We start from the raw sequence: 226,231 nt of genomic DNA, 5'->3' as shown, positions 1-226,231 counted from the left end.
ACGTCCTGGCCGGGCTCCACCTGCAGTGCCGAGCGGGTGCACACGCTGGGCAGGTTGGAGGCAGTGCATTGGGCCGGCGTGGTCAGCTGGGAGAGGTCGCAATCCTCCCAATGCTCCAGATGCAGGTACCAGTAATTCCGGCCGTCATCGCCGCGCAGGCGCACGGTCATGGACGCGATGGACGAGATGTAGCCGTCGGCCACCGCCACCGCCATCTGGCGGTCCTCCAGATCGAAATTGCGGGTGCAGACCTCTGGCCGGATGTCCTGGCCGACATGGTGGCCGGTGCTGTTGTTCGGGCAGAACAGGCTGCGCGTCGAGGAGCTGCGGATTTCGCAAAAATTGTCTTCGAATGGATAGTCGAAATTGCGCGCGTCGCACTCGCCTGATCCGCCAGCGCCGCCGACCCCGGACCCTGTTCCGCCGGGACGGTAAACCTGAGTGTTGGCATAGCCGATCCCGTCCAGCGGCCAGGTCAGGTTTGGCGCGAACACGAAATTGCGCGACAGATCGCCGGAGCCCGCCCAGCCGGCGCCGGAGCGGCCGGCCACGTCCACATTATTGCGATAGTCGAAGGTCGGCAGGTCGCCCGGCGGGTTCCATACGAACAGCGTCCCGTCCGGGTCGATTGGTCCGGGGCCGGGCTTCTCGGGCGCTGGCTCTTCGGGCGCTGGTTCTTCAGGCGCAGGCTCTTCCGTAGCGGGTTCTTCCGGCGCCGGTTCTTCAGGTCCCGGGGGCGGAGGCGGCGCGGGCGGGAGCGTGTCCAGCGGATAGAAGACTAGCGCCGCGCCTCCGGCCACGGCTGCAATCGCCGCCAGCACATAGTCACGCATGGTCTTACCCCTCCCCAGTCAAGTCAGATCCGGAACGCTCATTCCTCCGGATTGCCGCCGGCGATCACGAGGCGTCTGACGATGTCGCGAATGGCGTCTTCAGACTGGCAGCGCGGATCGCGCGCGGTCGCACATTCGATGGTCACGGTGTAGGCCGCGCCATAGCGCGAGAAATTGGCGGTATAGCCTCCGCTTTCATCCGCCTGCACCTGCACGCCGTCCGGGCCGCGGCCAACATTCATGCTGCGGCGCATGGCCGGCGCGTTCAAGCGGTGATGGATGATGCGCGTGCCGGAGATGGCCACGCTCATGCCGTTCTGATCGTAGGAGGCGTCGTAGAAATTCGCCCGGGTGCGCAGCATCAGCCCGCCATCGCCGCCCGCCCGCGTCGCGATCGGGCCGTTCACCTGCGGCAGCAGCACCGGCATATGCACCGGCTCCAGCCGGTCGATCAGGTGCGGAGCGATATAGGGCGTGTAGCTTTCCGTGGTCACCACCCGTGTGGGTGTGGACTGGGTGCGCTGGCGGAAATCCGACAGCTGGCGCTCATGGTCGGCCCGGGCGGCATTCCAGTCGATCTCGGCCAGCCGCGGATCACGTTCGCGCGGCGGCGGATCGTCTTGGCTGACCTGACCGTCCTGCCCGCGCCGGATCACCTCAAGCTGGCGGAAGCGTTCAATGTCGAAGCGCTCCTGTAATTGTCTTTGGAAGTCGCGCTCGGCCGACGGCGAGGTCGGCTCGTCACGCACCGGCTGCTGCTGGGCGGTGACGGACGGAGTGAGGATCATGCACGCCAGAAGCGCTGCGCCTAAGGCACCTAACCCCTTACGTGTCCGGTTATTACTCGGCAGCGCCACGAATTTCCCCTCCCGGTATTGATTAATACATAACATGAAGGCGCGCCCCGAGCCTAGGCCGGAATTGAACGCAGCCAGTCTTGTGCCTTCGCGTGGCGCCATCGGGGCGGGTTTGTGGCGGGTTCAACGCGCGGCACCCCGGCGCGCCGCGCCGGGGTTCAAACGGTCCGGTTCGAGGCTCTGACGCTCAGTGCGCGCGGCGCAGGCGCTGCCCGGCGATTTCGTCCATCTCGGCCTGTTCAGCCATGCGCACTGCATCCTGAAGACTGCTCAGCCGGCGTTCCTCAAGCAGCTCGTACTTCTTGAGGTCGCCGAACGCTTGCTCCAGCCGGTCGCGCAGCCCGTCCGCCTCCATGTCCACATTGGTCAGCGAGGCGCGCAGCTTGTCCTTGCGCTGGATCACCGAGCGGGCATAGCTGCCATAGGCGAGATAGCCTTCGCGCGATTCAACCGCCACGCTCTGCTCCTCGGGCACGCTTTCTTCCAGCCGGTCGATCTGTTCGTGGATCGAGGCGCGGATGCGCTCGATCTCGGCCATCTGCTTTTGTAATTCTTCCACCTTGAACCGGGCCAGCCGGATCAGAGGCGCATGGGAACGCACCGCCATTGTCTATCCCTCCTGTTCCACCACAATGCCCGCCAGCTGCGCGAAGCTGTCCTCGATCGAGGCCGCCTCGTCTTTTGTTTGCGCCAGCAAGGCTTCAAGCGGTTCGTTGACCGCAATCGCCCGGTCCACCTCCGGGTTCGTCCCGCGGGCATAGGCGCCCAGCCGGATCAGTTCCTCCATGTCGGCATAGGCCGCCAGGAGCCGTCGCGCCTCGATCGCCAGGGGCGCCTCATGGGGCGCGTACACCTCTGGCGCGGTGCGCGAGATTGATTTGAGAACGTCGATAGCCGGGAAGCGGCCGCGCTCGGCGATCGCCCGGCTCATCACCACATGGCCGTCCAGGATGCCGCGCACGGCGTCCGCGATGGGCTCGTTATGGTCGTCGCCATCCACCAGCACGGTGAACAGGCCGGTGATCGTGCCCGAGTCTTCTGCGCCCGGTCCGGCGCGCTCCAGAAGGCCTGGCAGCTCAGCGAACACCGATGGCGTATAGCCGCGCGTGGTGGGCGGCTCGCCCGCCGCCAGCCCGATCTCGCGCTGGGCGAGCGCAAAGCGCGTCACCGAATCCATCAGGCACAGCACGTTCAGGCCCTGATCGCGGAAAAATTCGGCCGTCGCCATCGTGACATAGGCCGCGCGGCGGCGCGCCAGGGCCGGGGCGTCAGAGGTTTCGGTGACCACCACGGCGCGCGCGCGCCCATCCGGTCCCAACACGTCCTCGACAAACTCGCGCGCCTCGCGGCCCCGTTCGCCGATCAGGCCGATGACGATCACGTCGGCGCCGGAGCCGCGCGCCAGCATGCTCATCAATACCGATTTGCCCACGCCCGATCCGGCGAACACGCCCAGACGCTGGCCCAGACGCATGGGCGTAAAGATGTTCAGCGCCCGCACGCCCAGTTCCAGCCGCTCGCCCAGCCGGGCGCGGCCATGGGCGCAGGGCGGGCGGCCTTTCAACGGGTAATCGGCCGGGCCGTCGGGCAGGGGACCCAGCCCGTCGCGCGGACGGGCGAAGCTGTCGAGCACGCGGCCGAGCCAGGCGCGGCTGGGGCGAATCGCGCCGCCGTCGGGATCAATCAGCGCCCGCGCGCCGGGCCGCACGCCAGCCAGATCACCATACGCCATCATGAGGGCGGTTTCGCCGCGAAAGCCGACCACTTCGCACGCCGTCGGCTCGCCGCCGGGCGCAGCGTCAAGCGTGGCGTGCGCGCCCAGGCGCAGCGCGGCGCCCGGACCTTCGGCTTCGATCAGCAGTCCGTTGACCGCGGTGACGCGGCCTTTGAACGTGCGGGTCTCGAGCCCCTGGACTCTCTCGATCAGACTTTGCACAGGGCGTTCCGCCTGTTTTGCGGGCGCGTTTTGCGCCGTCTCGACAACCGTCTTAACCTCAACGCGGTTTCAGCCACGTAAACGTCCTGTGCAAACAGGTGATTTATACTGGCGGAGCGCTAAATAGCGGCTGGCTGGTTCCATTTGCGCCGAAAATCACTATTTTCCGCCTCACGCCGCCGCAGGCCGCCCTCATCCAACGGGTGGGCCCGGCGCCGGGTCCATACAGATTGACCGCGCCCTCCCTGGGCGTTCGACCCGAGACACGCAATTGTTGGCGCATTCGCCGCCGCCGAGCCATCGACGACGAGGAGGAGCCATGCCGTTTGATAATCGGCCCGAGCCCGTAGCGGGATCCCGCCCCAAGCTGAAAGCGGTGTCGCGCCGCCACAAGGACAATGTCTACGCCCGGATCGATGAGACCCGGTTCAACCGCTATATCGTCCACGACATCGCGCGCTATCGCGACTATGTCGCGAGCGGCGGGGCGGCGGTTTACTCCGAGGCCGAGCTTGATGTGCTGGAAGCCTCCGGCGTGTCCGACAGGCTGCCGCCGCGCGCCACGGGCTATTATCTTGATCTCGCTGTCCGCTCGCGCGCGGTGCGCAATCTGATCAAGGCGCGCCCTAAAGAGATGGACGATCTGTCCGGCGAGGCCGATCCGTCCAACCAGCTCAAATACAGCCCCGTGCCGGGCCTGCTGCACAAATATGAGCTGGTGCTGCTCTATGTGGTGCGGGCGTGTTCCAGCTGGTGCCGCTATTGCTACCGGTCTGACTTCCTCACCGGCAAGACCTCCAAGGACACCGGCTCGATCCACGAGATCCGCGCCTATATCGAAGACCATAACGAGGCCGTTGAGCGCGGCGAGATCACGGACAAGCCGAAAATCCGGGAAGCCCTTTTGTCAGGCGGCGACCCGATGGTTTTGTCCAACCGCAATCTGTTCGATTACCTCAACGGGCTGGCCGAGGCCGGGCTGGAGGTGATCCGCATCGGGACCAAGGAGATGGCCTTCTACCCCGAGCGCTTCGACGACAATTTCCTGGCCATGCTGGACCTGTTCCACGAGCTGCACCCCCAGGTGCTGCTGGCCTTCATGGTCCACTTCACCCACCCGGACGAATTCCTCCTGCTGGGTGAAGAAGGCGAATATGTCCGCGACGAGAGCGGACGCCTGTTGCGCAACCCGCTGGTGGAGCGCGCCGCGCAAAGCCTGCGCTCGCGGCACTGGATCACGCTGGAGAACCAGACCCCGATCATCGATGACGTCAATGACGATTCCAATGTCCTTCGCCTCCTGCAGCAGGAGCTGAAACGCATGGGCGTCAACAATCATTATTTTTTCCAGTGCCGCGAGATCGAGGGCCACCGCGCCTTCGCCGTCCCGGTGGAGAAAGCCTGGAAGCTGCATGCGGACAGCCAGGCCGGTCTGTCCGGCATCGAGCGCTCGCGATTCGCCCTGTCTACCGAGGCGGGCAAGATGGAGATGATCGCCGTCACCGACGGCGACGAGCGCCTGCGCACTATTGGCGGACCGCTGGGCGATGCGTTGGCCGAGGGCGTGGCCGTGTTCCGCCTGCACCGCACGCCCCACGCCGACGCCCAGAGCGATCTGGTGATCGCGCGGCGCAACCCCGAAGCGCTGTGGATCACAGGCTATGAGGACCGGATTCTCTATGACGGACGGGTGCGATCTCCTGAGGATAAGTGGGGGCCGCTCCTGCGCGCCCTGGCGCCGGCGCTGGTGGCAGCTGCAGAATAGTGCAGCCGTTAACCCTTTGAGACTCCATGCCCGTCACGGATATGGCCTCTCGCGGACTCGATTCGGCCTAACGAGTCAAACGCGCGTTAACTTCCTTTAAGGACTTCTCGCCTCACAGTGCGAACAAGGTTAACGCTTTGGACGTCAGGTGCGGGGTTGATTCGTACCGGCTGCCTTGGGAGGGGGAACCGATGCGGGTTCTGCTGATTGAAGACGATCGCGCCACGGCGCAGGGGATCGAACTGATGCTGAAGTCGGAAGGCTTCAACGTCTATGTCACCGATCTTGGCGAAGAAGGCGTCGATCTCGGCAAATTGTTCGATTACGACATCATCCTTCTGGATCTGAACCTGCCGGACATGCCGGGGTTTGACGTGCTCAAGACCCTGCGCCGCGCCAAGGTGGACACGCCCATCCTGATCCTGTCGGGCAATGCCGACATCGAGAACAAGGTGCGCGGCCTGGGCTCGGGCGCCGACGACTACATGACCAAGCCCTTCCATAAAGAAGAGATGATCGCGCGCATCCACGCCGTGGTGCGCCGCTCCAAGGGTCACTCCCAGTCGATCATCCGCACCGGCGATATCGCAGTGAATCTGGACGCCAAGACGGTGGAGGTCGCCAATCAGCGCGTCCACCTGACCGGCAAGGAATACCAGATGCTCGAGCTGCTCTCCCTGCGCAAAGGCACGACGCTCACCAAGGAGATGTTCCTCAATCATCTCTATGGCGGCATGGACGAGCCGGAGCTGAAAATCATTGACGTGTTCATCTGCAAGCTGCGCAAGAAGCTGTCTGCAGCCACGGGCGGCGACAACCATATCGAAACCGTCTGGGGCCGCGGCTATGTGCTGCGCGATCCCGTCGCCGAACAGCGCGCCGCCAGCGCGTAAGGCCGGCCCACATCGCTGGAATTGCAAAAGCCCCGGCAGCGACGCCGGGGCTTTTTCGTGACGATCTCGCCCCGATGCGGCGCGCGTGCTATGATCCGGCGCTATGAAACATCTTCACGCCGTTCTCCTCGCATGTCTGCTGGCGGGGGCCGCCGCGCCGCTGGCCCACGCCCAGATCGTCATGGGCGCCAGCCAGGCCGACGCCTGTTACCGGGCTGTGGAGGCGGGGGATCGCGGGCGAACGTCCACGCTCGCCCAATGTGAAAGCGCGTTGGACGATGCGCGCCTGACCCAGCGCGACCGCGCGGCCACCCACAATAATCTCGGCATATTGTTTCACCGCGCGGGCCGCCCGGACGAGGCGCTGGCCCAGTTCGACCGGGCGCTGGCGATCAATTCAGATCACGCCGCCTTTTGGCACAATCGCGGCGTGGCGCTCATGGGCGCGCAGGAATTTCCAGACGCGGTCACGCACTTCACCCGCGCCCTCGAACTCGATTTCGGATCGCCTGCCCACGCCCTGTACAACCGCGCCCTGTCGCGCGAGCAGACCGGCGATCTGGCGGGCGCCTATCACGATCTGCGCGCCGCCCTCGACGCCGATCCCGGCTTTGCGCTGGCCCGCGACGAGCTGAACCGGTTCGTGGTGGAGCCGTCGGGGTAGGGGGGGCGGCGCCATCCCCCTCCATCAGCTTCGCTGATACCGCCGCCGCCTTCTGCCTACTCCGCCGGGACCAGCCGGATGACTTCGCCGTCGATATCGTCGACCAGCAGATAGATCGCCCCGTCCGGGCCGGTGCGCACGTCGCGGTAGCGCTGTTCACGGTCGGTGAGCAGGTCTTCGACCCCGATCACGCGGTCGCCGCTGATTTCCATGCGCTGGAGGACTGTGCCGGCCAGCGCGGCGTGGAACAGATCGCCCTGCCAGTGTTCGAAGGCGTCCCCGGTGTAGAAGGCCATGCCGGCCGGGGCGATGGACGGGCGCCAGTACCAGATCGGCGGCTCGAATTCGGGGCGGTCGCGCTCTTCGGTGATCACCGAGCCATTGTAGTTGATGCCATAGGTTACGGTCGGCCAGCCGAAATTCACGCCGGGCTGGAGGATGTTGATTTCGTCGCCGCCACGCGGCCCGTGCTCGGTTGTCCAGACCGATCCGGTGGCCGGATTGCGGTCAATGCCCTGGACATTGCGGTGGCCGAAGCTGAACGCGCCCTGCGCGGCGTTTTCGATCTGCGGATTGTCGGCGGGGATCGAGCCGTCGAGATGGAGGCGCACCACCGTGCCCAGATGATTGGACGGGTCCTGGGCTTCTTGCGGGGTGCGGCCGCCATCGCCCAGCGTCAGGAAAAGCGTATCGTCCTCATTGAACAGGATGCGCCCGCCGAAGTGAAAGCCGGCGGCCTTGTCGATATTGGCGCGGAACAGGACTTCCACATCCTCCAGCGCGCTCATGTCGGCGTTCAGCACGCCGCGCGCCAGCGCCGTGCCGTTGGCCCCTTCCGTGCCTTGCGCATAGCTGAAATAGACATGGCGGGTGGTGTCAAAGTCCGGCGCGATGCGCACATCCATCAGACCGCCCTGCCGGATGACGATCAGGTCCTCGGGCAGACCCGTGACCGGCTCGGCGCGCAGGCTGCCGTCCGCTTCGATCACGCGCAGCCGCCCCTCGCGCTCGGTGACCAGCATGGCCCCGCCGGGCAGGAATTCGATGGACCAGGGAAATTCCAGGCCTTGAGCCACCGTCTCAACGGTGAAGCTCGCCTGCTCGCTCTCGTACACCTCGTCGGCGAGGGCCGGGGCGGCGATCATGAGGGCGATGGCGCTGGCGGTGGCGAGGTGACGCATGGGGTCTCTCCCTTCGACTGCAAACGGTTACGCCCTCTAGATAGGGGCTCGTTCGCGAAAGGGAACTGACGTTTGCGTTAGCAGCGGCTGGCCTCAGCCCGCCGCCGCCAGGCGCCGCGGGGCATAGGCGAACGCGCCGGCCATGCGCCGAACCCGGCCGGAGAGGTCCGGTTCAATGGCGGCGGTGTGCGCCCAGCGCCGGCGCAGACGCACCGGCGCGCTGGCCAGCGGCTCTGGCAGGATGGAAGTGGCGGCTTCGGCCATGGCCCACAGGCCGGCGCCGGCGGCGGCGACGCCGGGACGCAAGGCGCGCCCGGCGCTGAGCGGGGTTTCATAGTCGGTGTAATAGGTCTTGTAGGCCTGTTCGCCGCGCCCCAGATCAACGCGGTCAATCCCCATCGCTCCCGCCTGATCCAGTATGCCGTGCAGCAGGAGGAGGCCCGGGGACACGCTGGCGAAGCGCGGATCATAGGCCGGGATCCAGGAGTGATAGACGCCGCCCGCGGCCATGCCCATCTCCACCGCCGCCAGCTCTTCGCCCAGATAGAGCGAGGCCACCAGGCCGCGGAACGGCCCGAAGGCGCGCGCCGCCGTGCCCGCCAGCACCGCATCGATCCAGCTCACATCGAACAGGTCGAGCAGTCCCGAGGCGCGGTATTGCGCGCTTTTCCAGGCTTTCAGCGTCGCGAAGCGCTCGCCCAGCGGATCGCCGAACACCACGCGCATCTCGCCAAACTCGCGCTCGGCCTTGCGGCGGCGCTGGTCCATTTTCTTGAAATGCGAACGGTGCAAATCCCGGCGCCCCGCGAACCAGGCCTGCGCGCCGCCCGACAGATCAATCACGGCCGACCCGCCGCGCGCGCTGACCTTGCCCGGCGCGGCCCCGAACCAGTTTTCATAGACCAGGCTGCGCGCCCCCAGCGTGCGCAGCAGCGCATCCTCGCTCACCTGAAGGCCGGGGCGCCCAGCGAAACCCTGATAGTCCGAGAGCGGCGCCCCTACGGGTCGCACCACGCCATCGGCCCCCACATGGCAGGCGAAAAACCCCACCGGCGCGCCGTTCTCTTCGGCGATCACCACGCGCACATCGCGGCGCTCGGTTTGGATCATGTCAGCGAACTCGGGCATGAGGTAAGGGCTGATCAGCTTGCCCTGGGCCAGGGCCAGAGCCCGCCAGGCGTCGCGATCGCGGGCGCTCAACTCGCTAAGCGGTGTCTCAAACAGACGCATGACAGGCCTCCTAAGGTCGTCCCGGGCCGTGTCCTGCAAGGCGCGCGCCGCTTGAACGCGCGCCGGGATCATCTTACTTATAAGGGATGACCGTACACCCGATCCTCACTGTTCCCGATCCGCGCCTCAAACTGGTGTCAAAGCCGGTGGCGGGCGTCGATGATGAATTGCGCACGCTGATGGATGACATGGTGGAGACCATGTACGCCGCCGACGGCATTGGCCTGGCGGCGATCCAGATCGGCGTGGCCAAGCGCGTGATCGTCATGGACCTGTCTGATGCCCGCAATGAGCCGCGTTATTTCGTCAATCCAGTCATCACGCCACTGACAGAGGAACTGAAACCCTATTCGGAGGGTTGTCTCTCTGTGCCGGAGATTTATGACGAGGTTGAACGTCCCGTGCGAGTGCAAATCAACTATCTCGATTATGACGGGGCGCCGCGCGAGGAGATCGCTGAAGATCTGTTCGCCGTGTGCATTCAGCACGAAATGGATCATCTCGAAGGCGTGGTCTTTATCGACTACCTGTCCCGGCTCAAGCGCGAGCGCGCTGTCCGCCGCGTTCAGAAGATGATGAAATCCAAAGGGGAGGCCGCCTGATATGAAACAATTGCTTCTGATGACCGGCGTTTGTGCGCTGGCGCTGGCTGCGTGCGACAATGCGCCGGAACGCGAAGAGATCGAAGACTCCGTTGCTGACGCCGCTGAAGAGGTCCAGGAGGCCGGTGAAGACGCGCTGGACGCGCTCGACGGGGCCATGGACGACGCCGGCGACGAGATCGAGGCGATGACGGAGCCGGACGACTCGGCGCCGGCCGGGCTGATTGAAGGCCTTGGCGCGCTGTGCGGCCAGTCCTTCGCCGGGACAATTACCAGCGACGCGGATCCGCGCGATGACGGCTTCGCCGGACGCGAGCTGGTCATGCATGTGCGCGAGTGCATGGATGATGAAGTCCGCGTGCCCTTTCATGTGGGCGACAATCATTCGCGTACCTGGTTGATCACCCGGCTGGAAGACGGCCGGCTTCGTCTGAAGCACGATCACCGCATGGAAGACGGCTCTGAAGATGTGCTGACCCAGTATGGCGGCGAAACCGAGAGCCCGCCGCAGGGCGCGCGCGCGGACTTCGTGGCCGATACGTTCAGCCAGGAGCTGTTCGTGCGCGAGGACATCCCGGAATCGGCCACCAATGTGTGGATCATGGAGCTGACCGATACGGCGTTCTATTACCGCCTGACCCGTGAGAACCGGTTCTTCGAGGTCACGTTCGATCTGACCGAGACGGTCGACACCCCGCCCACCCCGTGGGGTTGGGAAGACTAGGTCTTGTCATCGCGAGACGGATGAACCCCCGGCGCCGCGCGCCGGGGGTTTTTCGTTCAGCGCGGGCGTCCGCCGCGATACGGCTCCACCGAGCGCACGGTCATGGAATAGGCGATGGCGGCGAGCTCGGTATCCACGCGTTCGAGCTGCATGCGCCCTTCCACCCAGACCGGATCCCACAGAGCGTTGAACGCAATGGGTTCGATGGAGCGCAGATAAACGATCTGGTTGGGCGGCGGCGCGGGCGAGTGGATGCAGGCGCCGTGATAGGGCAGGAACAGAAACTCGCGGGCGGATCCGCGCTCGACATAGTCCAGCGGCAGCAAGTAGCCGGGCATGCGCACCACCAGCCCGTCGAGATCCTCCACCACATTGAACGAGCCGACCTGGCCCTCCACCAGCCCCTCTGCGAGAAAGCGGCTCATGAGCGACGGGTCGCGCCGGCCCTCGTTGAGCGCCTCCCAGGCATCCAGCTCGTCATCCGGGATCAGATCGGGCCAGCTGATCAGTTCGGCCGGCGCGTCAGGATCCACCGGAACCAGATTCGCGAGTGCGCCGTCCGCCTGCGGCGCATCATCGCCGCCGCACCCGGCCAGGGGCAGGGCGAACAGGACGAGGGCGGCGAGCAGGGCTCGTATCATGGCGGAAAGCTCCACGGCGGCGGGACGGTCGGGGGCGGATTTCCAGATCATAAACACGCCATGCACCCGGTTTTAAGACCTCTAGGGCAGGCTTGTCGTGTCAGAACCGCACACAGAGGCGGTCGCAGGAAGGGTGTTGGGATGGGTATGCAGGCAGACCGCGCCGTCGAGCGCGAGGATGACATCTCCTTGAGAATGCGCGACGCGCGGCTTCGGCTGATCGCGCGCAGCGGGCTGGCCTCCGGGCCCTTGAACGTCCTCAATTCCGGCTTGCTGGCGGTGTTCCTCGCTGGCGGGGTGAACCCCTGGATACTGGGCGCGTGGCTGGCTGCGGTGGTTGTGGTGTCGGCGGCGCGCATGGTGGTGCTGCTGCCCGCGCGCAAGCCGGGCCGGGCGCTGAGCCGGCGCATGATGGCCATGTTCATCGTCCTCTCGTGCGCCATGGGCGCCCTGTGGGGCGCCGCGCCGTGGATGGTGGGCGAGGGGGCCTCGCCTTACGCGCTGACGGCGGCGCTGGTCTTCATTGCTGGCATGACGGCGGGCTCGGCCCTGACTTCAGCCGCGGCGCCGTCCGCCGTGCTGGCCTATAACGCCCCGGCCATTCTCATCAGTGCCGCCAACCTGCTGTTTATGGGCGGCTTCTTCGGCTTCCTGTTCGCCGGCGTCCTGACCTTGTTCCTGGTGGTGACGTTCAAGCTGGCGCGCACCTTCTCGGCGACGCTGACCGACGCCGTGCGCAGCAATTTCGATCTTGAAGAGGCCCGCCGCCAGACCGAGGCGCAGGCGGCAGCCATGACGCGTCTGGCCGAACACAATGACCTGGCCGCGCGCCGTGCTGAAGACCAGGCGCGGGCCAACGCCGCCGTGCTGGCCAATATGAGCCATGAGCTGCGCACGCCGCTCAACGGGGTATTGGGCATGGCGCATTTGCTGGAAGAAGCCGGGCTTGAAGGCGAGCCGGCGCGCATGGCCGCGCGGGTTCGCGAATCCGGCCAGTCGCTGGCGCGCATGCTGGGCGATGTGGTGGACGTGGCGCGCATCGAGGCGGGCCATGTGGAGCTGAATATGGAGGACATGACGGCCCAGTCGCTGGGCGAACGCATCCGCCGCGCCGCCGAACCGGAAGCCGCGCAGAAGGGCCTCATGCTGACGGTGGGCTTTGAGGGCGAGACCGACCGGGCGCTGCGCGCCGATTCAGGGCGCTTGTTCCAGATCGCCCAGATTTTCGTGTCCCATGCCCTGCGCACCACCAGCGAGGGCGGCCTGGATGTGACGGTGCGCACCCAGCTGGATGCGGCGGGGGCCGCGCGCCTGCGCGTCACTGTGCGCGATACCGGCGAGGGCGTGCCGGACTCGGCGCGCACGCGCCTGTTTGATTCTCTGGCCCAGGACAGTGTTGATCCGTACATCCGCGCCAATGGCGCCGGGCTGGGTCTGCACCTGGCCAAACGCCTGGCCGGGCTGATGCAGGGCCGGGTCGGCTATGAACCGGGACCGGCGCAGGAAGGCTCGGTGTTCTGGTTCGAGGTTACCTTGCCCGTGTCGTGCAAGGCTGACCGCTACGCCGATGGCGAGACCTTCAGCCTGACCAATCGCCGCCTGCGCATGCTGGTCGCCGAGCGCGATCCGGCCCGCCGCTCGGTGCTGCTGGGCTATCTCAAATCCTTCAACTGCGTGGTGACCTGTGTCGGCTCCAGCACCGAACTGGTGTCGGTGCTGGGCGCGGCGGCCTATGACTCGGTCGTCGTGGGCCTCAGCCTGGATGACTGTGAACCCGAAGACGCGTGCGATGATGTGCGCTCTCTGGCCTCCACCGCCGCGATGACGCCGGTGGTGCGCCTGGTGCGCGATCTGGAGACGCCGGTGCAGACCGGGGCGGCGGAAACGCTGGTGCGCGCGCCGGTGTCGGCGGAGAATCTCAAAGCGGCTCTGGTCGAGGCGCTGGCCAGTGATCTGGCGGCCTCGGCCACGCTGCGCCGGATCGCCTGATCGGTCAGCCGGGCCGCGAGCCGACCTCGCCGCGCACCCAGGCCAGAAAGCCGGGCGCGCTGCCGGCCTCGTCCACGGTCAGGGCGATCACGCAGGGCTCGTCATACGGGTGCAGGCGGGCCAGCCGTTCGGCGAGCCTGGCCGCCTTGCCGGGCGAGGTCTTGAACAGGGCGATGATCTCGCGCTCGCGCCGCATCTCGCCCTCCCACCGGAACAGCGAGCGGCTTTCGCCCAGTATGTTGGCGCAGGCGCAAAGCCCTTCGGCGAGCACCGCCTCGGCGGCGCTTTCGGCGCTCTGCGCGTCCGGCCAGGTGGTGTAGAGCAGGCCCATTGCGCTGCCGGTCATGACGCTTCTCCTTGCAGAATGTGCCGTCACGACAGATATACACGCCCCTCATGGAGGATGCGATGGATCACGGCGCGCGCGCACTGGTGCTCTTGTCGGGCGGACAAGATTCGGCCGCCTGCCTGGCGTGGGCGCTGGCGCGCTATGGTCATGTGGAGACCATCGGCTTCACCTATGGCCAGCGCCACAGCGTCGAGATGGAGGCGCGCCAGCGTGTGCGCGAACAGATCGCGCAACATTTCCCCGACTGGGGCGCGCGGCTGGGCGAGGACGTGGTGGTCGATCTGGCCGGCTATGGCGCCTTGGCCGAGAGCGCGCTGACGCGCGATGTGGCCTTCGAAATGGGCGCGCGGGGCCTGCCCAACACCTTCGTTCCGGGGCGCAATCTGGTCTTCCTGACCGTGGCGGGCGCCCATGCCTGGCGCCGGGGCCTGTCGCATATCATCACCGGCGTGTGCCAGACCGATTATTCCGGCTATCCCGACTGCCGCGAGGACACGATTGAGGCCCAGGCGCGCGCCCTGTCGCTGGGTCTCGATGCGCCGGTGACCATCGAGACGCCGCTGATGCATCTGACCAAGGGCGAAACCTGGGCGCTGGCCCAGGAACTCGGCGGCGACGCGCTGGTGGACCTGATCGTGGAGCACAGCCACACCTGTTATCGCGGCGTGCGCGATGTGCGCCATGAGTGGGGCTATGGCTGCGGCGCCTGCCCGGCGTGCGATCTGCGCGCCAAGGGCTGGCGCGACTGGCGCGGCGCATGACCTACGCGGTCAAGGAAATCTTCCTCACCGTCCAGGGCGAGGGCGGCCAGGCCGGGCGCCCGGCCGTGTTCTTGCGCTTTGCCGGATGTAACCTCTGGAGCGGGCTGGAGCGCGACCGCGCCAGCGCCGTGTGCCGCTTCTGCGACACCGATTTTGTCGGCACCGACGGCGTCAACGGCGCCAAATTCGCCACGGCGCAGGCGCTGGCCGCCAAAATCGCCTCGCTGTGGCCGGGCGGCGGCATTCCCTATGTCGTGTGCACCGGCGGCGAACCGCTCCTTCAGCTGGACCGCGCTCTCATCGATGCGTTGCACGATGCCGGGTTCGAGATTGCGGTGGAGACCAATGGCACCATCGAAGCGCCCGATGGCATTGACTGGATCTGCGTCAGCCCGAAATCCACGGCGCCGCTGAAACAGAATTCAGGCCACGAGCTCAAACTCGTCTACCCGCAGGCCGACGCCATGCCGGAGCTCTACGTCCATCTCGATTTTCAAGAATTCCGCCTGCAGCCCATGGACGGGCCTGACCAGATGGCCAATGCTCAGGCGGCATATGAATACTGCCTCAAGCATCCCCAATGGCGGCTGAGCTTGCAGACGCACAAGTGGATTGGGGCGCCGTAGGGCTGGACTGCTCCGGCTTTCAAAGAGTCGTCTGACAGTCAGATACTGCCTTCCCGGACGGCGCAGCCGATCCGGGATCCATCCCCGACCATTCCAGCCGCCGCGACAGCAGCATACGCACGGTGGATGGGTCCCGGCGCTCCCTGCGGTCGGCCGGGAAAACAGGAATTTTGACCCCAATTTTTCCCTCCCCTTAATGGGGAGGGTGGGCCGGCGGGCGAGCGCCGGGTCGGGTGGGGTGATGGCGCCGCACGGTGCAGGATTCGGAGTGGCCGCCTGGCGTCGGCGCCCCCACCCGGCTTCTCTGACGCTCGGCCACCCTCCCCACAAGGGGGAGGGCAGCCAAGTTTAAATCAGTCTCACCCCTCCGCTTCGATAAAGCCGCGGCTGCGCAGCAGGGGGTCCACGGACGGTTCGCGGCCGCGGAAGTTGATGAAGTTGTCCATCGCCGGGATCGTGTTGCCCGAGGAGAACACGTCATTGAGACGTGCGGCGGTTTCCGGATCGAAGACGTCGCCGGCTTCCACGAAGGCGTCGAAGCCGTCATTGTCCAGCACGCCGGCCCAAAGATAGCTGTAATAGCCCGACGCATAGCCTTCACCGGAGAAGACGTGGAGGAAGTGCGTGGAGCGGTGGCGCATGGGGATGGCCTGCGGGCTGCCATAGCGCGTCAGCACCTCGGCTTCGAACGCCTCGACATCGATGGATGTGGGGTCGGTGTGGCGGTGATAGGCCATGTCCACCAGGCCGGAGTTCAGGAACTCCACCGTGCTGAAGCCTTCATTGAAGGTCTGGGCTTCCAGCACCCGGTCCAGCAGCTCGCGCGGCATGGGTTCGCCGGTTTCATAGTGCAGGGCGAAGCGCTCCAGCACTTCCGGCTCGGCGAACCAGTGCTCGAGCACCTGGGCGTGGAATTCCACGAAATCGCGGTCCACCGACGTGCCCGCCAGTGACGGGTACTGCGTATTGGACAGCAGGCCGTGCAGGCCGTGGCCCAGCTCGTGGAACAGGGTGGTGGCGTCGGTGAACGAGATCAGCGCCGGCTCGCCATCGGCGGGACGGTTATAATTGCAGTTGTTGATGATGATCGGGATGTCGCCGGTGATGCCGTTCTGCGGGCGGAACGAGCTCATCCACGCGCCCGAGCGCTTGCCGGGACGGGCGAAATAATCGCCGTAGAAAAGCCCGACCACTTCGCCGCCATCCGCGCGCGTCACTTCCCAGACGCGGACATCCTCGTGATAGGTCTCGATATCGGTGCGCTCGGTGAAGCGCACGCCGAACAGGCGCTCGGCCACGTAGAACTGGGCCGCGATCATATTCTCCAGATCGAGATAGGCGTTCACTTCGCTCTCATCGAGGTCATAGCGCTCGGCGCGGACCTGTTCGGTGTAGTAGCGCCAGTCCCAGCCCATGACGTCGTCTTCAATGCCGTCGCGGGCCATCAGGGTTTCGATATCGGCCTGCTCTTCCAGAGCGCGCGTACGCGCCGGCTCCCAGACCTGCTCCATCAGCCCCTGGGCGGCGTCCGGCGTGCCCGCCATGGTGCCCGCGGTGCGGTAATGAGCGAAGGTTTCAAAGCCCAGCAGATTGGCCAGCTCCAGCCGCAGCTCGAGGATGCGGCGGATATTGTCCTTGTTGTCGAACTCGTTGTTGTTGTTGCCGCGGTTATAGAAGGCGGTCCAGGCCGCCTCGCGATGGGCGCGGTTGGGCGATTGCTGCAGGAAGGGCTCGACCAGCGAGCGCTGCAGCGTGATCACGGGCGTATCCAGATCGCGCGCTTCCCCGGCGGCGCGGGCGGACGAAGCGATGCTGGAGGGCAGCTCGGCGAGGTCAGCCTCGGTCTGCGGCAGGGTCCACAGCTCGCTGTCGCGGCGCTCGTTCTGGGCGAACAGCGTGTAAAGGCCGGCCAGCTCGGCGCGGATCTCGGCGAAGCGCTCGCGGTCCTCGCCTTCCAGCTGGGCGCCGGCGCGCACGTAATTCTCGTGATAGACCTCAATGAGGCGGGCTTGCTCGGGCGTCAGGCCCATCTCGCCGCCGCGCTGGTGCAGATAGTCGATGCGCCCAAACAGATCGGCGTTCAGCGTGATGGCAGAGTTGTGGCGCGCCAGGCGCGGGCTCATCTCCGCCTGAATGGCGTCCAGCGCGTCATTGCTGGCCGAGCTGGTCAGATTGCTGAACACGCGCGCCACGCGGCCAAGATCGGCGCCGGCGTTTTCCAGGGCGAGCATGGTGTTGTCAAAGGTCGGCGTGTCGGGATTGGACGCAATGGCGTCGATCTCGGCGCGATGGGTCTCCATCGCCGCCTCGAAGGCCGGGATGAAATGGTCAGGCTGGAACCGGCTGAACGGCGGCGCGCCGTGGGGCGTGTCCCATTGCGCCAGGAGCGGGTTGCTCTGGGCGGCTTCGGCGCGGTCTTCAGCGGCGTCCGCCTCGGCGTCGGCCGCGGCGTCGGCTTCGGTCTGGGACGCATCCGGCGCAGGCGGGGTGTCATCGGCGGGATTGCAGGCGGCCAGCAGCAGGACGGCGGCTGCGGCGCCCAGATACAGATAGGTCTTCATGGAATGGGCCTCAGGGGTTGATCGCCGCGCGCGTGCGGCCATGTTGGATTGCCCCCTTTTCTAGTCATGCAAGGGCAAAAGCACAATGGCGCGGGGCTGTGCCGGTCAGGGTCGGCTGCGGGCCGCAGATGCGCGCACGCGCCGCGTCACCTATCTCAGTGCACAGATATCCTTTGAACAGGAGCATGATCATGGCCGAAGCAATGAGCACTGCGCCCGAGGGCGAAACCCGCGAACAGGCCTATCAGCGCCTCGCCCGCGAGATCGCCTCTGTCGTGGCGGGCGAGACCAGCGCCACCGCCCGCTACGCCACGGCGGCCTGCCTTCTGGCGCATGCCTTTGCGCCGCGGTTTTTCTGGACTGGATTCTATGTGGTGGACCCGCAAAAGCCGCGCGAGCTGGTGGTCGGCCCCTATCAGGGCACGCTGGGCTGTCTGCGCATCCCCTTCGGCAAGGGCGTGTGCGGGGCGGTGGCGGCGTCGGGCGAAACGCTGATTGTCCCCGATGTGGAAGCCTTCCCCGGCCATATCGCCTGCGACAGCCGCTCCCGCTCGGAAATCGTGGTGCCGGTGTTTGCGCCCGACGGTTCGCTGGCGGCGGTGCTGGATGTGGATTCCACGGAGCCCGACGCGTTTGACGAAGTGGACCGCGCCGGGCTGGAGGCGATTTGCAGGGCGTTGTTGAGCTGACGCCCACTTGTCCTCCCCCGCTTGCGGGGGATGAGGCGTCAAAGATCGATACGGGGTATCGATCGACACGCCGAATGGCAGCGAAGCGGACGGAGGGGGGATGACGCTTCTGCGTGGTCTCAGGATAATCGTTCCGCCGCTTCCCCCCCTCGGCCCTACGGGCCACTCCCCCCGCAAGCGGGGGGAGAAAAGGAACCCGGCGGCAGTCCTTACTACTCCGCCGCCAGCGCCATCCCCCGCCCCGACCGAACCAGCCGTCCGGGGCGGGCGTCCGTCACCTCATCATCACGCACCACCACTTCGCCGGAGACAATCGTCGCGCGATAGCCTTCGGCCTTTTGCAGCAGGCGCTGGCCGCCGGCGGGCAGGTCCTGGACCAGATACGGCGCGTGGACGCGCAGACGCTCGGGGTCGATGATGTTGAGGTCAGCCTTGAGGCCCGGCCTGATCCGGCCCCGGTCACCGAGGCCCAGATAATCGGCCGTGTCGGCGGTGAGCATCTGCACCGCGCGCGCCATGTCGATGCGGGGGCCGCGGTTGCGGTCGCGGGTCCAGTAGCTCAGAAGGTAAGTGGGGAAGCTCGCATCGCACACCGTGCCCACATGGGCGCCGCCATCGGACAGGCCGGGAATGGCCAGGCGATGGGTCAGCATGGCGTGGACATTGGCGTAATCGCCCTCGGTGTAGTTGTAGATCGGCATGTAGATGAGCTCGCGGCCCTCGCGCGCGATGACCGTGTCGTAGAGCTCCTCCCACACGCTGACCCCGCGCGCCGTGGCGCGGGCGCCGATGGAGCGGTCGAGCGGCTGCTCGTAATCTGGATCATCAGACAGGGTGAACAGCTTGCCGGCCACGAACTCCATATTCTCGATCAACAGGTCGGCGATGGGCGGGACCGACGAGCCGGGGCCTGCGAGCTTGTCTGAGGACTGGCTCAGGAGCTCGGCCTTGAAGGCGGGCTTCGCCATCTCGCGCACGCGGTCTTCGAACGGCAGATGGGCGATGGCCTTGTAGGCGGGATAGCCCATGAAGGGGTGGAAGGTGCATTGCAGCCCCAGAAACACGCCGATGGCGCGCGGCGCGACCTGGGCGCGCACGGGGTAGCCTTCAGCGTCCAGCGCTTCGAGGCCTTTGAGGATCTGGCGCCACTGGTCGGGGGCGAAATCGCGCTGCATCACCGAAATGGAGAAGGGCCGTCCGCCGGCCGCCTTCACATAGGCCTCGATCACCGACCACTCGGCGGGGAAGCTCTCTGAATCGCGCTGCAGATCGAAATCCGACACCGCCTGGATGACGCCGTGATCGCGCCCCTTGAAGGCGCTGGCGATGCCCGCGAGCTCCTTCGCTGTGGCTTCCGAGGCCGGGGTCCACTCGCCGTCGGCGGTGCGGTGCAGGTCTGACCGCCCGGTGGAGAAGCCGATGGCGCCCGCATCCAGCGCCTCGGCGACGAGGTCGCGCATGCGGGCGATCTCATCCTCGCTGGCCTGGGCGTCAAAGCTCGCGCGCTCGTTCATGACATAGACGCGAAGCGGGTCGTGGCCGACCATGGCGGCGATATCCATGGTGCGCGGCGTGGCGTCCAGCGCGTCCATATAGTCGGGGAAGCTCTCCCAGTTCCACGACAGCCCTTCGGCCAGCGCCGTACCGGGAATATCCTCAACCCCCTCCATCAGCCGGATCAGCCGGTCATGATCGCTGGGCCGCACCGGCGCGAACCCGACCCCGCAATTGCCCATCACCGCCGTGGTCACGCCATGGCGGATGGACGGCTCCAGCCGGTCATCCCAGGTCGCCTGGCCGTCATAATGGGTGTGCGCATCGATGAAGCCCGGCGTGACGATGCAGCCGGCTGCGTCAATCGTCTCGCGCGCCGCGCCCGGCGCGTCGCCCACCGCCACAATGCGGCCGTTCGCAATGGCGATGTCGCCGGTGAAGGGGGCAGACCCCGAGCCGTCATGGATCAGGCCGCCGGTGATTTTCAGGTGATAGGTCATGGGGTGCTCCTTACTTCTGCCGGTTCCGCCTTGGCGCAGGGCCAGCGCGCGTCGTAGAGGCGGAAAGCGCCGGCCAGGCCGAGGCCTGCAAACAAATGCCAGATCGACCACAGGCCGACCACCGCCGCCGCGCCGCCGAGCCCATCGAACTGGGACAATAAAATCACCAGGCCCAGCCCGGCATTCTGGATGCCCACCTCAAACGTCAGCGAGCGCCGGCGCGGCGCGTTGAAGCGCAGGAGCCGTCCCGCCGCCGCGCCGGTCAGGAAGGCCAGGCCGTTGTGGAGGATGACGATCCCCAGCACTGCGCCCGCCGTCGCCGTCAGCAGCGCCCAGTTGGCCGCCAGCCCGCCGAGCACCATGGACAGAATGCCGATGAGCGCGGCGATCATCAAAACCGGGCGGATGCGCGCCGCTGTGGCCGGAAAGCGGAAGGCGAAGGCCATGCCCAACGCCAGCGGGATCGCGAGAATGAGCGTGGTCTGGATCACGAACGCCGCCGGGCTCACTGTGATCTCGTTCACAATGGCGGCGGTGGGGGCGTAGAGGCTGGTCCAGAACAGGATGGAGACGGGGGTGAGCAGGGCGGCGGCGAGGCTGGACGTCCCGGTCAGCGCCACGGACAGCGCCGTGTCGCCACGCCCCAGCTGTGTGAAGAAGTTCGATACATTGCCGCCGGGACAGCACGCCACCACGATCATCCCCAGCGCGATCGAGGGCACAGGGTTGATCAGATAGATGAGGCCCAGCGTCATCGCCGGCAGGGCGATGATCTGCGCCGCCGCCGCGCCGGCGAATTTGCCCGGCTGACTTTTCAGGAACAGGAAGTCGCGCGGCTTCAGGCTCAGCGCGACGGAAAACATGATCACCGCCAGGATCAAAGGCAGGATCCAGTCCCCGCCCGGCGCCAGCTCGATGCGCGCAGCGTCCAGCGCAGCGGCGTCCATGATGATCTCCTCCCGGTCGTGTCCGGCCCGCGTCTGGCGGCGGGCGGTGAACGCGGTTCACCGCGCACCATGACCGCGCGCGCCGGTGCTTGTCGAGGGGGCTTGTCGCGGGCGCCATGGCCGCGCGCTTGCGCGCGCAGGCGGATAACTGCACCATGGCTGCAGAGCTAAATCCTTGAAGGGGCGTTATAATGTTACGATTTGCGGGATTGGCCGGGGCCTGTCTGATCGGGCTTGCGGCATGCGGAGAACCGGCGGCGGACAGGCCGGCGGATCAGCCGGAGGTGGCGGCGCCGGAAGCGGAAGCGCCGGAAGGGGCCGCCACCCAAGCCAATGGCGGCGAGTGGCCCTATCACGCTGAGACCAGCGCCGCGATGTCTGAAGCCGACTTTGCCTACCGGATCTCGACCCTGGCCGATGACCGGTTCGTGGGCCGCGCGCCCGGCCATGAGGTGGGCGAGACGGCGGCCGACTGGATCGCCGAGGAGATGCGCCGCGCCGGGCTGGAGCCCGCGGGCGAGGATGGCGGCTGGTTCCAGAATGTGCCGCTGATCGAGTCCACCCTGGACGAAGCGCGCTCTGATCTGGAGATCAGCGTGAATGGCGAGCCCATGGGCCTGCGCATGGGTCAGGACGTGGTGTTCTGGACCCAGCAGCCGGTGGATTCGGTCGCCATCGACCCGTCCGACATGGTGTTCGTGGGCTATGGCGTGGTGGCGCCGGAGTTCGGCTGGAATGACTATGCGGGCCTCGATGTCACCGGCAAGACGGTGGTGATCCTGGTCAATGATCCCGGCTATGCCCGGCCCGACAGCGGCTTGTTCAACGGCTCGGCCATGACCTATTACGGGCGCTGGACCTACAAGTATGAAGAGGCCGCCCGCCAGGGCGCCGCCGGGGCCATCATCGTCCACCAGACCGAACCGGCCAGCTATGGCTGGGCCACGGTGCGCAATTCCTGGAGCGGCCCGCAATTCATCCTCGCCTCTGCCGCCGACGAGCCGTTTGTGGACGTGGAGGGCTGGATCCAGCTGGAAATCGCCGAGCAATTGTTTGAAGCCGCCGGCCTGAACTTCGCCGAGATGGCCGAAGCCGCCGCCGAGCCGGGTTTCACGGCCGTGCCGCTGGACGGCGCGCAGATGACCGCCACGCTGCATAACGGCCTGCGTGAGCTGAGCTCGCGCAATGTCGCCGGCATGGTGCGCGGATCGGAGCGGCCGGACGAGCACGTGCTGTTCATGGCCCATTGGGACCATCTGGGCGAACGGCTGAACTTCGCCAGCGATGACAATATCTATAACGGCGCCGTCGACAACGCGACGGGCACGGCCTTTATCCTGGAGCTGGCCGAAGCCTTCGCGGCGGACGAGGCGCCCGCCCGCTCACTGATCTTCGTGGCGGTCACCGCCGAGGAGCAGGGACTGCTGGGCTCGGCGTATTATGCGCAGAATCCGCTGGTGCCGCTCAATCAGACCGTGGCCGGCTTCAACTTCGACGCCATACAGCCTGTAGGCGAGACCGAGAATGTCGTCGTGATCGGATATGGCGCCTCGCAGCTGGAAGACATGCTGCGCGAAGAGGCGGAGGGGCAGAACCGCTATCTCAGCCCCGATCCCACGCCGGAGGCGGGCTTCTTCTACCGCTCTGACCATATCTCGCTGGGCCGCCGGGGCGTGCCGATGCTCTATGCCAAGGGCGGCACGGTGCATGTCGAGCACGGCGAGGCCCATGGCGCCGCCATCGCGCAGGCTTACCGCACGGCGCACTATCACCAGCCGTCCGACGAGTATGACGACAGCTGGGATTTGTCCGGCTTCGTGCAGGACGGGGAGCTGTTCTACGGTCTGTCGCGCCGCCTGGCGGAATCCGACGAGTGGCCGAACTGGTATGAGGGCAATGAATTCCGCGGCCTTCGCGACGCCATGATGGAGTAGGCGCAAGCGTGCGCGCATGAAAAGGCCGGGCGGAGACGAGCCGCCCGGCCTTTTTGTGTCCGGCCGTTGCCTGCAGCGTTCAGCTCAGAACGGCTTCACCGCCGCGAAGAAGCAGGTCATGGCGATCAGCACCCAGTAGACATAGGCCACGCCCCGCCCGATCGCGATGGATCGGTTGAGCTTGGCCTCCACCTGGGCATTGGGACCGGCGGCCAGGATGCGGAAGGTGTCCTGCCATTCATGCATCACCCAGCGCAGGATCACCCCGATGATCAGCGCCAGGCCATAGGTCAGCACCTTGGCGGCATACCATCCCTGGCCCGTGCCGGCCTCGAACGGGCCCAGCCCCATGAAGGAGGTGATGGCGGTTATGATCAGGGTGGGGATCAGCACATAGCGCGTGCAGTCCTCGATGAAGTTCAGCGTCTTCCAGATCGGCTTGCCGCGCGTCAGGAAGGCCCCGTAGGTGACGGCCATCCACACCGCCCAGACAGCCCACATGGCCACCAGCCATCCGCCGCCCAGAGGCTGGACATTCCACAGATAGCCCATGTGCAGGCCCAGCGGCAGCAGCGTGATGATGCCGGTGCGCGCCAGGATGTCGATGCGGTAGGCGGTGTCCATGTGGCGCATGCGCTCGTCAAAGGACAGGCGCGGATTGACCACCTTGTAGGAGGTCTGGAACACGCCCCATTCTCCGCCCAGCCAGTACACCATGGCCAGAATGTGCAGCCAGCGCAGGATCTCCAGCTCGTACTGGGTCCAGAATTCCAACATCGACGCCTCCCCGTGTCTTCCAGGGCAGGGGCGCCGGCGCGGCGGCGCATCATCCTGCTCGATCTAAATGGTATATCATTTAAATCGCGCGCCGGTGCAAGCGCTTCCGGACTGTGCGGGTGGGGTTACCCGCCCCAGGCCGTGACGCGCGGGGGTTTGCGGGGGCGCTCGGTCGGGCCTTCGCTGGCGGTCCCGATATAGATGAAGCCCGCCACCCGCTCGCCGCTGGCCAGGCCCAGCGCCGCGCGGGCGATGCGGTCATAGGCGTACCATTCGGTCAGCCATTGGGCCGCGAACCCCATGGCGCTGGCGGCGATGAGCAAGGTCTGGCACACCGCGCCGGCGGACAGGATCTGTTCCCATTCGGGGATTTTGTGGTTCTCGGTGACGTCAGAGATCACCGCGATCACCAGCGGCGCGCGGGTGAAGCGGTTGCGCTCCAGCTCGAAGCGCTCCGGCGGCGCCCCAGGCTCCAGATCGCGCAGGCGCGCCTCCAGAATGTCGCCGAAGCGGGCGCGCGCCTCGCCTTCAAAGGTGACGAAGCGCCAGGGGAACAGCTTGCCGTGATCAGGAACGCGCGCGGCCAGGCGCAGCAGGGCGTCGCGCTGCTGTGCGTCCGGTCCCGGACCGGTCATCGCGCGCGCCACTGTGGAGCGGCGCAGCGCCAGCAGCGCCAGCGTCTCGGCGCTGGGCGAGCAGGCGGGCAGGGCGGCGTCGGCGTCAGGGGCGGCAGGGGGCATCAGGCGGGACATGGGCGGCGGCTTTCAGGCTGCGGTCGGGATCGGCCTAGTGTGGCGGGGGAGGGCAAACTTGCGCAATGCCTCAGTTCATGGTCATGCTTGGCGATTGATCTCATATATAGTTTGCGCTCTCAAAGGATGGACCATGCCGGCAGACTCCGTCACGCACGAAGACCTCAGCCCCGCCGAACGGCGCCGGCGGCGCGTGCGCGATGCGATCATTGGCGCGGCCGAAGAGATTTTCGCCGAGGAGGGCGAGGCCGGCCTGTCCATGCGACGCATCGCCGAGCGGATCGATTACTCGCCCGCCGCGCTCTACAAATACTTCGATTCCAAGGAAGCCCTGTTCAAGGAAATCCGCGAGGGCTTCTTCGAGCGCCTGCTGCAGCGGATGCAGGACGTGTGCGCCTCCATCGAATCCGGTCCCATGCTGTGTACGCGCTGCCTGCGCGCCTATGTGGAGACGGGTCTGGAGCAGCCGGACCATTACCGCCTGGCCTTCGCCGGCTTCACCGGTGCGGCGGACATGTCGGAGGACACCTACGCCTTCGCCGCCAACGAGCATCTGCGCCTGATGATCAAGGAAAGCATGGATGCGGGCTGGTTCCGGGCCGTCGATCTTGATCTGGCGGCCACAAGCGTCTGGTCTTCCGCCCATGGACTGACCATATTGGCGGTGACGATCCCGGATTTCCCGCGCGAAAAGCCGGGCCGGCGCCAGCTGGAGCTCGACGAACTGATCGAGTTTCACAGCGAAATGATGATGCGCGGCCTGGGTTCGCGCAAGCTGATCGAGCTCATGGAAGCCGGCCAGCGCTTCTAAATTCCAATCTGTCGAAAATATTTAACACTGTTCACTTTCCGAACGCCGTTCGCTGACGTATATTCCCATGCATCAACGCGGGAGATGGCGTCATGGCTGGTGGGGCGGCAGGGATTTTCAAGGCGGGCGCAAGCCGTCTGGGTCTGGGTGTTCTGGCCGCGGCGGCGTTTGTCGTTGTGGCCGTCATCGTGGTCAGCACGCTGCGCGCGGCGGACGCCGGCCCCGGCGCCGTCGCGGTGTCGGCGGCGCTGCCCGTCGAGACATTCTCCGCCCGCTATCAGTCTGAAGCCGCCATGGAGACGCGCTATCCCGGCCTGGTCTCAGCCTGGCGCACCAGCGCTCTGGGCTTTGAATCGGGCGGCCGGATCGAGACCGTAGCCGTGCGCGTCGGCGACCGGGTCGCGGCGGGCGATGTCCTGGCGACGCTCGACACACGCACGCTGGACGCCCAGATATCCGCCGCCCGCGCCGAAGCCGCCGCCGCCGAGACCCGGGCCGGTCTCGCCGGTGTGACGCTGGAGCGTCAGCAGGTGCTGGTCGATCGCGGCCATATCTCCGCCCAGCGCCTGGACGAACTGGCCGCCAACCAGCGCGCGGCTCTGTCCAGCGCTGCAGCGGCACGGGCCAATGCGCAGGCGCTGGCCGTGCGGCTGGAGCTCGCCTCGCTGACCGCGCCCTTTGATGGCGTCATCACCGCGCGCCATCTGGATGAAGGCGCCATCGCGCCACCGGGCGCGCCCGTAGTGACATTGGTAGAGGATGCGCGCCTCGAAATGCGCGTCTCCATCCCCGCCGACGAGGCCGCCCGGCTGGAGCCGGGTCAGACTTATCCGGTTGAGTTTGCCCAAGGGCTGGCCGAGGCGCGCCTGCGCGCCGTGACCGGTGTGATCGAGCGTGAACAGCGCGCGGTCACCGCCGTATTTGATCTGGACGCTGGCGACGGCGCGGTCAGCGGCTCGGTCGGGCGGCTTCTGGTGCGCACTGATCTGGCCGAACGCGGCTTCTGGGCGCCGGTGACGGCGCTGGCTGAAGGGCGGCGCGGGTTGTGGTCCATGTATGTGCTGACCCCCGAGAACGGCGCCTTCCGGCTCGAGCCGCGCCCGGTGGAAGTGCTGCACGCCGAGGGCGATACGGTGTTTGTGCGCGGCGCCGTCAATGATGGCGACGATGTTCTGGCCGCCGGCGTCAGCCGCGTGGCGCCAGGCCAGCGCGTGCGGCCTGAAGGCCAGCCGTCATGATCACCCTGTTTGTGCGCTATCCGCGCCTCATCGTCCTGTCGATCTTCCTGGTATGCGCGGCGGGACTGGCGGCGCTGGGCGTGCTGGGCCGTCAGGAGGACCCGTCGCTGACCGAGCGCTTCGGGTCGATCACCATCATCCTGCCCGGCGCCGACGCCACACGCATGGAAGCGCTGGTGACCCGGCCCATGGAAGCGGCGTTGCTGGAACTGGTGGAGCTGGACGAGGTGCGCTCCACCACCCGCGCCAACGTTTCCCAGATCGGCATTTCCATCCGCGAGGACCTTAATCCGATGCGGGTCGAACAGGCCTGGTCGCTGATCCGCGACCGCGTCTCGTCGGTGCGCCCGTCCTTGCCCGACGGCGTGCAAAGCATCGAGGTCGACCGCCAGTATACCGGCGCGGCCACGCTGGTCGTGGCGTTGCGCTGGCCGGACGGGTCGGAAGCCTCGCTGGGCGCGCTCAGCCGTCTGGCGCGCGATCTGGAAGATAATCTGCGCAATCTGCCCGGCACCAAGCAGACCGACGTGTTCGGCGCGCCCGAAGAAGAAGTACGCGTCATTCTCGATCCCGAATCCGCCGCCTCGCTGGGTCTCAGCGCGGCGGATGTGGCGGGATTGCTGGCGCGCTCAGACGCCAAGGTTCCCGCCGGGCGGCTGGCGGGCCAGTCACTGGACGTGACGGTGGAGGTGGCCGGCGCGTTCACCGATCTCGATCGCCTGCGCGCCGTGCCGGTGGCCGCCGGGCCGGGCGGCTTCCTGCAGCTGGCCGACATCGCGCGCATAGAACGGGGCCTGCGCGAGCCGCCCGCCACGCTGGCCCTGCGCAATAATGAGCGGGCGATCTTTGTGGCGGCCTATCTGGAGCCAAACCTGCAGGTCGACGCTTGGGACGGGCGCGCCCAGGCCGCGGTGCGCGCCTTCGCGGACGCCAATCCGGGCGTGGAGACCGAGATCATTTTCGCCCAGGCCGACTATGTGGTGGACCGCCTGTCGGGCCTGGCGATCAATCTGGGTTTTTCGGCGCTGATCGTTTTCGCGGTGCTGTTCTTCCTGATGGGCTGGCGCAGTGCGGTGATCGTCGGCTCGGCCCTGCCGCTCACCGTGCTTCTGGTGATGGTCCTCATCAATGTCTTCGGCTCGCCCCTGCACCAGATGTCGGTGACGGGCCTGGTCGTGGCGCTGGGCCTGCTGATCGATAACGCCATCGTGGTGGTGGATGACTACCGCCTGTTGCGCGCGCGCGGCATGGAGCGCACGGCGGCGGTGGACAAGGCGGCGCGCACCCTGTTCGGGCCGCTGCTGGCCTCCACCCTGACCACCATTTTCGCCTTCGCGCCCATCGCCCTGATGCCCGGCGCGGCGGGCGAGTTCATCTCCATGATCGGCGTGTCGGTGATCTTCGCCGTCGGCGCCAGCTTCGTGCTCGCCTTCACCGTCATTCTGGGCCTCGCGGCCGTGTTTGACGACACCGTCCCCGGTCAGGGTCATCGCGGACTGCTGCGCGACGGGCTGCGCTCTCAGCCGCTCGCCTTCGCCTACCGCAAGGTATTGGACGCGGTCACGGCCCAGCCGGTGCTGGGCATCGCTCTCAGCCTGATCCTGCCGGTGGCGGGCTTCGCAGCGGCCACGACCCTGCCCAGCCAGTTCTTTCCGCCCACCGAGCGCGACATGTTCCAGGTGCGCCTTGTGCTGCCGGCGTCTTTCTCCATCGAGCAGACCCGCGCGCGCATGGAGCAGGCCACCGACATGCTCTACACCTATGACGGGGTGGAGGATGTCGTGTGGCTGGCCGCAGCCGGATCGCCGCGCGTTTACTACAACATGATCAATGCCGTGCAGGGCCGGCCCAATTTCGCCTCCGGCTTTGTGCGCGCCCGCTCCGAGGCGGATTCCGAGCGTATCGTCACCGCCTTCCAGCGTGACGCCATCACCGCCTTCCCCGACGCCCAGGTGCTGGCCCTGCCGTTCGAGCAGGGCCCGCCCAACCAGGCGCCGGTAGAATTGTCCATCGCCGGGCCGGACTTCGCCGTACTCGACCGGATCGGCGCGGACATACGCCGCATCCTGGCCAGCGTGCCGGGCGTCACCTACACCCAGGCCAATCTGGAGCTGGGCCAGCCGGTAGCCCGTCTGAACGCTGACGAGGCCGAGGCGGGTCTGGCGGGCCTGCGCCTGACCGATCTGGCCGGACGCTTGCGCGCTGACATTGACGGCGTGCCCGGCGGGTCGGTTCTGGAGGGCGTGGAGGAATTGCCTGTGCGGGTGCTCGCCCCGGACGTGCGCCGCGACGCCATTGAGGGCCTGGGCGCCATACCCCTGCCGGTCCGGGGTCCGGACGGTCAGCTGGCGGGGCTGTCGACGCTGGGCCAGTTCACCCTGGCGCCGGTGACCGCGTCCATCCCGCGTCTCGATGGCGAACGCACCAATCCCATCTTCGCCTATCTGGAGCCTTACGTTCTGCCCGCCCCGGTGCTGGCCGAGTTCCAGCGCCGCTTCGCCGAAGAGGGCGTCGCGCTGCCGCCGGGCTATCGCATCATCATCGGCGGTGAGGCGGAAAGCCAGGGCGAGGCCATGGCCGACCTCATGTCCACTGCCATCCCGCTGCTGATCCTGATCGTCGCCTCGGTGGTGCTGGCGTTCAATTCCTTCCGCTATGCCGGGGTCATCTTCACCGCGGGATTCCTGTCGGTGGGGCTGGCCATGTTCGGGGTGTGGATGTTCGGCACGCCGCTGGGCTTCAACGCGATTGTCGGATCGCTGGGCCTGGTGGGCCTGTCGATCAACGGCTCCATTGTGGTCCTCTCCGCGCTCAAGGCCAATCCGCTGGCGCGCGCCGGCGACCGCGACGCCATCCGCGAAACCGTGGTGGACGCCACACGGCACATCATCGCCACCACGCTGACCACAATCGGCGGCTTCGCGCCGCTGCTGATCGAGGGCGATTCGTTCTGGCTGCCGTTTGCGGCGGCGGTGGCGGGCGGGGTGGCCGGGTCGGCCGTGCTGGCCCTGATCTTTGCGCCGGCGGCCTTCGTGCTGCTGGTGCGGTTTGACCGCAAGGCGCCCGCGGGCGAGCCTGCCCCCGCGATCGCCTGACGCCGGAGCGCCCCATGACTGAACGCCGCCGCGGCCTGTGGACCATCACGTCCGAGCGCCTTGCCTATGAGAACGCCTGGGTGCAGCTGCGCCATTATGAGGTGCGCCAGCCCGACGGCGCGCCCAGCGTCTATGGCGTGTTCGAGCCGCGCAATCTGGCCATCGGCGTGGTGCCGGTGTTCGCGGACGGCACAACCATGCTGGTCGGCCAGCACCGCTTCGCGCTGGACGCCTGGAGCTGGGAATTGCCCGAAGGCGGCGGCCCGCGCGATGTCGATCCTTTGGAAACCGCTAAACGCGAATTGAAGGAAGAAACCGGCCTGACCGCGCGGCGCTGGCGCCATCTCGCCGATTACGACGTCTCCAACTCGGTCACCACCGAGCGCGCCATCGGCTTCATCGCCTGGGACCTGGAGGCCGGCGAGCCGGACCGCGAAGGCGCGGAAGCCGACATGCAAATGAAACGCGTGGGCTTGCAGGAGGCCCTCGCCATGGCCATGTCGGGAGAGATTCGCGACGGCTTCACCCTGACGCTGCTCGCCGCCGCCGATTATGCCGCGCGCCATGGCCAGCTGGAGCCTGAGCTGGCGCGTGCTATCCTGACCGGGTCCCCAGCGCCAGGAAGGGCGTAAGCGTCATGGCCGCCGACACCATCCCCGCCTCCACCGGCAATCTGCGCCCGATCCAGTCGGGCATGGGCCAGGTCTGGTCGCGTCTTCGCTTTGACGCGGCGTCCGCCGCCGCCGAGGAGCCCATGCTGGCCAGCATGCTCAACGCCGCGGTGCTGCGCCATGACAGCTTCTCCGAAGCGCTCGCCCACCGGGTCGCCGAGAAGATGGCTGACGCCCAGCTCGACGCCCTGCAGATGCACCACATCGCCCGCGCCGCCTTCGCGGCCGCGCCGCATATCGCCGAAGAGGCGGCCCGCGACATGCTGGCGGTGGATGAGCGCGACCCGGCGGTGCGCTCCTTTCTGCAACCCTTCTTGTATTTCAAAGGCTTCCACGCCCTCCTCTGCTACCGCGTCGCCCACTGGCTGTGGCGCGAGGGACGCGAGACGCTGGCCTTCCACCTGCAAAGCCGGATGTCGGAACGTTTCGGCGTGGACATCCACCCGGCCGCGAATCTCGGCAGCGGCATCATGATCGACCACGCCACCTCGGTGGTGATCGGCGAGACGGCGGTGGTCGGCGATGATGTGTCCATCCTGCACGAGGTGACGCTGGGCGGCACGGGCGCGGAATCCGGCGACCGCCATCCCAAGATCGGGCGCGGCGTGCTGATCGGCGCGGGCGCCAAGGTGCTGGGCAATATCAAGGTGGGCGAAGCCGCGCGCATCGCCGCCGGCTCTGTAGTGCTGCAGGACGTGGCCGAGCGCTGCACCGTGGCGGGCGTGCCGGCCCGGCCCGTGGGCGGACCTTGCTCAGAGCCGTCGCGCACCATGGATCAGACCTTCACCGACACCGGCTGACCGCCCCGGTATTGCGCCGCGCGCCGATCCGGCTAGGGTGCGCGCAAATCACCCCCCAAACGCCCTGTCTGTACCGGAGAGAACCATCATGGCCGCGCCCGTTTTCACCCAGTCCGAAGCGATCAAGGTCCAGACCTTCCTGCGCCTGAAGCTGAACCCGGAACTCAAGGTGCAGATCCGCAACCGGCCTGACGAGTGTGCGGAGATTTATATCGGCAAGGAATGCCTGGGCGTCGTCTCCAAGAATGTCGAGGAGGGCGAGACGTCCTACTCCTTCGAGCTGACCATTCTGGATATCGATCTGGACGACATGTAACGCCACAGGCGCTGTGTCGGCGCCGCGTGCCGGCGCAAGTCTATCGGCCAGCCAGAACCACGTAGATATAGCTGATAAATATCAGCACGATGAGTATGCTGGAGAAGAATGGCCGCTGGGTCATTTGCTCGTTCGTGCGCGGACTGGACGGCTGTATCAGTTCGACCAGGCCGCTTTGCATGAGGGGGCTCGTTCGCGCCTCAATCCTGTCGAAAATCGTAAATGTCAGGAACACGACGGCGCTGCTCAAGGCGGGCGCCATCAGGTCGGCGACGATCGTGTTCGGGCGGAATATATTGATCAGGCTGACCACCATCGCCCCCACCGTGAGGATGATGAACTTCTCGCCGAACGAGAATACAGCCATTTTCTTCAGGCCAAGACCATATAAATCCAGAACCAGATTACTCGGCAAAGCCGCCCTGGCCTGATCCAGAATGTCATGAACTTCCTTATCGCTCTTGGCCTTCCACATTCTGATCACCCATAAAGCCGGGTTTTCGACCTTTTCTGAACACTTATTGAAATTATGGATCATGGAAATGACCATTTGCTCTTGGTCGTTCGTCCTCTGGAAAACGCGATCAAGCATAAAGGCGATCAGGATTGCGAATATTGCGCCGGGTACTGATACGGCGTCGTAAAAGTCGACCATCGCCAAGCCCGGAAAATAATACACAAAAGTAGCTGAAGCCATTAATGTAAGCAGGCTGGCCGTGTAGGCGTAACTCGGATCCGCGCGCCCATAAATCAGCAGATTGCTGGCGATAATCAGTATCGCGCCCAGAGCCACAGCTGGCCCAACGGTGTCGAGGCCTAATATTGACAGCAAGATCAATGACGCCACGGGCGTCAAATAGTAAAGAATATTGATTGAACTTGAGCGCGCGACGGTGTTCGCCACCAGATAGAAGCTGGCGCCGATCGTCACCACAAAAATGCCGGCGCCAACAGCGATCAGATATCCGGTAGGCGACGCGTCCATTCCGCCGCCCCAGACAAGCGCCGCGAGCAAGGGTCCAAAGCCGGAGATGAGCTTGGTCGCGAGCTGCACCATGAATGAGGCTGGCAGGGACGGGTGGCGCTGCTCGTAAAAGCGCGTGGTCCATATGCCGGCGCCGGAACTCACCGCCATGGTGACGCTGGATATCAAGGCGAGCGCGATCCCGAGCGCGACTCCATCCACAGCGAAATCAGGACCGATCTCGGCGTCGCTTCCGCTGAAGACCACAATAAACAGTCCCGCGAAGGCCACCGCAGAATAGATATAATCGGATCCAAGAAGGGGGCGATAATGGCGTCTCATAAAAAAGTAAAATAAAAACATCGCCAGAATGGGCCATGTTTCATAGAGCAGGGTCACAATCGCCGGAGGGGCAAAGTAAATGGCTGCGAACAGCGTAACGTGGCTCACAGCATTCGTCGCGCCGCCAAAAGTTATTGAGATCAGCGATTTCCGGCTCTTGAAGCCGCTGATCACGTCTCCAAGGTAATTCGTCCGATCAATTTTTCCCCAGACGATCAAGACGATCGCCGAAGCGAAAAACGCCGTAATATGCGCCAGCCCGACGAACAGAAGCGGGTTGATTTCACCGCGCGCAAATACAGCTGCGACGGGGTAGGACGCATAAGCCGCAATTGAAATGAGCATGAGAATTGCGGCGTGAGAATTGCGCATGCCTTCAAGGCCCCCCGCTTGAATCCAGATCGCTGGGAGTCAGACTATGAGGTGATGACAGGGATTTAAAGGCCGCGACCGCTTGATCGCCACGAACGACCAACGCCCCTGCGCCCCGCCGCGCCGCAACGGACGGTCATATGCGCTCAGTCCGGCGCGTCCGGCGGGCGCCGCGCGACAAGCGCCCGGTACAGCGCCAGGTTCCACTCAACGCCTGACAATCCCGTGTGCTCGAGCGGATCATCGGTCTCGGCGGGCAGGCCGAGCCGTGCGGCGACAGACGCATTGGCCAGATCGGCTATGCCCGCGCCATAGGCCATGGACGGCAGGTCCAGCAGGAAATAGGTGAACAGCGCGCGAAACCCGTCATGACCGGCGTCTTTCAGAAAGACGTCCAGAAAGGCGCGGTCGAAATAGGCATTGTAGGCGGTGAAGATGGCCGTGCGCCCGCCGGTCATTTCCTGGTGAAAGGCGAGAAAGGCGGAGGCCGCGTCGGCCTTATCCAAAGCTCCCAGCGCCTGCCAGCGCGCCTCGTCATAGCCATTGATCGAGCGGGCGATTTCGCCAGCGCGATCAGGATGGTCCGGGTGGATGCGCACGAAGAAGCGCCCGAGCTCGGTCCCGTCCAGATCGGTATAGATCGCGCCCAGATCGATCATCTCGTGATGGCCGGTCTCCAGCCCTGTGGTCTCCACATCGATGATGGCGAGCACAAAGGCGCCGGGCGCGTCTCCCGGCGTGCCGGAGGGAAATTGGGCGGCGGCGGGTGTGGCGGCGCTGGCGGCCAGGCTGGCGAGGGCGGCGAGGGTGCGGATCATGAAAAAGGCTCTCCCGGATACTGTCCGGGAGAGCCTTGCATGAAGTGGCGACCGTTTTGTATCAGCGCTGACAGGGCGCGTGGGCGCCGCGTTCAAACCACCCCCTTTCAGAGCACTTCAAGCATCGAGGCGACCAGCGGGTGGCGCACGATGTCTTCGGGCTTGAGTTGCACGACGGCGATATCATCCACCTCGGCGAGGCGTTCGGAGATCGGTTTCAGGCCTGAAAGCTCGGGCAGCAAGTCGGTCTGGGCGGGGTCGCCGGTCACCACCATGGTGGAGTTCCAGCCCAGGCGCGTGAGCAGCATTTTCAGCTGGGCGTAGGTGCAGTTCTGCGCCTCGTCGACCACCACGAAGGCGTTGTTGAGCGTGCGCCCGCGCATATAGCCGATGGGCGCGATCTCGATCAGGCCTTCAGCCATCAGCGATTTGAGGCGTTTGGGGCTGAGCCGGTCTGACAATGCGTCATAGAGCGGGCGCAGATAGGGCGCGAGTTTCTCTTCCATGGCGCCGGGCAGGAAGCCGATGGATTCGCCGGCCTCCACAGCCGGGCGCGACAGGACGATGCGTCCGATATCGCCGGCTTCCAGCGCTTCGACCGCCTTGGCGACGGCGAGATAGGTCTTGCCCGTGCCGGCCGGTCCCAGCGCCAGCACCAGGTTATGCGCGTCAATCGCGTCCATCAGGACCGCCTGGCCTTCCGAGCGGGGTTTGACCGACTTGATATAACGCTGGTCGCGCATGGGGTCGGTCTCGTCCGGGCTCCATCCCGATCCGGGAAAGAGCGCTCGGACTTTCTCCTCTTCATAGGCTTCGGCGTTAAATCCACCCTGACGGCGTTTGACGGCTCGCTTGCCCATTTCAGGCCCTCCAATTGGCAAGAAAAAACCCCTCGCGCGGGTGCGGAGGGGTGATGGATGCGGCGCATTCAAGGGTACGGACCGGGGCCGGCGCGACAAACGGCGGCGGGGCGACCCGATTTGGCGGTGCGGATGGCATAGGCCCTCCTTTCCAGCATCCCGGCGCAGGGTTCTCCTGCGCGCGAGGCGAATCGCGCCCTTGATCGCGAATCGCACTCACAGTCTCATCCTAGGACAGTGAATGAAGTATGAGTCACCGCTTCACTGACATGTCGCAAAACTGCGGCGCCGCAGACACAGCCCTGGACACACGCATTTTGAGGAGACCGGCCCATGACCCTTTACGCGCTCGGCGAAGACACGCCGCAGATCAGCCCGGACGGCGCCTGGGCGGCGCCTGATGCGGCGCTGATCGGCAAGGTGACCCTGATGCGCGGCGCTTCGGTCTGGTTCGGCGCGGTGCTGCGCGGCGACAATGAAATGATCACGCTGGGCGAAGACGCCAATGTCCAGGACGGGGCGGTGCTGCACACCGATATGGGCTTTCCCCTGGCGCTGGGGCGCGGGGTGACGGTGGGCCACAACGCCATGCTCCATGGCTGCACGGTGGGCGACTACACGCTGATCGGCATCGGCGCGACCGTGCTCAACGGCGCGAAAATCGGCCGGAATTGCATCATCGGCGCCCACGCCCTGATTACCGAGGGCAAGGAGATTCCCGACGGCTCGGTGGTGATGGGCGCGCCGGGCAAAGTGGTCAAACAGATCGAGGACGGCGTGGCCGAACTCCTGAAAGCCAGCGCTGACCATTATGTGGAGAACGCCGCGCGCTATGCCCGCGACCTCAAGCCTTTGGGCTGACGGAGCGCTACCCGGGGATCGGAACGGGCAGCGGCAAGGGGAAGGGACATGACGCACAGCGACGTGCTGATCATCGGCGTCGGCTTCTCCGGCCTTCACGCCGCGCTGCTCTTGTCGGACACATATGACGTACGGGTGCTCGAAGCGCGCGAACGCCCCGGCGGACGGGCCCTGTCTCACGCCTTCGCCAATGGCGACACGGTGGATCTGGGCGGCCAGTGGGCAGGGCCGGGCCAGGACCGGCTCTACGCCCTGATCGAGGCCATGGGCGCGCGCACTTATCCGCTCTGGGATCAAGGCGATCATCTGGTGGCGTTCAGCGGACGCCTGCGCCGCTATCGCGGGACCATCCCCTCCCTGCCCGTCCATGTCCTCCTCGACCTCAACCGCCTGCTCGCGCGGTTTGAGGCGATGGCGAAACAGCTCGATCCCGCCCGGCCCTGGGCGCACCCGAAAGCAGAGGAATGGGACCGGCGCACCGTGGCTGACTTCATGGCCCGCAGCGGCTTCACCGCGCGCGCCAGAGAGATGTTCGCCATCGCCATCGGCGCGGTGTTCTGCGCCGAACCGCATGAGCTGTCCCTGCTGCACGCCCTGTTCTACGCCCGCGCGGGGCGGTCATTTGAAGCCCTGATCTCGGTGACAGGCGGCGCCCAGCAGGACCGGGTGCATGGCGATATGGGCGGTCTCGCGCACGCAATGGCCGATAGTCTGGGCGGCGCCGTCACCTATGGCGCGCCGGTGCAGGCCCTGCGCTGGAGCGATGACGGCGTGACCGCATGGACGCCGGCGGGTGAGTTCTCCGCCCGCCGCGCCATTCTCGCACTCCCGCCCAATCAGGCGCTGGGCATCCGTTTCGATCCGCCGCTGCCCGCCGCGCGCGACGCGCTGTGGCGGCGCATGCCGGCGGGCGCGTGCATCAAATGCGTCGCCCAGTATGACCGCCCCTTCTGGCGCGAGGCGGGGCTGTCGGGTCAGTCCGTAGGCGGCCCGGCGCCGGTGCGCGTGACCTTCGACAATACGCAGGCCGGGCGCGAGGCGGGCCAGCTTCTGGGCTTTATCGAGGGCGACGAGGCGCGGATCTGGTCAGGCCGCGACCCGGCCGAGCGGCGCGCCGCCGTGCTGGACAGCTTCGCCGCCGTGTTCGGCGACGCCGCGCGCCACCCACTGGACTATGCCGATCAGGACTGGATGTCCGAGCCCTACACCCGCGGCTGCTACGCCGCCTTCATGGGGCCGGGCGTGTGGACGACGCTGGGCTCTCAATTGCGCGACCCCATCGGCCCCATCCACGTGGCGGGAACAGAGACCGCCCGCGAAGGCTATGGCTATTTCGAAGGCGCGCTGGAAGCCGCCGAGCGGGCCGCAGAAGAGGTGCGGGCGGCGCTCAGCCCCTAATCCCCCTCCAGCCACAGCACCACCACAGCGCCGTCATCGGTGCGCGGACCCAGCCTCACCCCGTCGCGGGTGGCGGCCAGGGCCTGGCCGTCGGCGCCCATATTCCACAGCGATCCGCGCGCGAAGGCAGTCATGCCGGCGTGCGCGCCCGCTTCGGAGAGGCGGCGGGGCAGGGAGTGGGCGATCCAGGCTTGTGCTTCGGTGAGTGCTCCGGCGTCTTCGTGCGGCGCATCATCGGGCCAGGGCGTGACATAGCCGCCCCACGGCGCGTCCCACACGCCGGCGGGCTGGAGATAGGCCGGCACGGCGATCAGGTCGGGGCGCCTAGCAAGGCCGTCATAGACGTCACCATGCCAGGAATCGGCGCAGATCAGCACGCCCAGCGCGCCCGCAGGCGTGTCGAACACTGGCTGGGGCGAGGCGGGCGCACCGGCGGTGAAACCGGCTTCGGACGGGATGGGATAGACCTTGCGCACCAGCGCCTCATGCACCGATCCGTCCGGGGCGAAGACGGCGGAGACATTGTACAGGGGGCCTGCGGCGTTCACCGTGATGACGCCGTCTTCGACGCTGGGATCGGGCAGGACGATGGAGCCCGCCACGAGGGTGACGCCATAGCGGCGGGCGAGGCTGGAGAAGACATCTTGATAATCGCGCGCCATGGCGGCGCCGCGCGCGCGGAACAGGGCGGCGGCCATGCGGTCACCTTCGCCGCTTCGGGCCAGCGCCGCCAGCGTGCGGACAGGACGGGTGAGGGCGAGGCCCGTCATGGCGCCCTCGACCGTATCGGCGCGGTAAACTCCGGCCTGGGCCTGCGCCGCCACCAGCCAGGTGCCGGCATGTTCGGGAAAAACCGCCACAGCCGGTCCGTCGAGCGCGCCTGCGCCCTCAGCCCTGTCGAGATAGCGCGCCAGTACGGCCTCCAGCGCCGCGGCGCTGCGATAATCGGCGGGCGTCAGCGCAGGTTCGATGGCGATCAGCGCACGGGTTGAGGCTGCGCCGAATTGCGCCAGGCTGATCGCCCCGGGCTCGGGCGGCGGGGCGTGAGGCGCCAGGCGCCAGATGCCCCACGTGCCCGCGAGCGCGACGACTGCCGCCAGGCCGATCCCTCCCAGCCGCATGACTACACCGCGTAGCGCAAAATCGCCGCCAGCTCGCCGCCGCCGGGAATGTCTTCGCGGCGCACGCCCAGCACGCGCCCGCCCATGGCCAGCGTCCGCGCGGCGATCTCGTCCACCACGCCGTAGCTGCCCGGCCCGGCTTCCTTGGCCAGCGTCAGCTTGCCGGTCTCCTCGTCAATGCGGCCGGGCACCACGGTGTCGATGTCCACCAGCAGCGCCTCGATCCGCCCGAACGTGGCGGCGTGGGCGGCGTCGGCCATGTCGGTGGTGGTGCGGTTCTGCCCGGTGCGTGTCTCGAACAGGTCGCGCAGCGCCGACAGCTCCAGCGCATAGGCGGCGTCCAGCACCGGGCGCGCGCGCTGCGACAGTTCGGCCTCGCTGAGGCGGTCCGGGCTTTCCTCGATCGTGTCGGCCACCAGATGGGGATAGGTGTTCACCGTGCGGAAGATCGAGGCGAGGCGGCCCGTGGCGGCCAGAATGAGCGGAATATCGCGCCCGCTCAGCACCGGGCGCAGCGCGGCATCGACCTGGCGGGCATATTGGCGGAAGCGCACATTCTGGCCTTCCGAGCCCTGAATGCGGCCCGACGCGCCGCGGTCATTGAGCGTGGATTTGCCCACCGAGCCGGCTGCGTCGCTGGGCAGTTCCAGGCCACGCACCTCGCGCGGTCCCAGATCAGCGAACACCTCGACCAGGCGCACGGCGTTTTCCGACAGCGCCAGCACGAAGGCGGCGTGGGGGAAGGTGACCGCGCGCAGGAGGGGTTTGAGGAAGAAGCGGTCAGCCACTTCGGTCTGCGGCGTCAGCTTGTTGGCCAGACGGAAGGTGCGGATGCGGTCCGGCGTGGCCAGCACGGCCAGCGAATTGGCCTGCAGGCGCCAGAAATCCTCGTCCTCATCGAGATCGTCGAACAACTCCATCAGATCGGCCAGGCGGCGCTTGTCGAACCCGGCCGCTTCCAGCTGGCCGTGCGCGTCTTTGGCGGCGTTGGACAGCGCAATGCGCGCCTCGTCGCTTTGCTGACTCAGGGGCGTGGTTTGCAGATAGATCGAGACACAGGCGTCGGCGCGCACACCCAGCAGGGTGTCAAGATCGCCGCGTGTGGGCAGGTCGATGTGCAGCATGGGCGTCGCGCCTCCGATGATGAAAGTTGAAGTTTCAACATGGGCGCGCCCACCCCCCGCCGCAACCCGCGCGGCGCGGCCGGCTGACAATTGAACCGGCCAACGCAAAGGGCCGGAGCGTCGCCGCTCCGGCCCTTCCTCAAGGCGTCGTCAGACGTGGATCAGAAATTGGCCTCCACGCCGACGAAGAAGAACCGCCCGCGCGGACCGGTAGGCCAGGCCCGTTCGGTCACATAGGGGAATTCGTCAAAGATGTTGTTGACGCCGCCGTAGAAGCGGACGGTTTCGTTCAGGCGGTAGGCGGCGTTGAAGTTGTGGATATACATTTCCGGCGCCCAGCCTGCGTCGCCGAACAGGGCGTCGACGGTCTCGATCTCGACACCGGTCAGCACCTGCTCCCCCACATACTGGGTGTTCCAGCCCAGCGACAGACCCCCGCGGGTCACGCCGAAATTGGCGTTGCCGGCCCAGATCGGGCTGCGGATCTCTTCCAGTTCCGTGTTCACGTCAGACGCGTCCAGCGGATTGGTGAAGTAGTCCAGCTGCTCCTGCTTGGTGCCGCTGACGCCCAGGCGGAAGTCCATGTCCCGCCAGCTGAAGGAATAGTTGGCGGCGAAATCGTAGCCTTGCGCCTCGATGGACGCGAAGTTGACGAAGGACTGGCGCAGGAAGCGGAAGCCGCCGAACTGCGGCGAGGTCGTGTCGGTCTCGCGGGTGAACAGGGTGCAGAAATTGCTGTTGGGGAAGTCGGAGCTGTCATAGCAGCCGTCGACGATCTGCTGGGCGGTCACGAAGCCGATGCCGTCCTGGATCTCCACATTCCAGTAGTCGAGCGTGAAGTTGAAGCCCGGCAGGATGCGCGGGGTGAACACCAGACCCAAAGTCTGGGTCTCGGCGGTTTCCTCGGACAGGTTGGCGTTGCCGCCCGCCACGCCCGGGAAGCGGGCCGACAGCGGATCGGTGTAGGTGTCCGGCAGCGCCGGCAGGCCGTTGCCGCCCGCCTGGCAGTTGGCGGCGCGCTGGGCCGGGTCGGACGCATTGCCGATTTCGGCCGCGTCACACGGGTCGATCGGGCGGAAGAAGGCGGGGTTATCCGGGCGGAACAGCTCGTCAATATTCGGCGCCCTGTTGGCCTGGGACAAGGTGCCGCGGAACGAGATGTCCTCGATCGGCGTCCACAGCAGGCCCAGATTCCAGGTCTCTGCCCCGCCCACGGTCGAGTAGTCGGCATAGCGGTACGCGCCGTCCAGGGTCAGTTCCCGGGCCAGCGGCAGATTGGCCAGGATCGGCACGGACAGTTCGATAAAGGCGTCGGTGACGTCATACTCGCCTGAGGAGTTGAAGAACTGGCTGTCTGCGGCGAAGCCCAGCGAGCCATTGGCCGACACGTCGGAGATCAGCGTGCCCTCGCCGAACGGCGAGCCGGCCGGCAGAATGCCCAGGTCGACATTGTTGCGGTCGAGGCGGCTGGTTTCCCTGCGGTATTCGATGCCGGTCGCAAAGCTCACCGGCCCGGCGGGCAGGCTGAACCAGTTGCTGAAGTCGCCGGTCAGGAAACCGCTCAGCACGGTCTGCTCCAGGCGCAGCTCGTCGACTGTTGTCGTGGTTATGAAGTCCACCGCGTCGGCGCTGATCCCGTTGGGCCCGCCCCAGATATTGGCCGGACGGCACTGCCCGTCGCCCGGCGTGAAGCTGTAGAAACCCGGGTCAAAGAACGGGATGCCGAAAATCGTCGTTGGCGGAATCGCGCTCGGATCAAGATCGGAGCGGCAAACCGGTGCGCCGCCCGGGCCGCTGACCACGTCAATGGCCGCAAAGAAGCGGTCCAGCAGAACGGCGTTACGGTCTTTGATGGTGTTGGTGAACTGGCCGTAATTGGCGGAGATTTCCCAGTTCCAGCCATTGGGCAACTCACCGTTCAACCCGCCGACCAGGCGATAGGTGTCGCGGGTGAACTGGGTCACGTTCGGACCCAGATCGGTCGGGTCGCGCGTGATGAACAGACCGCCGGTAGACAAGGCCAGTCCCTGCAGCTCGGCAGGAATGAACGGGTTGTCCGGGGCGCCGTACAGCAGGTCATAGAAGGTGTTGAGCGGCGTGCCGCGCTGGGTGACCGACTGGGACGCCTTGAACTCGAAGAAGGCGCGCATGCTGGGCGTCAGATCATAGTGCGCAGTCAGATTGGCCGTGATCCGCTCGGTCTGCGGGATCAGATAGGTCTGGTCGAAGACATCCTCGATGCCGTCGCCGCCGAACTGGTTGAAATTGCCGGCGATCAGGCCGTCGCGATAGGGCCGCACAGTGCCGTCGTCATTGACCACCCAGCAGCCGCCGGCGAGGCCGAACGAGCCGGTGCCAACGAGTGAGTTGTTCCAGCCGACGAAGGACTCAACACAGTCGTCCGTGCCGTTGCCATTGGTGTCGATCCCCGGGGCGAGGCCGAAATTGCCCGGCGAGATCACGCCGCGCCGCGATGAGATCGAGAAGTTCGGCTGGGGCAGGATGGCGCGCGAGGGCGAGGTGTTGCGCCGCTCGATCAACGCCAGTTCGGCCGCACTGAGATCATTGACCGTCAATGTGGTGCCGAATGTGGCGTTATAGGCGTTGATGAAGGCCTGCGCCGACGTGGGAATGCCCAGGCCATACGGATAACGGCCCGTCTGCTGGAAACTATAGAAATTGGCGAACAGCGGCGTCGAGGCGCCGATATCGCCTTGCTGGAAGCGCAGCGCCGGGTTCGGCAGCGAGCGCGACAGCCCGTTATTCGCCGACCAGGGGCGGTCGCCGAAGCGCAGCACCGAATCGAAAGTGTAATCGAGCGCCAGGGTGACATTGCCGCGGCCTTCGAGGAAATTGCGGCCCCACAGCGCCTGCAGCGAGGCGTTTTCCGCGTCGCCGCGGCTCGACATGCCGAAGCGGGCGTCATAGCGCGCACCCTCGAAATCGTCGCGCAGGATGAAGTTCACCACGCCGGTGACCGCGTCCGATCCGTAGATCGCGGAGGCGCCGCCCGTGAGCACTTCGACGCGCTCGACCAGGCCGCGCGGGATCGAGCCGATATCCACCGCCTGATCGCCTTCAAAGCCGGCCACGTGGCGCCGGCCATTGACCAGTGTCAGGGTGCGAACGCTGCCCAGGCCGCGCAGGTTCAGCGCGTTGGCGCCCGTCAGGCCCTGTTCGGCGGTGGTTGACGACAGCAGGGCCGGGATGCGGTTGACCACGTCGGCCAGGCTCACCTCGCCGGACAGCTGCAGCGCTTCGGCTGTCAGTGACTGGACGGGCACCGGAGAGACGAGGTTCGGGTCCCGCGCAATGCGCGAACCGGTGATGGTCACCACGTCTGCGGGGCGCGTCTCGGCCGCGGGCTCTTCAGCCTCCTGGGCCAGAGCCAGGCCCGGCGCAGCGGCCATGGCGAGTGCGAGGCCAGACCCGCTCGCAAGCAGCCTGGAAGCATGTTTGAAACGATTAAACATAACGCCGATCCCCTATGTTGTTGTCGTGTCGCCGCGACACGGGCCGAACCCCTGTTCGCTCTCTCGTAGCAGCTTGGCGCCGCGTTCGTGTTGCACCGCACCAATGGCTAGATTACAAAACTGTATGGGTTTGACGCCCCCTCCGTGCGAAAAATTGAGGGGTGTCAAAAAAATGCGATACGGGCGTAGCAAAATTGCTACACTTTCGCGTTCCGGATCGCCAGGCAGGTCAGGTGACTTGAACCAGATGACCGGACAAATTCGCCGCAATTTTAATGCGTTACCCACAGGATGGGCGCGCGTGGCGCGGCCAGGCCGCTGGCGTGCGGCCGGATGGGTTGCAGCGTGCCTTGTGCTCGCGTCCTGCGCGATGGAGGCCGAACCGGCAACCGATTTCTGGCAGGCGAGGCTTGAATCCCAGCTGGAAACCGACGGCTCGCGCGCGCCGGGCGCGGCGATCGCCATCGTGCGCGAAGGCGAGATTCTGTGGGCGTCGGCGGCGGGCGCGGCGGCGTTCGACGCAGCCGGTCAGGCCCCGGTCAGGGCGTTGGAGGCGCAAACGCCCGTGCGCGCCGCCTCGATCTCGAAACTGGCCGTCGCCCTGACCGCCGGCGCGCTGGAAGCTGCGGGCGATATCGATCTGGACGCCCCGATCCGGTCGGTTCTGAGCCGCGCGCCGCGCCACCCGCTGGCGCCTGACGCGCCGATCACCCTGCGCCAGCTATTGTCGCACACGTCCGGCGTCTGCGATCCCGCGCGCTACTGGGCCGATCTGGGCGAGGATTTCTACGCCCTCTTCAATGATGAGGCCGCCTGGTGCGACCATGCGCCGGGCGCGGCCTTCACCTATTCCAATCTCGGCTACGCCCTGGCCGCCAGCGTGCTGGAGGACGCCAGCGGGGAGCGCTTCGACCGGCTGGCCCGGCGCCATGCGCTTATCCCGGCGGGCATTCCCGGCGCCGGCTTCAACTGGTCGGGCGTGGAGCGCAGCGCGCGCGACAGGGGCGGCGCGCTGCACCGCTGGACCGACGGCGCCTGGCGGGTGCAGATCGACAGCGCCTCCATGCTGGCGGGCGACGGGCCGGTGGTGCTGGTTCAGCCCGGCCATGTGCTGGAGGACTATCAGCCCGGCGAGAACGGCTCGCTGATGTCGCCCCAGGGCGGCCTGCGCGCCAATGTGATCGAGCTGGCGCTGCTCGCGGAGGCTTTCTCACCCGGCGGGCCGGGTGAGGCGCTGGCCGATCCGGTCTGGCGCGGCGATGCCGGACCGGGCCTGCGCGCCTGGGCCAGCGGTCCCCAGCTGCTTGAGCCGGGACAGGTTCCCGGCCGCCCGGACCTGACCGCCATCGGCCATCCGGGGCAAGCGTGGGGTCTGTATGGCGGCGCCTGGTTCGTGCCGGAGCTCAACGCCTCCATCGCCTACTTCGTCACGGGTGAGGACCCGGACGAACCCAAACCCTATGATCCGGTCAGTGGGCTGACAGCGGGAGAGACAGCCCTGTTCACCCTCGCGCTGGACTGGCTGGCCGCCCATGATGACGCCCGCCTCTGACCCAACGTGCAGTCAATTCGCGTGACAGAGTGGGGCCCGGCGGATAAGACCGGCGGCCTTGTTGCCTGGAGACCCACGGACCCCTTATGGATCGCATCGACGCCCTGCGCCTGTTCTCCGCCGTGGCGGAGCTGGAAAGCTTCACCCGCGCCGCCGAACGGCTGGGCCTGACGCCGGGCGCGGCGTCCAAACAGATCTCCGCCCTGGAAGAGCGCATGCAGGCGCGCTTGCTCGAGCGGACCACCCGCTCGGTGCGCCTGACCGATGCGGGCCGAGCCCTGCTGGACCGGGTGCGGCCCTGGCTGAAGGAATACGAGGAGCTGGAATCAGGCCTGGCCCATGAGCATGCGGCGGCGGTCGGCGTGTTGCGCGTGTCCGCCCCGGTCGATTTCGGCGCTCAGAGGCTGGTCGAGCCCGTCACCGCCTTCATGGATCGCTGGCCGGCGGTGGAGGTGCGTCTCGACATGACCGACCGCATGGTCGATCTGGTGGACGAGGGCTATGATCTGGCCGTGCGCATCGGCCACCTGAACGATTCATCCCTGATCGCGCGCCGCCTCGCGCATGCGCTCATGGTGCTGGTGGCGAGCCCGGCCTATCTGGCCGGCGCCGGCGCGCCGTCCCACCCGTCCGATCTGGCGCGCCATGACTGCATCATCGACCGCAACCGGCCCGCGCCCATGCTCTGGCGCTTCCACCGCGACAATGAGCCGGCCGAGGTGAAGGTGGCGGGCCGCTTCTCCCTCAACGGCGCCAAGGCGGCGGTCAGCGCGGCCGCCGCCGGGGCGGGGCTCGCCTGCACGCCCGAATGGGCGGCGCGCGAGGCGATTGATGCGGGCACGGTGAATGCCGTGATGGGCGACTGGACGCCCGAGGGGCGCGATCTGTGGGCGGTGTACCCGTCCAACCGCTATCTCGCCCACCGCGTGCGCCTGTTCGTCGATCACCTGGCCGACTGGTTCAAGGGCGGTCTATGCCCGCGCGAAGCGGAATAAACCCTAGTCGAAATCCTGCGCCAGCCTGGCATGGAACTCACGCCGGAACGCATCGAAGCGGTGTTCCTCGATGGCGTCGCGCATGCGTGCGGTCAGCGACTGGAAATACGCGGTGTTGTGCCAGGACAGGAGCATGGACCCCAGATACTCGTTCGCTTTGACGAGGTGATGCAGATAGGCGCGCGAATAATCCTTGCTGGCCGGGCAGTCTGATGCCTCGTCCAGCGGGCGGGGGTCTTCGGCGAAGCGGGCGTTTTTCAGATTGACCGGGCCGTTATCGCTCCAGGCCTGACCGTGGCGGCCTGAACGCGTGGGCAGCACGCAGTCGAACATGTCGATCCCGCGCGCCACGGCTTCAACGAGGTCCACCGGCTTGCCTACGCCCATCAAATAGCGTGGCCGGTCCGAGGGCAGGAAGAGCGTGGTGGCGTCCAGCACGCGGCACATCATCTCGAAGCCTTCGCCGACGGCGAGCCCGCCCACGGCGTAGCCGTCAAAACCGATGCGCTTGAGCCCTTCGGCGCTGTCGCGGCGCAGATCGTCATAGGTCGAGCCCTGCACAATGCCGAAAATCGCCTGGGTCTTGCGCTCGCCAAAGGCGTCGCGCGATCGCTGGGCCCAGCGCAGCGACAGCTCCATGGACCGCGCTGCGGCATCGCGCTCGCAAGGGAATGGCGTGCATTCATCGAGCTGCATGGAAATGTCGGCCCCCAGCAGATCGGCCTGGATCTCGATGGAGCGTTCCGGCGTCAGGTGATGCGATGACCCGTCAATATGGCTTTTGAACGTGACCCCTTCCTCCACCAGCTTGCGCAGGCCCGACAGCGACCAGACCTGAAAACCGCCGGAATCGGTCAGGATCGGCCCGTCCCAGCGCATGAAGGCGTGCAAGCCCCCCAGGCGCTTCACCCGCTCCGCGCCGGGCCGCAGCATCAGGTGATAGGTATTGCCCAGAATGATGTCGGCGCCCGCGCCGCGCACCTGGTCTGGGTACAGCGCCTTCACCGTGGCGGCGGTGCCCACGGGCATGAAGGCGGGCGTGCGGATATCGCCGCGCGGAGTTTTCAACACCCCGGTGCGCGCGCCGCCATCGACGGCGTGGAGTTTGAAGGGGAAACTGGTCATGAGCATCCGATCATAAAGCGGCGGAGACATAGCCCAATGAGCTGGGAAGACGAAATCAGCGAGCTGCGCAAGCGTCAGGCGCTGGCGCGCGCCATGGGCGGCCCGGACAAGCTGGCGCGCCAGCGCGCGGCGGGCCGGCTGAATGTGCGCGAACGCCTCGATCTGTTGCTCGATGCGGGCAGCTTCCGCGAGATCGGCTCCATCACCGGGACGGCGCAGACGGGAGAGGATGGCGCCCTGGCCGGCTTCACCCCGGCCAATTGCATCTTCGGGCGCGGCCAGATCGGAGGGCGCACCGTGGCCGTGGTGGCCGACGACTTCACCGTGCGCGGCGGCGCGGCCGATGCGGCCATCATCGAAAAACAGATCCAGGCTGAAACCATGGCCGGCGAGCTGGGCCTGCCGCTGATCCGCCTGATCGAGGGCACGGGCGGGGGCGGGTCGGTGAAATCGATCCTCGACATGGGCGCGAGCTATGTGCCGTTCAATCCGGGCTGGGATCAGGTGACAGCCAATCTCGAACGCGTGCCGGTGGTGTCGCTGGCGCTCGGCCCCGTCGCAGGGCTCGGCGCCGCACGCGCCGTCTCAAGCCATTACTGCGTGATGGTGAAGGGCCAGTCCCAGATGTTCATCGCCGGCCCGCCCGTTGTGGCCGGAATCGGCGAAACGGTCACCAAGGAGGAGCTGGGCGGCGCCGATATCCAGCTTGCCGCCGGCGCCGCGGACGACGCCTATGCCAGCGAGGCCGACGCCATGGAAGCCGCGCGCTGGTTCCTGTCCTATCTGCCCGACCGCGCCGGAGAGGCCGCGCCGCGCGGCGCGGTCAATGACGACCCCGCCCGCGCCGATCCGGCCCTGCGCGCCATCATCCCGCGCGACAAGCGCTATGGCTATGACATGCGCGCCATCCTGAAATCCGTGTGCGACGGCTCAAGCGTGTTCGAAATGGGCCGCCATTTCGGGTCCAGCGTGATCACCGCGCTCGCCCGGCTCGATGGCTGGCCGGTGGCGGTGCTGGCCAGCAATCCCAATGTCTATGGCGGCGGCTGGACGGCAGAGGCCGCCCAGAAAGTCACGCGCTTTGTCGACCTGGCCGAAACCTTCCGCCTGCCCGTGGTGCACTTTGTGGACATACCCGGCTTCGTCATCGGCACGAGGGCCGAACGGGCAGGGACCATCCGCCACGGCGCGCGGGCGCTCAGCGCCATCTATCAGGCCAGCGTGCCCTGGTGCACCATCCTGATCCGCAAGGCGTTCGGCGTCGCGGGCGCCGCCATGATGGACCATACCCGCTTCCGCTACCGCTATGCCTGGCCGTCGGGCGATTGGGGCTCGCTGCCGCTGGAAGGCGGGGTGGAGGCCGCGTTCAAGGCGGCGCTGGAGCAATCGGATGACCCCGCCGCCATGAAGGCTGATCTGTCCCGCCGCATGCGCGAGCTCGCCTCGCCCTTCCGCACTGCCGAGCGCTTCTGGATTGAGGAGATTATCGACCCGGCCGAGACCCGCGCCGTCCTGACGGAGTTCGCCGGCATCGCCGCGCCGCTGCGCACGCGCGACGCGCCGCAAACGCGCTACAGGCCGTGACCTAGAACAGATCGCCCTGACCCGGCGCAGGCGGTTTGGGTTTCGGCTTCGCCTTGCGCGGGGCGGGGGTGGCTGGCGCCGGAGCGGGCGCCGCCGCCGCGCCGCCCCCGCCGATCACCGCGCCGCGTTTGGCGTCCTGGAACTCCAGCGTCACCGCGTCGCCATCGGTCAGCGCGGATGCCGCGCGCACCAGCTTTCCGTTCGCGTCGGTGACCAGCGCAAAGCCGCGCGCCAGTACGCCTTCATGCGACACTGAATTGAGCCGGGCGGCGAGCCCGTCCAGCGTGCGCTTGCGGTCGGTGAGGGCGCGCGCTTGCGCAGGCTTCAGCCGCATCGCGAGGCGGGTGAGGCGCTGATGCTTGTCCGAAATATCGCGCGTCAGCGCTGCGGGCCTGAGCCGTCCGGCGAGGCCATCGAGCCGTCCGCGCACCCGTTCAAGGCGCAGGCGCGCCGCGCTGTCGAGGCGGCCTGACGCATAATCCAGCCGCTGGCGCGCCTCGCCCAGCAGGGTATCGGGGCGCGGCAAAGCGCGCGCCGCCGAGCGCAAATCTGCGCCCTTGCGGTCCACGAGCCGGGTGAGGGCGCGGGTGAGGCGGGCGCCCAGGGCGCTGGTGCGCTCGGCCAGTTCGCGGCGCACCGGCACGGCGATCTCGGCCGCGCCCGTGGGTGTCGGCGCGCGCCGGTCCGAGGCGAAGTCGATGAGGGTCGTATCGGTCTCGTGACCCACCGCCGAGATCAGCGGAATGCGCGAGGTGGCGGCCGCGCGCACCACGATTTCCTCATTGAACGCCCAGAGATCTTCCACTGACCCGCCGCCGCGCGCCACGATCAGCACGTCCGGCACAGGCACGCGCCCGCCGGGCTCCAGCGCGTTGAAGCCTTCAATGGCCGCGGCGATCTGGCCAGCGGCCTGCTCGCCCTGCACCAGCACCGGCCAGAGCAGGACATGGACCGGGAAGCGGTCATCCAGCCGGTGCAGAATGTCCCGGATCACCGCGCCCGTCGGCGAGGTGACCACGCCGATCACTCGCGGCAGGAAGGGAATGGGGCGCTTGCGCTCGGGCGCGAACAGGCCCTCGGCTGCCAGCGCCGCCTTGCGCGCTTCCAGGAGCGCCATCAGTGCGCCCGCGCCCGCCGGCTCCATGCGCTCGATGATCAGCTGGTATTTCGACCGGCCCGGGAAGGTGGACAGCCGCCCCTCCACAATCACCTCCAGCCCCTCCTCGGGCCGGAAATTGAGGGTGGAGGCGATGCCCTTCCACATCACGGCATCAATGACCGCGCTCTCATCCTTCATGTCCAGATAGACATGGCCGGACTTGGCGATGATCACCCGCCCCAGCTCACCCCGCACCCGCACATGCCCATACGTCTCCTCCACCGTCCGCTTGAGCGACCGGGCGAGCTCGGAGACGGAGTATTCATGGACGTTGGAGGCAGGTTCGGTCATGGGGCGACTCACTGGCGCTGAGCGCCCAGCCTAGCGGCAGAGGGGGGAGGGGTGAAATGGGGTGGCCTGGGGAGGTCGTCCCACTGGAAGGCTCGGCTCGCCACTGTTATCTGTGTTTGAAAAGCACAAATGCTGCGAACGCGCGCCGGTCCCGAATGGGCGCATTTTCAAAGTCTGTAATGGTCTGGTGCGCCTGTGCCAGGTCGAGCAGCACTTCCGATTTGTATGTCCTGTAAGTGGGGTCGTAGTCGGCTGAGTGCCGCTTTTTCTGCATGGTGACGAAGAAATTTGCAAAGTCCTGGATATCTCTCGGGAAGGCCGAAATCGCGCTGTTCATACAATTTTTTTTGCAAACTCCGTGATCCAGTGCGCGATAGGTCTGTTTCCAGGCGTTCCCGTTCCACGCCGCTCTTGTGGCGCCGATGAGCAAGTCCGCGTTTTGGCGGGCCAGCGTGTGAAAGACGGCGTAATAAATTGTACTCACCGCCCTCAACAAATCTGACTGGCGCGGCTTCCTGTTTCCGGACTGCACAAGGCCCTCAGCGGTCGACAGGAGATCAAGCGGTTTCACGTATCAGTCTGCCTGCATCGCCCCGGGAGACGAATGAGAATACCGGGAAGGCTTTTTCCCCGATCTCCATCAAACGCGGCCGCACATGGCGAACTGTTCCGGAGAGTTGGTGCGGGTCGATGTCGCGGGCGCGGCCGTCAAAGATCACGGTGATGCGCAGAATCTCGTCGTCATCGTGATCGGTGTCGCGTTCAAATTTGAAATCAACAACATTCACACGCAGAAAGTCGCGGTTCAGCGCTTCGCTGACCACCTGCCGGATGCGCTCTATATTGCCATCTGCATTCATTTTGGATCACTTGCGTGCAAGCCTGTACACGCCGTCAAGTGTATGGATTTGGAGCGGTGATGACAAGCGGTTCTGATCGTCCAGTCTCGTTGCGGCGGGCGGCCTCAGGGCCTTTCGAGGATGAAACCACCCGCGCGCGCTGGTCGACACGGGCGGGTGCGCGCCCTATCACGTCGGCGTTGAAACGCCGTCGGAGTGCGCCTCATGAACATCCTCATCATCGGGTCGGGCGGGCGCGAGCATGCGCTGGCCTGGAAGATCAGCCAGAGCCCCCTCGTGGAGGTGATCTGGTGCGCGCCGGGCAGCCCGGCCATGGACCAGATCGGCCCGTGCTTCGATGTGGCCGCCGACGATGTGCAGGGGCTGCACGATCTGGCGCTGCAGCTGGAGCCGGACCTCATCGTGATCGGGCCCGAGGCGCCGTTGGCCGGCGGGCTCGCCGACGGTCTGCGCGCGCGCGGATTTGATGTGTTCGGTCCGGGCGCCGAGGGTGCGAAGCTGGAATCCTCCAAGGGTTTCGCCAAGGATTTCATGGCCCGTCTCGGCGTGCCGACCGCGATGTACCAAAAAGTGACCGATCTTGTCTCCGCACGCGGGTTTTTTGACTCCCTCAGCCCGCCTTATGTCATCAAGGCGGACGGTCTGGCGGCGGGCAAGGGCGTGGTCATTGCGCCGGATGTCGACACCGCTATCCACGAAGCGCAGGCGATGTTGTCCGGCAAATTCGGCGGCGCGGGCGCCGGGCTTGTCCTCGAGGAATTCATGCAGGGCGAGGAGGCGAGCGTGTTTGTCCTCACCGATGGCGTGAACCGTCTGACCCTGCCCGCCTGCCAGGATCACAAGCGGCTTCTGGACGGCGATGAGGGCCCGAACACGGGCGGCATGGGCGCGTACGCCCCCGCCCCGGTGATGACGCCGGAGCTCCTCAAAGAGGTGGACGAAACCATCGCCGCGCCAATCATTGATGCCATGGCGCAGGCCGGTTTCCCTTATCAGGGCGTCTTGTATATCGGCCTCATGATCACGCCGGAGGGGCCGAAAGTCGTTGAATTCAATGTGCGTTTTGGCGATCCCGAGTGTCAGGTGCTGATGATGAGCCTGGCCGATGACATCGTCCCGGCCCTGCTGGCCTGCGCCACGGGGGGCATGCCCGCACGCGATTTCGCCCGGCTCCTGCCGCAGCTCAACGCATCGCGCCCGGCGGCCTGCGTGGTGCTGGCGAGCCAGGGTTATCCGGGGTCTTACGAAAAAGGCTCGGTGATCAAGGGGCTTAAAGCCGCCGGCGCGGTGGAGGGCGTGACAGTGTTTCACGCCGGAACCGGGGTCAACGAAGAGGGCGACTGGATCGCGGCGGGCGGGCGCGTTCTGACGATCACCGCTGCGGGCGACACGCTGGAACAGGCCGTGTCACGCGCCTATCAGGCGGTCGATCTCATCGACTGGCCGCAGGGCGTTTGCCGCCGCGACATCGCCTGGCGGGCGTTGGGAAAGTCCATCTAAATCAAAGGGATCACGCCAGCTCGTAGGCCGACTTCATCCAGGCCTTGAGCTCGGCGTCGAGATCGGCGGCGGTTTCGACTTGGACCTTGTGGGTGCACATCGCGCCCGGCTTTTCGGCGATCAGACGGTCAGTCGGCGCCGCACCTTTCAGGTTCAGGCCCACATGGATGCGCGTTTTCGAGGCGGGCGTGACGACCGCGAAATTCTTCGACCGGCGGAAGGCGGTGCTGGTCTTCTTGATTGAAATCTCAACGTCATCGCCAAGCGATTTCGCGTACGCCTCCAGCGCGTCATAGGCGGGCCGCAACGCTTCCTTGCCGGCGTACTGGCCCGACAGCATGTCGTCCTGCGGGGCGTCCAGCGTGCCCTTGGCCGTGTGGCAGATCAGGTTCGCGTAGCCATGGCCGAGGCCATGGGTTCCCTTGAGCAGCGCCATCTGTTCGCCATGCTTCTCAAGCCCGCTGGCTCGCACCAAAGCGGCCCATTCATCGGCCGACTTGCCGGTGTTTTTCAGCAAGTTGGCCTTCATCGAGTCCAGCGGATCGGGCTTTGCGGTCATGGCGCCGGCGCTCCCCCGTCTACCGCTTGATCTCGTCCTGGCGCGAGACGACCTTGCTGCACAGGCCGTACTCCACTGCGCCCTTGGCGGTCAGCCAGAAATCGCGGTCAGTGTCTTCCTGGATGCGTGACAGGGGCTGGCCCGTGGCGTCGGCGAAGATCTGGTTGAGGCGGTCGCGCATCATGCGCATCTCGCGCACCTGGATCTCGATATCGCTGGCCGGTCCTCCGGCGCCGCCCGAGGGTTGGTGCAGGAGGAAGCGCGTGTTGGGCAGGCAGTAGCGGTCCTCTTTGTCGGCCGCCACGAAGATCAGCGCGCCCGCGCTCGCCACCCAGCCCGTACCCAGCACGATCACGCGCGGTTTCACGAACTTCATGGTGTCGTGGATCATGTCGCCCGATTCCACATGGCCGCCGGGCGAGGAGATCACCATCAGGATGGGATCATCGCTCTTGGCCGCCAGGGCGAACAGCTGGGCGCACACGGCGCGCGCCACCTTGTCGTTGATGCCGCCGGTGATCAGGATGGTGCGGCTTTCAAACAGCGCCTTGCCGACATAATCCCCGGTCTGGGGCGCGTTCTTGTCCTCGCGCTCGTCCTCATCTTCGTCATCATTGCGAATCAGGCGGTCATCGAACGCGTAGGCCATGGCCAATCCTCGTCATATCAGGAGTGCGCACCCGCTGCCGGGCGCCAAGAACATTGATGGAAAGCCTAGGCTGCACGTACCGGTCGGGCAAGGCGTCAGCCCAGCGCTTCCAGCTGGCCTTGCAGGTAATCCAGGAAGGCCTGGTCGCGGCCGCGCGCCACCAGCACCACGCCGCGGCGCAAGGTTCCGCCATCATCCTCGAACCAGGGATAGGAGCCGAAGGAGACTTCCGGATGCTCCCCGGCCAGCGCTCCCAGCGCCTGCGCGATATCCCCCTCGCGCACGTCTTCCAGGCGCACCGACACCGTATGAGTGACCGGCCCGCCCTCAATCCGGTGCGCCACATCCTCCAGCATGCCGCGGGTGATCTTCGGGACGCCCGCCATGACGAATACATTCTCGATCTGAAAGCCCGGCGCGCCGGTCACCGGATTGTTGATCAGGCTTGCGCCCACAGGGATTCGCGCCATGCGCAGGCGGGCGTCGGTGATCTGCGTCCCGGAGCGCGCATACCAGTGCTCTAGGATTTTGCGGGCATCCTCACGCACATCGATGGTGCGCCCGAAGGCGACGGCCATGGCGTCGGCGGTGATGTCATCATGGGTGGGTCCTATCCCCCCTGTGGTGAAAACATAATCATACGCCGCTGACAGGGCACGCACCGCCGCTATGATCGCATCCTGATCGTCCGCCACCACCCGCGCTTCCTTGACCGGCACGCCCAGCGGCTGCAAAAACTCGGCGATCTGCTTCAGGTTGGCGTCCTGGGTGCGTCCAGACAGAATCTCGTCCCCGATCAACAGGACCGCTGCGCTGACATCGGCCTTCATGACACCATCCTCACTTGCCGGAAACCCCGGTGACATTATGGTCCGGCTATCCCGCTGCGCCAGAGCCGCTCATGCAATTGCCGCCCCTGACTGAAGCCCGATTGCTCCGCCGTTATAAGCGCTTCCTGGCGGACGTGGAGATTTCCGGTCATGGCCTGACCGTCGTCCACTGCCCCAATCCCGGCGCCATGACGGGGCTTGCGGCGCGCGGGGCGCGCTGCTGGCTGTCGCACCATGACAGCCCGGCGCGCAAGCTCGCCTGGACGCTGGAAATCGTCGAGGCCGACGGCACGCTGGTGGGCATCAACACCAATACGCCCAACGCTCTGGCTGAAGAAGCGATCCGCTCCGGCGTGATTGAAGAGCTGGCGGGCTATGAGACGATCAAGCGCGAGGCGGCGGCGGGGGAGGCGTCGCGGCTGGACTTTCTGCTGACCGGCGAGGCCTGGCCGCGCACCTGGGTCGAGGTGAAGAACGTCCATCTGATGCGCCAGCCGGGACTGGCGGAGTTCCCTGACAGCGTCACCACGCGCGGCGCCAAACACCTGACCGAGCTGGCGTCCCTGGCGCGCAAGGGAGAGCGGGCGGTGCAGCTCTTCATCATCCAGCGCGAGGATTGTAATCGCCTGATGCCCGCCGCCGATATTGATCCGGCCTACGCCGCGGCGCTGAAAGCCGCGCACAGTGATGGCGTGGAAGTGCTGGCCTACGCCTGTGAGATCACGCTGGAAACGATCACCGTGACGCGCGCGATCGAGATGATGCTATGACCGGCTGGGACCTGCCTTCGCCTTTCATCCATCGCGTCACCGCGCAGGCCGATGACATCGACATTTTCGGCCACGCCAATAATGCGGCCTATCTGCGCTGGGCGGACGAGACCGCGTGGGCGCACTGGGAGGCGGACGGGCTGACGCGTCAGGACTGCCTCGATGCCGATCGCGGCATGGCGATTCTGCGCACCGAAGCTGATTATCTCGGCCATATCCGGGCAGGTGAGGCGCTCGATTGCGCGGTCTGGATCGCGCGGTCAGACGGGCGTTTGCGGGCCGAACGCTGGTATCAGTTTCGCCGCGCCGATGGCGGCGAGACCGTGTTCCGGGCGGTGACCAGGCTGGTGTGTTTCCAGCTATCCACCGGCCGACCGGCGCGCATGACAGGGCCGTTTGCCGCGCATTATGCGCCTCCCGCGCCTCCGCTCGCCGCCGCCGTCGAGGCGTTCATGACGCATTTGACACGTTGAGACTGGCGTACGCCTGCCTATAGTGCGCCGAAATTAGTGCATTCGGGAGGGGTGTTCCGTGCGTAACGTATTGATCTGCGCCGCCGTTTTGGCGGTCTCGGCTTGTTCGGTCAGCCAGGAGGCGGCCCGTCCTGCGCTCGAAGTTTCCCCCGGCGCCATTGAGGCGCACATCCGCTTTCTGGCCGATGACCAAATGGAAGGCCGCGAGGCCGGGACGCGCGGCTATGCGCTGGCGACCAATTATGTCGAGGCGCAATTCCGCCTGATCGGGCTGGAGCCGGGCGGGCTCGAGGGCTTTCGTGCCGCCGTGCCGCTGCAGACCCTGACGCCGCTGCCCGAGCACGCTGAAATGCGCGTTGATGGCGTCGCCATGGCGCCGGGTGACGATTTCATCGTCGGGGCCCATCCTGTTCATGACCGCAGCGCGGTGGAAGCCGGGGCGGTGTTCGCCGGCTACGGCCTTGTGGCGCCGGGCCTGGGCCTGAATGCCTATGACGGGCTGGATCTGGAGGGCCGTATCGCGGTGGTTCTGGCCGGAACGCCGACAGGCCTGCCGTCCGACGTGGCCGCCCACCTCAACAATCCGCGCACCAAGGCGGAATTCGCCGCGCAGGCAGGGGCGGTAGGGCTCATCGTGATTCCGGCTGAAGGCCTGACCCGCTGGTCTTTCCGCCGAATGGCGCCCATGGCGGGCCGGCCCTCCATGACCACCGCAGCAGCCGCAGCGCCGGAGCAGATTCGCGTTATTGCGTCCGTTTCCGACGAGACCGCGGCACAGTTGTTTGACCGCGCTCCGCAGGATTTCGAAACGATGGTGGCGGCAGCCCGTAACGGCGAGGCGCTGACCGGCTTTGATCTCAATGTCGCCGTGGCGATGTCCCAGGGTACGGCGCGTGAAACCATTCATGATGACAATGTGGTGGGCGTGCTGCCGGGCAGCGACCCAGCGTTGGCCAATGAGGCGGTAATCGTCACCGCGCACCTGGACCACACGGGTATTTGCCGCCCGATGGAGGAGGATTCCATCTGCAACGGCGCGCTGGACAATGCATCGGGCATTTCGGTGATGCTGGAGACGGCGCGCGCGCTGGCCGCCGGACCGCGCCCGGCGCGACCAGTTGTGTTCATCGCGCTGGCCGCTGAGGAAAAGGGTCTCTTGGGCGCCGCGCACATCGCGTCCAACCCGACCCCGGCCATGGGCCGAATGGCGGCAAACGTCAATCTGGACATGCCGGTCATTCTCTATGAATTCAACGACATGATCGCGTTTGGCGCCGAACACTCCACGCTCGGCCCGGTGGCGACGGCCGCAGCGGAGAGCCGCAATGTCCGCCTGTCGCCCGACCCGATTCCGGAGCAATCCCTGTTCGTACGATCGGACCATTATCACTTCGTGCGCGCCGGCGTGCCCTCGCTCTTCCTGATGACGGGCTTCTCCAGCCCTGACGAAGCCGATGATGAGGGACGCGGCTTCCTCGGATTCCTGGGCGGCAATTATCATCAGCCCGGCGACGATCTCAGCCAACCGTTGCGCTTCGACCAGGGCGCCAAATTCGCCAACATCAATCTGGCGATCATCCAGGCCATCGCCAACGCGCCGGAGGCCCCGCGCTGGAACGAGGACAGCTTCTTCGCAGGCGAGTAGCACGGCTGCAGGTTCCCTCAGCCCTCGCTTTTGAGTATATCAGCGCCACACAAAGTGGAGCTTGAACGCGTGAACGACGGCGGACTGGATATCGATCTGGACCTGGACCTGGACGCCGCACCGCGGCGCGACGGTCAGATCAAACGGCATGCGCCGGCTGATTTCGAAGGCATGCGCCAGGCTGGCCGGCTGGCCGCGTCGGCGCTGGACATGCTGGTGGACCATGTGCGCCCCGGCGTGACCACACAGGTGCTGGATGATCTGGTGCGCGAGTACTTCCTGCAGCACGGCGCCAGGCCGGCGACCCTGTTCTACAAGGGCTATACCAAGTCCAGCTGCACCTCGATCAATCATGTGGTCTGCCACGGCATTCCCAATGAGAAGCCGCTCAAAGACGGCGACATCGTCAATATCGATGTCACCTGCATCGTTGACGGCTGGCATGGCGACACCAGCCGGATGTTCCCGGTGGGCAATGTGCGCCGCAAGGCCGAGCGCCTGGTGGAAGTGACCTATGAGGCCATGATGCGCGGCATCGCCATGATCCGGCCCGGCGCCACCTTTGGCGATATCGGCTGGGCGATCCAGTCCTTCGCCGAAAGCCAGCGCTGTTCGGTCGTGCGCGATTTCTGCGGCCATGGCATCGGACGCCTGTTCCACGATGCGCCGAACGTGCTGCACTTCGGCGAAGCCGGTTACGGCCCGGTGCTGGAAGAGGGCATGTTCTTCACCGTGGAGCCCATGCTCAACGCCGGCAAGCCGGGCGTGAAGGTACTGTCGGACGGCTGGACGGCGGTCACGCGGGACAAATCCCTGTCGGCCCAGTTTGAGCACACGGTGGGCGTGACGGCGGACGGGGTGGAGATTTTCACCCGCTCGCCCGCCGGTCTCGACTGCCCGCCCTGGCGGTAGGCCGCGAGCCTCAATACCCCTGAGCCGCGCCGTCCGTGCGCATTTCGCTGGCGCCGTGCAGGACGCCGGTGCGCGGATCGCGCCAGATCGCCTGATAGCCGCCGAATGACCGGTCGCCGTCGCGTATGACATGGCCGCGCGCCGCCAACGCTGCGCGCACATCATCCGGCACGCCGCGCTCGACGAAGACCTCGCCCAGGCCGGCCTCGTCGCCGATCCGGCCAACCTCGGAGCTGGAGCCGTCATGGCGCCAGCGCGCCGTGTCGCCCGCCTCCTGCACGTTCAGGCCGAAATCGATCATGTTGACCAGGATCTGCACGTGGCCCTGGGGCTGCATGGAGCCGCCCATGACGCCAAAGCTCATCACGCCTTGGCCGTCGCGTGTCACCATGGCCGGGATGATGGTGTGGAAGGGCAGCTTGCCCGGCGCGTAGGCGTTGGGGTGATCGGGATCGAGGCTGAACAGCTCGCCCCGGTTCTGCAGCATGAATCCCAGCCCGTCGGGCACCAGGCCCGAGCCCATGCCGCGGAAATTCGACTGGATCAGCGACACCATCATGCCGCTGGAATCGGCCACGGTCAGATAAGTGGTGTCGGCGGTCTCCAGAATCGCCGGATCGCCATGCGCGACGGTGTCCATAGCCCGGTCCATGGAGATCAGGGCGCGGCGCGCATCGGCGTAGTCGTCGGTGAGCAGGGCGCGCGCATCGATGTCCATGAAGGCAGGATCGGCGTAGAAGCGCGCCCGGTCCTCGAACGCCAGGCGTTTGGCCTCGATCATCACATGCAGGGCGTCCGCGCTCATGAAGCCCATGGACGCCAGGTCGTAATCCTCCAGAATGTTCAGCATCTGCAGCGCGGCTATCCCCTGACCCTGGGGCGGCAATTCCCACACATCATAGCCGCGGTAATTCACGCTCAGCGGCTCGACCCATTCAGACCCGTGCGCCGCCAGATCGTCCGCGCTTAACCAGCCGCCAATCCGGCGCATATAGGCGTCGATCGTCTGCGCAATCTCGCCCTCGTAGTACGCGTCGCGCCCGCCCTCGGCGAGCATGCGGTAGGTGCGGGCAAGATCGCGATTGCGGAAGATTTCGCCCTCCACGGGAGCGGCGCCGCCTTCGGTGTAATAGGTGGCGCGCGCGTTCGCCAGCTCCTCGATCTGCCCATTGGCGTGGCGTTGTTCCAGGATGCGCATATTGCGCGCCCAGTAATGGGCGATGGTTTTGGAGACCGGGAAGCCGTCTTCGGCATACGAAATGGCCGGGGCCAGCACCTCGCTCATGGGCAGGCGCCCGAAACGCTCATGCAGGGTGAACCAGCCATCGACGGCGCCGGGGACAGACACCGCCATGGCGCCCAGCGGCGGAATGGCGCCCGTTTCGCCCGCGCGCTCCACCACCGTCTCGTAGCTGAGCGACATGGGCGAACGCCCGGCGGCGTTCAGCCCGTGCACCTCGCCGGTTTCGGGGTCCCAGACGATGGCGAACAAATCCCCGCCAATCCCGTTGCCTACCGGCTCCATGAGGCCCAGCGCCGCGTTCGCGGCGATGGCGGCGTCCACTGCGCTGCCGCCGGCCTTGAGAATATCCAGCGCCACTTGCGTCGCCAGCGGCTGGGCTGTGGCGGCCATGCCGTTTCGGGCGATCACCGGCGAGCGTCCGGCGAAGTGATCGCCCGTCACGCGCTCGCCGGGATAGAATGTCTGGGCGCTCGCCGTATCGCCAAAGATGGAAAAACTCATGGCGGCGGCCCCTGCGGCGATCATGCGGATCATGGCGATTACTCCTCCCCTGGCCGCGCCGGTGAAGGCTGGCGCGGATTTGTGAGGCAGTAGATAGCCCTACGCCAATCCGATCAAGACCACGCCCGGTCAGCGCCCGTCATCTTCGCCCTCAGGTTCTGGCTGCGGCTCCGGTGCTGGTTCGGGGCGGGGGCGGCGTCCCAGCACGCCTTCGAGCAGGCGCCGGGCGGGATCCTCCTGGGTTTCCTCCTCGCCATCCGCGTTCTGTCGCGGGCGCCCTGTGAGGGCGTCACGCAGTGCGTCCCGAGCGGCGTCGCGGGCCACATCTTCCAGACTGCGGCCATCGGTCAGCGCCTGCCCGGCCTGTCCGCCGATCAGCGATCCGGCGCGCAGGCGAACCAGATCGCGCGCCACCGCCTCAAAATCCACCGATACAGAGACATCATTGAACCCGCCCCTGATGCGCACCGGCACAGCGAGCCCCTGCAGGTCAGTGGCGCCGCCCTGGCCAGCCAGCGTCTGCACCGCGCGCGGGGTCAGGCGGTAGTCGATCAACTGTTCGGCCAGGTTGAGGGTCCCGGCGCCCTCGACCCGCAAAAGCGGGCTGAGCATGGCCAGATCGATATTCTGCGCCACGCCCTGGCGCACGTTGAAAGATCCGGACAGCGCCGAGAAATCGGTCTGTTCGCTGTCGGCGAAGCCCGACGGCAGCGAGCCGGTTTCGATCGCCTGCTGCACGGTGCGGATCACCTGGGCGAGATTGACGCCGACAATCGCGCCGTCAGCGAAGTTGAAGCTGCCGGTCCCGTCCAGCGAGCGCATCATGGCGGCGGGGCTGGCGCCGGTTCCGGAGAGATCGAGCTGCAGCCGGCCCAGGCCCTCCAGCCGCTCGAACCCGGCGGCGGCGGTCAGGAAGGGCAGCGCCTCCAGCGCTGAAATGTCTGCGGTGATGGAATAGCGCGGCGTGCTCTGGCGCGCGTTGAGGATCATCGTGACCACGCCCTGTCCGCCATAGAGACGGAACTCGGTCAGGCGCGCGGTCAGCAGCCCATTGTCCAGCGTCACCGCCAGATTGACATTCTCGGCCTCGATGTCGCGCGCCTTGAACCGCGCCGCGCGCACGCCGATGCGGGCATCCACCGTGCTCAGCGCGGTCAGGTCGATTCGGTCATCGCTCCACGGGCCGAGCCCGCCGCCGGACCTTGGCTGCGACGCGGCGGGGTCTTCAGCCGGGATGTAGGGCGTGATGTCCAGATCAGCGGTGCTCAGGCTGCCAGTTATGAGGGGCCGCGCGCGCTCATAGTCCAGCGTCAGATCGCCATTGGCGCGGATGGCGTCAAACACCACGGAGGCGCGTGTCAGGACAAGGCGTCCCGGCGTCCCCGCCACTTGGGCGTCGGCTGCAAACCGCCGGAAGACCGGGCCGTCCGGCAGGTCCGTGCCGAGGAAGCGCGCCAGCGCGGGCAATGGCAAATCCACCGAGGTGCGCCCGTCAAAGCTCAGCGTCTCGCCCTCAAGGAAGCGCCCGTCAAAGCTCAGATCGGCCAGCGCGCCGGTCATGTTCAGTTCAATGGCGGTGTCCGCGCCCTCGAAAAAGCCGCGCAGCGAGCCCAGTTGCGCGTCGAACTGCATGGGGCGTCCGTCCGCGCTGAAAGAGCCGCTCAGGCTGACAGGACCATCAACAGACGGCAGGCCGACCGTCAGATCGAGGTCTTCGATGCGCCGGGTCTGGCCCGGATCGCTGTAGAAGACCGAACCGTTTTCGATGCGCACATCGCCAAACGCCGCCTCGAAGGGCAGGGCGCCGGGCCGGCGCACGAAGCCTTCGCCGGCGGCGGGCGCCGGAGCCTCGTCAGCCGCCGGCGCGCCCAGCGTCCAGTTATTGCCGTCGGCGCGGGCCTCCAGCCGGATGACCGGATCGACCAGCACGAACTCCTCGATCTCGATGCGCCGGGACAGAAGCGGCATCAGGGCCAGGGAGGCGCGCAGCTCGCCCATCTGCGCCAACGGCTCATCGCCAAAGCCCGGCGCGTTCGCGATGGACGCGTCCTGAGCGCGGACCTGAATGCGCGGAAGTACCTGCAGCGACACATCGCCGGACAGGCGGACCTCACGATTGATCATCTCGCCGGCCTCGGCGCTGACGCGCTCGCGCAGCCAATCCGAGGAGAACAGGGCGGGCAGGGCAAGGACCGCGCCGGCGATCAGGGCGGCGAGGCTGATGAGGATGACGAGTAAAGTGCGCATGGTTCGCTGGCTCCTGCTTCAGGCTCGCAAATCACCGGCTCCGGCTTGCGCCAGACGCCGCGTGTGAGATGATGATGACCAATTTCGTGCGGCGTTTCCATGGCGAAGTCGTATGATGCCTTCACGCTGCAGCCGGTTCCGGTGGCTATGACAAAGGGGTTGCCCATGCTTACCGACAGAGAATTCAACGCACTACCCAAGGTTCGCATGGGGCGGCGCGACCTGCTCGCGGGGCTGGCGGCCGGCACGGTGTTTCCGTTCGCGGCTGCCGGGTGCACCGTGGACAATCCCGAGCTCGGCCGGCGCCAGCTCATGCTGGTGTCCGACGCCCAGATCGCCCAGCTGTCGGACCAGACTTGGGCTGCTGCGCGCCAGCGCGAGCGCGTGAGCACCAATCGCACCCTGCGCGCGCAGGCCGACCGGGTGGGCGGACGCATCGCCAGCGCGTCGGGCATGACCCAGCATGACTGGGAGTTTGTGGTGTTCGATTCCGATGACGTGAACGCCTGGGTGCTCCCCAACGGCAAGGTCGGCGTGTATCGGGGCCTTCTGGAGGTCACGCGCAATGACGACCAGCTGGCCACGGTGATGGGGCACGAGGCCGCCCACGTCTCCGGCCGCCACGCCCAGGAGCGCGCCTCCCAGCAAATGGCCGCCGGCCTGGCCACGGGTCTGGCCGCCGTGGCGCTGGACACGGCGGACGTCCAGAACGCCGGCGCCTGGGCGGGCGTGCTGGGCGCCGGGTTGACCTTCGGCGTTCTGCTGCCCTATTCGCGCCGCCACGAGCTGGAGGCCGACCGGATCGGCGTGGACTATATGGCGCGCGCCAATTACGGGCCCACCGAGTCGGTGAATTTCTGGGAAGGCATGATGGCGCAGCAGAGCCGCGGCGCGCCGCCGGCCCTGTTGTCCACCCACCCGTCCGACGAGGTGCGCATGAACGCGCTCAACGCCCATCTGCGCAGCCGCGGCTACGCCTGACGCGCCCCTGTAAACCAGCCGCGCGCAGGTCTTGCGCGCGGCGCGCCCCGAAGCTAGTTTCCGCGCCCTGCGCAAGGCGGGTTTGCCGCATGCGCGCGCCTGTCATGGCATGCCGCCTTAGCTCAGTTGGTTAGAGCGCTAGATTGTGGATCTAGAGGTCCCCTGTTCAATCCAGGGAGGCGGTACCATTCCTCTGAAGCGCACGCGCTCAGGTTTTCCACAATTCAGTCGCACCACGGCAGCGCTCGCGGCTTCGCGTGCGTTAACCTTTCGGTCACACTGCTCGCCCTTATCGGGTTCAGCCTTGAGTCGCACCGGTCAGGCGGGGAGGATGGGTATGGCGCGGTTGTGTGAGGACGGGGCGGCGCGGTTCGTCATTCTGGATGGCGACCAGCTGTATGAAACCGCCGATATTGACCGCCTATGCGCGCGGCACGCCATTTCTGACGCGCATCGCGGGGCCGTGTGGCGGCTCCTCGAAAGCGCGGGCCGCGCGCTGCTGGATCAGCGCCGTCTGCACACCACTCCGGTTCAGCTCGCCCGCATACGCCAGGATTTGCTGCTGGGCCTGCGCGTGACGCGCCAGCTGGCTGATCTGACGCCGCGGGCGGGCCAGTGCGCGGGCGACCAGCCCAGCGCCACACTCAGCCGCGCCCATCTGGCCGCGCTGCGCGAGGGCGAGCGGCGCGCGGGCGGCGGCGCCGGAGCGGGATCGCGGCTGGAAGAGGCCCATGACACGCTGGCCTGGCTGGCGGAGGTGTACGAATCCGCCATCGAATCCTGCGCCCGTGTCCAGCGCGAGGGGCAGGACCCGGACGGGGCCTGGCGCGCGACGCTGACCCGCTTCTTCACCCGCACGCTGGCGCGGTCATGGACCGATGATGGCGGGGCGGCCGGAGAGCGCTTCCTGGCCGATTGCATGGCGGTGCTCGAGGCGCGTGACGCGCCCGCACCCGTACTCACACTGCGGCTGGCAAGCGATACCTGAACCGGTCCGTCGATATCAGGTCTTGTCGCGGCCCAGCATGCGGCCCTTGATCACGGCGGACGTTCCGAACCGCGCCCGGGCGGCGTCCACGGCGCGCTCGGCGGCGGCGCGGCGCAGCGCACCGGGATCAGCCAGATCGCCCGCATCGCCGGCCGCCGGCTCAAGATCGCTGTAACCTGCTCCGATCAACCGGTAGCGCACGCGATCGGGTTCCGCGTCCAGCAGGGCGCAGGCATGGCGGAACAGAGTGTCGGCCAGCTGGGCCGGGTCGTGCAGGGTGCGCCGGCGGGTGATCGTCTTGAACCGGTCGGTCTTGAGCTTGAGCGTCACCACCCGGCCCGCCATGCCTTTGGCCTTCATCTGGTCAGCGACCTTGAGGCAGAGCGGCCAGAGCCGGTCCTTCAGGACCTCCTTGCTGGCGATATCGTCCTCGAAAGTGGTCTCGGCGGAGACCGATTTGCGGTCGCGGTCGGGATTGACAGTGCGGGCGTCCTGGCCGCGCGCCAGGCCCAGAAGCCGCCACCCGGTCTCGCCATGGCGCGCCACCAGCTCGCGTTCGGGCCGGGCCAGCACATCGGCCAGCGTCCTCAGCCCGTCGGCTTCCAGTTTTCGCGCCGTCGCCGGTCCGACACCGAACACGGCGGTCACCTTCATGGCTTTCAGGAAGTCAGGCGCCTCGGCCCGCCCGATCACGGCGAAGCCGTTGGGCTTGTCGAGTTCTGACGCCGTTTTGGCGAGGAATTTGTTGAAGCTCAGCCCTACCGAAACGGTCACGCCCACGCTTTCGCGGATGGCGCGCTGCAGGCGCAGCAGGGTCAGGGCGGGCGGCGAGCCGTGCAGGCGGGCCGTGCCGGACAGGTCAATGAACGCCTCGTCGATGGACAGCGGTTCGACCAGCGGGGTCACCGCCTCCATCATCTCGCGGATGCGCTTGCCCTCGGCGGCATAGACGCTCATGCGCGGTCGGACCACCACGGCGTCAGGGCAGGCCGCCAGCGCCTTGAACATGGGCATGGCCGAGCGAACGCCATATAGGCGCGCCACATAGCAGCACGTCGCCACCACGCCCCGGCGCCCGCCGCCGACGATGACCGGTTTGTGCTCCAGCGAGGGATCGTCGCGCTTCTCGATGGCGGCGTAGAAGGCGTCACAGTCGATATGGGCGATGGAGAGCGTATCCAGCTCAGCGTGGCGCAGGGCCTGACGCGCGCCGCAGGCCGGGCAGGCGGGATCGTCTGCAGCGACCGGCGTCAGGCATTTGCGGCACCAGCCCGGCGCGCTCATGCCGGCCACAGCCAGGCGGCGCCGCGCACGCCGGACGAATCGCCGTGATGATGGCGGCGAATTCGCGTCATCAGCTCGTCGGTGAACGCCCAGCGCGCTAGCGCCTGTTCCAGCCGCCGGGGCAGGCCGGGCAGGTTCGACAACCCGCCGCCCAGCACAATGACCTGTGGATCGACGATATTGACGACGCTGGCCAGCGCCCGGGCCAGCCGGGCTTCGTGACGGTCGAGACTGGCGCGCGCCTCTGCATCGCCTGCCTCGGCCGCCGCCGCGATCGCCTCGGCGGTCAGGGTTTTGCTGGTGACGCTGGCATGGTCCCTGGCCAGCGCCGGGCCGGAACACCAGGCCTCCACGCATCCGTGAAGCCCGCAATAGCAGGCAGGGCCGGGAACCTCCTCGAGCAAGGGCCAGGGCAGGGCGGTATGGCCCCATTCGCCGGCATTGCCGTCGGCGCCGGTGACCAGCTCGCCGCGCATCACCAGCCCGCCGCCCACGCCGGTGCCCAGAATCACGCCGAACACGCTGGCCGTGCCGGCGCCCGCCCCATCGCGCGCTTCGGACAAGGCGAAGCAGTTGGCGTCATTGGCGCAGCGCACCTCGCGGTGGAGGGCGGCGGACACGTCGCGGTCCAGGGCGCGTCCGTTCAGGGCCGTGGAGTTGGCGTTGCGCATCAGCCCGGTGCGCGGATTGTGGGAGCCGGGATGGCCCAGACCGGTGTTCAGCGGTCCAAGGCCGCGCCGCGCCTCGATGGCTCGAACCAGATCGGCGATGGCGGCGATTTTCGCGTCATAGGGGGCTGGCGTGGCGATTCGCTCACGCAGGCTGATCACGCCGTCGCCTTCGAGTATGGCGGCTTCGATCTTGGTGCCGCCCAGATCTATGCCCAGCCGAGGCATGGCGCTTTCCTGACGTGATTTTTCGTGTTCATATCCTGTTCCGCCGGTCCGGGAAATAGGCCAGACTCATTCTTGATTAAGGAAAGTGAGGTTTACTGCGTGGTGGATGGTCACTGCTCACGCCAATAGGCGGAGCGATTGGGGAAGCGCGGTTCATGCTGCAGGTCATGCCCAAAAAAGTTCTGATCGTTGAAGACAACGAGCTGAACATGAAGTTGTTTCGTGATCTGCTCGAGGCGCACGGGTTTGAAACCGTGCAGACGCGCGAGGGGCTCAAAGCGCTGGATATGGCGCGTGAGCACAAGCCGGACCTCATTCTCATGGATATCCAGCTGCCCGAGGTGTCGGGCCTGGACGTCACCAAATGGCTGAAGAATGACGAGACGCTGGCGAGCATTCCCGTGGTGGCCGTCACAGCCTTCGCTATGAAGGGCGACGAGGAGCGGATCCGCCAGGGAGGGTGCGAGGGCTATCTGTCCAAGCCGATCACCGTGGCGAGCTTCATCGAAACCGTACGCAAGTTCCTCGGTTGAGGCGGACACAGACATGAGCGCGCGCGTCCTGGTGGTCGATGACATCCAGACCAACCGGCGCCTCCTCGAGGCGCGGCTGAGTGCTGAGTATTTCGAGGTCTTGCAGGCCGCTGACGGCTTTGAATGCCTGACGCTGGCGCGAAGCCACGAGCCGGACATCATTCTGCTCGACGTGATGATGCCCGGCATTGACGGGTTTGAAACCTGCCGCCGCCTGAAAGCGGACCCGGTGACGCGCCATATTCCGGTTGTGATGATTACCGCGCTGGACCAGCGCGCCGACCGGATCGCCGGGCTGGAAGCGGGCGCCGATGATTTTCTGACCAAGCCGGTGGACGATGTGGCGCTGTTTGCGCGCGTACGCTCGCTCCTGCGGCTCAAAGTAGTGATGGACGAGCTGCGCCTGCGCCATCGCGAACGCGAAGCAGAAGCCGAACCTGACGCGCCGCTTCAGGGCGGCTCCGTGCTGGTGGTCGGCGCGGATCAGGCAGGGGCCGAGCGCCTGGCCGCCAAGCTGGTCGAGCCCTTCATCGTGCAAGCGGTTTCCGATCCGCGCGAAGCGGCGCATTTGGCCGACGGGCATGATCTGATGATCGTGGATGTGTCCTCGCCGCGGTTTGACGGCCTGCGCCTGTGCGCGCGGGTGCGCTCTGACGCTGCGACGCGCCAGCTGCCGATTCTGGCGGTGGTGGAGGCTGATGACCGGCGCACCATGGTGCGCGCGCTGGACCTGGGCGTAAACGATGTCATCGCCCGCCCGATTGACGCCGGCGAGCTGGCCGCGCGTGCACGCACCCAGATCCGGCGCAAGACCTATGCGGACGCTCTGCGCGACCGGCTTGAGGAAAGCCTCGAAATGGCGGTGAAAGACCCGCTGACCGGCCTGTTCAACCGGCGCTACGCCAGCTCGCGACTGGGGCAGGCGCTGGACGGGCTGGCGGCGGGCGGCGAGCCGGTTTCAGCCGCCCTGATCGACATCGACCACTTCAAGCGCATCAACGACACTTGGGGCCATGCCGCCGGCGACTCTGTGCTGGAAGGGTTCGCGGCGCGGATCATGCGCGAGATGCGCGCCATCGATATCGCGGCGCGCTTCGGCGGCGAGGAGTTCATTCTGATCTTTCCCGGCACGCAGGCCGATGCAGCCCTGGAAGCGGCCGAGCGCGTGCGCGCCGCCGTGGCGCGCGAGGCCTTCAACTGGCCTGAAGGCGCGCTCAGCGTGACGGTGTCTGTGGGCGTGGCTGAGGCCCGGCCCGGCGATGACGTGGAAGACCTGCTCGGCCGCGCGGACGCTGCGCTCTATGAGGCCAAGGCCTCAGGCCGCAATCAGGTGGTCAGCGCAAAGAAAAAGGCCGCGTGATACACGCAGCCTCTCTCAAAAAATCTGTGATGGCGTGATCGGCAGGCGGCAGCCTACTTGATCTTGCCTTCTTTGAACTCGACATGCTTGCGCGCGACCGGATCGTACTTCTTCAGCACGAGCTTCTCGGTCATGGTCCGGGCGTTTTTCTTCGTCACGTAGAAATAACCCGTGCCCGCCGTCGAGTTCAGGCGGATCTTGATGGTTGTCGGTTTGGCCATGGTCGAGCACCCGGTCGAAAGAGATGGCGCGCCAGAAAAGGCTCAGGCGCGTAGCGAGCGGCGGAACATACGCACGCGCGCGCCGGTGTCAATCCTTGGCCATGCGCACAGGTCAGCGCTCCCTGGCTCGCCAGGCGACAATGAGATAAAAGGCTGCGAACAGGGCGAAGGCCACCAGAAGGCCCCACGGGTTGAACGCGTCCATCGCCGCGCCCGCGCTGACCGGGCCGGCCAATGATCCAGCGCCATAGGCGAAGATGAAGGCGGCGTTGGCGCTGGCCAGCTGTCCCGGCCGCACCCGCTCGCCGATCAAGGCCAGACCCACGGTGTAGAAGGCGCTGGCGACGCCCACATAGAGGAAGATCATCGGATAGAGCGCCCAGAGCCGGGCGCCTGCGATGGCGATCAGCAGCGCCAGCACGACCGCAGCGCCCGCGATCAGGCGCAGGGTGACCAAACGGCCCGCCCGGTCGGCGAAGCGTCCGATGGGGATCTGCATGACGATAGCGCCCAGCGCTCCGACGGCGACCAGCAGGCCGACCACGGTTTCGGTAAATCCCAGACGCTCGGCATAGACCGGCACCAGAGCGAAAATCCCGGTCTCCAAAGCGCCGAACACGAAACCTGCCAGGATCGCCACCGGCGCCAGCCGGCCCGCATTCCACAGCGCCAGCGGACCGGAATCCGCCCGGTCGGGCGCCACCAGATCCGGTCCCCTCAGGAATAGGATCGGCACGGCGCCCAGAAGGAAGATCGCTCCGCCGGCGATCCACGGCGCAAAGCCTTGCGATCCCAGAACGGCCAGCAGCACGCCGCCTGACCCGAAGCCGCCGGACAACACCGTGGCGTACACCGCCAGCAGGCCCGCGCGGCTTTCGGGCTTCGCCAGCTGGTTGATCCAGGTTTCGCTGGCCACGAAGATCACCGTCACCGCCAGCCCGATCACGAAGCGCAGCACGAACCAGATGAGGACATCGGGCAGGAAGGGGAAAATCAAAATGCCCACCCCGGTCAGCGCGGCGCAGGCGGCGATGGTCACGCGCGGCGGCGTGCGCGCCAGCAGGGGCGGGATCAGCGGGGTCGCTACAATGGTGGAGATGGCGGCGGCGGCGGCGTTGAGGCCCACCACGGCGGCCGATCCGGTCATGGCTTCAAGATTGAGCGCCACCAGCGGCATCAGCAGGCCGAACCCGCAGCCAGCCATGGCCGCGCACAAGATCGCGGCGCACAGCGAGCGCGTGCGCCCGAACGCGGGGTCGGTGAGAAAGCGGATGGCCATGACGCTGGCGGCTATAGCGGCTGTTCGACCCTGTGTCCTGCGCGAAATATCACTTTCAGCGCCGGAATCTCAGCGCCGCTTAGCGCGCGGGACAGGAAGGGCGCCAGAGCCGGATCGTCCAGGCTGTGTTCGGCGATCTCAGGGTCCAGCCAGACCAGGCGCTCGCACCTACCCCGCCGCTTGATCGAGTTGGACACCGCGCTCAGCGGAGCGGTGAAGACGCGCACATGACGCCGGTGCGGGGCGTCGACGGGATCAATCGCGCGGCCCAGATAGACGAGCGCCGCGCGGTCCGGGATCAGCTGATGGCGGGCGATGCGGCCCCAGCCACCCTCGCGGGTGAGCTTTGCGTCCACGGGGGCCGGCCGGGCGGCCAATTGTCCAAGGCATTCGAACAGGGCGCGCAGGGCAGCGTCCTGAAAGGCGGCGGTGCGCGTGTCAGGCGCGCCCAGAGCTGCGCGCGGCAGGGCGGGCGTCGTGACAGGACCGGCGCCATCGCCGCGCTCAGGCCGTGCCATGGGCGTGACCAGACCCGTATCATCACGGCCCAGCGCCAAGCGTCCGCTGTAAGGGTCGATCAGCAGCAGCGCGGCGGTATCGGCGGGCCGGCTCATATCTCGTCCACCCTTGGGCCTTTGGGCGTCACCCGGGCGCACCGCACCGGCGCGTCGCGGCGCGCCATGCGCGCCTCCAGCTCGGACAGGACAAAACGGGTGATTATCGGGATGTCGAGATGGCGCGCGGCGTCGAGGGCCACCCAGCGCAAATCCTCCAGCTCGCCATTGCTGACCAGCCGGCTGTCGCCATGGATCCGGTCAGCGTCGGCCTGGAAGAACCACGCGTCGAAGCGGCGGGTGCGCCCCGGCGGGGTGATGGCGCGCGCCACCAGATCCAGCGCCGCCGCATCCGGGCGCACGCCGGCTGAGGCGAAGGCCTGCCAGGCGGGGCGGGGGCGGACAATGGCGCCGGGCTGGGCCAACAGCAGCCCGGTCTCTTCGGCTGTCTCGCGCAGCGCCGCGGCGGCGGCGGCGCGAGCGCGGCGCTCGCTCATCACGCGGGTGAGCACGGCGCGCACCTCCTCGCGCGGCTCGCCCGCCAGAGGGGCATAGCCGTCGGTGCGGTCCACGCGTCCGCCGGGGAAGACATATTTTTGCGGCATGAAGACATGCCCGCCCGAGCGCCGTCCGAGTAACAGCTCCACATCCCCGTTGGCGCGCTTGCGCGTCAGGATCAGCGAGGCCGCAAGGCGCGGGCGCTGCTGGGTCGGCGTTAGCAGGCGGGTGTCAGCTTTTGCGTCGGCCATGGGCTTTGTTCGGACGGCCGCCCGGGCGGCGCTCAAAGCCTTTGCGGCCAGAACGCGCGGATGAGCGGCCCCGATTCGGATCTCCAGTTTCGGGAGCCGTCAGCATGGCGAATATCAGCCCGCCCGTCACGGGCGTGGCCTCCACCAGACGCACCTTGACGCGCAGGCCGAGCCGGAAGCGCGCGCCCGTGCGTTGCCCGACCAGTGCGTGCGCGCCTTCGTCATGGGCAAAGTACTCGTCGCCCAGCTGGGAGATGGGGCACAGCCCGTCGGCGCCTGTTTCATCCAGCCGGACGAACAGGCCGAACCGGGTCACGCCGGTGATGCGGCCATCGAACTCACCGCCCGTGCGTGAGGCGAGCCAGCCGGCGATATAGCGGTCCACCGCGTCGCGCTCGGCGGCCATGGCCCGGCGCTCATTGAAGGTGGTTTCCTCGGCGATGGCCTCAAGCTGGCTGCGCTCTTCGTCGCTCTGCCCGTCTTCGCCCAGCTTGTACGCGCGGATCAGGGCGCGATGGATGGTCAGGTCGGCATAGCGCCGGATGGGCGAGGTGAAGTGGGAGTAGCGCTCCAGATTCAGCCCGAAATGGCCGATATTATTCGTGTCATAGACCGCCTGGGACTGGCTGCGCAGCACCACCTCATTGACGGTCTCGTAGTGCTCGCCGCCTTCAGCGGCTTTCAGCACCACGTTGAAGCGCGCCGGCGTGACCCGGTCTCCGCGCGCCCATTTCAGGCCCACCTGGGGCAGAAACTCGGCGAGGTTTTCCAGCTTCTGCGAGCCCGGCTCATCGTGGATGCGATAGATCTGCGCGGTCCGCTTTTCTTCCAGAGCCTCGGCGGCGGCCACGTTGGCCTGGATCATCATTTCTTCAATCAGCTTGTGGGCGTCGAAGCGGTCGCGCAGCTTCACGCCCAGCACCGACCCGTCTTCGCCGATCAGGATCTTGCGTTCGGGCGCGTCGATCTCCAGCGGTTCGCGGCGCTCACGCGCCCGCTTCAGAGCCGTATATGCGCCCCACAGCGGCTTCAGAACGCCGTCCAGCAGTGTCTCGGCCTTGCCCTTGCCGCGGCCGTCAATGGCCTCCTGCGCGTCCTCATAGGACAGGCTGGCGGCAGAGCGCATCCAGCCGCGGATGAAGATGTGGCCGCGCTTGTTGCCATCCCGGTCGAACACCATGCGCACGGCCAGGCAGGGCCGCTCCTCGCCTTCTTTCAGAGAACACAAATCGTTGGACAGGCGTTCGGGCAGCATAGGCGCGACCCGGTCGGGCAGGTAGACCGAGACGCCGCGATTGCGTGCGCCCTTGTCCAGCGGCGAGGCGGCGCGGACATAGGCTGCGACGTCGGCGATCGCGACCATCACCACCCAGCCGCCGCCATTCTTCGGATCGTCATCGGGCGCCGCCCAGACCGCATCGTCATGGTCGCGCGCGTCGTGGGGGTCGATGGTGATCAGCGGGATGTCGCGCAGATCGGTGCGCTTGCCCATACTGGCCGGGCGGATCGCCTCGACCTCTTTGAGCTCGGCGTCGGAAAAGCCTTCCGGCACGCCATGCTCGGCCATGGCGATGATGGAGCCGGCGCGCGGGCTGTCAGCGCGCCCGATCACCTCTTCGATGATGGCGGTCTTCAGTCCGTGGCGGCGCTCGGACTCCACGCGCACGCTGACCAGATCCCCGTCGGCCGCCTTGCGCGCCTCGCCGCGGGCCGGGATCAGCTCATGGCGCGCGCGCTTGTCCACCGGGATGAGGCGGGCCTCGCCGGGGTCGGAGAGGCGCAGCACGCACAAAATGCGCTCCGAGGCCTGGCCCAGAACACGCATGACCTGCGCCTCATAGCCGCCTTCCTCATCCGGGATCAGCTTGGCGAGCACCCGGTCGCCCACGCCGGCCGGCTGCGGCCGCCCCGATTTGCGTTCGGGCGCCAGGCGAATGACCGGGCCCTGCAGCTCTTTTTTCACGGGCCGGCACAAAAACTCGCCGTCCACATCGCGGTCATAGACTTCCAGCACGCTCACCGGCGGCAATCCGCCTGCGATATCGTAGGCTTTCGCCCCGGTCTTGCGGATCGCGCCTTCGGCCTCCAGGGCCCGCAAGGCATCCTTGAGCCCGATCCGCTGATCGCCTGAAATCCCCAGCGCCCGGGCCAGCTCCCGCTTGGTGAAGCGGCCTTCGCCCAGCCTGATCGCCTCGATCAAGCCCTTGCGGGTGAACCCGTGTTCTTCATAGGGGTCGCGGCTCAAGATGCGTCCTTCTTGGGGGCCGCCTTTTTGGCGGCGGCTTTCTTCGGAGCGGCTTTTTTCGCCGCAGGTTTCTTGGCGGCAGGCGCCTTGGCAGCAGCGGCCTTCTTTGCCGGAGCCTTTTTGGCCGCAGACTTCTTCGCGCCGCCGCTCTTGCCCGCCTTGGCGGCGATCAGTTCGACGGCCTGGTCCACCGTGACGGCTTGCGGGTCCATGCCGCGCGGCAGGGTGGCGTTTGTCTTGCCATGTTTGACGTACGGGCCGTAGCGCCCGCTCATCACCTGCATGGGCCCGCCCTCGGACGGATGCTCGCCCAGCTCCTTGAGCGGCGCCGCGGACGCGCCGCCGCGCTGGCCGCGCCCGGCTTTTTTCTGGGCGATGAGATCGACAGCGCGGTTGAGGCCGACCTCAAACACTTCCTCGCCATTGGCGAGATTGGCGTAGGTGGAGCCGTGGCGCACGAACGGGCCATAGCGGCCAATCCCGGCTTCGATGGGCTCGCCATCTTCGGGGTGCAGGCCGACCAGGCGCGGCAGGTTGATCAGCTTGATCGCCTGCTCCAGCGTCAGGTCGGCCGGGCTCCAGCCCTTGGGCAGGGAGCCGCGCCGGGGCTTCTCCTCTCCCTCTATGGTCATTTCCAGATACGGGCCGAAGCGTCCGTCCTTGAGATAGATGGTCGCGCCTGTCTCCGGGTGCTCGCCCAGGGCGCCGTCGCCGCCGGCGCCGGGGGGCGGCTCGTTGACGCCCAGCGGACGGGTATAGCGGCAGTCAGGATAGTTGGAGCAGCCCACGAAGGCCCCGTGCTTGCCCAGGCGCAGCGACAGTGTGCCGGCATTGCACGACGGGCAGATGCGCGGGTCGGAGCCGTCCTCGCGCGGCGGGTAGATCAGTGGCTCCAGCGCGATATTCATGGCGTCGATCACGTCGCCGATGCGCAAATCCTTGATGTCTTCCACGCTGGCCGAGAAGTCCTTCCAGAAGGCGCGCAGCACGTCTTTCCAGTCCATCTCGCCGGCGGACACCTTGTCGAGCTGGTCTTCCAGTGCGGCCGTGAAATCGTATTCCACATAGCGCATGAAGAAGTTTTCCAGGAACGCGATGACCACCCGGCCCTTGTCCTCGGGCACAAAGCGCTTGTCGTCCATGTGCACATATTCGCGGTCGCGCAGAACCGACAGCGTCGCGGCGTAGGTGGACGGCCGCCCGATGCCAAGCTCTTCGAGACGCTTGACCAGCGAGGCTTCGGTGAAGCGCGGCGGCGGCTGGGTGAAGTGCTGTTCGGTGAAGGTCTGCTCGGCGCGCGCGCCGGCGCCTTGCGTGACGGCGGGCAGACGGCTTTCGCTCTCGTCCTCCTCGTCGTCGCGCCCTTCCTGATAGAGGGCGAAATAGCCCGGGAACATCAGCACCGAGCCGGTTGCGCGCAGGGCCAGCGACCCGTCGGCGTTTTCCAGATCAATGGTGGTGCGCTCCAGGCGCGCGCTTTCCATCTGGCTGGCCACGGCGCGCTTCCAGATCAGGGCGTAGAGCTTGGCCTGATCGGATTCCAGGCGCAGCGTGTCCGGGCTGCGTGTGAAGCTGGTGGGGCGGATCGCCTCGTGGGCTTCCTGGGCGTTGCGGGCCTTGGAGCTGTAGAAGCGCGGCTTTTCCGGCACATACTCCGGCCCGTGCTCGTTCTGGATGACCGCGCGGGCTTCGGCCACAGCACCGCCATCCATCGTGACGCCGTCGGTCCGCATATAGGTGATCAGGCCGACCGTCTCGCCGCCAATCTCCACGCCTTCATAGAGGCGCTGGGCGGTGCGCATGGTGCGCTGGGCGTCGAAGCCCAGCTTGCGCGAGGCTTCCTGCTGCAGGGTGGAGGTGGTGAAGGGCGGCGGCGGATTGCGCTTGGCAGGCTTGGCCTCCACCGCGGCGATCCTCAGGATTGCCTGGCGAATTGCGGTCTCGGCGGCGCGCGCGCGCGGTTCCTCGCTTATGGTCAGGCGGGTGATTTTCTCGTTTTCAAAGCGCGACAGGCGGGCGCGGAAGGTGCTGGGCGCGCCGTCGGCGCGCACATCGGCATCCACTGACCAGTATTCTTGCGCCTTGAAGCGCTCGATCTCGCTTTCGCGCTCGGTGATCAGGCGCAACGCGACTGACTGCACCCTGCCCGCCGAGCGGGAGCCGGGCAGCTTGCGCCACAGCACGGGCGAAAGGGTGAAGCCGACCAGATAGTCCAGGGCGCGGCGGGCGAGATAAGCCTGGACCAGCTCCATATCCACGTCGCGCGGCTGGGCCATCGCGTCGTTGATCGCCTTCTTGGTGATGGCGTTGAACGCTACGCGCTGGATGCGCTTGTCTTTTAGCGCCCGGCGCTTGGTGAGCGCTTCGAGCAAATGCCATGAAATCGCTTCACCCTCGCGATCCGGGTCTGTGGCCAGGATCAGCGTGTCGGCGTCCTTCAGGGCGTCGGCGATGGCCTTGATGCGCGTCTGTGACTTGGGATCGACCTCCCAGTCCATCGCGAAATCCTCGTCCGGGCGCACCGATCCATCTTTGGCCGGCAGATCGCGCACATGGCCGAAACTCGCCAGCACGACATAGTCCGCGCCGAGATACTTGTTGATGGTCTTGGCTTTCGCGGGGGATTCGACAACGACAACATTCATGGGATCAGGGCGACTCACAGCGCGGGGGCGATGCGCGGATCATCCGGCGCAGCGGCGGCGGAAAGTGGGTGATGGCCTCCATGGAGTCAACAAGAGCGCGCTGACCGCGCCAGCTTGCATTTAGGGGTAGTATGTGCGAATAGTACGCCTAAGGGTTGTTTTCTCGATACGGCGCAGCTGGCATGTCCGATGATTCCGAAGCGTTTCCAGATAGCTACTCGCTCATGATCGAGCCTGCGCCAGCGGATGAGGCGGCGGGGTATCTGATCGAGATGCTCAACTCTATGGCTGCGTTTGCGCACAAGAGCAACCTAAGCAATAGCTCGGTCTTCCTCAACGCGGCCGCCATACTGGTCTGGCAGGAATGCCGCCTGCGCACAGACGGACCGCCGGAATTTCGCGAAGGGGTGGATATCGCCTGGCCCGAGGGCTTTGCGCCGCGCGAATGAGGGCCGCCCGCGCACCAGCGCCGGTGCGGGCCTGGCGCATGGACGGGCACAGCGCCTCAAACAGGCGCGACATCTCTCAATCTTGATGAGTTGCGGGCTGGCGCACTCGCGCTATGCCGTTCGGGCGTGCGAGCCAGGGCAGGCCGAGCGGCTCGCTCTGGCCGATGCCGTGTCAGAAACACCTCAAAGGCGCGCCGCTTTGGGCGTGCCCTGGCAGGACATCCGGGCGCTTTGGCGTTTCAGTTCAGGCGTGTGGGAGATCGGCGGCGCACCGCCGATCTCCCCCTGATCAACGCTGGGCCGGCGCTGCGGCGGCCTCGGCAGGCGCCCGGGCGGCGTCGGGGTTCCAGTTATAGATCGCCGTGATCTGGCAGCCATGTCCGGGCCGGCGCATTTCACGCGGCTCAAACTGCAGGCTGCGCGGCGTCTGAGGCGTCGTGTTCGACGACAGGATTCTGTCGCCGGGCGCCAGGCAGGTGGAAAACTGATCAAAGGCGAGGCGGCGCGTCTGCTCCTGGCCTTCGCACGCACCCGCAGTTTCAAGCAGGTAATGGCGGTCGCGGCCCGCACGCACAACGAGGGAGTGCTCAGAAACGTCACCGAACCCGGTGATCGACCGCCCCGTGCAGATGCGGTCAACCTGCTCGCCGAAGCGCGGGTCGCCGGCGAGGCCGGCCTGTGACTGAAGGCCGGGCTGGGCTGCGTGGACCGGGCTGGCGGCGCAGACGGCGAGTGTCGCAAGCGCGGCGAAGGCAGAGAAGCGAAGGCGCATGGCGGTCTCCCTTTTCCAAATGTGTCTGAAGTGTACCAGCCGCTCACCTTATCCTCCATGCGCGAATAAATTAAATTATAGACAAGCCAGGTTGCATCCGGCGTGACTCTACCGCAGCAAAGGCGGATTTGCGCTGGTCACCCGTCCGGCGTACATCGCGCGCCATGAGCGAGAGCCGAGACATGTCCCCCGCCCCCGACCGGCGCTTTTGCGTCGCGCCGATGATGGACTGGACCGACCGGCATTGCCGGGCGTTTCACCGTGTGCTGACGCGCCGGGCGCTTCTCTACACCGAAATGGCGGTGGATCAGGCGGTGCTTCACGGTGATGCGCCGCGCCTGATCGGGTTTGATCCGGCCGAGCAGCCTGTGGCGATCCAGCTGGGCGGATCGGACCCGGATCTGCTGGCGCGGGCGGCGCGGATCGCGCAAGGCTTTGGCTATATTGAGATTAATCTGAATGTGGGCTGCCCGTCAGACCGGGTTCAATCGGGCCGGTTTGGCGCCTGCCTGATGCGCGAGCCCGAACTGGTGCGCGACTGCCTGATCGCGATGCGCGAGGCGGTGTCGGTTCCGGTGACGGTGAAGCACCGCCTGGGCGTGGATAATCAGGACCCGCGCGAGTCGTTGTTCGGCTTTGTCGATACAGTGGCGCAGTCTGACGTGACAACATTCATCGTCCATGCCCGCAAGGCCTGGCTCGACGGGCTCAGCCCGAAGGAAAACCGGGACATTCCGCCGCTGGACTATGATCTGGTGCGCGCGCTCAAGGCGGCGCGGCCGGATCTGGAGATCATCCTGAACGGCGGGCTGGCCGATCTCGATCACGCTCTGGTTGAAGGCGCCGGGCTGGACGGGGTGATGCTCGGGCGCGCCGCCTATCACACGCCGTGGATTTTGAGCGAGGTGGATGCGCGCTTTTATGGCGAGCCTGCGCGGGACCTGGATCCGGTTGCGGCGCTGGAGGCCTACCGCCCCTATGTCGAGGCGCGCCTGGCCGACGGCGTACGCCTCAACGCCATGACCCGCCATATGCTGGGCTTGTTCGCAGGCCTGCCCGGCGCGCGCCAGTGGCGCCGCGTCCTGTCAGAGAATGCCCACCGGCCAGGCGCTGACTGGACGGTGGTGGAGGCGGCGATGCACGCCGTGGCGGAGGCGCGCGCAGCGGCATGATCGAGACCTATGGCCTGTTCATCCTGGCGCTGATCTTTGTGGGCGCCTTCGCCGGGCTGATCGCCGGGCTGTTCGGCATTGGCGGCGGGGTCGTGATGGTCCCGGCCATGTATTACACGCTGAAGCTCCTGGGCTATCCCGACTACGCCATGCATGCGGCCGTGGGCACGTCACTGGCGGTGATCGTCGTCACCTCGTTGCGTTCGGTCGCGGCCCATGCGGGCCGGGGCGCGGTGGATTTCAAGGTGCTGCGCCAGTGGGCGCCCTGGATCGTGCTGGGCGCGCTCGGCGGATCGGCGCTGGCGGGCGCGATCCCGACGCGTGGACTGGTGATCGTGTTCGCGGTCACGGCCTTTATATTGAGCCTTCAGTTTTTCTTCGGACGGGCCGACTGGCGTCTGGGCGATGATCTGCCCGGCCAGCCCTGGCGCGCGGGCCTTGCCGGGTTTATCGGCGTCCTGTCGGCGCTGATGGGCATTGGCGGCGGCGTGTTCGGCGTGACGCTGCTGACCGTGTTCGGACGCCCCATCCATACCGCCGTGGCCACGGCGGCGGGGTTCGGCGTGGCCATCGGCGCGCCGGCCGCGCTGGGCTTTGTCATCACCGGCTGGGCGGTGGAGGGGCGGGCGCCGCTCTCCCTGGGCTTTGTCAGCATGCCCGGCTTCGTGATCCTCGCTGCTGCGGCAGTGTTCGTGGCGCCTATCGGCGCCGCGCTGGCTCACCGTCTCAACGCCGCGCGGCTGCGCCAGGCGTTCGCGATCGGGCTGGCGCTGGTGGCCGCCAACATGATCCGCTCGGCGATCTGGGGTTAGGGGTCAGGCCTTCTGGCCGGTGTAGGGTTGAAGGGGGTGCGGCATTGCCGTATATTCAGCTCAAGTTGGAATTCGATCCTGAGAAGGATGACGCGAACTGCGACAAGCATGGCGTGTCGCTTGGCTTTGAGTTGGAGGTTCTGGCTGACCCCGGCCGGGTCGATGTTCTCGACACCCGGTTTGACTATGGCGAGGAGCGCTTCGTGACATACGGGTTCGCTGAAGGACGGGTCTGGGTTTGCGTCCATGCACCACGCAGCGGCGCAGCCCGCATTATTTCGGTCAGGAAAGCCGATGAGCGCGAAACCCAAAGATATGAAGGCGAAAACCGCCCCTGATCCCGATGCCCCGCTGTCCGATGAGGAATTCCAGCGGGGACGTTTCGCGGTGCTGGCCCGCTCGGCGCGGGCTGCGACCGGATTGAGTCAGCCGGATTTCGCCAGGCGCTACGGCGTCCCGGTTGCGAGCTTGCGCGACTGGGAGCAGGGCAGGCGCAAGCCCGATTCGGCGACACGCAATTATCTGCGTGTCATCGCCTCCATGCCTGATGCCGTGGCCCGCGCGCTGGATGGCGCCGCCTGAGCGGGATCAATCCCGGCCAACATGCCGTTTCGGCGATCTGGGGGAAGGGTCAGACCTTATGGCCCGCCTCATAGGCGGCGCGCCTTGCTTCCAGCTTCGGCTTGACCGCCTCGCGCTGCGCATCGCTCATGCGCGTCCAGCGGCCCAGCTCTTCCATCGTGCGGAAGCAGCCCACGCAGATATTCTGCGCCGGATCGACAAAGCAGACCTTGATGCAGGGCGTCCAGATCCGGGCGGTCATGGCCGCTAGATGACCTGCCTGCGCACGGGACGCAAGGGCGTCTGGCCAAGCGCGCGTGTTTCGGTATGTTGCGATCTCATGACGGGGAGCGCGCCATGGCGCGCCGTGATCGGGGATGTGTCCGGGCATGATCGAAGATTTCGGCCTGCAGCTGCGCAGTTTTCTGGGCGTGTTCGCCTTCCTGGCTCTTGCCTGGGTGCTGGGACCGCGCAAATCGATTCCCTGGGCGCTCATCGCCGGCGCGGTGGCGGTGCAGTATGTGATCGCCGTGGCGCTTTTCAGCTTTGCGCCCACGCGCGCCTTCCTGTCCTCGCTGACGGGCGTGGTGGAAGTGCTGCAGGCGGCCACTACCCAGGGCACCAGCTTCGTGTTCGGCTATCTGGGTGGCGGCGAAAGCCCGTTCGTGGTGCGTGAGGGCGGGGAGCGCTTCCTGTTTTCCTTCGCCTTCCAGGCCCTGCCCATGGTGATCGTTCTGTCGGCGCTGTCGGCCTTGATGTGGCGCTGGCGCATTCTGGAGTTCGCGGTGCGTGGGTTCGCGCTGATGTTCCGGCGCATCCTCAATCTCTCCGGCGCAGCGTCGCTGGGCGCGGCGGCGAATATTTTCCTGGGCATGACCGAAAGCCCGGTGCTGATCCGGCCGCGCCTGCCCACCATTTCAAAATCAGATCTGTTCCTGATCATGACCGTGGGCTTCTCCACCGTCGCAGGCTCGGTGATGGCGATCTATGTCAGCCAGCTCACCGGCATTCTGCCCGACGCTGCGGGCCACATCCTGACCGCCTCGCTGATCTCGGTGCCGGCGGCGGTAGTGCTGGCCCGTCTGATGCATCCGCAAGACGAGGAAGAGGGCGTTGCGGGGACTGAGAAGATCCCGGTCAATCTCTACCATTCCTCCATGGACGCGCTGACCACCGGCGTGTCGGACGGGGTGCGGCTGTTTATCAATATCATTGCAATGCTGCTGGTCTTCACAGCGCTGATCGCGCTGATCAACTTCATGCTGGGCGGCTTTCCCGACGTGCTCGGCGCGCCGCTGACAGTGGAGCGTGCGCTGGGCTGGCTGTTCGCCCCGCTGGTGTGGCTCGCCGGCGTGCCGTGGGCCGAATCCCAGGTGGCCGGGTCGGTGATGGGCTTCAAGACCGCGCTGAACGAGATTTTCGCCTATGACGCCCTGGCGCGCTTTGCAGAAGAGATGAGCCCGCGCACCCGGCTGATCATGACCTATGCGGTGTGCGGCTTCGCCAACTTCTCGTCAGTCGGCATTCTGATCGGCGGCCTGATCGCCGTGGCGCCCAGCCGGCGCGAGGACATCCTCAAGCTCGCCCCGCGCGCGCTGGTGTCTGGCACGCTGGCCACGCTGATGACCGGCGCGGTGATTGGCGCCCTGCCGATGGCGTTGTTCGCCGCCTGATCGGCTGGCCTCAGACTGCGGCAATATGGCTTCATAGTTTGCCTTGCGCCCTGGGTGAGTAACCTCATATATTTTGTGGGTGTTGTGAGCGAGGCCCTGTGATGCGTGATCCTCTAGCCTCCGTTGGCGATTGCCCTTCGGTGCGCGCGGTCGCGGCGAGCCCGTCCCGCCGGGGTTTCCTGACATTGGGGGCGGGCGGGCTCGCGGCTGCGGCAGCTCTGGCGGCCTGTTCGCCCCGTTTCGCCAAGGTTCCGACCCGGGCCCATATTGTCATCGCCGGGGCGGGCGCTGCCGGCCTGACGGTTGCCAACCAGCTCGCGCAGCGCCTGGACGGCGCGCGCATCACCCTGATCGACCCGCGCGCTCGCCATCTTTATCAACCCGGCTTCACCCTGGTCGCGGCCGGGCTGGAGCCTGCCAGTTACCCGGTCAGCCGGACGGGCGATTACATTCCCCGCGACGCTGACTGGATCGAGGAGGGGGTCGCCGCTTTCGATCCCGATTCCAACGCTGTCGTCACCAGCTCGGGACGGCGGGTGGCCTACGACTATCTTGTCGCGGCGGTCGGCATTGATCTCGACTATGACGCCATCGACGGCATGGATGTCGCCCGGATTGGTGAAAACGGGCTGGGCAGCGTCTATCACAGTCCTGAAGCCGCGCAGGCGACGTGGCAGGCGATGTCTGGTTTCGCCGACGCCGGCGGTGACGCGTTATTCATGCGCCCCGCCACGGAAATGAAATGCGCGGGCGCGCCGCTCAAATACACCTTCATCACCGACGACGTGCTGAGGCGTCGCGGCAATCGCGGCCGCGCCCGGCTGACCTATGCGGCGCATAATCAAGAACTGTTCAGCGTGCCGATCGTGTCGGAAAAAGTGCGCATGCTGTATCAGGATCGAGGCGTGGATACGGTGTATCATCACGTCCTCAAGTCCATCGATATCGATGCGCGCAGGGCGGTGTTTGACACACCCGGCGGCGAAACCGAGCTTGGCTATGACTTCATCAATGTCATCCCGCCCATGCGCGCCGCGCGCGCCCTGCGCGACAGCCCTCTGGCGTGGAGCAGCGGCCCATGGGCAGCAGATGGCTGGGCGGAAGTGGATCGCCACACCCTGCGCCATGTGCGCTATCCCAATGTTTTCGCCATCGGCGATGCGGCCGGCGTGCCAAAGGGCAAGACTGCAGCCAGCGTCAAATGGCAGGCGCCCGTGGCCGCTGATCACATTGCAGCGGATCTGGCGGGCGGGACCAGCGATAGCCAGTTCAATGGCTACACTTCTTGCCCGCTGATCACCCGGCTGGGCCGGGCCATGTTGGTGGAGTTCGACTACCAGAACAATCTGACCCCGTCTTTCCCGGGCGTGATCGCGCCGCTGGAAGAACTCTGGATTTCGTGGGTTATGAAGACCATCGCGCTCAAGCCGACCTATGTGGCGATGCTGCGCGGCGACGCTTGAGGGAGGCGCGAGGGCGATGCAGGAACTCGATCCGGCGGTTTTGCTAGCGGTATTGCTTGAGATGATGGGGGCGTGGTTCTGGTTGCTGCTGCTGCTGGCGCTGGCCGGCCTGGGCGGTTTCGGCTGGGTCGTGTGGCGCGAACGCACCGTGTCCAGCGGCCGTCTTGTGCGCGCCCAGGCGTTTGCGCTGCTGGCCGGAGCGGGCGCTCTTGTGCTGATGGCTCATGTGACCCGATCCGGATTCACCGATGCCGGCGGGCCGGTGGACTGGCTGTTGATCGGTGTGATCTTCGCCGCAGGGTGGGCTGGAGGCACGATATTGCTCTACGCGGCGATCGGGCTGTGGCCGCTTTTGCCCGGGCGAGCGTGGCTGGCGGCGATCGCGGCGCGCAAACAGACTGTCCGCTCGTCGCGCTGATGTCCGGTGCGCCGGTCAGGCGGCGAGCGCCGCCGTGATTGGCCGCCCTGCCTGTGGCTCTGTTCGGGTGACGTCAGGCGGCGGCTTGGGCCGCCGCCTGAGCGCCTAACTGTCTTGGTGCAGCGGCTTGTTCGACAGAACGCAGTTGAACGGCGCCCCGAAGGTGAGCAGCAAGTCGACTTCGGGGTCCTCGAATGACTCGTTGAGCACGAAGACGACCCGGTCGACATTGCGCTCTGTCAGCGCCGGGGGCAGCTGTCCCGAGATAAAGGCGTACGTCCCGTAAAGCCCCATCGGCGTGAGCGAGGCGGTGGCGCCGAACACTGTGGTGTCGGCCCACATGATCAGGCTCTGGGGATTGATGTTCCACTGCGTTGAAGTCTCCGTTCCCAGATAGCTTTGGAACCGGGACTGGCAGTAAGCGTCGTATTGCGGCGCCGGCGAGGCGTTCTGCATGACCGCATAAAGCAGGGTCAGCTGGACGTCCGTCGTGCCGGTTTCGGCCATGGCGGCCGGGGCCGAGGCGAGGGCGGCGGCAGCAATTCCGCAGGCGAGCAGAGCTTTCATATCAAACTCCATGGTTGTCAGCGCCAATGCGCGCAACCTGAAGATATTGTGCAACCCAAGAAATGTCGAGGGGGATTAATTAGTCGCCTATACGGGGAATGATCTTGCTCCTCAGCCACCCGAACGTGGAATTGCCTTTCAGCGCGTCCTTGTAGGCGTTTTCCATAAAGGCGTTGAGGCCTTCGGGGTCGCCCAGCATGTCCATGCGGGTCTTGAACGGGCCGTCCGGGTCCAGGTCCTTGACCGGCGCGGCGGGAATGCCGGCGGCGACCGTGTTGGCGGGAATGTCTTTGGTGACGACGGCGCGGGCGGCGATTACGGCATTGTCGCCAATGGTCACGCCCTTGCCCACAAAGGCGCCGTCGCCAATCCAGACATTGCGTCCGATCACGATAGGGGCGCTGGCCGGGCGCGGATCGATGCGGTCATAGAGATCATGCCAGTCGCTGTCGGACAGGGTGACGTTGCGCGCGATCAGCGCCCCGTCGCCGATCGTGATCGCCTGCGCGGCCAGCACCCGAACCCCGCCCGCAAAGAAGCAGCAATCGCCGATCTCGATCTGCCCGGGCGCATCCTGCGGCGACCAGACGGTGAAGCTGACCGGCTGGTCGCGCCGGCTGATGATGTGGATGGCGCGCCCGGCGCGGACATTGGGTCCGAACACTTCCACATTCCACGGGCGTACGATCTTGGGGTGGGGGCCCAGCGCCTCGAAATGCGGGGCGAGAAAGTGCTTCGCCCAGGCATTCTCGAACGCCTCCCACAACGAGTGCATCCAGTATGGGCGGTGGTCACGGCGCATGGGGCGGGCTATCCGTTTCAGGCATGAGCGACGATCTGATTGAAAACGCGATTCTCACCCTCGCCGAGCAGCGCGGAGCTGGCAAATCGATTTGCCCGTCCGAGGCCGCGCGCGAAGCCTTCCCCGAGGACTGGCAGGCGCGCATGCGCCATGTCCGTGCCGCAGCCGTGCATCTGGCGCGCCAGGGGCAGGTGGTGATCCTGCGCAAGGGCAAGCCGGTGGATCCGGAGACTTTCAAAGGCGTCTACCGAGTCGCCATCGCGCCGGTGAAGGGCGATGAGCCCGGCTGAAGACAATCCTCCGCCTGAATCCGTCGAGGCCGTGCTGGCCGCAGCGCGGGCCTGCCGGGTCTGCCAGGGTGCGTTGGCCCATCCCTGCCGGCCCGTCGCGCAGGCGCAATCCACCGCGCGCATCCGCATCATCGGCCAGGCGCCGGGGACGCGGGTCCAGGCCAGCGGGCGGCCCTTCACCGATCCGTCCGGCGTCCGGCTGCGCGACTGGATGGGTGTGGATGAAGCCGAGTTTTATGACCCGGCGTGCATCGCTGTCACGCCCATGGGACTGTGCTTTCCCGGTCTCGACGCCAAAGGCGCCGACAAGCCGCCGCGCCGCGAATGCGCACCGCTCTGGCAGGACCGGTTCTCGGCTGCGCTGCCTGATGTCCGCCTGACGCTTCTGGTGGGCGCCCACGCCCAGCGCTGGCATCTGGGCGCGGCGGCGGAGAAGACGCTCACAGAGACGGTTTTGCACTGGCGAAAGCATGCGCCTGCGTTTGTTGCGCTGCCGCACCCGAGCTGGCGCAACAATGCGTGGCTGGCGCGTAACCCGTTGTTCGCGCAAGAGCTTTTGCCCTGGCTGAGGGCGCGCGTGCGCAGCATTCTCGACCAGAGCGATTGACCGGACAAATCGCCAGCGGTTTCCAAGGCTTGCGTGCAGGCGCCCCGCCTTGTATCCCGCCCGCGCACTTTCCAGACGCGCATTTCCACCCGGCGAGCCAAGACCGGCGGCGCGTCCGGCTCTTGTTCCTGAGGCCGCTTGAAGGACTCCCCCCATATGAGCGTGTTCGAGCATTCCGCATTCGACGATCATGAAAAAGTCCTGTTCGCCACCGACCCGGAGACCGGGCTGAAAGCCATTCTGGCGGTGCACTCCACCGCCCGCGGTCCCGCCGTCGGCGGCTGCCGCATGTGGACCTATCCCAGCTCGGTCGAGGCGCTGACCGACGTGCTGCGCCTGTCCCAGGGCATGAGCTACAAAAACATCATGGCCGATCTGCCCATTGGCGGCGGCAAGAGCGTGATCATCCGTCCTGAGGGCGAGTTTGACCGCGAAGCGTTGTTCGAAGCCTTCGGGCGCGCGCTGGAATCGCTCAACGGCCAATACATCTCCGCTGAAGACGTGGGCGTGTCGCCTGCGGACATGGTCGCGGCGCGGCGCGCCACGCGCCACGTGGTCGGCCTGCCGGACGGTACCGGCGATCCCTCGCCGATCACGGCCAAGGGCGTGTTCCTGGGCATACAGGCCTGCGTCGAGCGCGGCCTGGGAAAGTCGGACCTGAACGGCGTGCGGATCGCCGTCCAGGGCGCCACGGGCCATGTCGGCGGTTATCTGTGCCGTCACCTCGCTGAAGCGGGCGCCGAGCTGTTCCTGGCGGACATCAAGGCCGAGCCGCTGGCCGAGCTGGCGCGTGAGCTGGGCGCGACGGTCGTCTCTGACCCGGGCGCCATCTATGACGTGGACGCCGACGTGTTCGCGCCGTGCGCGCTGGGCGCCGTGATCAATCCGTCCACCATCGGGCGGCTGAAGGTGAAGATCGTGGCCGGCGCGGCCAATAATCAGCTGGAGACCCGCGATATGGGTCAGGCGTTGATGGATCGCGGCATTCTCTATGCGCCCGATTACGTGATCAATGCCGGCGGCATCATCAATGTGATGGGCGAGCTGGATTCACGCTTCGACGCCAAATGGGTCGAAGGCAAGCTGCTTACGCTCAAACAGACGCTGGGCGAGATCATCGACGCGGCGGCCAGCGAAGGCCGTCCCGCCAACATGGCCGCCGACCAGCTGGCGCGCGAGCGCCTGGCCGAGGCGGCGCAGGCGCGCAAGCAGGCGGCCTGAAACGACTGACGTCGCGCTGGCCAGCCAGCACCGGCAACACAATCGCAATGAGTTGAGGGGCAGGATTGGACCATGAACGGTCTCATCCTGCCCCTTTTGCTTTTGATCGCCGCGCCGGCAATCCCGGCGGGGGCGATTTTGAGCGATCATGAACGCCGCGGCGCTGTGATCGAGCGCCCGCACGGGTTGGCCGAGGCCAGCGCCAATGCCTGCGCATCGATTTGCGGCCTGCGTGAGGGCTGCATGGCCTGGAGCTGGCGGCCTCTGGCGGGCGCACGGCCCGGCAGCTGCGCGTTGCTCGGCGCGGTGCGCCCGGCGACCCCTTCGCCCGGTTCAGTGACTGGCCTGTCGCCCGCCCTGGCCGCGCAGATCGAGGCGGCGGGCAACCGCGCGCCCAATGCCCGCGAACGCGCTGCGCTGGAGGCTCTGGACACCGCTGACAGCCGCCGCCCGACCCTGCGGGCGCGGGACCGTGAGCCCGGATTGGCCGGCGGTTAACGTCTGGGCAAGCGTGACCTGCAAAACCGCTGGCCGAGGCGGTTCCGCCACGGATTCTTTACCTGCTCATGCCAAAGTGGCAGTCTCTTTTCTCGTGTCACGGAGCCTTTTCACGCATGTCCGCCTCGTCCCAATTGCACAAGCTGGCCGAGCTGGCGCGCGAAAAGTCATCCGAACGCCGCCGCCAGTTGCTGCGCGAGGTGACCGACCTGTTTTTCGAAGCGCCTCCAGCAGCGGCAAGCCGCACCCAGGCCGAATTTGATTCGGTGCTGCAGACCCTGGCCGCCCAGACCGCCACGAGCGCGCGCGCTGAGCTGGCCGAACGCTTCGCCGACAGCGCGGTGGCGCCGCGCGGGCTGTTGCTGCAGCTGGCGCTCGACGCCATTGAAGTCGCCGCGCCGATCCTGTCGCGCTCCACCGCGCTGAAGGACGAGGATCTGGTCGCCATCGTGCACGAGCGCGGTCAGGACCATATTCGCGCCATCGCGCAGCGCAGCCAGGTCGGCGAGCGCCTGTCCAGCGCCATTGTGGAGCGCGGCGATGACACGGCCGTGGCCCGCCTGGTGAGCAATCCCGGCTCGCGCCTCAGCCGTCAGACATTCGAAGCCGTCGCCCAGCGCGCTGAGGCCAGCCCGGTATTGCAGGCGCCGCTGGTGCAGCGCAAGGATACGCCGGCTGACCTTCTGAGCGATCTCATGACCGTGGTCGAAACTCATCTGCGCGAGCAGATTACGGCGCGGTTTGAATCGCTGGAGCCGGGCGTTCTGGAGGCGGCGCTGGCCGCGTCGCATCAGCGGCTGGCCGCGCGCATGGCCGAGGATGGCGAACTGGCCGAAGCGCGCCGGTTCATCGCCGCCAAACGCATGCGCAAGGAGCTTGATGGCGCGCTGCTGGTGCGTCTGCTTCGCGAGAAGAAGCGCGTGCACTTCTGCGCGGGCTTCGCCGAGATGACGGGCGTCGACTACGTCGCGGCGCGCCGTGCGCTGGACCATGAGTGCGCCGACGGCCTGGCGATGATCTGCAAGGCTGCAGGGCTCGACAAGGCGCTGTTCGTCACCGTTGCAGTTCTGCGCGGCGGCGCCGGGGATCACGCTTTCGCCGAGGCGCGTGATCTGGGCAAGATTTACGACGCGCTCGACCCTGAAAGCGCGCGGCGCGCGCTGCGCTTCATGAAGCTGCGCAAGGATGCGCAAGCGGCCTAGCGGCGAACGTCTGACGCCCGGCAACCTTGCCAGCGGGCGCCTGCTCGGCTACCTCGCGTCGGCTGAAGCACTAAGGACCCGCCATGACCGCCGAACCTGCTGGGCCCGAATGGGCGCGCCGGCGCACCTACGCCATCATCTCCCACCCCGATGCCGGCAAGACGACGCTGACCGAAACCCTGCTGCTGGAAGCGGGCGCTATCCGCCTGGCCGGTCAGGTGAAGGCGCGCGGCCAGAACCGGCGCACCCAATCGGACTGGATGAAGATCGAGCGCGAGCGCGGCATCTCGGTGTCGGCCTCGGTGATGACCTATGACTACAAGGGTCTGTTGTTCAACCTTCTCGACACGCCGGGCCACGAGGACTTCTCCGAAGACACCTATCGCACCCTGACCGCGGCTGACTGCGCCATCATGGTGCTCGACGCCGCCAAGGGCGTGGAGCCGCGCACGCTGAAGCTCGTCGAGGTGTGCAGATTGCGCGATATCCCGATCATCACCTTCATCAACAAGATGGACCGTGAGGCGATGGAGGTGACCGATCTCCTCGACGATATCCAGGACAAGCTGGCGCTGGACGCCACGCCCATGCAGTGGCCCTGCGGGTCCGGCCAGCGCTTTCGCGGCGTGGCGGACATGGCGCGTGATGAGTTCATCCTCTACCGCCGCCCCTCGGCCGACGATCAGGACCCGGTGGCGTCCGAGCGGTTTTCGCTGACCGGCAATTCGATCACGTCTGAGCTGGCCGCGGACGAGCTTGCCGAGGTGCGCGAAGGGGTCGAGATGGCCCGCGAGCTGTGCCCGCCCTTCATCGAGCAGAGCTTCCGCGAGGGCCATCTGACGCCGGTCTATTTCGGGTCGGCCCTGCGCCGGTTCGGGGTGCGTGAATTGCTCGACGCCGTCGCCGAAATCGCCCCCGGACCCCAGCCCCAGGCCGCGACCGGTCCGGCGGACCGGCTGGAGCCGAGCGGCAAGGAAGTGGCGGGCTTCGTGTTCAAGGTGCAGGCGAATATGGATCCCAATCACCGCGACCGTGTGGCGTTCGTGCGCCTGGTCTCGGGCTCGTTCCGTCGCGGCATGAAGCTGAAGACCGACCACGGAAAGCAGCTGACCGTGTCCAACCCGATCCTGTTCTTCGCGTCCGATCGCGAGATCGCGGATGAGGCGTTTGCCGGCGATGTGATGGGCGTGCCGAACCACGGCGTCCTGCGCGTTGGGGATACCTTGTCTGAAAGCGGCAAGTGGCGGGTGGCGGGCATTCCCAACTTTGCGCCCGAAATGCTGCGCCGGGCGCGCCTGAAGGACCCGCTCAAAGCCAAGCACCTGAAAAAGGCGCTGGAATCGCTGGCCGAGGAAGGCGTCACGCAGCTGTTCCGCCAGCAAGTGGGCGGCGAGTTCGTGATTGGCGCGGTGGGCGCGCTGCAGATCGACGTGATGGCGCAGCGCGTGGCGGACGAATATGGCATCGAGGTGGTGTTCGAAACCTGCCCGTTCGAGACCGCTCGCTGGCTGCAGGGTCCGCAGGACAAGATCGACGCCTTCATCGACCGCCACAAGACCGCCATCGCCGAGGATATCGACGGCGCCGTCGTATTCCTCGCCAAATCGTCGTGGGAGGTCGGTTACTCGCAGGAAAAATATCCTGACGTGATCTTCGCCAAGACACGCGAGCGCGCGACATGACCGCCAACGCGCCAGCCAACGGTGCGGGCGACGCGCTGCTCGACCGGGCCGAAACGCTCTGGGAGATCGTCGTCCGCGTCTGGAATACGAGCTTCGTGGGCTACAATGTCGGCGACGGGCTGGTCGCGCTTGTCGTACTGGCGCTCGCGTTTCTGGTGCGCGGCCTGTTCTCCCATCTGGTGCTGCGGCGCCTGATCGCGTTCGCCGACCGCAGCGACAACAGTCTCGACGGCAAGGTGATCAACGCCCTGAAAGGGCCGGTCAAGCTGATCCCGGTGATTATCGGCGTCTATATCGCGTTCACGATCGTGGATTTTCATGCCGAGACGGCGCCGGTGAACGGCACGCAAGTGGTGGAATCCCTTGTGGTGATCGCCCTGTTCTGGGCGCTTCACAATGTGGTTGTGCCGGTCGCCTTTCTGATGACCCGGCTGCGCAAGGCGCTGACGCCGGTGATGGTCGACTGGCTGGCCAAGTTTCTGCGCATCCTGTTCGTTGTGATCGGCGCAGCCGCCGTCCTGCAGATCTGGGGCATACCGGTCGCGCCGGTGATCGGGGGGCTCGGGCTTCTGGGCGTCGCTATTGGTCTGGGCGCGCAGGATTTGTTCCGCAATCTCATCGCAGGCATTCTGATCCTGACCGAAAAGCGCTTCGTGCCGGGCGAATGGATTCTGGTGGACGGCGTGGTGGAGGGTACGGTGGTGGAGATCAATTTCCGCTCCACCCTCGTGCGCCGGTTTGACCGCAGCCCGGTCTATGTGCCCAACTCCAAGCTTGCCGACAACGCGGTGACCAATTTCACGCGGATGAGTCACCGCCGCATCCGGTGGATCATTGGCGTGGAGTACAAGACCACCACCGCGCAGCTGCAGTACATCCGCGACAAGGTGCTGGACTATATCCAGAACAATCCCGAATTCGCCAGGCCGCCTGAAGTGCCGACCTTCATGCATGTGGACAGTTTCGGGCCGTCCTCAATCGATTACCTTCTGTACTGCTTCACGATCACGACCAATTGGGGCGAGTGGCTCAGGATCAAGGAAGAGCTGGCGTTCGAGCTCAAGAAGATCGTGGAGGAGGCGGGCACAGCCTTCGCCTTCCCGTCGACCAGCGTCTATATGGATGACGGCGCAGAAATCTTCGTCCCGCCCGCCGTGCGCGCCCATGCGGGCGACCCAGCCGGCACGGCGCCATTGCCCGATTCAGTCGCCCGCGGCGGCGCCGACGCCAATGAAGCCGGCACAAGCGAGACGGTTTCGGGCGAAGCGGAAAGCGGCGAAAGCGAGCGCTGAAGCGGCTGACGTTGTTGAGGCGATGCGCCCGAGTCAGGCCTCGTCGTCGAGCGGTTTGGGTTCGACCATTTTCACCGCAATGATGGATATCCCATAGAGCCCGAACATCGCCGCGCCCAGGAAGATCTGGCTGATCGGATCGGGCGGCGTCACGAAGGCGGCGAAGGCGGCGATGCCTACCAGGGCATATTTCCAGGATTTGATCAGTGTTTCACTGGTCAGCAGCCCCGCCTTCCCCAGCAGGGACAGGAGCACGGGCAGCTGGAAGCTGATGCCGAAGGCAAGGATCAGCGTGGTGACGAGATTGAGATACTCCGACACCCGGGTCAGCAGTTGTATACTGGCGCGCCCCTCGACCGGCGCCTGTTCCTGGCCCAGCGCGAAGCTCATGACGAAGGGCAGGATGATGTAGTAGACGAAGGCCATGCCCGCCGTGAACAGCACCGGGGCGGCGACGAGGAAGGGCGCAAACGCCAGGCGCTCATTCTTGTACAGGCCCGGCCGCACGAAGGCCCAGACCTGATAGGCCATGACCGGGAAGGCCAGCACGATGGCGCCGAACAAGGCGAGCTTCAGCTTGACGAAGAAGAATTCCAGCGGCGCAGTGAAGATTAGTTGGAGGGCGAGGTCGTCGCCGCGCACCTGCCGGGCTGCGTTCTCGAACGGGACAAGGAGGAAATTATAGATCGCCTCGGCGGCGATGAAGCAGATCACGAAGCCCACCGCCAGCGCGCCCAGGGTCACAATCAGGCGCGAGCGCAGCTCTTCAAGGTGCGCCATCAGCGGCGCGCGCGAGGCTTCAACCTCGTCTTCAGGGTCCGTCTGCGCGCCCATGATGCTAGTCCGTCTGTCCGGGGTCTTGCGCCGGGGCCGGGGGCCGGGCGCGGCCGGCCAGGCGCGGATGCTCGCGAATATCGGCGGGGCGCGGCTCAGCCGGCGGATCGACCTCGGCCATGGCTTCAGCTTCGGCCTTTTTCAGCTCGGCGCGAATCTCGTTGACCGGGTTGGATTTCTTCAAGGCTTCGATTTCCTGGCGCAGTTCGGACAGCTCCGCCTCGCGGCCCAGCTCGTCAAAACTGCGCTGAAAATCACGCGCCATCGCACGCATCTTGCCCATGAAGCGGCCCGCCTTGCGCACCATGAGCGGCAGGTCTTTGGGGCCAACCACCACAAGGGCGAGGATGACGATGATCAGCAGCTCGGGAGCGCCGATACCCGGGTTCATCGCCTAGCTCCCGGTACGTTCGTCCTCGCGGCGCGGCTCGGCCGTGCGACCCGCCTCCGAGCCGAGGGCGCCGGAGGGGGTGGGGGTTTCGTCCGCGCCGGCGGATTCGTCCTCGTCCTTGAGGCCCTTGCGGAAGGCGGTTATGCCCTTGGCCATGTCGCCCATCAGCGCGGATATCTTGCCGCGCCCGCCAAACAGCACGAGCAGCAGCAGCGCCACGACGATAAGTCCTGTCCAGTGCGCACCCATGAAGACGTCTCCTTGACACCCGGTCCGCGCGCTGCAGCGCGCTCTCCTAATTTCTAGAGGATAATCATGGCCTGGTCCAATGGCGCGGGCGCCCGCATGCACGCTTGAAACCTGCGCCGGACCGGACAAAGCTCGGCGCTGATACACGTCCCAGCTCAGGAGCCCCCATGGCCTGGACCAGCTTCGCCGTCACACAGGACGGCCCGATCGCCCGTCTCACGCTGAACCGCCCGGACAAGCGCAACACCATGACGCCGGCCTTCTGGCGCGAGCTGCCCGAGGCGGTGATGGCGCTGTCGGACGCAGGGCGCACCCGGGTGCTGATCGTGGACGCCGAAGGCCCGGTGTTCAGCGCCGGTATGGATATCTCGGTGTTTACTGATCCCGGCGCCCTGTCGACCGGCAGCGCGGCGGCGCGCGAAGCTTTCCTGACCGCCGCCACCGCCCTGCAGGACGCCTTCACGGCGTTCGAGCGCGCGCGCTTTCCCGTCATAGCCGCCGTGCAGGGGCCCTGCGTGGGCGGGGCGGTGGACATGATCACGGCCTGCGATCTGCGTTACGGGACGGATGTGGCGTGGCTGAGCATCGAGGAAACCAATATCGCCATGTTCGCCGATGTGGGCACGCTGCAGCGCTTGCCCAAGCTGATCCCTGAAGGCGTGGCGCGCGAGCTGGCCTATACCGGCGCCAGGCTGGACGCGCAGCGGGCTGAACGGCTGGGCCTCTATAACGCGGTGCTCGACACGGCTGACGCCCTGCGCACCCATGTAGATGCGGTGGCGCGCGAGATCGCCGCCAAGGCGCCGCTGGCCATCAGCGGCGTGAAGCGCTCCTTCCTCTATGCGCGCGACCATGCGGTAAGTGACGCGCTGGAACAGGCCATGGTGCTGCAGGCGAGCCTGTGGAACCCGGCTGACATCATGGAGGCGATCACCGCCCGGGCAGAAAAGCGCGAGGGCGCCTATCAGGCGCTGGCGCCGGTGCGGCGCATGGGGCGAAGCGCGCCGGACACAGACTGATCCAGATGGGTCAGAGCACCTGGTTGGTGATGTAGTCTTCCTGCTCATCCTCATCGACCAGCGCTTCGCTGATCAGCGCGCCTTTCACGCTGATGCCTGCGGCGATGACGCTGGCCGGATCGCCGGTGCGCAAGGGGTGCCAGTCGGGCAGGGGTTTGCCTTCATCAATCAGCCGGTAGGCGCAGGTGTCCGGCATCCAGCCCAGCTGGCCGATCCGGTCGGGCGTCAGCTTCACGCAGCCTGGAACTTTTGCATGGCGGTTGGCGTAGTCACGGCAGCGCACGGTCTTCAGATCGAGCAGTCGGCAGGCGAGCGAGGTGCGCCAGACCGATCCGTCGTCATCCTCCAGAAGCAGGGTGCAGCAACGCCCGCACCCGTCGCACAGCGATTCCCACTCGGCTTGCGTCATTTGCGCCAGCGTCTTTGTTTCGTAAAACGGGTCATTGGGGGCCATCGCCCGAATTTAGCCGCGAAAGCGCGCTGTTAACAGCGCACCGCAGCACAGTGACACAGGAGCGCACGATCACGTACCGGGCCGACCATACTGCGCCGTTCGGCGCGCGCCTGCGGCGCGCCGCGCTGCCGATTCTGGGCGGCGTCCTGCTATTGCTGGTCTGTCTCGGAGCCGTCGCCGGCGGCGTCACCTGGCGCTGGGCGTTCCATGATCTGCCCGAGCTGCCCGAAGACATTGGCGCGCTGTGGGACGTGCGCATGGAGCCGTCGGTGACGGTCCTGGCCAATGACGGGACGGTGATGGCGGTGCGTGGCCCGCTATACGGACGCCGTGTGCGTCTGGAAGAGATGCCCGCTCATTTGCCGCAAGCCTTCCTGGCCATCGAGGACCGGCGATTCTTCGAGCATGACGGCGTGGATCTGCACGGGCTGGCGCGGTCCTTGTGGGTCAATCTGCGCGCCGGCCGCACCGAGCAGGGCGGCTCCACCCTGACCATGCAGCTGGTGAAAAACCTGGTGCTTAGCCCTGAGCGCAGCCTGCGCCGCAAGCTTCAGGAAATGCGCCTGGCGCGCCAGCTGGAGCGGCGGCTGAGCAAGCAGGAAATTCTCGAACTCTACCTCAACCGGGTTTACCTGGGCGAACAGGCCTATGGCGTGGAAGCGGCGGCACGGCGCTATTTCCAGACCACCACCGCTGAGCTCACCTTGCAGGAGTCGGCGCTGCTCGCTTCCCTGCCCAAGGCGCCCACGCGTCTCGCCCCGACCGACAACATGGAAGCGGCGCTGGCGCGCACGCGTCTGGTGCTGACGTCCATGCTGGACGAGGGTTTCATCGATCCCATCGCGTACATGACCGCGTCGGCGATCCCGGCCGAAGTGGCCGAAGCGCTGCTGGCGCCCGGTGACGCGCAGGCCTCCGGCCACCCGTTCGACGCGGCCGTCGCCGAAGCTCTGGCGATTCTGGGCGAGGACCGGGCCATTCCTGATCTGGTCATCACGACGACCATCGACCTGGCGCTGCAGCGCGCGGCCCAAGCCGCGCTCAACGCGGTGCTGGACGAGCAGGGTGAAGCGCGTCAGGCGGGCGAGGGCGCGCTGGTGGCGCTGGGCCCCGACGGTCAGGTGCGCGCGCTGGTGGGCGGGCGCGATTACCGCCTGAGCCAGTTCAACCGCGCCACCCAGGCGCGCCGTCAGCCGGGATCGGCCTTCAAGCCCATCGTGTTCGCTGCGGCGTTCGAGGCGGGCATGAGCCCGGCCACGACCTTCAATGACGGCCCCATCGATATTGACGGATGGAGCCCGGTGAATTTCGGCGGACGGTTTCTGGGACGCATCACCATCGCCGACGCCCTGAAGCGCTCGGTCAACACCGTGGCGGCGCAGGCGGGCGTGCGCGCAGGGATGACCAATGTCACCGCGCTGGCCGCGCGCATGGGGTTGAGCACGCCGATGCTGCCTGTGCCCGCCATGACGCTGGGGGCGGGCGAGGTGCAGCTACTGGAGCTGACCGGCGCGTACGCAGTGTTCGCCCGCGATGGCTGGCGGCGCGACCCCTATCTGGTGCGCGAGATCCGCAGCGCCCGAGGCGAGCTGATCTGGGAAGTGGACCCTGCGGACGACGGCGAATCGGTGCTCACGGTCGAACATGCCCGCTGGGTCAGCACGATGCTGCAGAGCGTAATCATCGACGGCACCGGCACGCGGGCGCGGGTGCCCGGCCATACGGCGGCGGGCAAGACCGGCACCAGCCAGAACAGCCGCGACGCCTGGTTCCTCGGCTATACCGCCCACCTCACCGCCGGGGTGTGGGTCGGCAATGACGACGATACGCCGATGGAGGGGGTGACCGGGGGGCAGCTGCCGGCCGAGATCTGGAGCCGGTTCATGATTGCGGCCCATGAAGGGGTCGAGCCCGCGCCACTGACCGCGCCCGCCCCGCGCCGCCGCAGCGAACGCGACGAGCGGCTGGCGGCGTTCTATTCCTCGCTGGCGTCACGCTTTGACGCCGAACTGGACGCCTCGGGCGGCTGAATGCGCAGCTCGGAGCGCAATTCAGCCAGCTCTATGCGCAGCGCGCGAACCTCGTCGAGCAGCTGGACGCGCTCGTCATGGGCGAGCTGCTGACGCTCGTCCTCGGCGTCGAAATGCTTGGACTGCATGGAGTCCACGATCACCGCGATGAACAGGTTGAGCACCGCGAAGCTGGTCAGCACGATAAAGCCGACAAAGAATATCCAGGCGAACGGATGCTCGGCGATCACCGGGCGGGCCACGCCCATGGACCAGCTTTCCAGCGTCATCACCTGGAACAGGGTGAAGGCCGACGCGCCCAGATTTTCAAAGAATTGCGGGTGGGTGCCCGCGAACATCATCGAGCCCATCACCGCGCCGACATAGAAGATCACGGTGAGCACCAGGATGATGGCGCCCATGCCGGGGATCGCCTTGCCCAGCGCTTCCACCACCCGGCGCATTTCGGGCACGACCGAGAACAGGCGGAACAGGCGCAGCACCCGCAGCGCCCGCAGCACGGTGAACGCGCCTGCGTCCGGAACGAGCGACAGGGCCACTACCGAAAAGTCGAACCAGTTCCAGCCCGAGCGGAAGAAATTCTGGCGCTGGACGATCAGCTTGAGGGCGATCTCGATGACGAACACCGCGATGATCGCGCGGTCCGCCCAGTGGAGCACGGTGACCGCACTGGCGGGCAGGTCATAGGTCATTAGGCCCAGGATCGCCGCGTTGATCAGGATCAGCGTGGTGATGGTGTTGCGAAAGCCCGCGCTGGCCACAAACCGGGCGATGGGGCCTTCAGGCTTTGGGGCAGGCTCGAGGGCAAGGGTCATGGCGCGGACCGGTATGTGAGGGTGTGGACGGGACGAAAGAGGTAGGGTGCGCTGCTGCGCACTGCAATCGGGATCAGGCGGCGTCGGCGGCAATGACGTGGACGGCGTCCGGATCGAGGGAGAGGCGCACAGCGTCGCCCTGACGGTGACGCGCCGAGAGCAGCGTGCGCGCCATGACCTCGCGGTCGCCGTCGGCCAGATGGCACACCAGACGCAGCTGGCCTACGCCCGCCCGGCGCTCGGCGATGGTCGCCAGCGCCCCTTCAGAGTCAGCGCGCCCGACCTGGATCGATTCAGGGCGCGCCAGCACGCAGACTTTCGCTCCGTCCGCAAATCCCGGCGCAGGCGCATCACCCAGAAGCGTTTGCGCGCGGCCATTCGACACCACCGCGTCAAACACCTCCACCTCGCCCAGAAGCCGGGCGGCGGTGAGCGAGTTCGGGCGCAGGTAGAGCGCGTCGGGCGCGCCGGTCTGGATGATGCGGCCCTCGCTCATCAGCGCGATCGTGTCGGCCAGCGCCAGCGCCTCTTCCGCGTCATGGGTGACCAGCAAGGTGGCGGCCTCGCTCTCGCGCAGGGCGCGGGCGGTGGTTTCGCGCAACTCAGCGCGCAGGCGCCGGTCAAGCCCGGAGAAGGGCTCGTCCATCAGAACGACGTCAGGATGGGGCGCCAGCGCCCGGGCGAGGGCCACGCGCTGCTGCTCGCCGCCGGATAGCTGGTGGGGGAAGGCGTGCGCTCTCCCCTCCAGCTCAACGGACCTGAGGCGCGCCATCGCCTGTGTGCGCCGGTGGGCGCGGTCGCCATCGCGCAGACCGAAGGCCGTGTTGTCCAGCGCCGACAGGTGGGGAAACAGCGCGTAGTCCTGAAACACCACGCCGCAGCGGCGCTCTTCAGGCGGGACGTGGACGCCCGGTCCGCTCCACATCTTGTTCTCGAAACGGATATCGCCGCCGTCGAGCCGCTCCAGTCCGGCGATGGCGCGCAGAAGCGAGGATTTGCCCGAGCCGGACGGGCCCAGCAGCGCCGTAACCCGCCCGCAGGTCAGGCGCAGATCGGCGCCGTCCACCGCCGGGCGGCCGGGCGCGAAACGGACTGTGGCGGCGCGCACATCCAGGACACGGTCATCCAGGATCAATGGCCCGCCTCCGGCCGCACAGCTTCGGCACGCACGCCTTCTGCACGCACGATGCGCCGGGCGATCCAGATCATCGGAGGCAGGGCCACAGCCGCGATCAGCAAGGCGGGCAGGGCCGCTTCGCCAAGGCGTTCATCAGATGCGTAATTGTGCGCAATCACAGCCAGGGTGTCGAAATTGAAGGGTCTCAGGATCATCGTTGCGGGCAGTTCTTTAAGCACTTCAACGAAAACCAGAAGGGCGGCCAGCAGCGCGCCTTGTGTGATCAGCGGCCAGTGCACGCGCCGCGCGGTCTCGCGCGCGCTGGCGCCCAGCGTGCGCGCCGCGCCGTCCAGAGTGGGCGTGACGCGCGACAGGGCGCTGTCGGCCGGACCGATGGCGGCTGCGGCGAAGCGCGACAGATAGGCGAAGATCAGCGCGGCGATCCCGCCTGTGAGCATGACCGGGAAGACGGCGCCGAACAGCCCGGTCCAGGCCGCATCGATCCAGGTCTGCATGACGCCAAGGATCGCCAATACGCCCATGGCGGCCACAGCGCCCGGCACCGCGTAGCCAAGCCCGGCGACGCGCGCCGCCACTGCGCCCCGGCGCGTGCCGGTTCGAAGCGCGTAAGCGGCGGCAAGGCCCAGCATCGCCGCGAGCACGCCCGCGATGACGGCGAGCAGAACGGCGTTCTGGGCGGCGCTGGCAAGGTCGCGGGTCACGGGCGCATTCAAGGCCCGGTAGGTGAGGCGTCCCAACGGGATCACCATGCCCAGAAGGACCGGGGACAGGCAGAGCGCCGCTGCCGCCAGACCGCGAATCGGCGACAGGACGATCCGGCGCGACGGACGCCGGCGGCCCGACGCGCTGGTCTGGCGGGCGCGGGCGCGCTGGGCGCGCTCCAGGGCGAAGATCAGGAAGGCGATGGCGACCAGAATGAGGGCCAGGCGCGCGGCGTCCGCCGTCGCGCCTTCACCGGCCCAGGCGCGGATCAGACCCACGGTCAGGGTCGGCGCGCCCAGATGGGCCACCGCGCCGAAATCGGCCAACGTCTCCATGACCACCAGCGCCAGACCGGCGGCGATGGCGGGGCGGGCCATGGGCATGGCGGCGCGCAGGAATGCCTCGCGCGGACGGGCGCCGAGCGTGCGGGCGGCTTCATAAGCGTCTGAGGATTGACCGGCGAACGCTTCGCGCGCCAGGAGATAGACATATGGGTAGAGCGTCAGGCCCAGCACCAGCCCTGCGCCGGTGGCGCCGCGCACCGTTGGCAGCATGCCCAGCGGTCCGGCAGCCTGGGTCAGGTCAAACCAGCCATAGGCGGCGGCGTAGGCGGGCACCGCCAGCGGCAGGGCCAGCAGCCATTCAAACACGCCGCGCCCGGCAAACTCATAGCGCGCCACCAGCCAGGCCAGGCCCGACCCCAGCACGACCGCCAGGCCGCCGGAGATGACCGTCACCTGCAGCGTGTTCAGGAGATAGACCGGCAGGCGGGTTGACCAGAGATGGGCCAGATAGCCTGACCACTCGCCCGAAACGGCCAGCGCCGCCACCGCAACAAGCGGGGCGGCGCAGGCGATGGCGGCGATCAGGGCGGGCCAGACCGGATAGGCCTGGCGCAGACGCGGGCTTACGGCCATCCGACGCGGTCAAAGATGCGTTGTGCGGCAGTGGCGTTCTCGCCCAGCCGGTTGACGTTCACCGGGTCCGGCGTGATCTGCGGATAGGCGGCGAGCACATCATTGTCGTAGGTGACGCCCGCCACGACCGGGAATTCATTGGTCAACTCGGCGAACTGGCGCTGGCCGTGCTCGGTCAGCAGAAAGGCGAGGAACGCTAGGGCGTTGTCGCGGTTGGGGGCGTTCGCCGCCAGACCTGCGCCGGAAATGTTGAACGGGGCGCCGCGTCCGGCCAGCGAGGGGAAGACAATGTCGACCGCCTCGGCCACGGCGCGGTCAGCCGGATCCTCGGTGCGCTGGAGCCGGGCGAGGTAATAGTGGTTCACAATGGCGATGTCGCATTCGCCTGCGGCCACGGCGCGGATCTGGTCGGTATCCCCGCCCTGCGGCGCGCGAGCGATGTTGGCCGCGACACCGGCGGCCCAGGTTTCGGCCTGCTCAGGGCCCACCGCATCGATCAGACCGGCGAGAAGCGATTGATTATACACATTGTTCGACGAACGCACGCACAGGCGGCCGCGCCAGCGCTCGCCGGCGACATCGAGGAAGTCGGTGATTTCCGAGGCGTTCACACGATCCCGGGCGAAGACCACGACACGCACCCGGCTGGCGAAGCCGAACCAGTGGCCGTCGGGATGGCGCAGATTGGCCGGCACGGCGTTGAGTGTATCGGCGAGCTCGGGCGCAGGCTGGAACAGTCCGGCCTGATCGGCGCGCCAGAGCCGGCCCGCGTCCACGGTGATGACCACATCGGCCTGGGAGCGGGCGCCCTCGGCGCGCATGCGTTCGATCAGCTGGTCGGCGGGCGCCTCCAGGACGTTGACGCGAATGCCGGTTTCTTCGGTGAAGGCCGCGTAGACGGCCGCATCCGAGGCGTAGTGGCGGGCGGTGAACAAGTTGATCTCGCCCGCGTCAGCGGCGCTGGAGACCTCTGCGGCCTCGGGCGCGCAGGCGGACAGGGAGAGGGCGGCGATGGCGCCAGCGGCGAAAAGGCGTTTCAACATGGCGGGCAGTCCCCGGAACAGATGACAGGGCGCATAGCCCTTCGCCATGCGCATGCTATCTGTGTGGCATTTTTGAGAACGCTTCGCAAGAGCATGGGACGCAGCTGCGGCGCCGGGACGCGGCCCGTGCGCCCATGGCCCGCTTCGATCTGCCGATTGACATCACAATCGCGTGAGCGAAACGGGTGGCGGGAGGGAGTGGTGGGCGGCACAAGGATCGAACTTGTGACCCCTTCGGTGTGAACGAAGTGCTCTACCGCTGAGCTAGCCGCCCGAAAAGAGGCTGGTCGTATACGTTGGCGCCTCTGCGCGGTCAAGCGGACGGACGCAGACGCAGGGGGGGATAAAAATATTTACCGCCTTGGCCTCGTCACACTTCCGTCAAGAAGAAATATCACCTATAGACCCATGCAGCGCCTGAACGACACAGGTCTGTTCCGGTCGTTTCCTTTTCAACAACGAACCCGCCGCGCGTGACTGGTGACGCGTGGATAAGGAGGTCCTCCCCATGGCCAGCAATGATTTTTGCACCCGCGAAGGTGCTCTCCGTCTCAAAGAGCGCATCGAAGCGTACTGGAAAGAACGTGGCTACGACGTGTCCGTCGAGCTGCAGGAAGCTGGCTTCATGCCGGCGATGCGTTCGGCGCGCACTGATGTGCGCTCCAACATGGTCAACGGCATGCCCCGGCCTGCCAATGACCGCGGTCAGGAACGCCGCAGCGCCTGACGCTGCGTGATCAGCCCGGCGGTCAGCGCCGGCAGATCCTTGTATGAATTGAAAAGCCGGTCCGCGCCCAGCGTGCGGACCGGTTTTTCGTCATAGCCGTTTTCAAACAGGATGATGCCGGCGCCCGCAGCCCGCGCGGCCTCGAAGTCGACGCGCGAATCGCCCACCAGGATGTCGCCCGCCTCAACCGGGGCGCCGCCCAGCGCCATCAGAACATGAGCCGGATCAGGCTTCTTGGCCGGCGAATCTTCAGCCCCGACAATGCGTTCGAAGCGATCCGCCAGGTCCAGCGCCTGCAGAAGCGGGACCGCCAGCCAGCCCGGCTTGTTGGTGCAGACAGACAGGCGGGCGCCCGCATCGGCCAGCTCATCCAGCGCCGCCTCGACGCCGGGGAAAGGCCGCGACAGATCGGCGATCCCCTCGCGATACACCGACAGGAAAAGCTCAAGCGCGCCAGACAATTCGTCTTCGGGCGGCGCGGCGCGGCCGGCATTGGCGAAGGCGCGTTCGATGAGGGCGCGCGCGCCGCGGCCCACCATGGCGCGCACGTCTGACAGGGGGACAGGGTCGAGGCCCGCCGGCGCGATGGCGGCGTTGAGGGCGCGCACCAGGTCCGGCGCGGTATCCACCAGCGTGCCGTCAAGGTCGAAGGCGATTCGGGCGCCGGATAGCGATGGATGGCGATTCATGGCTATCCCCCCTTTATGCGCCCAGACTATCCCCGCAATTTGCGGGTCCTCAAAGCCCGTGACGGGCACATGAGCCGGCCGGACGGGGACATAAATCAGGTCCCAAGGCACATCACCCCGGCGATGTGGTCGCACAGCGCGCGCAGGTGCGCTATAGGGCGGCTCACAGGCGGCGCGCCGCCGATCTGGCGCCCAGACCCGGGACAGGAGACGTGATGACACACCGAGCGCGCGCCGCCGTGATACTCGCCGCCGGACAGGGCACCCGCATGAAATCGGCTCTGGCCAAACCGCTGCACGCGGTCGCCGGACGCGCCATGCTGGACTGGAGCCTGGATCTGGCGCGCGCCGCCGGAGCCGAGCGGATCGTGACCGTCTGGGGCGCCCACAGCCCGGCCGTGCGTGACCGGGCCGCAGCCGCCGGCGCCGTGACCGTGCTGCAAGACCCGCCTTCGGGCACCGGGCATGCGGTGCGCCAAGCGCAAGCCGCGCTCGCGGGGTTTGAGGGCGATGTGATCGTGCTTTACGCCGACACGCCGCTGATCCGGCCGGAAACCGTCGAGGCGGTGTTCGCGGCGCTGGATGAGGCGGCGGTGGCGGTGCTGGGCTTCGAGCCGGACGCGCCGGGCGGATATGGCCGCCTGATCGAATCGGCGCCCGGCGTGCTGGAAGCGATCGTGGAGGCCAAGGACGCGAGCGAGCAGCAGCGCGCGGTGCGCCTGTGCAATTCGGGTGTGATCGCCTGCCGGGCGGAGCACCTCTGGGGCTGGCTGGCGGCGCTGAAAAACGACAACGCCAAGGGCGAATACTATCTGACCGACATTGTCGCCATGGCGCGCGCGGACGGGCTGGACGCGCGCGTCGTGCGGGCCGATGAGCGCGAGGTGCTGGGCGTCAATGACCGGGCCGATCTGGCCGCCGCCGAGGCCGCCTTCCAGACGCGCCGCCGCGCAGAGGCGATGACCGCCGGGGTGACGCTGACCGCGCCCGAAACCGTCTTCTTCAGCCATGACACGCAAATTGAAGCCGACGTGGTGATCGAGCCCCATGTGGTGTTCGGCCCGGGCGTTTCGGTGGCGGGCGGCGCGGTGATCCGGGCATTCAGCCATCTTGAAGGCGCTTATGTCGGCCCGGACTGCGAGGTCGGACCTTACGCCCGGCTGCGCCCCGGCGCGGTGCTGGAGGCGGGGGCGAAAGTGGGCAATTTTGTCGAGGTGAAAAAATCCCGCCTGGGGGAGGGCGCAAAAGCCAATCACCTGTCCTATATCGGAGATAGCGATGTGGGCGCGAAGGCCAATATCGGCGCCGGGACGATCACCTGCAATTATGACGGGTTCTTCAAGCACCGCACGGTGATCGGGGAGGGCGCCTTCATCGGGTCGAACTCCTCGCTTGTGGCGCCGGTGGAGATCGGGGCCGGGGCGATGACCGGGTCAGGCTCGGTGATCACCGGCGACGTGCCGGCCGACGGGCTGGGCCTCGCCCGGGCGCGTCAGGAGACCAAGCCCGGATGGGCCGCCAGATTCCGCGCAGCCATGAGCGCGAAAAAGACCAAAAGCAAGGACTGAGCATGACCGATCTGAAAAGCCGCCTCACCGATCCCACCCTCCTCAAGAGCGCCTCTTTCATTGATGGCGGCTGGGTGGACAGCTCTGACAGCTTCGAGGTGCGCAACCCCGCCGACCGCTCGGTGGTGGCCAAGGTGGCCGATGTGGGCGCCGGCGGCGCGCACCGGGCGATCGACGCGGCGGCCCGCGCCTTCCAGACTTGGAAGAAGACCTCGGTGTTCGAGCGCGCCCGCATCGTGCGGCGTTGGCATGAGCTGATCGTGGAGCACGCCTCGGATCTGGGCGCCATCATCACGGCTGAAATGGGCAAGCCCTATAAGGAAGCGCGCGGCGAGGTGGTCTACGGCGCCGGTTTCGTGAGCTGGTCAGCCGAAGAAGCCATGCGCCTGCATGGCGAGACCCTGCCGACCCAGGCGCCGGGCACGCGCGGCTGGACGCTGCGCCAGCCGGTGGGTGTGGTCGCCTGCATCACGCCGTGGAATTTCCCCTCCGCCATGATCACCCGCAAATGCGCCCCGGCGCTGGCGGCGGGCTGCACGGTGGTGGTCAAGCCCGCGCCGGAAACCCCGCTGTCGGCGTTGGCGTTGGCCGAGCTTGCCAAGCGGGCCGGCTTCCCGGCGGGCGTGTTCAATGTGATCAATGGCAAGGCCGAGGTGCTGGGCCCGGTCATGACCGGCGCGCCGGCGGTGCGCATGATCGGCTTCACCGGCTCGACGGAAGTCGGCAAGCTGTTGATGCGTCAGGCCGCTGACGGCATCAAGCGCGTCTCGCTGGAGCTGGGCGGCAATGCGCCCTTTCTGGTGATGGACGACGCCGATGTGGAGCTCGCCGCCGATGGCGTGATGGCCAGCAAGTTCCGTGCGGCGGGCCAGACCTGCGTGTCGGCCAACCGGATCATCGCCCAGGACGCCATCGCCGACGCCCTGATCAAGGCGCTCAAGCGCCGGGTGGAGAAGCTGAAAGTCGGCTCCGGCTTTGACGAGCGCACCAATGTCGGCCCGTTGATCCATGAAGAGGCCGTCGAACACGTCTCCGCCCTGGTGGAGGATGCGCGCACGCGCGGCGCCAAGGTGCTGGTCGGCGGCCAGTCTTTGTCGGCCAAGATGGGCGGGGCGTTCTACGCGCCGACCCTGATCGAGGCGGGCGACGATCAGGGGCTGGACATGGCGTCAAACGAGATTTTCGGCCCCGTGGCCACGGTCTACCGCGCCGCTGACGAGGCGGAGATGATCCGCCTGGCCAATGACACGCGCCACGGGCTGGCCGCGTATCTCTACACCAATGATGTGGGCCGGGTGCACCGCATGAGCGAGGCGCTGGAGTTCGGCATGGTAGGCGTCAACGCGCCCATGGTCGGCTCGCCCTCCACACCCTTTGGCGGGATGAAGGAATCGGGCATTGGCCGCGAGGGCGGTAAATGGGGTGTGGAGGAATTCACCGAGCTGAAATTCGTCATGTTGGGAGGCGTGGACAGATGAGCAGAGGCGAAAACACCCAAAAGGCCGCTAGCATCTTCGAGCGTGCGGGATATGTAGATGCATTTTATCGATCAAGGCATTTGAGGAATGAGCAGATCGCGCGATACGTCGCAGCGCTCGAAGATGCATCACCTGACCGGACCTTACAAAGCAAGCGCATTGTTGATCTTGGCGCTGGCGTTGGGCGGTTTGCGAGGCCCTTCGCGCGTGCGGTGGGCGAAGGCGGTCATGTAATTGCCCTCGATGCGTCCCAAGCCATGTGCGAACAACTCACGCAATCAGCCATGGATGAGTCGTTATCCATAAAGGCGTTGCGTGCTGATTTCTCAGACCTCGTGACCCAGCCCCCTGATCCGGGCCGTGAGTTAGTAGAGTCTGTTCGCCTTTCTTTCTGGGTTGATGTGGTTGGTCAAGGCCCGGTGAGCGGAGCTTGCGCGTAGCTCAAGCGAGCCGGGCCGGGGGTGACGGGTTCGCTCGGCGTAGACACAGGGCGCAAGCCCACCAAGCGCGGTGTGCGGACGCTGGGTGTTGTAGTCGATCCTCCACGCCTCGATCAGGCCGCGTGCTTCGTGTAGCGACGAGAACAGGTGCTCGTTCAGGCACTCATCGCGGAACCGACCGTTGAAGCTCTCCACGAAGGCATTCTGGGTAGGCTTTCCAGGTGCGATATAGTGCCATTCCACGCCGCTCTCTTTCTGCCAGCGCAGAAGCGCGTGACTGGTCAGTTCGGTGCCGTTGTCGCTCACGATCATGCGCGGCGTTCCTCGCTGCTCGATCAGACGATCAAGCTCACGGGCCACGCGCATCCCAGACAGCGAGGTATCGACCACGACGGCCAAGGCCTCCCGCGTAAAGTCGTCGACCACGCATAGCGTCCGGAAGCGCCGCCCGTCTGACAGCGCGTCAGAGACGAAGTCCAGGCTCCAGCGATGGTTCGCCGCCACGGGCAACAGGATCGGGCGCCGGGTTCCCACGGCCCGCTTGCGGCCACGCCGCCGCCGGACCGCCAGCCCTTCCTCTCGGTAGAGCCGGTAGATCTTCTTGTGGTTCGCATAAAGGCCCTCGCGCTCGAGCAGTATGCCCAGCCGGCGATAGCCGAACCGGCGACGCTCGCCGGCGATATCTCGCAGGCGCGTGCGCAAGACGTCATCGTCGCTTGAGCGCTTCTGATACTGGAAGGTCGATCGGTCCAGCTCTGCAAGGGCGCAGGCCCGACGTTCGCTCAGACCGTGCCGGGTCACCATGTGGTGCACGGCCTGGCGCTTAACGTCGGGCGTCAGAAGTTTTTTGCTGCGATGTCCTTCAGTGCTGCATTGTCCAGCATGGCATCGGCCAGAAGCCGCTTCAGCCGGCTGTTCTCCAGCTCCAGCACCTTCAGACGCTGGGCATCGGACACCGACATCCCGCCGAACTTGGCCTTGTATTTGTAAAAGGTTGCGTCGGAGATGCCGTACTTGCGGCAGACCTCCTTCGTGCTCACACCGGCGTCGTGCTCGCGCAGCATGCCGATAATCTGCTCTTCCGAATAACGGCTCTTTCGCATGGTCCATCCTCTCCTCGATGGACTCTACCATTCAATGGCCGGAATTCACGGGGCTGGGTCACTCGCTGACTTGGAGCCCTCAGACATTATATGGAGTTCAGAAAGCATCCATTTGGTTGAGGATGTGTATAAACTTGCTAAGTCGGCAGCGACTATCCTTCGCCCTGGTGGAATTTTCGCAATACGTACATCGTCGCATCAGCAACTGATTGATCGAGATTGGTACGCTTTTTTTCCGCGTGCTCGCAGGATCGACCTCGAGCGGCACCCAAGTACACCGTTGCTTCAAGATGCGCTCGAAACCGCAGGATTCAAGAAGGTTCGTCATATTTTGATTGATGATTCGAGCGTCTTGTCGGGCCAAGATTATGCCGATATTCATCGCGATCAGTGTTACTCAACGCTAGCTCTGCTTGACGCGGCTGAGTTCGACAGCGGCCTTGAGCATCTAACGATTAAGATGCATGGTAGGCAATGGGTCGAAAGAGATATGAGAATGACTCTAACCATCTGTGAGAGTGGTCATTAGATGCTTAAGGCTTTACGAGTACTGGAGCTGGCGCTGATCTTGGCAACAGCAATCATATTGCTTTTCTTTCAGCAAATTTCTAACTTTATTGAATTTGACATAATACAGGTCGTAGGTGTGCTGGGGGCTTTGGTTGCGGCATCGACACTTTCGAATCTGTACTATTCTTGGGAGTTGAGACGAAGCCGGAACGAGCAAGGATCATTTGCCGTATCAAATCTAAATGAAGCAGTAAGCACTGCAATGAAATCCGGCAAGGTTTTTAAAAAGATAAGAATTTATGCAATTTCGACTGGAAAGCTGCAACCTATATTTGAAGGAGCTGGTCTGAGAGCAAAGTCCATTGAAATTTTGTTGTGGAATCCGCGAGCAGATCAATGGTCTCGTTTCGAATCTCTCGTGGGCTTTGCTGATCATATCGAGCATATGATTGCGCAATGGAGAGCCATGACGGAGCGTCACCTGTTCGAACTTGTATCGGTAGAAAGATACGCTAGCCTCCCATCTGACTATTTTGTCGTTTTCGACGAACGATGCGTTATATTCGGAAATTATGTACCGAATCCTGTTATTTGGTCTTTCGTCGAGGTGGGCGAGCCGCTTTTCGCAACGTCAGACACAGAATCTGGCCGCGCACTAATTCGCTCGTTCATTGATCGTTTTGACCAGTCGTTTGTGATCGCAAGGCAGGACAAAGGGCAGACCTTTTAGTTCGCTCGTACTATTTCAATTGGATAGTCAAAAAAGAGTCCGGCCTCGATTACCCCTGGGATTTGTTTGAGATAGCGTAGGCTTTCTCGCGTCGGCGCCTCGAATCTGACATCGATGGTCCAGTTCCCATACCGGGTCACTGCTGGTCCATCGCTCCTGCTATTGCCGCGTAATTTGAACTCACTAATCCCTTCATTTTCAAGTTGGCTTCTGACTAGTGAATAAGAATCTGGAATTATTTCGACGGGAACGGAAAACGTTGCTCCAAGCCTCTCCTGAAATTTACTTGAGTCAGCGACGATCAGCGTCTTCTTTGACATAGACATGATAATTTTTTCAAGCACGAGGGCGCCGCCTCGGCCCTTAATCATAGATCCCTCGAGATCAATTTCATCGGCTCCATCAAACCCCCAATCGGGGCTCATTGAAAGTGGAGAGGTTTGGTGAAGCCCGAAGAAGCGACAGGCCAAAGTGATCTCATCAGATGTTGGCACGAATATGTTTTTCTGTTTCGAGCGCGCTTGCTTTTGCGCGATTGCTGCGAGTGTTAGAAATGATGTCGTGCCCGAGCCGGCTCCAATGACTTCGTCTTTAAAAAGGTTGCTGGCAATAAATTCGGCTATAGCGCATTTCGCGCTATAATTCGAAATCGGCTTCCCCCAGAATCGCGTTAAATTCTCTTCTTGTTCTGTCAGGGGGACTTCGGTACTAAAGACCGCGTCACGGTCAAGCATGGCGTGGCTCCAATTGATCCTATTGCAAACCTTAATATCGGGAGTCGTCTATCGAGCAAGGGGTAATGGCTTATGCGCGGATGGCTGGGTGCATATTCTACGGGTCGCGTGAGCAGCTGTCGCCAGTCAGACGCCGGGCTTCTCCTAACCCGCTCAGCATGATCGTGCGTTCAAATTACGCCAGCAAATGACGGATCTTATTGTCCAAAACAACAGCGCGCGCGGCCAAGGCCGCCGGCGTGCCGCTGATCCCGGTGGACCAGGCGGTGCGCATCGATCTGACCGTGGACGGGGCCGACGAGGTGGACGGTCGCTTCCGCCTGATCAAGGGCGGGGGCGGGTGCCTGTTACGCGAAAAGATCATCGCCCACGCCTCTGACCGCATGGTCGTGGTGATCGACGAGACCAAGCTGGTCGAAAGCCTGGGCGCGTTCCCGCTGCCGGTGGAGGTGGATCCGTTCGGCTTCACCATCACTGCCAAGAAAGTCTTCGACGCCCTGCGCGCGTCGGGCGCGCCGCGCTGCGATGTCGCCCTGCGCCGCCGCGGCGACGGGCTGGAGCCCTTCGTCACCGATGGCGGCCACTACATTCTGGACTGCGCCTGCGGCGAACTGCCCGACCCCGAAGGCGCCGCGCGGCGCCTCGTCGCCATCCCCGGCGTGGTGGAGCACGGCCTGTTCATTGGCCTGGCCCGCACGGTGATCGTCGGCGAGGAAGACGGCGCGCAGGTGCTGGAGATTTAGGGGGGGGCGCAGCCAGTCCAGCGCTCGCGGCAGGTGATAGGGAACCAAGCCCAAAACTGCCTTCCCGGACGGCGCAGCCGATCCGGGATCCATCCCTGGAAGTCTCAACCGCATTGCGGGTGGGAATGATCAGTGGATGGGTCCCGGCACTCCCTTCGGTCGGCCGGGAAAGCATGGAATTTAGGCCTTCACTCCCCCGTCAGCGTGCGCAGAGCGCCGCCGGGTCGGGCTCCTCGGCCCAGCCGTTTTCAAGCGCTTCGGTCCAGGTGAAGTCGTTGATCACAATCACCAGAAGGGTGGAGAAGCACGCGCCGTCATCGCCGGGCAGGAGGGCCTGGGCGCGGAGCCAATTGGTCATGGCGCGATCATAATATCTGTTGGCCAGCTGCACATGCCGTTCGCTCATTTCGCCGGGTGGCGTGCCGAACGCGCAGGCGACGCGCACATTGGACGCCCGTCCGTCCGATCCGACATCGCCCGCTACGGCGCAGGCGGCCGGATGCCAGCCGCGCTCGATAGCCTCAAAGGCTGGCTGAGGCGGCGGACCGGCGAGAACCTGCGTCGGGATGCGCCAGCCGCCAGCCTCGTCAGGCGTCAGCGCCGCCGCGACAGGCGGCGCGCCCTGCAGATCGCGCGGCAGGTTGATACCCGACAGGCGCGAGGCGAGGGCAGCCTGGGCGCCGGCATCGGCGCAGACCGCCTGGGGGTGGCGTTCGCCTGGATTGAAACGGATCTCGCACGCGCTGGCATCGGCGCCCGCAATCAAAAGCATCAAAGCGGCCAGCATGAAGCGCCTCCATTCGCGCGATGCGCGAGCCTAGGACGCCCGTGCGGGCTGGGCAATCGCGAAAAGAGGCCGCCGCGCCTACCGGCCCTTCAGCCAGCCGGCATTGACGCAGACCTCGGCGATCTGGACCGCGTTGAGGGCTGCGCCCTTGCGCAGATTGTCGGCGACGATCCACATGGCCAGGCCGTTTTCCACCGTGGGGTCAGTGCGGATGCGGCTGACGAAGGTGGCGAACTCGCCCACGCTCTCCACCGGGGTGATGAATTGCGGGTCGTCATCATCGGCGCGGTCGATGACCATCAGGCCGGGCGCCTCGCGCAGCACGCTGCGGGCCTTGGCTGCGCTCAAGGGGCGTTCGAGCTCCAGATGGGCGGCGACGCAATGGCCGACAAAGACCGGCACGCGCGCGCAGGTGGCGAAGAGGCGGATTTTCGGATCGAGGATTTTCTTGGTCTCGACCATCATCTTCCACTCTTCCTTCGTGGCGCCGTCCTCCATGAAGTCGTCGATTTTGGGAATCACGTTGAAGGCGATCTGCTTGGGGAAGTGCTCGGGTGTGACCTCGTCATTGACGAAAATGCCGCGCGTCTGGGTCCACAGCTCGTCCATGCCCTCCTTGCCCGCGCCAGACACTGACTGATAGGTCGCCACGCTGGCGCGCACGATCCCGGCCAGATCATGGATGGGTTTGAGCGCCACCACGGTCTGGATGGTCGAGCAATTGGGATTGGCGATGATGTTCTTCTTCGGGCGCGCCGCCAGCACTTGCGGGTTCACCTCCGGCACCACCAGCGGCACGTCCGGATCCATGCGCCAGGCTGAGGAATTGTCGATCACCAGCGCGCCGGCCGCGGCGATTTTCGGCGCCATGACTTTCGACACATCGCCGCCCGCGCTCATCAGCACCAGGTCGACGGTGGAATAATCAAAATTGTCGGCGTCCTTCACTTTCAGCGTCTTGTCGCCATAGGACAGCTCGCGCCCCATGGATTTGCGGCTGGCCAGCGCATGGACCTCGCCGGCCGGGAACAGACGCTCGGCCAGAATGGTGAGCATTTCCGCGCCAACCGCGCCGGTGGCGCCCAGAACGGCGATATTGAGGGGCATGGGCCAATGTCCTTGGTGCGGGTGCAACCCCCGCGACGGGGGGCTAAAGCGATCAGGCCAGGCTCGGATCTATGCCCTTGCAGGCGTCGACCAGGCCCTTCACCGAGGCGACGGAGTGGTCGAACATGGCCTGTTCTTCGGCGTTGAGGCTGATCTCGACCACTTTTTCCACGCCGCCTGCGCCGATCACGATGGGCACGCCGACATACATGCCGTCCACGCCGAACTGGCCGGTCAGGTGCGCGGCGCAGGGCAGGACGCGCTTTTTGTCGTTGAGATAGGATTTGGCCATGGCCACGGCGCTTTCAGCCGGGGCGTAGAAGGCCGAGCCGGTGCCCAGAAGCTGCACGATCTCGCCGCCGCCCGAGCGGGTGCGCGCCACGATGGCGTCGATCTTGTCCTGCGTGGTCCAGCCCATCTTGATGAGGTCCGGCACCGGGATGCCGGCCACGGTGGAATAGCGCGTCAGCGGCACCATGGTGTCGCCATGGCCGCCCATGACGAAGGCCGTGACGTCTTCGACCGAGACGCCGAACTCTTCGGCCAGGAACCAGCGGAAGCGCGCCGAATCCAGCACGCCGGCCATCCCCACCACCTTCTCGTGGGGCAGGCCGGAGAACTCGCGCAGGGCCCAGACCATGGCGTCCAGCGGGTTGGTGATACATATCACGAAGGCGTCCGGCGCATGGGCCTTGATGCCCGCGCCCACCGATTTCATGACTTTCAGATTGATGCCCAGAAGATCATCGCGGCTCATGCCCGGCTTGCGCGGCACGCCGGCGGTGACGATGCACACATCAGCCCCGGCGATGGGCGCGTAATCCTCCACCGAGCCGCCGGTGAGATGGCTGTCCTTGCCGAACACCGCGCTTGCCTGATCGAGATCGAGCGCCTTGCCCCTGGCCACGCCTTCAGCGAGGTCCATCAGCACCACATCGCCCAGCTCCTCGCGGGCGCAAATATGGGCGAGCGTGCCGCCGATCATGCCGGCGCCGATAAGGGCGATCTTTTTGCGAGCCATGTGGGTCGATCTCCGGAAATTGAGCTGCCGCGCCCGTGTTTCGCAGGCGCACAAATATCGCGCACGGGTCTAGCGCCGGACGCGGGCGAAGGCAATCGGGGGTGCTGGGCGAGGAGGGCGCAGCGCCGCCAGACCCGACGCGAGGGTCCTGGCCAAGCAAGGCCCCGCCGTCTTGCGCCGCGCCGGGCTCCGGATGCAATGTGAAAGGCGTTTCCAGACGGAGTCCCGCCCATGCGCGCCACCCTGATCGCCCTTTGTCTTGCGCTGACCGGTATGGCCTCGCCCGCCCTGGCCGATGAGCCGGCGTTTGGCTGGCTCGCCGGTCACTGGCGCAGCGAGAATGACGACCGCATCTCCGAAGAAATCTGGATGGCGCCCGAAGGCGGGCTGATGACCGGGATGGGCCGCACCATCCGCGACGGCCGGGCGGTGAGCTTTGAGTTTCTTTACATCACCACCGGCGAGGACGCGGCCTATTTCGCCCAGCCGGGCGGGCGGGCGCCCGTGCGCTTCGGCCTGGTGGCGCAGGACGGCGAGCGCGCCGTGTTTGAAAACCCGGACCATGATTTCCCCCAGCGCATCGAATACGCGCGCGCGGGCGACACTCTGACCGCGACTATCTCCACTATGGATCGCGAACGCACCTTCAGCTGGAGCTGGACGCGTCAGGACTAGGCGCTGCGTCCCCCGCCGATCTTGACCCGCCCGGCATCGCGGGCGTAGGGATGGAGGTGACGGTCCCGCGCGAGCGGGTGAAAAGGGAACACCGGTGAGAGGGCTTTAGAGCCTTCAGGTCCGGGGCTGTACCCGCAACTGTGAGCAGGGAGGGCGTCCGCCAGTATCGCCACTGGGCCGCAAGGCTTCGGGAAGGCGGCGGACGCGCGATGATCTGCAAGCCAGGAGACCTGCCGTCGCGTCGTGCGGACCGGGTGCGGGCAAACACCATGGCCGGCGAGGGTTTATCCCGCGTGAAACGACACCGTAAAGGCGCGTGAGCGCCGGGCCGGCGTCCTTGCGTCCGTCCCGGGGCGCGGTGTTTGAAAAGACGCAGGCGGCGGGGCGCTCACCCCCGGATGGCCTGCGCATCACCGGGACGAAACCGAGATGAGTTTCACTTTAGCGGGCCTTGCGGCCCTGGCGCTGGCGCACAGCGCGGCGGCGGCTGACACGGCCACCGAAACAGAAACCGGAACCGAAACCTCCAACCCTGCCGACGTGATTGAAGTCACGGCGGTGCGCCTGCCCGCCCTGGTCAGCGAAAGCGCCGCCGCGATCACGCTGATCGGCCGGGCCGAGCTGGACCGGGCGGCGTTCGTGGTCGATGCGCTGGCCGCGGCGCCGGGCGTGACCATCAATCAGAGCGGCGCCTTTGGCGGCGCGTCGGCGGTGCGCATTCGCGGCGCCTCGGGCGGCCAGACGCTGGTGCTGGTCGATGGCGTGCCGGTCAATGACGCGACGTCGCCCGGCGGCGCCTATAATTTCGCGGCGCTGGACCCGGACGCGGTGGAGCGCATCGAGATTCTGCGCGGCGCCCAGTCGGTGATCTGGGGATCGGACGCCATTGGCGGGGTGGTCTCGATCCAGACGCGGCGCGCGGCGCCGGGGACGGGCGTCAGCGGGTTCGCCGAAGCCGGATCGTTCGACACGGTGCGCGCCGGTGCGGCGTTCGAGGCGTCTGGTGACGCGGGCGCGCTGCGCATCGGCGCCAGCACGTTCAACACCGGCGGCATTTCCAAGGCCGATGAGCGCGACGGCAATACCGAGCGGGACGGCTATGACGCCCTGACCCTGCACGCCAGCGGCCGGCTGGAGCTGGGCGGCGCCGGGGCGCTGGACCTGGCTGCGCGCCAGACCCGCGCGCGCACCGAGTATGACGGGTTCGGCCTGCCCACGGGCGTCATCGACAGCGATGATTTTGACAAGACGCGCGATCGGTCAGCCTCCTTGCGGTGGTCCAACAGCTTCGCCGGCGACGCCATCACCGCTCAGGCGCTGATCGGCTATAGCGATATCGAGCGCGATGTGTTCAGCGCCTTCCCCTTCAGCGCGCGCGGCGAGCGCACCATTGCCCGCGTGGACGGCGCCTGGACGCTAGAGGCTGGCCACAGGCTGGCGGCGGGGCTGGATCTGGAGCGGTCGCAAGCCGATGGCGTCAGCTCGCGCCAGGAAGGCGTGTTCGTGCTGGCCGAGCTGCGGCCCGCCGCCGGCATGGTGCTGTCGGCGGGCGTGCGCCGGGACGAATCCGACCGCTATGGCGGGGCGACCACGGGCCGTGTCGGCGCCTCCGCCCAGGTATCGGAGGCGGTGCGTCTGCGCGCCAATGCCGGGACCGGTTTCCGGGCGCCGAGCATTTTCCAGACCAGTTTCTTCTGTTGCGGCGCCACGGCCCCGAATGCAGACCTGAGGGCCGAAGAGAGCATCGGCTATGATATCGGCGCCGACGTCACGCTGGCGGGCGGGCGGATCATGCTCGAAGCCACCTGGTTTGCCCAGGACATCACCGACCTCATAGACTTCTCCTTTGCCGCTGGCGGGTATGAGAATATTGCGCGCGCCGATACGTACGGGGCAGAGCTGGCGGCGCGCGCAGCGCTGTCCGATCAGTGGAGCGTCAGCGCCAGCTATGCCTGGCTGGAGGCTGAGGACGGGACCGGAGCGCGGCTCGCGCGCCTGCCGCGCCATACCGCTGATGCGGCGCTGAGCTATGAGTCGGACCGCTGGGGCGCGACCGTGTCGGGCCGCTATAACAGCGAGGAATTCGACGCCAATGGCACGGTTCCCGCCTGGACGCGGCTTGACCTGAACGCCCACTACCAGCTGACCTCGCGCCTGCAGGTGTATGGCTGGGTGGAGAACCTTCTGGACCGTCACTACCAGCAGGTCTTCGGCTATGGCACGCCGGGCCGCTCGGCCTGGGCCGGGGTCAGGTTGTCGCGATGAGGGTGACGCCATGATGTTGCGCGCGGGCGCTCTGGCGGCTCTGGCCGTCGCTTGTCTCGCCGGTCTTGCCGGCGGGGCGGAGCGTCCGCGCGTCGTATCGCTGGATTATTGCGCCGACCAGTATGCGCTGGCGCTGGCGGACCGTGACCAGATCGCCGCCATCGCCACCGGCCCCGATGACGCCCACTCGGCATTGCGGGCCAGGGCGGCGGGCCTGCCCCGGGTGCGTGACAGCGCCGAGGACGTGCTGGCGCTGGCGCCGGACCTGATCGTGCGCAGCTTTGGCGGCGGGGTGCGGGCGCAGGCTTTCTACGCGCGCACCGGGCTTGAGGTGCATGATCTGGGCTTCCCGCGCAGCTTTGCCGACATCGCCGCCACCATCGCCCGCGCCGGTGACGCGCTGGGTCAGGACGCGCGCGCCGCTGAGCTGATCGCGGCCATGCAGGCCGATCTCGACGCAGCCGCCGCCCCCGGCGTGCGCGCCCGCGCCCTGTATCTGACCCCGGGCGGGGTGACGTCGGGGTCCGGCACGCTGATCCACGCCATGATCGAGGCGGCGGGGCTGGAGAATGCGGCGGCCGCAGACGGGGCGAGCGGCTGGGTCAGCGTGCCGCTGGAGACGCTGGTGCTCGACCCGCCCGAGCTGATCATCACCGGCTTCTTCAACCAGCCCGATATTCTCGCCGACCAGTGGAGCCTGACGCGCCACCGCGTGCTCACGGATTTGCTTGCGCACACGCCGGCCATCCATCTGGACGGGGCGCTGATCGGGTGCAGCGACTGGGGTCTGGCGACAGCCGCGCGCATCCTGCGTGAAGAAACCAATATCCTGCTGGGACCGGACTCATGACCCGACTTCAGCTCAACGCATTGCTGGCGCTCGCCGGTCTCGCCGCGATCCTCGCCGGTCTCATGGCGGGCAGCGCGCCTCTGAGCTTTGCCGACACGCTGGCCGGGCTTGTGGGCGCCGGGCCGGAGGGGGCCCGCCTGATTGTTCAGGAAATCCGCCTGCCGCGCGTGCTGGCGGCGTTTCTGACCGGCGCGGCATTGGGGGCGTCGGGCGCGCTGTTGCAGGGTCTCTTGCGCAATCCGCTGGCCGATCCCGGCGTGCTGGGGGTTAGCGCCATGGCGGCGCTGGGCGCGGTGATCGCGATCTGGTTTGGTCTCGCCGCCATCAGCGCTTTCGCGGTTCCCCTCATGGCCATCGCCTTTGCCGCGCTGGCCGCAGCGATCCTGGCCGGCCTCGCCGCCGCGCGCCTGTCGGTGGTGCAGCTCATATTGGCGGGGGTCGGCCTGTCGAGCTTTGCCGGCGCCTTGAGCGCGCTGGCGATGAATCTGGCGCCCACGCCCTTCACCTTGAGTGATCTGGTTAACTGGCTGCTGGGTTCGGTGGCCAACCGCTCCTTCACCGATCTGGCGCTGGCCGCGCCGTTCTGGATCGTTGGCGCCGCTCTGGCGGCGCTGGCCCTGCCGGGCCTGCGCGCCCTGACGCTGGGCGAGGACACGGCGCTGAGCCTGGGCGCGAACGTGTCGCGCACCCGCCTGCTGGCGATCCTGGCCAGCGCGCTCCTCACCGGCGGGGCGGTGGCGGTGGCGGGGATGATCGGCTTTGTCGGCATTGTCGCGCCGCATCTGGTGCGCCCGCTTGTGCGCCATGATCCGGGCGATCTCATCTTGCCGAGCGCACTGGCCGCCGGGGCGTTGCTGGCGCTGGCGGACCTGGCGATCCGGCTCGCGCCATTCACGCAGGAACTTAAGCTGGGCGTCGCCGCGGCCTTGATCGGCGCCCCGGCCTTTATCTGGATCGCGGCGCGCAGCGCGAGCATTGGCCGATGAGCGCCGCCGCCCTGATCAACGCCAGCGTCGTGCTGGCCGGGCGTCCGGCGCTGGATGGAGTTTCGTTCAGTATTGAGCCGGGCGAGTTCGTGGCGCTGACCGGTCCCAATGGCGCGGGCAAGTCGACGGCTATTCGCGCTCTGCTCGGGCTCGTCCCCTTGAGCGCGGGCGAGGCCCGGCTGGGCGGTGACCCAGTGCAGTCGCTGTCGCCGTCCGAGCGCGGACGGCGCGCGGCGTGGCTGGCGCAGGACCGGTCCAGCGCGTGGGCGATAAGGGTGAAGGATCTGGCTGCGCTGGGGCGCTTCGCCTGGTCGGGCGCGCCCTATGAGCGGCTGGCTGAGGAGGACCGCGCCATCGTGGATGACGCGCTTGAGCGGGCGGGCGCGGCGGCGCTGGCGGACCGGCCACTGGACGCCCTGTCCGGCGGGGAGCAGGCGCGCGCGCATCTGGCTCGTGCTCTTGCCGCCCGGGCGCCGGTGCTGGCGGTGGATGAACCAGCCAATGCGCTGGATTTGCGCCACCAGCATGAGGCCATGGCCGTGCTGCGCGCCGAAGCGGACCGGGGCGCGGCGGTGATCGCGGCGCTGCACGATCTCGACGCCGCGGCGCGCTGGGCTGACCGGGTGATCGTGCTCAATCAGGGCCGCGTCGCCGCCGACGCCGCGCCCGCCGCAGCGCTCAGCGAAGAGCTTCTGGCGGGCGTGTTCGGCGTGCGCCGTCGCCCGCAGGGCGGTTACGAGCCGGTTTAGCTTTCCGGCCAGCTTGCCGTCTGGTTTGCGGTCTGACACCCCGCCAGCTCGCGCAGCTGGGTGGAGGCGATGGCCACTTTTGACAGCGCCCAAACACCCGAGCTTCCCAGCTCCTCCAGCGTCCGGTCGGCCCGGTCCACCTCGGCGCTGTGCTGGGAGGTCCAGCTTTCCACCAAATGCACGGCCCAGTCGCGGTCGGGGTTCTCCACCCCGGCCGCCAGCGCCCCGCCGGCTTTGGCGGCATAGGCCGAAACCTGCGTGGTGAGCGCGTACTGGCTGGCGTAGAGGTCCTCAATCAGGCGGCGCATGGCCAGCCGGTCCCAGTGCAGGCTGGAGGACAGCTGCCCGCCCGCCCCGCGCAGAACATCAAAGCGGAAACGCGCGCCGACCGCGTGATAGAGCGCGGCGGCCGCCGCCAGCGGCCAGGCGGATTCGCGCGCCAGATCGATGACGTCGGACGAGGAGGTGAGCGGTTTGAGCCGCGCCACGTCGGACGCTAGGTCCACCGGCGCGCCCTGGTCCACATAGGCCTGCATGCGGCTGGCGATGCCATCGGCGTCGTGAGGCGAGACGACCGTGTCCACCAGCGTCTTGAGCGCGTCCACGCCGGGCTGGTAGGCGGCGATGACCTCGGCGATGGGCGCCGCGTCTCGGCCCATGGCCCGGCGGGCGAGCCAGTAAGTCTGGCGGCGCAGGAGGCGGATCACCTCGTCATGCAGGGCGGTCTGGACGCTGGCGGGGGCCTTGTTGTCCAGCGCATTGATGCGGTCGGTGAAGTCCTTGAAGCGGAATATCCGCCGGCCCGCCTCGAAGGCGCGGGCGATGGCGTCCACATTCGCCCCGGTGCTCTCGATGGCGCGCGACAGGAAGGTCGGCCCGCCCAGATTGACCATGTCATTGGCCAGACGCGTGGCGATGATTTCGCGCTTCAGCCTGTGGCCGTGCATGGCCTCGGCATGACTGGCGAGATGATCGGGGAAGTAGGTGACCAGCATGCCGGAGAAATGCGGATCATCCGGCGCGCTGGACGCCACCAGCGCGTCAAAGAGCGTGATCTTGGCATAGCTGGCCAGCACCGCGATCTCGGGCCGGGTCAGGCCCAGGCCCTGCTCCTTCAGCTCGCGCAATTGTTCGGCGGCGGGCAGGCCCTCCACCTTGCGGTCAAGCTGGCCGGCTTTCTCCAGACGGTCCATCAGGCGCTCGTGGGCGTCGATGTCTTCGGCGGCGTGTTCGCGCGCGATGGTCAGCGCCAGGCTCTGATCATAATTGTGCTGCAGCACGTGCTCGGCGACCGCATCGGTCATGGATTCCAGCAACACATTGCGCGCCGGGATGTCCATCTGGCCGTCGCGGACCATGGGGTTGAGCAAGATCTTGATATTGACCTCATGGTCGGAGCTGTCGACCCCGGCCGAATTGTCCACGAAGTCGGCATTGCAGCGGCCGCCATGGCGCGCGTACTCGATGCGCGCGGCCTGGGTGACGCCCAGATTGGCGCCTTCGCCGATGACGGCGGCGTTCATCTCGTTGCCGTTGATGCGCAGCGGATCATTGGCCCGGTCGCCCACCTCCCAGTCCTGTTCGTGACTGGCTTTCATGTAGGTCCCGATGCCGCCAAACCAGATCAGTTCCACCTCGGCCTTGAGCAGGGCGCGCATCAGATCGTTGGGCGCAGCGGTCTTGCCCTCCAGCCCGGTCAGGGCGCGGATTTCATCGCTCAGCGGGATCGCCTTGGCGCTGCGCGGGAACACGCCGCCGCCTTTGGAGATCAGGCTTTTGTCATAATCCTGCCAGCTGGAACGCGGCAGCTGGAACAGGCGGTTGCGCTCATTCCAGGCGGCGTCCATGTCGGCCGGATCGGGGTCGATAAAGATGTCGCGGTGGTCAAACGCAGCCAGCAGCTTGATCGTCTTCGACAGCAGCATGCCATTGCCGAACACGTCGCCGGACATGTCGCCCACGCCGATGACGGTGAAGGGCTCGGTCTGGATATCCTTGCCCATTTCGCGGAAATGGCGCTGCACCGACACCCAGGCGCCGCGCGCGGTGATGCCCATCTTCTTGTGGTCATAACCCGCCGATCCGCCCGACGCGAAGGCGTCGCCGAGCCAGAAATCATACTCGCTCTGGGCCACGCCATTGGCCATGTCAGAGAAGGTGGCCGTGCCCTTGTCGGCGGCGACCACGAGATACGGGTCTTCGCCATCCCAGCACACGACGTTTTCGGGGCGCTTCACCGCGTCCTCAGCCAGATTGTCGGTGATATCGAGCAGGCCGCGCAGGTAGACCTTGTAGGCTTCCTGACCTTCGGCCAGCCAGGCTTCGCGGTCGGAGCGGTCGGGCAGCTGCTTGGCGTAGAACCCGCCCTTGGAGCCCACCGGCACGATGACGGCGTTCTTCACCTGCTGGGCCTTGACCAGACCCAGCACCTCGGTGCGGAAATCCTCGCGCCGATCGGACCAGCGCAGGCCGCCGCGCGCCACCGGGCCGAAGCGCAAATGCACGCCCTCGACGCGAGGGCTCCACACGAAAATCTCGCGATAGGGCTTGGGCGCCGGCAGGTCGCGCAGCTTGCGGCTGGCGATTTTGAGCGAGATCCAGGGCTTGGGCGAACCATCGGCGCAAGTCTGGTAGAAATTGGTGCGCAGCACCGCCTCGATCAGGCGCAGGATCCGGCGCAGAGCGCGGTCATGGTCCAGGCTCTCGACGGCGTCCAGACGGGTGCGGATGTCGGCGGCGATAGCCTTGGCATGGGACTCGCGCGTCTTCATGTCCAGATCCAGCGCCGGATCAAAGCGTGTCTCGGCCAGACGCAACAGGCCCAGCGCAATCTCCGGATTGGCCGCGAAAGCCTCTTCCTGCAGAGTCTGTGACGGATCGAGACCCGATTGCTGGCGATAGCGCGCGCAGGTGCGCAGGAATGCCGCCTGGCGCCAGGTGACGCCGATAGCCAGCACCAGCTTGTTGAACCCGTCATCCTCGCCCTGGCCCGACAATACGGCGAGCAAGGCGTCTTCGAAGGCGTCCGCCACGCTGGCGACGTCCCTGGCCGTGCTTGCAGCCATGCGGGCTTCGAACTCGTGCACCCAGATCGTCTCGCCTGCGCCATCCGCGCCCTGACGGCGCACCGGGAAGCCGGCCTCTGCCTGCACATGCAGGCCGAGATTTTCCAGCACCGGCAGGACCTCAGACAGGGCGATCTGCTCGCCATGGCGGTACAGCTTGACGCGCAGCCGGCCCGGGCCATCGCCCGGCGCGGCGTAGGCGCGCGCAGCCAATGGCTGATACCCGCTCACCGTCTCCATGCGCCGCACATCCGCCAGCGCGTCATCCGGCGTGAAGCGCTCGCGATAGCCGGCGGAGAACCCGTCCACATAAGTCAGCACAGCGCGGCGCAGGGCGGTGTCCACGGCGGCGCGCGCGGCGGCGTTCAGCTCGTCCTCCCAAGTGCGCGCCAGCGCGGCGATCCGGCGCTCCAGCTCGGCCGGATCGGGTTCGGGGTGGTTGAACGGGTTGAGCCCGACGATGAAATGGACCCGGGCCAGCGGGCCATCGCCGAAATTGGGGTAGAAGGCCGAGAGCCGCCCGTTGAACGCCTCGCGGATGAGTTCGCCGGCCAGCTCGCGCACTTTCGAGTTATAGCGCTCGCGCGGCACGAACAGCAGGCAGGAGACGAAGCGGTCGAACTGGTCGCGGCGCATGAACAGCTTGGTGCGCGGCCGGTCATAGAGATGGAGAATCCCCAGCGCCAGCTGCAGGAGATCGTTCTCCTCGGTCTGGAACAGCTCGTCGCGCGGATAGGTCTCCACGATGTTCTGGAGCTTTTTGTAGGAGTGCGAGCCGGGCTGCTTGCCCGAGCGCTCTATCACCCGGCGCACCTTGCGCCGGATCAGCGGCACTTCGCGCGCCATCTGGTCATAGGCGTCGGAGGTGAACAGGCCGACAAACCGGGTTTCCCCGATCACCGAACCGTCCTCGCGATAGCGTTTGACGCCGATATAATCCATGTAGACGCGCCGGTGGACGCGGCTTTTCATATTGGCCTTGGCCACGATCACCGGCGATGGCGCGCGCAGATACGCCTCGATGGCCGGGCTCAGCAGCAGCGGCTCGGCGGTGGAGCGCAGCACGTTGCGGTCGGGATCGCGCAGCACGCCCAGGCCGGAGCCGTCGACGATATCGGGCTCCTTGCGCTCCAGCTTGCCGTCCGCGCCGACGATATAGCGATAGTCGCGGCAGCCCAGGAAAGTGAACTGACCCGCCCGCAGCCAGCGCAGGAAGGCCAGCGCCTCGTCCAGCTCTTCCTTGGGCGCATTGGTGGGCGCGGTCTCGATATGGCCGATCACCTCGTCCATCTGGGCGAGCATGCCCTTCCAGTCATCCACCGCATCGCGCACATCGGCCAGGGTCGCCGTGACTTCCTGTTCCAGCCTGGCGCGCGCTTCGGCCGACATCCGGTCGACATGGACCTGGATCATGGATTCGGTGATGGCCCGATCGCCCGCCTCGACCCGGTCGGCATTGCCGTCACGGTGCACTTTGACGATGGGGTGGAACATGGCCAGCACGTCGAGACCCAAAACCGCGATCTCGCCCATGACCGAATCAACCAGGAAAGGCCGGTCCTGACCGATCACTTCGAGCACGTCGCGATCCAGCTCGCGCCCGTCAGCGCCGTTGGCCCGGCGCACGCGCACCTTGATTTTCTCGCCCGGCCGGGCGGCGGCGTACTCCCAGAATTCGGCGGCCAGGGCGAGGGCGTCGTCCATGGTCAGTCCGGCCATGTCGTCGGCCAGCGCGTCGCTCCACACCTGCTGCAGATAGCTTTCCGCGTCGGGCCCGCAGGCCTTGAGCCGCGCCTTGAACAACGCGCGTCCGGCTTTGAGGAAGGTGTCTTGATCGAACGCATAGGCGACGCTGATGACAGCGTTCATGACCGGTGGCTCCGCAATGGCGCGGCGCGCGCGTGTGCGGCGCGCCGCAGATTGAAATTTATGGCCGCACACTACTGCGCCGCGCGCGCCGTTCAAGCGCTGCGCGGCGGCTGGACCTGACTTCGGGGCTGTGGTGAGGTGCGCCTCAACATGTCATCACCCCTTACACACCCTCGGGAGGCCTCATGCCCCACGCCCTGATCACCGGCGCCAATCGCGGCCTTGGCCTGGAACACACAAAACACCTGCTGGCGCGCGAATGGACGGTCACCGCCGCTGTGCGTGATCCCGGCGCGGCGGCTGACCTCAAAGCGCTCGATCCTGGCGATGGCCGGCTGCGGATCGAAGCCTATGACGCGGCTGATATGGCGTCAGCCGCCGCGCTGAAAAAGCGCGTGACCGGTCCGGTCGACATCCTGTTCGCCAATGCCGGCATGATGCACCGCGACGGCTTCGGCTCGGGCGCCAGCGAAGAGTTCATCGCCTCCATGCGGGTGAATGCGCTGGCGCCGCTGGCGCTGGCTGAAGCCTTCGCCGATCAGGTGGCGGCCAGCCAGATGAAGGTGATTGCGCTTCAGTCCTCGCGCATGGGCTCCATCGCCGACAATGATTCAGGCGGCATGTACGCCTATCGCGCCTCCAAGGCGGCGCTCAACGCGGTGGGCAAGTCGCTCAGCCAGGACCTCAAGGCCAAGGGCGTGGTCGTGATGGTCCTGCATCCAGGATGGGTGAAGACCAATATGGGCGGGCCGCGCGGCAACCTGACCGTGACCGAAGCGGTGGAGGCGCAGCTTGATCTTATCGCGCGCGCCAACCCGGCCATGAGCGGGCGGTTTTTCCATTCCAACGGCCAGGATCTGCCTTGGTAGCGCGGCTGGTGCGCCTGCAGGTCCGATAAGCCCCTGTGTTGAAATGCAAAACGCCCCGCACACGCTGTGCGGGGCGTTTTTCTATGGGGTCGGCGCCGCCGAACGGGGGACAGGCATGTCCGGCGGCGCCTGCAGGCCTCATCGGGCAGGCTGGGGGGACGCACTCTGAGGCCTGTTCGATGTGTGCGTTTGCTGAAGCGACTCAGCTTGGCTTGTGATGTAGACACCGCAGCGCCCGGTGCAAGCGCTGTATTCGGTCAGGTTCTGCCCGATCACCCTCCCCGATCAGCGCCAGATGATCTGATCATCGACAAGGCGCTCCGGTCAAGGGTCTGATTTTTCTTATTCAATACCCGCTTCGCGCGATTGGGATGCGACATCTTTGCTATCTGCGCGCCGTGGGCAGTCCGGCGGTATCGGCGCGGTCACAAGACTGTGATGCGCCATAGACGGGCGTGTCACAGCACGCTGCGGCGCTGCGGCGCTGCGGCTTGTCTCCCGCCTGCGGACGCCTATGCTCATTGGCATGATCGAACTGCTTCTCACCTTGGCCCAGGCCGACGCCGACCCGGTGATCCGGCTGGACACCGCGCCCGTGCGCCAGTCCCTGGACGAGCGGCTGGAGGCGCGTCTGGCGTCATTGCGCGAGGCGGCCACGCCCGCCGAGGCGGATGTCATCGCCGACGAGGTGCTGTCGCTCTGGCGCCAGCAGGCCGGCCCGGCCGCCGACCTCCTCCTGAGCCGGGCGGCAGACGCGGACGAGCGCGGCGACGACGCCACGGCGCAGCGCGCGCTGGACCATTTGCGCCGGCTGGAGCCCGACTTCGCGGAGGGCTGGGTGGCGTCGGCGCGGCTGGCGGCGGAGGCCGGCGACTGGAGCTTCGCGCTTGAAGCGCTCAGTGAGGCGGTGGAGCGCGAGCCGCGGCGCTTTGACGCCTGGGTCATGCTGGCTCAGGCGCTGGAGCGGGCCGATGCGCGCGCGGCGGCGCTGGAAGCCTATGAAGAAGCGCTGGCCATTCATCCCCACCATCACACCGCCGGCCCGGCCCGCGCCCGGCTGACGCGTGATCTGGCGGGGCGCGCCCTGTGAACCTGACAGAGATGAGCCTGCCTGCACCGGTGGTCATCGCAGCGGCATGCGTGGCGCTCCTCGCGCTGACCGTTCTGGGCGCCTGCGCCGCCGGCGCCGGGCGGACCGGCGAACTGGCCGAGCGATATCCACCAGACGGCCAGTTTATCACCGTGGATGGCGCGCGCCTGCATTATCACGTCACCGGCCCCGAGGGTGCGCCGGCGGTGCTGGCGCTTCATGGCGCGTCGGCCAATCTGCATGAGATCAAGACCGGGCTGGAGCCGGCGCTGGGCGCGTATCGTGTAATCTGGCTGGACCGCCCGGGCCTGGGCTGGAGCCAGCGTCCGGGCGGGTCCTGGAGCCCTGAGCGCGAGGCGGTGCTGATTGCGTCCTTCCTTGAAGCGCTGGACCAGCCGCCGGTGACCGTGATCGGTCATTCCTGGGGCGCGGCGATCACGCTGCGCCTGTTGATGGATCACCCTGACCGCACCGCCGGGGCAGTGCTGATCGCGCCCGCCATACGCGCCTGGGTCGGCGAGGCGGCGATGTATAATCGCGCCAGCACCTGGCCGGTGATCGGGCCGCTGATGACCCATGCCGTCATCCCCATCGTCGGGCCGGGCCAGCTGGAGAGCGGCGCGCGCAGCGCGTTCCAGCCTGAAACCATGCCGGAGGGCTATGTGGAGCGCACGCAGCTGCCATTGATCCTGCGCCCCGGCCCGTGGCGCGCGAATGCGGACGACATGGCCCGCGTGAACGAGCATCTGGCCGCCCAGGAAGAGCGCTATGACCAGATCACCCAGCCGGTGATCCTGATCGCCGGGCCTGATGACACGGTGGTGTTCACCCACCGCCACGCCGAGCCGGTGTCTGAAACCCTGCCCGCTGGCGAGCTGCGCCTCATTGAGGGCGCCGGACACAATCCCCATCACAGCGAGCGCGGGCGGGCTGCGGTGGCCGAGGCAGCGGGTGATGTACGGGCGCGTCTGCCATAGGGCGCATGGCGCGCTGACCGCGCGCTTGCCCTGACGGGCCGCCATGCCTATCCCCATCGCAACACCTGTTTGACCGAGACAAGGATACGGACCATGGCTGACTTCGCCGCCACCCCTGAACGAGACGAATCCGACGCCATCGGCGCCGCCGCCCGCGACCAGCTGAAAAGTTTCGTGGCGCGCATCGAGCGTCTGGAAGAGGAAAAGGCCGGCCTCGCCGCCGACATCAAGGAAGTCTACGCCGAGGCCAAGAGCTTTGGATTTGACACCAAGGTGCTGCGCAAGGTCATCTCTATCCGCAAGCAGGATCGCAATGAGCGCCAGGAGCAGGAAGCGCTTCTGGAGCTGTATCTGGGCGCTGTCGGCGAATTCTGATCCGCTGCACGCCCGGCGCGGAGGCGCCATGGCGCGCGACACGGACGACAAAGCTGCAGAGCGGGCGACGCGCAAGGCGCTCGCCCGTATCCGCCGGGCCCGCGATGCGGTGAGCCGCGCCATCGCTGAATCCGGCGATGCGGATGCGGCTGAGACCGCCCGGGCCGAACTGACCGACTGGGAAGACGAGTTCATGGCCTCGGTGGAGGCGCGTCTGAACGAATACGGGTCTGCCTTCGCCGATCCCGCCAAGGGCGCGCCGGGCGAGGCGCTCTCGCGCTTGCAGCTGGTCAAGCTGAAAGAGATCGAGGCCAAGGCCCGCGGCAAGCCGCGCGGCGGCTTCACCCAGAAGCGCTCCAGCTTTAGGTCAAAAACGCAGCCGACGCGCGCGCGCAGCCGCGACATTCACGAGGATGTGGACGCGCCGCCCCCCGCCCGGGAGGCGGCCGGACGATCACCCGACCCGTCACCGCCCCGACCACCCGCACCAGCGCCCGCCCCTGCAAAGGCGGCGCGTCCGGTGTTCAAGGTGATCAAGGGCGGGAAGGAGGAGTGACCCCCTTACGCCGGGCTCATCTCCAGTGAATTGAGCTCGATGAGCACGCCAAACCCGGCGCGGGTCTGCAGGCGCACGGGCAGGTGATGGCCATTGTCCAGCGGGGCCAGCCAGAGGGTCAGCGGGTGGCGCAAATCGCGAGGGCTGGGGCGCTGGCGGTCGGTATAGCCCGAAATCGGCTCGTAGAAGGCGTCGCACACAATGGCTTCGCCCTGCCAGGCGGGCGTGCGCACGTGTTCGCGCCCGCGCGCCTGCAGGCGCAGACTATAGCGGTGGCGGCCGTCAAACACGGGCAGGAGCCCTGAACATTCGCGCCGCCCGGTCATGGATTGGGACAGCATCAGCACCGCCGTCATGGGGTCGATGGCGCCCGCGCGGTCGGAGTCGGTGGCGGGCGGATCGCCCCAGGTGGAGAAATTGGGCACGGCGGTGGCGCGTGCGATGCGGTTGTCAAAGCTCATATCAATGCGCCGGTGCTTGCGCCCGGTGCGCTCGTCATGGGCATAGGAGACAGGCCGGGCGCGGCCGCGCGTGATGGCGCCGCTGACCTCGGAATCAATGCGCACATCGGTGAACAGGGCGGCCAGACCGGTCGCGACCGCCGTGGCGCTGGCGGTGTAGCTGTCCTGGCCCAGACGCGCGCTCAGCTCCACGCGCCCCACCGGTATGGCCAGCACGCTGCCCGAATAGCGCGCCGACAGCGTCATCGCCCCGGCGGGCGCGGCGGCCTGCGTGGCGTTGTCCGCCAAGCCGGGTGCAGTCAGGGCGGCGGCCGTCAGGATGACGGCGGCGAGGCGGGTGATCAGGCGCATGGGGGAGGCTCCGGCAGACGGGTGTGTCCTGCCTTCAGAAGAGCCAAGGCCTGGGGCGGATTTGAGGCGCAGGCGCGGCGAACCGCAGCCTGCGCCTCATCCGTCAGTCTCAGGCCTCGAACGCCGCGATCAGGCGGCGCAGATGGGCGCGGTGAGCGCGCGCCTCCGCCGACCCGAACAGATCGGGCAGCCAGGCCGGACCGACCCGGCCCTTGACGTCATTGATCGCCGCCAGCGCCGCCGAACGGCCCGCCGGCGAGAGGCCCGCTTCGCTGGTCAGCGCGATCAGGCGCTGCAGATAGGCCACCTGCAGGTTCTGGCGGTAGGTGTTGGGCTCGCCGCCCACGTCGGCTGCATACATGATGCGGGTCAGGTCGCGCATGTATTCGGCCGCGCTGTAGGTGCCGCCATAGCGCCGGGAATCCTGCAGGCGGTCGAGCACGTTGGGGTGGGTCAGATGAGCCAGTAGCGCCATCTGCTGACCGAAGGCCCGGCTGTGCAGCGACGGGTCCTCGTTCGTACCGAAGTGGTCAAAGAAGCGGCGCTGACGCTGCAGGCGGTCGGCATAGGCCTCCTCGATGGTGAAAGCCTCCGGACCGAACATGGCGGCCTCGAGCACGCGCAGGGCTTCTTTCTGCTTGGCTTCAGGCACCGGCACGAAGGGCCGCTCGGAGCCGGGCTGACCGACCACGGCCCGGTTGTTATAGACCCCGGCGATATGGCGCGTGGCCACGTTGGCCGCGCCGAAACGCTGGCCGGACAGGATCTGATAGCTGGTCAGCAGGCCCTGATAGGTCTCGCCCTCACGCTCGAACACCTCGGGCAAGGTGGCCAGCGTCTCATTGATGAGCTGGACACGCTCAGCGGCCCAGCCCACCGGATCGTCAGAGAGATCATTGATCATCACGCGCGGATCAATGCCGCCGCCGGGCGAGCGCATGTCGTCGGCGTCGTTGCCGAACGCCAGCTCCGACTCGGTGGAGCGGGCCAGGATGGCGGGCAGGGAGGCCTCGTCGGAGGTGTAGCCGTACTGGATCGCCCAGATGTCATAGGGGCCGGGCACGTCAAGGGACCACTGGCCCTGCTCCACGCCCGCCGGAGCGACGTTCAGCGCGGGATAATCCATGATCGAGTTTGTCACGGCCCGGCCGTCATGCAGGTCCGCCAGCGGCACGCCGGAGGTGGCGCGCATGTTGTGCATGAGGCCCAGCGTGTGGCCGATCTCGTGGATCACCAGATAGTGGAGCGACTGGCGCACCAGCTCGTCGACCTCCACCTCGGTGGCGCCGCGCGCTTGCAGGGTCGCCAGGGCGGCCTGGGTTTCGAACTGCAGGTGTTCGGCGAAATTGCACATTTCGCCTTCGGCGTGGTCGTGGACATGCGCCAGCTCGGGCTGGCCGGTCATCTCCGCCAGCATGTCTGCGGGCAGCCATTGGGTCAGGCCGGCCACGTCGAACAGCTCGGAGAAGCGGATGCGGTTCGTCAGGAACACGTATTCCAGCATGATGTCCGCGCCGATGATCTCACCGGTGCGCGGATTGGTGAAGCTCGGCCCGTAGCCGCCGAATGGCGGCGTGGGCGAGGACGTCCAGCGCAGGACATTGTAGCGGATATCGCCCGCGTCCCACTCGGCGTCATCGGGCTGGACTTCGACCTGGACAGCGTTGGAGAAGCCGGCGGCTTCGAACGCGATATTCCAGCTCAGCGCCGCCTCGCGAATGGTGTCGCGCAGCTCGTGGGGCGTGGTGTTCTCGATCCACCACACAATGGGCTCGACCGGGTCGGACAGTTCCGCGTCCGGGTCCTGTTTGACCAAGCGCCACCGATTGATCACGTCGTCAAACGGGGTGACTGTCGTGTCGGTGAGATTGGTGACGCGCTCGCCGAAATAGCCCACGCGGAAATCATCCTCGCGCGGCGTGAACCCGTCTTCGGGCATGGCGATGAAGGAGTGCTGCAGCTGAATGGCGATGGTGCGCGCGTCGGTGATTTCCGGCCCGCTGGCGCCCCGCGGCGTGTCATTGGTGAACACGTACTCCACGACCACATCCAGGTTCAGAGGATAGCCGCGCGCGTCCAGCACGCGGGTGCGGCCGCTGTCGAGCCGGCCGAGCTGGAACATGTTGGCGGCGGCCGGACCCGTGGGCGGGGTCGGCTTGATCTGGTGCATGTCTTCCGACTGCAGCAGACGGCCGGCATTGATCAGGTAGCGGGCGGAGGCGGGATCCTCAGACGCCTCGTCGCCTTCCGCCGTTTCGCCAGCCGGGGTCATGGCGACCACATCGACCACGGCGAGGAGGGCGCGGGTGATGTTGGCGTTGGCGGCGCGCGACAGCGCATTGTCCGGATCGACGGAGAAATTGGTGTTCACCGCCTCGATCTCGATCTTGCCGAAGCGGTGTTCGAAGGTGAGGATGCGGTTGGCGCGGAACTGGCCGCGGAAATGGCCCACGCGCGGCGCGCCGTTCTCGGTATAAGTGAAATAGATGATCTCCTCGCCGAGCTGATCGGCGGAGATCTCCATGAAGAGGTCACCGTTCTCGGTATTGCGGTAGAGAGGGAAGAGGCCGTCGATCTCTTCGATCGTCTCGTCTTCAAAAAACTCTTCGATGGTTTTGGTTTCAGCGAACGCCGCAGCGCTCATGAAAAGCGCAAGAAGCGCCGCCGCGGCCCAGCGGCCTGCCTGATTCAACATGGAATTTCCCTCCCCGGAATATGGTCAGCCTTTAAACTAGGCCAATGGACCGGCTACGGCCAAGCCTGAAGCAGCTTAATTATCGGTCACGTACGCGACAGGCGCGCCTCCCGGCCCGGTCAGCGCGGGGTGGGCGGTTCGGGCCGGGGAAATTCATAGATCACGATGAGATTGCCGTCCCAGTCGGTGAAGCCGAGCTCAATGCCCTGCCCGCGCTCACTGTCGGCCCGGCCCAATGCGCGCGGCTCAACGCGGTCCAGTCCCAGGGCGTCGATGGCCTCTACAATGGCCTCATACCGGCCATGGGCGTCGATGACGGCGGCCGCGCGGCGGATGCCGGTCAGCGGCTGAAGCTCGATGCCGGTCACTTCAATAAGGGCGAGGGTGCGCACCTGAACTGCGCCGCCGTCCAGCGTGGCGAACCGGATCGAGGCCTCGCGCGGGATATTGAACACCTCATAGGAATAGCTGTCGGGACCCGACTGCGTCAGCGAGTGCAGCTCAAATCCGAGAATGTCGCGATACAGCGTCAGCGCCCGGTCCATGTCCGACACGATGATGGCCTGACGCTTGAAGTAGGTCCCGTCATAGGGCGCGTCGCCGGCCGGCTCCTGCGCGGCGGCGCTGGTGCTGGCGAACAGGACGCTGAGGGCGGCGGCGAGGGCGGCAAGGGTGGACATGGCGGGTCTCCTCAAAAGCAGTGGATCGGCGGGCGTCCGGCGCCGTGCGCGGCTTGACCGGCCCGGAGCTGACCCCTAATTTGTCCGGACAACCCTATCAGACTGGAACTCGATGCGCAGCCTGCTTTTTGTCCCCGGATCGCGCCCTGACCGCATCGCCAAGGCGCTGGCCGCCGGGGCCGATGGCGTATGCATCGATCTGGAAGACGCGGTGCCCCCCGCCGGCAAGGACGAGGCGCGTCATGCCGTGATGGCGGCGCTGGCTGAGCCGCGCACGGGAGGCGCGCCGCGCCTGGGTTTCCGGATCAATTCCCCGCGCACGGCCGCCGGGCTGGCTGATCTGGCCGCCTATGCCCACGGCGAGGGCCGGGCCGATTTCCTGATGATTCCCAAAGTCTCTCACCGAGAGGAGCTGGTGATCATCGCCGAGGCGCTGGGCGGACCGGACGCGCCGCCGCTCTGGCCGGTGATCGAGAGCGCGGCAGGACTGAAACATGCCTACGAGATTGCGGGAGCGCCCGGCGTGGAGGGCGCGCTGTTTGGCGGCGCAGATTACGCGGCTGACCTGGCCATCACAATGGAGTGGGAGCCGCTATTGCATGCGCGCGGCGTGCTGGCCGCCGCCGCCGCTGCTTCGGGCGTGGAGCTGATGGACGTGCCCTGGCTGGACGTGGAGGACGAGGCGGGCCTCGCCGAAACCACAGCCCGCGCCAAGGCGCTGGGCTTTACCGGGCGCGCCTGCATCCATCCAAAACAGATCGCCGGCGTCGCCGCCGCCTTCACACCGGGCGAGGACGAGCTGGCCCGGGCGCGCGCCATTCTGGAGGCCTTTGCCAAGGCTGACGGCGGCGCGGCGTTGTTCAATGGCAAGCTGATCGAACTGCCGGTGATCCGGGCGGCGCGCCGCACGCTCGCCGCCGCACGGCAGGGATAAGGGGAAATTCGTGGTTCAGAACGTCAAGGAAATCGGTCCGCAGCGCTATCGCGAGACTTTCGGGCGCTATTTTGAGGATTTCATCGTCGGCGATATCTATGAGCATCGCCCGGCCAAGACGGTGACCGAGTACGACAATCACCTGTTCACGCTGATGACGATGAACACTCACCCGATGCATTTCGACGCAGAGTTCGCCAAGGGCTCGGAGTTCAAGCAGAATCTGGTGGTCAGCCCCTATACGCTGGCGATCCTGATCGGCATGAGCGTGACGGACGTGTCCCAGAAGGCCATCGCCAATCTGGGCATGGACGAGGTGAAGTTCACCGCGCCGGTCTTCGCCGGCGACACGATCTATGGCGAGAGCGAAGTGCTGGCCAAGCGCGAGAGCCAGTCGCGCCCCGGCCAGGGCATCGTCACGGTGCTGACCCGCGGCTTCAACCAGCGCGGCGAAATGGTCTGTACCTTCAAACGCAACATGCTCATCCCCGGCCGCGGCAATGCGGTCGAGGACAAGGTGGGCAATTACTAGGGCGCTATGCGCGCAAAACCTTAGGAGCCTCACATGGCTGCTGCCGAAACCTATCAGATGACCGATGCCGACGAGCGCCAGATGCTCGATGCCATTGCGAAATGGATCGAGAAGAAGGTCGCGCCGGTGGCGATGGACCTGGAGCATGCCGACGAGTGGCCCGCCGAACTCGTGGAGGACATGAAGGAGCTGGGCCTGTTCGGCGCGCTCATCGATCCTGAATATGGCGGGCTGGGCCTGTCAGCCACGACCTACTCCAAAATCGTCATGATGATCGCCGAGGAGTGGATGAGCCTGACCGGCATCTTCAACTCCCACCTCATGATGGCGCAGATTGTCCAGCGCTTCGGCACGGACCGGCAGAAGGAATACTGGCTGCCGAAATTCGCAACCGGCGAGCTGCGCGGCGGCCTCGGCTTGACCGAGCCGGATGCAGGCACCGATCTGCAGGCGATCCGCACCACGGCCCGCCTTGAGGGCGGCAAGTATATCGTCAACGGCGCCAAGACCTGGATATCCAACGCCATTAAAGGCCATGCCTGCGCGCTTCTGGTGAAGACCGACACCGGCGCCGAGCCCCGCTACAAGGGCATGAGCATGCTGATCGTCTCCAAGATCGATCCCGAGACCGGCGCGGCCCTGCCCGGCATCCGCAACGGCCAGAAGCTGGAAAAGCTTGGATACAAGGGCATCGATTCAGGCGAGTTCATCTTTGAGGACTATGCCTGCGACGCCGAACTGTCGCTGGTCGGCGGCGAGGAGGGGCAGGGCTTCTTCATGGCCACGGGCGGGCTCGAGATCGGGCGCATCAATATCGCCGCGCGCTCGGTGGGCATCGCCAAGCGGGCGCTGCGCGAAAGCGTCGCCTATTCACAGACCCGCAAGACCATGGGCAAGCCGATCTGCGAGCATCAGGCGATCCAGCTGAAACTCGGCGACATGGCCGCGCGCACCCGCGCCGCCGAGCTGCTGGTAGAGGACGCCGCGCGCGCCTACGACACCGGCGCGCGCATCGACATGGAAGCGGGCATGGCCAAGTATTTTGCCAGCGAAACCGCTGTGGAGGTCGCCACCGAAGCCATGCGCATCCATGGCGGCTATGGCTACTCGAAAGAGTACGTGATCGAGCGCCTCTACCGCGACGCGCCGCTGATGTGCATTGGCGAAGGCACCAACGAGCTGCAACGCATCATCATCGCCAAGCAGCTGATCAAGCGGAACCCGGTTTAGGGGGCGCTCCCCCCTCCGTCAGCTTCGCTGACACCTCCCCCGCAAGCGGGGGAGGAAAGATGTGAGCACCTGCGCAGGCGTCGACAGGAGACCCATGATGCACAAACCCCTCGACGGCCTGCGCATCCTGACGATCGAGCAATATGGGGCGGGACCCTATGGCACACAGCTTCTGGCCGGGCTGGGCGCGGAGGTGATCAAGATCGAGACCGCCGAGGGTGGCGACTCATCGCGCGCGGCGGGGCCGTACTTCCTGGGCGAGGATGACAGCCAGTTCTTCCAGACCTTCAACCGGGGCAAGAAATCGGTCTGCCTTGATCTCAAGCAGAACGATGACCGCGCCCTGTTCGAAGCGCTGGTGAAGGGCGCCGATGCGGTGGCCAATAATCTGCGCGGCGATCTGCCGGCCCGGCTGAAGGTGGACTATGCCGGCCTGAAAGCTATCAAGCCGGACATTGTGTGTGCGCATCTGTCGGCCTATGGCCGGGGCGGGGCGCGCGAGGCCTGGCCGGGCTATGATTATCTCATGCAGGCCGAGGCCGGGTTTCTGTCGCTGACCGGCGAACCCGACGGCCCGCCGGCGCGCTTTGGCCTGTCCATGGTCGATTTCATGACCGGCACCATGATGGCGCTGGGTCTGGTCTCGGCGGTGCTGGGCGCGCGGCGCTCAGGTCAGGGCTGTGATGTGGATGTGTCGCTGCTGGATACCGCCCTGCACCAGCTGTCCTATCCGGCGACCTGGTATCTCAATGAGGGCGCGGAGACCAAGCGCCTGGCGCGCTCGGCCCACCCGTCGGTGATGCCGAGCCAGCTCTTTCCCACCGAAGATGGCTGGCTGTTCCTGATGTGCCAGCTGCCCAAATTCTGGATCATGTTCTGCGAGGCCGTGGAGCGCGCCGATCTTGCCGCCGATCCGCGCTTTGCCGACACGACAGCCCGCGGCGACAACCGCGCGGCCCTGCAGGACGAGCTGGACGCGCTGTTCCGCACCCGGCCCACCGCCCACTGGGTGACGCTGCTGGGGGGCAAGGTCCCGGTGGCGCCGGTGTATTCCCTGTCGCAGGCGCTGGATGCGCCGGATGCGGCGGGTCTCATCGAAACGGTGGACCATCCCGATCGCCCGGACGGGCTGAAGCTCCTGCGCGAACCATTCCGCATCAATGGCGAACGGCCCAGCCAGGCGCGGGCGCCCAAGCTGGGGGAGCATTCGCAAGCGGTGCTTGGCCCGCTGAAAGCGGGATCAAAATTCGATTCTGAAGCGTGAAATTCCAGCCGGCAATATGATAGGCTGACGCCATGACCCTGGAAGAAGCTCACCCGCGCATCAGCGCCGACCCGGCCATCATGGTTGGCAAGCCGTGCATCAAAGGCACGCGCATGCCGGTCTATCTGATCGTGCGCGAGGTCGCCAAGGGCCGCACGGAGCCGGAGATTCTTGACTCCTACCCGTCGCTTTCACCTGGCGATGTGGCGGCTGCGCTGGCCTTCGCCGCGGACGTGATGGCTGGCGATGTCCTGTCTGCGGCCGAGTGAATGCGGTTCCTGATAGACGAATGCGTCCCGCGCGAGATCGCGAATGCGCTGGCGCGCGCAGGCCATGACGTCACATTCGTATCGCCTGATCACCGCGGCGCGGATGATTTTGAAGTCGCGAATCTCGCCATCCGGACGGCGCGCATCCTCGTCACCACAGACAACGGATTTGGCGATATCGCTTTTCGCCACGGGGTGCACCCGCCAGCGATCATCCTGTTGCGGACTCTGGATGAGGCGCTGATCGTCCAGGCCGTTGAGCAGCAGCAAGACACCCTGTTTGGCTGCCTGACCGTGATCACGCAACGCCAGGCGCGTAGCCGCAAATATGAGTGAGATTGCCCCCATGAAACTCTCCGGCCTCAAAGTTCTCGACCTCTCCGCCTTTTTGCCTGGTCCGCATCTGACCATGATGATGGCTGATCACGGCGCCGATGTGGTGATGATCGAGCCGGCCAACGGGACCGGCGAGCCGACGCGCGAGATCGGCTTGCGCCATGCTGACGGCGTCTCGGTCTGGTTTCGCAATATCGCGCGAGGCAAGCGCTCGCTGAAGCTGAACCTGAAAGACCCTGACGGGCAGGCGCTGCTGCATGCGCTCGCCCGCGAGGCCGATGTGGTGGTGGAGGCGTTCCGGCCCGGCGTCGCCCGGCGCCTGGCGGCGGACTATGAGACCCTGAGCGTGCTCAATCCGCGCCTTGTGTACTGCTCCATCTCCGCCTTCGGGCAGGAGGGCGGCTATGCGATGAAGCCCGCCCATGACCTGACGGTGCAGGCGCTGGCGGGGCTGGTGGATCTCAATCGCGGGCTGGAAGATGGCAAGCCGGCCAGCCCCAACATGCCGGTCGCCGACATGGCCGCCTCGCTGATGGCGCTGTCTGCGATCCTGATGGCGCTGTACCGCCGCCATGCGACGGGGCAAGGCGATTTCATTGATCTGGCCATGTATGATGCCTGCCTGGCCTGGACGCCCAATGTCACCGGGCCGGTCTTCGCCCAGGACGCCCGCCCGCCGGTGAAGGACATGCGCTCATTCGGCGGCGCGGCGATGTATCATGTCTATGAAACCATAGACGAAAAGCACCTGGTCCTGGGTGGATCAGAGATCAAGTTCGCCACAAATTTGCTGGAAGCGCTGGGGCGGCCCGATCTCGTCCACTATGCCCGCCTTGAGCCCGGACCGGATCAGGAGCCCCTGCGCGCCTTCTTCACCGAGACCTTCGCCAGCCGCACGCTGGCCGAATGGGAGGTCTTCCTCAAAGATGTCGATGTGTGCTGGGCGCCGGTGCGCACCCTCAAGGACGCGTTCGATGATCCCCATACCCGCGAGCGCGGGCTGGTCTTTGAGGACGCCGCCGGCAATCGCCATATCGGCCCGCCCATCCGCTTCGCCCGCGAGCCCGCCCGCCCCGATCCGGCGGCGCCGGGCTTTGGCGAGCATTCCCAATCGCTGGCCCGGGAAGCCGGGCTGGATGCACAGATGATCGACGCGATGAAGGCGCGCGGCGTGATCTGAGGGGCTTTTTCCGTGACAGCCGCCCGGGCCGAGCGGCGCACTTCGCCTCTGGCTCTGGCTAGACGGCGCCGCTAGGCTTGGTCTGGACAATTGTGATCCGCCAAAAGGCCCCCGTCATGACGAAGCCGGTCAATCTGCGTCAGTATCGCAAGGTCAGGGCGCGCGCTGACAAGGCGCGGGCGGCGGAGGTGAACCGCGTGGTGCACGGGACGCCCAAGGCGGTCCGGGATCTGGAGGCCGCGCGTCAGGAGCAGGCGGCGCGCCGGATCGAGGCGCACCGGCGCACGGGTGAGGGCGAGGCGGGCGGGCAGAGCGCCGATCCTCAGGCCACAGACGGAGTCGGTGAATAATGCTGCGCAAGCGCTCTGTGACGCTGGCCGGTCACGCCACCTCTCTGGCGTTGGAGGAGGATTTCTGGCGGGAGCTGGATGGGGCGGCGGCGGCCGATGGCGTGGCGCTGGCGCGTCTGATTGCAAGGATCGATGCAGACCGGGCGCAGGATGATCCGGACGCGCCATTGTCCAGCGCCTGCCGGGTGTGGGTGCTGCGGCGGGTGCTGGCGAGGAGTTCGGCCTAGCCTTGCGCGCGCCAGACTTCGCCGTCATCGGCCTCGCGCAGATTGACCCAGCGCCAGGCGCCCGTGTCGGCCAGAAGCGCGCCCAGCGCCTTGGCGTTCAGGCCATGGCCGGGACGGGTGGCGCGGTAAAGGCCCAGGATCGGCGCGCCGGCCAGATACAGATCGCCCAGCACGTCGAGCGCCTTGTGGCGCACGAATTCGTCAGCGAAGCGCAGGCCCTCGGGGTTTTCCACGCCGCTGTCTGTCAGCACGACCGAATTGTCCAGCGAGCTGCCGCGCGCCAGGCCGGCGCTCAGAAGCGCGCCCAGATCCCGGCGGAAGCCGAAGGTGCGCGCCGGCGCCACCAGGGTGCGGAAGTTTTCGCGTGTGACTTCGAAGGAAAACGCCTGGCGGCCGATCGTGGGGTCGGTGAAATCGATCTCGATATCGATGGTCTGTTTCAGGGCCGGCAGGAACTCGGCCTGGCGCGCGCCATCGTTCACCGAGACCGGGCGCAGCACCTGAATGGCGCGGCGCGGCGCGGCGCAGGTTTTCAGGCCCGCATGCAGCATCAGCTCCACAAAGGGCGCCGCCGAGCCATCCATGGCGGGCGCTTCGGGTCCGTCGAGCTCGATCAGCACATCGTCCACGCCCAGCCCCGCCAGGGCGGCCATGAGATGCTCCACCGTCGCCACCGAGGCGCCGGACTCATTGATCAAGGTGGTGCCCAGATCGGTGGAGCGCACATACTCGCGCCGCGCCGGGATGCGGGTGTCGTCCAGCGCAAGATCGGTGCGATCAAACACGATGCCGGATCCCACCGCGGCGGGTTTCATCACCATGCGCACACGGGCGCCGGTGTGAAGGCCTATGCCGGCGCAAACCGCCGGAGCAGCCAGTGTGGTGCGTTCCATCATCTCGTCTACCCGGTCAGTTCTGTCTTGCACGCCGCACGCATCCCCACGCGTGACCATCGGAGTGCAACACCCCTCATGAATGCCGCACTGTACGGCTCTGCTGCAACACAGCAATTAAAGGATTGTTGCACCATGTTACGCGAACCGGGGTCGGCCCCCGGCGGCGACGCCCTGAACGCTTCGCATGCAAAAAGGCCGCCGGGCGAACCCGGCGGCCTTAAAGATACTGATGGACGCAGCCGGTCGGCACGGTGTGCGCCTGGGCTCCGCCCAGCCCGTCAGCACTTGCCGAAGGATTCCGAATAGACTTGCTCGCCCGCCACGCTGACCGTGAGGCGTGCACCGGTGGGAATGCCGAATTTGGTGCAGATGTGGATACAAGCGTTGGCCACGGTGCCGTCCGGGAATTGCACGGGCAACGAGACGCAGTGATTTCCCAAGCCCAGCGGCAGCTGCACACAGACCTTTCCATCCTTGATGGTGACGCTGATGCAGCCGCCGGAGATGGAGATGTCTGACGTGGCGAACGACAAGGCGCTGCTGTTGGTCTCGCGTTCGTTGTGTGTTTTCGCCGCCGCGTCCAGGGCGTTCTGGATGCGTTTGGAGTCGAATGACGGAGTGTCGGCCATACTATAACCTCCCAATGCACGGTGCACAATTGCAACCATAGGAAGTTAGTCAGAGGCCGCGGCTGACCGCAACTAAAAAGTGTGCTCGGCGGTCGTGCATCAGCGTGCGGCCGCTCTGGCGGGTCCTGCCGGAACGAGTCAGGCCGCCGGACGGTTTCCGGCGGCCTGACTGTGTGCGTTGAGGGGGCGATTAAGCCTAGTTGGCCTGGCGGCGCAGGAAGGCGGGGATTTCCAGCTCACCCTCGTCCAAGGTTTCTCCGAACAGATCGCCGCGCGGCGCGGGCGCCGGCTGGACCTGACGCACGGTGTGGACGGCGGGGCGCGGAGCGGGCTGGGGCGCCGCCTGATGCGCCGGCTGGGCCTCGGCCGGGCGCGAGCTCAGCGGGTCCCGCTTGACCGGCGCCGGGGCCGCCTTCGGGCGCCGGCCGAACAGGGAGCGCAGGCCGCGCGGGGCGTCGGCTTCCTGGGCCGGAGCGGGGGCGGGGACGGCTTGACGCGGAGCGTTGACTTCGCGCGCCAGGCGCTCCTGGGCCTGGACAACAGCCGGCTTGGCGGCGGGCGCCTCGGGTACTTCGTCCCAGGCATGGGCTTCGTTGTAGTGGTCCTGAATGTCAGCCTCGGCGATGCCCTGCGCTTCCACATAGGCTGCGCCGGGCTCGACCGGTGCATGGGCCGCCGGGGCGGCCGGCGCGGCGCGCGGGGTTTCGTTCATCGCCACAGCGTCGGCGGCGCGGCGCACCAGCGGTTCGGCCTGGCGCTGGGGACGGGTCTCGCGGATTTTCCAGGCGGGAGTGACTTCAGCGGCGGCGCGCCGGCGCGGGTCGGCGGCCTGCAGCGCTTCGCCATCAATGCCGGTGGCGACCACAGACACGCGGATAATGCCTTCCAGCGCCTCGTCGAAGGTGGAGCCCACGATGATATTGGCGTCCTCGTCCACCTCGTCGCGGATGCGGTTGGCCGCTTCGTCAACTTCATACAGTGTCATGTCCATGCCGCCAGTGATGTTGATGAGCACGCCCTTGGCGCCTTTCATCGACACATCGTCGAGCAGCGGATTATTGATGGCGTTGTTCGCCGCCTCGATGGCGCGCTTATCGCCGGTGGCCTCGCCGGTGCCCATCATCGCCTTGCCCATCTCGTTCATCACAGTGCGCACGTCGGCGAAGTCCAGATTGATCAGGCCGGGCATGACCATCAGATCGGTGATGCCGCGCACGCCCGAATGCAGCACCTGGTCGGCCAGCGAGAACGCCTCGGCGAAGGTGGTCTTCTCGGTGGCGATGCGGAACAGGTTCTGGTTGGGAATGATGATCAGCGTATCGACATGCTGCTGCAGCCGCTCGATGCCCTCTTCGGCCAGGCGCATGCGGCGCGAGCCTTCGAACTGGAAGGGCTTGGTGACGACGCCCACAGTCAGAATGTTCTGCTCGCGCGCGGCGCGGGCGATCACCGGGGCGGCTCCGGTGCCGGTGCCGCCGCCCATGCCCGCGGTGATGAACACCATGTGCGCGCCCTGAAGCTGCTCGGTGATTTCCGCCAGTGAATCCTCAGCCGCCTGCTGACCGACTTCCGGACGCGCCCCTGCGCCCAGACCCTCGGTGATGGCGGCGCCCATCTGCACCCGGCGCTCGCAGCGCGAGCGGGCCAGCGCCTGGGCGTCGGTGTTGGCGACCACGAAATCCACACCCTCCAGCGAGGCGTCGATCATGTTGTTGACGGCGTTGCCGCCGGCGCCGCCGACGCCAAACACGAGGATGCGCGGCTTCAGCTCGGTGGTTTCGGGCGCGGACAGATTGAGGGGCATGGATCGGGGCTCCAGCGAGGATTTGGGGATTTAAGGCCTCATTATCCATCAACCATGCGCCGCGTTGTTTAATCGGGCGTTAAGCCAAGCCTGTGTGAAGACACGGATTTTGCGGAACGCTTCGGGAACGAAGCAGCGATTCGCGGGTTGGGCTGTAACAATGTGTCAAGCCTGCTCGATCCCGAACAGATCGGCCAGCGGCTTGAAAACCCCGCCATTCGGATCGGGGACCAGACCCGATGTCAGCCCGCCATCCACGCAGAAGCTTTGACCGGTCACAAAGCGGGCCGCGTCGCTGGCGAGATACAAAACGGCCTCGGCGATATCGCGGCCGGCGCCGGCGACCGGCAAGGGCTGCATCAACGCGCCCAGCGCCGCCATGCTGGCGGCCTTTGCTTCGCTGGTTTCCTGATCGAAGCCCAGAGCGCGCCCGAAAATCGCTGTGGCGATCAGGCCGGGCTGGATGGCGTTGACGCGCACGCCATCGGCGGCCAGGCGCACAGCGGCCAGGCGCGTCATGTGCAGCACAGCGGACTTGGCGATGGAGTAGAGGATGGGGCCGTAAGTGGTGCCTTCAGCCGCCACGGAACTGGTCGTGATGATGGCCCCGGATTTCTGCGCCCGCATGTGCGGCTCGGCGTGCTTGATGCCGTAGAGCGCGCTGGCCAGATGCAGCTGCATGACCCGGTTGAAGCTGGCCTCGTCGATGGAGGCGAAGCCCTCGTCGGGCTCGGCGGCGCCGGCGTTGTTGAACAGGATATCGATGCGCCCGAACGCCTCCACGGCGCGGTCGATCAGGGCTTTCACATCGGCTTCGCGCGTCACGTCGGCGTGCTGATAGAGGGCGTTGGGTGAGGATTGTGCGACGCTGGCGCCCAGCGCGTCCTGAATATCGCCGATGACGACCTGAGCGCCCTCGGCCAGAAACAGCTCCACCGTGGCGCGGCCAATGCCGCTGGCGCCGCCCGTGATCACCGCCGTCTTACCGCTCAGCCGTCCGCTCATCTTTTGCTCCTTCAGTCCTGATGCAGCGCGCAGGGGATCATGGCCGCGCGGGGCGGGCAAGGCGAAATGAACGCCGTTCACTTACGGCGATTATTCAGGCGGGACGAAGCGGTCCAGACCCGGCGGCGGGGCGAGGCCGGGGGAGGCGAAGGCGATCACCTTGAAAAGGGCGCCCATCTCCTCCGGCGCGCTCAGCCTAGCGGCCTGGCGCTCCAGCCGGGCGCGGCCCGACTTGTCCTGGGCTTTCGCCAGCAAGGCGGCGCGGACGTCCAGGCCCAGGCCTTTCAGGAACGGTCCCTGCTCGGCGGGTCCGAACACTTGCAGCCCGGCCCTGAGCCCCTCGCGGGCGAGCGCATCGAACGCGACCCAGGCGGTGAGGTCGGCGGTGCCCGGCGCGTCGAGCGGATCGACCTTCTCATGCCGGCGGATGGCTTGCAGCGTATCGCCATGGTCCGGCGCCACCGCGCCGTAGTCGATGAAGAGCGCATAGCCGGGATGATCGTTCAGGCGTTCGGCGACCGCGTCGATCACCGCCGCGTCAGCCGGGCGCAGCTCCACCAGCGACCCGTCTGGCAGATCGCGCAAGGTGTCCGGGATCAAGGCGAGGTCGGGCGCGCTGAGCGCCGCGCCGAGGACGAAGGCGAAACGCTCAGCCTCGTCCGGGTGCATCGCCACGCAGCGCTCGCGCCAGACGCCTTCATGCTTCACCGCCTGACGGATGGGCAGGCAGTCGAGAAATTCATTGGCCAGCAGAAGTGTCGGTCCGGGGCGCACGGCTTCCAGACGCGGCGCCCAGCGGATCGGGACGGGCGCGCCGGCCAGCGTGCGTCCCTGCACCATTTTCAGCGCCGGGCTGACCTCCACCAGCGTGGCTTCGGCCGCCTCGATCAGGCCCGGCGCGGCGCGCAGCACTCGCGCCACATCGCTCATCATGCGTCCCGTGCCGGGGCCGAGCTCGATGAGCTGGACCGGGTCGGGTTCGCCCATCTGGCTCCAGCACTCCACCGCCCACAGCCCGATCAGCTCGCCGAACATCTGGCTGATTTCCGGCGCAGTAATGAAGTCGTTATGAGCCCCCAACGGATCTTTGGTGGCGTAAAAGCCGGCCATGGGGTCAAACAGCGCTTCCATCATATAGGCGCTGACCAGCAGGGGGCCTTCGCTGGCGATGCGGTCGCGCAGGCGCGCGGCAAGCGCTTCAGCGGGGCGAAAATCCTCGGTCATGTCGGGTGCGGATCAGGCCTTGGCTGCGGGTTGGCTGCGGGCGCGCCACACCAGCCAGGCGCCTGCCAGGATCATCGGGATACACAACAGCATGCCCATGGTGACATAGCCCTGCAGGGCTTCGGGCATCTGCCGGTCGGGCTCGCGCACCAGCTCCACGCTGCCGCGGAAAACGCCATAGCCGATCAGGAAGGCGCCTGTGATCAGGCCGGGCCTGGCCAGCGCGCGGAAGCGCCAGACCAGAATCGTCAAGATGGTCAGCAGCACCGCGCCTTCCAGGAAGGCCTCGTAAAGCTGGCTGGGATGGCGCGCCAGGCAGAGTGGGTCGGCGGCGAACGTCATGGCCCAGGGCAGGTCCGGCGCCGGCCGGCCCCACAGCTCGCCATTGATGAAATTGGCCAGGCGCCCCAGCAACAGCCCGATGGGCGTGGCCAGCGCCACCGCGTCAGCGACGCGCAACAGCGGCGCTCCGTGGGCGCGGGCGGTGAAATACATCGCCAGCGCCACGCCGATCAGCCCGCCGTGGAAGCTCATCCCGCCATCGGTGATGCCGGTCACCACGCGCAGCGGCTCCTCCCAGATCATGCTGGTCTGGTAGAAGAGCACAAAGCCGATGCGCCCGCCGGCGATCACGCCGACCATCACCCACAAGAGCAGGTCCTCGACAAACTTGGTGTCGAAGGGCGCGACTTGCGTCCGGGGCGTCGTCCCCCAGAGGGCGGGGCGTTTGGTCACGTGCAGCACCAGCGCATAGCCCAGGAACAGCCCGGCGATATAGGCCAGCGCGTACCAGCGCAGCTCGAACCAGCCAATGGAGAACAGCACCGGATTGATGAGGTCGAAGCTGGATTGGCAGGGCTGCATGGACGGGCTCCGGGCGGGTGTCTGGATCGAATGCGGCGCCGCGCGCGTTGCACAAAGGTAGGGCGAGCGCCTATATACGCCTTCATAGCAGAGCAGGTGGTGATGTCATGCAATCTCGCAGTCCCTTGTTCGCCGATTTCGCCGATCTGATGACGGACGCGTTCAGCGCCGCCCAGGCCGCCGGAGAAGAGGCGCGCGCGGTGTTCCGCGCCCAGGCCGAACGCATGGCGTCCGAGCTGGATCTGGTCACGCGCGACGAGGTGGAAAGCCTGCGCGCCCAGAGCGATGCGGCGCTGGCCGAAATCGAATCACTCAAAGCTCGCCTGGCGGCTCTGGAAGCCGCAAGCGCCCCCAAACCCGCCGCCCGCAAGCCGGCGGCGAAACCCACTGCGGCGAAAAAGCCCAAATAAGAAAACGTCTTGCATCCAGACTCAAATGCGCTGTTGCGCGCGCGTCCGGCGGCGGCTTACCGTCAGTCTATGCGCCGGCCCGCCGCATTCGAGTCGCGCGTTGCAAGGGGAGAGGACCGGCATGGATCTCAATACCCAGGAAGTCTCGGGCGTGTTCGACCCGCTCGAATCCATCGAACAGGCCGTCGTGGCCGAGCAATATCCCTATGAGCGCGACGAGCTGGAACTGCACATGGCGGTGCCCGGCGCCTGGCGCGATCATCAGATCTGGTTCGCCTACCGCCCGGAACTGGACGTCATCCATATCTGCGCCAGCCTGGAGCTGAAAGCGCCGGACCATCGCCTGCGCGAAGTGTGCGAGCTGATCACGCGGCTCAATGAGCGGCTGTGGGTCGGCCATTTCGATGTGTGGAGCGATGATGGTTCGATTGTCTTTCGTCACGCCCTGACCCTGCCGGACCTGGACCAGGTGTCTGAAGCGCAGGCGGCGGCGCTGATCGTGGCGGCCAAGGAGGCCGGCGAGCGGCTCTATCCGGCTTTCCACTATCTATTGTGGAGCGGGAAGACCCCGGCCGAAGCGGTCGCGGCGGCCATGTTTGATACGGTCGGGGAAGCCTGAACCGATATGTCAGACACAACAGGACTTATCGCGCTGGTCGGCGCCGGCCGAATGGGTGCGGCTCTGGCGGCGGGCTGGCTGAAAAAATCGCGCAACCGGGTCGAGCCCGAGCGGATCGTGTTCATCGATCCCAACTTGAGCGACGCCGCGCGCGCGCTGGCTGACGCCCATGGCGTGCGCTGCGAGCCGGCGCTGACGCCGGCGCTGGCCCGGCAGGTCAGCGATATCGTGATCGCGGTCAAACCGGGGATGGTCACCGAAGTGCTCGCCCCGCTCAAAGATCAATTGCCCGAGGACGCGCTGGTGGTGTCCATCGCGGCCGGTGTGACACTGCGCACGCTGGGCCGCGCTTTGCCGGGCCGTCCGGCCGTGCGCGCCATGCCCAACACGCCCGGCGCCATCGGCAAGGGCGTGTCGGTGTGCGCCGCCAACGAGGCGGGCGACGGCCCTGACGAGCGCGGGCGCACCGAAATGCTGCTGAAACCGGCTGGTCCGGTGGAGTGGGTGGATGATGAGCGCCTGATGGATGTGGTCACGGCCGTATCCGGGTCGGGCCCCGCTTATGTCTTCCTGTTCTGCGAAGCGCTGGCCGCCGCGGCTGAAGCCGAGGGCCTTCCGCGCGAGCTGGCCCAGCGCCTGGCCGTGCACACAGTGGCGGGCTCGGGCGCGCTGCTGACCAGCGGCCAGGGCGACGCCAGCGAGCTGCGCCGCACGGTGACCTCGCCCGGCGGCACCACCCAGGCCGGCCTCGACGCCCTGATGGGCGGGTCCGGCCTGCCGGGCCTGGTGCGCAACGCGGTGGCCGCGGCTGCACGGCGTTCGCGTCAGCTGGGGTCGGATTCCAACTAGGGTCAAGGCAAACGACCAAAACGCCGCAGCGGCGCCCCGCCGCGCTTCGCGCAGGGCGGTAACGCGCTATGCTGGCGCCATGGCCGCTGATTCCCGATACCGGTTTTACGAGTTCTTCTGCGGCGGCGGGATGGCGCGGCTGGGGCTGGGGCGTCATTGGCGGTGTCATTTCGCCAATGATATCGATCCGGCCAAGCTCGCGGCCTATCAGGCTAATTTCGGCGCGGACGTTTTGCGCCCCGGCGATGTGGGCGATGTGGCGCCGGACGAATTGCCAGGCTCCGCCGATCTGGCCTGGGCGAGCTTTCCCTGTCAGGATTTGTCGCTGGCCGGCCCGCGCGGCGGGCTGAAGGCGGCGCGCTCGGGCGTGTTCTACAGCTTCTGGCGCCTGATGGAGGCGCTGCAGGGCGAGGGCCGGGCGCCGCGCCTGATCGGGCTGGAGAATGTGCCGGGGCTTTTGACCTGTTCGGGCGGGGCGGATTTTACGGCGCTGTGCGAGGCGCTGGATGCGGGCGGATACCGCTTCGGGGCGGTCGAGATTGATGCGCGCTGGTTCACCCCGCAATCGCGCCCGCGCCTGTTCGTACTGGCGCTGCGCAAGGACATACCCATCCCGTCTGATCTGGCGCTGGCGAGCGAGCCAGATCACCTCTCTCCCTTCCTGACCGGCGCGGTGCGCCGGGCGGCGGCGCGCCTGCCGGAGCATCTGAAAGCCAGCTGGGTGTGGTGGGCCTTGCCCGTGCCGCCGCGCCCCAATGCGGCGCTGATTGATGTGCTGGAGCCTGCGCGCGCTACGCCGTGGCACAGCCCGGAAGAGACGCGCCGTCTGATCGCCATGATGAGCGCGCCGTCGCGGGCGCGTCTGGCGGAAGCGCGCAAGGGCCCGGGCCCCGCGGCGGGCGCGCTGTACCGGCGCATGCGGGTGGAAAATGGCGTGAAGGTGCAGCGCGCCGAAGTGCGCTTTGACGGGCTGGCGGGCTGTCTGCGCACGCCCGGCGGCGGGTCGTCGCGCCAGTTCGTGGTGTGGGTCAAAAACGGCAAGGTGCGCACCCGTCCCATGACCGCGCGCGAATACGCCCGTCTGATGGGCCTGCCCGAGGATTACCGCCTGCCCGCGCGCGACAACGCGGCGCTGCATTTGGCGGGCGATGGCGTGTCGGTGGACGCGGTGGCCTTCCTGCGCGAGAACCTGTTCGAGCCGGTGCTCGACCACACGCGCGCCGACGTGCTGGCGGCGGAGTAGGGCTATGCGCGCGGCGGTGGTCGGCAGCGGCATAGCCGGGCTCGCCAGCGCCGCCCATCTCGCCCGCGCCGGGCATCAGGTCACCATCTTCGATCGCTTCGCTGAGCCCCGTCCTGTGGGCGCGGGGCTCCTCCTCCAGCCCAGCGGGCTGATGGCGCTGGATACCTTGGATCTATGTGGCGAGGCCGTGGCGCGCGGGGCGCGGATCAGCCGCCTGATCGGGCGTAACATGCGCGGACGCGCCGTGCTGGACCTGCGATACAGCGATGCGCGCAAAGGCGATTATGGCGTCGGCATTCACCGCGCCAGCCTGTTCAACCTTCTGCTGGACGCCGCCCGGGACGCAGGCGCGCACTGGCGCACGGGCGCGGACATCGTCGATATCGCAGCGCCGGACACCGACACGCCCTGCCTCAGGCTGGCGGACGGCGAGACCACAGCGCCGTTCGATCTCATTCTGGTATGCGACGGCGCCCATTCGCGCCTGCGCCGCATCGTCTGTCCGCAGGCGCGCGAGCGGGTCTTCCCCTGGGGCGCCTTCTGGGCGATCCGGCCCGATCCTGACGGCGCGCGCGAGGGCGAGCTGGAGCAGGTCTATGATGGCTGCCGCATCATGATCGGGCTGCTGCCGGTGGGCGATAACCCGGCTGATCCGCTGGGGCGCCCGGGGGTGAGCGTGTTCTGGTCGGTGCGCAGTACTGAGCGCGACGCGGTGATGGCGGCAGGCGACGAGGCTTTTCGCGAAGGCTTCGCCCGCTACTGGCCGCGCGCCGGTAAGGCGGTGGGCGAGGCGGGCCTCGATGATTTCGCCTATGCCGCCTATCAGGACACGCTGTGTCCGCGCTGGCGGCGGGGCCGGATCATGCTGCTGGGCGACGCCGCCCACGCCATGAGCCCGCAGCTGGGCCAGGGCGCGAACCTCGCCCTGTGCGACGCGGCGGCGCTGGCGCATGCGATGGCCGACCATGCGCCGGTGCAGCACGCTCTGAAAGCCGCCGAGCGCGCGCGGAGACCCAGCGTCACCTATTACGCCCTGATGAGCCGGGCGCTGACCCCGGTCTTCCAGTCCTCCTCAAAGCTGCTCGGCTGGGCGCGCGATATTGTCTTCAACCTGTCGGGCCGCCTGCCGGGCCTGCGCCACTGGATGGGCTGGACGCTGACGGGGCGCGGCCGCATGCCATGGTGACGGGCAGCGACGTCTTCACGCCCGCTGAGCGCTCGGCGGTGATGGCGGCGGTGAAGGGGCAGGGGACGAAGCCGGAAATGATCGTGCGGCGGCTGGTCCATGGGCTCGGCTATCGCTTTCGCCTGCATCGCAAGGATTTGCCGGGCAAGCCCGATCTGGCGTTTCCCGGGCGGCGCGCGGTGATCTTCGTGAATGGCTGTTTCTGGCATGGTCATGACTGTGCGCGCGGCGCCCGCCAGCCCAAACAGAACGCCGCGTACTGGACCGCCAAGATCGCCCGAAACCGCGCGCGTGACGCCGCCAGCGACGCGGCCCTGGCGGACGCGGGCTGGCGGGTGATGACCGTATGGGAGTGCGAGATGAAGGACCGCGCCGGCCTTGCCGCGCGCCTGCAGGGCTTTCTCGGTCCCTCCGGTCGCGCGCCCGCGCGGCGCGTTTGACGCCCGCCGCCAGCCGGTCTAAAGCCGCGATCCCCTGTCCCGCCTCTAGGACCCGACCTGACCATGACCGTCAAAGTCCGCTTCGCCCCGAGCCCCACCGGGCGCATCCATGTGGGCAATGTGCGCACCGCGCTGATGAACGTCTTGTTCGCGCGCGGGCAGGGCGGTCAGGTGCTGTTGCGCATCGACGACACGGACCTTGAGCGCTCCACAGCCGAGTACGAGCAGGGCATCAAGGATGACCTGACGTGGCTGGGCCTGCACTGGGACGAGACCTTCAATCAGTCGCATCATTTTGACCGCTACGAATCGGTCAAGGCGCGGCTTGTGGAAGCGGACTATCTTTATCCCTGCTACGAGACCGAGGACGAGCTTGATCGCAAGCGCAAGATCCAGCGCGCCCAGGGCAAGCCGCCGGTCTATGACCGCGCCGCGCTGAGCCTCACCGATGCCGAGCGCGCCGCGCTGGAGGCCGAAGGGCGCAAGCCGCACTGGCGCTTCAAACTGTCGGGCGGGCGCATTGAATGGACCGATCTGGTGCGGGGCCCGAGCCATATCGAAACCAGCTCTGTCTCGGACCCGATCCTGATCCGCGCCGATGGCAGCTATCTCTACACCCTGCCCAGCGTGGTGGATGATCTTGAGGCGGGCATCACCCACATCATCCGCGGCGAGGACCACGTCACCAATTCGGCCGCCCAGATCGAGATTTTCGAGGCGCTGGGCGGCAAGGGCGCCTCTCCGCGGCTCGGCCATCACCCGCTTCTGATGGGCAAGGATGGGGAGAAGCTGTCCAAGCGCATCGGCTCTCTATCGGTGAAGGGTTTGCGCGAGGACGAGGACATTGAGCCCATGGCGGTTCTGTCCCTGCTGGCCAAGCTCGGCACGTCTGATCCGGTGGAGGCGCGCGGCTCGCTCGAAGCGCTGGCGGCGGACTTCGATCTGGCCAAGCTGTCGCGCACGCCGGCGCGCTTTGACCCGGCGGATCTCGAGCGCCTGAACGCCAGGCTGGTTCACGAAATGAACTATTCGGATGTGAAAGAGCGGCTGGCCGCCCTCAACGCCGATAGCGGCGAGGCGTTCTGGAATGCGGTGCGCGACAATCTGGTGCGCGTGCGCGACGTCGCCGAATGGCGCCAGCTCATTGACGGCCCGGTCGCGCCGGTGATCGAAGACGCAGAGTTTGCAAGAGCCGCCGCCGATCTGCTGCCCGAGGGACCGCTGGACGGGACCAGCTGGAGCAACTGGACCGGCGCGGTGAAGGACGCCACCGGGCGCAAGGGCAAGGACCTGTTCATGCCGCTCCGCCTGGCGCTGACCGGCCAGGCGCGCGGGCCGGAAATGGCGGTGCTGCTGCCCCTGATCGGCGCCGATACGGCCCGTGCGAGGCTGCTGGGTCAGGCGCGTTAAAAGCTGCAGTTAGACGAGGTCAGCCACCGCGTGGCCGCCACAGAACCAGCGTGTCGTGATCATTGAGCGTGGCCGCTTGCGCGCCGCCATAGCCCAGCTTGGCGGCGACATTGAGCGAGGCGGCGTTGCCGGGATCGATGAGGCAGCATGTGCGCGCCGCGTCCAGCGTGGCGTCCGCCCAGTTCAGCGCCGCGCTCATGGCTTCGGTGGCGTAGCCGCGCCCGTGCACCGCCGGGCTCAGCACCCAGCCGGCTTCAGGAATGCCGGAAATATCAACGCTGAGGTCGCGCTTGAAATCGGCGAGACCCACCTGGCCGGCGAAGGCGCCGGTCTCGCGCTCCTCCAGCGTCCAGTAGCCATAGCCCAGCAGCGCCCAGAGCCCCGGAAAGCGCAGCATGCGCCCCCAGCTCTCGGTCGGCGTGGACACGCGTCCGCCGATATGGCGCACGACGCGTTCATCCCCCCACAGCGCCGCACACGCCTCAAAATCCTCCGCGCGGGTTTCGCGCAAGATCAGGCGGGGCGTTTGAAGAACCGGTGTTAGCGGGCCGCTCAATGCGGGCTTACTCGGACGGCGCAGGCAAGGCCGGGACCAGCACCACGTTGAAATCGCCCCATTCGCCGTCAATGCGGGCATTGGCGAGTTCGCGATAATCGGGATCCTCCCAGAAATCGCGCGCCGACTGCATGTCCGGCCAGCGGCTGAGCACGATGGACTGAAAGCCGGTTTCGCCCTCCAGCGTCTCCACCTCGCCGGTCACCGCCATGTAGCGCCCGCCATGGCGGGCGTAGAGATCGGGCAGGCCGGGCATGTATCCGGAGAAGAAGGCCGGGCGGTCATGGACCGTGCCCATGACGATCATGTAGGCGCCATCGGGCGCCTCTGCGGCGGGCTCGGCGGCTGAGGCGGACGAGCCTCTGGCGAACAACTGGCCCTGACCCAGCACCAGTCCCAGCGCCAGGCCGGCCACGCCGGCCCCGGCGGCGATCATCACGCTTCGCATCACGCTCATGACGCTTGCTCCCTCTGTTCGGTCCGGCGAGCATGGCCCAAAGAGGGTCCCGCTGAAAAGATATATCTTTTCCATTCCCTCTTGCGCCGGTCTTGCTATCCTTGTCCGGACACGGCGCGGGACTCAAGGCGCTGCCGCACGCTTCAGGGAGGCATTACCGGCCATGGTTATCAGATCGATTGCGACATTCGGCTTTCTGGCCGCGGCGCTGAGCTGGAGCGCGGCGGCATCCGCCGAGGAGACCGGCCCCTTCACCCAAGAGATTTTCGACACGTGGATGGACGCGCGTGCCGGGACGGGTGAGCCCGTCTACTGGTATTCCACCGGCACGGTGCGCGCTTATCCGTCGGGCGAGCTTCTGTACACGATGGAAGGGTTCGATACGGCGGTGTCCTTCCGGCCCGAAGGGCGCGGCGCCCCCATCGCCCACCAGTATGGCCGCAAGATTTTCATCTACCGCGATCCTGTGACCGGCGAGGTGGCGCGCGAGGCGGGTGGCATGGCCATCGACCCCATCGCCTATCCCTATCAGTTTATCGAATACCGCCTGGACGAGGGCCAGGTGATCGGCGTGGTCGAGCAGGGCTCGGGCGGGCGCATCCAGTCCATCGAGGCCGAGCCCATGAGCTGGCGCCGGCTGGGCGACACCTATGTGTTCACCGCGCCGCTGTTTCTCGACTTTGCGATCCCGGGTACCGACCGGCGCATTGAAGCCTGGGAGAATTATGACTTCTTCATCCAGCCCGAAGGCGTGGAGCGGCGCCACCAGCTGAGCTGGGCGCGCATCGGCCGCATGCCGCCCTGGGCGGGTGGTCAGATGGCGGTGCTGCATCTCGTCAACTGGCGGGTGGACACCTATGAGGAGCTGCCCTCCTCCATCCGTGAGTATGTCGAGACCGAAGCGCCGCTCTGGCTGGAGCCGCCCGCCGATCTCGACGCCATCCGCGCGTTGCAGCAGGGGGAGTGAGCGTTATGACCACCGAAATCGACCGCCGCCGCCTGTTCTACGCCGCCGCCGCGCTGAGTGCGCTGGGCGCCGGCGCCGCTGGCCCCGCCTTGGCGCGTGCGCAAGAGGAAATGCTGGGCGGGCCCAGCCCGCTGCCCGACCGGGGTCTTGATCCCGGCGTGCCGGCTGATGGTGACTACGCCAAGGTGGAGCTCGCCAAACCCGTCGTGACGCTGGGCGTTGTGCAGAGCCGGGTGCGCGGCGTCGACGCCTCCACCACCCGCACCGCCAGCCGGGCGCGGGCGGATAATCTCAACCACATGCTGGACCTGATCGACGCGAGCTTCGGCTGGGGCGGGCCGAAGGACATCTTGTTCTTCCACGAGTTTCCCATCACCGGCTACCGGGCCAGCTGGGGCCGGGCGGACACGCTGCGCGCAGCCATCGAAATTCCCGGCGAAGAGACCGAGGCGATTGCGCGCAAGGCGCGCCAGTATAATTGCTGGATCGTGTTCGGTTCCTATGTGCGCGATGACAGCTGGCCCAACCATGTCCTGTCCATCACCAGCGTCATGGACAATACCGGAGCCATCGTCGACAAGCACTGGAAAGCCCGCAATATCAAAGGCTTGTTCGGGCCGGGCTTCGAGCTGTTCACCACCACGATCTATGACGTGCTGGACGAATACATCGAGCGCTACGGGCTCGATCACGTCATGCCCGTCACGCGCACCCCGCTGGGCAATATCGTCACCAGCTCGGTCCAGCGCGAACCGGAACTGATGCGCGCCTTCGCCATGAAGGGCGGGGAGATTTTCCTGCGCACCGCCACGGGCGGGTTCACGCAGACCGACATCGCCTCGACCAGCGTGCATAACGGCGTCTACACCGCCATCGTCAATAATGCGATCTCGCCGGGCAATCCGGGCTTCTTTGAAGATCCGGGCAATTCGGGCGGCTCGACGATTTACGGCCCGGACGGCGCGGTGCTGGCCGAAGCCGGCTCGCAGTTTGAAACCCTGGTCAACGCTCGCCTGCCCATGGCCCAGTTCCGCCAGCGCCACACCATCCCCTATGTCCACATGGACCTCTACCGGCCGATCTTCGACGCCTACCGCAACCGCTTCCCGCCCAACCTGTTTGCCGATTACCAGCCCACCGATACGGCCGACGCGGCGCGCTATCTCGCCAACAAGGGCGTGTGGGCGATGGACAGGCGATGAGGGCCGGGGCGGTCAGAGCGGCGATCATGGCGCTGGGTGCGCTGGCGCTGGCCGGGTGCGGCGCCGGATCGAATGTGGGCGGCGAGCTCGCGGCCGGCGCAGGCGCTTCGGCTGCCCCATTGCCGGAGGCTGGCCTCACCGGCGCCGCGCTCGCGGTGATGCTGACCGGGCAGTTCGACAACGCCGCCCAGGCCGCCGCCGACGGCCGCACGCGCCTGCATGTCATCCACCAGCCGGCGCGGAGCGAGGCGATGGCGGGCGCGCTCATTTACGCCCAGCTTCACACCGGCGGGCCGGATGGACCGGTCTACCGGCAGCGCCTCTACCAGTTCGCCGACGCGCCGGACGCGGACGGACGCCTGGCCATGGCGGTGTGGACGCTGCGCACACCTGAAGCGTTTGCAGAGAGCGGCGCGCGTGCGGAGCGGCTGGCGGGTGTAACGCCCGATGAGCTGGAGCGGTTTGACCCGGGCTGCGACTTCTACTGGACGGGCGGTGGTGCGCTCTACCGTGGCGAGATCGCGGATGGCGACTGCCGGATGGACTCCCGGCGCACGGGCCGCACGCTGGTCATCACGGCCGAATTCACCATCTCGGCCGACCTATTCACCCATGACGAGGCCGGACGCTATCAGGATGACGGCGAATACGCGTTTGCGCCCGAGGGCGGCATCGCCAATCATTATGACCGGGTCTCAGGACCCGCGCCGCAAGGACAGTAAGGCATGACCCAGCGTTTCGAGCCCACCATGATCCGCTCCGACAAAACGGCGCGCGAGATTTTCGAGGAGGTGCGCGCCAATCCGGCCCGCGCCCGCTTCGGCTTTGGCGAGCGGCTCGCCATCGTCAATGTGGACCCGCAAAAGGCCTATACCCGGCCCGACCTGTTTCCCAGGACGGCCTATGTGACGGACCCTGACCAGCTGACCCATATTAACGCGATTTCCAAAGCCGCGCGCGCCAAGGGCCTGCCCGTTGTGTGGACCCATGTGGCCTATATGGACAATGCGGCGGACGCCGGCGTCTGGGGCACGCGCACCGACACGCCCGATTCCTTGCAGAACATCAAATACGGCTCGGACCGCCACGCCTTCGACGACCGGGTCGAGATCGATCAGCGCGTGGACGCCGTCTATACCAAGCGCATGCCGAGCGCCTTCTTCGAAACCCCGCTGGCGAGCTTTCTGACCTGGCATCGCGTCGACACGGTGGTGGTCACCGGCGGGTCCACCTCGGGCTGCGTGCGCGCCACGGCGGTGGACGCGCTGTCCCACGGCTACCGCACCATAGTTCCCATCGAATGCGTGGCCGACAAGCATGAAAGCTATCACTTCGCCAATCTCACGGACCTGCTGATCAAGTACGCCGACGTGGTCGCGGTGAGAGAGGTGTATGAGTGGCTGGAGGGGTATGGGGGTGGGGCGCGTTCATGACCACCGACCCCAATCTCTATGACTACAACCCGTATAGCGGGCGGCCGAAAATCGAATGGCCCGGGGATAAGAAACTCGCCTTCTGGGTCGCGCCCAATATCGAATTCTACGAGTTCGATCCGCCGAAAAATCCCAAGCGTCCCGGCTGGCCGCGTCCGGCGCCGGATGTGACCGGCTATTCCCAGCGCGACTATGGCAACCGCGTGGGGCACTGGCGGCTGATGGAGATGATGGACCGGCAAGGCTTGCGCGGTTCGGTCAGCCTGAACGTGGCCATGTGCGACCATTGCCCGGAGATCATCGAGGCGTGCGCGCAGCGCGGCTGGGAGTTCTTCTCCCACGGCATCTATAATACGCGCTTCTCCTATGAGATGGATGAGGCGCAGGAGCGCGCGGTCCTCGCCGATTCCATCGCCACGGTGGAGGCCGCCACCGGCCAGCGCATTCGCGGCTATCTGGCGCCGGCCCTGACCCACACGACGCGCACGCTCGACCTCATCGCCGAGCACGACTTATGGTACACGTGCGACCTGTTCCAGGACGACCAGCCCCAGCCGGTGAAGACGAAAACCGGCAAGCTCGTCTCCATGCCCTATTCGCTCGAGGTCAATGACGTCATCACGTACGGCCAGCTCGCCATGGACCCCTGGCGCTATGTCGACGTGCTCAAGCGCCAGTTCGACCAATTGCTGCGCGAGGGCGAGGAGAGCGGCACGGTGATGTGCATTCCGCTGCATGCCTACCTCGTCAGCCAGCCCCATCGCCTGCGCGCGTTTGAAACCGCGCTCGTCCACATCACCGGTCACACAGACGATGTCTGGTTCGCCACGGCGCAGGAAATCGCCGGGCATTTCCGCGAGCATTGCTGGGACGCGGTGCAGGAAGATCTTGACGAAAAGGGCCTCAAGGCTGGCGGAACAGCGTTCGACGCTTGGGGCGGATCATGATATCATCGCGTGATATCACTTTCTCCCATGAGGCGATCCCATGTCCGCGATCACCATCCGCAAACTGCCCGACCACGTCCATGACGCGCTGCGCAGGCGGGCCGCCGAACGCGGCGTCTCGGTCGAGGCGCTGGCACGTGAGGCGCTGGAGACATATGCCGCAAAGCCCTGGCGCATTCAGGATACGTTCGATGCGCTCGACCGCCGCCGCCGCGAGTTGGGCGTTGAAGCGATCGGGGACCACTGGCAGGAGGAGTTTGATGATCCGGCATTTAGCCGGGAGGTCCTTGGTCTCGACAAGGATGACGAGGAGGATGTGGCGTGAGCCGTATCCTGCTGGACACGCATTTTGTGATGTTCCTCGCAGGCGACTACCCCAGCATTCGTTCCACCGAGGCCGAGGCGCTGGAAACGGCGACGTTGCCCTGGCTGGTCAGCGCGATTTCCATCTGGGAAATCCGGATGAAATGGCATGCGCGAAACCGGTTTGGCGAGCGCAAGGGGCCGATTTCACCCGATGCCGTCTTGCAGACGCTCAAGGCCGATGCGCCCCGTTTCAGGCTCGTGGCGTTGCGGGCCGAACAACCCGCCTTGCCCCTCGACCCGCCGCTGGCTCACGGCGATCCGTTCGACGAGATGCTGCTCATTCAGGCCGAAGCGGAAGGGGCGGTCCTGCTCAGCCGCGACCGCAAACTCGTCGGCCATCGGCTGGTGATGTCGCTCTAGCGCGCCAGATTGGCGGCGCCATTCAGGGAAGCCGCCCATGAGCCTCGACAGGTCCTATCTCAATTATCCGAAGCGCGGCTATGGCCAGGACATGGACCGGTATGACTGGGCGCTGGCCAAGGACCGCGCGCCGGTGCGTCTGGCGTCCGGGGCGAAGCTGGCCGCGATGATCGTGGTGGCGTGTGAGTATCACCCGATTGATCCAGGCAAGGCGCCCGTCGCCCATCCCCATGGAATGGTTACGCCTTTTCCCGACTTGCGCCATTTCACCTCGCGTGATTATGGCAACCGGGTTGGGGTGTTCCGCATCCTTAAGGCTTTGCGTGAGCGCGGGCTGACGGCGACGTTCGCGGTGTCGGCGGCGCTTTTGGAGCGGGCGGCGCCGTTGATAGACGCGATTGCAAATGATGGACACGAGATCGCCGCGGCGGGGCTGCACGGGGCGGCTATCCATCATTCAGGTGACGAAACACAGGCTGAGCGGGACAAGATCGGCCAGGTTCGGGTCATGTTTGAGGCCGCAGGGCTCACGCCGGTGACCTGGTTGTCGCCTGCGCGCCAGCAGAGCTTCAACACGCCCGACCTGCTTACCGAGGCCGGTTTCACCCGGGTGCTGGACTGGGAGAGTGACAGCGTTCCACTCGCACTTCGCACCGAACAAGGCCCGCTCGCCGCGCTGCCGCTCTCAAACGAGCTGGAGGATTTCAAGCTTCTGATCGAGCGCAAGCAGGACGAGGCGTGCTGGGTGCGCCAGATTTTCGAAGCGAAGGATTACCTCAAGTCCGAACACGCCGCGCGCGGCGCGTCGGTGCTGGGCTTTCAGCTCACCCCGTTTGTGGCCGGACAGCCGTTCCGGATCACGGCGCTGGAGGCGCTGCTGGACGGGCTCGCCGGGGATGAGGCGGTGTGGTGTGCGGGGGCGGATGAGATTGCCGGCGCGTTCGCCGCGGCGGCCCTATGAGCGGCTTGCGCGGGTGGGATGATCTGCGTGCGTTCGCGCTGGCGCTGGACCTGCCGGGGGTGGAGGACAGCGTGTCCTGGGGCAATCCGGGGCTGAAAGCCCATGGCAAGCTGTGGACCTGGTGGGCGCCGCAGCAATTCGCCGACGCGCCGGTGTTCAAGGTGGCGCGCGAGGAGCAGGAGTTTCTGCTTGAGGCCGCGCCGGAGGTGTTCTTCATCACCGATCATCACAAGCCCCACGGCCTCATACTGATGCGCCCGGACGCGTTCGACGCCAACTGGGCGCGTGGCAATCTGTTCAAGGTCTGGCGCCAGCAGGCGCCCAAGCGATTTCTGAAAGACTGGGACGCGCAAAACGCCCACCGATTGAAGGAGTTTGGCCATGACGACACGGCGTGATCTGGTCACCGGCGCAGGCGCGCTGGCGCTCTCTGCAGCGGCTGCGGCCTCCTTTCCGGGCGCGGCGCGCGGGCAAGCGGCTGATCCGCGCTATTCGGCCTGCGCGCTGCAGCTGGTGTGCGATGCGGTCAATCAGGATGCCAGCGTGGACGCGGCGCGCGCGCGCATGATGGCCTCGATCGCGCGCATTGGCGGGCAGATCGCGGCGTCCAAGGGCTTCCTGCGCACCTTCAACGGCACAGAGCTGAAACTCGTCTGCCTGCCCGAATACTTTCTCACCGGCTTTCCGCTGCGCGAAAGCCGCGAGGAGTGGAAGGCCAAGGCGGCGCTGGATATCGGCGGGGCGGAGTATGAGGCGCTGGCGGCGTTGGCCCAGCGCTACGGCGTGTATCTCGGCGGCAACGCCTATGAGAATGACGAGAACTTCCCGCAGCTTTATTTCCAGACCAATTTCCTGATCGCGCCCAATGGCGAGACGGTGCTGCGCTACCGGCGCATGATCTCGCTCTACACGCCCACGCCCTACGACGTGTGGGACCGGTATCTTGATATTTATGGGTATGACGCGGTCTTCCCCGTGGCGCGCACGGATATCGGCGTCATCGGCTCCATCGCGTCGGAGGAAATCCTGTATCCGGAAATCGCGCGCATGCAGGCGCTGAAGGGCGCGGAGATTTTCCTCCACCCCACCTCCGAGGTCGGCTCGCCGCAGCTCACCGTCAAGGATCTCTCCAAGCGCGCGCGGGCCATCGAGAACATGGCCTATGTGGTGTCGGCCAACTCCGCCGAGATTACCGGCACGCCGGTGCCGTCCGCCTCCACCGACGCCATGAGCAAGATTGTCGACTGGAATGGCCGCGTGCTGGCTGAAGCCGGTCCGGGCGAGAGCCTCAACGCCAACGCCATCCTGGACTTGCCTGCTCTGCGCGCCGCGCGCAATCGCACCGGCATGAGCAATCTGCTCACCCGCCTGCCGCTGGCCGCCTTCGCGCCGGGTTATGAGGCCGGCGGGTCGCAAGAGCCCAACGCCATGGCGGACGGCCGCATGCTGACCCAGGGCGAGGCCATCGAGCGCCAGCGCGGGCGGATTGCGGCGCTGCGGGATGCGGGCGTCTTCGAGGCGCCGTAGGGGGCGTGTCCTCAGTAGGCGGCTGGAGACATGATCATCAGACGCTGCCGTCCCGGAAGCCCCGGCCTTGTGCCGGCGCGAGCCGGGATCCATCCACCCGAGTTTTCAACCGCTTGAGCAGCTCAGACATATCGGGATGGGTCCCGGACAACCGCTTCGCGGTTTCCGGGAAAGCAGGGGTTGGGGATTGAAGGGGCTGGCGTTCCTTTGCTTCCCCGCCGCTTACTCCGCCGCCTGCTGCGCTGCGGCCCGCGCCTGGTTGGCCAGCACCGCGTTCATCACATGGAACACGGCTGTGTTGTCCACATAATTGCCGTCCCAGCCATAGGGCTCGCCCCAGAGTGCTTCAGCGAAGGCGTCATGGCGTTCAAACTGGCCGAACAGGTGCGAACCCGCGCCCAGCGCCCAGAGCGGCACCAGGTCATTGGTGTGATTGCCCGAGGCGAACTGATGGCCGGGAATTTCGCCGGCGCCGCGGTCCTGCACGGCGCGGAATTCCACGAAGCGGTCGCGTTCGGGATCAAAGCGCGTCTGGTTCAGGATCTCCTGATCCATCGTGATCTGCTGGGACAGGCCAGAGGCGGCCTCGAACGTGCCCTCACCCCAGATGCCGCCGGTTTCGTGGTCAGAGGTGACGATGAGCAGCGTGTCGTCCCAGCTGGAATGGGTCTCCACCCAGTCGATGACGGCGTTGACGGCGGCATTGAAGTCCATCTGCTCTTCAATGAAGCGCGGCATGTTGTTGGCGTGGCCCATCCAGTCCACCGCGCCGCCTTCGATCATGAGAAAGAAGCCGTCCGGATCCTGATTGAGCACATTGAGCGCCGCCCGGCTCATGGTGGCGAGATCGGGCATGTCGGGGTTGAACGCCATGCCCGACGGGGTGGAGGGGTCGGCAGGGAAGTCCATGCGGGTGGCCTGATGCGAGCCGGTGGAAGGCAGGATGCCGATGAGCTTTTGGGGAAGCCGCCCGCCGCCTTCGGCCAGCTGTTCAAACGCGGCGCGCTCGCGGATGAGGATATAGCCGTTCAGCCCCTCGTCGCTGGTGAGCGCCGCCCAGGTCTCTCGGCCGCCGACAAAGTTGAAGGCGCGGTCATTGGGTTCCTCGACCGGGCGTCCGTTGGCGTCGAAATAGGGATTGCCCGTGCCCATCATCACATCCAGGCGCCCGTCAGACATCTGCTGGAAAATCTCGGCGTACTGGTTGCGAAAGTCCACTTGCGCCCAGGCCGAGGCCGGGGTGGCGTGGGAAACCTGCACCGTCGCGATGGCGCCGGTGGCCAGGCCCATCTCATGAGCGATATGCGCGATGGTTTGCAGCCGCTGCATCCCGTCCCAGGTCATGTTGACCCGGCCGGGCGAGGTCTTGCGCCCGGTATGGAGCGCCGTGCCGGCGGCCGCGGAGTCGGTATAGGAGGTGTAGGCGATGGACACGTCGCCGAAATCATTGTCGAAGGCGCCTTCCAGCCGGGTCCAGCGATCGCGCGGATCATAGTATTGGGCCTCGGCGCCTCGTGCGGCATCAATGCGGTTGTTCTCGAGCACCGACCCGTCCGGCCCGATCAGGCGCAGAGCGTAGTGCGCTGATGCGCCGACATAGGGCGCCGTGCCGTCGGGACGGGCGGCCTGATAGCTCTGAGTCCCCGCGCGGCCTTCGTAATAGTCGGCGGCAAGCCAGCCATTGAAGCCGGCGCCGTCGGAGATCATCAGGATGACATTGCGCGCGCCCGGGGCCTCGGCGGCGAGGGCGGCGGAGGGCGCCAGCGCGATGGCGGCTGCGGCGGCGGCGGCGGCGGCGAAATAACGAAAACGGATCATGGGCGGCGAAGCCTCCAGTCGGGATGGAACTCGGATCGGAGCCAAATCTAGGGCCGGTTTGTCACGCCGCCATGACATGGGCCGGAAGTGCGCCCCGGCCAGCCCGCTCACACACCCCAGCGTCGCGCGGTCCGGCTCAATTCAGGCGAAACGCCGCGCCATATTGTCGGTGGCGCGCACCAGCGCGTCGATCGTGCCCGGCTCGCCCGCGGCGTGGCCCGCGTCGGGGATGATGTCCAGCCGGGCCCCCGGCCAGGCCTTGGCGAGGCGCCAGGCGGTCTGCGCGGGCGTCACCATGTCATAGCGGCCCTGGACGATGATGCCGGGGATGTCCTTGAGGTGATCGGTTTCATCCAGCAGCACGCCGTCATAGTCGAGGAAGCCGCCATGGATGAAGTAATGGGTCTCCATGCGAGCCAGCGCGTCGGCGCGGCGCGGTTCGGGCGAGGCGGCGGACGGGTCGGCGTGCAGGCTGATCAGCGCGCTTTCCCAGCGCGCCCATTCAATGGCGTCATCGCGGCGCGCCTCCGCATCGCGCGACAGGCGGCGGTGATAGGCCTTGAGCACATCGCCGCGCTCGGCAGCGGTCAGACGGGCCGTCAGCCGCTCCCACGCGTCGGGGAACAGGCGGTTGGCGCCGTCGCGGTAGAACCAGTCGATCTCGCTGCGCGTGCACGCGAACACGCCGCGCAGGATCAGGGCGATGACCTGATCGCGGCAGGCGCGCGCATAGGCCAGCGCCAGCGTCGCGCCCCAGGACCCGCCGAACACCACCCACCGGTCGACGCCCAGATGGGCGCGCAGCTGCTCCATATCGCCAATGAGGCGTCCGGTGTCATTGGCCTCCACGTCGCCATGGGGGGTGGAGCGGCCGCAGCCGCGCTGATCGAAAATGATGATGCGGTAGAGGCGCGGATCGAAGAAGCGGCGCATGGCCGGCGCCGCGCCGCCTCCGGGCCCGCCGTGCAGGGCCACAACCGGCAGGCCGTCGGTGCGCCCGCACTCTTCGTAATAGACCCGGTGGCCCTCGCCGACATCAAGATGGCCGCTGCGGGCCGCGTCGATGGGGGGATAGAGGCCTACACGTCTGGTGTTGCGATGCGTATCCATGCCTCAGGCCCGTCCCCACGCCCCGGGTGTGTTGGACGCTGCGCGCCCTGCCGGTGATATTTCCCTATTGTTAGGCGTGACAGTATGCCCTTTTATATCGAGTTGAAAGCGGTGTCGGAGGGGGCGCCGCCCGGCGAATGCGAGGGAAGACAGAGTGCGTGGTGTGAAGGTGATGCGGTCGTGTCTGACCGCTTCGGCGCTATTGGCTTGCGTCTCGCTGGGCGCGTGTGCGGGCGCGCCCATCGATATGTCGGCCGGCCTCAATGGCGCGCCGGGCCAGGCGGTCCACGCCGAACTTCACCAATCGGCGACCAGCCTGCGCACCCTGATCGACGATGAAGGCTGGACGCTGGGCGATACGCCCTTGCTGGCGCGCCTGATCCGGGGCCAGGACAGCTCCGGCGACCGCGCCGTGGCGCGCTACCTGGACGCCGCCGAGGACAACCCGTCTGCTGTGCTGGCCGCAGATTTGGAGCGGCTCGCCGGCCTGTCGCGCCAGACCGCCATGCTGGCGATGCGCGCGGCCTCGGCCTCCGACGCGGGGCCCGAGGCGCTGGCCGCGGATCTCGCGGCGGTCGAAGGCGCGCTGGCGGCGGTGCGGCGCGCACAAGGGTTCTTCCTATCCGTCGCCGAAGAAGCCGAGGCCGAAAGCGGGCGCCTGACCGGGGCGCTCTCTGACCTGGACGAGGCCGAGCAGCATCTGGCGCTGGCCGCCGATGCGCTGGCCGAGCGCCGCTGGGCCACGCGCCTCGGCGCGGTCAGTTAGGCTCAGCGGCGTCATGGCCCTGGCGATACCGGGCGACCGGCTCGATCCGCAATCCATCAAGGGTTTTCTGGCGCCCGACGAAGGCGGGGCGCTGTATGCGCGTGCGCTGGAAGCCGCCGCCGCTGCGCCTGGGCCGCTCATGGAGATCGGCTCCTGGTGCGGGCGGTCCAGCGTGTATCTGGGCCGCGCCGCGCGCGATACGGGCCGGGTGCTGTTCGCTGTCGATCACCATCGCGGCTCGGAAGAGCACCAGCCCGGCGAGGGCTATCATGACCCGGACCTGTTCGACGCCGAGCTGGGCCGCGTGGACACGCTGCCCGCCTTGCGGCGCTCGCTGGCGCTGGCTGATCTCGAACGCTGGGTGATCCCTATGGTCGGCCGCTCGGATGTGGCAGGCGCGGCCTGGTCAGGCCCGCTGGCCTTTGTGTTCATCGATGGCGGGCATGCCATGGAGACGGCGCTCAGCGACTATCGCGCCTGGGCTGGCCATGTGGCGCGCGGCGGATTGCTGGCGATCCATGACGTGTTCCCGGACCCGAAAGATGGCGGGCGTCCGCCCTATGAAATCTGGAAGCTGGCCATGGCGTCCGGCCTGTTCGAGCCGGCGGGCCGGGTCAATACGCTCGAGTTTCTGCGCCGGGTTTGAGCCAGGCGTCGGGGCGCGCGTGGCGCACCATCAGATCATGGCCGGGCGCAATCTCGAACAGGGCGTCGGCGGCCAGCACCACGGCGGCCGAGGTCCAGCCCGGGCGCTCCTTGGGCCAGATCATGCCCAGATCGAACTGCCAGCCCATCCAGTAGCCCCCGCCGCCGCGCGCCAGCGGGGCGAGATCGCTGATCAGGCCCAGCGCCCGGTCGCGCCAGCCCAATGACAGGCACGCCATGGCGAGCTCGGCGGTTTCAGCGGCGGTGATCCAGGGTTCCTCGGCGACGCAGCGGCAGCCGAGATCGGCCACCACGAATTTCGTCCACCCCGCCTCCAGCCGCGCACGCGCCGCCTGACCCCGGATCGCGCCGGTCAGGACGGGATAATACCAGTCCATGGCGTAGCGCGTGCGGTCCTCGCCCATCCGGTCAAAGCGCTCGGGCGTGTGATTGAAGACATGGGCAATGGCGGCGCGGGCGCGCGCCCAGTCGGGCTTGCGCTGGTCCAGCGCGTCGGCGATGCGCAGGCCCGCTTCAAAGCTCTTGAACAGCGACGCGTTGCCCGCGCGCAGGGAGTCGATCTCCTCCAGCGGCTGGCCGGGATCGGGGTCGCGCCAGACAATGTCGCCGGTCTCGCACTGGCGCGCGGCGACCCAGTCGAGGGCCCGCGTCACCATGGGCGCGTGGCGCGCGATCAGGCGCGGCTCGTCCAGCGCCAGCGCGCAGCGCAGCACGGTCACGGCGCCATAGCCGGTGAAATTGGTGTCGCGGGCGGTGACGGGAATGGCGGGCGGCGCGATGCGCTCGCCGGTTTCGTCCATGGGCACGCCCGCGCCCAGCTCCCCGGTCCAGCCGCCATCGGCTTCCTGACGCGCCGCCAGAGCGTCCAGCGCCTTGGCCACGGCCTCGCCGCGCCCGGCGACGGCCAGCGCCATGGCGCTTTCGCCATGGTTCCACGGATCCCACACCCCGGCCTCGACCCAGGGAATGGTCCCGTCACGGCGCTGCAGCGCCTCGATCCGGTCGGCGCAGGCGGCGACATCGACGCCCAGATGCAGGGCGCGCGGGCTCATGCGGCCTCCTTGCGAAAATACATCGCCACGGATTTGCCCAGCACGGGGTTCAGCGCGGCTTCCAGCCAGCGGGTCAGGCGGGGGCGTTTCATCAGGTCCCATTCCAGAAAGCGCCGATAGAGCGCCACCGAGCGGCTCTCTTCCTGGCGGTCCCATTTGGCGCAGCGCAGCCACCAATAAGGGCTGTGCAAAGCGTGGGCGTGGTGGCGCTTGTAGGCGGTGAGGCCGCGCCCCTCGACCTGCTGTTTGAGGTCGCCATCCTTGAAGATGCGCACATGGCCGCCGGGCGTGTTGCTATAGCCTTCAGACAGGCGCCAGCAGATCGCCTCGGGCCAGTAGCGCGGGACGGACAAGGCAAACCGGCCGCCGGGCTTCAGGATGCGGGTGATTTCTTTGAGCGCTGCGTCCACATCAGGCAGGTGCTCAAGCACTTCTGAGCAGATCACCACGTCAAAGCTGGCGTCCGGCCAGGGCAGGCGGGACGCGTCGCCCACGCACCACACGGCGCTGCGCGGCGGCTCCTGCGGCGGCGGAGGCAGTTCGAAGAAGCCATCGACGGCGCCTTTGAGATCCTCCAGCGACAGATCGAGCATCACCACGTCCAGCGCGCGCGCATGCCAGTACAGCGCATGGGAATGGCGTCCCCGCCCGCAGCCGAGATCGAGCACACGCTGACCATCCTGCAGGTCCAGCGCATCCAGGCGCAGCGTGACCATCATGAGAGAGAGGCGCCTTCGCGCGCGGCCAGGGCGGTTTCGTAGAGATCAATGGCGGCGCGCGCATGATCCTCCCAGCGGAAGGCCGTGGCGGCGCGCGCGGCGCAGGCGGAGCCGATCCGCGCGCGGCGTTCAGGATCGGTCAGCAGCGCGCCCAGCGCTTCGGCCAGCGCCGCGCTCTCGCCCGCCGGCGTCACCACACCGGCATCGCCCGCCACCTCGGGAAGGGCGCCGCCATCGGACACGATCACCGGCGCGCCGCAGGCCATCGCCTCGGCGGCGGGAAAGCCAAAGCCTTCAAAACGCGACGCCGAGACGAACACCGTGCAGCGCCGGTAGAGATCGGCGATGGCCTCGCGCGTCAGGCCGGAGACGAAGCTGACCTGGTCCAACAGCCCGGCGCGTTCGAGCGCGCGTTTGGCTGGCCCTTCACGCAACTGGCCGATCACGGTGAGGCGTACGGGTCTGCCCTGCTGCTTCAACACGTCCAGCGCCCCGATGAGCACGTCGAGGCCCTTTATGGGCACGTCCGCAGAGGCAAGCGCGACCACGCTATCCCCCTCCCGGACGACCGCCGGATCGGGATAGTACGTTGCGTGATCAATGCCGTTATGGGCGACGCGTATCCGCGCCGGATCCACACCGCAGCGCTGCGCATAGGCGGCACGCGACGCCTCTGACACACACAGGAAATGCTCCAGTTTTCGCGCCGCGCGCGCCTGCACCTCCACAAAGGAATGCCAGCGAGCCGACAGGATGCGGCCCATGCGCGTCGCCGCGCCCGCGACGGCGAAATCGCGATCAATGGCGATGGGATGGTGGAGCGTGGTGATCACCGGCGTGCGCCGCGCGATGCGCGCCAGCGGCAGGGCCAGGGTCTGGTTGTCGTGGATCACGTCGAACCGGCCGGCATTGGCCGCCATGAAGGCTTCCAGCCGCAGCGCGAAGGCGGTCATCTCGCCAAACGCGCCGGTATTGTGCGCCGCCCATTCATGCCGGTCCGCCGCTGACATGAGATGCCGCAAACGCAGCGCCATCAGGGCGTTGGGCACGCTGAACAGGTCCAGGGAGGGCAGGCGCTCCAGCGCGATTCCCTCATCCAGCTCCGGATAAGGCGGGCCGGAGGCGACGGTCACAGCGCAGCCCTCGCGCGTCAGCGCCCGTGTCAGCTCGCGCACATAAACACCCTGCCCGCCCACATGGGGGTGGGAGCGGTAGCTCGTAACCAGCACCCGCAAGGGCGCGGACCGGGGAGGGGGGGCGAGGGCGTCCTTCATCGGCGCGGGACGCTATAGCGCGCGCGCGCGAAGGCCAAGAGCAAACGCTGTTCACCCAGGCCTCAAAGGTGCAGCCGCCTTCCACTCACCGCCCCGCCGCGCTAGAGCCTGCAGCCATGATACCGCGCCTTTTCCCCCTGCCGCGCCCGGCGCGTTTTGCGTTGTTCTACAGCGCCTTCTATATCGGCTTTGGCGCCTATCTGCCTTACATGCCGGTCTGGTTCGAGGCGCGGGGCTTAAGCCCTGAAATGATTGGCGCGGCGGGCGCGGCGGCCATGGCGGGGCGGGTGCTGGCGGCGCCGCTGGGGGCGTATCTGGCCGACCGCGCGCCGCGCCGGCGCATGGCGGTGGCGGCGTTCTCGATTGCAGCCCTGCTGATCTTCCTGGCGCATATCCCCGCCCATGAGCCCTGGCTTATCGTCGCGCTGGCAGGGCTGGCGGGCGGCGCTTATACCGGAATCAACCCGATCATCGACGCGTTCGCCATGGGCGAATCACGCCGGCGCCGGTTCGCGTTCGGCCCGCCGCGCGCCATCGGGTCCGGGGCGTTCATTCTGGGCAATGTGGGTTGCGGCGCGCTGATCTCCCTGCTCGGCGGGGAGGCGGCCCTGTACTGGACGCTGGCCGGGGCCGCACTGGCGGTGCTGGCGTCGTTCTGGCTGCCTGAAGGCCGGCGCGCCCCGGCGCCGCCGGCCGGCGTTCCGCGCCCGGGCGTGCGCGCCGCGCTGGTGGCGGGCGGCATGCCGCTGGCCTTTGCGGCCTCGGCGCTGATCCAGGGCGCGCACGGGTTCTACTATACTTTCTCGGCGGTGGCCTGGCAGGCGCAGGGGATCGCCCCGGCCTGGATCGGGGCGCTGTGGGCCACCGGCGTGGGCGCGGAGATCGTCTTCTTCACCCTGTCGGCGCGTTATATGGCGCGCTTTCCGCCCGCCGTGCTGATCGCGCTAGGCGGCGCGGCGGCGATCCTGCGCTGGGGGTTATTGTCCCTGTCGCCGCCGCTCGCGGCGCTGTTCGCGTTGCAAGGCCTGCATGCGCTCAGCTTTGGTGCAACCTATCTGGGTTTCCTGCGTTATGCGTCTGATCACGTCTCCGACCGGTTCGCGGCGACGGCCCAGGCAGTCAACTCGGCCTTGTCGGGCGGGCTGGTTCTGGCCGCGGCCAGTTTTGCGTCCGGTTTCGCCTATGCGGCGTTCGGGGCGGGCGGGTTCGCCATGATGGCGATCCCGGCAGGCCTCGGCCTGGCCTGCGCCATAATGCTCGCAAATCGGGGGCGAAGCAGGCCATAATCTCGCCGGACTTGAGACCAAGGGTCTGACCGGCGAGGGCAAAGGGGTCCAGACGCGAATATGAGCGCCGAAACGATCAAGCCGGGCAGCGCGAGCCTGTCGACGCGCCTGGAGGCCGGACGCCTGATCCTGGAGCCGCGCGGCGACTGGGTGGTGCAGTCTATCGCCCGGCAGGATGCGCCCCTTCGCAAGCTCGAAGCCGAGAGCGATCCGGGCAGCCTGGCCATTGATGTCACAGGTCTTGGACGCATCGACACGGCGGGCGCCTATCTTCTGGGCCGCACCCTCGGCTCGTGCCCGGAGACGGACGATGACGCCGCTTATATCGGCGAACATCCCACCGCCCGGCGCCTCATCGCCGAGATGCGCACCCGCAATGTGCGCTGCGATCCCGAACCCGATATCGACCGCTCTCTCATCGCGATCATGGCGCGCATCGGCGCGGGGACCCATGGCGTCTGGCGCGAGACCGTGGAGAGTTTCGCGTTTTTCGGGCGCACGGTGCTGACCGCGCTGGTGGTGGCGCCGATCCCGACGCGCTGGCGTGTGACATCCATGGTGGCGCTGATGGAATCGGTGGGCGTCAACGCCTTGCCGATCATCGCCGTCCTGTCCCTGTTCATCGGCGCTGTGGTCGCCTTCATGGGCGCCAACCTGCTTGAAGTGTTCGGCTTTTCGATCTTCACGGTCGACCTGGTGGGCATCGCCGTGCTGCGCGAGTTCGCCGTGCTGATCACGGCGATCCTGCTGGCGGGCCGGTCGGCCTCGGCCTTCACGGCGTCCATCGGGTCGATGAAAATGCAGCAGGAAGTCGACGCCATGAAGGTCATGGGGCTCGACCCGTATGAAGTGCTGGTCCTGCCCCGGCTGGTGGCCTGCGTGGTGATGGCGCCGCTTCTGACCCTGGCGGCGATGCTCAGCGGGCTGTTTGGCGGCATGCTGGTCAGCTGGGCGTCGCTGGACATCTCGCCGGCCCAGTTCATCGTGCGCCTGCAGGACTCAGTCCCGATCCAGCACCTGTTCGTGGGCCTGTCCAAGGCGCCGGTCTTCGGCCTGATCATCGCCATCATCGGCTGCCGCCACGGCCTGAAAGTGGGCGGCGACGTGGAGAGCCTGGGCTCGTCAGTGACCACGGCGGTGGTGCAGGCGATCTTTGCCGTGATCCTCATCGATGCGCTGTTCGCCATGCTCTATCTGGAGCTGGACATATGAGCGCGCCGCCCCTCATCGAAGTGCGCGGCCTGGTAACCCGGTTTGGAAAGACCGTGGTCCATGACGGGCTGGACCTGGAGGTCCGGCGCGGCGAGGTGCTGGGCATTGTCGGCGGCTCGGGCTCGGGCAAGTCGGTGCTGCTCAACTCCATCCTCGGCCTGCTCGTCCCGGCCGAGGGCGAGATTTACTTTGATGGCAAGGCCCGCTCGGCATTCTCCTCACAGGACCAGCTGGCGCTGGAGCGCCGCTGGGGCGTGCTGTTCCAGTACGGCGCGCTGTTCTCGGCGCTGAGCGTGCGCGAGAACGTCATGGCGCCCATGCGCGAGCACCTGTCCATGAGCCGCGCGCTCATGGAGGAGCTGGCCGATCTCAAGATTTCGCTGGCCGATCTGAAGCCGGAGGCGGCGGCCAAGCTGCCCTCGGAGCTGTCGGGCGGGATGCGCAAGCGCGCGGCGCTGGCGCGTTCGCTGGCGCTGGACCCCGATATTCTCTTCCTGGACGAGCCAACAGCGGGTCTGGACCCCATCGCGGCTGGTAATTTCGACACATTGATCAAGCAATTGTCACAGACGCTGGACCTCACCGTGGTGATGATCACGCACGATCTTGATACGCTGCACGCGATTTGCGACCGGGTCGCGGTGATTGCGGAAAAGCGCGTGGTGGCCAACGCGCCGCTGGCGGAGCTGACCCAGAACCCGCACCCGTGGATCCAGGAATATTTCGGCGGACCGCGCGGGCGGGCTGCGCTGCGCACAGGCGCGGGAGAATGAAGATGGCTGAAGGCGGACTGACCCATGGAAACTAAAGCCCATCACGCCCTTGTCGGCTTCTTTGTGGTCTTTCTGGTGCTGGCCGGCGGGTTCTTCTCGCTCTGGCTGTCGCAGATGGCGTTCGACCGCGAGTACCGCGAATACGACGTGCTGTTCGACGGCCCGGTGCGCGGACTGCGCGTGGCGTCGGAAGTGCGCTTCAACGGCATTCAAGTGGGCGAGGTCACCGATCTGGGCCTGAACCCTGAGGACACGACGCAGGTCGTGGCGCGCATCCGCGTGGATGCGACCACGCCGGTGAAGGTGGACTCGGTCGCCCAGTTGGAGCCCCAGGGCCTGACCGGCCTGTCGTTGATCCAGGTGTCCGGCGGATCGCAGGAGGCGGCGCGGCTGGAGGGCCGGTTCGGCGATCGCGCCCCGCGCATCTATGCGCGCCAGACCCAGCTGGACGAGCTGATATCCGGGGGCGAAACGCTGCTGCAGAGCTCGCAGGTCGCGTTTACGCGCGTGGGCGCGCTGTTGAACGAGGAGAATGTCGCCACTTTCTCGCGCACCATGAGCAATATCGAGGTCATTACCGCTGAACTCGCGCAGGAAGACGGGCTGGTCTCGGAGCTGCGCACCGCCTTGCGCAGCCTCGATCAGGCCGCGCAAGACGTGTCGGGCGCGGCGGTGAGTCTGGAGCAGTTCGGCCGCACGGCTGAAACCTTCCTGACCGAAGAGGTCGGAGTGATGGTGGCCGACGTGTCTGCCGCCTCGATCGAGGTCGACCGCGCGTCTCAGGAAACCTACGCCATGCTGACCGAACTGCGCCCTGGCCTGGAGCGTTTCTCTGAGGAGGGTCTGGGCCAGCTGACCGCAGCCATCCGGGACCTGCGCGCCGCGCTGGCGGCCATTGAACGCATCGTCCTTGATCTGGAAGAAGATCCGTCCGGGTTTGTCGCCCGATCGCCGGGTGATGAAGTGGAGGTACCCCAATGAGCGCTCCCAACCGCACCCGGCCGCTGGCGCTGGGCGCTGCTTTAGCCGCTACGCTGGCCCTGACCGGCTGCATCTCGCTTTTGCCCGAGAGCAATCCGCGCATGCTCTACCGGCTGGATACCGGATCCTCCGAAACCGCCAGCGCGCCCGTACGCGGGGCGATTGCGCTGAGCGTGGAGCGCGTGTCCGCGCCGCGGGCGCTGGCCGGTGACAAGATCGCCATCGACCGTGACGGCGCCATCGCCTACATGGCTGGCGCCGCCTGGGCCTCGCCTGCTCCGGCGATGTTCGAGAGCGTACTGGAAGACGCCTTCCAGGCGGTCGCGCCGGAAGTCTCTCCGGTGCGCGCCGAGGACGGGGTGAGCGCGCGCTTCCGGCTGGACGTGGCGCTGCGCCGGTTCGAGGCGGTGTATGATCAGGGTGACAGCGCCGCGCCGCTGGCGCGGGTCACTGTGCGCGCGCGCATCATCGACCGCGACGAGCGCATTCTGGCCGCGCGTCAGGTGTTCAATCACGAGGTCCGCGCCAGCGCTCATCGTCAGGGGCCTATTGTGGACGCGTTCTCAAGCGCGGCGGACGAGGCGGCGCGCGACATCGCCCGCTGGGCCGCGCAGACCGTGTGCGAGGCGGATCCGGAAGCGGAAGCCTGCCGCTGAGGCCCTAAAGCCCGCCCAGCAGGAAGGCGCCGGTGAGAAGCAGGCCGGTGGAGACGCTGGCCTTGAACTTCATCAGGCAGGCATCGCTCTGCTCCGGATCAAAAGTCTGGGCGATGTGGAACAGGTGCGCGGCGTAGAGCGCAAAGCCGAGCGCGAAGGCGATGCCGGCGCCGCCCGCCAGCCCGGACGCCAGCGCCAGCGCCGCCGAGGCAATGTAGCAGGCGAGCACGAAGGGTTTGACTGCGCCTTCCAGCCGCAGGGCGGAGGATTTCACCCCCGCCAGCGCGTCATCTTCCTTGTCCTGACAGGCGTAGATGGTGTCATAGCCCAGCGTCCACACCACCAGGGCGGCGTAGAGGAACAGGATAGCCGGGGTGAACAGCGCGCCAGCTGCGGCGCCCGCGACCAGCACGCCCCAGTTGAAGGTGAGGCCGAGCCAGGCCTGGGGCCACCAGGTGATGCGCTTCATGAAGGGATAGGCCGCCACCAGCACCATCGCGGCGAGCGCGGTGAGGATGGCCGGCACAGGCAGCATGACCAGAACGATCAGGCCGACGAAGAGCTGCGCGCCGAGGAAGATTTGCGCCTGACGCAGGCTGATTGTCCCGGCCGCCAGCGGCCGGTCGGCGGTGCGCGCCACGCGCGCGTCCAGATCGCGGTCGATCATGTCATTCCAGGTGCAGCCCGCCCCGCGCATGGCCACAGCGCCAATGCCGAACAGGAGCGCCAGGCGCAGATCATCCCAGCCGATCCCTGTCTCCATCCGCGCCGCCGCCAGTCCCAGCCAGCACGGGATCGCCAGCAGCCAGAAACCCACAGGCCGGTCATAGCGCGCCAGCCGCAGATAGGGCCGGGCGAACGCAGGCGCGCGGTCCACCCAGGTCTTTGGCAGGGAATCAAGGACGGGACGATCAGGGTTGAGGGTCATGGGCGCACCCTATCGCGCCTGCGCCCCGGCGGCCAAGCGCGCCTTGCCGCAGGGCAGGGCGGCGCGATACACCCGGTCCATGAGCACCAATCCCCGCCTGTTCGTTGACGCGTCCCTGAGCCAGGGCGCCAGCCTGACCCTGGAACGCGATCAGGCGCACTATCTGGTGTCGGTCATGCGCCGCCAGCCCGGCGACAGCGTGCGGGTGTTCAACGGGCGCGACGGCGAATGGCGCGCGGTGCTGGCGTCCGCCGGCAAGCGCGAGGCGCGCCTCGAGATCGCCGAGCGCCTGCGCGCCCAGTCCGTCCCGCCGCCTCTCACCCTGTATTTCGCCCCGGTGAAGAAGGCGCGCACCGACTTCATCGTGGAGAAAGCCACCGAGCTGGGCGCGCGCGCCATCATCCCGGTGCTCACCCGGCGCACCAATGCCGAGCGCGTGCGCACCGACCGTCTGTCAGCGCTGGCCCGCGAAGCCGCCGAACAGACCGAACGCCTGGACGTGCCGGACATTGGCGAACCGGTGAAACTGGAGGCGCTGCTGGACGCGTGGCCGGAGGGACAGCGGCTGATTTTCTGCGACGAGACAGGGGGCGTTCCGATGCTGGAGGCGCTGCAAGCGGTACGGGAGGGGGCGCTCCAGCCTTTGGAGACCTGGTCCATCCTGATCGGTCCGGAGGGCGGGTTTGCGCCGGAGGAGGGTGAGCGGCTGCGGGCGCTGCCCGGCGTGCTGGCGGTCAGCCTGGGGCCGCGCATTTTGCGCGCCGACACCGCCGCCGCCGCTGCACTGACGCTATGGCAGGCGGCGATGGGCGATTGGAGCGAGGACCCTGCGCCGTTTGACGGGTCTCCAGCCGATTAAGGCCGATCTTAGAACCGCGGCAGCGGACATCGCTCATCGCGGGAGCGAGGCGTCACTGCGGCGGGTGGGCGTTGGTCCACAAAGCTTCGAGATGGGCGGTGAAGAACGCGTCCTTCTGCGCAAACTCGACACCGTCCGCGCCTTCATCCGCCGCTGTGCCCGCGCGCAGCACGATCCCTTCAACCAGCCCGCGTGACGCGGCCCGGAACAGCGCCAGCCCCTCTGCCGGCTCATCAAGCGCGTCAATCAGCATGCGCGCCAGAAAGGCCCGCCCGCTGGCCAAAGCCGGATTGTCATTGGTCAGCCGCCCGGCGCGCAGGTCCAGTCCCTCGCGATAGGCCTCAGCGGCCTGCCAGTATGCTCCCTGTTGCTCGAGGAGATAGCCGAGCGCATTCATCATCGTGCCGAGGAACACGGGTGAATGTCCTTCAATACTGCGGAAATCGCCGATGCCCAGGCGCGTTTGCTGCTCGGCTTCCTGATACTCGCCGGCCGCCATCAGGAGCATGCCGTGATTGAAGTCCTGCAGGGCGCGCCTTTGCGTTCCACGCGGCCAGACCGGGGCGGTGAGGATGTTCGACTGTTCAGAAGCTTGCAAGGCTTCGTCGTGGCGGTCCTGCGCAGACAATATGGCGGCCAGCTCACCCCAGGCGATGCCGACATCACTGCCCGTCGTCACGCCGTAGGCGGCGTGAAGGGCGAGTACCCGGCGCGCCATTGCTTCGGCCTCGGTCAGATTGTCCTGCATGCGCAAGGTCTTGGCGATCTCCAATAGCGGAAAGGCGTTGGCGCGCGCTTGCTCGCCGCGTTGCGCCGTGGATGAAGCCAAGTCCTCGTTGAAATGGAAAAGCGCTTCGGTCAGCCGGCCTTGCGTGCGCCGTATGTGGCCCATGCGCGTGTGCCATACGCGACGCTGGTTGGCCTGGGAGGGGTCGATCAGCAGATCAGCGTCGGCAAGAACGCTCTCGGCCTGCGCCACTTGGCCCTGCTCGTAGAGTATCTGCCCGCGCAGCAGCATCACCTGCGTTCGCGCCCCGGTCATGGAGGGCCCCAGCCCGTCATAAATGGCCTCGGCGCCTGCCAGCGATTCCAGTGCCGCATAGGTCATGCCGTTGCGGCGTTGCACATAGGCGAGCGTGTTCAGCCCGCGCGCATATTCGGCGCTGGCCTCGCCAAACAGTTCGGCGCGCAGGGCGACATTGCGCCGGGCGATGGCCAGCGCCTCATCCCGGTCGGCGTTGTAAACCAGATGGATCGCATAGGCGTCGAGCAGGCTGGCCAGAATGCCTTCCGCGCCGTCGGTCCGGTCCAGGATTTCCAGCGCGCGCGCGAACACCGGACCGGCGTCGTTCGGGCGGTATTGCTCATGGATCGACAAGGCGAGATTTTCATAGGCCCGCCCGATCTCGATGGCCGGAAAGTCGGCTCGGGCGGTCAGTGCCTCCAGCCGCTCACGGGCATTGGCTTCGGCCTGCGCAAAACGGGCCAGCCGGAACAGCGCCGTCCACACCCGTTCAGAGGCCGCGGCGGTCCGAAGTCCCGGCTCGCCATCCATGCGCCGGACGAAAGCGTGATGCTCCTCCAGCAAGGGCAGAGCCACCGCGTATCCATCGGCGCTTTGCACGCCTATGGCCCGGTTCAGCATATAGGTCGCCAGGTGGTCATCCGGCGTATCCGGGTCCGCCTGCGCGGCGCGGTAGGCGCGCTGGTGCAGATCCGCTGAGACTGTGGCGTCACCTGCCGCCTGCGACCGGGTGGCGATTTCCGACAGGATGCGGGCGCTGTGCCGGGTGTTGCCGGCCGTATCCTGCACTATGTCTGCAACACGGATCAGGCCTGCGGGGTCGCCGTCCGCGGCAATCTGATCGGCCAGCACGCCGGCCAGCGTCACCACCGACAGATCGCCGGGCTCGCGGGTGGACAGCGCAATGCGCAGCGCGTCGCGCCGGGCGTCGATGGCCTGGCCGATATGGCCGTCCGCCCCCACATCCGACGCCAGCCCCTCCAGCACGATCCCGACATAGGCGTGGTCGAGGCCGTACAGCGCCATATAGGCGGCCAGCGCATTGCGCCGCCGTTCGCTGGCCTCGTAATGGCGCCCTGATGCATTGAGGGCGTTGGCCAGGGCATTGAACGTGCTGCCGCGGGCGTCGAGCGTGTCAGCCGTCTCCGGCAACGCCTCGATCGCGCGCCGCAGATAGGCGATGGCGCGCTCGTTTTCGCCCGCTTCAAGGCTGATCGTGCCGGCATAATTGAGATAGTTGGCGTAGTTGGCTGCAGGCGTTTGCGCCTCGGCTTGGAGCGCGAAGCCGCGGTCGAGCCATTCGAGCGCCCGTAATGGCTCTGCCAGACTATGGGCCAGTATGGCGAGCGAGAAGGCGGCGTCGGCCCGCTCAGCCGGGTCGCTGGCCGGGATCGCCTCGATCACGCCTTCAAACAGCGTGTAGGCGCGCGCAAAATCGCCCGCCTCATAGGCCGCCACGCCCGGCGCGCGCAGCGCCGCATAGGGGTCGTCAGGCGTCTCCTGCGCCATCGCGCCGCCGGCGCACATCGCCAGCATACACACACTCAACAACCTGTTCCGCATCCCGGCCTCCCGCATCACATCCCAGTTTATCCCATGCGCGCGCCGGGCCATCTGACAATTATCGACAGGCTGCGCCCTTGCCCGTGGGCCTGCCTCCGCATAAGTGACCGGGACGTAGAATGGCGAAAGGCCCGAGACTGTCATGAGCGGAACCTATAATCCCGGCGGTGAGGGCGATCCCATTGAGAGCAAGGCGCAGCTGATCGCGCACTCGGCCTCGGGCGAGAAGCCGCGCGAACGCTGGCGCATCGGCACCGAGCACGAAAAGTTCGGCTTCACCCGCGAGACCCGCCAGCCCCTGGCCTATGTGAGCGAGGGCGCCAGCGTGCGCAAAATGCTCGAAGGCCTGACCCGGTTTGGCTGGGAGCCGATCATCGAGGATGGCAAGACGGTCGCCCTGAAACGCCAGGACGGGTCCGTCACGCTGGAGCCGGGCGGACAGTTTGAACTGTCGGGCGCCCCGCTGGAGACGCTGCACGAGACCTGCCGCGAGGTGAACGGGCATTTGCGCGAGGTGCGTGAGGTGGCCGACGAGATCGGGGCGGGCTTCCTGGGCCTCGGCTTCACGCCGGTGTCGGCGCTGGCCGACATTCCGATGATGCCCAAGGCGCGCTACCAGATCATGCGCGACTACATGCCCAAGGTGGGCGGGCTCGGCCATCAGATGATGTTCCGCTCCTGCACCGTCCAGACCAATCTCGATTTCTCCAGCGAAGCGGACATGGTCAAGAAGATGCGCGTCTCGCTGGCGCTGCAGCCGGTGGCCACGGCCCTGTTCGCCAACTCGCCCTTCGCGGACGGACGCCCCAACGGATATCTGTCTTACCGCGCCCATGTCTGGACCGATGTGGACCCCAACCGCACCGGCATGCTGCCCTTCGCCTTCGAAGAGGGGTTCGGTTACGAGCAGTACGTGGACTGGGCGCTGGATGCGCCGATGTATTTCGTCAAGCGCGAGGGCCGGTATATCGACGCCTCGGGTCAGTCCTTCCGCGACTTCCTGCAGGGCAAACTCCCCGCGCTCCCGGGCGTGATCCCGGTCTTGAGCGACTGGGAGGATCATCTCTCCACCCTGTTTCCCGAAGTGCGCCTCAAAACCTTCCTGGAACAGCGCGGCGCCGATGGCGGTCCGTGGAGCAATCTGTGCGCCCTGCCGGCCTTCTGGGTGGGTCTGCTCTATGACGATGCGGCGCTGGACGCGGCCTGGGAGTATGTGAATGACTGGACGCGCGAGGAGCGCGCCTGCCTGCGCATCGGCGCGGCGCGCTTTGCGCTGAAAACCCCGTTCCGCACCCGCACTTTGCAGGACGTGGCCAAGGACGTGCTGGCCATCGCGCGCTCAGGCCTGAAAGCGCGCGCCCGCCTCAACGCCCATGGCGAGCACGAGGCGCTCTTCCTCGATGATCTCGACGCCATCGCCGGGACCGGAATCAGCCCCGCCGAACGCCTGCTGGAGCGCTATCACGGCGCCTGGGGCGGCAAGCTGGATCCGATTTTTGAAGAGGCGGCGTATTAACCGCCCCCTCAACTCGTCGGGCAGTCTTCCGTCTGCGCCGGCGGCGACCCCGGCTGGGGGTCGCCGGGCAGGGTGATCCAGTCGCGTTCGCCGGGGGGCAGGGCGAAGGGCGTGTTTTTGAAGCCGCCGGCGATGCTCGCGCGCCAGCCGGTCTTGGCCTGCTCGATGCGGGCCTTGCTGGAGGACACGAAATTCCAGTCGATATGGCGCTCGCCGATATTGGCGCCGCCCAGGATCATGAGGCGGCTGTCCGCGCGCACGCGGATCACCGGCGCTTCGCCGGGCGCGAACACCGCCATATGGCCCGCACTCACCGGCTCGCCGCCGGTTTCGATCAGGCCTGACACGACATAGGCGGCGAGCTCGCCATGGCCGCGTGGCAGGTCGATGGCTGAACCGGCGGGCGCGTCGGCGTGGATATAGATGAGGGGCGAGTAGGTTTTGACCGGCGAGCGGTGCTCCCACACCTCGCCCAGGATCAGGCGCATCTGCGCGCCGCCGCGCTCGAACCGGGGCAGCTCTTCCGGGTCGTGATGATGGAAGGCGGGGGCGACCTCTTCGGCGTCGTCCGGCAGGGCGATCCAGGCCTGGATGCCGTGCAGGGCGTGCCCGGCGGCGCGCGCCTTTGTCCCGGTGCGTTCGCTGTGGGCGATGCCGCGTCCGGCGACCATGACATTGACCGCGCCGGGCGTCAGGGTCTGGTGCACGCCCAGCGAGTCGGCATGGTCCATCTCGCCTTCGAACAGATAGGTCAGGGTGGCCAGGCCGATATGCGGGTGCGGGCGCACGTCCACGCCATCGCCGGGCGCGAAGGCCGCAGGGCCCATTTCATCGAGGAAGACGAACGGCCCGACCCGGCGGCGCTTGGCCGAGGGCAGGACGCGGGAGACGGAAAATCCGCCCAGATCCTTGCGCCGCCCCGTCAGGATGAAATCAAGCTCGGCCATGGTGCGCGCCCCCTTGTGGTTCTGGCGTGTCTAGCTGGCCCCGTCCGGGGTCAGGCGCAAAATCTGGTTCATGCGGGTGGTCTCGACGATCTGGTAGCCGCGCCCCAGCGCCAGCTGGGCCGCATCGGGACCATTGCGCCCGGCCAGATCAGCCCGCTCCAGGATCATGATATCGGGCCAGCGCGCGCGGTCTGCGCCCGCGAAGAAGGCGCGCAGGATGGCCGCCTCGCCGCCCTCCACGTCGATCTTGAGGGCGTGGACTTTCTCCACGCGCATTTCATCCATCAGGCGGGGCAGCGTGGTCACGCGCACCGCTTCGCCGCCGGGCGCCGGCAGGCCGGCCAGGGCCGCGCCACCGAGATTGCCGGGCACGTAGCGCAGCACGTCCTCGCCCTCATAATCGGCCAGCGCAACGCCGGAGATGTCGATGTTCGCCAAACCGTTCTGGCGGGCGTTGAAGGCGATGCGCCGGCGCATCTGGCTCTGGGGCTCCACGGCGATCACCCGGCTGGCCGGACCGCCGGCATGGGCGGCCACCAGCGCATGCAGCCCGGCATTGGCGCCCACATCGATGAACACCTTGCCCGGCCCCATGGCGGCGCGCAGGGCGGCGAGCTCGTGCGGGTCGAAGCATTGCGGGGTGAGGAAGGCGCGCTTTTCGCTGAGATTGTCGCGCGGGTAGAGGCGCAGCGACAGACCGAAGGCGTGCACGTCCGCGGCGTCGCCTTTGAGCCCCGCCAGCGCCGCCGGGCGCAGCGCGCCGGCCAGGCGCAGCCCGGTCCGGTTGGCGGGCAGGCGGGAGGCCAGCCCCCGCGCCGCCTGACCAAACCAGGCAGGGGTGAAGCGGCCATAGCCGGGATCGGGTTCCGTGGTGGTGACCGAGCGTGCGCGCGGGCGCGCCGGGGCCTTGCGGCGGGCCTCGCTGCCGGTCTCGGCCGGGACGGTCGGGGCGTCGTGTGCGTCGTTCATGGCAGCGTTATAGCGCGCGTCCTGCGCGGCGCATACCACGCACGGTTTGCAGCCGGGGGCGATGTCATTACGATGGCGTCATGAAAAGCTTGGGAGATCCCGTCATGCGCCTGGCGATCGCGGCGGCTGCGGCCGTATTTCTGTCCATTCCAGCCCACGCAGCCGAACTGCCGGCCGACGCGCGCGCCCATGCCCGCGCTCTGGCCGAGGCGGCGCTGGAGAGCAATCTCGCCTATGAGATCACTGAGTCGCTGACCACCGAAATCGGGCCGCGCCTGGCGGGCACGCCGCAGGAAGCGCGCGCGCGCGACTGGGCGGTGGAGATGCTGACCGGGCTGGGCTTTGAAAACGTCCGGGTCGAGGACTTCCCGATGGACTTGTGGACGCGCGGCCATTCCATCTTTGAGGAAGTGGCGATCACCCATCCCTATCCGCAGGAGCTTTACGCCACCTCGCTGGGCGGCGCGGCGGCCACGCCTGAAGGCGGGCTGGAAGCGGAGATCGTGGTCTTCGCCAGCTTTGACGATTTGCTGGAATTTGACGGCGCGGAGGATGCGCTGGAAGGCAAGCTGGTGTTCGTCAATGACCGCATGACTGCGGCGCGCACCGGCGAGGGCTATGGCTGGGCCAACCGCAAGCGCACGCAAGGCTGGATCCAGGCGGAGAACCGCGGCGCCGTGGGCCTGCTGATCCGGTCGGTGGGCACATCGTCCAACCGCTTCGCCCATACCGGGATGATGAGCTTTCCTGCCCAGCGCCTGCCGGAGATTCCGGCGCTGGCGGTCTCGGCGCCGGACGCCGACCAGATTGAACGCATCCACGCCTCGGGCGAGACCATCCGTGTGGCCCTGCGCACCCATTCGGGGTGGCGCGGTGAGGTGACCAGCGGCAATGTCATCGGCGAGATCGTCGGATCCGAAGCGCCCGAGGAGATCGTGATCATCGGCGCACACCTCGACAGCTGGGACACTGGCACCGGGGCGCTGGACGATGGGGCGGGCGTGGGCATTGTCGCGGCGGCGGCGCGTCTGATCATGGAGGCGGGCGAGCGCCCGCGCCGGACCATCCGCGTGGTGCTGTTCGGGGCCGAGGAAGTCGGCCTGGTGGGCGCGCGCGCCTATGCCAGCGCCCGCGTGGAAGACGGCACGGTGGACCAGCACATCATCGGATCGGAATCCGATTTCGGCGCGCGCCCGGTCTGGCGTCTGTCGTCGGGCGTTGGCGAGCACGCCGTGAGCTTCTTTGACGCGATGCACGGCGAGCTGGCGTTTCTGGGCATTGAGCGCGGCGGCAACAGCTCGGGCGGCGGGCCGGACATGATCCCGCTGGCGGCCATGGGCGTGCCCATGGCGCGGCTGGATCAGGACGGGACGGATTATTTCGAGTTCCACCACACGCCCAATGACACGTTCGACAAGATCGTCCCCGAGGAAATGGCCCAGAATGTCGCCGCCTGGACGATCTTCACCTGGCTGGTCGCCGACAGTGATGTCGACTTCCGCGCCCGGCCTGACGCCGATGAGGCGGACGACGGCGAGCCGTCGCAGTAACTCTGGTCCCAAATGGCTCCGTCCTGAGATTGCTCAGGCGGGGTCAGCCGGGTGGCGTGCGCAGCCGCGCGGCGTCGCTGACGGCGGTGCGGGTCGTGTCCCAGCCGATACGCGCCAGCGCTTCGTCCAGTGGGACGAAACACGCCTCCAGCGCGTCGTCATCGGCGCGCGGCTCGCCGCTGATCCAGTGCGCGCACCAGTCGATCATGACGAAATGGCGCTCGGCCTCGATGGACTGGTAGACGCCGATGAGGCCGGTCAGCGCAATCTCCACCCCGGTCTCCTCGCGCACTTCGCGCACCAGCGCGTCTTCGAGCGTTTCGCCAAACTCCACCTTGCCGCCGGGGATGGACCACTGGCCCTGGAACGGCGCGCGGGCGCGCCGGATCAGCAGCACGTCATCGCCGCGCCACACCACGGCGCCGACGCTGACGACAGGGCGCGGCTTGACGCTCACGGGTGGGCACCCTTGAGTGGGCGGGGAAGGGACGAGGCGGTCATGTGCGGACGATATGTCATAAGCCTGACGCTCGACCAGATGGGCGAGCTGTTCGAAACCGAAGACCGGCCCAATCTGGAGCCCAACTGGAACGCCGCGCCGACACAGGCGCTTCCCGTGGTGCGCCGGGGCGCGGACGGGGCCGCGCGCCTGTCGGCGATCCGCTGGGGGCTGGTGCCGCACTGGTCGAAGACCGGGCCGAAAGGCGCCAAGCCCCTGATCAATGCGCGCAGTGAAACGGCGGCCGAAAAGCCCACCTTCCGCACGGCCCTGAAGCGCCGCCGGGCGCTGGTTCCGGCCGACGGGTTCTTTGAATGGCAGTCCGGCCCCGACGGCAAACAGCCCTGGTACATCACCCGCACCGACGACGCGCCGATGGTGTTCGCCGGCCTTTGGGAGCGCTGGGGCGAGGGCGCGGACCGCATCGACAGCTTCGCCATCCTGACGCGCGCGGCGGGGCCGGACACCGCCTGGCTCCATGACCGTGTGCCGGTGATTCTGGAGCGCGGCGCGTTCAGCGCCTGGCTGGACCCGGACACGCCCCCCGAGCCCTTTTTCGAGCCCCTGGCCGACGCATCCCTGCACGCCCGCCCGGTCAGCCGCCGGGTCAATGCGGCGCGGGAGAATGATGCGGGCCTCACGGACAAGGTGGAGATCGCGGATGCGGGTGAGAGCGGGTGAGAGTTTGGTGAGAGTCGGGGGCGGGGGCGGTTCTTATTACTGTTATCACCACCCTCCCGCTGGTGCGCCAGGCCTTGCAGAGGCCGTGTTGCGCCCGGCGCCAACGGGGTGGGAGCTCCATGAGTCATGACGCGCAGCCTATACCGGCGCGGGGCGGGGGTGGATAAGGGGTTAAACCGCTTTCCAGCGTGCACGGAAGCGGGCTAGCGTCCTTGCGTGCGCCCGATGCAGCCTGAGCCTGAAGCCCGAGCCCGAATCCATGACGACACCGCCTGACAATGCCCCGCCTGCTGACGATGCGCCGCCTGCCGCAGCGGTGGAGGCGTTCATTGCGCGCTGGAAGGAGTCCGGCGGCGGGGAGCTGGCCAATACGCAGACCTTCCTCAACGAGTTTTGCGACCTGATCGGCGTGCCCCGTCCCGATCCCTCGCGCGAGGAAACCGCGCTCAACGACTATGTCTTCGAGCGTCAGGTCACCCGCCTGCATGACGATGGCAGCCAGTCGAGCCGCCGGATCGATCTGTACAAGCGCGGCTGCTTCGTACTGGAGGCCAAGCAGGGCTCATCGGGCGCAGGCAACCGCACGGCCAGCGCGGCCCAGGTGGACATGTTCGGCGCCGAAGCCGGCAAGGCGCGCGCGGGCACCGCCCGGCGCGGCACCGATGGCTGGATCACGGCCATGCAGCGCGCCCGCGGACAGGCCGAACGCTACGCCAAGGATTTGCCGCGCGAGCATGGCTGGCCGCCTTTCCTGATCGTGGCCGATATCGGCTATTGCTTCGAGCTCTATGCCGACTTCTCCGGGCAGGGAAAGGCGTATGAGCAATTCCCCGACCGGCGCGGCTTCCGCATCCTGCTGGACGATCTGCGCAAGCCCGAAACCTGCGCCCGCCTGCGCGCGGTCTGGACCGATCCCCACGCCATAGATCCGGCCCGCAAGACCGCCGAGGTCACCAAGGACATCGCCGCGCGCCTGGCCATCGTCGCGCGCGAGCTGGAGAAAAAGCACGAGGCCGAGCAGGTCGCCCTGTTCCTGATGCGCTGCCTGTTCACCATGTTTGCCGAGGATGTGGCGCTGCTGCCCAAGGCGTCCTTCACCCGTCTGCTGTCTGATCTGAAGGCCGATCCGTCCAAGGCGCATATCGCGCTGGAAGCGCTGTGGAAGGAGATGAATACCGGCGCCGCCCTGTCGGGCTGGCTGCGCGAGCCGGTGCGCCGCTTCAATGGCGGATTGTTCAAGGATGCGCGCGCCCTGCCGCTGACCGCCGAGATGCTGTCAGAGCTGTATATCGCGGCCAGACAGGACTGGACCCAGGTGGAGCCGGCCATCTTCGGCACGCTGCTGGAACAGGCGCTGGACAAGCGCGAACGCCACCGGCTGGGCGCGCACTATACCCCGCGCACCTATGTGGACCGGCTGATCACCCCCACCCTGATGGAGCCGCTGCGCGAGGACTGGATGGCGGCCCGCGCCGAGGTGCAGGCCCTGCTGGATGCGGACCGCAAGGACAAAGCGCTGGAGCGCCTGCGCGCTTTCCATGGCGCCCTGTGCGAAGTGCGCGTGCTGGACCCGGCCTGCGGCACGGGCAATTTCCTCTATGTCGCCATGGAGCGCATGAAGCGCCTGGAAGGCGAAGTGGTCGACATGATCGTGGAGCTGGGCGGGCGCGCCCGCGCCGAATACCGCGATCATTCCATTGATCCCCACCAGTTTCTGGGGCTGGAGATCAATCCGCGCGCCGCGGCCATCGCCGAGCTGGTCTTGTGGATCGGCTATATCCAGTGGCAGGTCAGATCGGGCGGCATCGATTTCATCTATGATCCGGTCCTGCGCGATTTTCACAATATCGAATGCCGCGACGCGCTCATGGACCATGGCGATCCGGTGCTGCGCACCGGCGATGACGGCAAGCCCGTCACGCGCTGGGACGGGGTCAGCTACAAGGATCACCCGGTCACCGGCGAGCGCGTGCCCGACGAGGCCGCGCGCGTGGAGATCATGGATTACCCCAAGGCCAAAGCCACGAGCTGGCCGAAGGCCGAGTTTATCATCGGCAACCCGCCCTTTATTGGCGGCAAGGATTTGCGCGCATCACTGGGCGATGGCTATACCGAGGCGCTGTGGAGCGCCTATCCGGCCATGCCGCGCTCGGCCGATTTCGTGATGTACTGGTGGGGCAAGGCCGCCGATCTGACGGCGAAAGCGGCCAAAGCGAAAGCGAAAACGCCGCGCCGGTTCGGCTTCATCACCACCAATTCCCTGCGCCAGACCTTCAACCGGCGCGTGGTGGAGGCCGCCCTGTCGGGCAAGCCGCCGCTCTCCATCCTCTACGCCATCCCCGACCATCCCTGGATGAAAAGCGCCGACAAGGCCGCCGTGCGCATCGCCATGACGGTGGTGGCGCCGGGCGAAGAACGCGAGGGCGTGCTGGCGGAGGTGGTGCATGAGGCGGGCCTGAACACCGATGCGCCGCAGGTGGAGTTGCGGGCGCGGACGGGGCTGATCAGGCCGACGCTAAAAATCGGAGCCCTTGTTTCGAGCGTCGTCAATTTAAAATCAAATGAAAATCTAGGGCACAAAGGGTTTATGCCCTATGGAACTGGCTTCTTCATAAGCTCAGAGCAGGCTATCCGATTCAAAAAATCTGACCCCAATTCAGAGCATTTTATATTCCCATATCTGAATGGGAGAGATTTGGCTCAGAGATCGAGAGGTATTTTTGTAATTGATTTGCATGGTCTAAGTTTATCTCAGGCAGTTGATATTGCACCGGGTCTCGTTCAGCATCTAAGAGATAATGTAAAGCCAGAGCGCGACCAAAATAAAATGAAAGAACGCCGCGATAATTGGTGGTTGTTTGGGCGCCCCGGCACAAAAATGCGTATGGCGTTGAGTGGTTTAAGCAGATATATTTCAACGCCAGAAACTGCAAAGCACAGATATTTCATTTTTCTTGATAATGATTCTAAGGTTGATCAAAAAATTCGCTCTATTGCAGTCAGTGATGCATCGGCATTGTCAATTTTAAGTTCAAATATCCATGTTGTATTTTCACTCGCGCGCGGAAACTGGCAAGGCGTCGGCAACGATCCCGTTTACACCCACAGCACCTGCTTCGATCCCTTCCCCTTCCCCGACCTCACCGGAAAGCCGGAGCTGAAAGCCCGTCTCGATGCGCTGGGAGAGCGGCTGGATGCCTTCCGCAAGGAGCGGCTGGAGAAGCACGACTTCCTGACCATGACGAAGCTCTACAACGTGCTCGAACGCGTGCGCGCGCTGGAGTCAGGGAAGGCAGGCGAGCCGCCCCTGACCGACGCCGAGCGCGAGATTTATGAGGCGGGGCTGGTCGGGGTGCTCAAGGACATTCACGACCAGATCGATGCGGCGGTGGCGGACGCCTATGGCTGGCCCGCCGATCTGGACGAGGAAGAGATCCTGACCCGTCTGGTGGCGCTGAACCATGAGCGCGCAGCCGAAGAGGCGCGCGGGGTGATCCGCTGGCTGCGCCCCGATTTCCAGAACCCCGATGGCCGCGCCGCCCGCGTGGCCGACGCGCAGGGCGAGATGGATGTGGGCGCCGCGGCGCCGGACGCCTCCGGCCCGCGCCTGCCCGACGATCAGGGCGAGCTTGCCCGCGCGGTGCGCGCGCTGGTCGCCGGCGCCGCCACCCCCCTGTCATCGCGCGATATCGCCAGCCGCTTCGCCGGCAAGAACACCAGGGCCAAGATCACCCGGGTAGACGCCATGCTCTCCATCCTCGCCGCCATCGGCCAGACCGAAGCCACCGAGGACGGCCGCTGGTTCAGCGCAGGGTGAGGGGGGTCTCCGCCCCACCTTGCGCAGCCGCGTCTGGCTGGGCCGCCGCACACCCCTCACCTTACCTCTCCCCTCGGGGAGGGGAGAGGGGGCTTTGACGCTTGAGTTTGTTCCGGAAATGCAAGCGCCTGGCCCCGCCGCCAAGAGCGCGGCGCCTGAAGCCTCCTCTCCCCCACGCGTGGGGGAGAGGGTAGGGTGAGGGGGCTCGGGTCAGTCCGGGCTCTGCCGCCCCCAGTGAAACGCCCGGATGCGCATCCGCGCCGTTTCAATGATGTGGTCGGCGGCCATGAGCGGCGCTTCGTCCAGCGCCAGGTTCCAGAAGCGCATCACCTGCCAGCCAGCCGCCTCCAGGATGGCGGTGCGCCGGGCGTCTGCGGCCAGCTGATCGGCGTGCTGGCTGCCGTCCAGCTCGATGATCAGGCGGGCTTCCACGCACGCGAAGTCGGCGATGAAGCCGCAGGCCGGATGCTGGCGGCGGAATTTCAGCCCCTCGGGCCGCTGTCTAAGGAGAGACCAGAGCCGCCGCTCGAAGCGGGTCTGATCGCGTCTTAACCGGCGCGCATGGGCGATGGGTTTGGGGCGGGCCATGAAACAAGCATGGCGCATTCGCCTGTAAGGCGAAAGTAGATTGAGGTTCCCTCTTCCCCATGACCATGGGGGAGAGGGTAGGGTGAGGGGGGGCCGGACTTCTCCGGTTCACTGATCGTCGCCGCGCCTAGCTGCACCGCCGCACACCCCTCACCTTACCTCTCCCCTCAAGGAGGGGAGAGGGGGCTTGAACGGGGCGTTTCTTTAAGGAAAAGCAAGCGCCTGGCCCCGTCGATAAACATGCATCGTAGAGGCCTCCTCTCCCCCACGCGTGGGGGAGAGGGTAGGGTGAGGGGGCGGCCTCTCCGGCTCAACTTGCGCTGGCCGCGTTGGGCTGGACCGTCTGCAACCCCCTCACCTTTAACCTTCGCCCTTTCGATTGATCCACTTGATCAATCTCTGAGGGCTCAGCCCCCATAAATGGGGGAGAGGGGGCGGGAACGGGGCGCTTCTTTCAGGAAAAGCAAGCGCCTGGCCCCACCGATAAATACGCGCCGTTGAGGCTTCCTCTCCCCCACGCGTGGGGGAGAGGGTAGGTGAGGGGGTTGACCTATCCGGGTCACCTTGCGCAGCCGCGTCTGTATGAACCGTCCGCACACCCCTCACCCCACCCTCTCCCCTCTCAGAGAGAGGGGAGAGGAGGCTGGAACGGGGCGTTTGATCTGGAAAGGCCGGCAGCCAATCAAGGCGCCGCCTGCACCTCCGGCGCCGCTTCAATCACATCGGACGCGTCGGTGGTGACGTCTTCGAGGACTTCGCCGGTGCGGGTGACGTCGCGGCCGAGGCCCTGGATGGTGTTGCAGGCGGTCAGGGCCAGCGTGCTGGCGGCGACAAGGGCGGCGGCGGTGATGCGGGCGAGATGGGTCATGGGACGGTCTCCTCAATGTTGGCCCTGACTATGCCAGAAACGGGGGCAGGCCGGTAACGGTTTCATGGGGGGTTGCTCTACACCGTCTTCCTAACCCCTTGTTTTCCCGGAAGCCGCGCAGCGGCTATCCGGGATCCATCCCGACAGGTTGGAGCCGCCTCCGGGGTGGAGGGGAATGGTGGATGGGTCCCGGCTCTCCCCCGGATCAAGTCCGGGGTCGGCCGGGAAAACAAGATGGGTTGTTTTGATCCCAAACGCAAAAAGGCCCGGCGCTGGGGCCGGGCCTTCTCACTGACTTCAAGCCATCCGCCTACCAGATGCGCACGCGCTGTTCGGGCGGCAGGTAGAGGGCGTGCTCTTCGGTGATGCCGAAGGCCTCGTACCAGGCGTCGAGATTGCGCACCACGCCATTGACCCGGTACATGCCCGGCGAGTGGGGGCCGCGGGCGAGCTGGGCGCGCAGGGCGTCGTCGCGGAACAGGGTGCGCCAGACCTGGGCCCAGGCCAGGAAGAAGCGCTGATCGCCGGTCATGCCGTTGATCACCGGGGCTTCGCCGCCCGGGTAGGTGGCGGCCACATGGTTGCGGTAGGCCTCATAGGCCATCTGCATGCCGCCCAGATCGCCGATATTTTCGCCCAGGGCGACCCGGCCGTTCACGCACTCGTCCTCGAACGGGCAGAACTGGTTGTACTGCTCCACCAGCCGGTCGGAGCGCTCGACGAAATTGGCGTTGGTTTCTTCGGTCCACCAGTCGCGGATGCGGCCTTCGGCGTCGAAGCGGCGGCCGTTATCGTCAAAGCCGTGGCCGATCTCGTGGCCGATCACGGCGCCAATGGCGCCGTAATTCATGGCCGCATCGGCGTTCATGTCGAAGAAGGGCGCCTGCAGAATGCCCGCCGGGAAGGTGATCTGGTTCTGCAGCGGGCTATAGCTGGCGTTGACGATTTGCGGCGGCCATCCCCACAGGCGCCGGTCCACCGGATCGGGGAAGCGGCGCAGCTGCTCGGCCCAGGCAAAATCGCTCATGCGCATGCGGTTGCCGAAATAATCGTCCGCGCGCAGCTCCAGCCCGTCGAACTCGTTCCACACTTCGGGATAGCCGATGCGCGGCTCGAAGCCCTCCAGCTTGACCAGCGCCTCGGCGCGGGTCTCGTCATCCATCCATTCCAGACGCTCCAGGCGGCCACGGAAGCCCTCGATCAGATTGACGATGAGCTGGTCCATCTGGCGGCTGGCTTCGGGCGGATAGTGGCGGTCGACATAGACCTGGCCCACCAGGTGACCGAGCCCGCCATTGACCAGCTGCACGCCGCGCAGCTCGCGGGTGCGCTGCTCCTCGGTGCCCGACAGGGTGCGCGAGAAGAAGTCGAAATTGGCTTCGTCGAACGCCGCCGGCAGCCAGCTGGCGCGGTCTGAGAGGAAGTGGAAGCTGAGCCAGGCGCGCAGCGTCTCGATGTCGGCGCTGGCGAACACCTCGCCGGCGCCGGTGATGGCGCTGGGCTGGGAGACGATGATCTCGGCCTCGGCGGGCAGGCCGCGTTCGGTGAGGGCGGCCTCCAGGTTCAGGGCCGGGGCCAGGGCGACAAACTCGGCCGTGGTCATGCGGTTATTGGTCTTGGTGACGTCGCGCGAATCCTCGCGGGTCCAGTGCACCTCGGCGAGCGCCGTCTCCAGCGCCAGGATCTGCCGGGCGCGCGCCTCGCCGTCCGGCAGGCCGGCCAGATCGAACATGCGGGCGATATAGGCGACATAGGCGTCGCGGTATTCGGGGAAGCGGCCGGTGTCGAGCAGGTAGTAGTCGCGGGTCGGCAGGCCCAGGCCCGACTGGCCGGCGCGCATGATATAGCGTTCCGGGTTTTCCGGGTCGGCGCCGATGCCCACGCCGTAGGGCGATGAATAGCTGCGCCGGGCCATCAGCGCGGCGGCGTCCTGGTGGCTGGAGATGGCGGCGATGGCGTCCAGATAGGGACGGGCCGGGTCCAGGCCGGCGGCCTCGATGGCGCCGGCGTCCATCCAGCTGGCGAACAGGTCAGAGATCATCTGCTCGTTGGAGCCGGCCGGTCCGCCGCGCTCGGCGGCGTCCAGGATGATGGCGCGCACCTGCTGCTCGACTTCCAGAGACAACAGATCGAACATGCCGTAGCGCGCGCGGTCGGACGGGATGTCCGTGGTGTCCGCCCACACGCCATTGGCGTAGGCGAAGAAATCATCGCCCGGGTGGACCGAGCGGTTCATGCCCGCCTCGTCAAACCCGTAATCGCCGAAACGCGGCGCGTCTTCAGCGAACGCGGCGCTGCCTGCGCAGAGCGCCAGGCTGGCCGCGCCGGCCATGAGCCATTTCATCATATCAAATCTCCCGAAGGCTGTTATCGCGCCCTTCAAGGGGCGCCGTTCTGTCAGCACGCGGAACGCTACAGCGCGGGGCCAGAGTGTGGAACCGGCTGTAGCGGTCACGGCTGCGTTACTCGGCCGGGCTTGGCGCGGCGGCAGGGTCGTGATCGTGACCCGGACGGCGCCGCTCGCGCGACTCTTCGGGCGTATCGGCGACGTCCACGCCCTCTTCGCCGCTGATCCGGCCTTCCCAGCCTGCGCCGATGCCCGGGATGCGCTCGCCGCGCCACAGGCCCAGCACGCCGCGCTTGATGTCCACGCCCATCGCGTAGAGGGCCGGCACGAAGAACAGGGTCAGGAACAGGGCGAACACCACGCCAAAGCCGATGGCGACCACCATGGGTTTGAGGAACTGGGCCTGGGTGGAGCGTTCGGCCATCATCGGCAGAATGCCCAGGAAGGTGGTGACAGTCGTCAGCAGGATCGGCCGGAAGCGCTGCACGCCTGCATCCACCAGCGCCTGGAAGGCGCCTACGCCGCGTTCACGCAATCGGTTCACGAAGTCCACGAGCACCAGGTTGTCGTTGATCACCACCCCCGCCGCTGCGCCCACGCCAAAGAAGGAGAACATGGCGATGGGCATGCCGAAGAAGAGATGCCCGAACACGGCGCCGGCGAAGGCGAACGGGATGGCGGTCATGATCAGCAAGGGCTGGGCGTAGGAGCGGAAGGCGATGGCCAGCAGCACATACATCGAGCCCAGCATCAGCACCTGCAGGATCACGATCTCCTGCATGAACTGCGCCTGGCCTTCGGCGTCGCCCAGCGCGCCTTCAGAGACGCCCGGATAGCGCTCGCGCCAGGCCGGGAAGAAGTTCTCCCTCAGATCACGGCGAATCTCGCCGGCTGCGTCCTCATCGCTGAGATCGGCGCTGACGGTCACGGTGCGCTGGCGTTCGCGCCGGTTGATGCGGTTGATGCCGGGGGCGAATTCCACGTCAGCCACGGCCGCCAGCGGAATCTCGCGCCCGTCGGGGGTGCGGATGCGCAGATCGCGCACCGCATCGAGGCTGTCGCGCAGCTCGCGCGGGTAGCGCACCATCACGCGCACATCCTCGCCGCCGCGCGGCAGGCGCTGGACCTCGATGCCGTAGAAGGCCTGGCGCACCTGTCCTGTGACGTCGTTCAGGGTCAGGCCCAGAGCGCGCGCATCGGGACGCAGGCTGAAGCGCATTTCCTCGGCGGAGGTCTGCAGATTGTCCACGATATCAAAGGTCGCCGAATAGGTGCGCAGCTGGGCCTTCAGGTCCGCAGCGGCCAGGCGCAGCACGTCCAGATCGGGGTGGTTGATGGCGAACTGGATGCCCGAGACGTTCTCGGAAATGGTGAAGTTGAACTCGATGGATTCCGCGTCCGGCACCGGCCCCATGGCGTCGCGCAGGGTCTGGGTAATCTCAGACATCGGGATGGGTTCGGGCCGGTCCTCCGGGCTCGCCATCTGGATCCAGGCGCGCACGCTGGAGCCATTGGCGATCACCGCGCTGCCCACCACCATCTCGAAGCCGGGATAGCGTTCGTCATAATGGGCGTTGAGCGCGACGGTGGCGTCTTCCAGCTGGTTGCGCACTTCCTCCAGGCGGCTCCAGGGCGCGCCTTCGGGCAGTTCGATCTGCGCCTGGACCAGCTCGTCCTCGACTTCGGGCATGAAGCGGAAGGGCACATAGCCGGTATTCATCAGCACGATGGCGAGCGTGAACATCATCACGAAGGCGAGCACGGTGAAGTAACGCGCCTTGATGGCCAGAGCCAGGACCGGCGCGTAGACATTGCGCGCAAACGTGACGAGCCCGTTGGCGATGGATTCCTGCACACGCAGGAACGGGCCGAAGAAGCCGGTCATGCGCTGGGGACCCATGTGCGACAGGTGCGCGGGCAGGATCACCAGAGATTCGATCAGCGAGAAGGCGAGGGCCGCGATGACCACCAGCGAGATCTGCCGGGTGAATTGCACTTCCGGCCCGGTCAGCAGCATCCAGGGCGCGAACGCCATCATGGTGGTGATGACGGCGAAGATGACAGGCTTGGCCACCATCTGGACGCCGACCACGGCGGCGGTCATCCCGCGTTCGCCGCGTTCGACCCGGTTGTGGATGTTTTCGCCCACAATGATGGCGTCGTCGACCACCACCCCGATCACGATCAGGAAGGCGAACAGCGACAGCATGTTGAGGGTGACGCCCAGCATGGGCAGCAGCATCAGCCCGCCGGCGAACGCCGTGGCGATGCCGATGGTGACCCAGAAGGCCACGATCGGCCGCAGGAACAGCACCAGCACGATCAGCACGAGCAGGAGGCCGATCATCGCCGAACTGGAGATGGTGTCCATGCGCGAGTGGTAGACATCAGACATGTCGAACCAGTTCGACAGGGTCACCGTCGGCGGCAGGTCGTCGCGTTTGCGGTCCACATAGGCCTGCATCTGCTGTGACAGGCGCACCACGTCGACATCGCCGGTGGTGCGCACATCGATGAGCACCATGGTCTGGCCGTTGAACGTGCCGGAGAAGTCGACATCCATCAGCCCGTCGGTCACCTGCGCTACATCGCGCACGCGGATGGTCGAGCCGTCCGGCGTCTGGCGCACAATGATGTCGCCAAACTCTTCGGCGGTGTCGGCCAGCTGGCGCGAGGTGAGCTGGATGCGGCCCTGGGCGGTGCGCACGGCGCCGGCCGACGCGTTGAGCGATGTCGCGCGCACAGCCTGGGCGACCTCGTTGAAGGTCAGGCCGTAGCGGCGCAGCGCCTCTTCGGACACTTCGATGGCCACCTCTTCGCCGAGATAGGCCATGGTGTTGACGATGGAGGCTTCGCCGACCTGGGAGCCAATTTCGTCACGGATCTCGCGCGCCAGGCGCTGCAATTCGCGCCGCTCCACATCGCCGTGCAGGGCGATCATGTACATCTGCTGCTGGTTTTCCCAGCGGCTGACCACGGGCCGGAAGGCGTCAGCGGGCAGATTATTGATCGAGTCCACGCGCAGCTTGATTTCATTGACGAATTCATCGCCGTCGAGATTGCGCTGGCCTTCGATATTGACGAAGCCGCGTCCTTCCTGGGCGCTGGAGGTGATGCGGTGGACGCCAGACAGGTTGGCCACCGCCTCCTCGATGCGCAGGATGATCTGCTCTTCGACTTCCTGCGGCGCTGCGCCGGGCCAGGCCACGGACACCGTGGCGCCGTTGAAGGAGCCGGACGGGAAGACCTCGCGTTGAAGCTGGATGAAGCCCAGGATCCCGCCCACAAAGGCGATGATCATCAACAGGTTGGCGGCGACGGAGTTGCGCGCCCACCAGGCCAGGATGCCGCGGTGTTCACGTTCTTCGGGACGTTGAACCATGATCGTGTCCTCCAGCTTTCCGTTTAACCGTCAACCGACGCGACGCCGGGCGCGTCCGTGGGCGGCGCCTCCGGCTGCACAGCGGCGGGCGTGTCCTGATCGAGCGGCTGCCCATCGGCGCCCATGGCGGTCAGCGCCATGCCCGGCGCCGGCGCGCGCACGGTGGAGGTGATCACCCGGTCGCCCGGCTGAATCCCGTTGGCCACCACGACGCGTTCAGCGCTGGAATCGATGACCGTCACCTGACGGATGGACAAGGTCCCGTCCCGTTCGGCCACGAACATCTCATCAGTCCCGCGCAGCGCACTGCGCGGCAGCACGATGGCGCTGGGGATTTCCTGGCCTTCAATGCGCGCTTCCACGAACAGGCCCATGGCCAGCGGCGCGCCGGCGGCTTCTGCGGCGACGCCATAGGGGTCTTGCACCTGGACGAAGACGCTCAGCGTGCGGGTCTGGGGATCAATGGCGGCGTCGGTGCGCACCACTTCGCCCTGCCACTCGCGCGCCACGCCGGCGCTGACCGCCGACAAGGTCACGCGAGGGCCGGGATTGTCTTCGCTGGCCCGAAAGGCGGCCGGCATGTTCAGAAGGGCGATTTCGCGATCGCTCAGCGGCAGGCGGATCTCGGCCACTGCCGTGGCGAACACCCGGCCCAGGCGTGCGCCCGGTCCGACGAACTGGCCCTGATCGACCATTTTGTCGCGCACCCGGCCCGCAAACGGCGCGGAAATGCGCGTGCGCGAGAGGTTGAGGCGCGCTTCGGCCAGGCCGGCTTCCGCGGCGGCCAGCTGGGCGCGGGCGTCGGCCAGTTGCGGTTCGCGCAGGGCCAGCGGGGTGGCTTCGCCCCGCCCGATCGCTTCCCATTCCTGACGGGCCAGTTCGGATTCGGCCTGCTCGCGGATCAAGCCCTGGCGGCGCTGGCTGACCTGCGCTTCGGCGCGGGTGACGGCCAGGCGGTAATCGGCGTCTTCGAGCTGCACCAGCACTTCACCGGCTTCAAAGAAACCGCCCTGGACGAAGTTCGGGTTCACAAAGGCGACCCGGCCTGACACCTGGGCGGTGAGATCAATCTCGGTGAGCGCCGTGACCGAACCCTGGGTGCGTACGGTCAGCCTTACGGGCCGCGCCTCGGCCTCGGTGACGAACACCGCAGCGGCGCGCACATCCTGGTCTGCGCGTTCGGCCTGGGGGGCGCCGGCGATCAGCGCGCCAAACACTATGATGGCGGCGACGAGCAGCAGCAATATCGGGCCGACGAAGAGCAACGTGCGTCCAACAAATTTATTCATGACCAACCTCGTCTTGTCGTGCGGACGTGACCGTCCGGCAGGCCTCTTGCGGGCCGAGAAAGCGTTTCAAGTCTAACCCGCGTCGCGGGCGCCGGCCTCAAAGCCGCCGGCGATGGCCAGATGCAGGGCGATGCGATTGTCGACGCGTTCGCGCCGGGCCGTGATCAGCTGTGATTGCGCCTGGATGACGCGGGTCTGGGCGTCGATCAGTTCGAAGATTGTGGCGATGCCCGAGGCGTATTGTTGTTCAACCAGTTCCAGTGCGGCCTGGGCCTCGGCGCTGGCGGACGCCAGCGCGTCCACACGGCGGGCCAGACGCGCATCGGCGTCGAGCGCGTTTTCCACTTCGCGCAGGGCGGTAAGCACGGTCTCCACCAGACGCGCGGAGGCTTGCTCGGCCAGGGCCGCCTGACGGTCACGCTCGGCGCGCAGCTGCCCGCCGCGAAACAGCGGCGCCAGGATCGAGGCCGAGACCGAGCTCGCCAGATCCTGCGCATCGAAGATTCCGGCCGGATCAGCCGCCGCGTCGCGCAATTCGGCGCGCAGGGACAGGCCGGGATAGAGCGCCTTGCGCGCGGCTTCGGCGGAGAAACCGGCTGCCTGCATGCGCGCCTCGGCGGCGACGATGTCCGGGCGGCGCTGCAACAGGCTTTGCGGCGAGCCCGGATCGGTGACCGGTCCGAGATCGGGCAGGGCGCCATCCATGGTCATCGCGTTGGCGGGATAGCGGCCCAAAAGGGTTTCAAGCGCGCGCGCCGCCGCGTCGCGGGCGCGTTCGCGCGAGGCCAGCGCGGCTTCGCTGGACGCCAGCGCCGAGCGGGCGGTGCGCAGGTCAGACGAGCGCACAACGCCGCGCTGGAAACGGCGTTCCACGCTTTCCAGCTGACGGGTGCGCGTCTCCACGTCTCTTTGAGCGAGGAGATACTGTTCGCGTGCGTCGATCAGGCCGTACCAGGCCTGGGCGACATTGGCGGCGATGGACAGGCGCGCGCCGCGCCAGTCGGCGCTGGCGGCTTCGGCGGACAGGGCGCTGGCGCGAGCCTGATCACCGAGACGGCCCCAGACATCAGCGGTCCAGCTGGCTTCAAGCACGGCTGAATAGCTGGTTCCGGACTGCAGCGGGCCGTCGGCCTCGGTCACGCCGAGGCGGGCGTCGGCCGAGGGCAGGCGGGCGCCGCTGGCGGCGCGCGCTGAAGCGCGCGCAGCGTCCAGACCGGCGCGGGCGGCGCGCAGGGAGGGGTTGGAGTCCATCGCCTCGCCCACCAGCGCGGTCAGCACCGGGTCGTTAAGCGCGACGATCCAGTCCTGCGGCGCGGCGGCCGCGTCTTGCGGCAGGGCGGTGAAGCTGGACGGGGCGCCGCCGGGCAGGTCGGCGCCGCCCATGGGGGCGCCGGCGCAGGCGGAGACAATCAGAGCGGCGAGCAGGGGGGTTGAACGAAGGATCAAGGCTCAAAACTTTCTGGCAAACCGGAACAACATCAACAGGGCCTTCCTACCCGCGTACTCATGAAAGTCAATCAAAACTTATCGAAAAACGACAAAAATTGCTCGAATTACGAAAAATTCATGCCGGGGTCAGGCGGCGGTCATGAAGCAAGGGGCCAATGCAAAGCGTGCTGCGTGATCGCCGCAGCCGGGTCCCTGTTTCGCACCCGTCACATTCTCATGATACCAATTGCCATGGCTGAAGAGCGCGCGAATCGCACCTCCCGCAAGACCGCGGACCGCCCGCGCCGGCGCGACATCGCGCTGACGGCGTCGCTGGCCGTGCTGGTGATGGCGGTGCTGACCGTGGCGGGCGAGCTGCAGCCGGGCGTGTTCCTGGCCGGATCGCTGGCATTGGCATGCCTGGCGGCGGTGTATTACCTGACCGCGCTGACCGCCGCCGAGCCGAGCCCCAGCCCGGCCTCCGCTGCAGATATCCGGCCTGTGGAGGCGGACGCCTGCGAGGCGATGCTGGAGCGCCTGCCGATTCCGGTGCTGTTGATCGGGCCGGGGGGGCGCATCGAGCGCGCCAATCCGGCGGCGCGGGCGTTTCTGGGCCTGGGCGCCGAACGCGGCCTGTTGTCCACCGCCCTGCGCCAGCCGCGTGTGCTGGAGGCGGTGAGCGCCGCCCTGCGCGGGGAGCGCGGCGCGGCGGTGGAATACGCCACGCTGGCGCCGCTGGAGAGCCATGTGCGCGCTTTTGTCGAGCCGCTGCGCCTCGACGCGCCGGGGCCCATGCCGTTCCGCGCCATGCTGGTGTTGGCCGATGACACCTCGTCCAAGCGCGCCGAGCGCATGCGGGCCGACTTCCTGGCCAACGCCAGTCATGAGCTGCGCACGCCGCTGGCCTCGCTGTCAGGCTTTCTGGAGACCCTGCAAGGCCCGGCGCGTGATGATGAGGAGGCGCGCGACCGCTTTCTGACCATCATGATGGAGCAGACCGTGCGCATGCGCCGGCTGATCGACGACCTGTTGTCGCTGAGCCGCGTGGAGATGAACGAACACGTCACGCCCACGGGCGTGGTGGAGCTGAATGCGCTGGTGAGCGATGTCGCCGAAGTGCTGCGCCTGGCCGCCGACCGGCGCGAGATCACGCTGGATGTGACGCTGGCGGAGGCCGCGACACCGGTGCGCGGCGACCATGACCAGATTTACGAGGTGGTCGAGAATCTGGTGGAGAACGCCATCAAGTACTCGCCCGACGGCGCGACGGTGACGGTGTGGGTGGAGGCGTCGCGCACCCGCGACGGCGCCGAGCACCTGCCCGAGCGCATTGATCCCCAGTCCGGGCGCCTGACGCTCAGCGCCCCGCCGCTGGATCCCGATGCCCGCTTCGCCGTGGTGCGCGTGCGGGATGCGGGGCCCGGCATTGAGCGGCGCTATCTGCCGCGCCTGTCGGAACGCTTTTTCCGCGTGGACGGCCAGAAGAGCGGGCCAGCCTCCGGGACCGGTCTGGGCCTGGCCATCGTCAAGCATATCGTCAGCCGTCATAGGGGCGGGTTCACTGTGGAGAGCGCGCCGGGCGCCGGGACGGTCTTTTCCGTGTTTCTCGCCCTGGCGCCGGCGAAAAAAGCCGTCGAAAGCAGCGAAGCCGCCGCGCCGGACCCCGAGACCGCTGAAGCCGGGGAAAACAGGGCTGACGCTGTCACAAAAGTGTAGGTCAAGTGTCATAATCAGGTGACTGAGTCCGCGCATGGTCTGCCGCTCAATCGCGGCGAAGGCGCGTCCGCTGCGGTCACCATGACAGGTTTGGGGACGGCGCGCCCGGAACGCACATGCAGATTTCGGTCATCCTGGCGCTGACGCTGCTGGTTCTGACGGCGTTCGGTTTTCTGATCGGGCGGCGCCGGGCCCTCGCCGCGCGTTCCGGCGCCCGAGACCGGCTGCATTCGCTGCCCAATTACTATGGATATTACATCGCCCTGTGGACTGGCGGTCCGGCGCTGCTGGTGCTGGCGGCCTATGGCGCGTTTGGCGCCGGGCTGGTGAACACGCTGGCCATGACCCAGCTGGAGCGCGAGGCCGCGCCGCTGATCGCCGAGTTTGACCGCCAGCTTGAAAATGACGCGGCGTATCTGGATTTGCTGGCCGAGGCCGCCGACGCTGAGGCCGATGCGCTGGAGGCGCGCGACGCCATCAGCCAGGCGCGCGATACCGGCCTCGACCCGCAAGACTTTCAAAGCGCGCTGGCCCGCCAGACCACCCGCCTGACCGAGATCGGCGCGCAGCTGGAACAGCGCCGCAGCGAGATTGTTCGGTCGGTCGCGGCGCGCGCGCCGTCCAGCGAGGCGGGCATTCGCGCGCGCGCCGGGTTTGAGTACTGGATCAGTCCGCGCGAACGCCGCCAGCTTTTCCTGGCCGATGCCCGCGCCATCGCGTTCGGGGCAGGGCTGGCCAGCCGCAACACGCCGGAACTGCGCGCCGCGGCGCTGGCCATGCGCCCGGTGGAAGACATGTTCCGCTTCGCCGCGGCCGGCGTGGTGCTGGCGCTGGCGGTCGGCGGGCTGGCCTGGGCGCGCTCGCGGGTGAAGGCGTCCTTCCGGGCGCGCAACCGCGTGGAATCGGTGATCAGCGCGATGCTGATGATCGCCTCGCTGATCGCCATCCTGACCACGCTGGGCATCGTGTTCTCGCTTTTGTTTGAATCGCTGCGCTTTTTCGCCGCCATCAACTGGCGCCTGGATCATTTCCTGTTCGGCCTGCAGTGGAGCCCGCAGATCGCCATCCGCGCCGACCAGATCGGCCAGTCGGGCGCGTTCGGGGCCGTGCCGCTGTTCGCCGGCACGGCGCTGATCACCGCCATCGCGATGTTTGTCGCCGTGCCGGTGGGTCTGTTTTCAGCCATCTACATGTCCGAATACGCCACGCCGCGCGTGCGCGCCGTGGTCAAGCCGGTCCTTGAGGTGCTCGCGGGCGTGCCCACCGTGGTCTACGGCTTCTTCGCGCTTTTGACGGTCGGGCCGTTCCTGCGCGATTTCGCGCTGTTCCTGGGCTATGAAGACGCCGTCACCCAGAGCGCGCTGTCGGCGGGCCTCGTGATGGGGGTGATGATCATCCCGTTCATTTCGTCGCTGTCGGATGACGTGATCAACGCCGTGCCGCAAACCTTGCGCGACGGCGCCTACGCCATGGGCGCCACCAAGTCCGAAGCGATCCGCCATGTGGTGCTGCCCGCCGCCCTGCCGGGCGTGGTGGGCGCGGTGCTGCTGGGCGTGTCGCGCGCCATCGGCGAGACCATGATCGTCGTGATGGCCGCCGGTCAGGGCGCCAATCTGACCGCGAACCCGCTGGAATCGGTGACCACCATCACCGTGCAGATCGTCACCCTGCTCACCGGCGACCAGGAGTTTGACAGCTCCAAGACCCTGGCCGCGTTCGCGCTGGGCCTGGTGCTGTTCATCATGACCTTGATGCTCAACATCATCGCGCTGCGCGTGGTGCAACGCTTCCGGGAACGCTATGAATAGCCCCGCCCCCATCCGCACGGCCCCGATCCGCACGGCGGTCGAGGCGCGTCTGGCGCGCCGGCACCGCTCCGAGCAGCGCTTCCGCTTCTATGGCGTCGCGGCGATCACGCTGGCTGTGGCCTTCCTGTTCCTGCTGGTGGGCTCGATCATCATCCAGTCAGTTCCCGCCATGACCACCTGGCGCCTGACGCTGCAGGTGGAGCTGGAACGCGATCTGGTCGATCCGCGCGGCGATATGAGCGAAGCCTCGCTGCGCCGGGGCGGGTACAGCACCGCGATCCAGAACGCCCTGCGGGCCCAGTTCCCGGACATGGAATCGCGCCAGGAGCTGCGCGAGCTGTTCGGGCTGTACAGCGCCGTGAACGCCGCGCGCCTGCTCAATCGCGTAGTGGAAAATCCGTCCCTGGTCGGTCAGACCGTCGCCTTCACCCTGCCCATTGATGACGGCGCGGACCTCTATCTGCAGGGCGCGACGGTGACTGAATCCACCCGGCCAGGCCCAGCGCCGCTGCGCATCATGCGCGGCGACGACCGCGCGGTGACCCTGTCGGCGGACGCGCCGGTGTTTGACGCCTTCGTGGATGACGTGCGTGACGTCGCCCGCGCCCGCGCCCTTGAGCTGGAACAGCGCGCAGACCGCGCCGAAGCGGCCATGGCCGACACCATCGATCGTGACATCCGCGCGATCTACGAATCCGAAGCGCGCCGCGCCCGGATTCAGGCCGAGCAGCTTCTCGAACGCCTGGATGAAGGCGCGGCGGTGGTGCTGGACCCGCAAATCCCAAGCCTGCTCATCAAGGCCGGCGGCGAGGTGATCCGCGTCACACAGATCAGCGCAGACCGCACCGGCGCTGAGGGCGAGACCGTGATCAGCGCCGCCGCGCCTGCCGGTCAGGTGAGTGACTGGACGCTGTGGACCCTGGAGACGCCGCAGGCGGGCCGGCTGATCAGCGACCGCCAGATCGTCATGGCCGACGCCCTGCGCGAACGCGGCCTGGTCACCAGTGGCTTCAACACCGAGCTGTTCACCTATGCCGACAGCCGCGAGCCGGAAATCGCCGGCGTGCTGGGCGCGCTGATCGGCTCGGTGCTGACCATGTTCGTCACCATGCTGCTGGCGGTGCCGATTGGCGTGGGCGCGGCGATCTATCTGGAAGAGTTCGCGCCGAAGAACCGCATCACCGATTTCATCGAGGTGAATATCAACAACCTCGCCGCCGTGCCCTCCATCGTGTTCGGCCTTCTGGGTCTGGCGGTGTTCATCAACACGTTCGGCATGCCGCGATCAGCGCCCCTGGTGGGCGGCGTGGTGCTGGCGCTGATGACCCTGCCCACGGTGATCATCTCCTCGCGCGCGGCGCTCAAAGCCGTGCCGCCGTCGATCCGCGAAGCCGCGCTGGGCGTGGGCGCGTCGAAGATGCAAGCCGTGTTCCACCATGTGCTGCCGCTGGCCGCGCCGGGCATTCTGACCGGTTCGATCATCGGTCTGGCCCAGGCGCTGGGCGAGACCGCGCCGCTTTTGATGATCGGCATGGTGGCCTTTATCGCCGACGCGCCCACGCTGGGCCTGTCAGGCTTTACCGAGCCGTCCACCGTGATGCCGGTGCAAATCTTCCTCTGGTCGTCGGCGGCCGAGCGCGCGTTTGAAGCGCGCACGGCGGCCGCGATCCTGGTCCTTCTGGTCCTGATGGTCAGTCTCAATGCGGTCGCGATCTATCTGCGCCGCCGGTTCGAACGCAGGTGGTAGCCATGGCCCACGACACCAGTCCCGCACCGTCCACGGTGTATCATCCCGCCCCGCCGGGCATGGATATCAAGGTCGCCGCGCGTGATCTGTCGGTGCGCTATGGCGGCGCTCTGGCGCTGGACCGGGTGCGCATCGACATGCCCGACCGGGCGGTGACGGCGTGCATCGGCCCGTCGGGCTGCGGCAAGTCCACCTTCCTGCGCTGTATCAACCGGATGAACGACACCATCGACACGGCGCGCGTGAGCGGCTCGATCCAGATCGATGGCGAGGAGATCAATGATCGCTCCATCGACCCGGTGCTGCTGCGCGCCCGGGTCGGCATGGTGTTCCAGAAGCCCAACCCGTTCCCGAAAACGATTTTCGAGAATGTGGCCTATGGCCCGCGCATCCACGGCCTGGCCGCCAACAAGGACGAGCTGGCCGCCATTGTGGAGACCAGCCTGACCAAGGCCGGCCTGTGGAAGGAAGTCGCCGACCGACTGCACCAACCGGGCACGTCTCTGTCGGGCGGTCAGCAGCAGCGCCTGGTGATTGCGCGCGCCATTGCGGTGAACCCCGAAGTCATCCTGATGGACGAGCCGTGCTCGGCGCTCGACCCCATCGCCACCGCGCGCATCGAGGAGCTGATCGACGAGCTGCGCGAGAATTACGCCCTGATCATCGTCACCCACTCCATGGCCCAGGCCGCGCGGGTGTCGCAGATGACCGCCTTCTTCCACCTCGGCGCGCTCGTGGAGTACGGGCCCACCGAGGAGATTTTCACCAACCCGCGTGACCAGCGCACGCAGGACTACATCACGGGACGCTTCGGCTAGGCCGTACGCAGCGTTTCGCAACCGACTTTGGAACTGGCCATTGAAAGGCTCGGCATATGACCAACCAGGTCAAGGCGCCGCATATCGTCAAAGCGTTCTCTGAAGAGCTTGAACAGCTCTCGGCCGATGTCGCCGCCATGGGCGGGCTGGCCGAGAGTCTGGTGTCGGACGCGCTTGAAGCGGCCGCCACCCGTGACGGGGATCTCGCCGCGGACGTGGTCGCGCGCGATGTTCAGGTCGACGCCATGCAGCGTGACATCGAAAAGAAGATCATCCGGCTTCTCGCCCTGCGCCACCCCATCGCCCAGGATTTGCGGGTGTGCATCGCGGCGCTGAAGATCGTGTCCGATCTGGAGCGTGTGGGCGATCTGGCCAAGTCCATCGCCCGGCGCGTGCCCACGCTCAATGACAGCGAGCCGACCGCGTTCGCCGCCTCGGTGGACCGGATGGGCAAGCTGGTGCTGAGCCATATGCACGAAGTGCTCGACGCCTACGCCACCGGCGAAACCGCGCGCGCCGTGGCGGTCTGGGAGCGCGATGACGATGTGGACGAGCATTATAACGCGCTGTTCCGCGAGCTGGTGCGCGCCATGACCAATGAGCCGTCCATGATCGGACCCGGCGCGCATCTTCTGTTCATCGCCAAGAATCTGGAACGCATCGGCGACCACGCCACCAATATCGCCGAGGTGATCCACTATCTGGTGACCGGCCGTGAACTGGCGTCCGAGCGCCCGCGCGGACCGCGTCCTGAAATGTCTCGATAGAAGGGGACCGTAATGCAGCCGCATGTTCTGGTCGTCGAGGATGAGGACGCTCTGTCCGAACTCCTGCAGTATAATCTGAAGAAAGAGGGCTTCCGGGTCTCCGTCGCCGCCGATGGCGAAGAGGCTTTGATGCTGGTCGAAGAGCGCCAGCCCGATGTGGTGGTGCTCGACTGGATGCTGCCGAAAATCTCCGGCATCGAAGTGTGCCGCCGCCTGCGCAGCCGTCAGGAAAGCCGCAATCTGCCGATCATCATGCTGACAGCGCGCGGCGAGGAAACCGACCGGATCCGCGGTCTAGACACCGGCGCGGACGATTACATCGTCAAGCCGTTCCTGATGAAGGAATTGTTCGCCCGGGTGCGCGCGGTGCTGCGCCGCATCCGCCCGGGCCTGGCCGAAGATACCGTGCAGGCCGGCGACATCACCATGGACCGCGTGGCCCACAAGGTGGTGCGCGGCGGGCAGGACATTCATCTGGGCCCCACCGAATTCCGCCTGCTGGATTATTTCATGCAGCATCCGGGGCGGGTGTTCTCGCGCGAGCAATTGCTCGACGCGGTCTGGGGCTCGGATGTCTATGTGGAGACCCGCACCGTGGACGTGCATATCGGACGGCTGCGCAAGGCGCTCAACAAGGTGGGCGGAAACGATCCGATCCGCACGGTGCGCTCGGCCGGCTACGCACTGAACCCCGAGGGCTGACCCGCAAGTCTGACCTTGTTGCCTGACACGGTGAACGCCCGGGCTGACACGGCGTGCGCGCGGTGTTACGCGGTGGGCCGCCGGGCCGAGTGTCGCCCGTTCGCCGGGGGATGGTTTGATGAGCGCGCAACAGTCAGCCCTGACACAGCGCTGGCTGGCGGTCATGCCGGCCCGGGCGCTCAAAGCCGGGGCCATGGACGGCCGCATCATCGCCGATCAGCCGGTGGTGATCTGGCGCGATGAGGCCGGGCGCGCCTGCGCGGTGCGTGACATGTGCCCCCATCGCGGCGTGCCGTTTTCCGCCGGGCGCCTGGTGGAGGGCGGGCGGGAGCTGGAATGCCCCTATCATGGCTGGCGCTTCGGCGCGGACGGGCGCTGCGCAGCCATTCCGTCCATGGTGGAGGGTCAGCAAAGCGATATCAGCCGCATCCGGGTGCGCCGTTATCCGGTGGAGGAGCGCCAGGGCCTGATCTGGATCTGGATTCCGGAAGGCCCCGCCGATGCGCCGGTCTTGCCCGACGCGCCCGACCCTGACACCGGCGCGCCGCACATCGCTGACGCGCCGGACGCGGCGCCGGTGATGGCATGGCGCGAGACGCTGACGATACTGCCGGGCGACAGCGTTTCGGGTGGGGCGCCGGTCATGGCGCACGGAATCCTCAAGCTGGGACTGTGGGAGTTGGCGTATCTGACTGCCGATGCGCCCGCGCAGCCTGGCCAGGTAGAGCGCCTGCGCGCGCTGTGGCGGCGGTCCGGCCCGCCTGCGGCGGGGCTGGCTCTGATGGGTCGGGGAACGCTGGCTGAGCGCATGGATGCGGCGATGCGGGGCGCAGCCGAGTCAGTGGCGTAGGGCTTACTTCGCCAGCCAGCCACCTTCGACATTGATCGAGGTTCCGTTAGCGCTGGCGCCGTCGTCCGACACCAGATAGAGCAGCGCACCGAGCAGCTCGTTATACTGCACGAACTGGCGGGTCGGCTGGGCGTGGAGCATGACGTCGCGGACCACCGCCTCTTCGCTGATGCCGCGCTCGCGGGCGGTGTCGGCGATCTGGCTGTCCACCAGCGGCGTGCGCACATAGCCCGGGTTGATGGCGTTGCAGGTGACGCCGCGCTCGGCCACTTCCAGGGCGATGGTCTTGGTCAGGCCCATCACGCCGTGCTTGGCGGCCACATACGCCGATTTGAACGGCGAGGCGGCCAGCGCGTGGGCCGAGGCGATATTCACGATCCGCCCGCGCCCCTGCGCGGTCATCAAGGGAATGGCGTGGCGGCTGGCGTGAAACACGCTTGTCAGATTGATCGCCAGGATCGCGTCCCACTTGTCGGCGGGGAAGTCCTCGATCCTGGCCACATGCTGGATGCCGGCATTATTGACCAAAATATCGAGACGGCCGAGCTCTCTGTGCGCAAAGCCGATCAGATCGGCGATCTCGTGCGCGTGCAGCATGTTGGCGGGGTGGTAGAGCGCGCGGATCTTGTACGTATCGGCCAGGCGCGCACGCAGCGCTTCGATTTCATGGGCGTCGCCCAGACCGTTCAGCACGATGTCGCAGCCATTGGCCGCGAGACCTTCGGCCAGCGCCGCGCCGATGCCGGAGGTGGAGCCGGTGATGACGGCGCTGTGGCCGGACAGATCAACACGCACGCGGGTCATCGAAAGGGCTCGCTTCCGGGGTCGGCATCAAGATTGCTGCACTGCAAAAACACGGGCGCAGGCCGCGGTCAAGACAGCCCGATCACCGGGCCTTGACGAAAAACGGGCGGCCCTTGTGGGAGCCGCCCGCCTGTTCGACTGGACGCGGGCAGGCCTCAGGCCTGGTCCTCGTCTTCGGCGTCGTCCGACGGCTCGTCGTCGCGGTCATCATCCTGACCTTCAACGCCCGACTCCATCAGCACGGCGGCCTGGGCGTCCGCCAGGGCGCGGTCTTCTTCGGCCGCGGAGGCGATGACGTCTTCGCCCTTGGCCTGACGCTCGGCTTCGTCGGCGGTGCGCGCCACGTTGATCGTGATGGTCACCGAGACCTCCGGGTGCAGCATGACGCGCACGTCGTGCAGGCCCAGCGCCTTGATCGGGGCTTTCAGGTCCACCATGCCGCGCGTGACGGTCAGGGCGTCGGAGGTGGCCGCATCGGCGATGTCACGGGTGGACACCGAACCGTAGAGCTGGCCGCTCTCGGACGCCTGACGGATCAGGACGAAGCTGGCGCCGTCCAGGTGCGAACCGGAATCGCGGGCCTTGGCGGCGCGCTCTTCATTCAGCTTGACCAGAACTTCGCGCTCGCGCTCGAAGCGTTCCATATTGGCTGCGGTCGCCCGCAGGGCCTTGCCCTGGGGCAGGAGGAAATTGCGTGCGAAGCCCGGCTTGACGGCGACGACGTCGCCGATGGCGCCCAGCTTTTCAACACGCTCGAGAAGTACGACTTGCATGATCTGCGCGCTCCCTTAATCGACTGCGTACGGCAGAAGGGCGAGGACGCGGGCGCGCTTGATGGCGCGGGCGAGTTCACGCTGCTTCTTGGCGGACACCGCCGTGATGCGCGCGGGCACGATCTTGCCGCGCTCGGACATGTAGCGCTGAAGCAGCTTCACGTCCTTGTAATCGATCTTCGGCGAAGCCTCGCCGGAGAACGGACATACCTTGCGGCGGCGCTGGAAGGCGCGGCGCGCAGGCACGTTGGATACGGTCATGTCGGTCATGTGTGTGTTCTCCTAGCGCCGGTCGCCGCGGAAGCCGCCATCGCGGCCACCATCGCCACCGCGGAAGCCGCCATCGCGCCCGCCATCACGGTCGCCGCGGAAGCCGCCATCACGGCCGCCATCGCGTCCACCGTCACGTCCGCCCTCGCGCCCGCCTTCGCGGCGCTTGCGGTCATCGCCCTTGCGCATCACTGCGGTGGGCTCGGCGTTCAGCTCGTCGACCTTCACGGTCATGTAGCGCATGATGTCTTCGGCATAGCGCTGGCGGTATTCCAGAGCGTCGAGCACATCATTGCCCGCTTCCATGTCGATATAGCCGTAATGGCCCTTGCGGCTCTTGTTCAGGCGGTAGGCCAGCGTGCGCAGGCCCCAGTATTCGGTCTTGTTGACCTTGCCGCCCTTTTCCTCGACGAGGGTTTTGATTTCCTCGATCGCGGTTTCCATCTGCGCCGGAGACACGTCCGGGCGCGCGATGAACACGTGTTCGTACTTCTGCATAAGACTTTCGTCCCTTCTAAAGGGCTGCGGCGCGAGCGCGGTCCGAAGGGCCGGACCGTCCCGCGTCGGCTCCCGATGACCCCGCCTTGCGCCACGCGCAAGCCGGGCTATGGCCATGGGACCGCAGCCGGTGAAGCGGCGCGTATACGGGAAAGGGCGCCCGCGCGCAAGCGGGAGAGGTGGTCGTCAGGGGGGAGGCTGACGCCTCGCATGCATGACCGCCATGACGCGCACGCCGCCGGGAATTTGCTTGTAATATAACCAGTGGCTGCCTGCGAAATAACGCCTGTAGCCTTCTCCCGCCATTGGCGACGAGACGCCAAGGCCCGGGTTTTCTGCCAAAGTCATGCAGGACCGTTCAACCTGATCCAGATAGTTTTGGGCCTGATCATGTCCCCAACGCTCGTAAGTATACGAGAATACGTCTTCGAGAGCTCGCGTTGCAGAGCGTGAAAACTCAAGCCGCGCCACGGTTCAGCCGCGCTCTCAAGGCTGAGAAGAATGTCTCTCCGTCGACCACATCACCTTGCCGGATGTCGTCCTCGGCCTGTTTGATCCGGTCGCGCAGCAGCGCATCATAAGCGTCGGCGTAAGCCGCATACTCCTCCTGAGAGATCATCACCGCCACAGGCCGGCCATGGCGCTCAATGCTCACCGGTTCGCGCCGGGCTGCGTCCAGCAATTCCCCGAACCGGTTCTTGGCGTCGGCGGCGGTGAAGGTGCGCATGGCGGGACTCCTGAGCTATTTTCCCCACTTTAGTCGATTTGGACAATTTGGCCAAGGCCGCCCACGCCCGACCCGCCTTGCCAGCCTCCCGCCGCCCGGTCTATGCCGCAGGCAGAACAAAACACGGCAAGGGAGGACGCCGCGAATGGCGCTTGCATTCATATTTCCCGGCCAGGGCAGCCAGGCCGTCGGCATGGGCCAGGCGCTCAAAGACGCCTATCCAGCGGCGCGCGAGGTGTTCGAGGCGGTGGACGAGGCGCTGGGCGAGAGCCTGTCGGGCCTGATGGCTGACGGGCCCATGGAGACGCTGACGCTGACCGAGAACGCCCAGCCGGCGATCATGGCGGTGTCCATCGCGGCCATGCGCGCGCTGAAGGCCGAGTTCGGCGTGGAGGTCAGCGCCGCGCGCTTTGTGGCAGGCCACAGCCTGGGCGAATACACCGCCCTGTGCGCGGCGGGCGCGATCTCGCTGCCCGATGCCGCGCGGCTGTTGCGTCTGCGCGGCCGGGCCATGCAGCAGGCGGTGCCGGTGGGCGAGGGGGCCATGGCGGCCATGCTGGGCGCGGAGATGGATCAGGCTGAGGCGGCGGTTGCGGCCGGTCAGGCCCATGGCGTCGTGGCCATCGCCAATGACAATGCGCCCGGCCAGATCGTCATCTCCGGCGTCAAGGCGGCGGTGGAGGCGGCGCTGGAGGCCGCCAAGGAGCACGGCGTGCGCCGGGCCATGATGCTGCCCGTGTCGGCGCCTTTCCATTGCCCGCTGATGTCGCCGGCCGCCGACGCCATGAAGATCGCGCTCAAGCACGTCTCCATCGCCGCGCCGGCTGTGCCGCTGATCGCCAATGTCACGGCAGCGCCCGTGACCGATCCCGAAACCATCCGCGCCCATCTGGTCGAGCAGGTCACGGGCCGGGTGCGCTGGCGCGAAAGCATTGACTTCATGCAGGGCGAGGGCGTGACCTGTTACGCCGAAGCCGGGGCCAAGGTGCTGGTCTCCATGCTGCGCCGTCACATCCCCGAGGCCGAGGGCGTCGCCCTGACCGGCCCCGAAGAGCTGGAGGCGTTCGCCGCCTCCCTAGCTTAGGAAGGAGATTGCCGAATGTGGCGCCAAAAGTATGCCGCCAATGCGGACTATCTCGTTGCATTGATTGTGTATCTTGGAACCACACCGAAATGGTGGTCTCGCTCGCCACCTAGGTTAGCTAAAGACTTGTCGCTGAGTGAGCCGAAAGTCAGAGATGTTCTGGAAAGGTTTCCAAACCTGTTCAGAAAATCCGAGCACCCGAAGCGTGACGCGCCAGAGCATACGTACTCACTTCAAGCGCGATACGCACAAATCCGGGCAGGTAAAACGCGAGTTCCGGACTCAGACAGTTTCGACTATGAAAACGAGACAATCCCTGACCCCGTTTCCACGGGTGTCATGGAAATGTTACTTCGATATGTCTCGGAACAGGTAGTTCATGAGCGGGAAGGAAATAAAAATTGGATCGCACTTGGGGCTTCAATTGTTGCCGCCATCGCTGCGATTACAGCGGCAATACTGTCAGGAATCAATCTGGCTTGATTCCTAAACCAATTATTCTGAGGAGCTGACAATGTTCGATCTCACTGGAAAGAAAGCCCTGGTGACCGGCGCCACGGGCGGGCTGGGCTCTGAAATCGCCCGCGCGCTGCACGGCGCCGGCGCCCATGTGGCGCTGTCGGGAACAAGGGAAGAGAAGCTGCGCGAGCTGGCCGATGAGCTGGGCGAGCGCGCGGTGATCACGCCGTGCAATCTGGCCGACGCCGCCTCTGTGGACGCCCTGCCCAAGCAGGCCTCCGAGGCGCTGGACGGGCTGGATATCCTGATCTCCAACGCCGGCATTACGCGCGACCAGCTCTTGATGCGCATGAAGGACGAGGACTGGGATCTGGTGATCCGGGTCAATCTGGAGGCCCACTATCGCCTGTCCAAGGCGGTGCTGCGCGGAATGATGAAGCAGCGCTGGGGCCGCATTATCGGCATCACCTCGGTGGTGGGCGTGACCGGAAACGCCGGCCAGACCAATTACGCCGCGTCCAAGGCGGGCATGATCGGTTTCACCAAATCACTCGCCATGGAGGTTGCGTCGCGCAACGTCACGGCGAACTGCGTGGCGCCGGGCTTTATCGAATCGCCGATGACAGACGCCCTTACCGAGGATCAGAAATCGGCGATTCTGACCACGATTCCCGCCGGTCAGCTGGGCAAGGGCGCTGATATCGCAGCCGCTTGCGTCTACCTCGCCAGCGAGGAAGCTGCCTATGTCACAGGCCAGACCCTGCACGTGAATGGCGGGATGGCGATGATCTAGGGGCTGGCTCGCAGCATACACGCGGCTTGCCATCGCGCCCCGCTCTGGCGTAGGTCAGATCAGGCGTGCTATCTGCCCGCACGTTACCGCCGACGGGGTTCGCTTGTGGACCCCGCCTTGGCGCCGGTTCAGTTCCGCGGGACCCGCCGGGTCGCCCGCATGTATATGAAAAGGGTCCGACATGTCCGACGTTTTTGATCGCGTTAAGAAAATTGTTGTCGAGCATCTCGATGTCGAAGAAGACAAGGTCGTCGAGAAAGCCTCGTTCATCGACGATCTGGGCGCTGACTCCCTCGACAATGTCGAGCTCGTGATGGCGTTCGAAGAGGAATTCGACGTCGAAATTCCCGATGACGCCGCCGAGACCATCCAGACGGTGGGCGATGCGGTGAAATTCATCTCCGAAAAACTCGGCAAATAGTCCCGGACGAGCCCTTGAGCATGTCCAGACGCCGCGTTGTCGTCACAGGTCTCGGTCTCGTCACGCCGCTGGGATGCGGGGTGGACCATGTGTGGTCCCGGCTGATCGCCGGCCATTCGGGTCTGTCCCGCATCGGGCATTTCGAGGTCGAGGATCTGTCCAGCCATGTGGCGGGCATCATCCCCCGCGCCGATGGGCGCGCGGGCGGATCGCCGGACATGCCCGGCGTGTTCGATCCCGACGCCGTCCTGCATCCGCGTGAACAGAAGCGCATCGACGATTTCATCCTCTACGGCATCGCCGCAGCGGACGAGGCGTTGAAGTCGTCTGGCTGGGAACCGGCGGATGATGAAGCGCGCGAACGCGCCGGGGTGATGATCGGCTCGGGCATTGGCGGGCTGCAGACCATTTACGACGCCTCCATCACGCTTCACGAACGCGGCCCGCGCAAGCTGTCGCCGTTTGTGATTCCGGCCATGCTGATCAACCTGGTCTCCGGCCATGTCTCGATCCGTCATGGCCTCAAAGGCCCCAACCACGCCGTGGTCACCGCCTGCTCCACCGGCGCGCACGCCATTGGCGATGCGGCCCGTCTCATCGCCTATGGCGATGCGGACATGATGGTGGCCGGCGGCGCCGAAAGCGCCATCACGCGGCTTGGCTTCGCCGGCTTCGGGGCGGCGCGTGCGCTGTCCTCGGGCTTCAATGACACGCCCCAGAAGGCCTCGCGCCCCTGGGACAAGGACCGCGACGGCTTCGTCATGGGCGAGGGCGCGGGCGTTGTGATCCTGGAAGAATACGAAGCGGCCAAGGCGCGCGGCGCGACGATTTACGCCGAAGTGGCGGGCTATGGCCTGTCGGGCGACGCCCACCACATCACGGCGCCCGCCGAAGATGGCGATGGCGGCTTCCGCGCCATGAAAGCGGCGCTGGCCCGCGCGGAACTGGCGCCCTCGGACATCGGCTATGTCAACGCCCACGGCACCTCCACGCCCAAGGGCGACGAGATCGAATTAGGGGCAGTTGAGCGCCTGTTCGGCGACGCCGCCGGCGATCTGGTGATGAGCTCGACCAAATCGTCCATCGGCCATTTGCTGGGCGCCGCCGGGGCGGTGGAGGCGGTGTTCTCCATCCTCGCCATGCGCGACGGCATCTGCCCGCCCACCCTCAATCTCGACAATCCGTCGGTGGCGAGCCCGATCAATCTGGCGCCCCACAAGGCTGTGAAAAAGCATCTCGACGCTGTGCTGTCCAACTCCTTCGGGTTTGGCGGCACCAACGCGTCTGTTGTGTTCAAGCGGGCCGGATAGGCCGGGGGGCCATCCGATGGGCAATGCATCCACTCAATCGCCCAAACGCAAATCAGGCGGGTTCGCGCGCGTGCTCGTTTGGCTGGCGGGCGGCCTGCTCGCCACGGCGCTGATCGCGGCGGCCGCCGCCTATGGCGGCTGGGTCTGGGTCAATCAGCAATTCGAGGCGCCCGGACCGTCGGCGACCGAGACCACGCTGATGCTGCCGCGCGGCGCCGGGCTGATCGCCATCGCCGGCCAGCTGGAGCGCGAGGGCGTGATCGAGGATGCGCGCCTGTTCCGCCTGATGGTGCAGATCGACCAGGGCGAGCGTGACTTGCGGGCGGGCGAGTACCGCATTCCGCAGGCCGCCTCCATGCGCGACATCTACGCCCTGCTGCGCGAGGGCCGCACGCTGATGCATCCGGTGACCGCGGCTGAAGGCCTGACCACCGCCATGATCGTGCGCATCGTGGAAGCCTCCGACGTGCTGACCGGCGAGATCACCCGCATCCCGGCTGAAGGTGCGCTTTTGCCTGAAACCTACATGGTGGACCGCGGGACCACGCGTCAGGCCGTGATCGACCGGATGGAGTCCGCGCAGGATGAGCTGCTGGCGCAGGCTTGGCCGAACCGCGCCGAGAACCTGCCTTACACCACGCCGGAAGAGGCGATCATCATCGCCTCGATCGTGGAGAAGGAAACCAGCGTGGCGTCCGAGCGGCCGCTGGTGGCGTCGGTGTTTGTCAACCGTCTGCGCCGGGGCATGCGCCTGCAGAGCGATCCGACCATCATTTACGGCATAACGCAGGGCGAGCCGCTGGGAAGGGGCATTCGCCGGTCCGAGCTGGACAATACCAACAACCCGTACAACACCTATCATATCAATGGCCTGACCCCGACGCCCATCGCCAATCCGGGCCGGGATGCGATCCTGGCGGTGATCAATCCGCCGCAGAGCGATTATCTGTTCTTTGTGGCCGACGGTACGGGCGGGCATGCCTTTTCGGCCACCTATGCCGAGCATAACCGCAATGTGGCGGCCTGGCGGCGCATCGAGCGCGAGCGCGCGGGCGGCCGGCGATGAGCGCGCCCCTGTCAGGCATGACCGGCTTTGGCCGGGCCGAGGCGCAAGGGCCTTATGGCGTGCTGAGCGTCGAGGCGCGCTCGGTCAATGGCAAGGGGCTGGATTTCCGCCTGCGCGTGCCGTCCGGCATGGATGCGCTGGAAATCCCGCTGCGCGACATGGCCCGCGCCCGTTTCCAGCGCGGCTCGGTGACGCTGACGGTGACGCTCTCGCGCACCGCCGGTGATGCGGGCGTGCGCGTGGATGAGGCGCGCCTGGGGGCCTATGCCCGCGCCGCCAAGGCGTTGAGCGATCAGGGACTGGCGCAGCCCGCCAGCGCCGGCGAGCTGATGGCGCTCAAGGGCGTGATCCTGGCCGAGGACGCCGAAGTCCAGACCGGACCGGATGAGGCGCTGGTCGCCGATGCGCTGACCTGCGCGGACGCGGCGCTGGCCATGCTGCAGGCCGCGCGCGAGGCTGAGGGCGCGGCCATGGGCGCGGTGCTGACCGGCCATCTCGATGAAATCGAGGCGCTGACCCGCGAGGCCGCCGCGCTGGACGCGGTCCGTCCCGCCGCCATCAAGGCGCGCATCGAGGCCAAATTCGCCGAGCTGCTCCCCAGCGGGCTCGATCCCGAACGCCTCGCCCAGGAAGCCGCCATGCTGGCGGTGAAGGCGGATATCCGCGAGGAGCTGGACCGGCTCGCCGCCCATATCGACAGCGCCCGCGCCCTGATCGCAGGCGGCAGCCCGTCGGGACGCAAGCTCGATTTCCTGTCCCAGGAATTTAACCGCGAAGCTAATACGCTGTGCTCTAAATCGGGCGATCCGGCGCTGACCCGGATCGGTCTGGCGCTGAAAGCCGCCGTCGACCGCCTGCGCGAGCAGGTCCAGAATGTGGAGTAGACGCGCATGACCGGCGATCACCTGACAGGCCCTGCCTATCGCGGCCAGCGGCGCGGGCTGATGCTGGTGCTGTCCAGCCCCTCGGGCGCGGGCAAGACGACCCTGTCCCAGCGCCTGATCGCCCAGAACCCCGATCTCGTCCTGTCGGTGTCCACCACCACCCGCGCGCCCCGGCCCGGCGAGCGCGACGGCGTGGACTATCACTTCACCGACGAGGACACATTCCTCAAACAGGCGTTTGACGGCAAATTCTATGAATGGGCCAAGGTGTTCGACCATTATTACGGCACGCCGCGCGGCCCGGTGGAGGACGCGCTGGAGGATGGCCGCGACGTGGTGTTCGACATTGACTGGCAGGGCGCGCGCAAGCTGACGCAGCAGGCGCCCGACGATGTGGTGCGCATCTTCATCCTGCCGCCCTCGCTGACGCTGCTGCGCGAGCGCCTCAAGAAACGCGCCCAGGACTCAGACGAGATCATCAATGGCCGCATGGAGCGCGCCAAGTCGGAAATCGCCCACTGGAGCGAGTACGACTATGTGGTGGTCAATGACGATTTCGCCCGGGCGCTGGAAAAGCTCAACCAGATCCTCCACGCCGAACGCCTCCGCCGCCCGCGCCATCCGTGGATTGACGGGTTTGTCGGGGAGTTGATGGAGGAGTAGGGGGGGTCTTCATCTCCCCCCGCTTGCGGGGGGAGTGGCCCGAAGGGCCGAGGGGGGGAAGGGCTGATCGCTTGAATCAAATCTGTTTTCCCGGGCGAGCGTAGCGAGACCCGGGACCCACCCACCAAGCCTTCCCATTGTCGAGGCAGTTCAGACATGTCGGGATGGGTCCCGGACAACCGCTTCGCGGTTTCCGGGAAAACAGTCGTTAGGGGCGAAATACCCCCCTCCGATCCTTCGGACCACCTCCCCCGCAAGCGGGGGAGGACAAGGAACGCCTACCCCCGATCCGTCCAAACAATCCGGTACAAATCAAACCGCCGGTCGCGCAAATTCCTTACCGTGCCGGAGCGGCGGGCTTCGGCGAGGGAGTCCATGTGCAGATCGGCCACGGCGATGGTTTCGACGTTTTCGCTGGCTTCGGCGGCCAGGCCGTCGCGGGCGAAGGGGAAGTCGCAGGGGGTGATGATGGCCGACTGGGCGTAGTTCACGTCCATATTGGCCACGCCGGGCAGATTGCCCACATTGCCTGCCGTCACCACATAGAGCTGGTTCTCGATGGCGCGGGCGTGGGCGCAATAGCGCACCCGCAGATGGCCCGGCCGGTCATCGGTGGCGTAGGGCACGAAGATGATCTTCGCGCCTTCATCGGCCAGGCGCCGGGCGAGCTCGGGAAACTCGCTGTCATAACAGATCAGCACGCCGATGGGCCCGCAATCGGTGGGGATGGCGGCCACCGTGTCGCCGCCGCGGATATTCCACCAGAAGCGCTCATTGGGCGTGGGATGGATTTTTTCCTGGGTGTGGATCGAGCCGTCGCGCAGGAAGACATAGGCGACGTTCTGGATATCCCCGTCCTCGGTCTCGGTGGGGTGGGAGCCGCCAATGATGTTGATATTGTATCGCACCGCCAGCGCGCTCATGAAATTGACAAAGCGCTTGGTGTGGCGCGTCAGCGTGGCGATGGAGTCCTCTGCATTCAGTTTGCGCTTTTCCAGCGCCAGCAGGGGCACGGTGAACATTTCCGGGAAGACGCAGAAATCGGCGTCATATTCGGCGCAGGTGTCGACGAAGAACTCCACCGTGCGCTCAAACTCGGCGACGCTCTCCACCGCGCGGGTTTTGAGCTGCACCGCCGCCACGCGCACGGTGTTGGGCGAGGGCAGGCGGCCTGGTCCCTGGCCTTCGGCGTAGGACGGGTTGCGCCAGACCATCAGGGCGGCGTGCCCGCCTGCCTCGGCGTCTTCTGGATAGTAATTGTGCAGGACGCCGGCGGGCTCATAGCCCATGCGCATCTGGAAATTCAAAACGCCGTCGCGCAGCTCGCGCGCCTCGATGGCGGCCAGATAGGCTTCGGGCGTGTCATACAGGCGCCGCTTGCGCTTGTAGCCCGACAGCCGCCCGCCAAACACCACGCCTTTCAGGCCCCAGTCCTCGCACAAAGCGTGGCGCGCCACATAGAGCCGCTCGCCAATGCGCAGCCGGCGCCGGGCGGGGTCCACCGCCACCTCCATGCCATAGACCCACTCGCCGTCAGGATCGTGGCGCGCGGCGAAGCCGCCCCCGGTGATGCCCGCCCAGTCATGGGGCGCAAACGCGGCCGCCTCGTCGATGATGAAGCTCGCGCACCAGCCCACCACCTCGCCATCGAACTCCACGATGAACTGGCCTTCGGGGAAGGCGGAGATCTGGCCGCGGATCATCGAGGGCGGATCGGGCGTCATGGTGGGATAGGCGCGCGCCTGCAGACCCAGGATCGCGTCCACATCCTCCAGAGTGGCGTTGCGCAGGGTCAGCTTGGCGGTGCGTTGGTTCAGGGTCATGAAAAATGGGGTCCGTACAGATCCGTCCGCCGGTCGCGGAAAAAGCCCCACGCGGCGCGGTGGGTGTCGAGGAAGCGGCGGTCGAAGCGGGCGTCGAGCACGCCGGTATCGGTGCGGCCGAGTTCGGCCTGCACGTCGCCGGTATGGTCACAGATGAAGCTGGTGCCGTAGAAGACCTGGCCGTTTTCGTCGCCGATGCGGTTGGCCGCGCCGACGGGGATGACATTGCACACGGCGTGTCCCTGCATGGCCCGGCGCCAGCGCGCGGCGGTGTCGAGACTGCCGTCATGGGGCTCCGACCCGATGGCGGTGGGGTAGAGCAGCACCTCCGCGCCCATCAGTGTCATGGCGCGCGCCGCTTCAGGAAACCACTGGTCCCAGCAAATGCCCACGCCGACGCGGCCGAACGCGGTATCCCAGACCTTGAAGCCGGTATCGCCGGGGCGGAAATAGTACTTCTCCTGATAGCCCGGCCCGTCGGGGATATGGCTCTTGCGGTAGACGCCCAGCGCCTGGCCGCCCGCGTCGAGCATGACCAGCGAATTATAATAGCGCGGCCCCTCGCGCTCGAAGATGGAGACCGGGATGGCGACATTGAGCTCGGCGGCGAGGGTTTGCATCGCGATGACGCACGGATGCTCCATGGCCGGCCAGGCGTGGGCGAACCAGCGCTCTTCCTGGCTGGTGCAGAAATAATGGGTCTGGAACAGTTCGGGCGGCAGGATGACCTGCGCGCCGCGTCCGGCGGCCTCGCGCACGAGTTCCGAGACGGTCTTGATGTTCTCGTCCATGTCGAGGCTGAAGGCGCTCTGCAGGACGGCGATATGAATCGTGTCGCTCATGGGCGGGCGGACATCCCTTGTGAAAAGCTGGCGGCGATGGGCGCACGCCTAGCACGCGCCCGCTCCGGGGTCATCCCGGGTGGTCGGCTCAGGCGGCCGGCGGAGGAGCCCCCGCGATCAGCCCTGATGGCGCACGAAGCGCGCGGGCTGGGCGGCCAGAAGCCGGTTGTCCGGGTCGAGGCGCGCGGCTTCGACATAGGCGTCGTAGGCGTCGTCATAGCGGCCCGAGCGCTCCAGCGCGATGGCGATATTGAAGCGCACCAGCGCCGGATCGGCGCCGCGCTCTCCGGCTTCGCGGGCCGCCTCGATGGCCGCGTCGTTGTCGCCGGCGCGAATGCGCGCCGCCGACAGGCTGAGCCAGGCTTCGCCCAGCAAAGCGTCCTCACGCACCGCGTCTTCCAGATCGGTGCGCGCCGCCATCACGTCATTGCGCTTGAGGGCGATGACGCCGCGATTGGTCAGGGCGGTGGCGCGGTCGGCGGGGATGAGGCCCTCAGCGCGCAGCACCAGATCGCATGCGCCGAGCGCGCGGGCGGGCGGGGCGCTGGCGCGGGCGGCTGATTCGCATTCGGCGCGGGCGGTCTCCAGTACCGGATCGCCGCCGCCGCGCGCCTGGGCCAGCGCGCCGGGCGCACTCGCCAGAGCGGCGAAGACCGCAGCGGTCATCAGTGCGGCCATTGTCTTCAGGCTCCTGGCGGGCGATTTCAACATGGCGGCGTCCTCATGCAGTCTGTGGCGGCTGATCGGCGTGCAGGCTAGCAAACCCGCGCCCCTGCGGCCAGCGCCGGACAGGCGCCATCCGGGTGAAAAAACCTAAAGCGTTGCGACAAAAAGGCGCTTATACCGCCCCTGACAGCGTATCCAAGGCGGCGTATATACCGTCCCGCTGACGAAGGGCTCTTCATCGGGTCCGAGTCGTAAACAGTTCAAATCCCTGGGGGAACCATGCGTTTCTCGACCGTTCCGGCCGCTCTTGCCGTTCTGATCAGCTTCGCCGCCGCGGCGTCGGGCACGCCTGTGGGCATTCCCACTGACGGCGATCTGGGCTTCCAGCCGTCGGCCTCGCCGATCATGGACCAGATCTACAGCTTCCACACGCTTCTGCTGATCATCATTTTCGGCATCTCCCTGTTTGTGCTGGCCCTTCTGGTCTGGGCGATGGTGCGCTTCAGCCACAAGCGCAATCCCGAGCCGAAGAAATTCAGCCACAACATGACGGTGGAAGTGCTCTGGACGGTCGTGCCGATCCTGATTCTGGTGCTGATCGCGGTGCCGTCCTTCCGCCTGCTGTACGATCAGGACGTGATCCCCGAAGCGGACTTCACCATCAAGACCACCGGCAATCAGTGGAACTGGACCTACGAATACCCCGACCATGGCGGGTTCGAGTTCGTGTCCAGCATGGTGAATGACGAATTCCTGGCCGAGCACCCTTTCACCGCGCACCGCAACCTGACCACCGATGTGCCCGTGGTGGTTCCGGTCAATGCCGTGGTGCGCATGCAGGTGACGGCGTCGGACGTGATCCACTCGTGGACGATTCCCTCGTTCGGCATCAAGATGGACGGCATTCCCGGCCGCCTGAACGAGACCTGGTTCCAGGCCACGCAAGAGGGCATTTTCTACGGCCAGTGCTCGGAAATCTGCGGCATCCGCCACGCCTTCATGCCGATTGAGGTGCACGTGGTGCCCCAAGAGGTGTTCGACGCGTGGACCGAGGCCGCCCAGGCTGATCCGTATGGCGCCATCGACGTCCTCACCGCCTATTATGACTCGCTGCGCGGTGACGCGCAGCTGGCCTCCGCCCGTTAAGGAAAGCGCCCATGTCTTCCTCCTCCGCCGCCGCCCACGACGATCACCGCCCCAGCCTTCTGGACTGGAAGCGCTGGGTCTATTCCACGAACCACAAGGACATCGGCACGATGTACCTGATCTTCGCGATCATCGCGGGGGTTATCGGGGGCGTGATGTCGGGCCTGATCCGCTGGGAGCTGGCCGAGCCGGGTCTCCAGGTCTTCAATGGCGGCTTCTGGGGCAATGAGCATAACTACAACGTCATCGTGACGATGCACGGCCTGATCATGATCTTCTTCATGGTCATGCCCGCGATGATCGGCGGGTTCGGCAACTGGTTCGTGCCGCTGATGATCGGCGCGCCGGACATGGCCTTCCCGCGCATGAACAATATCTCGTTCTGGCTGCTGCCCTTCTCCCTGACGCTGCTGATCATCAGCATGTTCGTGCCGGGCGTGGGCGGCGAGGACGGGTTTGGCGGCGGCTGGGTGATGTATCCACCCTTGTCGACATCTGGGCATAATGGTCCAGCGTTCGATCTTGTGATCCTGTCGCTGCACATCGCCGGCGCCAGCTCGATCCTGGGCGCGATCAACTTCATCACCACGATCTTCAACATGCGCGCGCCGGGCATGACCCTGCACAAGATGCCGCTGTTCGTGTGGTCGATGCTGGTGACGACCTTCCTTCTGCTGCTCGCCGTGCCGGTGCTGGCGGGCGCGCTGACCATGCTGCTCACCGACCGCAATTTCGGGACGACCTTCTTCGACCCGGCTGGCGGCGGCGATCCGGTGATGTTCCAGCACCTGTTCTGGTTCTTCGGCCACCCCGAGGTGTACATCCTGATCCTGCCGGGCTTCGGCATGATCTCCCACATCGTGTCCACCTTCTCCAAGAAGCCGGTGTTCGGTTATCTGGGCATGGCCTACGCCATGGTGGCCATCGGCTTCATCGGCTTCATCGTGTGGGCCCACCACATGTACACCGTGGGCATGGACGTGAACCTGAAGGCGTATTTCGTCGCCGCGACGATGATCATTGCTGTGCCCACGGGCATCAAGATCTTCTCCTGGATCGCGACCATGTGGGGCGGGTCGATCAGCCTGCGCACGCCCATGCTGTGGGCCATCGGCTTCATCTTCCTGTTCACTGTGGGCGGCGTGACGGGCGTGGTTCTGGCCAATGCCGGCATCGACGCCAGCTTGCACGACACCTATTACGTGGTGGCGCACTTCCACTATGTGCTGAGCCTGGGCGCGGTGTTCTCGATCTTCGCGGGCTTCTATTACTGGTTCGAGAAAATCTGGGGCGTGAAATACAGCTCCATCCTGGCCAAGACCCAGTTCTGGCTGTTCTTCATCGGCGCCAACGTGATCTTCTTCCCGCAGCACTTCCTGGGTCTGCAGGGCATGCCGCGGCGCTATGTCGACTTCGCAGACGGCCACGCTTACTGGAATATGGTCTCGTCAGTGGGCTATGTGATCATGGCCGCGGGGATGATCGTGTTCTTCGTCCTCTTGATCGAAGCTGCGATCCGCCGGCGTCCGGCGGAAGCCAATCCCTGGGGCGAGGGCGCGACGACGCTGGAGTGGACTCTGTCCTCTCCGCCGCCCTTCCACCAGTTCAATGAATTGCCGCGGATCAAATAGGCCAAGGGCCCGATTGGAACGCCTGTCGTGACGACAACACCGTCGATATCACTGGACCCGGGCGGCGCTGCACACGCAGCGCCGCCCGAAGCCATCGAAGCCGCCACCGCGCCCGCGCCGGTCGCCGGCTCGGGCGTGGGCGATTACATCGCCCTGATGAAGCCGCGCGTCATGGCGCTGGTGGTGTTCACTGGGCTCGCCGGCCTCGTGGCCGCGCCGGTGGCGATGAATCCGCTGTCGGCGGCCATTGCGATTCTGTGCATCGCCGTGGGCGCGGGCGCCGCGGGCGCGTTCAACATGGCCTATGACGCCGATATCGATGCGGTGATGAAGCGTACGCGCCGGCGCCCCGTGCCCACGGGCCGTGTGCCGCGTTCCGAAGCCTACACGTTCGCCGGGGTGATGAGTCTCGCCTCGGTCCTGCTGATGGGCATGGCGACCAATTATGTGGCGGCGGGCCTGCTGGCCTTCTCCATCGCCTTCTACTGCGTGATCTACACCATGTGGCTGAAACGCCTGACGCCGCAGAATATCGTCATTGGCGGCGCGGCGGGCGCCTTCCCTCCGGTGATCGGCTGGGCGGCGGCGACGGGGTCGGTCAGCATGGACGCGATCATCCTGTTCGCCATCATCTTCCTGTGGACGCCGCCCCATTCCTGGGCGCTGGCGCTGTACAAGTCCGGCGATTACGCCGCCGCGTCCGTGCCGATGATGCCCGTGGCGCGCGGCGCCAAATCGACCCGCATCCAGATCCTCATTTATACCGCGCTCTATCTCGCCGCGACGGCGGGACCGCTGGTCACGGGCCTGGGCGGCTGGATGTACGCCATTGCGGCGGGTCTGGGCGGCGCGTTGTTCGCGTTGCTGGCCCTGCGGGTCCATGCCTCGCGCGCGGGCGATACGCCGGGCGCCGAGGATGAGCTGTATGCTGTGCGCGCAGGCGACAAGTCGGCGCGCGATCTGTTCGCCTATTCCATCGCCCATCTGTCGCTGCTGTTCGCCGCCCTGCTGGTCGAGCATGGCGCGGGCGCCTACTGGCCGCTTCCGGGCGGGGCGGGGTAGCGCCATGAACCAGGACGAGTTCAAACCCACGGTCAAGCTGACGCCCGAGCAGGAAGCCGCCCGCAACAAGCGCAATGGGGCCATTGCGTTTGGCCTGGTCGCCTTCGTGGTCCTGATCTTCCTGACGACCGTCGTGCAGATGACGTCCAACTGGAATGCGGGAGCGGCGGGATGAGCCTCACCAGCTGGTTCAACGGTTTGCAGCGCAATACGCGCGTCGTGGTGATCTGCGCCTCTCTGGTCGCAGGCATGGTGGGCATGGCCTACGCCGCGGTGCCGATCTACGATCTGTTCTGCCGGGTGACGGGCTATGGCGGCACGACGCAAGTGGCCCAGTACGATCCCGGCCAGATCATCGACCGCGAAGTGATTGTGCGCTTTGACGCCTCGCTGGCGCGCGGCGTGCCGCTGGAGTTTACGCCCCTGCAGCGCACCCTGCGCGTGCGCCTGGGCGAGACGGCGCTGGCCTTCTACCGCGTCACCAACACTTCGTCCGAGCCGGTGACGGGCGTGGCCAGCTACAATGTCGCGCCGTTCAAGACGGGGACGTATTTTTCCAAGCTGGAATGCTTCTGCTTCGTCGAGCAGACAATCGCGGCGGGCGAAACGGTCGACATGCCGGTGATTTTCTTCGTCGATCCGCAAATGGATGAGGATCGGCAGCTCGACGACGTGCGCACGATCACCCTGTCCTATACGTTCTGGCGCGCAGGCGACTCGCGCGCTCTGGAAGTGGCCGGAGCGTCCTGAACATGGGCGCCGCGGAGCGATTGATGACCGGCATGCCCGGGGCTATACACCGCGCGCAAAGCGCGTTCGCGTGAACAGACTGGTTTGGAGATGAGCATGGCTGGCGGCGCCGTCAAACACGACTATCACCTGGTGGATCCCAGCCCGTGGCCCTTCGTGGGCTCGCTGGGCGCGTTCGTGCTGGCGATCGGCTTTGTCGTGCTGACCAAGGGCCTGGTCATGGACGAGGCCAGCTGGGCGCATTTCTTCCTGGGCGCCGGCCAGCCCTGGATCATGGTGCTGGGCTTCCTGATCGTGGGCTGGACCATGATCGGCTGGTGGGGCGATGTGATCAAGGAATCGCGCCAGGGCGATCACACGCCGGTGGTTGATCTGGGCCTGCGCTACGGCATGATCCTGTTCATCGTATCCGAAGTGATGTTCTTCGCCGCCTGGTTCTGGATGTTCTTCGAGCTGGCCCTGTTCCACGAGGTTCGCGCCGGCGCCGGCTGGGATGGCGCGCCCATCGGCGCTGACTTTGCGGGCTGGGAAACCTGGCCGCCCCCGGGCGTCGAAACCTTCGATCCCTTCCACCTGCCGCTGATCAACACGCTGATCCTGCTTTTGTCGGGCACCACGGTCACCTGGGCGCACCACGCGCTGCAGCATGGCGACCGCAAGGGCGCGAAGCTGGGCCTGGCGCTCACCGTGGGTCTGGGCCTCCTGTTCACCTGCGTGCAGGTGTATGAGTACACCCACGCCTATTTCGACTTCTCCGGCAATCTCTATGGCGCGACCTTCTTCATGGCCACGGGCTTCCATGGCGCCCACGTGATCATCGGGACGATCTTCCTGGCGGTCTGCCTAATCCGCCTGATGGCCGGGCAGTTCAGCGCGCAGAAGCATTTCGGCTTCGAGGCGGCGGCCTGGTACTGGCACTTCGTCGACGTGGTCTGGCTGTTCCTGTTCGTATTCATCTACGTCGCCTATCAATAGGCCGCCGCGCCAGGTGACACAGACAAACCCCTTTCTCGCAGGCTTACGCGGACGCTGTCCGCGCTGCGGGGAGGGGGCATTGTTCGCGGGCTTTTTGAAATTCGCTGATCATTGCCCGTCCTGCGGCCTCGACTTTTCCGGCGAGGATGCCGGCGACGGCCCGGCCGTCTTCATCATGTTCGCCGTCGGATTCATCGTGGTGCCCATGGCGCTGGTGGCCGAAGTGGTGTTCAGCCCGCCGCTCTGGCTTCACTTCCTGATCTGGTTGCCGCTGACGGCGGGGCTGAGCCTGGCGCTGATGCGCCCCTTCCGCGCCATCATGTTTGCCCTGCAGCACCAGCACGCAGCGGCAGAGGGGCGGATTGACGGCAGCGATGACGGCCATGATGGCGGCGGCGCGCCATGATCCTCTTCCGCCCCTATCCGGTCCTGACCCTGCTCACCGTCATGGCGCTGGCGCTTCTGCTGGCGCTGGGCGGCTGGCAGCTGGACCGGCGCAGCTGGAAGCAGGGCCTGCTGGCCGAGCATGCCGCCATCACCAACGCGCCGCCGTCCACGCTGGACGCCGTGTGCGACGCGCCGCGCGCCGGTCAGCCGGTGGCCGGGGCGCAGCCTGATGACGCGCGTGTGGTGCGGGTGTTCGGGCGCAGCGCCGCCGGGGCGCCGGGCTGGCGACTGTTCGCGCCTGCGCCGCTGCCGGACTGTGCGGCTGATGGCTTCATCCTGATCGAGACCGGATTTGCGCCCCTGAGCGCAGCCACCGCCGCGACCGAAGCCGCCACAGCGCCGGATGTGCGCGCAGCGCGCGCGGGCCTGCGGCTGGAGCCGCCCTTGCGCCGGGGCGTGTTCGGCGCGGCGGATACGCCGGACCAAGCCGAGTTCTACGCCTTCGATGCGGCCAGTATGGAAGCGTCGCTGGAGCTCGCGCCCGGATCGCTCATGGCGGACTGGTGGCTGGCGGTCGATGACGGAACGCCTCCAGACTGGATCACCGCCACGCCGCCTGAACGCCACGGCGCCTATGCGCTGACCTGGTATCTGATGGCGGTGGCGCTTCTGGGGGTCTGGATCGCGCTCAATGTCACGCGCGGGCGGATCGGCTGGCGGCGGCGCGGCTAGTCTCAGATCTTTGACATCCGCGCAAAGAAAAACCCCCGGACCCGCTAGGATCCGGGGGCTTTTGCCCAACCGTTAGGTCAGTTAGCGGTTCAAGCCGCCACAAGGTTCGCAGCGGCAGTTTTGCCGGTGCGCTGGTCGCGCGCTTCTTCGTACTGAAGGCGCTGACCTTCTTGAAGCGGGCCCATGCCAGCACGCTCAACGGCGCTGGCGTGGACGAACACGTCCTTGCCGCCGTCGTCAGGCTGGATGAAGCCGTAGCCTTTGGTGGTGTTGAACCACTTAACCGTTCCCGTAGCCATGGGGTATTCCTTATATACAGAGTAAAAAACGCCCCCGAGAGGGCAGGTGACATCGGATTTCGGGGGATCGTTCGGGAAGCGCGTAACTACGCGGCCAAAGTAACCGGCCAAAAATCGACTGACAGCGTATACACCGGCGGCTTCACAAAAGCAATGCATTCCCTGACCATGCCTGCGATCTCGCGATAGTGACCCCCCATGCGCGCCGACCAGTATCTCGTCCGACACGGATATTTCGACACCCGCGCCCGCGCCCAGGCCGCGATCATGGCGGGCTGCGTGCGTGTGGACGGCCAGATCATCGACAAGCCCTCACGCACTATTGCCGACGGCGCGCGGGTGGAGGCAGAACCCGCCCACCCCTATGTCAGCCGCGCGGCGCTGAAGCTGGTGGCGGGCCTCGACGCCTTCGCCGTCGATCCATCCGGGCGTGTGTGCCTCGATGTCGGCGCCAGCACCGGGGGCTTCAGCCAGGTCCTGCTGGCGCGCGGCGCGCGTCATGTCACGGCGGTGGATGTGGGCCATGGCCAGCTTCATCCGAGCCTGAACGACGAGGCGCGCCTCACCAGCCTTGAAGGGCGGGACGCGAGGGCGCTGACGCTTGCCGATTTGCCTGAAGCGCCCAGCCTCATCGTGTGCGACGCCAGCTTTATCGGCCTGATGAAGGTGTTGCCGGCAGTGCTGGAGCTGGCCGCGCCGGGCGCGCATCTGGTGGCGCTGTTCAAGCCGCAATTCGAAGTCGGGCGGGCGTTTGTCGGCAAGGGCGGGGTGGTGCGCGACGGCGATGCAGCGGCGCGGGCGCTGGACGGGGTGCAGGCCGGGTTGCGCGCCCTGGGCTGGAGCGTGACGGGCCGCGCGCCGAGCCCGGTGACCGGGTCGGACGGCAATCAGGAGACGCTGGTGCACGCCGAAAAATCGTGCTGAGCGGGCGCGTGCGCACTCGAAAAGGGGGCGATTTTGTGGCGCGCTTGCGCTATACCGTGCGCCAGCCTGAGGGCTAACAGGAGAATAATCATGAAATCGATCTGGATGACCACTATCGCCGCCGCCGCTTTGCTGGCTGCCTGCGCCGAACCGGCTCAGGACAATCAGGACAGCGCGGGCGCCATGGAAGAAGGTGCGCAAGACGCGGGCGCCGCCATGGAAGACAGCGCCGAAACGATGCAGGACGCCGCCGAGGACGTCGCTGACGAGACCGCAGACGCGGCGGACGCGATGACCGGCGACGCCGCCGAAGGCGCGAGCCTTGAGGATGTGCTGGCCGATGCGCGCCGTGATGGCGACCGCGCCCGCGATGACTGGCGCAACCCGGCTGAAACGCTGGCCTTCTTTGACGTGCAGCCGGACCACACCGTGGTCGAGGCCCTGCCGGGCGGCGGCTGGTACACCCGCATCCTTCTGCCCTACACGGAAACCTCTGGCCGCTATGTCGCCATCAACTATCCCATGTCCGTGCTGGAGGCGCTCTTCGGCGACCGCATGACCGACGAGCGCCGCGCGGCTGCGGCCGGGCTGGAGCAATCCTTCCCGGTGCAGGCTGCGGCCTGGGGCGGCCAGGTCGATGGCATGGCGCGCTTTGGCGAGGTGTCTGACGACATGGCCGGCACGGCTGACCGGGTGCTGTACATCCGCGCCCTGCACAACATGGCCCGTACCGGCAATCTGGAGATGGCCGTGAATGACGCCTGGACCCTGCTGGCGCCGGGCGGCGTCGCGGGCGTGGTGCAGCACCGCGCGCCGGCGGACGAGGCCGATGACCGCGCCGATGGCAGCCGCGGCTATATGCGTGAGGCCGACCTGATCGCGGCGTTCGAAGCGCGCGGCTTCGTGTTTGAAGGCTCGTCCGAGATCAACGCCAATCCGAACGACCCGGCTGACGCCGATGGCGGCGTGTGGACGCGCATGCCCAGCAGCGACAGCGAAGAAGCGCAGGCGATCGGGGAAACCGACCGCATGACGCTGCGCTTCCGCAAACCGGAATAGTCTGGACGGGGCGGGACGCGGCTTGCCGGGTCCCGCCTGTGTCTATGGTTCCGGAGCGGGGGGGCTCCCATGACAGCGTTGGCCGGCGGCGTCCAGAGGGCGCAAGGACGATCACTCGACGCCGTGGAGCGCGAACAGGCGCGCACGGCGATCCTGGGGCTGATGAGCCAGGGACCGCTGGAGCGCTTGGGGATGCGTGAGGCCGCGGCGGCGGCGGGCTTGAGCCTCGCCACGCTCTACAAATATTTCGGCGGCAAGGACGGCCTGCCAGCCGCCGTGCTGGCGCCCGATCTGGAGGCGCTGGTCGCGGCCATGGACCATGCCTCGCGCACCGCCATTGGCGTGAAGGCGCGCCTGCAGGGCGTGCTGGGGGCGCTGTGCGAGTTCGCCAGATCCCATGCCGACGCGGCCAAGGCGCTGTGGCTGCACCTGCCGCCCAGCACCTGGGATGCCGGCGATCCCGACTGGCGCGGCCAGCGCCTGCGCATCGTGTCGCACATATTGCGCAATGGTCAGCGCGACGGCTCGGTGCGGGCCGATGTGGATGATGCGTCGCTGGCCCAGCTGATGCTGGGCGCGGCGGACCGGTCCATCGAGACCGCGCTGGCGGACACTGAGGCCGAGGCGCCGGCCGGCGCGCGCCTGTTCGCCCATCTGTGGCCGCTGGCGGCGGCCTGACCATTTGCCGAGCCGGGCGCGCCGGTGCTA

General features: G+C 66.7%; 216 protein-coding genes, 2 tRNA genes, 1 pseudogene and 1 riboswitch (1 of these 220 only partly in view). Of the genes and pseudogenes, 127 read left to right on the top strand and 92 right to left on the bottom strand.

Annotated features, from left to right (window positions below; all coding sequences use genetic code 11):
- The 4 genes from L2D01_11365 to fliI form a co-directional block, all read right to left on the bottom strand.
- Positions 1–833: the 5' portion of a M23 family metallopeptidase gene (locus L2D01_11365; protein ID WBQ09494.1), read on the bottom strand. Its footprint begins 247 nt before the window's first position; only the first 833 of its 1,080 coding nucleotides appear in the window; it begins with the start codon at positions 831–833; its stop codon lies beyond the left edge, outside the window.
- Between the two features lie 38 nt (positions 834–871).
- The gene (locus L2D01_11360; protein ID WBQ09493.1) at positions 872–1,621 is read right to left on the bottom strand and encodes a hypothetical protein; all 750 of its coding nucleotides are present in this window, start codon (positions 1,619–1,621) and stop codon (positions 872–874) included.
- A gap of 256 nt (positions 1,622–1,877) precedes the next feature.
- Entirely contained in the window at positions 1,878–2,297 is a 420-nt protein-coding gene (fliJ, locus tag L2D01_11355) for a flagellar export protein FliJ (protein WBQ09492.1), read from the bottom strand.
- Between the two features lie 3 nt (positions 2,298–2,300).
- The gene (gene fliI, locus L2D01_11350; protein WBQ09491.1) at positions 2,301–3,626 is read right to left on the bottom strand and encodes a flagellar protein export ATPase FliI; all 1,326 of its coding nucleotides are present in this window, start codon (positions 3,624–3,626) and stop codon (positions 2,301–2,303) included.
- Positions 3,627–3,945: 319 nt separating this feature from the next.
- On the opposite strand from fliI, the gene L2D01_11345 reads away from it, so the two are divergent.
- The 3 genes from L2D01_11345 (at position 3,946) to L2D01_11335 (ending at position 6,948) form a co-directional block, all read left to right on the top strand.
- Positions 3,946–5,391, top strand: coding sequence for a hypothetical protein (locus L2D01_11345; protein WBQ09490.1), 1,446 nt, complete (start codon positions 3,946–3,948; stop codon positions 5,389–5,391).
- A gap of 191 nt (positions 5,392–5,582) precedes the next feature.
- Positions 5,583–6,284, top strand: a complete 702-nt coding sequence (locus tag L2D01_11340; GenBank protein ID WBQ09489.1) for a response regulator transcription factor — start codon at positions 5,583–5,585, stop codon at positions 6,282–6,284.
- Between the two features lie 103 nt (positions 6,285–6,387).
- Positions 6,388–6,948: a tetratricopeptide repeat protein gene (locus tag L2D01_11335; GenBank protein WBQ09488.1), complete on the top strand. Its 561-nt coding sequence runs from the start codon at positions 6,388–6,390 to the stop codon at positions 6,946–6,948.
- A 56-nt stretch (positions 6,949–7,004) separates the two neighbouring features.
- On the opposite strand, the gene L2D01_11330 is transcribed toward L2D01_11335, so the two are convergent.
- Positions 7,005–8,129 (bottom strand): PQQ-dependent sugar dehydrogenase, encoded by a 1,125-nt coding sequence (locus tag L2D01_11330; GenBank protein ID WBQ09487.1) that lies wholly within the window; start codon positions 8,127–8,129, stop codon positions 7,005–7,007.
- Between the two features lie 93 nt (positions 8,130–8,222).
- Positions 8,223–9,359, bottom strand: coding sequence for a GNAT family N-acetyltransferase (locus L2D01_11325; protein WBQ09486.1), 1,137 nt, complete (start codon positions 9,357–9,359; stop codon positions 8,223–8,225).
- 86 nt (positions 9,360–9,445) lie between these two features.
- Between L2D01_11325 and def the strand changes: the two genes are divergently transcribed.
- Both def and L2D01_11315 read left to right on the top strand, forming a co-directional pair.
- Entirely contained in the window at positions 9,446–9,961 is a 516-nt protein-coding gene (gene def / locus L2D01_11320) for a peptide deformylase (GenBank protein ID WBQ09485.1), read from the top strand.
- A gap of 1 nt (position 9,962) precedes the next feature.
- Positions 9,963–10,685 carry a hypothetical protein gene (locus L2D01_11315; protein WBQ09484.1) on the top strand — a complete coding sequence of 241 codons (723 nt, stop codon included), beginning with the start codon at positions 9,963–9,965 and terminating at the stop codon, positions 10,683–10,685.
- A gap of 56 nt (positions 10,686–10,741) precedes the next feature.
- Here the strand turns inward: L2D01_11315 and L2D01_11310 are convergent, their stop codons facing one another.
- A complete protein-coding gene (locus tag L2D01_11310; GenBank protein WBQ09483.1) occupies positions 10,742–11,326 on the bottom strand; it encodes a DUF3299 domain-containing protein in 585 nt (194 codons plus the stop codon).
- 141 nt (positions 11,327–11,467) lie between these two features.
- On the opposite strand from L2D01_11310, the gene L2D01_11305 reads away from it, so the two are divergent.
- The gene (locus tag L2D01_11305) at positions 11,468–13,315 is read left to right on the top strand and encodes an ATP-binding protein (GenBank protein ID WBQ09482.1); all 1,848 of its coding nucleotides are present in this window, start codon (positions 11,468–11,470) and stop codon (positions 13,313–13,315) included.
- Between the two features lie 4 nt (positions 13,316–13,319).
- Here the strand turns inward: L2D01_11305 and L2D01_11300 are convergent, their stop codons facing one another.
- Entirely contained in the window at positions 13,320–13,661 is a 342-nt protein-coding gene (locus L2D01_11300) for a divalent-cation tolerance protein CutA (protein WBQ09481.1), read from the bottom strand.
- A gap of 62 nt (positions 13,662–13,723) precedes the next feature.
- Between L2D01_11300 and queC the strand changes: the two genes are divergently transcribed.
- Together queC and queE are read left to right on the top strand one after the other, a co-directional pair.
- On the top strand, positions 13,724–14,425 hold the full coding sequence (gene queC, locus L2D01_11295) for a 7-cyano-7-deazaguanine synthase QueC (GenBank protein WBQ09480.1): 702 nt from the start codon (positions 13,724–13,726) through the stop codon (positions 14,423–14,425).
- Positions 14,422–15,051, top strand: coding sequence for a 7-carboxy-7-deazaguanine synthase (gene queE / locus L2D01_11290; protein ID WBQ09479.1), 630 nt, complete (start codon positions 14,422–14,424; stop codon positions 15,049–15,051). The genes queC and queE overlap by 4 nt, the downstream gene beginning before the upstream one ends.
- A gap of 359 nt (positions 15,052–15,410) precedes the next feature.
- On the opposite strand, the gene L2D01_11285 is transcribed toward queE, so the two are convergent.
- The gene (locus L2D01_11285) at positions 15,411–17,612 is read right to left on the bottom strand and encodes a M3 family metallopeptidase (protein ID WBQ09478.1); all 2,202 of its coding nucleotides are present in this window, start codon (positions 17,610–17,612) and stop codon (positions 15,411–15,413) included.
- 191 nt (positions 17,613–17,803) lie between these two features.
- On the opposite strand from L2D01_11285, the gene L2D01_11280 reads away from it, so the two are divergent.
- A complete protein-coding gene (locus L2D01_11280) occupies positions 17,804–18,301 on the top strand; it encodes a GAF domain-containing protein (protein ID WBQ09477.1) in 498 nt (165 codons plus the stop codon).
- 212 nt (positions 18,302–18,513) lie between these two features.
- Here L2D01_11280 and L2D01_11275 read toward each other — a convergent pair whose 3' ends face one another.
- Entirely contained in the window at positions 18,514–20,295 is a 1,782-nt protein-coding gene (locus tag L2D01_11275) for an amidohydrolase family protein (GenBank protein ID WBQ09476.1), read from the bottom strand.
- Complete coding sequence (locus L2D01_11270) at positions 20,292–21,242, bottom strand: hypothetical protein (protein ID WBQ09475.1); 951 nt, start codon at positions 21,240–21,242, stop codon at positions 20,292–20,294. Before L2D01_11270 ends, L2D01_11275 begins: the two co-directional genes overlap by 4 nt.
- A gap of 191 nt (positions 21,243–21,433) precedes the next feature.
- Between L2D01_11270 and L2D01_11265 the strand changes: the two genes are divergently transcribed.
- The gene (locus L2D01_11265) at positions 21,434–23,176 is read left to right on the top strand and encodes a M28 family metallopeptidase (GenBank protein ID WBQ09474.1); all 1,743 of its coding nucleotides are present in this window, start codon (positions 21,434–21,436) and stop codon (positions 23,174–23,176) included.
- Positions 23,177–23,260: 84 nt separating this feature from the next.
- Here the strand turns inward: L2D01_11265 and L2D01_11260 are convergent, their stop codons facing one another.
- Positions 23,261–23,953 carry a hypothetical protein gene (locus L2D01_11260; GenBank protein WBQ09473.1) on the bottom strand — a complete coding sequence of 231 codons (693 nt, stop codon included), beginning with the start codon at positions 23,951–23,953 and terminating at the stop codon, positions 23,261–23,263.
- A gap of 125 nt (positions 23,954–24,078) precedes the next feature.
- Complete coding sequence (locus tag L2D01_11255) at positions 24,079–24,705, bottom strand: nitroreductase (GenBank protein WBQ09472.1); 627 nt, start codon at positions 24,703–24,705, stop codon at positions 24,079–24,081.
- A 133-nt stretch (positions 24,706–24,838) separates the two neighbouring features.
- On the opposite strand from L2D01_11255, the gene L2D01_11250 reads away from it, so the two are divergent.
- From L2D01_11250 to L2D01_11225, 6 genes are all read left to right on the top strand, one after another.
- Entirely contained in the window at positions 24,839–25,516 is a 678-nt protein-coding gene (locus L2D01_11250) for a TetR/AcrR family transcriptional regulator (protein WBQ09471.1), read from the top strand.
- Positions 25,517–25,608: 92 nt separating this feature from the next.
- Positions 25,609–26,754, top strand: coding sequence for an efflux RND transporter periplasmic adaptor subunit (locus tag L2D01_11245; protein WBQ09470.1), 1,146 nt, complete (start codon positions 25,609–25,611; stop codon positions 26,752–26,754).
- A complete protein-coding gene (locus tag L2D01_11240) occupies positions 26,751–29,849 on the top strand; it encodes an efflux RND transporter permease subunit (protein ID WBQ09469.1) in 3,099 nt (1,032 codons plus the stop codon). The genes L2D01_11245 and L2D01_11240 overlap by 4 nt, the downstream gene beginning before the upstream one ends.
- Before the next feature lie 14 nt (positions 29,850–29,863).
- Positions 29,864–30,481, top strand: coding sequence for an NUDIX hydrolase (locus L2D01_11235; protein ID WBQ09468.1), 618 nt, complete (start codon positions 29,864–29,866; stop codon positions 30,479–30,481).
- 5 nt (positions 30,482–30,486) lie between these two features.
- Positions 30,487–31,320 (top strand): serine O-acetyltransferase, encoded by an 834-nt coding sequence (cysE, locus tag L2D01_11230; GenBank protein WBQ09467.1) that lies wholly within the window; start codon positions 30,487–30,489, stop codon positions 31,318–31,320.
- An 88-nt stretch (positions 31,321–31,408) separates the two neighbouring features.
- Positions 31,409–31,636: a DUF3126 family protein gene (locus tag L2D01_11225; protein WBQ09466.1), complete on the top strand. Its 228-nt coding sequence runs from the start codon at positions 31,409–31,411 to the stop codon at positions 31,634–31,636.
- Positions 31,637–31,676: 40 nt separating this feature from the next.
- On the opposite strand, the gene L2D01_11220 is transcribed toward L2D01_11225, so the two are convergent.
- The 3 genes from L2D01_11220 to L2D01_11210 all read right to left on the bottom strand — a co-directional run bounded on the left by L2D01_11220 (position 31,677) and on the right by L2D01_11210 (position 34,992).
- On the bottom strand, positions 31,677–33,314 hold the full coding sequence (locus L2D01_11220) for a DMT family transporter (protein WBQ09465.1): 1,638 nt from the start codon (positions 33,312–33,314) through the stop codon (positions 31,677–31,679).
- 146 nt (positions 33,315–33,460) lie between these two features.
- The gene (locus L2D01_11215) at positions 33,461–34,132 is read right to left on the bottom strand and encodes a hypothetical protein (protein WBQ09464.1); all 672 of its coding nucleotides are present in this window, start codon (positions 34,130–34,132) and stop codon (positions 33,461–33,463) included.
- A gap of 107 nt (positions 34,133–34,239) precedes the next feature.
- Positions 34,240–34,992 (bottom strand): PhoH family protein, encoded by a 753-nt coding sequence (locus L2D01_11210; protein WBQ09463.1) that lies wholly within the window; start codon positions 34,990–34,992, stop codon positions 34,240–34,242.
- A gap of 333 nt (positions 34,993–35,325) precedes the next feature.
- On the opposite strand from L2D01_11210, the gene L2D01_11205 reads away from it, so the two are divergent.
- Both L2D01_11205 and L2D01_11200 read left to right on the top strand, forming a co-directional pair.
- Positions 35,326–35,853 carry a gamma carbonic anhydrase family protein gene (locus L2D01_11205; GenBank protein WBQ09462.1) on the top strand — a complete coding sequence of 176 codons (528 nt, stop codon included), beginning with the start codon at positions 35,326–35,328 and terminating at the stop codon, positions 35,851–35,853.
- A 48-nt stretch (positions 35,854–35,901) separates the two neighbouring features.
- Positions 35,902–37,251 (top strand): FAD-dependent oxidoreductase, encoded by a 1,350-nt coding sequence (locus L2D01_11200; GenBank protein ID WBQ09461.1) that lies wholly within the window; start codon positions 35,902–35,904, stop codon positions 37,249–37,251.
- Here L2D01_11200 and L2D01_11195 read toward each other — a convergent pair.
- The 3 genes from L2D01_11195 to L2D01_11185 all read right to left on the bottom strand — a co-directional run bounded on the left by L2D01_11195 (position 37,248) and on the right by L2D01_11185 (position 42,906).
- Positions 37,248–38,372 (bottom strand): hypothetical protein, encoded by a 1,125-nt coding sequence (locus L2D01_11195; protein WBQ09460.1) that lies wholly within the window; start codon positions 38,370–38,372, stop codon positions 37,248–37,250. The genes L2D01_11200 and L2D01_11195 overlap by 4 nt on opposite strands.
- 2 nt (positions 38,373–38,374) lie before the next feature.
- Entirely contained in the window at positions 38,375–39,496 is a 1,122-nt protein-coding gene (locus tag L2D01_11190; protein ID WBQ09459.1) for a hypothetical protein, read from the bottom strand.
- A 161-nt stretch (positions 39,497–39,657) separates the two neighbouring features.
- Positions 39,658–42,906, bottom strand: a complete 3,249-nt coding sequence (locus L2D01_11185) for a TonB-dependent receptor (protein ID WBQ09458.1) — start codon at positions 42,904–42,906, stop codon at positions 39,658–39,660.
- A 364-nt stretch (positions 42,907–43,270) separates the two neighbouring features.
- Here L2D01_11185 and L2D01_11180 point away from each other — a divergent pair, with 364 nt between their 5' ends.
- Complete coding sequence (locus L2D01_11180; GenBank protein ID WBQ09457.1) at positions 43,271–44,521, top strand: beta-lactamase family protein; 1,251 nt, start codon at positions 43,271–43,273, stop codon at positions 44,519–44,521.
- A gap of 86 nt (positions 44,522–44,607) precedes the next feature.
- On the top strand, positions 44,608–45,516 hold the full coding sequence (locus L2D01_11175; GenBank protein WBQ09456.1) for a LysR family transcriptional regulator: 909 nt from the start codon (positions 44,608–44,610) through the stop codon (positions 45,514–45,516).
- A 3-nt stretch (positions 45,517–45,519) separates the two neighbouring features.
- On the opposite strand, the gene tgt is transcribed toward L2D01_11175, so the two are convergent.
- Positions 45,520–46,641, bottom strand: a complete 1,122-nt coding sequence (gene tgt / locus L2D01_11170; protein ID WBQ09455.1) for a tRNA guanosine(34) transglycosylase Tgt — start codon at positions 46,639–46,641, stop codon at positions 45,520–45,522.
- 36 nt (positions 46,642–46,677) lie between these two features.
- Here tgt and L2D01_11165 point away from each other — a divergent pair, with 36 nt between their 5' ends.
- Positions 46,678–48,225 carry a methylmalonyl-CoA carboxyltransferase gene (locus L2D01_11165; GenBank protein ID WBQ09454.1) on the top strand — a complete coding sequence of 516 codons (1,548 nt, stop codon included), beginning with the start codon at positions 46,678–46,680 and terminating at the stop codon, positions 48,223–48,225.
- A gap of 1 nt (position 48,226) precedes the next feature.
- Here L2D01_11165 and xseA read toward each other — a convergent pair whose 3' ends face one another.
- From xseA to L2D01_11150, 3 genes are all read right to left on the bottom strand, one after another.
- Entirely contained in the window at positions 48,227–49,675 is a 1,449-nt protein-coding gene (xseA, locus tag L2D01_11160; GenBank protein ID WBQ09453.1) for an exodeoxyribonuclease VII large subunit, read from the bottom strand.
- A 106-nt stretch (positions 49,676–49,781) separates the two neighbouring features.
- Positions 49,782–50,246 (bottom strand): hypothetical protein, encoded by a 465-nt coding sequence (locus L2D01_11155; GenBank protein WBQ09452.1) that lies wholly within the window; start codon positions 50,244–50,246, stop codon positions 49,782–49,784.
- A complete protein-coding gene (locus L2D01_11150) occupies positions 50,233–50,535 on the bottom strand; it encodes a hypothetical protein (GenBank protein WBQ09451.1) in 303 nt (100 codons plus the stop codon). The genes L2D01_11155 and L2D01_11150 overlap by 14 nt, the downstream gene beginning before the upstream one ends.
- A 204-nt stretch (positions 50,536–50,739) precedes the next feature.
- Here L2D01_11150 and purD point away from each other — a divergent pair, with 204 nt between their 5' ends.
- Positions 50,740–52,035: a phosphoribosylamine--glycine ligase gene (gene purD, locus L2D01_11145; protein WBQ09450.1), complete on the top strand. Its 1,296-nt coding sequence runs from the start codon at positions 50,740–50,742 to the stop codon at positions 52,033–52,035.
- A gap of 10 nt (positions 52,036–52,045) precedes the next feature.
- On the opposite strand, the gene L2D01_11140 is transcribed toward purD, so the two are convergent.
- The 3 genes from L2D01_11140 to L2D01_11130 form a co-directional block, all read right to left on the bottom strand.
- Entirely contained in the window at positions 52,046–52,594 is a 549-nt protein-coding gene (locus L2D01_11140; GenBank protein WBQ09449.1) for a DUF4287 domain-containing protein, read from the bottom strand.
- Between the two features lie 19 nt (positions 52,595–52,613).
- Entirely contained in the window at positions 52,614–53,243 is a 630-nt protein-coding gene (locus L2D01_11135) for an ATP-dependent Clp protease proteolytic subunit (GenBank protein ID WBQ09448.1), read from the bottom strand.
- Positions 53,244–53,338: 95 nt separating this feature from the next.
- Positions 53,339–54,073, bottom strand: coding sequence for a molybdopterin-binding protein (locus tag L2D01_11130; GenBank protein ID WBQ09447.1), 735 nt, complete (start codon positions 54,071–54,073; stop codon positions 53,339–53,341).
- Positions 54,074–54,174: 101 nt separating this feature from the next.
- Here L2D01_11130 and sfsA point away from each other — a divergent pair, with 101 nt between their 5' ends.
- The 4 genes from sfsA to map all read left to right on the top strand — a co-directional run bounded on the left by sfsA (position 54,175) and on the right by map (position 57,873).
- The gene (sfsA, locus tag L2D01_11125; protein ID WBQ09446.1) at positions 54,175–54,843 is read left to right on the top strand and encodes a DNA/RNA nuclease SfsA; all 669 of its coding nucleotides are present in this window, start codon (positions 54,175–54,177) and stop codon (positions 54,841–54,843) included.
- Positions 54,840–55,316, top strand: coding sequence for an acyl-CoA thioesterase (locus L2D01_11120; protein ID WBQ09445.1), 477 nt, complete (start codon positions 54,840–54,842; stop codon positions 55,314–55,316). The genes sfsA and L2D01_11120 overlap by 4 nt, the downstream gene beginning before the upstream one ends.
- A gap of 58 nt (positions 55,317–55,374) precedes the next feature.
- Positions 55,375–56,961, top strand: a complete 1,587-nt coding sequence (locus tag L2D01_11115) for a M28 family metallopeptidase (GenBank protein WBQ09444.1) — start codon at positions 55,375–55,377, stop codon at positions 56,959–56,961.
- A 171-nt stretch (positions 56,962–57,132) separates the two neighbouring features.
- On the top strand, positions 57,133–57,873 hold the full coding sequence (map, locus tag L2D01_11110; GenBank protein WBQ11638.1) for a type I methionyl aminopeptidase: 741 nt from the start codon (positions 57,133–57,135) through the stop codon (positions 57,871–57,873).
- Between the two features lie 10 nt (positions 57,874–57,883).
- On the opposite strand, the gene ggt is transcribed toward map, so the two are convergent.
- Both ggt and L2D01_11100 read right to left on the bottom strand, forming a co-directional pair.
- On the bottom strand, positions 57,884–59,650 hold the full coding sequence (gene ggt, locus L2D01_11105; protein WBQ09443.1) for a gamma-glutamyltransferase: 1,767 nt from the start codon (positions 59,648–59,650) through the stop codon (positions 57,884–57,886).
- A 96-nt stretch (positions 59,651–59,746) separates the two neighbouring features.
- Entirely contained in the window at positions 59,747–61,864 is a 2,118-nt protein-coding gene (locus L2D01_11100) for an AsmA family protein (GenBank protein WBQ09442.1), read from the bottom strand.
- 165 nt (positions 61,865–62,029) lie between these two features.
- Between L2D01_11100 and L2D01_11095 the strand changes: the two genes are divergently transcribed.
- From L2D01_11095 to L2D01_11085, 3 genes are all read left to right on the top strand, one after another.
- Positions 62,030–62,845 (top strand): M48 family metallopeptidase, encoded by an 816-nt coding sequence (locus tag L2D01_11095; GenBank protein ID WBQ09441.1) that lies wholly within the window; start codon positions 62,030–62,032, stop codon positions 62,843–62,845.
- A gap of 111 nt (positions 62,846–62,956) precedes the next feature.
- A tRNA-His gene (locus tag L2D01_11090) sits at positions 62,957–63,033 on the top strand.
- 149 nt (positions 63,034–63,182) lie between these two features.
- Positions 63,183–63,833 (top strand): hypothetical protein, encoded by a 651-nt coding sequence (locus L2D01_11085; protein ID WBQ09440.1) that lies wholly within the window; start codon positions 63,183–63,185, stop codon positions 63,831–63,833.
- 15 nt (positions 63,834–63,848) lie between these two features.
- Here the strand turns inward: L2D01_11085 and L2D01_11080 are convergent, their stop codons facing one another.
- Positions 63,849–65,117 carry a DNA polymerase IV gene (locus L2D01_11080; protein WBQ09439.1) on the bottom strand — a complete coding sequence of 423 codons (1,269 nt, stop codon included), beginning with the start codon at positions 65,115–65,117 and terminating at the stop codon, positions 63,849–63,851.
- Positions 65,114–66,013, bottom strand: a complete 900-nt coding sequence (locus tag L2D01_11075) for an ROK family protein (protein ID WBQ09438.1) — start codon at positions 66,011–66,013, stop codon at positions 65,114–65,116. The genes L2D01_11080 and L2D01_11075 overlap by 4 nt, the downstream gene beginning before the upstream one ends.
- Positions 66,014–66,180: 167 nt before the next feature.
- On the opposite strand from L2D01_11075, the gene L2D01_11070 reads away from it, so the two are divergent.
- Together L2D01_11070 and L2D01_11065 are read left to right on the top strand one after the other, a co-directional pair.
- Positions 66,181–66,546 carry a response regulator gene (locus L2D01_11070; GenBank protein WBQ09437.1) on the top strand — a complete coding sequence of 122 codons (366 nt, stop codon included), beginning with the start codon at positions 66,181–66,183 and terminating at the stop codon, positions 66,544–66,546.
- Positions 66,547–66,559: 13 nt separating this feature from the next.
- The gene (locus tag L2D01_11065; protein WBQ09436.1) at positions 66,560–67,906 is read left to right on the top strand and encodes a PleD family two-component system response regulator; all 1,347 of its coding nucleotides are present in this window, start codon (positions 66,560–66,562) and stop codon (positions 67,904–67,906) included.
- A gap of 53 nt (positions 67,907–67,959) precedes the next feature.
- Here L2D01_11065 and rpmG read toward each other — a convergent pair whose 3' ends face one another.
- The 6 genes from rpmG to topA all read right to left on the bottom strand — a co-directional run bounded on the left by rpmG (position 67,960) and on the right by topA (position 75,599).
- Positions 67,960–68,127: a 50S ribosomal protein L33 gene (gene rpmG, locus L2D01_11060; protein WBQ09435.1), complete on the bottom strand. Its 168-nt coding sequence runs from the start codon at positions 68,125–68,127 to the stop codon at positions 67,960–67,962.
- 112 nt (positions 68,128–68,239) lie between these two features.
- Complete coding sequence (locus tag L2D01_11055) at positions 68,240–69,406, bottom strand: MFS transporter (GenBank protein ID WBQ09434.1); 1,167 nt, start codon at positions 69,404–69,406, stop codon at positions 68,240–68,242.
- Between the two features lie 11 nt (positions 69,407–69,417).
- Entirely contained in the window at positions 69,418–70,020 is a 603-nt protein-coding gene (locus L2D01_11050) for a hypothetical protein (GenBank protein WBQ09433.1), read from the bottom strand.
- Complete coding sequence (locus tag L2D01_11045) at positions 70,017–70,709, bottom strand: NUDIX domain-containing protein (protein WBQ09432.1); 693 nt, start codon at positions 70,707–70,709, stop codon at positions 70,017–70,019. The genes L2D01_11050 and L2D01_11045 overlap by 4 nt, the downstream gene beginning before the upstream one ends.
- Entirely contained in the window at positions 70,690–72,954 is a 2,265-nt protein-coding gene (gene rnr, locus L2D01_11040; GenBank protein ID WBQ09431.1) for a ribonuclease R, read from the bottom strand. Before rnr ends, L2D01_11045 begins: the two co-directional genes overlap by 20 nt.
- Positions 72,951–75,599: a type I DNA topoisomerase gene (gene topA, locus L2D01_11035; protein WBQ09430.1), complete on the bottom strand. Its 2,649-nt coding sequence runs from the start codon at positions 75,597–75,599 to the stop codon at positions 72,951–72,953. The genes rnr and topA overlap by 4 nt, the downstream gene beginning before the upstream one ends.
- Before the next feature lie 182 nt (positions 75,600–75,781).
- Here topA and L2D01_11030 point away from each other — a divergent pair, with 182 nt between their 5' ends.
- Positions 75,782–76,048 (top strand): hypothetical protein, encoded by a 267-nt coding sequence (locus tag L2D01_11030; protein ID WBQ09429.1) that lies wholly within the window; start codon positions 75,782–75,784, stop codon positions 76,046–76,048.
- 289 nt (positions 76,049–76,337) lie between these two features.
- Here L2D01_11030 and L2D01_11025 read toward each other — a convergent pair whose 3' ends face one another.
- Complete coding sequence (locus L2D01_11025; protein WBQ09428.1) at positions 76,338–76,820, bottom strand: DUF6491 family protein; 483 nt, start codon at positions 76,818–76,820, stop codon at positions 76,338–76,340.
- A 182-nt stretch (positions 76,821–77,002) separates the two neighbouring features.
- Here L2D01_11025 and dusA point away from each other — a divergent pair, with 182 nt between their 5' ends.
- The 4 genes from dusA (at position 77,003) to L2D01_11005 (ending at position 79,386) form a co-directional block, all read left to right on the top strand.
- A complete protein-coding gene (gene dusA, locus L2D01_11020) occupies positions 77,003–77,992 on the top strand; it encodes a tRNA dihydrouridine(20/20a) synthase DusA (protein WBQ09427.1) in 990 nt (329 codons plus the stop codon).
- Positions 77,989–78,804: a sulfite exporter TauE/SafE family protein gene (locus L2D01_11015; protein WBQ09426.1), complete on the top strand. Its 816-nt coding sequence runs from the start codon at positions 77,989–77,991 to the stop codon at positions 78,802–78,804. Before dusA ends, L2D01_11015 begins: the two co-directional genes overlap by 4 nt.
- A gap of 65 nt (positions 78,805–78,869) precedes the next feature.
- Entirely contained in the window at positions 78,870–79,142 is a 273-nt protein-coding gene (locus tag L2D01_11010; GenBank protein ID WBQ09425.1) for a BrnT family toxin, read from the top strand.
- On the top strand, positions 79,120–79,386 hold the full coding sequence (locus L2D01_11005) for a helix-turn-helix domain-containing protein (protein ID WBQ09424.1): 267 nt from the start codon (positions 79,120–79,122) through the stop codon (positions 79,384–79,386). Before L2D01_11010 ends, L2D01_11005 begins: the two co-directional genes overlap by 23 nt.
- 49 nt (positions 79,387–79,435) lie before the next feature.
- Here the strand turns inward: L2D01_11005 and L2D01_11000 are convergent, their stop codons facing one another.
- Positions 79,436–79,627 (bottom strand): DUF1289 domain-containing protein, encoded by a 192-nt coding sequence (locus L2D01_11000; GenBank protein WBQ09423.1) that lies wholly within the window; start codon positions 79,625–79,627, stop codon positions 79,436–79,438.
- 127 nt (positions 79,628–79,754) lie between these two features.
- Between L2D01_11000 and L2D01_10995 the strand changes: the two genes are divergently transcribed.
- The 3 genes from L2D01_10995 to L2D01_10985 all read left to right on the top strand — a co-directional run bounded on the left by L2D01_10995 (position 79,755) and on the right by L2D01_10985 (position 82,919).
- A complete protein-coding gene (locus L2D01_10995; GenBank protein ID WBQ09422.1) occupies positions 79,755–81,038 on the top strand; it encodes a nucleoside transporter in 1,284 nt (427 codons plus the stop codon).
- Between the two features lie 101 nt (positions 81,039–81,139).
- Entirely contained in the window at positions 81,140–82,501 is a 1,362-nt protein-coding gene (locus L2D01_10990) for an NAD(P)/FAD-dependent oxidoreductase (GenBank protein WBQ09421.1), read from the top strand.
- A 16-nt stretch (positions 82,502–82,517) separates the two neighbouring features.
- Complete coding sequence (locus tag L2D01_10985) at positions 82,518–82,919, top strand: DUF5368 domain-containing protein (GenBank protein ID WBQ09420.1); 402 nt, start codon at positions 82,518–82,520, stop codon at positions 82,917–82,919.
- A gap of 105 nt (positions 82,920–83,024) precedes the next feature.
- On the opposite strand, the gene L2D01_10980 is transcribed toward L2D01_10985, so the two are convergent.
- Together L2D01_10980 and L2D01_10975 are read right to left on the bottom strand one after the other, a co-directional pair.
- Positions 83,025–83,486, bottom strand: coding sequence for a hypothetical protein (locus L2D01_10980; GenBank protein ID WBQ09419.1), 462 nt, complete (start codon positions 83,484–83,486; stop codon positions 83,025–83,027).
- A 283-nt stretch (positions 83,487–83,769) separates the two neighbouring features.
- Positions 83,770–83,877, bottom strand: a pseudogene (locus L2D01_10975) (maltose O-acetyltransferase).
- A gap of 434 nt (positions 83,878–84,311) precedes the next feature.
- Between L2D01_10975 and L2D01_10970 the strand changes: the two are divergent.
- The 7 genes from L2D01_10970 (at position 84,312) to L2D01_10940 (ending at position 91,080) form a co-directional block, all read left to right on the top strand.
- Positions 84,312–84,578: a DUF3253 domain-containing protein gene (locus L2D01_10970; protein WBQ09418.1), complete on the top strand. Its 267-nt coding sequence runs from the start codon at positions 84,312–84,314 to the stop codon at positions 84,576–84,578.
- Positions 84,565–85,185: a uracil-DNA glycosylase family protein gene (locus L2D01_10965; protein WBQ09417.1), complete on the top strand. Its 621-nt coding sequence runs from the start codon at positions 84,565–84,567 to the stop codon at positions 85,183–85,185. Before L2D01_10970 ends, L2D01_10965 begins: the two co-directional genes overlap by 14 nt.
- Positions 85,186–85,341: 156 nt before the next feature.
- Positions 85,342–86,406, top strand: a complete 1,065-nt coding sequence (locus L2D01_10960) for an amino acid dehydrogenase (GenBank protein ID WBQ09416.1) — start codon at positions 85,342–85,344, stop codon at positions 86,404–86,406.
- 72 nt (positions 86,407–86,478) lie between these two features.
- On the top strand, positions 86,479–86,904 hold the full coding sequence (locus L2D01_10955) for a hypothetical protein (protein ID WBQ09415.1): 426 nt from the start codon (positions 86,479–86,481) through the stop codon (positions 86,902–86,904).
- A gap of 116 nt (positions 86,905–87,020) precedes the next feature.
- Entirely contained in the window at positions 87,021–88,106 is a 1,086-nt protein-coding gene (locus L2D01_10950; GenBank protein WBQ09414.1) for a DUF2336 domain-containing protein, read from the top strand.
- An 83-nt stretch (positions 88,107–88,189) separates the two neighbouring features.
- Entirely contained in the window at positions 88,190–89,788 is a 1,599-nt protein-coding gene (locus L2D01_10945) for a peptide chain release factor 3 (protein ID WBQ09413.1), read from the top strand.
- Complete coding sequence (locus L2D01_10940) at positions 89,785–91,080, top strand: mechanosensitive ion channel family protein (GenBank protein ID WBQ09412.1); 1,296 nt, start codon at positions 89,785–89,787, stop codon at positions 91,078–91,080. Before L2D01_10945 ends, L2D01_10940 begins: the two co-directional genes overlap by 4 nt.
- 33 nt (positions 91,081–91,113) lie before the next feature.
- Here L2D01_10940 and tatC read toward each other — a convergent pair whose 3' ends face one another.
- The 3 genes from tatC to L2D01_10925 are packed head-to-tail and all read right to left on the bottom strand — an operon-like array spanning position 91,114 to position 92,554.
- Positions 91,114–91,914, bottom strand: a complete 801-nt coding sequence (gene tatC / locus L2D01_10935; GenBank protein ID WBQ09411.1) for a twin-arginine translocase subunit TatC — start codon at positions 91,912–91,914, stop codon at positions 91,114–91,116.
- A 4-nt stretch (positions 91,915–91,918) separates the two neighbouring features.
- Positions 91,919–92,305 (bottom strand): Sec-independent protein translocase protein TatB, encoded by a 387-nt coding sequence (gene tatB, locus L2D01_10930; GenBank protein ID WBQ09410.1) that lies wholly within the window; start codon positions 92,303–92,305, stop codon positions 91,919–91,921.
- Between the two features lie 3 nt (positions 92,306–92,308).
- Entirely contained in the window at positions 92,309–92,554 is a 246-nt protein-coding gene (locus L2D01_10925; GenBank protein WBQ09409.1) for a Sec-independent protein translocase TatA, read from the bottom strand.
- 167 nt (positions 92,555–92,721) lie between these two features.
- Here L2D01_10925 and L2D01_10920 point away from each other — a divergent pair, with 167 nt between their 5' ends.
- Positions 92,722–93,573: an enoyl-CoA hydratase-related protein gene (locus tag L2D01_10920; GenBank protein ID WBQ09408.1), complete on the top strand. Its 852-nt coding sequence runs from the start codon at positions 92,722–92,724 to the stop codon at positions 93,571–93,573.
- Between the two features lie 10 nt (positions 93,574–93,583).
- On the opposite strand, the gene L2D01_10915 is transcribed toward L2D01_10920, so the two are convergent.
- The gene (locus tag L2D01_10915; protein ID WBQ09407.1) at positions 93,584–94,027 is read right to left on the bottom strand and encodes a YcgN family cysteine cluster protein; all 444 of its coding nucleotides are present in this window, start codon (positions 94,025–94,027) and stop codon (positions 93,584–93,586) included.
- Between the two features lie 50 nt (positions 94,028–94,077).
- Between L2D01_10915 and L2D01_10910 the strand changes: the two genes are divergently transcribed.
- The gene (locus L2D01_10910; protein ID WBQ09406.1) at positions 94,078–96,057 is read left to right on the top strand and encodes a PBP1A family penicillin-binding protein; all 1,980 of its coding nucleotides are present in this window, start codon (positions 94,078–94,080) and stop codon (positions 96,055–96,057) included.
- Here the strand turns inward: L2D01_10910 and L2D01_10905 are convergent.
- The 5 genes from L2D01_10905 to L2D01_10885 form a co-directional block, all read right to left on the bottom strand.
- Positions 96,003–96,872: an ion transporter gene (locus L2D01_10905; protein WBQ09405.1), complete on the bottom strand. Its 870-nt coding sequence runs from the start codon at positions 96,870–96,872 to the stop codon at positions 96,003–96,005. The two genes, L2D01_10910 and L2D01_10905, sit on opposite strands and share 55 nt — an antisense overlap.
- Positions 96,873–96,945: 73 nt before the next feature.
- The gene (locus L2D01_10900; protein WBQ09404.1) at positions 96,946–98,007 is read right to left on the bottom strand and encodes an ABC transporter ATP-binding protein; all 1,062 of its coding nucleotides are present in this window, start codon (positions 98,005–98,007) and stop codon (positions 96,946–96,948) included.
- Positions 98,004–99,629 (bottom strand): iron ABC transporter permease, encoded by a 1,626-nt coding sequence (locus tag L2D01_10895; protein WBQ09403.1) that lies wholly within the window; start codon positions 99,627–99,629, stop codon positions 98,004–98,006. Before L2D01_10895 ends, L2D01_10900 begins: the two co-directional genes overlap by 4 nt.
- On the bottom strand, positions 99,620–100,672 hold the full coding sequence (locus tag L2D01_10890; protein ID WBQ09402.1) for an extracellular solute-binding protein: 1,053 nt from the start codon (positions 100,670–100,672) through the stop codon (positions 99,620–99,622). The genes L2D01_10895 and L2D01_10890 overlap by 10 nt, the downstream gene beginning before the upstream one ends.
- A 199-nt stretch (positions 100,673–100,871) precedes the next feature.
- Positions 100,872–100,946 (bottom strand) — tRNA-Val (locus tag L2D01_10885).
- A gap of 234 nt (positions 100,947–101,180) precedes the next feature.
- Here L2D01_10885 and L2D01_10880 point away from each other — a divergent pair.
- Positions 101,181–101,399, top strand: a complete 219-nt coding sequence (locus L2D01_10880) for a hypothetical protein (GenBank protein WBQ09401.1) — start codon at positions 101,181–101,183, stop codon at positions 101,397–101,399.
- Here L2D01_10880 and gph read toward each other — a convergent pair.
- Positions 101,378–102,088, bottom strand: coding sequence for a phosphoglycolate phosphatase (gene gph / locus L2D01_10875; GenBank protein ID WBQ09400.1), 711 nt, complete (start codon positions 102,086–102,088; stop codon positions 101,378–101,380). The genes L2D01_10880 and gph overlap by 22 nt on opposite strands.
- Before the next feature lie 215 nt (positions 102,089–102,303).
- Here gph and glmU point away from each other — a divergent pair, with 215 nt between their 5' ends.
- Positions 102,304–103,656, top strand: a complete 1,353-nt coding sequence (gene glmU / locus L2D01_10870; GenBank protein ID WBQ09399.1) for a bifunctional UDP-N-acetylglucosamine diphosphorylase/glucosamine-1-phosphate N-acetyltransferase GlmU — start codon at positions 102,304–102,306, stop codon at positions 103,654–103,656.
- A 2-nt stretch (positions 103,657–103,658) separates the two neighbouring features.
- A complete protein-coding gene (locus L2D01_10865; GenBank protein WBQ09398.1) occupies positions 103,659–105,134 on the top strand; it encodes an NAD-dependent succinate-semialdehyde dehydrogenase in 1,476 nt (491 codons plus the stop codon).
- A gap of 365 nt (positions 105,135–105,499) precedes the next feature.
- On the opposite strand, the gene L2D01_10860 is transcribed toward L2D01_10865, so the two are convergent.
- Positions 105,500–106,677, bottom strand: a protein-coding gene (locus L2D01_10860) for an IS3 family transposase (protein ID WBQ09397.1) whose coding sequence is annotated in 2 segments (ribosomal slippage) — positions 105,500–106,428 and positions 106,428–106,677 — 1,179 coding nt in all. Because the reading frame shifts where the segments join, the coding sequence is not laid out codon by codon here.
- Positions 106,678–107,206: 529 nt separating this feature from the next.
- Between L2D01_10860 and L2D01_10855 the strand changes: the two genes are divergently transcribed.
- Entirely contained in the window at positions 107,207–107,917 is a 711-nt protein-coding gene (locus tag L2D01_10855) for a hypothetical protein (protein WBQ09396.1), read from the top strand.
- Here L2D01_10855 and rpiA (L2D01_10850) read toward each other — a convergent pair.
- Positions 107,914–108,651 (bottom strand): ribose 5-phosphate isomerase A, encoded by a 738-nt coding sequence (rpiA, locus tag L2D01_10850; GenBank protein WBQ09395.1) that lies wholly within the window; start codon positions 108,649–108,651, stop codon positions 107,914–107,916. The two genes, L2D01_10855 and rpiA (L2D01_10850), sit on opposite strands and share 4 nt — an antisense overlap.
- A 200-nt stretch (positions 108,652–108,851) precedes the next feature.
- On the opposite strand from rpiA (L2D01_10850), the gene rpiA (L2D01_10845) reads away from it, so the two are divergent.
- Entirely contained in the window at positions 108,852–109,394 is a 543-nt protein-coding gene (rpiA, locus tag L2D01_10845) for a ribose-5-phosphate isomerase RpiA (GenBank protein ID WBQ09394.1), read from the top strand.
- A gap of 199 nt (positions 109,395–109,593) precedes the next feature.
- Here rpiA (L2D01_10845) and L2D01_10840 read toward each other — a convergent pair whose 3' ends face one another.
- From L2D01_10840 to mdh, 3 genes are all read right to left on the bottom strand, one after another.
- Complete coding sequence (locus tag L2D01_10840) at positions 109,594–110,181, bottom strand: hypothetical protein (protein WBQ09393.1); 588 nt, start codon at positions 110,179–110,181, stop codon at positions 109,594–109,596.
- Between the two features lie 78 nt (positions 110,182–110,259).
- Positions 110,260–111,288, bottom strand: a complete 1,029-nt coding sequence (locus tag L2D01_10835) for an aspartate-semialdehyde dehydrogenase (GenBank protein ID WBQ09392.1) — start codon at positions 111,286–111,288, stop codon at positions 110,260–110,262.
- A 52-nt stretch (positions 111,289–111,340) separates the two neighbouring features.
- Positions 111,341–112,309, bottom strand: a complete 969-nt coding sequence (gene mdh, locus L2D01_10830) for a malate dehydrogenase (protein ID WBQ09391.1) — start codon at positions 112,307–112,309, stop codon at positions 111,341–111,343.
- Positions 112,310–112,540: 231 nt separating this feature from the next.
- On the opposite strand from mdh, the gene L2D01_10825 reads away from it, so the two are divergent.
- The 5 genes from L2D01_10825 to L2D01_10805 all read left to right on the top strand — a co-directional run bounded on the left by L2D01_10825 (position 112,541) and on the right by L2D01_10805 (position 117,834).
- Complete coding sequence (locus L2D01_10825; protein ID WBQ09390.1) at positions 112,541–112,984, top strand: DUF6265 family protein; 444 nt, start codon at positions 112,541–112,543, stop codon at positions 112,982–112,984.
- Between the two features lie 43 nt (positions 112,985–113,027).
- Positions 113,028–113,237: riboswitch (cobalamin riboswitch) on the top strand.
- Between the two features lie 176 nt (positions 113,238–113,413).
- Positions 113,414–115,249, top strand: a complete 1,836-nt coding sequence (locus L2D01_10820; GenBank protein WBQ09389.1) for a TonB-dependent receptor — start codon at positions 113,414–113,416, stop codon at positions 115,247–115,249.
- A 10-nt stretch (positions 115,250–115,259) separates the two neighbouring features.
- Positions 115,260–116,099, top strand: a complete 840-nt coding sequence (locus L2D01_10815; protein ID WBQ09388.1) for an ABC transporter substrate-binding protein — start codon at positions 115,260–115,262, stop codon at positions 116,097–116,099.
- The gene (locus L2D01_10810) at positions 116,096–117,085 is read left to right on the top strand and encodes an iron ABC transporter permease (GenBank protein WBQ09387.1); all 990 of its coding nucleotides are present in this window, start codon (positions 116,096–116,098) and stop codon (positions 117,083–117,085) included. The genes L2D01_10815 and L2D01_10810 overlap by 4 nt, the downstream gene beginning before the upstream one ends.
- Complete coding sequence (locus L2D01_10805) at positions 117,082–117,834, top strand: ABC transporter ATP-binding protein (GenBank protein ID WBQ09386.1); 753 nt, start codon at positions 117,082–117,084, stop codon at positions 117,832–117,834. Before L2D01_10810 ends, L2D01_10805 begins: the two co-directional genes overlap by 4 nt.
- Here the strand turns inward: L2D01_10805 and L2D01_10800 are convergent.
- The gene (locus L2D01_10800) at positions 117,831–122,768 is read right to left on the bottom strand and encodes an NAD-glutamate dehydrogenase (protein WBQ09385.1); all 4,938 of its coding nucleotides are present in this window, start codon (positions 122,766–122,768) and stop codon (positions 117,831–117,833) included. The genes L2D01_10805 and L2D01_10800 overlap by 4 nt on opposite strands.
- Positions 122,769–122,953: 185 nt before the next feature.
- Between L2D01_10800 and L2D01_10795 the strand changes: the two genes are divergently transcribed.
- From L2D01_10795 to L2D01_10775, 5 genes are all read left to right on the top strand, one after another.
- Positions 122,954–123,637: an SDR family oxidoreductase gene (locus tag L2D01_10795; protein ID WBQ09384.1), complete on the top strand. Its 684-nt coding sequence runs from the start codon at positions 122,954–122,956 to the stop codon at positions 123,635–123,637.
- 526 nt (positions 123,638–124,163) lie between these two features.
- Positions 124,164–124,727, top strand: coding sequence for a hypothetical protein (locus L2D01_10790; protein ID WBQ09383.1), 564 nt, complete (start codon positions 124,164–124,166; stop codon positions 124,725–124,727).
- Positions 124,724–125,704, top strand: coding sequence for an alpha/beta hydrolase (locus L2D01_10785; protein ID WBQ09382.1), 981 nt, complete (start codon positions 124,724–124,726; stop codon positions 125,702–125,704). Before L2D01_10790 ends, L2D01_10785 begins: the two co-directional genes overlap by 4 nt.
- 93 nt (positions 125,705–125,797) lie before the next feature.
- The gene (locus L2D01_10780) at positions 125,798–126,079 is read left to right on the top strand and encodes a DUF2312 domain-containing protein (GenBank protein WBQ09381.1); all 282 of its coding nucleotides are present in this window, start codon (positions 125,798–125,800) and stop codon (positions 126,077–126,079) included.
- Positions 126,080–126,107: 28 nt separating this feature from the next.
- Positions 126,108–126,635 carry a hypothetical protein gene (locus tag L2D01_10775; GenBank protein ID WBQ09380.1) on the top strand — a complete coding sequence of 176 codons (528 nt, stop codon included), beginning with the start codon at positions 126,108–126,110 and terminating at the stop codon, positions 126,633–126,635.
- A gap of 5 nt (positions 126,636–126,640) precedes the next feature.
- Here the strand turns inward: L2D01_10775 and L2D01_10770 are convergent, their stop codons facing one another.
- The 3 genes from L2D01_10770 to L2D01_10760 form a co-directional block, all read right to left on the bottom strand.
- The gene (locus L2D01_10770) at positions 126,641–127,447 is read right to left on the bottom strand and encodes a DUF3108 domain-containing protein (protein WBQ09379.1); all 807 of its coding nucleotides are present in this window, start codon (positions 127,445–127,447) and stop codon (positions 126,641–126,643) included.
- 109 nt (positions 127,448–127,556) lie between these two features.
- The gene (locus L2D01_10765) at positions 127,557–130,142 is read right to left on the bottom strand and encodes a zinc-dependent metalloprotease (GenBank protein ID WBQ09378.1); all 2,586 of its coding nucleotides are present in this window, start codon (positions 130,140–130,142) and stop codon (positions 127,557–127,559) included.
- A 119-nt stretch (positions 130,143–130,261) separates the two neighbouring features.
- Positions 130,262–130,822 carry a VOC family protein gene (locus L2D01_10760; protein ID WBQ09377.1) on the bottom strand — a complete coding sequence of 187 codons (561 nt, stop codon included), beginning with the start codon at positions 130,820–130,822 and terminating at the stop codon, positions 130,262–130,264.
- Between the two features lie 112 nt (positions 130,823–130,934).
- Here L2D01_10760 and L2D01_10755 point away from each other — a divergent pair, with 112 nt between their 5' ends.
- The 9 genes from L2D01_10755 (at position 130,935) to L2D01_10715 (ending at position 137,144) form a co-directional block, all read left to right on the top strand.
- A complete protein-coding gene (locus tag L2D01_10755; protein ID WBQ09376.1) occupies positions 130,935–131,756 on the top strand; it encodes a CoA ester lyase in 822 nt (273 codons plus the stop codon).
- A 10-nt stretch (positions 131,757–131,766) separates the two neighbouring features.
- The gene (locus L2D01_10750; GenBank protein ID WBQ09375.1) at positions 131,767–132,288 is read left to right on the top strand and encodes a MaoC family dehydratase; all 522 of its coding nucleotides are present in this window, start codon (positions 131,767–131,769) and stop codon (positions 132,286–132,288) included.
- A gap of 33 nt (positions 132,289–132,321) precedes the next feature.
- Positions 132,322–133,518, top strand: coding sequence for an acyl-CoA dehydrogenase family protein (locus L2D01_10745; protein WBQ09374.1), 1,197 nt, complete (start codon positions 132,322–132,324; stop codon positions 133,516–133,518).
- A 94-nt stretch (positions 133,519–133,612) separates the two neighbouring features.
- Positions 133,613–134,782 (top strand): CoA transferase, encoded by a 1,170-nt coding sequence (locus tag L2D01_10740; protein ID WBQ09373.1) that lies wholly within the window; start codon positions 133,613–133,615, stop codon positions 134,780–134,782.
- 32 nt (positions 134,783–134,814) lie between these two features.
- Positions 134,815–135,051 carry a DUF433 domain-containing protein gene (locus L2D01_10735; protein ID WBQ09372.1) on the top strand — a complete coding sequence of 79 codons (237 nt, stop codon included), beginning with the start codon at positions 134,815–134,817 and terminating at the stop codon, positions 135,049–135,051.
- On the top strand, positions 135,052–135,387 hold the full coding sequence (locus L2D01_10730) for a DUF5615 family PIN-like protein (protein ID WBQ09371.1): 336 nt from the start codon (positions 135,052–135,054) through the stop codon (positions 135,385–135,387). It abuts the gene before it with no gap.
- Positions 135,388–135,397: 10 nt separating this feature from the next.
- Complete coding sequence (locus L2D01_10725; protein WBQ09370.1) at positions 135,398–136,567, top strand: CoA transferase; 1,170 nt, start codon at positions 135,398–135,400, stop codon at positions 136,565–136,567.
- A 116-nt stretch (positions 136,568–136,683) separates the two neighbouring features.
- Complete coding sequence (locus L2D01_10720; protein WBQ09369.1) at positions 136,684–136,917, top strand: DUF4169 family protein; 234 nt, start codon at positions 136,684–136,686, stop codon at positions 136,915–136,917.
- Entirely contained in the window at positions 136,917–137,144 is a 228-nt protein-coding gene (locus tag L2D01_10715) for a ribbon-helix-helix domain-containing protein (GenBank protein ID WBQ09368.1), read from the top strand. Before L2D01_10720 ends, L2D01_10715 begins: the two co-directional genes overlap by 1 nt.
- Here the strand turns inward: L2D01_10715 and lpxC are convergent.
- The 6 genes from lpxC to lgt form a co-directional block, all read right to left on the bottom strand.
- Entirely contained in the window at positions 137,141–138,070 is a 930-nt protein-coding gene (lpxC, locus tag L2D01_10710) for a UDP-3-O-acyl-N-acetylglucosamine deacetylase (GenBank protein WBQ09367.1), read from the bottom strand. The genes L2D01_10715 and lpxC overlap by 4 nt on opposite strands.
- A 248-nt stretch (positions 138,071–138,318) precedes the next feature.
- Complete coding sequence (locus L2D01_10705; protein WBQ09366.1) at positions 138,319–138,669, bottom strand: hypothetical protein; 351 nt, start codon at positions 138,667–138,669, stop codon at positions 138,319–138,321.
- Positions 138,670–138,865: 196 nt separating this feature from the next.
- Entirely contained in the window at positions 138,866–140,473 is a 1,608-nt protein-coding gene (gene ftsZ / locus L2D01_10700; protein ID WBQ09365.1) for a cell division protein FtsZ, read from the bottom strand.
- Between the two features lie 165 nt (positions 140,474–140,638).
- Entirely contained in the window at positions 140,639–141,478 is an 840-nt protein-coding gene (locus L2D01_10695) for an SDR family oxidoreductase (GenBank protein ID WBQ09364.1), read from the bottom strand.
- A 90-nt stretch (positions 141,479–141,568) separates the two neighbouring features.
- Positions 141,569–142,702 (bottom strand): SAM-dependent methyltransferase, encoded by a 1,134-nt coding sequence (locus L2D01_10690; protein WBQ09363.1) that lies wholly within the window; start codon positions 142,700–142,702, stop codon positions 141,569–141,571.
- 12 nt (positions 142,703–142,714) lie between these two features.
- Positions 142,715–143,566 carry a prolipoprotein diacylglyceryl transferase gene (gene lgt, locus L2D01_10685; protein WBQ09362.1) on the bottom strand — a complete coding sequence of 284 codons (852 nt, stop codon included), beginning with the start codon at positions 143,564–143,566 and terminating at the stop codon, positions 142,715–142,717.
- A gap of 107 nt (positions 143,567–143,673) precedes the next feature.
- Between lgt and L2D01_10680 the strand changes: the two genes are divergently transcribed.
- From L2D01_10680 to gltX, 7 genes are all read left to right on the top strand, one after another.
- The gene (locus L2D01_10680; GenBank protein ID WBQ09361.1) at positions 143,674–143,976 is read left to right on the top strand and encodes an accessory factor UbiK family protein; all 303 of its coding nucleotides are present in this window, start codon (positions 143,674–143,676) and stop codon (positions 143,974–143,976) included.
- 121 nt (positions 143,977–144,097) lie between these two features.
- The gene (locus tag L2D01_10675) at positions 144,098–144,595 is read left to right on the top strand and encodes a YbjN domain-containing protein (GenBank protein ID WBQ09360.1); all 498 of its coding nucleotides are present in this window, start codon (positions 144,098–144,100) and stop codon (positions 144,593–144,595) included.
- Positions 144,596–144,601: 6 nt separating this feature from the next.
- Positions 144,602–145,444 (top strand): pyrroline-5-carboxylate reductase, encoded by an 843-nt coding sequence (gene proC, locus L2D01_10670; GenBank protein WBQ09359.1) that lies wholly within the window; start codon positions 144,602–144,604, stop codon positions 145,442–145,444.
- Between the two features lie 79 nt (positions 145,445–145,523).
- Positions 145,524–146,687: a DNA cytosine methyltransferase gene (locus tag L2D01_10665; GenBank protein ID WBQ09358.1), complete on the top strand. Its 1,164-nt coding sequence runs from the start codon at positions 145,524–145,526 to the stop codon at positions 146,685–146,687.
- Positions 146,688–146,691: 4 nt separating this feature from the next.
- Positions 146,692–147,873: an FAD-dependent monooxygenase gene (locus L2D01_10660; GenBank protein ID WBQ09357.1), complete on the top strand. Its 1,182-nt coding sequence runs from the start codon at positions 146,692–146,694 to the stop codon at positions 147,871–147,873.
- Positions 147,867–148,313, top strand: a complete 447-nt coding sequence (gene vsr / locus L2D01_10655) for a DNA mismatch endonuclease Vsr (protein ID WBQ09356.1) — start codon at positions 147,867–147,869, stop codon at positions 148,311–148,313. Before L2D01_10660 ends, vsr begins: the two co-directional genes overlap by 7 nt.
- 63 nt (positions 148,314–148,376) lie before the next feature.
- Complete coding sequence (gene gltX, locus L2D01_10650) at positions 148,377–149,723, top strand: glutamate--tRNA ligase (protein ID WBQ09355.1); 1,347 nt, start codon at positions 148,377–148,379, stop codon at positions 149,721–149,723.
- Between the two features lie 19 nt (positions 149,724–149,742).
- Here the strand turns inward: gltX and L2D01_10645 are convergent, their stop codons facing one another.
- Entirely contained in the window at positions 149,743–150,279 is a 537-nt protein-coding gene (locus L2D01_10645) for a GNAT family N-acetyltransferase (protein WBQ09354.1), read from the bottom strand.
- A 7-nt stretch (positions 150,280–150,286) separates the two neighbouring features.
- Complete coding sequence (locus L2D01_10640; protein ID WBQ09353.1) at positions 150,287–150,736, bottom strand: DUF1330 domain-containing protein; 450 nt, start codon at positions 150,734–150,736, stop codon at positions 150,287–150,289.
- A 163-nt stretch (positions 150,737–150,899) separates the two neighbouring features.
- Between L2D01_10640 and L2D01_10635 the strand changes: the two genes are divergently transcribed.
- From L2D01_10635 to L2D01_10590, 10 genes are read left to right on the top strand one after another with little or no spacing between them, the layout of a single operon-like run.
- Positions 150,900–151,703 carry a DUF1838 domain-containing protein gene (locus L2D01_10635; protein ID WBQ09352.1) on the top strand — a complete coding sequence of 268 codons (804 nt, stop codon included), beginning with the start codon at positions 150,900–150,902 and terminating at the stop codon, positions 151,701–151,703.
- Between the two features lie 5 nt (positions 151,704–151,708).
- Positions 151,709–152,905 (top strand): hypothetical protein, encoded by a 1,197-nt coding sequence (locus tag L2D01_10630; GenBank protein ID WBQ09351.1) that lies wholly within the window; start codon positions 151,709–151,711, stop codon positions 152,903–152,905.
- Positions 152,906–152,931: 26 nt separating this feature from the next.
- Positions 152,932–153,627: a chromophore lyase CpcT/CpeT gene (locus L2D01_10625; protein WBQ09350.1), complete on the top strand. Its 696-nt coding sequence runs from the start codon at positions 152,932–152,934 to the stop codon at positions 153,625–153,627.
- A 3-nt stretch (positions 153,628–153,630) separates the two neighbouring features.
- Positions 153,631–154,338 carry an isochorismatase family protein gene (locus L2D01_10620; protein ID WBQ09349.1) on the top strand — a complete coding sequence of 236 codons (708 nt, stop codon included), beginning with the start codon at positions 153,631–153,633 and terminating at the stop codon, positions 154,336–154,338.
- Positions 154,335–155,285 (top strand): polysaccharide deacetylase family protein, encoded by a 951-nt coding sequence (locus L2D01_10615; protein ID WBQ09348.1) that lies wholly within the window; start codon positions 154,335–154,337, stop codon positions 155,283–155,285. The genes L2D01_10620 and L2D01_10615 overlap by 4 nt, the downstream gene beginning before the upstream one ends.
- Positions 155,286–155,325: 40 nt before the next feature.
- Positions 155,326–155,610 (top strand): hypothetical protein, encoded by a 285-nt coding sequence (locus L2D01_10610; protein ID WBQ09347.1) that lies wholly within the window; start codon positions 155,326–155,328, stop codon positions 155,608–155,610.
- On the top strand, positions 155,607–156,011 hold the full coding sequence (locus L2D01_10605; GenBank protein WBQ09346.1) for a PIN domain-containing protein: 405 nt from the start codon (positions 155,607–155,609) through the stop codon (positions 156,009–156,011). Before L2D01_10610 ends, L2D01_10605 begins: the two co-directional genes overlap by 4 nt.
- Before the next feature lie 37 nt (positions 156,012–156,048).
- Entirely contained in the window at positions 156,049–156,972 is a 924-nt protein-coding gene (locus L2D01_10600) for a polysaccharide deacetylase family protein (protein ID WBQ09345.1), read from the top strand.
- On the top strand, positions 156,969–157,370 hold the full coding sequence (locus L2D01_10595) for a hypothetical protein (protein WBQ09344.1): 402 nt from the start codon (positions 156,969–156,971) through the stop codon (positions 157,368–157,370). Before L2D01_10600 ends, L2D01_10595 begins: the two co-directional genes overlap by 4 nt.
- On the top strand, positions 157,354–158,499 hold the full coding sequence (locus L2D01_10590; protein ID WBQ09343.1) for a nitrilase: 1,146 nt from the start codon (positions 157,354–157,356) through the stop codon (positions 158,497–158,499). The genes L2D01_10595 and L2D01_10590 overlap by 17 nt, the downstream gene beginning before the upstream one ends.
- A 222-nt stretch (positions 158,500–158,721) precedes the next feature.
- Here the strand turns inward: L2D01_10590 and L2D01_10585 are convergent, their stop codons facing one another.
- Both L2D01_10585 and pip read right to left on the bottom strand, forming a co-directional pair.
- Positions 158,722–160,317 (bottom strand): alkaline phosphatase, encoded by a 1,596-nt coding sequence (locus tag L2D01_10585; GenBank protein WBQ09342.1) that lies wholly within the window; start codon positions 160,315–160,317, stop codon positions 158,722–158,724.
- A gap of 141 nt (positions 160,318–160,458) precedes the next feature.
- Positions 160,459–161,427 (bottom strand): prolyl aminopeptidase, encoded by a 969-nt coding sequence (pip, locus tag L2D01_10580; protein ID WBQ09341.1) that lies wholly within the window; start codon positions 161,425–161,427, stop codon positions 160,459–160,461.
- A gap of 154 nt (positions 161,428–161,581) precedes the next feature.
- Between pip and L2D01_10575 the strand changes: the two genes are divergently transcribed.
- A complete protein-coding gene (locus L2D01_10575; GenBank protein WBQ09340.1) occupies positions 161,582–162,193 on the top strand; it encodes a hypothetical protein in 612 nt (203 codons plus the stop codon).
- A gap of 13 nt (positions 162,194–162,206) precedes the next feature.
- Entirely contained in the window at positions 162,207–162,839 is a 633-nt protein-coding gene (locus L2D01_10570) for a class I SAM-dependent methyltransferase (GenBank protein ID WBQ09339.1), read from the top strand.
- Here the strand turns inward: L2D01_10570 and L2D01_10565 are convergent.
- Genes L2D01_10565 through L2D01_10555 form a run of 3 tightly spaced genes read right to left on the bottom strand, consistent with a single transcriptional unit; the run spans position 162,808 to position 165,859 of the window.
- Positions 162,808–163,911, bottom strand: coding sequence for a hypothetical protein (locus tag L2D01_10565; GenBank protein ID WBQ09338.1), 1,104 nt, complete (start codon positions 163,909–163,911; stop codon positions 162,808–162,810). The two genes, L2D01_10570 and L2D01_10565, sit on opposite strands and share 32 nt — an antisense overlap.
- Positions 163,908–164,630 (bottom strand): class I SAM-dependent methyltransferase, encoded by a 723-nt coding sequence (locus L2D01_10560; protein ID WBQ09337.1) that lies wholly within the window; start codon positions 164,628–164,630, stop codon positions 163,908–163,910. The genes L2D01_10565 and L2D01_10560 overlap by 4 nt, the downstream gene beginning before the upstream one ends.
- Positions 164,627–165,859, bottom strand: a complete 1,233-nt coding sequence (locus tag L2D01_10555) for a glycosyltransferase family 4 protein (GenBank protein WBQ11637.1) — start codon at positions 165,857–165,859, stop codon at positions 164,627–164,629. The genes L2D01_10560 and L2D01_10555 overlap by 4 nt, the downstream gene beginning before the upstream one ends.
- A gap of 161 nt (positions 165,860–166,020) precedes the next feature.
- Between L2D01_10555 and L2D01_10550 the strand changes: the two genes are divergently transcribed.
- The 5 genes from L2D01_10550 to L2D01_10530 are packed head-to-tail and all read left to right on the top strand — an operon-like array spanning position 166,021 to position 170,812.
- Positions 166,021–167,190, top strand: coding sequence for an MFS transporter (locus L2D01_10550; protein ID WBQ09336.1), 1,170 nt, complete (start codon positions 166,021–166,023; stop codon positions 167,188–167,190).
- 60 nt (positions 167,191–167,250) lie between these two features.
- Positions 167,251–168,402, top strand: coding sequence for an ABC transporter permease (locus tag L2D01_10545; GenBank protein ID WBQ09335.1), 1,152 nt, complete (start codon positions 167,251–167,253; stop codon positions 168,400–168,402).
- Positions 168,399–169,175 (top strand): ABC transporter ATP-binding protein, encoded by a 777-nt coding sequence (locus tag L2D01_10540; GenBank protein ID WBQ09334.1) that lies wholly within the window; start codon positions 168,399–168,401, stop codon positions 169,173–169,175. Before L2D01_10545 ends, L2D01_10540 begins: the two co-directional genes overlap by 4 nt.
- Before the next feature lie 24 nt (positions 169,176–169,199).
- Positions 169,200–170,156 (top strand): MCE family protein, encoded by a 957-nt coding sequence (locus L2D01_10535; GenBank protein ID WBQ09333.1) that lies wholly within the window; start codon positions 169,200–169,202, stop codon positions 170,154–170,156.
- Entirely contained in the window at positions 170,153–170,812 is a 660-nt protein-coding gene (locus L2D01_10530) for an ABC-type transport auxiliary lipoprotein family protein (GenBank protein ID WBQ09332.1), read from the top strand. The genes L2D01_10535 and L2D01_10530 overlap by 4 nt, the downstream gene beginning before the upstream one ends.
- Positions 170,813–170,816: 4 nt before the next feature.
- Here L2D01_10530 and ubiA read toward each other — a convergent pair whose 3' ends face one another.
- Complete coding sequence (ubiA, locus tag L2D01_10525) at positions 170,817–171,740, bottom strand: 4-hydroxybenzoate octaprenyltransferase (protein ID WBQ09331.1); 924 nt, start codon at positions 171,738–171,740, stop codon at positions 170,817–170,819.
- On the opposite strand from ubiA, the gene L2D01_10520 reads away from it, so the two are divergent.
- On the top strand, positions 171,739–172,599 hold the full coding sequence (locus tag L2D01_10520) for a 16S rRNA (uracil(1498)-N(3))-methyltransferase (protein ID WBQ09330.1): 861 nt from the start codon (positions 171,739–171,741) through the stop codon (positions 172,597–172,599). The two genes, ubiA and L2D01_10520, sit on opposite strands and share 2 nt — an antisense overlap.
- A gap of 52 nt (positions 172,600–172,651) precedes the next feature.
- On the opposite strand, the gene L2D01_10515 is transcribed toward L2D01_10520, so the two are convergent.
- Positions 172,652–175,159, bottom strand: coding sequence for a hypothetical protein (locus L2D01_10515; GenBank protein ID WBQ09329.1), 2,508 nt, complete (start codon positions 175,157–175,159; stop codon positions 172,652–172,654).
- Positions 175,160–175,328: 169 nt separating this feature from the next.
- Between L2D01_10515 and L2D01_10510 the strand changes: the two genes are divergently transcribed.
- Positions 175,329–176,702, top strand: a complete 1,374-nt coding sequence (locus L2D01_10510; GenBank protein WBQ09328.1) for a glutamate--cysteine ligase — start codon at positions 175,329–175,331, stop codon at positions 176,700–176,702.
- Positions 176,703–176,710: 8 nt separating this feature from the next.
- Here the strand turns inward: L2D01_10510 and L2D01_10505 are convergent, their stop codons facing one another.
- Both L2D01_10505 and L2D01_10500 read right to left on the bottom strand, forming a co-directional pair.
- On the bottom strand, positions 176,711–177,649 hold the full coding sequence (locus L2D01_10505; GenBank protein WBQ09327.1) for a pirin family protein: 939 nt from the start codon (positions 177,647–177,649) through the stop codon (positions 176,711–176,713).
- 30 nt (positions 177,650–177,679) lie between these two features.
- Positions 177,680–178,618, bottom strand: a complete 939-nt coding sequence (locus L2D01_10500; GenBank protein ID WBQ09326.1) for an FkbM family methyltransferase — start codon at positions 178,616–178,618, stop codon at positions 177,680–177,682.
- Between the two features lie 104 nt (positions 178,619–178,722).
- On the opposite strand from L2D01_10500, the gene L2D01_10495 reads away from it, so the two are divergent.
- Positions 178,723–180,168, top strand: a complete 1,446-nt coding sequence (locus tag L2D01_10495; protein ID WBQ09325.1) for a M20/M25/M40 family metallo-hydrolase — start codon at positions 178,723–178,725, stop codon at positions 180,166–180,168.
- A gap of 43 nt (positions 180,169–180,211) precedes the next feature.
- On the opposite strand, the gene L2D01_10490 is transcribed toward L2D01_10495, so the two are convergent.
- Entirely contained in the window at positions 180,212–180,625 is a 414-nt protein-coding gene (locus L2D01_10490) for an NUDIX hydrolase (protein ID WBQ09324.1), read from the bottom strand.
- Positions 180,626–180,667: 42 nt separating this feature from the next.
- Between L2D01_10490 and L2D01_10485 the strand changes: the two genes are divergently transcribed.
- Both L2D01_10485 and L2D01_10480 read left to right on the top strand, forming a co-directional pair.
- Positions 180,668–181,348, top strand: a complete 681-nt coding sequence (locus tag L2D01_10485; GenBank protein ID WBQ09323.1) for an SOS response-associated peptidase — start codon at positions 180,668–180,670, stop codon at positions 181,346–181,348.
- A 259-nt stretch (positions 181,349–181,607) separates the two neighbouring features.
- A complete protein-coding gene (locus L2D01_10480; GenBank protein WBQ09322.1) occupies positions 181,608–185,165 on the top strand; it encodes a hypothetical protein in 3,558 nt (1,185 codons plus the stop codon).
- Positions 185,166–185,375: 210 nt separating this feature from the next.
- Here L2D01_10480 and L2D01_10475 read toward each other — a convergent pair whose 3' ends face one another.
- The 6 genes from L2D01_10475 to L2D01_10450 form a co-directional block, all read right to left on the bottom strand.
- Complete coding sequence (locus L2D01_10475; protein WBQ09321.1) at positions 185,376–185,753, bottom strand: DUF559 domain-containing protein; 378 nt, start codon at positions 185,751–185,753, stop codon at positions 185,376–185,378.
- Between the two features lie 682 nt (positions 185,754–186,435).
- Positions 186,436–186,621, bottom strand: coding sequence for a hypothetical protein (locus tag L2D01_10470; protein ID WBQ09320.1), 186 nt, complete (start codon positions 186,619–186,621; stop codon positions 186,436–186,438).
- Between the two features lie 310 nt (positions 186,622–186,931).
- Entirely contained in the window at positions 186,932–188,968 is a 2,037-nt protein-coding gene (locus L2D01_10465) for a M13 family metallopeptidase (protein WBQ09319.1), read from the bottom strand.
- Between the two features lie 115 nt (positions 188,969–189,083).
- Entirely contained in the window at positions 189,084–192,350 is a 3,267-nt protein-coding gene (locus L2D01_10460; protein WBQ09318.1) for an efflux RND transporter permease subunit, read from the bottom strand.
- Between the two features lie 23 nt (positions 192,351–192,373).
- Positions 192,374–193,639: an efflux RND transporter periplasmic adaptor subunit gene (locus L2D01_10455; GenBank protein WBQ09317.1), complete on the bottom strand. Its 1,266-nt coding sequence runs from the start codon at positions 193,637–193,639 to the stop codon at positions 192,374–192,376.
- Between the two features lie 72 nt (positions 193,640–193,711).
- Positions 193,712–195,085 (bottom strand): efflux transporter outer membrane subunit, encoded by a 1,374-nt coding sequence (locus L2D01_10450; protein WBQ09316.1) that lies wholly within the window; start codon positions 195,083–195,085, stop codon positions 193,712–193,714.
- A 234-nt stretch (positions 195,086–195,319) separates the two neighbouring features.
- On the opposite strand from L2D01_10450, the gene L2D01_10445 reads away from it, so the two are divergent.
- From L2D01_10445 to L2D01_10415, 7 genes are all read left to right on the top strand, one after another.
- Positions 195,320–196,783: an ATP-binding protein gene (locus L2D01_10445; GenBank protein ID WBQ09315.1), complete on the top strand. Its 1,464-nt coding sequence runs from the start codon at positions 195,320–195,322 to the stop codon at positions 196,781–196,783.
- 116 nt (positions 196,784–196,899) lie between these two features.
- Positions 196,900–198,591, top strand: a complete 1,692-nt coding sequence (pstC, locus tag L2D01_10440; protein WBQ09314.1) for a phosphate ABC transporter permease subunit PstC — start codon at positions 196,900–196,902, stop codon at positions 198,589–198,591.
- Positions 198,584–200,338: a phosphate ABC transporter permease PstA gene (gene pstA, locus L2D01_10435; protein WBQ09313.1), complete on the top strand. Its 1,755-nt coding sequence runs from the start codon at positions 198,584–198,586 to the stop codon at positions 200,336–200,338. The genes pstC and pstA overlap by 8 nt, the downstream gene beginning before the upstream one ends.
- Before the next feature lie 59 nt (positions 200,339–200,397).
- Positions 200,398–201,156, top strand: a complete 759-nt coding sequence (gene pstB, locus L2D01_10430; GenBank protein ID WBQ11636.1) for a phosphate ABC transporter ATP-binding protein PstB — start codon at positions 200,398–200,400, stop codon at positions 201,154–201,156.
- 56 nt (positions 201,157–201,212) lie between these two features.
- A complete protein-coding gene (gene phoU / locus L2D01_10425; GenBank protein ID WBQ09312.1) occupies positions 201,213–201,923 on the top strand; it encodes a phosphate signaling complex protein PhoU in 711 nt (236 codons plus the stop codon).
- 12 nt (positions 201,924–201,935) lie between these two features.
- On the top strand, positions 201,936–202,625 hold the full coding sequence (gene phoB, locus L2D01_10420) for a phosphate regulon transcriptional regulator PhoB (protein ID WBQ09311.1): 690 nt from the start codon (positions 201,936–201,938) through the stop codon (positions 202,623–202,625).
- A gap of 118 nt (positions 202,626–202,743) precedes the next feature.
- Positions 202,744–203,475, top strand: coding sequence for a Rieske (2Fe-2S) protein (locus tag L2D01_10415; protein ID WBQ09310.1), 732 nt, complete (start codon positions 202,744–202,746; stop codon positions 203,473–203,475).
- Positions 203,476–203,478: 3 nt separating this feature from the next.
- Here the strand turns inward: L2D01_10415 and L2D01_10410 are convergent, their stop codons facing one another.
- From L2D01_10410 to L2D01_10390, 5 genes are all read right to left on the bottom strand, one after another.
- Positions 203,479–204,279, bottom strand: a complete 801-nt coding sequence (locus tag L2D01_10410; protein WBQ09309.1) for a 3-hydroxybutyrate dehydrogenase — start codon at positions 204,277–204,279, stop codon at positions 203,479–203,481.
- A 155-nt stretch (positions 204,280–204,434) separates the two neighbouring features.
- Positions 204,435–205,052, bottom strand: coding sequence for a 50S ribosomal protein L9 (gene rplI, locus L2D01_10405; GenBank protein ID WBQ09308.1), 618 nt, complete (start codon positions 205,050–205,052; stop codon positions 204,435–204,437).
- 15 nt (positions 205,053–205,067) lie between these two features.
- Positions 205,068–205,322 carry a 30S ribosomal protein S18 gene (gene rpsR / locus L2D01_10400; protein ID WBQ09307.1) on the bottom strand — a complete coding sequence of 85 codons (255 nt, stop codon included), beginning with the start codon at positions 205,320–205,322 and terminating at the stop codon, positions 205,068–205,070.
- A gap of 12 nt (positions 205,323–205,334) precedes the next feature.
- Positions 205,335–205,820, bottom strand: a complete 486-nt coding sequence (gene rpsF / locus L2D01_10395; protein ID WBQ09306.1) for a 30S ribosomal protein S6 — start codon at positions 205,818–205,820, stop codon at positions 205,335–205,337.
- Between the two features lie 457 nt (positions 205,821–206,277).
- Complete coding sequence (locus L2D01_10390; protein WBQ09305.1) at positions 206,278–206,547, bottom strand: type II toxin-antitoxin system prevent-host-death family antitoxin; 270 nt, start codon at positions 206,545–206,547, stop codon at positions 206,278–206,280.
- 145 nt (positions 206,548–206,692) lie between these two features.
- On the opposite strand from L2D01_10390, the gene fabD reads away from it, so the two are divergent.
- The 8 genes from fabD (at position 206,693) to gmk (ending at position 213,227) form a co-directional block, all read left to right on the top strand.
- Entirely contained in the window at positions 206,693–207,631 is a 939-nt protein-coding gene (gene fabD / locus L2D01_10385; GenBank protein ID WBQ09304.1) for an ACP S-malonyltransferase, read from the top strand.
- Between the two features lie 15 nt (positions 207,632–207,646).
- Complete coding sequence (locus L2D01_10380; protein ID WBQ09303.1) at positions 207,647–208,114, top strand: hypothetical protein; 468 nt, start codon at positions 207,647–207,649, stop codon at positions 208,112–208,114.
- Between the two features lie 31 nt (positions 208,115–208,145).
- Positions 208,146–208,883 (top strand): 3-oxoacyl-[acyl-carrier-protein] reductase, encoded by a 738-nt coding sequence (gene fabG / locus L2D01_10375; GenBank protein WBQ09302.1) that lies wholly within the window; start codon positions 208,146–208,148, stop codon positions 208,881–208,883.
- A 181-nt stretch (positions 208,884–209,064) separates the two neighbouring features.
- Positions 209,065–209,304 carry an acyl carrier protein gene (locus L2D01_10370; protein WBQ09301.1) on the top strand — a complete coding sequence of 80 codons (240 nt, stop codon included), beginning with the start codon at positions 209,065–209,067 and terminating at the stop codon, positions 209,302–209,304.
- Positions 209,305–209,324: 20 nt separating this feature from the next.
- The gene (gene fabF / locus L2D01_10365; GenBank protein WBQ09300.1) at positions 209,325–210,614 is read left to right on the top strand and encodes a beta-ketoacyl-ACP synthase II; all 1,290 of its coding nucleotides are present in this window, start codon (positions 209,325–209,327) and stop codon (positions 210,612–210,614) included.
- A 16-nt stretch (positions 210,615–210,630) separates the two neighbouring features.
- Positions 210,631–211,680, top strand: a complete 1,050-nt coding sequence (gene mltG, locus L2D01_10360; GenBank protein WBQ09299.1) for an endolytic transglycosylase MltG — start codon at positions 210,631–210,633, stop codon at positions 211,678–211,680.
- Positions 211,677–212,564: a YicC family protein gene (locus L2D01_10355; protein ID WBQ09298.1), complete on the top strand. Its 888-nt coding sequence runs from the start codon at positions 211,677–211,679 to the stop codon at positions 212,562–212,564. Before mltG ends, L2D01_10355 begins: the two co-directional genes overlap by 4 nt.
- A gap of 6 nt (positions 212,565–212,570) precedes the next feature.
- Positions 212,571–213,227 (top strand): guanylate kinase, encoded by a 657-nt coding sequence (gmk, locus tag L2D01_10350; protein WBQ09297.1) that lies wholly within the window; start codon positions 212,571–212,573, stop codon positions 213,225–213,227.
- Between the two features lie 278 nt (positions 213,228–213,505).
- Here the strand turns inward: gmk and L2D01_10345 are convergent, their stop codons facing one another.
- The 3 genes from L2D01_10345 to L2D01_10335 form a co-directional block, all read right to left on the bottom strand.
- Positions 213,506–215,050, bottom strand: coding sequence for a GNAT family N-acetyltransferase (locus L2D01_10345; GenBank protein WBQ09296.1), 1,545 nt, complete (start codon positions 215,048–215,050; stop codon positions 213,506–213,508).
- Complete coding sequence (aguB, locus tag L2D01_10340; protein WBQ09295.1) at positions 215,047–215,892, bottom strand: N-carbamoylputrescine amidase; 846 nt, start codon at positions 215,890–215,892, stop codon at positions 215,047–215,049. The genes L2D01_10345 and aguB overlap by 4 nt, the downstream gene beginning before the upstream one ends.
- A 117-nt stretch (positions 215,893–216,009) precedes the next feature.
- Entirely contained in the window at positions 216,010–216,570 is a 561-nt protein-coding gene (locus L2D01_10335; GenBank protein ID WBQ09294.1) for a tetratricopeptide repeat protein, read from the bottom strand.
- Positions 216,571–216,837: 267 nt separating this feature from the next.
- On the opposite strand from L2D01_10335, the gene coxB reads away from it, so the two are divergent.
- The 8 genes from coxB (at position 216,838) to L2D01_10295 (ending at position 223,241) form a co-directional block, all read left to right on the top strand.
- Complete coding sequence (gene coxB, locus L2D01_10330) at positions 216,838–217,704, top strand: cytochrome c oxidase subunit II (GenBank protein WBQ09293.1); 867 nt, start codon at positions 216,838–216,840, stop codon at positions 217,702–217,704.
- 11 nt (positions 217,705–217,715) lie between these two features.
- The gene (gene ctaD / locus L2D01_10325) at positions 217,716–219,335 is read left to right on the top strand and encodes a cytochrome c oxidase subunit I (protein ID WBQ09292.1); all 1,620 of its coding nucleotides are present in this window, start codon (positions 217,716–217,718) and stop codon (positions 219,333–219,335) included.
- 27 nt (positions 219,336–219,362) lie between these two features.
- Positions 219,363–220,397 carry a heme o synthase gene (cyoE, locus tag L2D01_10320; protein ID WBQ09291.1) on the top strand — a complete coding sequence of 345 codons (1,035 nt, stop codon included), beginning with the start codon at positions 219,363–219,365 and terminating at the stop codon, positions 220,395–220,397.
- Between the two features lie 4 nt (positions 220,398–220,401).
- Positions 220,402–220,572 (top strand): hypothetical protein, encoded by a 171-nt coding sequence (locus L2D01_10315; GenBank protein ID WBQ09290.1) that lies wholly within the window; start codon positions 220,402–220,404, stop codon positions 220,570–220,572.
- Positions 220,569–221,147, top strand: coding sequence for a cytochrome c oxidase assembly protein (locus L2D01_10310; GenBank protein ID WBQ09289.1), 579 nt, complete (start codon positions 220,569–220,571; stop codon positions 221,145–221,147). The genes L2D01_10315 and L2D01_10310 overlap by 4 nt, the downstream gene beginning before the upstream one ends.
- 96 nt (positions 221,148–221,243) lie before the next feature.
- Positions 221,244–222,122 carry a cytochrome c oxidase subunit 3 gene (locus L2D01_10305; GenBank protein WBQ09288.1) on the top strand — a complete coding sequence of 293 codons (879 nt, stop codon included), beginning with the start codon at positions 221,244–221,246 and terminating at the stop codon, positions 222,120–222,122.
- A gap of 79 nt (positions 222,123–222,201) precedes the next feature.
- Complete coding sequence (locus tag L2D01_10300; protein ID WBQ09287.1) at positions 222,202–222,528, top strand: DUF983 domain-containing protein; 327 nt, start codon at positions 222,202–222,204, stop codon at positions 222,526–222,528.
- Complete coding sequence (locus L2D01_10295; protein ID WBQ09286.1) at positions 222,525–223,241, top strand: SURF1 family protein; 717 nt, start codon at positions 222,525–222,527, stop codon at positions 223,239–223,241. The genes L2D01_10300 and L2D01_10295 overlap by 4 nt, the downstream gene beginning before the upstream one ends.
- An 89-nt stretch (positions 223,242–223,330) precedes the next feature.
- On the opposite strand, the gene L2D01_10290 is transcribed toward L2D01_10295, so the two are convergent.
- Positions 223,331–223,540 (bottom strand): cold-shock protein, encoded by a 210-nt coding sequence (locus L2D01_10290; protein WBQ09285.1) that lies wholly within the window; start codon positions 223,538–223,540, stop codon positions 223,331–223,333.
- A 198-nt stretch (positions 223,541–223,738) separates the two neighbouring features.
- Here L2D01_10290 and L2D01_10285 point away from each other — a divergent pair, with 198 nt between their 5' ends.
- The 3 genes from L2D01_10285 (at position 223,739) to L2D01_10275 (ending at position 226,201) form a co-directional block, all read left to right on the top strand.
- Positions 223,739–224,464, top strand: coding sequence for a TlyA family RNA methyltransferase (locus L2D01_10285; protein ID WBQ09284.1), 726 nt, complete (start codon positions 223,739–223,741; stop codon positions 224,462–224,464).
- Positions 224,465–224,554: 90 nt separating this feature from the next.
- Entirely contained in the window at positions 224,555–225,523 is a 969-nt protein-coding gene (locus L2D01_10280; GenBank protein ID WBQ09283.1) for a hypothetical protein, read from the top strand.
- A gap of 69 nt (positions 225,524–225,592) precedes the next feature.
- Positions 225,593–226,201, top strand: coding sequence for a TetR/AcrR family transcriptional regulator (locus L2D01_10275; GenBank protein WBQ09282.1), 609 nt, complete (start codon positions 225,593–225,595; stop codon positions 226,199–226,201).
- Positions 226,202–226,231 lie beyond the last annotated feature (30 nt).

This window comes from Hyphomonadaceae bacterium ML37 (assembly GCA_027627685.1).
Lineage (GTDB): Bacteria > Pseudomonadota > Alphaproteobacteria > Caulobacterales > Maricaulaceae > Oceanicaulis.
This window is presented reverse-complemented; position numbering and strand designations above follow the sequence as displayed.

Coding starts and splice junctions, on each gene's coding strand:
- L2D01_11360 (WBQ09493.1), bottom strand. CDS start 1,621: ATGATCCTCACTCCGTCCGTCACCGCCCAGCAGCAGCCGGTGCGTGAC.
- fliJ (WBQ09492.1), bottom strand. CDS start 2,297: ATGGCGGTGCGTTCCCATGCGCCTCTGATCCGGCTGGCCCGGTTCAAG.
- L2D01_11345 (WBQ09490.1), top strand. CDS start 3,946: ATGCCGTTTGATAATCGGCCCGAGCCCGTAGCGGGATCCCGCCCCAAG.
- L2D01_11340 (WBQ09489.1), top strand. CDS start 5,583: ATGCGGGTTCTGCTGATTGAAGACGATCGCGCCACGGCGCAGGGGATC.
- L2D01_11335 (WBQ09488.1), top strand. CDS start 6,388: ATGAAACATCTTCACGCCGTTCTCCTCGCATGTCTGCTGGCGGGGGCC.
- L2D01_11330 (WBQ09487.1), bottom strand. CDS start 8,129: ATGCGTCACCTCGCCACCGCCAGCGCCATCGCCCTCATGATCGCCGCC.
- L2D01_11325 (WBQ09486.1), bottom strand. CDS start 9,359: ATGCGTCTGTTTGAGACACCGCTTAGCGAGTTGAGCGCCCGCGATCGC.
- def (WBQ09485.1), top strand. CDS start 9,446: ATGACCGTACACCCGATCCTCACTGTTCCCGATCCGCGCCTCAAACTG.
- L2D01_11315 (WBQ09484.1), top strand. CDS start 9,963: ATGAAACAATTGCTTCTGATGACCGGCGTTTGTGCGCTGGCGCTGGCT.
- L2D01_11310 (WBQ09483.1), bottom strand. CDS start 11,326: ATGATACGAGCCCTGCTCGCCGCCCTCGTCCTGTTCGCCCTGCCCCTG.
- L2D01_11305 (WBQ09482.1), top strand. CDS start 11,468: ATGGGTATGCAGGCAGACCGCGCCGTCGAGCGCGAGGATGACATCTCC.
- L2D01_11300 (WBQ09481.1), bottom strand. CDS start 13,661: ATGACCGGCAGCGCAATGGGCCTGCTCTACACCACCTGGCCGGACGCG.
- queC (WBQ09480.1), top strand. CDS start 13,724: ATGGATCACGGCGCGCGCGCACTGGTGCTCTTGTCGGGCGGACAAGAT.
- queE (WBQ09479.1), top strand. CDS start 14,422: ATGACCTACGCGGTCAAGGAAATCTTCCTCACCGTCCAGGGCGAGGGC.
- L2D01_11285 (WBQ09478.1), bottom strand. CDS start 17,612: ATGAAGACCTATCTGTATCTGGGCGCCGCAGCCGCCGTCCTGCTGCTG.
- L2D01_11280 (WBQ09477.1), top strand. CDS start 17,804: ATGGCCGAAGCAATGAGCACTGCGCCCGAGGGCGAAACCCGCGAACAG.
- L2D01_11275 (WBQ09476.1), bottom strand. CDS start 20,295: ATGACCTATCACCTGAAAATCACCGGCGGCCTGATCCATGACGGCTCG.
- L2D01_11270 (WBQ09475.1), bottom strand. CDS start 21,242: ATGGACGCCGCTGCGCTGGACGCTGCGCGCATCGAGCTGGCGCCGGGC.
- L2D01_11265 (WBQ09474.1), top strand. CDS start 21,434: ATGTTACGATTTGCGGGATTGGCCGGGGCCTGTCTGATCGGGCTTGCG.
- L2D01_11260 (WBQ09473.1), bottom strand. CDS start 23,953: ATGTTGGAATTCTGGACCCAGTACGAGCTGGAGATCCTGCGCTGGCTG.
- L2D01_11255 (WBQ09472.1), bottom strand. CDS start 24,705: ATGTCCCGCCTGATGCCCCCTGCCGCCCCTGACGCCGACGCCGCCCTG.
- L2D01_11250 (WBQ09471.1), top strand. CDS start 24,839: ATGCCGGCAGACTCCGTCACGCACGAAGACCTCAGCCCCGCCGAACGG.
- L2D01_11245 (WBQ09470.1), top strand. CDS start 25,609: ATGGCTGGTGGGGCGGCAGGGATTTTCAAGGCGGGCGCAAGCCGTCTG.
- L2D01_11240 (WBQ09469.1), top strand. CDS start 26,751: ATGATCACCCTGTTTGTGCGCTATCCGCGCCTCATCGTCCTGTCGATC.
- L2D01_11235 (WBQ09468.1), top strand. CDS start 29,864: ATGACTGAACGCCGCCGCGGCCTGTGGACCATCACGTCCGAGCGCCTT.
- cysE (WBQ09467.1), top strand. CDS start 30,487: ATGGCCGCCGACACCATCCCCGCCTCCACCGGCAATCTGCGCCCGATC.
- L2D01_11225 (WBQ09466.1), top strand. CDS start 31,409: ATGGCCGCGCCCGTTTTCACCCAGTCCGAAGCGATCAAGGTCCAGACC.
- L2D01_11220 (WBQ09465.1), bottom strand. CDS start 33,314: ATGCGCAATTCTCACGCCGCAATTCTCATGCTCATTTCAATTGCGGCT.
- L2D01_11215 (WBQ09464.1), bottom strand. CDS start 34,132: ATGATCCGCACCCTCGCCGCCCTCGCCAGCCTGGCCGCCAGCGCCGCC.
- L2D01_11210 (WBQ09463.1), bottom strand. CDS start 34,992: ATGGGCAAGCGAGCCGTCAAACGCCGTCAGGGTGGATTTAACGCCGAA.
- L2D01_11205 (WBQ09462.1), top strand. CDS start 35,326: ATGACCCTTTACGCGCTCGGCGAAGACACGCCGCAGATCAGCCCGGAC.
- L2D01_11200 (WBQ09461.1), top strand. CDS start 35,902: ATGACGCACAGCGACGTGCTGATCATCGGCGTCGGCTTCTCCGGCCTT.
- L2D01_11195 (WBQ09460.1), bottom strand. CDS start 38,372: ATGCGGCTGGGAGGGATCGGCCTGGCGGCAGTCGTCGCGCTCGCGGGC.
- L2D01_11190 (WBQ09459.1), bottom strand. CDS start 39,496: ATGCTGCACATCGACCTGCCCACACGCGGCGATCTTGACACCCTGCTG.
- L2D01_11185 (WBQ09458.1), bottom strand. CDS start 42,906: ATGGCCGCTGCGCCGGGCCTGGCTCTGGCCCAGGAGGCTGAAGAGCCC.
- L2D01_11175 (WBQ09456.1), top strand. CDS start 44,608: ATGGATCGCATCGACGCCCTGCGCCTGTTCTCCGCCGTGGCGGAGCTG.
- tgt (WBQ09455.1), bottom strand. CDS start 46,641: ATGACCAGTTTCCCCTTCAAACTCCACGCCGTCGATGGCGGCGCGCGC.
- L2D01_11165 (WBQ09454.1), top strand. CDS start 46,678: ATGAGCTGGGAAGACGAAATCAGCGAGCTGCGCAAGCGTCAGGCGCTG.
- xseA (WBQ09453.1), bottom strand. CDS start 49,675: ATGACCGAACCTGCCTCCAACGTCCATGAATACTCCGTCTCCGAGCTC.
- L2D01_11150 (WBQ09451.1), bottom strand. CDS start 50,535: ATGAATGCAGATGGCAATATAGAGCGCATCCGGCAGGTGGTCAGCGAA.
- purD (WBQ09450.1), top strand. CDS start 50,740: ATGAACATCCTCATCATCGGGTCGGGCGGGCGCGAGCATGCGCTGGCC.
- L2D01_11140 (WBQ09449.1), bottom strand. CDS start 52,594: ATGACCGCAAAGCCCGATCCGCTGGACTCGATGAAGGCCAACTTGCTG.
- L2D01_11135 (WBQ09448.1), bottom strand. CDS start 53,243: ATGGCCTACGCGTTCGATGACCGCCTGATTCGCAATGATGACGAAGAT.
- L2D01_11130 (WBQ09447.1), bottom strand. CDS start 54,073: ATGAAGGCCGATGTCAGCGCAGCGGTCCTGTTGATCGGGGACGAGATT.
- L2D01_11120 (WBQ09445.1), top strand. CDS start 54,840: ATGACCGGCTGGGACCTGCCTTCGCCTTTCATCCATCGCGTCACCGCG.
- map (WBQ11638.1), top strand. CDS start 57,133: ATGCGCCAGGCTGGCCGGCTGGCCGCGTCGGCGCTGGACATGCTGGTG.
- ggt (WBQ09443.1), bottom strand. CDS start 59,650: ATGATCCGCATGATCGCCGCAGGGGCCGCCGCCATGAGTTTTTCCATC.
- L2D01_11100 (WBQ09442.1), bottom strand. CDS start 61,864: ATGCGCACTTTACTCGTCATCCTCATCAGCCTCGCCGCCCTGATCGCC.
- L2D01_11095 (WBQ09441.1), top strand. CDS start 62,030: ATGCTTACCGACAGAGAATTCAACGCACTACCCAAGGTTCGCATGGGG.
- L2D01_11085 (WBQ09440.1), top strand. CDS start 63,183: ATGGCGCGGTTGTGTGAGGACGGGGCGGCGCGGTTCGTCATTCTGGAT.
- L2D01_11080 (WBQ09439.1), bottom strand. CDS start 65,117: ATGAGCGCGCCGGGCTGGTGCCGCAAATGCCTGACGCCGGTCGCTGCA.
- L2D01_11075 (WBQ09438.1), bottom strand. CDS start 66,013: ATGCCTCGGCTGGGCATAGATCTGGGCGGCACCAAGATCGAAGCCGCC.
- L2D01_11070 (WBQ09437.1), top strand. CDS start 66,181: ATGCCCAAAAAAGTTCTGATCGTTGAAGACAACGAGCTGAACATGAAG.
- L2D01_11065 (WBQ09436.1), top strand. CDS start 66,560: ATGAGCGCGCGCGTCCTGGTGGTCGATGACATCCAGACCAACCGGCGC.
- rpmG (WBQ09435.1), bottom strand. CDS start 68,127: ATGGCCAAACCGACAACCATCAAGATCCGCCTGAACTCGACGGCGGGC.
- L2D01_11055 (WBQ09434.1), bottom strand. CDS start 69,406: ATGGCCATCCGCTTTCTCACCGACCCCGCGTTCGGGCGCACGCGCTCG.
- L2D01_11050 (WBQ09433.1), bottom strand. CDS start 70,020: ATGAGCCGGCCCGCCGATACCGCCGCGCTGCTGCTGATCGACCCTTAC.
- L2D01_11045 (WBQ09432.1), bottom strand. CDS start 70,709: ATGGCCGACGCAAAAGCTGACACCCGCCTGCTAACGCCGACCCAGCAG.
- topA (WBQ09430.1), bottom strand. CDS start 75,599: ATGAATGTTGTCGTTGTCGAATCCCCCGCGAAAGCCAAGACCATCAAC.
- L2D01_11030 (WBQ09429.1), top strand. CDS start 75,782: ATGTCCGATGATTCCGAAGCGTTTCCAGATAGCTACTCGCTCATGATC.
- L2D01_11025 (WBQ09428.1), bottom strand. CDS start 76,820: ATGCGCCTTCGCTTCTCTGCCTTCGCCGCGCTTGCGACACTCGCCGTC.
- dusA (WBQ09427.1), top strand. CDS start 77,003: ATGTCCCCCGCCCCCGACCGGCGCTTTTGCGTCGCGCCGATGATGGAC.
- L2D01_11015 (WBQ09426.1), top strand. CDS start 77,989: ATGATCGAGACCTATGGCCTGTTCATCCTGGCGCTGATCTTTGTGGGC.
- L2D01_11005 (WBQ09424.1), top strand. CDS start 79,120: ATGAAGGCGAAAACCGCCCCTGATCCCGATGCCCCGCTGTCCGATGAG.
- L2D01_11000 (WBQ09423.1), bottom strand. CDS start 79,627: ATGACCGCCCGGATCTGGACGCCCTGCATCAAGGTCTGCTTTGTCGAT.
- L2D01_10995 (WBQ09422.1), top strand. CDS start 79,755: ATGATCGAAGATTTCGGCCTGCAGCTGCGCAGTTTTCTGGGCGTGTTC.
- L2D01_10990 (WBQ09421.1), top strand. CDS start 81,140: ATGCGTGATCCTCTAGCCTCCGTTGGCGATTGCCCTTCGGTGCGCGCG.
- L2D01_10985 (WBQ09420.1), top strand. CDS start 82,518: ATGCAGGAACTCGATCCGGCGGTTTTGCTAGCGGTATTGCTTGAGATG.
- L2D01_10980 (WBQ09419.1), bottom strand. CDS start 83,486: ATGAAAGCTCTGCTCGCCTGCGGAATTGCTGCCGCCGCCCTCGCCTCG.
- L2D01_10970 (WBQ09418.1), top strand. CDS start 84,312: ATGAGCGACGATCTGATTGAAAACGCGATTCTCACCCTCGCCGAGCAG.
- L2D01_10965 (WBQ09417.1), top strand. CDS start 84,565: ATGAGCCCGGCTGAAGACAATCCTCCGCCTGAATCCGTCGAGGCCGTG.
- L2D01_10960 (WBQ09416.1), top strand. CDS start 85,342: ATGAGCGTGTTCGAGCATTCCGCATTCGACGATCATGAAAAAGTCCTG.
- L2D01_10955 (WBQ09415.1), top strand. CDS start 86,479: ATGAACGGTCTCATCCTGCCCCTTTTGCTTTTGATCGCCGCGCCGGCA.
- L2D01_10950 (WBQ09414.1), top strand. CDS start 87,021: ATGTCCGCCTCGTCCCAATTGCACAAGCTGGCCGAGCTGGCGCGCGAA.
- L2D01_10945 (WBQ09413.1), top strand. CDS start 88,190: ATGACCGCCGAACCTGCTGGGCCCGAATGGGCGCGCCGGCGCACCTAC.
- L2D01_10940 (WBQ09412.1), top strand. CDS start 89,785: ATGACCGCCAACGCGCCAGCCAACGGTGCGGGCGACGCGCTGCTCGAC.
- tatC (WBQ09411.1), bottom strand. CDS start 91,914: ATGGGCGCGCAGACGGACCCTGAAGACGAGGTTGAAGCCTCGCGCGCG.
- tatB (WBQ09410.1), bottom strand. CDS start 92,305: ATGAACCCGGGTATCGGCGCTCCCGAGCTGCTGATCATCGTCATCCTC.
- L2D01_10925 (WBQ09409.1), bottom strand. CDS start 92,554: ATGGGTGCGCACTGGACAGGACTTATCGTCGTGGCGCTGCTGCTGCTC.
- L2D01_10920 (WBQ09408.1), top strand. CDS start 92,722: ATGGCCTGGACCAGCTTCGCCGTCACACAGGACGGCCCGATCGCCCGT.
- L2D01_10915 (WBQ09407.1), bottom strand. CDS start 94,027: ATGGCCCCCAATGACCCGTTTTACGAAACAAAGACGCTGGCGCAAATG.
- L2D01_10905 (WBQ09405.1), bottom strand. CDS start 96,872: ATGACCCTTGCCCTCGAGCCTGCCCCAAAGCCTGAAGGCCCCATCGCC.
- L2D01_10895 (WBQ09403.1), bottom strand. CDS start 99,629: ATGGCCGTAAGCCCGCGTCTGCGCCAGGCCTATCCGGTCTGGCCCGCC.
- L2D01_10890 (WBQ09402.1), bottom strand. CDS start 100,672: ATGTTGAAACGCCTTTTCGCCGCTGGCGCCATCGCCGCCCTCTCCCTG.
- L2D01_10880 (WBQ09401.1), top strand. CDS start 101,181: ATGGCCAGCAATGATTTTTGCACCCGCGAAGGTGCTCTCCGTCTCAAA.
- gph (WBQ09400.1), bottom strand. CDS start 102,088: ATGAATCGCCATCCATCGCTATCCGGCGCCCGAATCGCCTTCGACCTT.
- glmU (WBQ09399.1), top strand. CDS start 102,304: ATGACACACCGAGCGCGCGCCGCCGTGATACTCGCCGCCGGACAGGGC.
- L2D01_10865 (WBQ09398.1), top strand. CDS start 103,659: ATGACCGATCTGAAAAGCCGCCTCACCGATCCCACCCTCCTCAAGAGC.
- L2D01_10855 (WBQ09396.1), top strand. CDS start 107,207: ATGCTTAAGGCTTTACGAGTACTGGAGCTGGCGCTGATCTTGGCAACA.
- rpiA (WBQ09395.1), bottom strand. CDS start 108,651: ATGCTTGACCGTGACGCGGTCTTTAGTACCGAAGTCCCCCTGACAGAA.
- L2D01_10840 (WBQ09393.1), bottom strand. CDS start 110,181: ATGCTGGCCGCTTTGATGCTTTTGATTGCGGGCGCCGATGCCAGCGCG.
- L2D01_10835 (WBQ09392.1), bottom strand. CDS start 111,288: ATGCCCCTCAATATCGCCGTTCTGGGCGCCACCGGCGCGGTTGGCGCG.
- mdh (WBQ09391.1), bottom strand. CDS start 112,309: ATGGCTCGCAAAAAGATCGCCCTTATCGGCGCCGGCATGATCGGCGGC.
- L2D01_10825 (WBQ09390.1), top strand. CDS start 112,541: ATGCGCGCCACCCTGATCGCCCTTTGTCTTGCGCTGACCGGTATGGCC.
- L2D01_10820 (WBQ09389.1), top strand. CDS start 113,414: ATGAGTTTCACTTTAGCGGGCCTTGCGGCCCTGGCGCTGGCGCACAGC.
- L2D01_10815 (WBQ09388.1), top strand. CDS start 115,260: ATGATGTTGCGCGCGGGCGCTCTGGCGGCTCTGGCCGTCGCTTGTCTC.
- L2D01_10810 (WBQ09387.1), top strand. CDS start 116,096: ATGACCCGACTTCAGCTCAACGCATTGCTGGCGCTCGCCGGTCTCGCC.
- L2D01_10805 (WBQ09386.1), top strand. CDS start 117,082: ATGAGCGCCGCCGCCCTGATCAACGCCAGCGTCGTGCTGGCCGGGCGT.
- L2D01_10800 (WBQ09385.1), bottom strand. CDS start 122,768: ATGAACGCTGTCATCAGCGTCGCCTATGCGTTCGATCAAGACACCTTC.
- L2D01_10795 (WBQ09384.1), top strand. CDS start 122,954: ATGCCCCACGCCCTGATCACCGGCGCCAATCGCGGCCTTGGCCTGGAA.
- L2D01_10790 (WBQ09383.1), top strand. CDS start 124,164: ATGATCGAACTGCTTCTCACCTTGGCCCAGGCCGACGCCGACCCGGTG.
- L2D01_10780 (WBQ09381.1), top strand. CDS start 125,798: ATGGCTGACTTCGCCGCCACCCCTGAACGAGACGAATCCGACGCCATC.
- L2D01_10775 (WBQ09380.1), top strand. CDS start 126,108: ATGGCGCGCGACACGGACGACAAAGCTGCAGAGCGGGCGACGCGCAAG.
- L2D01_10770 (WBQ09379.1), bottom strand. CDS start 127,447: ATGCGCCTGATCACCCGCCTCGCCGCCGTCATCCTGACGGCCGCCGCC.
- L2D01_10765 (WBQ09378.1), bottom strand. CDS start 130,142: ATGTTGAATCAGGCAGGCCGCTGGGCCGCGGCGGCGCTTCTTGCGCTT.
- L2D01_10760 (WBQ09377.1), bottom strand. CDS start 130,822: ATGTCCACCCTTGCCGCCCTCGCCGCCGCCCTCAGCGTCCTGTTCGCC.
- L2D01_10755 (WBQ09376.1), top strand. CDS start 130,935: ATGCGCAGCCTGCTTTTTGTCCCCGGATCGCGCCCTGACCGCATCGCC.
- L2D01_10745 (WBQ09374.1), top strand. CDS start 132,322: ATGGCTGCTGCCGAAACCTATCAGATGACCGATGCCGACGAGCGCCAG.
- L2D01_10740 (WBQ09373.1), top strand. CDS start 133,613: ATGATGCACAAACCCCTCGACGGCCTGCGCATCCTGACGATCGAGCAA.
- L2D01_10735 (WBQ09372.1), top strand. CDS start 134,815: ATGACCCTGGAAGAAGCTCACCCGCGCATCAGCGCCGACCCGGCCATC.
- L2D01_10730 (WBQ09371.1), top strand. CDS start 135,052: ATGCGGTTCCTGATAGACGAATGCGTCCCGCGCGAGATCGCGAATGCG.
- L2D01_10725 (WBQ09370.1), top strand. CDS start 135,398: ATGAAACTCTCCGGCCTCAAAGTTCTCGACCTCTCCGCCTTTTTGCCT.
- L2D01_10720 (WBQ09369.1), top strand. CDS start 136,684: ATGACGAAGCCGGTCAATCTGCGTCAGTATCGCAAGGTCAGGGCGCGC.
- L2D01_10715 (WBQ09368.1), top strand. CDS start 136,917: ATGCTGCGCAAGCGCTCTGTGACGCTGGCCGGTCACGCCACCTCTCTG.
- L2D01_10705 (WBQ09366.1), bottom strand. CDS start 138,669: ATGGCCGACACTCCGTCATTCGACTCCAAACGCATCCAGAACGCCCTG.
- ftsZ (WBQ09365.1), bottom strand. CDS start 140,473: ATGCCCCTCAATCTGTCCGCGCCCGAAACCACCGAGCTGAAGCCGCGC.
- L2D01_10695 (WBQ09364.1), bottom strand. CDS start 141,478: ATGAGCGGACGGCTGAGCGGTAAGACGGCGGTGATCACGGGCGGCGCC.
- L2D01_10690 (WBQ09363.1), bottom strand. CDS start 142,702: ATGACCGAGGATTTTCGCCCCGCTGAAGCGCTTGCCGCGCGCCTGCGC.
- lgt (WBQ09362.1), bottom strand. CDS start 143,566: ATGCAGCCCTGCCAATCCAGCTTCGACCTCATCAATCCGGTGCTGTTC.
- L2D01_10680 (WBQ09361.1), top strand. CDS start 143,674: ATGCAATCTCGCAGTCCCTTGTTCGCCGATTTCGCCGATCTGATGACG.
- L2D01_10675 (WBQ09360.1), top strand. CDS start 144,098: ATGGATCTCAATACCCAGGAAGTCTCGGGCGTGTTCGACCCGCTCGAA.
- proC (WBQ09359.1), top strand. CDS start 144,602: ATGTCAGACACAACAGGACTTATCGCGCTGGTCGGCGCCGGCCGAATG.
- L2D01_10665 (WBQ09358.1), top strand. CDS start 145,524: ATGGCCGCTGATTCCCGATACCGGTTTTACGAGTTCTTCTGCGGCGGC.
- L2D01_10660 (WBQ09357.1), top strand. CDS start 146,692: ATGCGCGCGGCGGTGGTCGGCAGCGGCATAGCCGGGCTCGCCAGCGCC.
- vsr (WBQ09356.1), top strand. CDS start 147,867: ATGGTGACGGGCAGCGACGTCTTCACGCCCGCTGAGCGCTCGGCGGTG.
- gltX (WBQ09355.1), top strand. CDS start 148,377: ATGACCGTCAAAGTCCGCTTCGCCCCGAGCCCCACCGGGCGCATCCAT.
- L2D01_10640 (WBQ09353.1), bottom strand. CDS start 150,736: ATGAGCGTGATGCGAAGCGTGATGATCGCCGCCGGGGCCGGCGTGGCC.
- L2D01_10635 (WBQ09352.1), top strand. CDS start 150,900: ATGGTTATCAGATCGATTGCGACATTCGGCTTTCTGGCCGCGGCGCTG.
- L2D01_10630 (WBQ09351.1), top strand. CDS start 151,709: ATGACCACCGAAATCGACCGCCGCCGCCTGTTCTACGCCGCCGCCGCG.
- L2D01_10625 (WBQ09350.1), top strand. CDS start 152,932: ATGGCGCTGGGTGCGCTGGCGCTGGCCGGGTGCGGCGCCGGATCGAAT.
- L2D01_10620 (WBQ09349.1), top strand. CDS start 153,631: ATGACCCAGCGTTTCGAGCCCACCATGATCCGCTCCGACAAAACGGCG.
- L2D01_10615 (WBQ09348.1), top strand. CDS start 154,335: ATGACCACCGACCCCAATCTCTATGACTACAACCCGTATAGCGGGCGG.
- L2D01_10610 (WBQ09347.1), top strand. CDS start 155,326: ATGTCCGCGATCACCATCCGCAAACTGCCCGACCACGTCCATGACGCG.
- L2D01_10600 (WBQ09345.1), top strand. CDS start 156,049: ATGAGCCTCGACAGGTCCTATCTCAATTATCCGAAGCGCGGCTATGGC.
- L2D01_10595 (WBQ09344.1), top strand. CDS start 156,969: ATGAGCGGCTTGCGCGGGTGGGATGATCTGCGTGCGTTCGCGCTGGCG.
- L2D01_10590 (WBQ09343.1), top strand. CDS start 157,354: ATGACGACACGGCGTGATCTGGTCACCGGCGCAGGCGCGCTGGCGCTC.
- L2D01_10585 (WBQ09342.1), bottom strand. CDS start 160,317: ATGATCCGTTTTCGTTATTTCGCCGCCGCCGCCGCCGCCGCAGCCGCC.
- pip (WBQ09341.1), bottom strand. CDS start 161,427: ATGGATACGCATCGCAACACCAGACGTGTAGGCCTCTATCCCCCCATC.
- L2D01_10570 (WBQ09339.1), top strand. CDS start 162,207: ATGGCCCTGGCGATACCGGGCGACCGGCTCGATCCGCAATCCATCAAG.
- L2D01_10565 (WBQ09338.1), bottom strand. CDS start 163,911: ATGAGCCCGCGCGCCCTGCATCTGGGCGTCGATGTCGCCGCCTGCGCC.
- L2D01_10560 (WBQ09337.1), bottom strand. CDS start 164,630: ATGATGGTCACGCTGCGCCTGGATGCGCTGGACCTGCAGGATGGTCAG.
- L2D01_10550 (WBQ09336.1), top strand. CDS start 166,021: ATGATACCGCGCCTTTTCCCCCTGCCGCGCCCGGCGCGTTTTGCGTTG.
- L2D01_10545 (WBQ09335.1), top strand. CDS start 167,251: ATGAGCGCCGAAACGATCAAGCCGGGCAGCGCGAGCCTGTCGACGCGC.
- L2D01_10540 (WBQ09334.1), top strand. CDS start 168,399: ATGAGCGCGCCGCCCCTCATCGAAGTGCGCGGCCTGGTAACCCGGTTT.
- L2D01_10535 (WBQ09333.1), top strand. CDS start 169,200: ATGGAAACTAAAGCCCATCACGCCCTTGTCGGCTTCTTTGTGGTCTTT.
- L2D01_10530 (WBQ09332.1), top strand. CDS start 170,153: ATGAGCGCTCCCAACCGCACCCGGCCGCTGGCGCTGGGCGCTGCTTTA.
- L2D01_10520 (WBQ09330.1), top strand. CDS start 171,739: ATGGGCGCACCCTATCGCGCCTGCGCCCCGGCGGCCAAGCGCGCCTTG.
- ubiA (WBQ09331.1), bottom strand. CDS start 171,740: ATGACCCTCAACCCTGATCGTCCCGTCCTTGATTCCCTGCCAAAGACC.
- L2D01_10515 (WBQ09329.1), bottom strand. CDS start 175,159: ATGCTGGCGATGTGCGCCGGCGGCGCGATGGCGCAGGAGACGCCTGAC.
- L2D01_10510 (WBQ09328.1), top strand. CDS start 175,329: ATGAGCGGAACCTATAATCCCGGCGGTGAGGGCGATCCCATTGAGAGC.
- L2D01_10505 (WBQ09327.1), bottom strand. CDS start 177,649: ATGGCCGAGCTTGATTTCATCCTGACGGGGCGGCGCAAGGATCTGGGC.
- L2D01_10500 (WBQ09326.1), bottom strand. CDS start 178,618: ATGAACGACGCACACGACGCCCCGACCGTCCCGGCCGAGACCGGCAGC.
- L2D01_10495 (WBQ09325.1), top strand. CDS start 178,723: ATGCGCCTGGCGATCGCGGCGGCTGCGGCCGTATTTCTGTCCATTCCA.
- L2D01_10485 (WBQ09323.1), top strand. CDS start 180,668: ATGTGCGGACGATATGTCATAAGCCTGACGCTCGACCAGATGGGCGAG.
- L2D01_10480 (WBQ09322.1), top strand. CDS start 181,608: ATGACGACACCGCCTGACAATGCCCCGCCTGCTGACGATGCGCCGCCT.
- L2D01_10475 (WBQ09321.1), bottom strand. CDS start 185,753: ATGGCCCGCCCCAAACCCATCGCCCATGCGCGCCGGTTAAGACGCGAT.
- L2D01_10470 (WBQ09320.1), bottom strand. CDS start 186,621: ATGACCCATCTCGCCCGCATCACCGCCGCCGCCCTTGTCGCCGCCAGC.
- L2D01_10465 (WBQ09319.1), bottom strand. CDS start 188,968: ATGATGAAATGGCTCATGGCCGGCGCGGCCAGCCTGGCGCTCTGCGCA.
- L2D01_10460 (WBQ09318.1), bottom strand. CDS start 192,350: ATGGTTCAACGTCCCGAAGAACGTGAACACCGCGGCATCCTGGCCTGG.
- L2D01_10455 (WBQ09317.1), bottom strand. CDS start 193,639: ATGAATAAATTTGTTGGACGCACGTTGCTCTTCGTCGGCCCGATATTG.
- L2D01_10445 (WBQ09315.1), top strand. CDS start 195,320: ATGGCTGAAGAGCGCGCGAATCGCACCTCCCGCAAGACCGCGGACCGC.
- pstC (WBQ09314.1), top strand. CDS start 196,900: ATGCAGATTTCGGTCATCCTGGCGCTGACGCTGCTGGTTCTGACGGCG.
- pstA (WBQ09313.1), top strand. CDS start 198,584: ATGAATAGCCCCGCCCCCATCCGCACGGCCCCGATCCGCACGGCGGTC.
- pstB (WBQ11636.1), top strand. CDS start 200,398: ATGGATATCAAGGTCGCCGCGCGTGATCTGTCGGTGCGCTATGGCGGC.
- phoU (WBQ09312.1), top strand. CDS start 201,213: ATGACCAACCAGGTCAAGGCGCCGCATATCGTCAAAGCGTTCTCTGAA.
- phoB (WBQ09311.1), top strand. CDS start 201,936: ATGCAGCCGCATGTTCTGGTCGTCGAGGATGAGGACGCTCTGTCCGAA.
- L2D01_10415 (WBQ09310.1), top strand. CDS start 202,744: ATGAGCGCGCAACAGTCAGCCCTGACACAGCGCTGGCTGGCGGTCATG.
- L2D01_10410 (WBQ09309.1), bottom strand. CDS start 204,279: ATGACCCGCGTGCGTGTTGATCTGTCCGGCCACAGCGCCGTCATCACC.
- rplI (WBQ09308.1), bottom strand. CDS start 205,052: ATGCAAGTCGTACTTCTCGAGCGTGTTGAAAAGCTGGGCGCCATCGGC.
- rpsR (WBQ09307.1), bottom strand. CDS start 205,322: ATGACCGACATGACCGTATCCAACGTGCCTGCGCGCCGCGCCTTCCAG.
- rpsF (WBQ09306.1), bottom strand. CDS start 205,820: ATGCAGAAGTACGAACACGTGTTCATCGCGCGCCCGGACGTGTCTCCG.
- L2D01_10390 (WBQ09305.1), bottom strand. CDS start 206,547: ATGCGCACCTTCACCGCCGCCGACGCCAAGAACCGGTTCGGGGAATTG.
- fabD (WBQ09304.1), top strand. CDS start 206,693: ATGGCGCTTGCATTCATATTTCCCGGCCAGGGCAGCCAGGCCGTCGGC.
- L2D01_10380 (WBQ09303.1), top strand. CDS start 207,647: ATGTGGCGCCAAAAGTATGCCGCCAATGCGGACTATCTCGTTGCATTG.
- fabG (WBQ09302.1), top strand. CDS start 208,146: ATGTTCGATCTCACTGGAAAGAAAGCCCTGGTGACCGGCGCCACGGGC.
- L2D01_10370 (WBQ09301.1), top strand. CDS start 209,065: ATGTCCGACGTTTTTGATCGCGTTAAGAAAATTGTTGTCGAGCATCTC.
- fabF (WBQ09300.1), top strand. CDS start 209,325: ATGTCCAGACGCCGCGTTGTCGTCACAGGTCTCGGTCTCGTCACGCCG.
- mltG (WBQ09299.1), top strand. CDS start 210,631: ATGGGCAATGCATCCACTCAATCGCCCAAACGCAAATCAGGCGGGTTC.
- L2D01_10355 (WBQ09298.1), top strand. CDS start 211,677: ATGAGCGCGCCCCTGTCAGGCATGACCGGCTTTGGCCGGGCCGAGGCG.
- gmk (WBQ09297.1), top strand. CDS start 212,571: ATGACCGGCGATCACCTGACAGGCCCTGCCTATCGCGGCCAGCGGCGC.
- L2D01_10345 (WBQ09296.1), bottom strand. CDS start 215,050: ATGACCCTGAACCAACGCACCGCCAAGCTGACCCTGCGCAACGCCACT.
- aguB (WBQ09295.1), bottom strand. CDS start 215,892: ATGAGCGACACGATTCATATCGCCGTCCTGCAGAGCGCCTTCAGCCTC.
- L2D01_10335 (WBQ09294.1), bottom strand. CDS start 216,570: ATGGCCGCACTGATGACCGCTGCGGTCTTCGCCGCTCTGGCGAGTGCG.
- coxB (WBQ09293.1), top strand. CDS start 216,838: ATGCGTTTCTCGACCGTTCCGGCCGCTCTTGCCGTTCTGATCAGCTTC.
- ctaD (WBQ09292.1), top strand. CDS start 217,716: ATGTCTTCCTCCTCCGCCGCCGCCCACGACGATCACCGCCCCAGCCTT.
- L2D01_10315 (WBQ09290.1), top strand. CDS start 220,402: ATGAACCAGGACGAGTTCAAACCCACGGTCAAGCTGACGCCCGAGCAG.
- L2D01_10310 (WBQ09289.1), top strand. CDS start 220,569: ATGAGCCTCACCAGCTGGTTCAACGGTTTGCAGCGCAATACGCGCGTC.
- L2D01_10305 (WBQ09288.1), top strand. CDS start 221,244: ATGGCTGGCGGCGCCGTCAAACACGACTATCACCTGGTGGATCCCAGC.
- L2D01_10295 (WBQ09286.1), top strand. CDS start 222,525: ATGATCCTCTTCCGCCCCTATCCGGTCCTGACCCTGCTCACCGTCATG.
- L2D01_10290 (WBQ09285.1), bottom strand. CDS start 223,540: ATGGCTACGGGAACGGTTAAGTGGTTCAACACCACCAAAGGCTACGGC.
- L2D01_10285 (WBQ09284.1), top strand. CDS start 223,739: ATGCGCGCCGACCAGTATCTCGTCCGACACGGATATTTCGACACCCGC.
- L2D01_10280 (WBQ09283.1), top strand. CDS start 224,555: ATGAAATCGATCTGGATGACCACTATCGCCGCCGCCGCTTTGCTGGCT.
- L2D01_10275 (WBQ09282.1), top strand. CDS start 225,593: ATGACAGCGTTGGCCGGCGGCGTCCAGAGGGCGCAAGGACGATCACTC.